Here is a 230,686-nt window from a genome sequence, read left to right on the forward strand (position 1 = left end):
GGCGCGGACGGCGGGGGCGGCGCGGGCGGCGCGGGCCGCTCAGCCGCAGAGCACCGGCGTGGCGTTCGCCGGGTCCAGGGCGTTGGTGACGAGGTGCAGCGCCGTGGGCGAGAAGGCGATCGCCACGTGCTCGACCACCGTGACCGGGCAGTGGTCCTGAAGCACCACGTTGTCCACGTTCGGACCGCTCAGGAACTGCGTCCGCCACGGGGTGACCACCTCGTCGTACACGGTGGAGATCACGGTGTAGCGCACGCCCGGCACGGTGTCGGGCCGGGAGGCCATCGCCTGGTTGAAGTCCGATCCGACCGCCTGGTCACGGCAGGCCTGGCAGGCGGTGTAGATCAGGTCGGCGACCCCGGGGAAGTACGGCGCGAGCTTGGTGATGCCGTCGAGCGTGGTGCCGTGGTTGGACGGGGCCAGGCCGACCAGCGTGCCGACCTTGGTCGCGCCGCCGAGGAACTTCAGGTAGTAGTTCGGCAGCATGCCGCCCTGCGAGTGCCCGACGATGTCGACCTTGGCCGCGCCGGTCGCGCTGCGCACCAGGTCGACGAAGTGGGCGAGTTGGGCCGCCGACTCGGGCACCGCCTTGAGCCCGCCGATCGGGAGCAGCAGGCCGCTGCCGCTCGAGGTGATGCCCGGGACGGTCCCGTAGTCGAGGGCGAAGACGCAGTAGCCGAGCCCCTTGAGCAGCGGGGACAGCGCCAGCCAGTTCTCGTAGCGGTTGGCGAAGGTGCCGTGCACCAGGACCACCGGGTTGGGGTGCGCGGCGGTCGGGCGGCAGCTCCAGTCGTTGGCGCCGGGCGGCGAGGCCACCGAGTCCCCGTCCGGCGGAAGTCCGGCGTCGGCCACGGCCGTGGCGGATGCGGTCCCGGTGGCCGCACCGGCCGGGGCGGCCGCCGCGCCGAGCAGCAGCGCCCCGGCCAGCACGGCCGCGCCAAGGGCGCCGCCGACCGTACCGCCGAGTGCACCGCGACGGGCGCCACGGGCTCTCCGGCGCAGGTGAGTCGGGGAGAAGCGGAGAAGTGGGGTTCTCAACTGTTGCCTCCACAGCGGAAGTTTGTTACCAACAGGTAACCCGAGTGGCTCCATCATGCGGTCGCCCCTCCGGCCCGGCCCTTGGGTGTTCCCCAGACCTGGACGGTGTTCTCTGTGACCGGTCACAACGCACCCCACTGCGCCCCCACGCACGACCCCGGCGGCGACACCCCCGCCGACGTCGCCCCCGCCGCCCCAGCCGCCACCCCCGCCACCCCCGCCTCCCCGGCGCCGGACTGGCGCGTCCCGGTGATCGGCGGCCTCCCCGCCGACCGCCGACTCCTCGGCGGCGCGCGCGAGTTGGCCGAGGCCGTGATCGGCACGCTGGTGGAACGCGTACCGGTCTACCGCCGTCTGCCCCGGGAGCAGCTGGCCGGCGAACTCACCCGCGACGCCGAACGCCGCATCCGCGCCCTCGCACACACCGCCCGGACCGGACGGCCCGCCCCCGAGGCCGAGTTCACCGCCGTCCGGGAGGCCGCCGCCCGCCGGGCCGAGGAGGGCCTGCCGCTGGACGCCGTCCTGCTCGCCCACCACCTCGGGCTGGAGATCTGCTGGGAGTTCGCCACCCGGCACGCCCTCGCCGGTGACGCCGCCGACCTGCTCACGCTCAACCGACTGCTGCTGGACCAGCTCCGCGAAGCCACCGCCGCGGCCGGCGCCGGCTACCTGGACGGGCGGCGCCGACCGACCGAACACCGGTACGCCGCACGGCAGTCACTGCTCACCGCGCTGCTCGCCGGCACCCCCGCAGAGGACGCCGCCACCCGCGCCGGCCTACGGCTGCCCGCCGCCTACGCCGTACTCTGCCTGTCCGTCGCCGACCACCCCGACGAGCACGCGCCCGAGGTGGACCCGGCCATCGCCGCCCGCCGCAAGCTCCGCCGCCTCGGGGCCGAACTCGACCACCGCACCCGGCGGTCGGCTCTCTACGCGCTGACGTCCTCGGGCGGTCTGGTGCTCGTCCCGCTCACACCCGGCCAGGGCGGCCAGGACGGCCAGGACGCCCACCGGAGAGCCGACGCCCCCGCCGAAGCCACCTGGGCGCACCTCGCCGCCGCCGTCACCGCCGCCGCCCGGGCCGCCGGCGCGCCCGTCCAGGCCGGCGCGGCCGCCGCCACCCCCGCCGAGGTGCCCGCGGCGGCCGCGCTCGCCTGCGAAGTCCTGGACGTGGCCCGGGCGTTCGACCGCCCGCCCGGGCTGCACCGGCTGGACGACGTCCTCCTCGAATACCAGCTGACCCGGCCCAGCCAGGCCCGCGCCCGGCTCGCCGCACTTCTCGAACCACTGGTCGACGGCGGCGAGTTGCTCACCACCCTGCGCACCCACCTGGCCGGCGGCCTGAACCGGCGGCACACCGCGAGCGCCCTGCACCTGCACCCGAACACCGTCGACTACCGGCTGCGCCGGATCGCCGTCCTCACCGGCCTCGACCCGACCCAGCCCGCCGACGTCCTGCGGATCACCGCCGCCATCGCCGCCCGCACCGCCGAACAGGCCACCCCCGCCCGGTAGTCACGGCCGCCGCGAGGTCACCCCCCGGCTCCCGGCGCCGCGAGCGGCAGCTCGACTCCCGGGCACTCGCAGGCACGGGAGGCCCCGCGCCGACCGGCCGAACGCCCTACCCACATCGCCCAGACCGCCACCGCAGGGCACGGGGACCGGCCCCGCGGCCGCGAGGTCCTACGCCCCCGTCTACGCCCCCGCCCTACGCCCCGGCCTGCTCCCCCGGCAGCCGCAGGTCCCAGCCCACCAGGGCACGCAGCTGCTCCGCCGTCACGCCGTCCGGCACCGGCTGCGGGGCCTCGTGGCGCAGCGGCGGCTGCCAGCCGTCCTCCTCCGTCCAGCGGCGCACCACCTTGGCCGGCGCCCCGGCGACCACGCTGTGGTCGGGCACCTCGCCGCGCACCACCGCGCCCGCCGCGACGACCACGTTGCGCCCGATCCGGGCCCCCGGCAGGATCACCGCGCCGGTGCCGATCCAGCTGCCCGCGCCGATCTCCACCGGCTCGTTGCGCGGCCACTGCTTGCCGATCGGCAGGTCGGTGTCCCGGTACTCGTGCGCCTGGTCGCTCACGTACACGCCCGGGCCCGTCCACACGTCGTCGCCGATGACGATCGACTGGTGGCCGACGATGTGGCTGTCCCGGCCGATCACGCAGCCGCCGCCGATCCGCACGATCGGCTCCGGCCCGAGGTCGAGGCCGGGCAGGAAGCCAGCGCTGATGGTGACCCGCTCGCCGATGATCGAGAACGGCCCGATGGTGATCCACTGCTCGTTGAACACCGCCCCGAGCGGGAAGGCGAGCGTGGTGCCGTCGCCCAACTCGCCGAAGCGGTACGGGCCGGGGCTCCGGTTGGTGACCGCGCCGGTCCGCTGCACCCAGCGCCAGCCCCGGTGGACGAGGCGTCCGGCGGCCCGGCGGCCGCCGGCCCGGGCGGCGGCGAGGAGGGAACGGGTTATCGGCATGCGCTCACGTTACCGGCCCGTAGCCTCGGCCCGGACGCCGGGCGGCCAAGATCACACGGTCCGGCCCCGTTCCGCCCGGCGGTCGGGGCACACTGCTGCCATGGAGATCTCCGCGCACATCGACGCACTGCGCCGCGAGGGCGCCCTGCTCGCCGACGCCGCCGCCCGGACCGACCTGTCCGCGACCGTCCCGACCTGCCCGGACTGGCGGCTGACCCACCTGCTGCGGCACATCGGCAACGTCCACCGCTGGGCCGCCGCCCACCCGGCCCGCGGCCTGCGCACGCGGCTGGACGAGGCCGACGCCGCCGAGGTGCTCGGACCGCAGCCGTCCGACGCCGGCCTGCTCGACTGGTACCGCGAGGGCCACGCCGCCCTGCTGGACACGCTCACCAACACCCCGGCCGACGTGGAGTGCTGGACGTTCATGGACGCGCCCACCCCGCTGGCGTTCTGGGCCCGGCGCCAGGCGCACGAGACGGCCATCCACCGCATCGACGCCGACGCGGCGGCCGGCACGCCCGGCCCCGAGGTGGACAGCGCCCTCGCCGCGGACGGCATCGACGAGCTGCTGCGCGGCTTCCTGACCCGCGACCGCTCCACGCTGCGCAGCGACCGCCCGCGCACCGTCCTGGTCCGGACCGTCGACAGCCCCCGCGCCTGGCACCTGACCATCAGCCCGGAGCCGCTGGCCGTCAGCGCCGACGTGGCCAACGAGGCCGGCGTGGCCAACGAGGCCGGCGGGCAGGACGCACCGGCCGAGCTCACCCTCACCGGCCCCGCCCACGACCTCTACCTGCTGCTGTGGAACCGGCTCCCCGACGAGGCGCGTTCGCGGCTGACCGTCGACGGCGACGCGGACCTGCTCCGGCTGTGGCAGGAGACCTCGGGGATCTGAGGCCGGGCGCCGGCGCGCCGGTCTCGGCACCCGCCGAGCCGGCACGCCGGCCGCCGGTCAGCGCACCCAGTTCGCCGGACGCTTCTCCAGGAACGCCCGCATCCCCTCCTGCGCCTCCGCCGAGCCGAACAGCCGCGCCGACAGCTGCACCAGCTCGTCCGCGTCCCGCGCGAAGGAGCGCACCACGTCCGCGTTGGCGAGGCGCTTCGACTCGGCGAGCCCCTGCGGCGAGCCCAGGCGCAGCGCGTCCAGCAGCTCCTTCAGCGCGCCCTCGACCCCCTCGGCGGAGTCGGCCGCGCGGGTGAGCAGCCCGATCCGGGCGGCCTCGGCGGCGTCGAAGACCTCGCCGGTGAGGTAGTAGCGGGAGGCGGCGCGCGGGTCCAGCTTGGGTCGCAGCGGCAGCGAGATGACGGCGGGCGCGAGGCCGAGCCGGACCTCGGTGAAGGCGAAGGTGGCGGCCGGGCCGGCGATCGCGAGGTCGGCCGCACCGATCAGGCCGAGGCCGCCGGCCCGGGCGTGCCCGTCGACGACGGCGATCACCGGCTTCGTGCAGTCGACGATCGCCTTCTGCAGCTCCACCAGGCCGCGCGGGCCGACCGTCGGATCGGCGCCGGTCGCCTCGGACAGGTCCGCGCCGGCGCAGAACACCTTGCCGGTGTGGGTGAGCACCACCGCGCGGACGTCCCGGTTCGCCGCCGCGACCGCCAGCCCGGCGTGCAACTCGGACATCAGGCGGGAGGAGAGCGCGTTGCGGTTGTGCGGCGAGTCGAGGGTGAGCGTGGTGACGGCGTCGGCGGTGGTGACGCGGACGAGGGGCGCTGCGCTGGTCATCGGCGGGGCCTGCTTTCCGGCTGAGGGTGGGTCGGACCGCTGGCGCCGTCCGGGGTGCCCGGGCGGCGCCCGGACGACTCTGGCACGCCCACCCGCCCCTCGGCCAGAGCCACCGGCCGCACGGTGCCGCCGACCGGCCGGCTCCCCCGCCGCCGTCCGACCGGCGCCACCCGCCGCGGCCCGCCCACCCGCGTGCCGGAAAACCGCTGGTGGCAGCCGCCTCGGGCCCGGCAGCATGGGCGACGTGACCACCGACTCCCCCGTCCTGCTGCTCGCCCCGCGCGTCAACGAGACCGGCCTCCAGCTGCGCACCGCCGCCGGGCTGCGCGGCCTGCGCGCGCACACCGCCGCCTCCTGGCAGGCGCCGCGCGAGCTGCTGGGCGCCCGGGTGCACGTGTACGGCGGGCCGCTGTTCGGCGACGCGGTCGGGCGCGAGCTCGGCCTCGCGCTGCTGGAGCCGTCCGCGGACTGGCTGGCCCGGCTGCCGCGCGCGTCGACCGGTCGGCGGGTGTCCGCGACGACGCTGGCCGAGGCCCGCGGGCTGCGCGGCCCGGCCTTCGTGAAGCCACCGGCGGACAAGCTGTTCGCGGCCCGCGTCTACCCGGACGGCGGCGCGCTGCCCGGGCCAGAGCTGCTGGACGGCGACACGCCGGTGCTGGTGAGCGAGGTGGTGCGGTTCCACGCGGAGTACCGGCTGTTCGTGCTGGACGGCGCGGTGCGGGCGGGCTCCCGCTACGCGGTGGACGGTGAGCTGTCCGTCGCGCCGTTGGGGCGGGACGACCGCGAGGTGGCGGTCTTCGCCCGCGACGTCCTGGCCGCCTCGGCCTCGGCCGCCCCGCTGCCGAGCGCGGTGGTGGTCGACGTCGGCCGGACGGACGACGGCTGGGCGGTGGTCGAGGCCAACGCGGCCTGGGCCAGCGGGGGTTACGCCGCCGAGCCGGGCGACGTCCTCGACGTGGTGCTGCGCTCGTCCGGTCCGGCCGGCCAACTCGGCGCCGCCGACCGGCCGTTCTGCCGCGAGCTGCCCGACGTGGTGCGCTGAGGGGCCGGATGGCCCGGCGCCGCGGCTTGCGGCGCGCGCGAGCGATGACGCACGATCATGCGCCATGACCACCACGCACCTCACCCACATCACCGAACCGTCCGGCGTCGCGCCCGGCACCGGCTACACCCAGGTCGTCACCGGCAGCGGCCGGCTGGTCCAGGTCTCCGGCCAGGTCGCCTTCGACGAGCAGCGGAACCTGGTCGGCGAGGGCGACCCCAAGGCGCAGGCCCGCCAGGTCTTCGAGAACCTGCGCCGCTGCCTGGCCGCCGCCGGGGCCGACTTCTCCCACGTCGTCAAGTTCACCTTCTTCATGACCGACATCGCCCACCTCGCGGCGATCCGGGAGGCCCGCGACGAGTACCTGGGCGACCTGCCGCTGCCGGCCGCCTCCGCGATGCAGGTCGCGGCGCTGTTCCGGCCGGATGTGCTGATCGAGATCGAGGCGATGGCGATCGTCCAGGAGTAGCCTCGCACCGGGGACGGGTCTCAGCGAACAGATTTCACCTGACAGATGACAGATAACAGCTTTCAGATAACAGATGTTGAAATCTGTCATCTGTCAGTCGTTCGCTGAAACCTGAGACCCGCCCCCCACCTCCAGTGGTACAGACCTATTGACGTATTGGTCCAGTCCTCCTACGGTGCCCATGCCCCCGCCTCCCCACAGCGCGGGCACCGATCGCACGCGCACCACAACTCCGGTTCTACGTCACCCTGTTCAACCCCCACAGTCACAGGGAGAACCATGTCCGCTCGATCCCGGGCCGGGCGCCCGCGCATGCGCAGCAGACTGCTCGCACTGCTGTCCGTCCTGCTCCTCCCGCTCGCCGTTCTCACCGCGCTCGCCACCCCCGCGAATGCCGCCGCCCCCGCCGCCGGAAAGCTCACCGCCACCTTCACCACCGCCGACAACGGCTCCTGGTGGCAAGGCACGTACATCGTCCACAACGACAACGCCACCGCCGTCTCCGGCTGGTCGCTGGAGTTCGACCTCCCGGCCGGCGTCACCCTCGGCAACACCTACAACGGCACCGCCACCGTCAGCGGCCGACACGTGAGCGCCACCGCCGCGTTCTACAACTCCACGGTCAACGCCCACAGCACCACCGAGCCGTACAGCTTCTGGTTCGTCGGCAGCGGCCCGGTCGCCACTCCGCTCAACTGCCGCGTCAACGGCGACAAGTGCGACGGCACCCCGGACGTCCCCCCGGGCGCGCCGGGCACGCCCGCCGTCACCGAGTCCACCGCGCACACGCTCGCCCTGAGCTGGCCGGCCGCGGCCGGCGGGGACTTCCCGGTCGCCTCCTACGAGGTGCTGAACGGCAGCACCGTGCTCGCCTCCAGCACCACCACCAGCACCCTGGTCACCGGCCTCGCGCCGGCCACCTCGTACACCCTGGCCGTCCGGGCGAAGGACACCCGGGGCAACACCGGCCCGCTCAGCGCGCCCGTCACCGCCGCCACCTTCGACCCGTCAACCGACCGCGTCCCGCCCACCGCGCCGACCAACCTGCGGTCCACGGCGGTGAGTTCGTCCGACGTGACGCTCGCCTGGAACGCCGCCACGGACAACGTCCGGGTCGCCGCGTACGACGTCTACCAGGGCGCCACCCTGGCGGCGACGGTCACCGGCAGCACGCTCACCGCGACCATCGGCGGCCTCTCGCCGTCCACCGCCTACAGCTTCAGCGTCAAGGCCCGCGACCCCGCCGACAACACCTCCGCCGCCTCCGCCCCGCTGTCCGTCACCACCTCGGACGTCGTCGGCGCCGGGAAGTACGCCCGGGTCGGCTACTTCGTCCAGTGGGGGATCTACGGCCGCCAGTACTTCGTCAAGAACCTCGACACCTCCGGCAGCGCCGCCAAGCTCGACATCGTCAACTACGCCTTCGAGAACATCGATCCGGTGAACCTCACCTGCCTCGCGGGCGTCACCAAGGGCACCACCGCCAACCCGCAGGACCCGGACCAGGGCACCGGCGCCGGTGACGCCGACGCCGACTACGCCCGCCCGATGAGCGCCGACCAGTCCGTGGACGGCGTCGCCGACGACGGCTGGGGCAAACTCCGGGGCAACCTCAACCAGTTGAAGAAGCTCAAGGCCAAGTACCCGAACCTGAAGGTGGTCGTCTCACTCGGCGGCTGGACCTACTCCAAGTACTTCTCCGACGTCGCCGCCACCGACGCCTCCCGCCAGAAGTTCGTCAAGTCCTGCGTCGACACCTGGATCAGGGGCAACCTGCCGGTCTACAACGGCGCCGGCGGCGACGGCGTGGCGGCGGGCATCTTCGACGGCATCGACCTCGACTGGGAGTGGCCCGGCTCCGGCGACGGCCACGCCGGCAACCACTGGAGCGCCGGCGACAAGGCCAACCTGACCCTGCTGGCGGCCGAATTCCGCAAGCAGCTCGACGCGTTGGGCGGCTCGCACAAGCTGCTCACCGCCTTCACCCCGGCCGACCCGGCGAAGGTCGCCGCCGGCTGGGACCTGTCGAAGATCTTCGGCTCGCTGGACATCGCCAACGTCCAGGGCTACGACTTCCACGGCTCCGGCAGCGACAACTCCTGGGAGCCCAACCGCACCGGCCAGGCCAGCAACCTCTACCCGGACCCGAACGACCCGTACAACGTCCACTTCAGCATCGACACGGCCGTCCAGACCTACCTGAACGCCGGGGTCAACCCGCGCAAGCTCACCATCGGCTTCCCGTTCTACGGGCGCGGCTGGCAGGGCGTGGCGGCGGGCGGCACCGGCGCGAACGGCGCCTGGCAGTCCGCGAACGGCGCCGCCCCCGGCCAGTTCGCCGAGGAGGCCGGGACGCGCGGGTACCAGAACCTGATCACCGGCGTCCCGAACCTGACCGTCTACCACGACCCCAAGTCCGTTGCCACGTACGGCTACACGGGCCCCGGCGGCCAGTGGTGGAGCTTCGACGACGCCTGGTCGATCGCCCAAAAGACGGCCTACGTCAAGTCCAGGAACCTGCTCGGCGGCATGATCTGGGAGATGTCCGGCGACACCCCGTCCGGCACCCTGATGTCCGCCCTCGACACCGGCCTCACCCAGCCGACCGCCACCCAGCCCGGCCGCACCCGGTCCGGCCCCGAGTAACCACCCCCGCAACCGAGTCGGGACCGGTGGCCCTCCCGCCGCGACGGGCGGGCCACCGGCGCCCCGACACCGGCCTCAGCGCGCGGCCATCGCGAGCAGCTTGCGCGCCGCCCGGTTCTCCCGCAGCAGCCGCGCGAAGTCCGTGTGCCCCTGCGTGGTCCGGGCGAAGGCCCGCCAGGCCGCCGGCACCGTGCAGACCGCCGTGTGGAACAGCTGCGGCCGCCGCTCGAAGGCCGCCAACAGCTGCTTGCCGGCCCGCATTTCGACGCCCAGCCCGGCCTTGATCGCGAACGCGTAGTTCAGCGCCTCGCGCCGCACACCCGCCGCCTCGCCGGCCTCCGCGACCTTCACCGCCCACTCGCCCGCCAGTCGGCCCGAGCGCAGCGCGTACGAGATGCCCTCGCGGGTCCACGGCTCCAGCAGCCCGGCTGCGTCCCCGGCCACCAGAACCCGGCCGCGGGAGAGCGGCGAGTCCTCGGCCCGGCAGCGGGTCAGGTGCCCCGACTCGACGCTCGGGGTGAACCCGGACAGGCCCAACCGCCGGATGTAGTCGGCGAGGTACTGCTTCGTCCGCTCGCCGTCGCCGCGCGCCGAGATGACGCCGACGGTCAGGCTGGCGGAGTCCGTCTTCGGGAACACCCAGCCGTAACTGCCGGGCAGCGGGCCCCAGTCGAGGTGCACCCGGCCCTGCCAGTCGGCGGCGACCTCCGGCGGCACCGGGATCTCCGCCTCCAGCCCCAGGTCGATCTGGTCGAAGGAGACCCCGACGTGCCGGCCGATCCGGCTCGCGCTGCCGTCCGCGCCGACCACCGCGCGCGCCTCGAAGACGCGCCCGTCCGCGGCCGTCACCCGCACCGTCCGCTGGTCGCCGCCGCGCTGCTCCACGCCGGTGACGGTGACGCCGGTGAGCAGCACCGCGCCCGCCTGCTCGGCCGCCTGCACCAGGCGCAGGTCGAACTCGTCCCGGTTGACCAGGCCGAACAGCATCCGCTCGGAGCGGTGCGTGCGGGTGTACCGGCCGTCGTAGGCGAAGGTCACGGCGTGCACCCGGTCCTGCAGCGGCAGCTTGAAGTCCGGCGGCAGGCTGTCCCGGGAGGGGCCGATGATGCCGCCGCCGCAGGTCTTGTAGCGGGGGTGCTCGGCCTTGTCGAGCAGCAGCACCCGGCGGCCCTGGACGGCGGCGGCGTGCGCGGCCGAGGAGCCGGCCGGCCCGGCGCCGACCACCACGACGTCCCAGACGACGCCGTCGAGCCGCGAGTCCGGGGCGGCGGGGGCGCCGCTGTCGTCCATCGCGGTCACGACCTCGGCCTCGGCCGGAGCACCGGCCTGGACGTCCGCCGGAGCATCGGCCGAAACATCAGCCGGAGCATCGACCGGAGTGTCGGCCGGAGTGTCGAGCGGGCTACGGGAATCGGGGCTTCCGGAGTCAGTCACGTCGAGCAATCCTATGCGTCCGACCGACCCGACCGGACGCCGCACCGCCCGGACCGGCCGCAGCGCACCCCGACCGGCCCCGACCGGCCCAGGCCGCGCGGCCCGCCCCGCCCGCACACACCCTGAGCCGACCCCGCGCCCACCCCACCCACGGCCCGACAGCCTCCGAACCGCGCCGATCGGCTCAGCCTATGATCGGAAACACCCCAACCGACCGCCCCGCCCGCACCCCTCGGACGGCGGCCCTCCCCTCGGAGCACCGATGTCACAGCCCCTGGCCGACGCCGTCCGGTCCCTGATGGACCGTGCCCGCACCGACCTCGCCGAACTGGTCGCCTTCCCCTCGGTCGCCGACCCGCGCCAGTTCCCGGTCGAGGAGTGCGAGAAGGCCGCGCGCTGGGTCGCCGACGCCTTCGCCGCCGAGGGCCTGACCGGCGTCCGGCTGCTGGACACCCCGGACGGCACCCAGTCCGTCTACGGCGAGCTCCCCGGCCCCGAGGGCGCCCCGACCGTCCTGCTCTACTCCCACTACGACGTCCAGCCGCCGCTCGACGAGGCCGGCTGGCACAGCCCCGCCTTCGAGCTGACCGAGCGTGACGGCCGCTGGTACGGGCGCGGCGCGGCCGACTGCAAGGGCAACATCCTGATGCACCTGACCGCCCTGCGCGCGCTGCGCCAGGTGTACGGCGACGCGTACCCGGTCGGCCTGAAGATCATCGTCGAGGGCTCGGAGGAGCAGGGCACCGGCGGCCTGGAGCGCTACGCCGAGGCCCACCCGGAGCTGCTCGCCGCCGACGTCATCGTGATCGGCGACACCGGCAACTTCGCCCCCGGCCTGCCCACCGTGACCGCCTCGCTGCGCGGCATGACGGTCGTCGAGGCCTCGGTCACCACCCTGGCCGGGAACCTGCACTCCGGCGCGTTCGGCGGCGCCGCCCCGGACGCCCTGCAGTGCCTGGTCCGGATGCTCGCCTCGCTGCACGACGAGCACGGCGACGTCGCGGTCGACGGCCTGGCCGCCGACCAGACCTGGGAGGGCGTGCAGTACCCGGACGAGCAGTTCCGCGCCGACGCCAAGGTGCTCGACGGCGTCGCCCTGACCGGCACCGGCACCGTGGCCGACCGGCTCTGGGCCCGCCCGTCCGTCACCGTGCTCGGCATCGACGCCCCGCCGGTGATCGGCGCCACCTCCTCCGTCCAGGCCGCCGCCAAGGCCCTGATCAGCCTGCGCGTCCCGCCGGGCATGGACGCGGCCGAGGCCCAGGCCGCGCTGATCGCCCACCTGGAGGCGCGCACCCCGCTCGGCGCCCGCCTCACCGTCGAGCGCCACGGCAACGGCGCGCCGTTCCGCGCGGACACCAGCGGCCCGGCGTACGAGGCGATGGGCGAGGCCATGCGGGAGGCGTTCGGCACCCCGATGGTCGCCTCCGGCGAGGGCGGCTCGATCCCGCTCTGCAACACCCTGCGCACGCTCTACCCGCAGGCCGAGATCGTGCTGATCGGCGTCGAGGACCCGACCACCCAGATCCACGCCGTCAACGAGAGCGTCGACCCGCAGGAGCTGGAGCGGATGGCCCTGACCGAGGCGCTGTTCCTCCGCCGCTACGCCGAACTGCGCTCCGCCTGACGGGAGTTCGCCACCTGCCCGGGATCCGGAACCGCACCGGAGCCCGGGCCGGACGCGGAGCCCGCCGCCGGCCGCCCGCCGCCGAACCGGCGGGCGGCCGCCGCCACCACGGCCCAGCCGACCGCACCCACCGCGAGCCCGGCCCCGGCGCCGAAGCACACCTCGGGGACGAGGTTGCGCCGCAGCGGCCCGATCCGGTGCAGCACCCCGGCGGCCGTCGCCGCGCCCAGCGCCGCGACGGCCGCCCGCCGGACCGGGGACGCCGGCCGGACGGCGGGCGGCACCGGCTCCACGGCCCGCACCGCGCGCGCCGCCCAGCCGCCCATCGCCACCAGGGCGAGCGCCGAACTCCCGTACTGCGCCGCCTCGTAGAGCGGCACGCCGGCCACCGTCCGGTCCAGGACGGGCAGCAGCCGCACGCCCAGCCGGCCGCCGTGGGTGAACGCGTCCCAGCCGACGTGGGTGGCCGCGCCGACCGCCGCCGAGGCCGCGAACCACGCCGCGTCCGCGCCGCGACGGCCGGCACGCGCACCGGCACGCGAGTCGGCACGCGGGCCACCGCCGCCGGACCGCCGGACCGTCAGCGCCTCGACGCCGCCCGCCCACCGCTCCGGCAGCAGCCCGACCAGCGGCGCCCGCACCAGCCCGTGCCAGCCGGCCACCAGCGCACCGGCCACCGCCACGTCCAGCGTCGGCACCGCCCACCAGCGGTGCGTCAGCCCGCCGAGGCCGTACACCCCGGGCAGCAGCGACTCCGCGAAGAACGGCACGTCCGGCGCCATCGACCCGGCGACCAGCGCCGAGGCCACCAACGGCCCGCGCTGCCCGGCGGCGCGCAGCAGGGGCAGGACGGCGGCGGGGTGGCTGAGCGTGAAGGGCATGCGCCCATCCTCCCGCACGGCCCCGGCCGGCACCCTCCGAGCCCGCCGGCCCCGGGCACGCCCCCGCGACCGAGCGGGCCCGCCCGCCCCCGCCGCCGCACCCCGTCAGGCCGCGTCCGCCGTGCTCGCCAGCCCCAGCGCGACCCGGGCTCCCGCCTCCAGGTACCGCAGCTCCCCGCAGCGCCGCGCGTCCAGCGCGGCCGCGAGCCGCCGGTAGCGGCTGGGCGGCAGCAGGTCGGCGGCCTCGTCCAGGGTGACGAAGCGCCAGCCCCGCAGCTCCCCGGCCTGGAGCAGCACGTTCTGCCGCCCCTGCGCGTCGAGCAGCCCGCCGTCGTAGACGAGCCGCAGCCCGCCCCGGCGGGGGCCGGTGCGCGGCTCCCAGTCGACGGCGAGCAGGCGCAGCGCGGCCGGGTCGAGCCGCAGGCCGAGTTCCTCGGCGGTCTCCCGCAGGGCGGCGTCGGTGGGCGCCTCGCCGCGTTCGACGACGCCGCCGGGGAAGTCCCAGTCGGGCTTGTAGACCGGGTCGACGAGCAGCACGCGGTCCTGTTCGTCGAAGAGGAGGACGGCGGAGGCGACGGTGTCGCCGGTCGGGTCCGGGGTCTGGACGATCGGACAGCGGGCGGCGCCGACCCGGATGAGCTCGGCGATCCGCTGGGCGGTCTCGCGCGGGGTGAGGGCGCCGTTGTCGATCATCCGGGCGTCCTCGACCAGCCAGCGGCGGGCGGCCCGGTAGCGGGGGAGGTGGTCGAGGCACCAGCGGCGGACCCGCTCGCTGGCCGCCGGGTCGCCCGGGCACTCCTCGCGGTGCGCGATGCGGTCACGCAGGATCGTTTCTTCTGGGTCCAGCACGAAGTGGTGCACCGCGATGCCGTGCGAGGCGAGGTCGCCGAAGATCTCGTCCCGGTAGTCCTCTCTGAGCAGTGTCATCGGAACCACCAGCGGCCCGGGGACCTCCCCGAGCAGCGCCGCCGCCGTCTCGGGGACGAGCCGGCGCCAGGCCGGCAGGTCCTGGAAGTCCGACACCGTCGCCAGCCGGTCCGCCGGGAGCATCCGGCGCAGGCCGAAGCCCACCTGCTCGGGATCGAAGAGCACGCTCCCGGGCAGCAGTTCCACCAGCTCGCGGCAGGCACTGGTCTTGCCCGCCCCGAATGTGCCGTTGACCCAGACGATCACAATGCCCCCTGCTTTCGACTCACCCCGGTGCCGTTCGCACCGGGCGGCGGCCCGTCCACCCGGACCGGCGCCACCCGTGGTGGTACCCGCACCACGCCGCTCCCCAAGCCTGCTCGGCACGCCCTCCGCAGCGCGCCCGCGCGCCCCTTGACAGGGGCATGTGCCCAGGTCGGACGGCCTGCGGGGAAATGTGCCGAGCGGTCCGCATCAAAGTTGCACCCCTCCCCCACGGCTCGCGCACAGCACCTCGGGCGGGTCGCTTTCCGCGTGCGCCCCTCCCGCACCCCCTTCGCGCCCCGCGCCCCCCGCCGGCCCGCACGCCGCACCCCGTACCTCCGCGCCCCCGTACGTCCGTACCCCCGCGCCCCGCCCGCCCGGTGCCCGCCCCGCCCCGGACGACCTCTGGCACCCCGCCGGACACCCTCCGCACACAGCGCCGAGCGCGCGCCGGGGGCGCGGACACCCCTGACGCGCGCTCGCCCGGACCGGCTAGGGCCGGCCCATGAAGTTCGGGTAGTAGCCGCTGCTGATCCCCGAGGTCCGCACCAGCGTCCCCGGCCGCGCCGCCTCGACGTAGCGGTTGTCGCCGAGGTAGATCGCCACGTGCTGGATGCCGCGCGCGGTGCCGTCCGGCGACCAGAACAGCAGGTCGCCGCGGCGCAGCTGACTGGCCTTGATCGGCGTGGTCGCCGCGTACTGGTCGTTGGCGACGCGCGGCAGGTCGATGCCGCCGCGCCGGAAGGACTGCTGCACCAGGCCCGAGCAGTCGTACCCGTTCGGCCCGTTGCCCGCCGTCACGAACGGCTTGCCGAGCTGCGCGAGCGCGTACTGCACGGCCGTCTCGACGTCCCGGTCGGCGGCCACCGAGTCGGACGAGCCGGAACCGGAGGAGCCCGAGGAGCCCGAGGAGGAGGAGGACGAGGAGCCCGAGCCGCCGCCGGTGCGCGCCAGGTACACGTCGTAGTGCGTGGTCCAGCGCCACTCGCCCTTGCTGTTCTTGAACCAGTACCGCGAGCCGTCCCAGCCCTGCTTGATCCCGCCGCTCGACTGCTTGGCGGCGGAGGAGGACGCCGTCGTCCCACCGCCGGTGCGCGCGACGTACACGCTGTAGTGGGTGGTCCAGCGCCACTGCCCCTGGCTGTTCTTGAACCAGTACCGCGAGCCGTCCCAGCCGGCGTGCGCGGGGGCCGCCTCGGCGACCGCGGGGCTCACGCTGGTGCCGAGCCCGATCACGCTCGCACCGGCCGCGATCACGGCCACCATGCCTATCCCGCGACGGAGTCTCGCGATCCGGGACGGGCGGGCGGTGCGGGCAGGGGCCGGGGCGGCGTGCTGCCCGGTCGGCTCGTCGGCGGCATCCGGCGCGCCGGTGTTGACGGTGGTCATCCTGCTGACTTCCTCACTGCTGCGGACCGCCGCCGTTCGGGGCGGCTGCGGAGACTGCTGCGGACACGCGGTGCGCCCCGGCAGGTGCCGGGGCGTCCGGCTCGGCAGAGCCCGGCTCTGCCTGCGTGTCACGTTAGGCACGCGTCCGCTCACAGCGCGCAGTGGAGTGCGCCAATGGAGGGTTCCCGCTCGGCGGGTCGTCAGCTCCGCCACCAACGGCGCATCAGGGTGAACGCCCGTCACCGGGCGGCGCCCGGCGACCCTCCGTCAGCGGCCGCCGTGCTCCGCGAGCAGCTGCTTCTTCAGCACCTTCCCCAGGGCGTTGCGCGGCAGTTCGGGCACCAGGACGACCCGGCGCGGCCGCTTGTGCACCGACAGGCGCTCCGCCACGAAGGCCGTCAGCTGGTCCCCCGTCACGGCGCCGTCCGGGACGACGTAGGCGACGATCGCCTGCCCGAGGTCCTCGTCGGGCGCGCCGACCACGGCCGCGTCGGCGACCGCCGGGTGGTCGCGCAGCGCGGCCTCGACCTCGCCGGCGCCGATCCGGTAGCCGCCGCTCTTGATCAGGTCGACGGAGGCGCGGCCGACGATCCGGTGGAAGCCGTCCGCGCCGATCACCGCGACGTCCCCGGTGCGGAACCAGCCGTCCGCCGTCCAGGCCTCGGCGTCCGCGTCCGGCCGGTTGAGGTAGCCGCTGAACAGCGTCGGCCCGGCGACCTGCAGCTCGCCGACGCTCTCCCCGTCGTACGGCACGGGCGCGCCGTCCTCGCCGACCAGCCGGGTGCGCACGCCGTCCACCGGCAGGCCGACGCTGCCGGGGCGCCGCTCGCCGTCCGCCCGGGTGCTGACGGTGATCAGCGACTCCGTCATGCCGTAGCGCTCGATCGGCGCGTGCCCGGTGAGCGCCGCCAGCTTCTCGAACACCGGGACGGGCAGCGGCGCGCTGCCGGAGACCAGCAGCCGGGCGGAGGCCAGCCGCCCGGCCGCCTCGGGGTCGGCGGCCAGCCGGGACCAGACGGTCGGCACGCCGAAGTACAGGCTGGCGCCCGCCGCCGCGTAGCCGGCCGGGGTCGGCCGCCCGGTGTGCACCAGCCGACTGCCGGTGCGCAGCGCGCCGAGCACGCCGAGCAGCAGCCCGTGGACGTGGAACAGCGGCAGGCCGTGGGCGAGGGTGTCCTCGGCGGTCCACTGCCAGGCGGCGGCGAGGGCGTCCAGGTCGGCGGCGATCGCCTCGCGGCGGATCACCGCGCCCTTGGGCGCGCCGGTGGTGCCGGAGGTGTAGAGCACGAAGCCGGTCGAGTCGGCGGCCGGCTCGGGGTGGCTGGTGGCGGAGCGCTCGGCCGGGTCGACCGGGAGCCCCGGCACGCCCTCCGGCACGTCCTCGCCCACGGCGTGCGCGAGCAGGGCCGCGCCCGAGTCACGCAGGATGTGCTCGCGCTCCTTGGGGCCGGAGTCCGGCGGCAGCGGCACCACCGGGACGCCGGCCAGCAGGCCGCCGACCACGGCGACGACGGTCTCGACGGTGGGCCGGGCGAGCACGGCGAGCGCGGGCGCGCCGGCCGCCCGGTCGGCGACGGCGGTCGCCGCACCCAGCAGGTCCTCGCGGGACAGGGCCCGCCCGTCGATCCGCAGCGCGTCCGCCGTGTCGCCGAACCCGCCCTGAAGTGCCGTCAGCAGTGCCATGCTTCCGTCCTCGCCCCTCGTCCTCGCCGTCGCCTCACACTGTCGCGCCGACTCTACGGGGCGTGCCCCGCGCGCCGGATCACCGGGAAGGGCTCCGGGCGCCGGGCCCGGCCGGGACCTCCGGAAACGCCGGGAAGGCGCCGGGAACGCCGAAGGGCGCGGCCCCCGGGGGTACCGGGTGCCACGCCCTTCGCGCGCCGTGCGGGGAGCTCCCCGCGCGGGATCAGGCCTTGCGGGCCTTCACCTCGGCGGTCAGCTGCGGCAGCACGGCGAACAGGTCGCCGACCACGCCGTAGTCGACCAGCTCGAAGATCGGGGCCTCGGGGTCCTTGTTGACGGCCACGATGGTCTTCGAGGTCTGCATGCCGGCCCGGTGCTGGATGGCGCCGGAGATACCCGCCGCGATGTAGAGCTGCGGGGAGACCTGCTTGCCGGTCTGGCCGACCTGGCTGGTGTGCGGGTACCAGCCGGCGTCGACGGCGGCGCGCGAGGCGCCGACTGCCGCGCCCAGGGCGTCCGCGAGCTCCTCGACGACGCCGAAGCCCTCGGCGGCACCGACGCCACGGCCGCCGGAGACCACGATCGCGGCCTCGGTCAGCTCCGGGCGGCCGGTCGAGACGCGCGGGGTGCGCGAGACGACCTTGGCGGCGTTGCCGGTGAACTCGACCGACACGTTCTCGACGGCGCCGGCGGCCGGAGCGGCCTCCGGGGCGACGGCGTTCGGCTTCACGGTGATGACGGGCGCGCCCTTGGTGACCTTGGACTTCACCTGGAAGGACGCGGCGAACACCGACTGGGTGGCGACCGGGCCGCCGTCGCCGGCCTCCAGGTCGACGGCGTCGGTGATGATGCCGGAGCCCAGGCGCAGCGCGACGCGGGCGGCGACCTCCTTGCCCTCGCCCGAGGACGTCACCAGGACGGCGGCGACGTCGTTGGCCTTGGCGATCTGGGCCAGGGCGTCCACCTTCGGGACGACCAGCTGGTCGGCGAACTCGGCGCCGTCGACGACGTACACCTTGGCGGCGCCGTACTCGCCGGCCTTGGCCGCGATGTCGGCGGCCGCGGCACCGGCGCCGAGCACGACGGCGGACGGCTCACCGATGCGGCGGGCCAGGGTCAGCAGCTCCAGGGCCGGCTTGCGGACCGCACCGTCGGCGTGGTCCACCAGAACCAGGATCTCAGCCATGATTCATTGCTCCTGATCGATCGTTGGATGCGCGAAACGGTGGGACTAGATGAACTTCTGGTCGGCGAGGAAGGCGGCGAGCTGCTTGCCGCCCTCGCCCTCGTCCTTGACGACCGTGCCCGCGGTACGCGCCGGGCGCGCCGCCACCGACTCGACCGCCGTCCACGAACCCGCCAGGCCGACCTCGTCCGCCTCGATGCCCAGGTCGTCCAGGTCCAGCGACTGCACCGGCTTCTTCTTCGCCGCCATGATCCCCTTGAAGGACGGGTAGCGGGCCTCGCCCGACTGGTCCGTCACCGAGACCACGGCCGGCAGCGCCGCCTCGACCAGCTCGGTCGCCGCGTCACCGTCACGACGGCCCTTGACCACGCCGCCCTCGACCGACACCTCGGACAGCAGCGTCACCTGCGGCACACCCAGCCGCTCCGCCAGCAGCGCCGGCAGCACGCCCATCGAACCGTCGGTCGACGCCATGCCACCGATCACCAGGTCGAAACCGGTCTTCTCCAGCGCCTTCGCCAGGATCGCCGACGTCCCGATCACGTCCGTGCCGTGGATGTCGTCGTCGTTCACGTGCACGGCCTTGTCCGCACCCATCGACAGCGCCTTGCGCAGCGCGTCCTTCGCATCGTCCGGACCGACCGTCAGCACCGTCACCTCGGCGCCCTCGTTCGCCTCCGCGATCCGCAGCGCCTGCTCCACGCCGTACTCGTCCAGCTCCGACAGGAGGCCGTCCACACCCTCCCGGTCCGTGGTGTGGTCGTCCGAGAAACGACGGTCACCCGTCGCGTCCGGCACGTACTTCACACAGACAACGATCCTCAAGCTCACGGCCTTGTCTCCTGTACTGGTCTCGTCCGGCGGCTGCGGCTGTGCAAGCGGGCGCGAACTCGGCACGCACCCGCTCCGGGCAGCGGTTTTCCCGTGCCGGTCCGGAACTTCCTGGCAGCATACTCGCCAGTAGCTCAGCGGTCACTACTGGCCAGTAGCTTACGCCGGGCAGCACGCACCGCCGCACCCTGCGCCCATCCTGCCCCAGTCGACGCCGACTCCACCCGGCAGGGCCGCACAACCGCCGGGAGAGTCGCCGGGAGCGGTCGCCGCGAACAGCTGACAACTTTCAGCGAACAGATAACAGATTTCATCATCTGTCATCTGTTCGCTGAAAGTCGTTCGCTGAACCCTGTTCGTCGACGACCGTCGCTTCAGACCGCCTCGCCGAGCGCCGCGATCACGTCCGCCTTCCGCGGCAGCCCCGCCGCCCGGCGCACCACCCGGCCGTCCGCGTCCAGCACCAGGACGGTGGGCGTGCGCAGGACCTCCAGCCGGCGAACCAGCTCCAGGCGCGCCTCGGCGTCCACCTCGACGTGCGCGACGCCGTCGACCATGCCGGCCACCTCGGCGAGCACCCGGCGGGTCGCCCGGCAGGGCTGGCAGAACGCGGACGAGAACTGCACCAGCGTCGCCCGCTCGCCGAGCGCCCCGCCCAGCTCCGCCCCCGACAGCCGTACCGCACCGTCCCTGGTCCGCACCCTCGTCCTCCCGTCGCGCCCGGCCTGCGGCAGCCCGAACGCGGTCGCCGCCGCCGGGGCGGCGACCCACACCGCCCGTCCGGCCATCCCTCCAGTCTGCGGCATCGCCCGCCGCCCACGAAAGGTGGGTCGACCGCCGGGAGCGGGCGCACATACCATCGCCGGATGGACTCCGAGCGCCCCGCAGCACGGCTGCTGACCTCCCGTCGCGTCGTCGACCACGACCGGGCGGCCACCTCCCGCCGACCCTGACCGGCCCCGCCGCCGACGCCGCCGCCCGACGCGACCCTCCCGGAGCCCCCGTGCAGATCGACCCCCGCGGCCCCCGCTTCGCCGCCGCGATCACCTCCGCCGTCCTGGCCGTCGCCCTGATCACCGGCAGCGGCCCGCTGCTGGCCGGCCAGGCGCTCGTCTACGCCCTCGGCGCGTTCGGCGGCCCGCAGCACTCCCCGTACGGCTGGCTGTTCCGCCTCCTCGTCCTCCCCCGCCTGGCACCGCCGAGCCGGACCGCGGACGAGCGGCCGCTGCGCTTCGCCCAGGGGGTCGGCCTGGTCTTCACCGCCATCGGCGCGCTCGGCTTCTTCACCGGCGTGCCCTGGCTGGGCCTGCTGACCGCCTCGTTCGCACTGGCCGCGGCCTTCCTGGGCGCCGCCTTCGGCTACTGCCTAGGCTGCGAGATCTACCCGCTCGTCCGGCACACCCGCAGCCGCCTCGGCAACGGCGCCTGATACCGCCGTCCACCCGGCGCGCGACGGGCGGCCGGGGCACGATCCACGCGCGTGGACAGAAGCGGGAAGTTCCCGTTCGGACCCATCACGGAGATCACACCGCGAATATCCGGTTGACCGCACGGCTCAGGTGACAGCAGGCACTCGTTCGGGGGATCATCTCCAGGTATCACCCGTGACCGCCGCGGCGTGCCGTGCTCCGGTCGGCACCCGCGCCCGGGCGCGGGAACCCCGCCGAACCGGGCCCCGGCCCGTGGAAGTCAGGACTGACCGTGGCAGAGTTCGTCTACCCGCCGGTGATCGGCGCCGCCCTCACCGCCTTCCGTGCGCTCGACGTACGGGTCAAGATCGTGGGTGCCGAGCACATTCCCGCCACGGGCGGGGCCGTCCTGGTCAGCAACCACATCAGCTACCTGGACTTCCTCTTCGCCGGCCTCGGCGCCTACCGCGGCGGGAAGCGCAAGACGCGCTTCATGGCCAAGGACGACGTCTTCAAGCACCGCATCTCCGGCCCGCTGATGCGCGGCATGAAGCACATCCCGGTGGACCGCACCGACGGGCAGCCCGCCTACGAGGCCGCCGTGCGCGCCCTCAAGGCCGGCGAGGTGGTCGGGGTGTTCCCCGAGGCGACCATCAGCCGCTCGTTCATGCTGAAGAAGTTCAAGACCGGCGCCGCCCGGATGGCCGCCGACTCCGGCGCCCCGCTGCTGCCCGTCGTCCTCTGGGGCACCCAGCAGCTCTGGACCAAGGGCCGTCCGAAGACCCTGACCAAGCGGCACGTCCCGGTGACGATCATGATCGGTGAGCCGATCCGGCTCGGCCCGGACGACAAGCCCGTCATGGTCACCAGAAAGCTCCGCGCCGCCATGAGCGCGATGCTCGACCAGGCCCAGACCGAGTACCCCGGCAAGCCGGCCGGCCCGGACGACAGCTGGTGGCTGCCCGCCCACCTCGGCGGCACCGCGCCCACCCTTGAGGTCGCCGAGGCCGAGGACGAGGCGGAGGCCGTCGCCAAGGCCGAACGCCGCGCCGCCCGGGGCTGACCACCCGCCCTGCCCCTCCACTCCGTGGAGCCGATCTACTCCGTGCGATCGAGCGGACCCGCTCCGTAGCGTGTCGCCCGGCCTCCGACACCCCGCTTCTGACACAGTGACAGCTCCTTTCCGGGCCCCGCCCGGTCGGGAACGAGGCGCCACGTCGGAGCGGTCGGAAAGGTCGGAGACGGAGATGACACGGATCACCGGCACACGGCAGTCCCCCGGAAGCAGCAGAGCCCGTACCCGCGCGAGCGCCGGTGCGGGCCTTCTGCTTGTGGGCACCCTGCTCGCCGGCTGCGGAGCCGAACCCGGGGACATCCCGCTGTCCGAGATCCGGCCGGAGTCCCCCACCGCCACCCCCGAGCCGACACCCGCCACCCCGAGCCCCGGCGTCGTCGGCGCCGCGGCCGGCAATCCCGCCGCCGCGCACAACGGCCAGATCGTCGGCAGCGCCTTCCTGGACGCGGCCCGCAGCACCAGCGCCATCGTCACCCTCGCCCCGGACGGCACCGGCCAGCGCCAGCTCACCCAGCCACCCGACCGCGCCCGCGACGACCGCCCCGACTGGTCCCCGGACGGCAGCACCATCGCCTTCGACCGCACCGACCCGACGACCGGCGCCGCCCGGCTCTGGACCGTCTCCGCCACCGGCGAGGCCGCCCACCAGATCGGCCAGCTCTGCGACGGCGGCGCCATCGACTGCGCCAACGAGGACGAGCGTGCCCCCGCCTTCTCCCCGGACGGCAAGCAACTCGCCTTCAGCCGCACCTGGGGCGCCCTCGACCAGGCCACCCCCGCCCGGATCCAGTACTCCGACCTCTACCTGATGCGCCCGGACGGCACCGACGTCCAGCGGCTCACCTTCCTCACCAACGACAAGCCGTACTCCGGCACCGTCAGCAACCCCAGCTGGTCCCCGGACGGCAAGCAGCTCACCTTCGAGTACCGCACCAGCGCCACCGGCCAGCCCGCCAACAGCCGGGCCGTCTACGTCGTCGGTGTGGACGGCACCGGCCTGCGCCAGCTCACCCCCTGGGAACTGCGCGCCGGCGAACGGGCCAGCTGGTCCCCGGACGGCACCCAGATCCTCTTCACCACGTACCCGACCGGCCCCGACAACGCCCCCGGCGGCGGCATCTACACCGTCCACCCGGACGGCACCGCCATCGGCGCGCTCACCCCGGCACCCTCCGACGCCGCCTACGGAACCGCCGCCTACGCACCGGACGGCAAGTCGATCGTCTTCGCCCAGACCGCCGCGGGCGCCGGCACCGACTTCTACACCATGCGACCGGACGGCACGGGCGTCGCACGGCTCACCAACAACGGGGACAAGTGGCTCAGCCGACCGGTCTGGGGGACGGCGGCGGCTCCCGTCCAGGCGGCCTCGCAGTCCTCCCCCGGCGCTTCCCCTTCCGCGGCTTCCGCCGCTGCCTCTCCTTCGGCGTCCGCTTCAGCCGCTTCAGCACAGCCCTCGGCAAAGGCACCGGCTCAGGCTCAGGGACAGCCGGACACCGAGGACACCCAGCTCGACGACAGCGACCAGTGATCCGAGGCCATTCGACCGACCGCCCGCACGGAAAACGCGAAAAGGCCCACCCGGGAACCCGGGTGGGCCTTTTCTGAAGAATTGTTCGGCGGCGTCCTACTCTCCCACAGGGTCCCCCCTGCAGTACCATCGGCGCTGTGAGGCTTAGCTTCCGGGTTCGGAATGTAACCGGGCGTTTCCCTCACGCTATGACCACCGAAACACTATGAAACTGTCGACCCGCCGGCAAGGCGGTCGTTGTTTCAGAACAACACAGTGGACGCGAGCAACTGAGGACAAGCCCTCGGCCTATTAGTACCGGTCAACTCCACCCCTCACAGGGCTTCCATACCCGGCCTATCAACCCAGTCGTCTACTGGGAGCCTTACCCTCTCAAGGAGGTGGGAGTGCTCATCTCGAAGCAGGCTTCCCGCTTAGATGCTTTCAGCGGTTATCCCTCCCGAACGTAGCCAACCAGCCATGCCCTTGGCAGAACAACTGGCACACCAGAGGTTCGTCCGTCCCGGTCCTCTCGTACTAGGGACAGCCCTTCTCAACACTCCTACGCGCACAGCGGATAGGGACCGAACTGTCTCACGACGTTCTAAACCCAGCTCGCGTACCGCTTTAATGGGCGAACAGCCCAACCCTTGGGACCTACTCCAGCCCCAGGATGCGACGAGCCGACATCGAGGTGCCAAACCATCCCGTCGATATGGACTCTTGGGGAAGATCAGCCTGTTATCCCCGGGGTACCTTTTATCCGTTGAGCGACGGCGCTTCCACAAGCCACCGCCGGATCACTAGTCCCTACTTTCGTACCTGCTCGACCCGTCAGTCTCACAGTCAAGCTCCCTTGTGCACTTACACTCAACACCTGATTGCCAACCAGGCTGAGGGAACCTTTGGGCGCCTCCGTTACCCTTTAGGAGGCAACCGCCCCAGTTAAACTACCCACCAGACACTGTCCCTGATCCGGATCACGGACCCAGGTTAGACATCCAGCACGACCAGAGTGGTATTTCAACGACGACTCCCACCCAACTGGCGTTGGGCTTTCACAGTCTCCCACCTATCCTACACAAGCCGAACCGAACACCAATATCAAGCTATAGTAAAGGTCCCGGGGTCTTTCCGTCCTGCTGCGCGAAACGAGCATCTTTACTCGTAATGCAATTTCACCGGGCCTATGGTTGAGACAGTCGAGAAGTCGTTACGCCATTCGTGCAGGTCGGAACTTACCCGACAAGGAATTTCGCTACCTTAGGATGGTTATAGTTACCACCGCCGTTTACTGGCGCTTAAGTTCTCAGCTTCGCCTCGACGAATCAAAGCTAACCGGTCCCCTTAACGTTCCAGCACCGGGCAGGCGTCAGTCCGTATACATCGCCTTACGGCTTCGCACGGACCTGTGTTTTTAGTAAACAGTCGCTTCTCGCTGGTCTCTGCGGCCACCCCCAGCTCGGAGTGCAAGACTCGTCACCAGGAATGGCCCCCCTTCTCCCGAAGTTACGGGGGCATTTTGCCGAGTTCCTTAACCATAGTTCACCCGAACGCCTCGGTATTCTCTACCTGACCACCTGAGTCGGTTTGGGGTACGGGCCGCCATGAAACTCGCTAGAGGCTTTTCTCGACAGCATAGGATCATCCACTTCACCACAATCGGCTCGGCATCAGGTCTCAGCCTAATGAGTGACGGATTTGCCTATCACTCGGCCTACACCCTTACCCCGGGACAACCACCGCCCGGGCTGGACTACCTTCCTGCGTCACCCCATCGCTCACCTACTACCCCGTTGGGTCACCGGCTCCACCACTTCCCTTTGCCCGAAGGCTCCGGGACGGCTTCACGGGCTTAGCATCAGAAGGTTCAGCGTTGGCGCTTCAAAGCGGGTACGGGAATATCAACCCGTTGTCCATCGACTACGCCTGTCGGCCTCGCCTTAGGTCCCGACTTACCCTGGGCAGATCAGCTTGACCCAGGAACCCTTGGTCAATCGGCGCAAGAGTTTCCCACTCTTGTATCGCTACTCATGCCTGCATTCTCACTCGTATACCGTCCACGACTGGTTTCCACCGCCGCTTCACCCGGCACACGACGCTCCCCTACCCATCACAACAGCGTTAGGCCTTCACGCTGCAATGACACGACTTCGGTGATGTGCTTGAGCCCCGCTACATTGTCGGCGCGGAATCACTTGACCAGTGAGCTATTACGCACTCTTTCAAGGGTGGCTGCTTCTAAGCCAACCTCCTGGTTGTCTCTGCGACTCCACATCCTTTCCCACTTAGCACACGCTTAGGGACCTTAGTCGGTGTTCTGGGCTGTTTCCCTCTCGACCATGGAGCTTATCCCCCACAGTCTCACTGCCACGCTCTCACTTACCGGCATTCGGAGTTTGGCTAAGGTCAGTAACCCGGTGAGGCCCATCGCCTATCCAGTGCTCTACCTCCGGCAAGAAACACGTGACGCTGCACCTAAATGCATTTCGGGGAGAACCAGCTATCACGGAGTTTGATTGGCCTTTCACCCCTAACCACAGGTCATCCCCCAGGTTTTCAACCCTGGTGGGTTCGGTCCTCCACACGGTCTTACCCGCGCTTCAACCTGCCCATGGCTAGATCACTCCGCTTCGGGTCTTGGGCATGCAACTCAGTCGCCCTATTCGGACTCGCTTTCGCTACGGCTACCCCACACGGGTTAACCTCGCTACACACCGCAAACTCGCAGGCTCATTCTTCAAAAGGCACGCAGTCACGGCCAGCCGGCAAGCTGATGACGACGCTCCCACGGCTTGTAGGCACACGGTTTCAGGTACTATTTCACTCCGCTCCCGCGGTACTTTTCACCATTCCCTCACGGTACTATCCGCTATCGGTCACTAGGGAATATTTAGGCTTAGCGGGTGGTCCCGCCAGATTCACACGGGATTTCTCGGGCCCCGTGCTACTTGGGAGATGAGCAAGCAAGCCGTACAGATTTCGTCTACGGGGGTCTTACCCTCTACGCCGGACCTTTCGCATGTCCTTCGACTACCCATACGGTTTCTGACTCGCCGACCGGCCGGCAGACCGATCAAGCTCATTCCCACGACCCCGATTGGCAACCCCTGCCGGGTCTCACACCAAACGGTTTAGCCTCATCCAGTTTCGCTCGCCACTACTCCCGGAATCACGGTTGTTTTCTCTTCCTGCGGGTACTGAGATGTTTCACTTCCCCGCGTTCCCTCCACACTGCCTATGTGTTCAGCAGCGGGTGACAGCCCATGACGACTGCCGGGTTTCCCCATTCGGACACCCCCGGATCAAAGCTCGGTTGACAGCTCCCCGGGGCCTATCGCGGCCTCCCACGTCCTTCATCGGTTCCTAGTGCCAAGGCATCCACCGTGCGCCCTTAAAAACTTGGCCACAGATGCTCGCGTCCACTGTGCAGTTCTCAAACAACGACCAGTCACCCACCTCAACAAGCATGGGACCGGCAACCACTGAGACAACGTTTCCGTTCCCTCAGGACCCAACAACGTGCCCGACACAGTCAATCCCCGACCACGTTCCACGCCCGAAGGCAGTACTAACGATCCGATCTCTTCCTGTGCCGAATAGTCAACGTTCCACCCATGAGCGAGCACTCCGGGACATTCGCCCGAAGCTGCTATGTGCTCCTTAGAAAGGAGGTGATCCAGCCGCACCTTCCGGTACGGCTACCTTGTTACGACTTCGTCCCAATCGCTGGTCCCACCTTCGACGGCTCCTCCCCTTACGGGTTAGGCCACCGGCTTCGGGTGTTACCGACTTTCGTGACGTGACGGGCGGTGTGTACAAGGCCCGGGAACGTATTCACCGCAGCATGCTGATCTGCGATTACTAGCAACTCCAACTTCATGGGGTCGAGTTGCAGACCCCAATCCGAACTGAGGCCGGCTTTTTGGGATTCGCTCCGCCTCACGGCATCGCAGCCCTTTGTACCGACCATTGTAGCACGTGTGCAGCCCAAGACATAAGGGGCATGATGATTTGACGTCGTCCCCACCTTCCTCCGAGTTGACCCCGGCAGTCTCCTGTGAGTCCCCATCACCCCGAAAGGCATGCTGGCAACACAGAACAAGGGTTGCGCTCGTTGCGGGACTTAACCCAACATCTCACGACACGAGCTGACGACAACCATGCACCACCTGTATACCGACCACAAGGGGGCACCCATCTCTGGATGTTTCCGGCATATGTCAAGCCTTGGTAAGGTTCTTCGCGTTGCGTCGAATTAAGCCACATGCTCCGCTGCTTGTGCGGGCCCCCGTCAATTCCTTTGAGTTTTAGCCTTGCGGCCGTACTCCCCAGGCGGGGAACTTAATGCGTTAGCTGCGGCACCGACGACGTGGAATGTCGCCAACACCTAGTTCCCAACGTTTACGGCGTGGACTACCAGGGTATCTAATCCTGTTCGCTCCCCACGCTTTCGCTCCTCAGCGTCAGTAATGGCCCAGAGATCCGCCTTCGCCACCGGTGTTCCTCCTGATATCTGCGCATTTCACCGCTACACCAGGAATTCCGATCTCCCCTACCACACTCCAGCCTGCCCGTATCGAATGCAGACCCGGGGTTAAGCCCCGGGCTTTCACATCCGACGCGACAGGCCGCCTACGAGCTCTTTACGCCCAATAATTCCGGACAACGCTCGCACCCTACGTATTACCGCGGCTGCTGGCACGTAGTTAGCCGGTGCTTCTTCTGCAGGTACCGTCACTTGCGCTTCTTCCCTGCTGAAAGAGGTTTACAACCCGAAGGCCGTCATCCCTCACGCGGCGTCGCTGCATCAGGCTTTCGCCCATTGTGCAATATTCCCCACTGCTGCCTCCCGTAGGAGTCTGGGCCGTGTCTCAGTCCCAGTGTGGCCGGTCGCCCTCTCAGGCCGGCTACCCGTCGTCGCCTTGGTGGGCCGTTACCCCACCAACAAGCTGATAGGCCGCGGGCTCATCCTGCACCGCCGGAGCTTTACACCCAGGAGCATGCACTCCCAGGTCATATCCGGTATTAGACCCCGTTTCCAGGGCTTGTCCCAGAGTGCAGGGCAGATTGCCCACGTGTTACTCACCCGTTCGCCACTGATCCACCCCGAAGGGCTTCACCGTTCGACTTGCATGTGTTAAGCACGCCGCCAGCGTTCGTCCTGAGCCAGGATCAAACTCTCCGTGAATGTTTACCGGTATTCCGGTTCACACCCGCGTTGAGCGGCACGGCAACCACCGGAATAGGGCGGCCCCGCGCACTGCGTCCTCGCTAGTGTTTATTTCAAAAGGAATCTCCAACCCCAGGAAACCTGAGGCCGGGGATGTCAACATATCTGGCGTTGACTTTTGGCACGCTGTTGAGTTCTCAAGGAACGGACGCTTCCTTCGAGCCGCCTTCCAGCGGGCCCTCCGGGCTTCGTTCTTTCGTGTTTCCAGCTTATCAGATGTTTTCCGCTCCGTTTTCCGGAGTTTCATTCATCGGATTCGCTTTCCGCCTTGTCGCCCCGGTCTCCCGCGGCGACTCCGGAACTGTACGGGGACGGGCACGCCACATGCAAATCGTCCCGCCCTGCTGGCGCAGGGCGGGACGATCCGTTGTTCCGGCGCCGTCAGGCGCGGCCCATCTCCTCGACGATCGCCGCCGCGAAGGCGTCGATGTCGGCCTCCGTGGTGTCGAAGGAACACACCCAGCGGACCTCACCGGTGTGCTCGTTCCAGAAGTAGAAGCGGTAGCGCTTCTGCAGTCGCTCGCTCACCTCGCGCGGGAGGATCGCGAACACCGCGTTCGCCTGGACCGGGCGGATCACCTCGACGCCGTCGATGTCGCGGACGGCCGCCTCCAGCCGGCTGGCCATGGCGTTGGCGTGGCCGGCGTTGCGCAGGTAGAGGTCACCGGTGAGCAGCGCCTCGAACTGGACGGAGAGGAAGCGCATCTTCGAGGCGAGCTGCATCGAGGTCTTGCGCAGGTACTTGATGTTGCGCACCCGCTCGGGGTTGAGCACCACCACGACCTCGCCGAACAGCAGGCCGTTCTTCGTCCCGCCGAAGGAGAGCACGTCGACGCCCACGTCCGTGGTGAAGGCGCGCATCGGCAGGCCGAGCGAGGCGGCCGCGTTGGCCAGCCGGGCGCCGTCCATGTGGACGAGCATCCCGAGCTGGTGGGCGTGCTCGGTGAGCGCGCGGATCTCCTCGACGGTGTAGAGGGTGCCGAGCTCCGTGCTCTGGGTGATCGAGACGGCGAGCGGCTGGGCGCGGTGTTCGTCGCCGAAGCCCCACGCCTGCTGGTCGAGCAGCTCCGGGGTGAGCTTGCCGTCCGGGGTGGGGACGGTGTGGAGCTTGATGCCGCCCATCTTCTCCGGCGCGCCGCCCTCGTCCACGTGGATGTGGGCGGACTCGGCGCAGACCACGGCGCCCCAGCGCGGGAGCAGGGCCTGCAGCGAGACCACGTTGGCGCCGGTGCCGTTGAAGACCGGGTAGGCCTCCGCCTTCTCGCCGAAGTGGCGGCGGAAGACGTCCTGCAGGTGGTTCGTGTAGTCGTCCTCGCCGTACGCGACCTGGTGCCCGTCGTTGGCGAGGGCGATCGCGGCGAGGATCTCCGGGTGCACGCCGGAGTAGTTGTCGCTCGCGAAGCCGCGGACGGCGGTGTCGTGCCGCCGTATCGCGTCCGTGCGGGCGGGGTCGATCATCGGGCTGTCAGCCACAGGTGCTGTCCGTTCAGTTCTGCTGCGGGGCGGTCCCAGAGGGCCGCGAGGTGTTCGGCGAGGTCGGCGGTCTCGGTGTACCCGGTGAACTTCGCCTCGGGCTTCTCGGCCCGCATCTCGGGGCTGAGCAGCGCCTTGATGACCAGGATCGTAGCCGCCGCGGTGGGCTCGCCGTCCGGGGACGTCGTCTCCTTCTTGAAGGAGTCGGCCATGGAGAGGGTCCAGGCCTCGGTGGCGGCCTTGGCGGCCGCGTAGGCGGCGCCGCCGGCGGTGGGCTTGTGCGCGCTCGACGCGGAGACGATCGCGTACCGGCCGGCCTGGCTGCGGACCAGGGCGGGCTGGAAGGCGAGCGAGGTGTGCTGGAGGGTGCGCACCACGGTGTCGTGCAGGAAGTCCCAGTCGTCGAGCCGGGTGTCGAAGAAGGTCTTGCTGCCGCGCCAGCCGCCGACCAGGTGGAAGACGCCGTCGACGTGGCCGTGCTCGGACTCCAGGTGGTCGGCCCAGTCGTGCACCTCCTGCGGGTCGAGCAGGTCGATCACCTGGCCGCTCACCTTGGCGCCGCGGACCGCGACCCGGGTCGCGTCGAGGGCGGACTCCAGGCGCTGGGCGTCGATGTCGGCACCGATCACGGTGGCGCCACCGGCGGCGAGGCGGCGCAGCACGGCGCGGCCGGCGGGGCCACTGGCTCCGGCGACGGCGACGACCTTGCCGGCCAGCGTGGTGTCGGGGGTGGTGGTCACGCAGCAACTCCCTGGATTCCGGCGCCGGTGATTCCGGCGGTGGCGGCGATGACGCCGCGCAGCTTCTTGGCGAGGGCCTCGTAGAACATGCTCAGCGGGAACTCGTCCGGGAGCACGGCGTCGCACAGCGCCTTGTTGAGGGCCTTGCCGTCGGTGAGGTCGAGCGGAAGCGCCTCCGGGCCCTTGGCCCAGGTGGAGGCCGGGTGCGGGGTGAGGTAGCGCGAGACCAGCTGGTAGGCGGCGATCCAGTGGGCCGGCTTGGGCCGGTCGATGCCGTCGCGGTACAGGGTCTCGATCTCGGCGCAGAGCGCGTTGGTGACCTGCGGGGCGCGCTCCCAGTCGATGCTGAGGCGGTTGTCGCGCCACTGCAGGGCGCCGTTCTTGTGCAGGTAGGCGAAGAGCAGCTGGCCGCCCATGCCGTCGTAGTTGCGCACGCGGTCGCCGCTGACCGGGAAGCGGAACAGCCGGTCGAAGAGGATCGCGTACTGGACGTCGCGGGCGTGCTTGTTGCCCTCGGCCTCCAGTTTCACCGCCTCCTTGAAGGTGGTGAGGTCGCAGCGCAGCTCCTCCAGGCCGTACATCCAGAACGGGCTGCGCTGCTTGATCATGAAGGGGTCGAACGGCAGGTCGCCGTGGCTGTGGGTGCGGTCGTGCACGAGGTCCCACAGGACGAAGGTCTCCTGCGCGCGCTGCTGGTCCTGGAGCAGGCCCTCGGCGTCGGCGGGGATCTCCAGGCCGAGCTGCTCGACGGCGCTGGTGGAGACGGCGCGGAAGCGGGCGGCCTCGCGGTCGCAGAAGATGCCGCCCCAGGTGAAACGTTCCGGCGCCTTGCGCACGGCGACCGTCTCGGGGAAGAGGACGGCGGAGTTGGTGTCGTAGCCGGCCGTGAAGTCCGTGAAGGTGATCGGCACGAACATCGGGTTGTCGAAGCGGGTGCGCTCCAGCTCGGCGAGCCAGTCGGGCCACACGACGCGCAGCAGGACGGCTTCCAGGTTGCGGTCCGGGTTGCCGTTCTGGGTGTACATCGGGAAGACGACCAGGTGCTCCAGGCCGTCCTCGCGCTGGTCGGCGGGCTGGAAGGCGAGCAGCGAGTCGAGGAAGTCGGGCTCCCGGTAGCCGGTGTCGGCCCACTTGGCGAGGTCCGCGTCGACGGCGGCCAGGTAGGCGGCGTCGTGCGGGAAGTTCGGGGCGAGCTCCTGGACGGCGGCGCGGACGGTGTCCACCAGCGGGTCGACGGTGTGCCGCTGGACCGTGGACAGGTCGATGGAGCCGTCCTTGGACTGCAGCGGTCTGAGCGTCTCGACGGCCTCCTTCAGGCGCTGCCAGGCCGGGTGCGCGGCGAGGGGGGAGAGCGGAGCGTCGGCCGCCACAGCGAGCCTTGGCGAAAGATTCTGCATCGTGGACTCACTTCGACAGGAGTTATTTCGACGTGGACACCATAAGTACGAAAGGTTCTCTCGTTCAAGAGGGGCCCGGCCGACAAAGTTCCGGCCGGGTGCCGGTCGGGCCGTGAATCGTCCGGCGGGAGGCCCGTTCGTCCACCCGGGGGACGGCGGGTCGGGGCGGCGGGGCGGGACGCCGGGGAGCCGCGCGGCCGCCGTCGCCGGTCCGGCGCCGGGGCGCCGCGGACGCGGGCCCGTACGCCGACCATGCCGCGTGCGTCGGGCCGCCGCCACCGGGGCGGCGGCCCGTGGCCGGCGACACCGACGACACCGACGACCCGCGCGCCGGCCCCCGGGCGCGCGCCGGCCGGGGCCTTCACCACGGCGGGCACCACCGTGCGCCCCCGTACGCGCCCTGGCACCGCCCGGGCCCGGGCGGTGATCGTGGACGGGACGACCGTCGCCCGGGAGGCCGCCGTTGCACGAACCCACCCTGGTCAACTGGCTCCTCGCCCTCCTCACCGCCACCTCGGGCGCCTACTGCCTCGCCCGGCTCCGGCACACCTCCGGTGCCACCTCCCCTTCCTGCACCGCTGCCGCCGCGCCCCCGCGCACCGCCCGCGCCTGCGCCGCACCCGGTGCGGCCACGCCCGGTTCCGGCGCCGCCGCCGGACTGCTCGCGCGGGAGTCCGACGCGGCCGACGCGCTGATGGGCCTCGGCATGGCCGCGATGGCCGTCGCCGGCGCCGCCGTCCCGGCCGCCGTCTGGGCCTGGCTGTTCGGCGTGCCCGCGGCCGCCTTCCTGCTCGCCGCCGTGCACGCCCCGGCCGGGCGGGCGCACCGGCTGCACCACGCGGTCGGCGCACTGGCCATGACGTACACGGCGCTCGCCATGACCGCGCCGTCCGCCGGGCACCACCACCACGCCGCCGCCCTCGGCGCGCCGCTGCTCACCGGCGCCCTGCTCCTCTACTTCGGCGGGTACACGCTGTGGGTAGGCTCCCGGCTGCTGCGCACGCCCGCCGGCACCCTCGCGCTCGGCACCGCCGGCCTGCCGCAGGCCTGCCGGCTCACCATGGGGATCGGCATGTTCGCCATGCTCCTGACCATGTGAGGACCGGACCGGCTCCGGACCGCCCCCGGCCCGGCCCGCGCCGCCCGGACGGCGTCGCCCGCACAATCCCCGCTCCAGCGCGTGGCGTTGGTCACTGGCCGGTTGAAAGCCGTTCCACCGGGCGTCGGCAGCGCATAGGTTGACGGGGAGCGCGTTGTCGCGTTCCGTGCGTACTCGGGGAGCCCCTGCGATGACTGCCCTGATCGGCCTGCTGCTGCTCGGACTGCTGCTCTCGACCGTCGCGCCCCGGCTGCTGGCCCGGGCCCGCTGGGTGGAGCGCGAACCGGTGCTGGCGCTGCTGGTGTGGCAGTGCCTCGTGGTGGCGGTGCTGCTGTGCTGCGCACTGGCCCTGGTCCTGGCCGCCTCGGCCGCCCTGCCCGAGCTGCGCACCCTGGTGTTCACCGGCGCCCCGCACGGCGTGGAGGCCGCGTACGGTCTGCAGAACGCCGAGGGCTGGGGCCGGCTGTGTGCCGCGGTGCTGGCGGCCGGCGGGGTGCGGACGGTGTTCGCGCTCACCCGCGAGATCCGTGCGGCGAAGGCGCTGCGCGACCGCAGGCACGCGGAACTGTCCAGCTGGGCACCGGAGTTGCCGGAGTCGATCGCGACCGCCCGGAGCCGCAGGGAACGCCTGGTGGTGTTGGAGAACGTCCGGCCCGAGGCGTGGTCGCTGCCGGGCCCGGACTCCCGGCTGGTGGTCACCACCGGCGCCCTCCAGCAGCTGACCGACCGGGAGTTGGCCGCCGTGCTGAGCCACGAGCGCGGGCACGTCCGGGCGCGGCACCACTGGTTGAAGCAGTTCGCGCAGGCGCTCGCCTCGGGCTTCCCGGGGATCGGCGTGTTCCGCGCCTTCCTGGGCCAGGTGGAGGAACTGGTCGAGCTGGCGGCCGACGACCGCGCCGCGCGCCGCCACGGCCGGCACACCACCGCCCTCGCGCTGGCCGAACTCAACCTGGACCGCGGGGTGTTCGGCGCCTGCCCGCCCGGCCTGGCGCAGTCCCCGAAGCGGGTGGACCGGCTGCTCGCGGGCCGGCCGCGGCTGACTGTGGCGCACCGGCTGCGGCTGACCGCCCTCGCCCTCGCCGCACCGGCGGCGGTCGTCCTGCTGGCCTTCGCGCCGGGGCTCAACTCGCTGCACTGACCCGGCGCACGGCGCCAACCGGCCGACGCGAGAGGGAGGCTGACGACAGGTCAGCCCGTACAGGCCCCGCCGACCGGACCGGCCGAGCCGACCGCGCCGTCCGAACCGCCGAGGTGACGCCCGAGGACGTCGCGGTGCAGCGGCCTGGCCTGCTCGTACCGCTCGCGCCCGGCCTCGGTCAGGGCGATCACGACGCCCCGCCGGTCGAGCTCGCACATGGAGCGGGTGACCAGTCCGGCCTTCTCCAGCCGGGCGATCAGCCGGGAGAGGGCACTCTGGCTCAGGTGGACGGTGGGGGCGAGGTCGCTCACCCGCAAGGCCGGCCGGCCCTCCGAGACGCAGCCCTCCACCAGGTGTTCCAGCACCTCGAACTCGCTCATGCCGAGTCCGTGCCGCTCACCGAGCTCGCGGTCGAGCGCGCAGGCGGTGGTAGCGCGGAGGGCCAGCAGCTCGCGCCACTGCGCGACGAGGTCGGCCTGGGCCGGGGAGTCGAGTTCAGCCACGGCGCCACCCTAGCAGATGCACGTGAACCTAATGCGTTCACATCTAATTCATTTGCATTGAATGCACGTGCATGTAGTGTCCTCCCCATGACCACCGCGACCGCCACGTCATCCGACGCATCGTCAACCAGCGGGCTGAACTGGACTCCCCGCCTCTGGGGCACCCTGATCGTGCTCTGCGCCGCCATGTTCCTGGACGCCCTGGACGTCTCCATGGTCGGTGTCGCCCTGCCCTCCATCGGCTCCGAACTGCACCTGTCCACCTCCACCCTCCAGTGGGTGGTCTCCGGCTACGTGCTCGGCTACGGCGGCCTGCTCCTGCTCGGCGGCCGCGCGGCCGACCTGCTCGGCCGCCGCCGCGTCTTCCTCGTCGCCCTCGGCGTCTTCGCCGCCGCCTCGCTGGTCGGCGGCCTGGTCGACGACGGCGCCCTGCTGATCGGCGCCCGCTTCCTCAAGGGCGTCAGCGCCGCGTTCACCGCCCCGGCCGGCCTGTCGATCATCACCACGACCTTCGCCGAGGGCCCCGCCCGCAACCGCGCGCTGTCCATCTACACCACCTGCGGCGCCAGCGGCTTCTCGCTCGGCCTGGTGCTCAGCGGCCTGCTCACCTCGGTCGGCTGGCGCTGGACCTTCCTGATGCCCGTCCCGGTCGCGCTGCTGGCCCTGCTGGTCGCCGTCCGCCTGCTCCCCCGACCCGTCGAGGAGCGCGCCCAGGGCGGCTACGACGTGCTCGGTGCGATCACCGGCACCGCCACCGTGCTGCTGCTGGTGTTCACCGTGACCGAGGCGCAGGGCGCCGGCTGGCTGAGCCCGCGCACGCTCGGCTCGCTCGGTGTGGTCGCCGTCCTGGCCGCGGCCTTCCTGGCCATCGAGAGCCGCGCCGCGCACCCGCTCGTCCGGCTCGGCATCTTCCGCAACGGCTCGGTCGCCCGGGCCAACCTCGTCGCCTTCGCGATGGCCGGCGCGTACGGCGGGTTCCAGTTCGTCGTGACGCTCTTCCTGCAGCACCTGCTCGGCTGGTCCGCCCTGAAGATGGCGCTCGGGCTGCTCCCCGCCGGTGCGATGATCGCGCTCTCCGCCCCGTTCATGGGCAAGGTGGTGGACCGCTTCGGCACCGGACGGCTGCTGCCCCTCGGCCTGCTCTCGCTGACCGCCGCCTTCGCGCTCTTCCTGCGGCTGGACGAGCACAGCTCCTACCCGGTGCTGGTGCTGCCCTCGATGGCGCTGCTCGGCATCGGCTTCATGCTGGCCTTCCCCTCGGTGAACATCGCCGCCACCTCCGGCGTCGCCGACGAGGAGCAGGGTCTCGCCTCCGGACTGGTCAACACCGCGATCCAGGTCGGCACCGCCGTCGTACTGGCCGGCGCGACCGCGATGATCACCGCCGGCAGCGCGGGCGGCGACAGCCCGCAGGCCCAACTGGACGGCTACCGCCCGGCGTTGCTGTTCGTCACGGCGGTCTCGCTGGTCGGCCTGGTGATCGCCGCGACCGGCGCCCTGCTGGACCGTCGCCGCGAGTCCGCCGCCGTGCCGGTGCTCGACGCCCCGCCGGCCGGCTCCGACCGGCCGTCCGCCGACGAGGTCCGGACCGCCCCGGCCCCGGAGCACGTCCGGGACGCGGTCCTGACCAGGAGCTGAGTCACGGCCTGTGCCCGGGAACCGACCCCCGGCCTCCGGGCGAATGGCGCCGGCTCCACCAAACCCCCGTGTTGGTGGAGCCGGCCGTCTTCGTGGCGGCCGACCGCGCGGCGCCCCGAGAGGGCGCGGTCCACGGTGCGGCTGCCGGCTCGGCCAGTATATTGGCTCGGAGCCAACGAACGTTCGGAGCAGTCACGATGGCACCTCGCGGGGATTCGGTCAATGAGGAGATGCGGCAGCGCTCCCGCCGACGCATCATGCGGGCCACCGTCGAACTCGTTGACCAGCGCGGTTACGCGGGCACCACGCTCACCGACATCGCCGAACGCGCCGGGCTCGCACGGGGGTTGCTCTCCTACTACTTCGACGGCAAACGGCTCCTGATGCAGGCCGCCACGCACCGGCTGATGCACCAGGCGCTCACCGGCGCGCTCGCCGACCTGGCGCCGGACGCCTCCCCGCAGGCCCGGCTCGCCACCGCGATCGACGCCGTCCTCGCCCTGGCCCTGGACCACCCCCGGGTGATGCGCTCGCACCTGGCGCTGATCCTCGACCCGGACACCGGGGCCTTCGTCCAGGACCCGGAGCAGCAGCGGCTCAGCGCGATCCTGCAGGACCTGCTGCACGACTGGGGCGCACCGGACCCGGCCGCCGCGCACGCGGTGCTGCGCAGCGCGCTGATGGGCGGCTGCATCGGGGTGCTGCTGCCGGGCGCCGAGCTGTCGCTCGCGCCGATCCGGGCCGACCTGTTCGGCCGCTACGACCTGCCCTGGGAGCTGGGCCGCCCGCCGCAGCCGCTGCCGCCGGAACGCGAACGGCCGCCGGCCCGCGGTTGACGGCGGGCGGGCGGCCGCGGGGGCGGTGCCGCGAAGGCTCTGTCGCGAAGGGCGGTGTCACGAAGGGCGGTGCCGCGAAGGGCGGTGCCGCGAAGGCACTGTGTCGCGAGGGAGGTCCGGCGACCCTCCGGCTCGACGGCCCTCCGGTTCAGCGCTCCTTCAGTATCGAGGCGAGCAGGTCTATGGTCCGCTCCGGCGTGAGGCTGTCCACGCAGAGCCGTTCCATCACCTGGACGTAGGCGTCGACGTCGTCCCGCTTGTCCAGGTAGAGCGCGCTGGTCAGCTGCTCCAGGTAGACGACGTCGGCGAGGTCCTGTTCGGGGAAGCGCAGGATGCTGAACGCCCCGGACTCGCCCGCGTGCGCGCCGAACCGGAACGGCATGACCTGGATGACCACGTTGGCCTGCTCGGCGACGTCGATCAGGTACTGCACCTGACTGCGCATCACCTTCGGCCCGCCGACCGGGCGGCGCAGCGCCGCCTCGTCGATCACGGCCCACAGCCGCGGGCTGGCGCCCTCGGTCAGCAGCTTCTGGCGGCGCATCCGGAGGCTGACCCGCCGCTCGATCTCGTCGTCGCACAGGGCCGGCCGACTCTGGCCGAAAACCGCCCGCGCGTACTCCTCGCACTGCAGCAGCCCGGGGATGAACTGCACCTCGTAGGTGCGGATCAGCTGGGCGGCCTCCTCCAGACCGACGTAGGTCTGGAACCAGCCCGGCAGCACGTCGTTGAAGCTGTGCCACCAGCCGGACTTGTTGGCCTCGCGGACGAGGCCGAGCAGGGCCTCCCGCTCGCCGCCGTCGTCCACGCCGTAGAGGCTGAGCAGGTCGGCGACGTCGCGCTCCTTGAAGCTGACGCGGCCGAGTTCCATCCGGCTGATCTTGGACTCGGACGCGCGGATCGCGTAGCCCGCGTCCTCGCGGGTGATGCCGCGATTCTCGCGCAGCCTGCGCAACTGCGAGCCGAGGAGGATTCGGCGGACCATCGAGCCGCCGCCCGGCTGAACTGTGGTCATGCGGTCGAAACCTCCACCTAGGGCAAACAGCGCACAGTCTGCCATCAGTTGAGCGCTCACGGTGCCGATACTGACGGATGTTCCTATCAGTTCTGCACTCCGCACACCAGGATGCACGTGCATCCGGCGCTTGCATATGCCAATAGTGCGACTGCACGTGAATCGACTCTTGCATCTGCAGTGAGCGCACACCACCATGGTGCACGTGCACCTGCACATCCCTGGCAATCCCGCGGGCTCCGCGTCGACCCCACGCGCGACTCCGTGCACCCACCCGTCGGCGTCCCCCACGCAGGCGGGTGTCCGGGTGCGCGCGCGCCTGGTCGAGGGGCGGCCGTGCGGCCGAGCGAGTCGGAGGTGACCGGCATGACCCCGGCGGGTCCAGCCGTGTCCGCCCCCTTATGGGAGGAGCTCTTCATGAGCACCGGTACGGCTTTGGCGGTTGACCCCCATGTGGTCACCTGTACGCTCGCTCCTCGCTTCGAATCCGTCAGAACCGCACGCGACTTCGTCCGCACCGCGCTCGAGCGCTGGGACCTGACCGAGCTGTTCGACGACGTCGCGCTGGTCGCCTCGGAGCTGGTCACCAACGCGCTCCGGCATGCGATCGGCGCACGGCCCGACCCGGCGGGCGGCGCCCAGGGCGAGTACGACTTTCCCACACAGCCGACCCCCGAGGGCCGGCTGCCGATCCGAATAAGCCTCGTGCACCGCGCCCCGCAGGTGGTGTGCGCGGTCAGCGATCCGAGCTGTCTGGGGCCGGTGGCCCGGGAGGCCGACTTCGTCGCGGAGTCCGGCCGCGGGCTGCACCTGGTGGAGTCGTTCAGCCGCTCCTGGGGCTGGCACCCGCTGGGCAGCGGCAAGGTGGTCTGGGCGATGTTCGAAGCGGAGCCCGCGGTCGGCTCCGAAGCCGGCGGACGGCACCGACGCTCCGCCTAGTGCCGGGCGCAGCGCGGACGGCGTCGAGCGAGGCCCCGGGAGGACCACACCCCGGGAGCCGGCGGGCCCCTGCGCCCGGACGGCCGGCGGGAGCGCCCGCGCGGGGCGGTGCGGCACACCGGCCGGGCCCCTCCCACGCCCCGGCCGTGTTACCGGACCCCGCAGGACCCGCCCCCGGACGAAGGGGCGCCGGAGCACCGGCTCCGGACAAGACAAAGGCCGTCGTGGTGTCAGCACCCACGACGGCCCCCCGATGGCGAAGCGGCCCCCCGTCAGACCGCCAGGTGGTCGAACTCCCCGTCCTTGGCCCCCAGCAGCAGGGCGGCGATCTCGGCCCGGGTGTAGATGAGCGCCGGGCCGTCCGGGAAGCGCGAGTTGCGCATCGCCACGTCGCCGCCCGGCAGGGCCGCGAACTCGACGCAGTTGCCCTGGGAGTTGCTGTGCCGGCTCTTCTGCCAGACGACCCCCGTGAGGTCGGTGGCGGCGATCCCGTTGAAGGGACGGCACGAGCCGTGCGTGTGCTGCGAGTCCTGCGAGTCGTGCATAGAAATCTCCCGAAGAGATCCGGAGTTGTCGTCCGGCGCGGCACCCCCGGCACCCACCGAACGATCGGACCGGCCCCGTACCGGCCCGGTACAACGCCTCACTTGACGTGATGATAGCTGTAGTGCACGTGCATCAGCACGGGACGTTGCAGGTGCAGGACGCTTTCATCCGATGCCCCGAACTCTTCACGGACCCTTCTCCTGACGGTATGTAAACGGACAAACTCCACTGAATCGACAGCGTCCCGATGACCGGCCGTGAGCGGCTCTCCGCTGAATGTTGATCTTCGAATGCCGGGAGTCGCACCCCCGTGACCCTCCGTCAAACCCGTCCGGGCCTGTGAGACATCTCACTCGCCACGGCTGCAACGCCGGGCCCCTCGCGCCGCGTCATCACCCTCCGGCCGGCTACGACCCGGGGCCGAGGGACTGGGGACGGTTTCGTCCGGATTGCCAGGAAAACTCCCGAACCCGCCGGGGGTGGCGCACGAGCTCGGCACCGGGCGCACGCGAAACCCGTCCGGCAGCCGACTGCAGGCCTGACGGGGCGATGTCCTACGATCTCCGGCATGAGCACCGCAGCCATTCCGGGCGCGCCACTGCCCGTCCGCACTCCAGGCTCCCGTGCGCGGGGGCGCCATCGCCGTCCCGAGCGCCCCGAGATTCCGACCGGAGCCCCGGCGCTGGTGCTGGCCGTGCCCGCGACCGCCGGGCCCGAGTCCCGCTCGGTCGTCGAGGAACTGCTGTCGATCGTCCGCAGCGAGCAGAACGGCGTCCAGGCCGCGGCCGGCTACCTCGCCGGTGACGGCGCCGAGGGCGAGGGCGGCGAGGACCGCACCCTCGCCGAACTCCTGGCCGCGACCGCCGAGGCCGGCCTGCCGGCGCCCGTCGTGGTGCCGCTGGTCTCCGGTCCGCACGACTTCCTGACCGGGCTTCACGCCCTCGCCGCCGAGTACGGCGCGACCGTCACGGACGCGCTCGGCCCGCACCCGCTGCTCGCCGAGGGCGTGCACGTGCGGCTGTCCGAGGCCGGACTGGCCCGCGCCGACCGCGCCCGGCTGTTCGCCATCGCCACCGCCGCGGACGGCGTCGTCCTCACCACCGCGGGCGGCGAGGACGCGGCCGCCGCGGCCGGCATCACCGGCGTGCTGCTCGCCGCCCGGCTGGCCGTCCCGGTCGTCGCCGCCGCGCTCGACGTGCCCGGCTCGGTGGCCGCGGCCGTCGACCACCTCAAGGAGACCGGCTCGCTGCGCCCGGCGCTGGCCCCGCTGGTGATCGGCCCCGAGGCCGACTCCGAGCTGCTCGCCACGGCCGCCGAGGAGACCGGCTGCCCGTCCGCGGCGCCGCTCGGCGCGTACCCGGCGGTGGCGCAGCTGATCGCGTCCACCTACCTGGCCGCGCTGCCCGCGCCGTCGCCGGAGGAGCTCGCCCGGGCCGAGGCCGCTGCCGCCGCCGAGGCCGGGGAGGGCTCCCGCGGCGCCCACGCGGCCGCCCAGGGGCCCGTGGAGGCCTGACGGGCCCCGCCCGTCCGCACCTGCCCGCACTGCCGGTAGAACCCGCACGACCGTCGTGCGCCGAGGGCCCGGAACGTTCGCGTTCCGGGCCCTTTCGGCTTCCCGCCGGCTTCCCGTGGGCTTCCTGCCGGCTTCGTGCGGGCTTCCTTCGGCTTCCCGCGCGGGCGGCGAGTCATTCGGGCAATGAAGTGTTATGTCCGTTCTGAGCGCTTTATGGATGAATGCCTCGGCGCCCGGTTTTCGACCGCTCCCCCACGGCTTCCGCCACACATCCGCGCGCGCCGGCGCATTCCGACGCCCCGTCACGCGCTTTCTGAGGCAGTGCCAATTATCGAAACCCGAGGCCGAATTGCCGGAAAACGATCATTTCGGATCTTGAATTACCGGCCATTCGGCGGTTTTCGCTAAACCGTGATGCGCATCACACTGTTTGCGGATTTCCCTTAATTCTGCTTAACGTGCTCCCCGTTCGTGACCACACGGACCCAGTTCATCCGCAACGCCGAGTCCTGCCGTCGGATGTCCTGGCAGCGCGAAAACGCACCACGGCAGGAGCGGGGGACCCACAGGTAAGTCGCCCCGGACCGTTCCCCGGAACGGTTCTGGGCTAGGGGTGAAGCCGCGCTCACCGCGCGGCCGGGCAACTCCAGCCCGAATCCGACAGCTCACCTCGCAGGCGTGGGAGAGGACCGCGTCTTCATGCTGCCCACCAACGGCACCCGCCTGTCCAGCCGCACCCGTCGCGTGATCGCCGCCCTCGGCGTCGCCGGCATCGGCCTCACCATCCCCTGCCTCACCACCGGCACCGCCTCCGCCGCGTCCGTCGCCACCTGGGACAAGGTCGCCCAGTGCGAGAGCAGCGGCGACTGGAGCATCAACACCGGCAACGGCTTCTACGGCGGCCTGCAGTTCACCTCCAGCACCTGGGCCGCCTTCGGCGGCACCGCCTACGCCCCGCAGGCCAACCAGGCCACCAAGGACCAGCAGATCGCCGTCGCCGAGAAGGTCCTCGCCTCGCAGGGCCCCGGCGCCTGGCCCGTCTGCTCCGTCCAGGCCGGCCTGACCAAGAGCGGCACCCCGGCCGCCGTCGACACCTCGGCCGGCACCGCCGCCAAGCCGGCTGCCAAGCCCGCCCCGGCCGCCCCGGCCGCCAAGCCGGCCGCGGCCGCGCAGGACCAGGCCGCCGCCGACTCCGCCAAGAGCGGCTCCGCCAAGAGCGACTGGGCCAAGGGCGACTGGGCGCAGAAGGGCCAGACCCAGGCCCACGGCAGCGACTACACCGTCGTCGACGGCGACTGGCTGTCCTCGATCGCCGCCAAGCACAACGTCCAGGGCGGCTGGCAGCACCTGTACGACCTGAACCGCGCCACCCTGACCGCGGGCCCGGACACCATCTACCCGGGCCAGCACCTGACCTTCGGCGACGAGGCCGCCGCCCCGGCGGGCCAGTCCTCCACCGACAAGTCCGGCTCGGACTTCAGCTGGTTCAACCGCTCGCAGCAGTCCGGCCAGGCCGCCAACGGCGGTGCCGTGAACGCCAAGCCGACCGCTCAGGAGCAGACCGCGCCCAAGCAGACCGCCCAGGCCGCCAAGCCCGCCGCCCCGGCGCAGACCCAGGCCCCGGCCGCCACCGGCAGCATGGCCGCCGCGATCTCCTTCGCCAAGGCGCAGGTCGGCCAGGCCTACGTCTACGGCGGCACCGGCAACGGCGGCTGGGACTGCTCCGGCCTGACCCAGGCCGCGCTGCGCGCCGCGGGCATCTCCGTCCCGCGCGTCGCCGCCGACCAGGCCGCCGCCAGCACCCACGTCTCGCTGGACAGCCTGCAGCCGGGCGACCTGCTGTTCTGGTCCAACAACGGCCAGGACTCGGGCGTCTACCACGTCGCGATCTACATCGGCGGCGGCCAGTACGTCGAGGCCGCCAACCCGAGCGTGGGCGTGCGCCTGCAGACCGTCGCCAACTGGGCGCCGGACTTCGCCGGCCGCGTCTGAGGCTGACGGCCGACTGCCGACTGCCGACTGCCGGTCAGCTGACGACCGACCACCGACGGCGAACAGATAACAGATAACAGCTTTCAACTTTCATCATCTGTCAGCTGTTCGACGCCACGGCCCCCGGGGAGAGCCTGCCCGCTCCTCCCCGGGGGTCGTGGCGCGTTCCGGTGCCGCGGTGATCACCGCTGTGGTGGATCGGAGCCCCAACGGGCATGCTGCTGCTCTGCACCCGAGGAGGAGGCACCATGGCCCAGGTCACCGTCACCATCGACGCGAACCTCGCGATCGACGTGATGATGCTCGCCGGAACGAAGAACCCGCAGGACGCCGTCGAGCTGGTCCTGCGCGACTACCTGGCCCGCGGCCGGCGCACCGAGTTGCGCACCGGCGACGCCGCGGACGCCCACCGGCTCACCATGGACCGTCCGCCCGCACAGGAGGGCTGAGCCGGGAGCGCTGAGCCGGCAGGGCTGGACCGGGAGGGCGCGAGCCGCCGCGCACGACGACGGGCCCCGGAGAGCAACCGCTCTCCGGGGCCCGTCAGTTGGACCTCGTCGCCGCCGTCAGCGTGTCCGGGCCCCGGTGGACCCGCGCATCACCAGCTCCGGCTGGAACATGAACTCCCCGCGCTGGCCCGTGTTCGAGCCGACCTCCTCCAGCAGAGCGTCCACCGCCGCCGTGGCCATCGCCTCGACCGGCTGGCGGATCGTGGTCAACGGCGGCTCGGTGAAGGCGATCAGCGGCGAGTCGTCGAAGCCGACCACCGACACGTCGTGCGGTACCGACAGCCCGCGCTGGCGCACCGCCCGGATCGCCCCGAGCGCCATCATGTCGCTGCCGCAGACGATCGCCGTGCAGCCCTTGTCGAGCAGCGCGCCGGCCGCCGCGTGCCCGCCCTCCACGCTGAACAGCGTGTGGTGGACGAGCCCTTCGGCCTCCTCCGGGGCGAGCCCCAGCACCTCACGCAGCGCGGCCGTGAAGCCCTCGATCTTGCGCAGCACCGGCACGTACCGCTTCTGCCCGACCGCCAACCCGATCCGCTCGTGGCCGAGTTCGGCCAGGTGCTGGACGGCCATCCACATCGCGGCCCGGTCGTCCGGCGAGATGAACGGCGCGTCGATCCGCTCGCTGTAGCCGTTGATCAGCACGAACGGCACCCCGCGCCCGGCGAGGCGGGCGTAGCGGTCGTGGTCGGCGGTGGTGTCGGCGTGCAGTCCGGAGACGAACACGATGCCCGCCACGCCCCGGTCGACCAGCATCTCGACCAGTTCGTCCTCGGTGGAGCCGCCCGGCGTCTGGGTGCAGAGCACCGGCGTGTAGCCGTGCCGGCTCAGCACCTGCTCGATCACCTGCGCCAGCGCCGGGAAGATCGGGTTGCTGAGCTCCGGCGTGATCAGCCCGATCAGCCCGGCGCTGCGCTGGCGCAGCCGGGTCGGCCGCTCGTAGCCGAGCACGTCGAGCGCCGCCAGCACGGTCTGCCGGGTGGCGGCGGAGACGTTCGCCTTGCCGTTGAGCACGCGGGAGACGGTGGCTTCGCTGACCCCCGCCTGCGCCGCGATGTCTGAGAGTCGCGCCGTAGTCACGGGCCCAGAGCCTATTGCACCCACGTCAGACCGCCCACCAGCCGGTGCTGTCCGGGGCGAGCACCGTCTCGCCGCCGTCCACCACGAGGTCGGCCGAGCCGAGCAGCAGTCGGCCGGGGGCCGGTATCCGCACCGGCTGGCCGGTGGCGTTGACCGTGCAGACGAAGGATCCGCGGCGGAAGGCGAGGGTGCCCTCGGGGGCGTCGAGCCACTCGACGTCGGTGCCGGCGCCGAGGTCGGGCTGCGCGCGGCGCACGGCCAGCGCGCTGCGGTAGAGCTCCAGGGTGGAGGTCGGGTCGCCGGTCTGCGCCTCGACGCTGAGCTCGGCCCACTCGGCCGGCTGCGGCAGCCAGGACGGCCCGCCCGCGACCGGTCCGAAGCCGTACGGGGCCTCGGTGCCGGACCACGGGATCGGGACGCGGCAGCCGTCGCGGTAGCCGTCCTGCCCGGCCTGGCGGAAGAACGACGGGTCCTGGCGGACCTCGTCCGGCAGGTCGGTGACGTCCGGCAGGCCGAGCTCCTCGCCCTGGTAGACGTACGCGGAGCCGGGCAGCGCGAGCATCAGCAGGGTGGCGGCGCGCGCCCTGCGCAGACCCAGCGAACGGTCGCCGGGGGTGCGGATCTGGGTGCCGAGGCCGGGCTCGTTGGCGAAGCGGGTGGCGTGCCGGGTGACGTCGTGGTTGGACAGCACCCAGGTGGTGGGGGCGTCGACCGGGCGCATCGAGTCGAGCGACAGGTCGATCACCTCGCGCAGCGCGGCGGCGTCCCAGTCGGTGCCCAGGTACTGGAAGTTGAAGGCCTGGTGCAGCTCGTCGGGGCGGACGTAGTTGGCGGTGCGCTGGACGGTCGGGGTCCAGGCCTCGGCGACGCCGATCCGCTGGCCCGGGTACTCGTCGAGGATCGCGCGCCAGCTGCGGTAGATCTCGTGCACGCCGTCCTGGTCGAAGAAGGGCATGACGTCGTTGCCGAGCAGCTTGAGCTGGTCGGCGCCGCCGATGTCGGGCAGGCCGGGGGCCTTGACGAGGCCGTGGGCGACGTCGATGCGGAAGCCGTCCACGCCCATGTCGAGCCAGAACCGCAGGATCGAGCGGAACTCGTCGGCGACGGCCGGGCTGTCCCAGTTGAAGTCGGGCTGCTCGGGGGCGAACAGGTGCAGGTACCAGTCGCCGGGGGTGCCGTCCGGGTTCTCGGTGCGGGTCCAGGCCGGGCCGCCGAAGATGGACTCCCAGTCGTTGGGCGGGAGTTCACCGCTCACCCCCTTGCCGGGGCGGAAGTGGTAGCGCTCGCGCAGCGGGGAGTCGGGGCCCTCGCGCAGGGCGCGCTGGAACCACTCGTGCCGGTCGGAGGAGTGGTTGGGGACGAGGTCGACGATGACCCGCAGGCCGAGCCGGTGGGCGTCCCGGATGAGCGCGTCGGCGTCGGTCAGGTCGCCGAACATCGGGTCCACGGCGCGGTAGTCGGCGACGTCGTAGCCGGCGTCCGCCTGCGGCGAGGCGTAGAACGGCGAGAGCCAGACGGCGTCCACGCCGAGGTCGCGCAGGTAGGGCAGGCGGCTGCGGATGCCGGGCAGGTCGCCCATGCCGTCGCCGTTGGAGTCGGCGAAGCTGCGCGGGTACACCTGGTAGATGACCGCGTCCCGCCACCAGCCTCTGGACGCGCTGACGGTCGCCTCGTGAGCGGTGGCGTCGGCGGCGGGCCGGGAGGTGTCGGCCAGGTTCTGGGTCATGGACGGTATCCCTTGGGGACTAGTGGGGAGCGCTGGAAGTACGGCGGGAGCGTCAGGACTTGGAGGCACCGGCGGTCAGGCCGGTGACCAGGTGGCGCTGCACCAGGTAGAAGAAGGCCGCGGACGGGATGGCGATCAGCACGGCCGTGGCGGCCATCAGGTTCCACTGGGCGTCGTGCTCGCTGACGAAGGTCTGCAGGCCGACGGCCAGCGTGTACTTGTCGGAGCTGAGCATGAAGGTGGAGGCGAACGGCACCTCGGCCCAGTAGGTGAGGAAGGAGTAGAACGCGGCGACCGCCAGGCCCGGACGGGCGAGCGGCAGCACCAGCCGCCAGAAGGTGCCGAACGGGCTGAGCCCGTCGACCCGGCCGGCCTCGTCGATCTCCACCGGGATGGTGTCGAAGTAGCCCTTCAGCAGCCAGGCGCAGTACGGCACGGTGGTGGTCGAGTAGACCAGGATCAGGCCGGTGTAGCTGTCCAGCAGGTTGAGCTCGGAGAGCATGGTGTACATCGGCACGATGAGCACCGCGATCGGGAACATCTGGGTGACCAGCAGCGACCACATCAGCGGCTTGTGCCCGGGGAACTTCATCCGGGAGACGGCGTAGCCGGTGGTGGCGGCGAGCAGCACGCCGAACACGGTGGTGATGCCGGAGACCAGCAGGGCGTTGCCGAACCAGGTGAAGAAGTCGGTGTCGCCGAGCACGTGCTGGTAGTTCGACAGCGTGAGCTTGTCGAGGATCTGGCCGGGGTGGAGGTAGTCCGTCTTGTCCGGGCCGAGCGAGACGAAGAGGATCCACCCGATCGGGAACAGCGCGATCAGGCTGGCCAGGATCAGGACGCCGTGGGACAGCGCCTTCGACAGCGGGCTGCTCTCGCCGCGCGGGCGGAACTTGGCGGGCCGGGCGGCCGGCGCCGCGGCCGCCGCGGGGGCGGGGCGTTCGGTGGTGGTGGTCATCGGGGGTTACCTGCCTTCGGGGGTCGACTGGGTCCGGGGGCTGGGCCGTCGGCGCGTGGCCGAGGGCCTGCTAGCCGTTGGCCTGCTCGTTGCGGGCGAGCCAGCGCCGGTAGAAGGCGGTGAAGACGATCAGGATGGACAGCAGGATGACGCCGTACGCGGCGGACTGCGCGTAGTCCGCGGGGATCTGGCCGAAGCCGAGGCGGTAGGCCCAGGTGACCAGCAGCTGCGCGTCGGGGGCGCCCTTGCCGAACAGCAGGTAGATGACGTTGAACTGGTTGAACGTCCAGATCACGCCGAGCAGCACGACGGTCGAGGAGACGCTGCGCAGCCCGGGCAGGGTGATGTGGCGGAACTGCTGCCAGCGGGTGGCGCCGTCCATCTCGGCGGCCTCGTAGAGCTCGGCCGGGATCGACTGCAGGCCGCCGAGCAGCGAGATCATCATGAACGGCACGCCGGCCCAGGTGTTGACCAGGATCGCGGCCGCCTTCTGGGCCCACGGGTCGGTGAGCCAGCCGGGCTCGGGCAGGTGGAGGGCGCCGAGCGCGCTGTTGATCACGCCGCCGTCGGAGAGCATCAGGCGCCAGGAGAAGACGGTGACGAAGGTCGGGACGGCCCACGGGAGGATGAGCAGCATCCGGTAGCCGGCCCGCCCGCGCAGCTTCTTGTTGAGCAGGACGGCGAGGCCGAGGCCGAGGGTGTAGTGCAGGGCGACGCAGGTGCCCGTCCAGGCGATGGTCCACACGAAGTGGGACCAGAAGCGGTCGTACGAGCCGGGGCCCCAGAGGATGTCGGCGTAGTTGTGGAAGCCGATGTACTGGTAGCTGGCCGGGATCTCGTTGACGCCGATCTTGCGCGCGATGTTGAGGCTGTTGGCGTCGGTGAGGGTCAGCCAGATGCCCTCGGCGAGCGGGTAGAGCACCAGCACGCCGAGCACGAGCACGACCGGGGCGATCATCGCGTAGGCGTACCAGTGCTTGGCGTAGGAGCGCTTGAGGCGTTCCCACGGGCCCGGACGCTGGTCGCGCTCCCGGCTGCCCTTGCCGGTGGCGCCCTGCACGGCGACTGACATCGTTTGCACCTTCTCGGGGATTCTTGGGGAAGCAGGCGGCCTCGGGTGTGCCGACGGCCCGGCCCGCCGTTCGTCGGCGGGCCGGGCGCGGGGGACTACTTGGCGAAGCCCGGCAGGAGCTTGGCGTAGTCGGTGGAGACGGTGTTCAGCGCGTCCTGGGTGCTGGTGCCCTGGAGGGACTTGCCGAGGTTCTCGCCGAGCGAGGCGAACAGCGAGCTGTACTCGGGCAGTTCGGGGCGCGGCTTGGCGCTGGGGAGGATGGCCTGGAAGCCGGCGATGCCCGGGTCGGCCTTGACGTCCGCGGTGTAGGCGTCGGAGCGGGTCGGCAGGGTGGAGTTCTTCTGCGCGATGAAGGCCTGGCTCTCGGCCGAGGTCATGAAGGCGGCGAACTTCTCGGCGGCGGCCTTGTGGGCCTTGTCGGAGCCGGCGTAGACGGAGATGTTGTGGCCGCCGGTGGGGGCGCCGGACTTGCCGGCGGAGCCGCCGGGGACGGCGGCGATGCCGAGGTTCTTCTTGTCGGCGAAGGCGGACCCCTTGTAGACGTTGGTGATCTCCCAGGGGCCCTGGATGATCGCCGCGACCTTGCCGCTGTTGAAGGCGTCCATCATGTGCGCGTAGGCGTCGGTGGTGACGTCGGCCTTGGCGGTGCCGGGCGAGGTGAACATCGACTTGTACGTCTCGACGGCCTTGACGGCCTCCGGCGAGGTGACGGTGATCTTCTTGTTGGCGGCGTCGACGGTGTCGGTGCCCTCGCCGAACAGGAACGGCATCGCGTAGTAGCCGTCCGCGGCCTTCAGCCAGAAGCCGTCCACGCCGGCCTTGTCCTTGATGGCGGCGGCGTCGGTCTTGAGCTCGTCCCAGGTCTTCGGCGCCGCGGTGATGCCGGCCTTGGCGAAGAGCTCCTTGTTGTACATCAGGCCGAGGGTGTCGGTGACCAGCGGCACGCCGTACAGCTTGCCCGCGTACTGGGCCTGCTGGATCAGGCTGGGCTGGAAGGCGGAGGTGTCGGCGGCGGCCGGGGTGCCGTCCAGCGGCTCCAGGAAGCCGGCCTTGGCGAAGGCGGCGGTCCAGCCGACCTCGGAGCGGAACACGTCCGGAGCGCCCTTGGCCCCCATGGCGGTCTGGAGCTTGTTCTGCGCCTGGTCGAAGGGGACGTTGACGAAGTCCACCTTGATGTTCGGGTTGGCGGCCTCGAACTTCTTGACCAGTTCCTGGTAGTTCGGCGCCTCGTTGGTGGCGTTCGAGGTGTCCCAGTACGTGAGGGTGACCGGCCCGTCGGCCTTGCCGTCGGAGCTGGAGCCGCTGCTGCCACAGGCAGCCATCGAGACCGCGAGGGCCACAACGAGGGCAGAGGCCGCGATGCCACGCCGCATGAGAACTCCTTGGAGGGTGGGGGTGCCCGAGATGTAAGAAGACAGGCGCATAATGGCTGCCTCGTCCGACCGCACCGTTGCTGCCGTCGGGCTCGGGAAGGAAGTTAACAGCGGTGAAAGATCGACGGAAAGTCCTTGCAGCAAGTTTCTGCAAGAAACGGCGATCGTTACAGCCGCGTGTCCTGGACGTAGCCGCACGGTAGTTGACCGTCGCGCCGAACATCCCGATTCGTCCGATTCGCCCCACTCGCCCGTGGCCGACGGGACCACCGTGCGTGGCCGGAAGCCGCCTGCAGCAGACTGGACGCATGCGCATCAGAGCCGTCACCCGAGGCGAACTCCCCCTGCTGACCGCACTGGAACGGGCCGCCGGAGCGCCCTTCGCCGCCATCGGCATGCAGGAGATCGCCGACGACGAACCGCCCGCCCCGGACGAACTCGCCCACTACCTGGACCACGGCACCGCCCTGGCCGCCGAGGTGGACGGCACCGTCGCCGGCTACCTGCTCGCCGAGCCGGTGGACGGCGCGCTGCACGTCGAGCAGGTGTCCGTGCACCCCGCGTACGCCCGGCGGGGCATCGGCCGGGCACTGATCGAGCACCTCGCCGCGACCACCGACGCCCCGGCGCTCACCCTGACCACCTTCGCCGACGTCCCCTGGAACGCCCCCTACTACGCCCGGCTCGGCTTCCGCCCGCTGGCCGACCACGAGCTCACCCCCGGCCTGCGCGAGATCCGCCGGCAGGAGGCCGCACACGGCCTGGACCGGTGGCCCCGGATCTGCATGCGCCGGGACCTGCCCGCTAGCTGATCCCGAACCGCAGCACCGTGGTCGAGCGGAACTCCTCGCCCGGCCGCAGCGCGGTGCTCGGGAAGGAGGGGTGGTGCGGGGAGTCCGGGAAGTGCTGGGTCTCCAGCGCGATCCCGGCGAACGGCCCGTACGGGACGCCGCTCGCGCCGGTGACCGCGCCCTGGAACTTGTTCGCCGTGTAGACCTGGATGCCCGGCTCGGTGGTCAGCACCTCGAGGGTGCGGCCGCTGACCGGGTCCTCCAGCAGCGCCGCCCGCGCCGGGGCGCCGTCCGCCGGCCGGGGCCGCAGCACCCAGTTGTGGTCGTAGCCGCCCGGCCCGGCCAGCTGCGGGTGGTCGTCGTGCACCGACTTGCCGATCGGGGTGGCCGTGGTGAAGTCGAACGGCGTGCCGGCCACCGGCTCGATCCGCCCGTACGGGACCTGTCGCTCGTCGGCCGGGGTGTAGCCGTCCGCGTCCAGGGTGAGCAGGTGGCCGAGGACGTCGCCCGAACCCTCACCCGAGAGGTTGACGTAGGCGTGGTTGGTCAGGTTGACGACGGTCGGCCGGCTGGTCGCGGCGCGGTAGGCGATCACCAGCTCGCCGTCCGCGTCCAGGGTGTAGGTGACGGTGACGTCCAGCGCGCCCGGGAAGCCCTGGTCGCCGTCCGGGCTGTGCAGCCGCAGCCGCACCCCGCCCTCGACCTCCTCGGCCGTCCAGATCCGGCTCGCGAAGCCGTCCGGGCCGCCGTGGATGGTGAGCCCGCCGCCGGTGGGCGCCAGCGGGTGCTCCTCGCCGTCGATGGTGACGGTGGAGCCGTCGATCCGGTTCGCGTACCGGCCGACCACCGTGCCGTAGTGCCGGGCCGGGCCGAGGATCTGGGCCAACTCGTCCGTCGCCAGCAGCACTTGGGCGCTGCGGCCGGCCCGGTCCGGCGCCTCCAGGGTGTGCAGGGTGGCGCCGAGGGTGAGCACGCCGGCCCGGTACCGGCCGGCGGTGAGCGTCCAGCGCCCGATCGCCGCGCCCGCGCCGGAGGGGGCGAGCGGTTCGTGCCGCACGCTGGTGGCCATGGCCTGCTCCTCACTGCGGCCGCGGCGCGGCCACCCGATTCCGGTCCGGCCGGGGGCGCAGCGGCCGCCCGGCCCCGTCAGCCTAGCGACGGCGGGGGTGCCGGGGGCGCTTGTGCGCCCGTGCGCGCCGCCCGGTCACCACCGGCCGCCCCGCCGCCCCGCCCGTCCGCCCCCGCCCGTCCGTCAGTGCTCCGCGCCCTCGCCCTCGCCCGGACCCGGCTCCTGCGGCCGCGTCGGCAGCCCGAGCGCGGTGGCCAGCCCGTCCGGCCCGCTGCCGGCCTTGCGGTAGACCGCCGCCAGCCGCCGGTTGACCAGGCTCAGCTGCAGCCCCAGCTCCTCGGCGATCCGCTGCGGCGGCACGCCCCGCGCCGCCCGCCGGGCGACCTCCCACTCGGGCCCGCTGAGCGTGTCCAGGGTGTCGCGGAAGTCGCGCAGCCCCAGCCGGTTGGGCCGCAGGCCGTAGTTGGCCAGCTCCTGCCGGGCGCGCTCGACCAGCCGCTCCGCCGAGCAGTGCTGGGCCAGTTCGATGCCCTGGTACAGGTACTCCTGGGCGTCCTCCAGCCGTCCGACCCGGCGCAGCGCGGCGCCGAGGTCGACCAGGGCGACGGCGTGCTCGTACCCGGCCGGGGACTGCCCCAGGTGCTCCACCGCCTGCTCCAGCAGCTCGACGGCCTGCTGGCCGTCCTCGATCCGCGCCTGCAGCCGCAGCGCGCTGCCGATCGCCGAGGCGGTGCCGAAGGTGCGGGCGTCCTCGACGGCCTTCTGGGCGTACTCGCGGGAGCGCTCGGGCTCGTCGGCGGCGATCGCGATGGCGAGGTGGCCGGCCCAGGGCGCCCAGACGGTGTTGTGCCAGCCGCGGATCTCCAGCTGGGCGCCGGCCTCGGTGAGCGCGGCGGCCGCGCCGGCGTAGCGCTTCTTGGCGATGAGCAGCTTGCCGTACAGCGAGGTGGCGTCGGGCAGCACCATGGCGGTGGCGTGGTACGGCGGGTGGAAGCCGAACTCGTCGGCCAGCTCCCAGGCCTCGTCGACCCGGCCGCGGGCCAGCAGGGTGTCCACCAGCACGCCGACCGCGTCCCAGGCGAGCGGCAGCCGGGGCCCGATCCGCTCGGAGATCCGGTACGCGCGGCGCAGGAAGTCCTCGGCCTCGGCGAGCAGGCCGCGGCGGAACCGGGCCAGGCCCATCAGGAAGTAGGCGAAGCCCCGGTGGGCGCCGCTCCAGCCGGCCACCTCGAACTGGATGATGGCGTCCGCGAACAGCCGCTCGGCCTGCGCGATGCGGTCGTTGTAGATGTAGGTGAGGCCGAGCATCGAGGGCAGTTCGAAGCCCCACATGGTGTCGGTCCAGCCGAGGCCCTTGGGCAGCCGCCCGCCGTCCAGGACCTCGTCGGCGAGCGCGAGGGCGTCGGCGGAGGGCGCGCCGCGCAGGGTCAGGTCCCAGGCGCGCATGGCGAGCACCGCCCGGTCGGCGGCCTCGCGGCCGGCCAGGCCGGCGGACATCTCCTTCAGCCGGGCGGAGCGGCCGGGGCCGTCCTCCTCGGACTTGCGGAAGGCGTGCCACATGAAGGAGGCGGCCTGCAGCCGCTGCCGCCCGGCCGGGTCGGCGGTGCGCCGTGCCTCCTCCTGGCAGACCAGGGCGGCCTGGCCGAGTTCGCCGCTGTGCGCGAGCACTTCGGAGAGCCGGAAGGTCGCGTCGACGCGCAGTTCGGGGCGTAGCGGTCCCTCGTCCGGGTCGAGGGCGAGCCTCAGCTGGTTGACGGTGGCGACGGGGTCGGTGAGCAGCGCGGAGCAGCCGAGTTCGTACAGCACCTCGGTGCGGATGTCGTCGGCGGGCGGCTCGTCGAGCGCGCGGTGCAGGCAGCGCTGGGCGGCCTCGGGGGCGCCGATCAGCTGGTGTTCGACGGCGGCGCGGCGCAGCTTCTTGACGATCCGGTCGTCGCCCTCGCCGGCGTGGGTCTCGACCAGGTGGCGGGAGGCGGCGAGCAGGCCGAGCCCGGCGTTCTCGATCTCGACGGCGGCGATGCCGTGCATGCCGAGCCGGGTGGCGTCCGGCATGGTGTTGTAGATGGAGCTGCCGATCAGCGGGTGGACGAACTCCAGGTTCCCGTTGGGGGCCTGGGTGAGCACGCGCTGCTTGCGCAGCTGCTTGATGGACTCGCGGGCGCCCTCGGCGCTCTGGGTGGAGATCCGGGTGGCGAGGTCGATCCGGATGTCGGTGCCCAGCATGGCGCAGGCCCAGGCGAAGCGCAGGGTGGTGGCGCCGAGCCGGTCGAGCCAGCTCTTGAGGGTCATCCCGGTGGCGTCGACGGCGAGTTCGCGCAGCTGCCGGGAGTTCTCCTCGACGGGTTCGAGCTCCTGGTCGCGGACCTGGTCGAGGAGGGCGACGACCTCGAAGGGGTTGCCGTTGACGACGTTCCAGAACTCGTAGCAGAAGGCGTCCTCGGCGCGGTCGCCGAGTTCGGCCCGGATCATGTCGGTGACGGACGTCAGGTTGAGCCGGTTGAGTTCGTGCTTGCGGCCCTTGAGGCCGAGGACGCTGCGGCGGAACTCCTGGCCCTCGGGCCAGTCGCTCTCGTCCTCGCGGTAGGCGAACACGAGCAGGACGGGCAGTTCGCCGGAGCGGACGGCGAACTTGGTGAGCCAGGCGAGGGACTCGGCGTCCGCCCAGTGCAGGTCGTCGACGATCATCACCATCGGGGCGCGGCGGGGCGCGAGCTGGGTGAGGACGTAGTCGAGGCCGTCGCGCACGCCCTGGGGGTCGAGGCGGCGGGCGCCGGCCTTGGGCTGCTTGAGGCCGATGGCCGGTCCGACGACCTCCTCCCAGGTGCCCATGACCTGGCGGAACTCGTCGGGCCTGAGGTCGCTGAGCACGGGCTGGAGGAGCTGGCGGAGCACGTGGTACGGCTCCTTGAGCTGGCGTTCGCCGCCGCGGGCGAACAGCACGGTGGCGCCCTCGCGGAGCTTGGCGATCCGGCGGACCTCGTGCAGCAGGCTGGTCTTGCCGATGCCGGGGCGGCCGGAGAAGGCGAGCAGGTCGCCGATCTCGGTGCCGCCGGCGGCGAATTCGCGGCAGAGCCGGTCGACGGCCGCTTCCACGGAGCGCAGTTCGGAGTCGCGGTCGCGCAGCCTGATCCGTGGGGCGTCGCCGCCCTGGCCGGTGCCCGTCCGAAGTTCGTTGCCCTGCTCGGTCACCGTCGCGCCTCCGCCTCGCCGATCCCGTCACTGCCCGATCACTGCTCGTGCAGCCGAGGTTAGCGCCGCGTCGGGTCCGCCGTGTGACATTCGCGCAGGCTGGGGCGGGCGGTGAGGGTTCGGACGGCTTGCCGGGGGCAATTGCCCTATATCCCTAACGTCCGATCATTCCATCAGATACCCTACGGCCCTCAAGACGCAGATGATCTTGCGTCACCACCCTCACCCCCGGGGCCCCGCCGCGTCAACTCCCCGACGATCTCCCACGATCCCCCACGATCATTACCAGAACCAAAAGCGCCCCCACCATCCGCCGCACCGGGAGTCCGATGTCTGACGACACCTCACTTCAGATCCCGTTCCCGCACCGCCGCAGTCCGCACGGCCCGTACGCCAGGGCGCTGCACCGCGACTGGCTGGTCCGCCACCCGCTGCTGCCCGACGCCGACCACCCGGGGTACGCGCACTGGGACGTGGCCGACCTGGCGGCCCTCGGGTACCCGGACGCCGAACCGGACGAGATCGCGCTGGCCGCCGACCTGATGGGCTTCTACTTCCTCTTCGACGACCAGTTCGACGGCCCGCTCGGCCGCCGCCCCACCGAAGTCGCCCCGATCTGCGAGCGACTGATCGCCGTTCTGCACGGCACCGCCCCGAACACCCGGTCGGCCGTCGAGACCGCTTTCGCCGACCTCTGGGAGCGCAGCGTGCGCGGCATGTCCGCCCGCTGGCAGGCCCGGGCCGCCTACAACTGGGAGTGGTACCTGGCCAGCCACCCGGCCGAGGCGGCCGGCCGGATCTCCAGCCGCCCGCCCGACCGGGACGGCTACCTGGTGCTGCGGCGCGGCACCGCCGCGATGGAGACCGTCTTCGACATGATCGAGCGCCTCGGCCAGTTCGAGGTCCCGGCCGCCGTGCTGCACCACCCCGTCCTCCGGCAGCTGCGCCAACTCGCCGCCGACATACCGTCATTGAGCAACGACGTGCGCTCCTTCCCGCTGGAGGCCCCGCGCGGCGACGTCTACAACCTGGTGATGATCGTCCAGCGCGAGCGCCGCTGCTCGGCCGAGGAGGCCTGCGCGGTGGTCCTGGACGAGGCCCGGCTGATGATCGAGCGCTGCCAGGAGCTGAGCGACCGACTCCCGGACGTCTACCGCGAGTTGGGCCTGTCCCGGATCGAGCGGACGATCGCCCAGCGGTACGCGGACGGGCTGCTCACCTGGCTGGCCGGCTACCTCAGCTGGGAGGCCCGCACCGGCCGGTACCACGTGGTCTGACGCGACCGGGCGCGACCTCGCGCAACCTGACGCACCGTCAACTCCCCTCACGGGCAGCGACAGCGGGCCGCCGCACCCTCCGTACCGGCGCCACGTACGGACCGTAGCCGAACCGGCGCCCGGCGGCTATCGTGCTCGACGGCGGCCGCCCCCGGCGGGCGGCCGCCCGTACGCGTGTCCGCACCCTCCCGCCGGGCCGCCCCGACCGGGCGGTCCGGCGCGCGGCCCGGCCACCGCCCGGCCGCGCCCGACGTCGCGAGGAGACACCAGAGCATGACGGTCTACCAGCCCCCCGGCTCCCCCGGCAGCATCGTCGCCTACCGCCCGCGCTACGAGCACTGGATCGGCGGCGAGTGGCGCCCGCCGGTGCGCGGCGAGTACTTCGGCGACCCGAGCCCGGTCAACGGCGAGGTGTTCACCGAGGTCGCCCGCGGCACCGCCGAGGACATCGAGGCCGCCCTGGACGCCGCCCACGCCGCCGCGCCCGCCTGGGGCCGCACGGCGCCCGCCGAACGGGCCCAGGTGCTGCTGCGGCTGGCCGACCGGATGGAGGCCAACCTGGAGCAGCTGGCCGTCGCGGAGAGCTGGGAGAACGGCAAGGCGGTGCGCGAGACGCTGGCCGCCGATCTGCCGCTCGCCGTCGACCACCTGCGCTACTTCGCCGGCGCGCTGCGGGCCCAGGAGGGCGGCCTGTCCCAGCTGGACGAGGACACCGTGGCCTACCACTTCCACGAGCCGCTGGGCGTGGTCGGCCAGATCATCCCGTGGAACTTCCCGCTCCTGATGGCGGTCTGGAAGCTCGCCCCGGCACTCGCCGCGGGCAACGCGGTGGTGCTCAAGCCGGCCGAGCAGACCCCGGCCTCGGTGCTGCTGCTGGCCGAGCTCACCGCCGACCTGCTGCCGCCCGGCGTGGTCAACATCGTCACCGGCTTCGGCGAGGAGGCCGGCGCGCCGCTGGCCGCCAGCCCCCGGGTCCGCAAGCTCGCCTTCACCGGCGAGACCAGCACCGGCCGGCTGATCGCCCGCGCCGCCGCCGAGAACCTGATCCCGGCCACCCTGGAGCTGGGCGGCAAGAGCCCCAACCTGTTCTTCGCGGACGTCGCCGCCGCCCAGGACGCCTTCTACGACAAGGCCGTCGAGGGCTTCGCGATGTTCGCCCTCAACCAGGGCGAGGTCTGCACCTGCCCGAGCCGGGCGCTGATCGAGTCCTCGGTCTACGAGCGGCTGCTGGGCGACGGCCTGGAGCGGGTGCGCGGCCTGCGCCAGGGCAACCCGCTGGACACCGACACCCAGATCGGCGCCCAGGCCAGCGCCGAGCAGCTGAAGAAGATCCTCTCCTACTTCGAGATCGGCCAGGCCGAGGGCGCCAAGGTGCTGCTCGGCGGCGAGCGCGCGGACCTCGGCGGCGCCCTGGCCGGCGGGTACTACGTGACGCCGACGGTCTTCGAGGGCGTCAACAGCATGCGGGTCTTCCAGGAGGAGATCTTCGGCCCGGTCGTCTCGGTGACCCGCTTCGACGGCTTCGACGAGGCGGTCGCGCTGGCCAACGACACCCAGTACGGGCTCGGCGCCGGCGTGTGGACCCGGGACGTCAACACCGCGCACCGGGCCGGCCGGGCCATCCAGGCCGGCCGGGTCTGGACGAACTGCTACCACGCCTACCCGGCCCACGCGGCCTTCGGCGGCTACAAGAACTCCGGCATCGGCCGGGAGGGCCACAAGGCGCTGCTGGAGCACTACCAGCAGACCAAGAACCTGCTGGTCAGCTACTCCCCCGACGCGACCGGGCTGTTCTAGCGGCCGCCGGCGGACGGAACGGAGTGGAGCGGGAGGCCCGAACGGACCTCCCGCTCCACCGCCACTCCCCGTGGCGGGCCCGCAGGGCGAAATCACCCGATTCGGGATCCAAGCACATCAATCCGGTGATTTTGCCGACGCGCCGCCGACATGCCCGGACGGCCCCCGCGAACGCCCTAAACAGGGACTCCCGTCCCCTCCGCACCCAGGGAGTCCCGATGACCATCGCCCCCGCCAAGCTCTCCGACCCGACCGTCCGCGCCCTGGTCACCGCGATCAACGCGAACGACCGCGACGCCTTCCTCGCCCTGCTCACCCCGGACGCGACCATGTCCGACGACGGCTCCGACCGCGACCTGCTGCCCTGGATCGACCGGGAGATCTTCGGCTCCCACGGCCACATGGAGGTCCAGACCGAGGCGGACGGCGGCCGCGCGCTGGTCGCGAACTTCCGCAACGAGACCTGGGGCGAGATGCGCACCGCCTGGCGCTTCACGGTCACCAGCGGCGGAAGGATCAGCCGCTTCGAGACCGGCCAGGCCTGACTCCCCGGCCGCAGGGCCCTCCAGGACCGTTCAGGACCTTCAGGACCGTTCAGGTCGGTTCAGGACGGCTCAGGTCGGTTCAGGACGGCTCAGGACAGCCCCAGGCACCCCCGCACCGCGCGGATCAGGTTGCGCGAGCGCACGTCCCCGGTGACGCCCGGCTGCATGCCGTTGGTGACGTAGCCGAACCCCAGCCCGAGGTCCGGGTCGGCGAAGCCCAGGCAGCCGCCCCGGCCCGGGTGGCCGAAGCTCGCGGGGGAGGCCATCGGCGCGGTCGGGCCGTGCCGCCAGAAACCCAGGCCGAAGGTGGAGTTGACGATCAGCACCCGGTCCGGGCCGCTCACCGCCGGGCCGAGCGCGCGGCTCAGCACCTCGGGCCCGAGCAGCGGCGGCAACAGCGCGCCGGAGCCGTCCGCCCGGTCGGCCGCGCCGATCAGCGCCGCGTAGAAGCGGGCCAGCGAGCGGGCGGTGCCGATGCCGTTCCCCCCGGGGATCTCGGCGGCGTGCACCGCCGGGTCGTTGAGGTCCACCGTGGGGCCGACCGAGGCGAAGGAGCGGGCGGTCAGCGAGGTCGGGTCCTGATAGGCGTCCCGGACGGACTGCTTGGGGCGCAGCCGCAGCCCGCTCGGGCCGCTGCGGGCCGCCTCGGGCGCGGGCAGGTCGACCAGCCGGCCGACCCGGGCCTCGGCGGCGGCCGGCAGGCCGATCCACAGGTCCAGTCCGAGCGGGCGGGCGATCTCCTCGGCGAAGTACCGTCCGACGCTGCGGCCGCTCGCCCGCCGCACCACCTCGCCGACCAGCCAGCCGAAGGTGTACGGGTGGTAGCCGTGCGCGGTGCCGGGCTCCCAGGCGGGCGCCTGCGCGGCGACGGCGGCCGCGGCGCGCTCCCAGGTCAGCACGTCCTCCAGCCGCAGCGGCTCGTCCAGCGCGGGCAGGCCGGCCTGGTGCGAGAGCAGCCAGCGCACCGGCATCTCGCCCTTGCCCTCCGCCTTGAACTCCGGCCAGTACGAGGCCACCGGCGCGTCCAGGTCCAGCTGGCCGCGCTCGGCCAGCAGCAGCGCGACGGTCGCGGTCAGGCCCTTGGTGACCGAGCGCAGCACCTGTGCGGTGTCCGCCGTCCAGGGGACGGCCGGCGCGGGCCGCCCGCCGACCTCGGGCCGGGCGTCGCCGCCCCACAGGTCGACCACCTTGCGGCCGCGCACGTACAGCGCGAAGGCCGCGCCCAGCTCGCCGTACTCGGCGAAGTTGCGCGCGAAGGCCGCCCGTACCGGCTCGAAGCCCTCGGCCGTCCCGCCCCAGATCTGCACCACAGCGCGCCGCCCTCAGCTCGTTTTCCTGACCAGGTCATGGTTTCCCGATCGTCCTACGAATCGGGCCCGGAAACCTTAACGTGTCGATCATGAGCAACCCTTCCGAAGAACTGCTGGACGTCGTCGACGAACAGGACCGGGTGGTCGGGACCGCCCTGCGCGGGGAGGTGTACCGGCAGGGTCTGACCCACCGGTGCGTCTTCGTCCTGGTCCGCGACCCGCACGGCCGGATCTTCGTCCACCGCCGCACCGACACCAAGCTGTTCGCCCCGGGCGCCTACGACATGTTCGTCGGCGGCGTCGTCGGCTCCGGCGAGACCTACGCCGACGCCGCCGTCCGCGAGGCCCAGGAGGAGCTGGGCGTGACGGGCATCGCCCCGCGCCCGCTCTTCAAGTTCCTCTACCGGGACGACGCGGCCGGCCTGTCCTGGTGGTGCGACACGTACGAGGCCGAGTGGGACGGCCCGGTCTCCCCGCAGGTGTCCGAAGTCGCCTGGCACGACTGGATCACCCCCGCCGAGCTCGCCGAGCGACTCGCCCGGGACGCCTTCGTCCCGGACGGCGTGGAGGCCTACCGCCGCTACCTGGAGCTGCGGGCCGGCTGACCGGGCGCCGGGCCCGCGGCCGCATGGGCGTTCGAGCGCCCGCCTTATAGGGTGGCGCGCATGGCCTCCCGTACGCCGTCGCCGACGGCCGACCGCGTCGAACGGACCTCCGCAGCCGACCGGGGCGCGACCGGCGAGCGGCCGCGCCGGCGCCTCAGCGTGGACGAGCGGCGCGAACAGCTGATCGCCGTCGCCCTGGAGCTGTTCAGCCGGCGCCCGCCGGAGGAGGTGTCGATCGACGACATCGCCGCCGCCGCGGGCGCCTCCCGGCCGCTGGTCTACCACTACTTCCCCGGCAAGCAGGCGATCTACGAGGAGTCCCTGCGGCGGGCCGGGCAGGAGCTGTCGGCCCGCTTCGAGGAACCGATGGAGGGGCCGCTGTCCGAGCGGCTGTACCGGGTGATGGGCCGCTACCTGGACTTCGTGCACAGCCACGGGCCCGGCTTCGCGGCGCTGCTGCGCGGCGGCTCGGTGGCGGCCAGCGCGGGCACCTCGGCGGTGATCGACGAGGTCCGCCGGGCCGCGCACGACCAGATCCTCGCCCACCTGGCGCTCCCCACGCCGAGCCCCGGCCTGCGGCTGGCCGTCCGGGCCTGGATCGCCAACGCGGAGATCACCTCGCTGGAGTGGCTGTCCGAGCGCTCGGTGCCGCTGGAGGACCTGCAGCTGCACCTGGTGCAGGAGTTCGTCGCGGCGCTCACCCTCACGGCCGCCCGGGAGCCGGAACTCGCCGCCGAACTCGCCGGGTTCTTCGCCGACGAGCGGCCGGACGGCCCGACCGGACGCCTGGTGCGGGACCTCGCCGGCCTGTTCGCCGTCCCCGGCCTCCCGGAGGCGGTCACCGCGCTGGCCACCGCCACCGGGGCCGAGGCTGACCCGCGGGCCACCGAGGGCGGCGCCGGGACCGCCGTCGAATGATCATCGGGTGATCCTGCGGTTCAACCCGGGTGGCGGCCTCTGATAGGAATGGGCGGGGATCCGACGGCACGCCACCCCGGGCGCGACCGCTCCGACCCGAACCACCGACGACAGACGCAGCAGAGCGGGGGGCTCACCAGGTGACCCAGGACGTCCAGTTCAGCCCGGAGGCCAACCCCTTCGCGGCCGCGGAACAGGTCTGCGCGACCCTCGGCACGCTCACCGACGCCCTGTTCGACCACCGCACCACCCGCCACCCGGCGGCCTCGCTGACCGCCCTGCGCGAGGCCCACCACCCCGCCGCCGAGGCCCTGTTCGGGCTCCCGCTGGCCCCCAACGGGCCGGTGCACACCGCCCTCGACCGGCTCGGCACGGTGATCACCGCCGGGACGGCCCGCCCCGGCAGCGGCGCCCGCCTCGCCGACCGGGCCACCACCGACCTGCACGAGCGCTACGGCGGCGGGGCGGTGCGCGGGGCCATCGCCGACCGGGGCACCACCTCGGCCGCGCTGTTCCAGCTGCCGGTCACCGGCGAGTTCGCCGACGCCAAGCTGCGCCCGCCGTTCACCCCGGCGCTGGCCGCGCTGGCGGCCGGGCAGCAGACCCGGCAGCCCGTCGAACTGCCCACCGGCGCGGGCGCCGAGGTCCGGCTGGTCGTCCCGCCGGGCTTCCACGCGCTGACCTCCCCGGGCGGGCCCGCCGGGGCCACCGCCCGGACCGTCCCGGCCCGGCGGCCCGGCACGGCCGGCGGCGCCGGCGCGACCGCAGCCGACCCGGCCGCGCTCGCGGCGGCCGAGGAGCTGACCCGGCACCTGGGCGAGGTCGCCGACGAGCTGTTCGGCAGCGCCGGCCCGGAGCCGCGCCGCGACTTCGCGGTGATCGCCGCCACCCTCGCCGACCTGTTCCAGGACTCCGGGACGGCCTACGCGGGCGTCTGCGCCCTGGAGTCGGACGGGCGCGCCACGGACGCCGCGCTGGTCGTCTCGCTCGCCCGGCACCCGCTGCCGATCACCGGGCTCGCCACCGAACTGGCCACCGTACGGCGGCACGCCGAGGTGTGGACGGTCCTGCTGCCGGCCGGGCCGGCGGCCGTCCTGGTCGAGGCGCGGACCGTCCCGGTGCCCGCGCCGCTCGCCTCGGACGGGCAGCGGCGCTGGGTCGTCACCTCGGTGGTCGAGGCCTTCGTGCCGCTGCCGGACGGCGGCACCGTGCTCTGCGTCCAGCTGTCCACGGCGCGGCCGGAGGACTGGGAGCTGTACACCGGGGCGTTCGCGGAACTGCTGAAGAGCATCCAGTTCGGCTGGGACGGGGAGGCGGTACGGCCGGCGGCCGACCCGGTGACCGCCCTGGTGGCCGACCCGGTGATCGACCCGGTGCCGGCCGCCCCGGTCGGTGCCCCGCCCGTGGACTTCAACCCCTTCGCCCCGGTCGCCGAACCCGAGCCGGCCCCGCCGCCCACCCCCGCGCCGACCCCGGAGCCCGCCGCCGAGGCCGCAGCGGTCGCCGAGGAGGCCGTCGCCGAGGCCGTCGAGGTCGTCGAGGAGGAGCCGAAGCCGCGCAAGGGCACACCCGTGATGATCCCGCCGCCGGACTTCGACCCCTTCGCCCCGCCCACCATGCCCCTCACCCCGCCCGCCGAGCCCACGGCGGCCGCCGGGGCGGGCGCGGCCCCCGACCCGTTCGGCACGACGGTCGCGGCCGAGCAGCCGCGCGACCCGTTCGGCACCACCGTCGCCTCGGACGGCCCCGCCCTCCCGCCGCCGCCCAGCACCCCGCCGCGCATCCCGGCACCGGCCGAGGCCGTGGCGGAGGCCGCCGAGGACGAGGAGCCGAAGCCGCGCAAGGGCACGCCCGTGATGATCCCGCCGCCGGACTTCGACCCCTTCGCTCCGCCGACGATGCCCCTCACCCCGCCGGACGAGCCCACGGCCGAGGCCGAGGCGGACCGGACGCCGGAGCACCGCCCCTTCGGCTGAGCCCGGCTCCCCGGGGGGCCAGGGAACAAGAAACAACAAACAGCGAACAGATGACAGATTTCAACATCTGTTATCTGTTCGCTGAAAGTTGTCGGCTGAACTCTGTTCGCCACTCTCCGTTCGCGCGCGACCGACACCCGTACCGCCGAGGAGGGCCGACGACTCGCCAACTCCCCCCGGCAGCAGCCGGGTTCAGCTCAGCCCTCGCCCCTCCGGGCCAGGTGGACCACGTCCGGCACGCCCCGGCTGACCGGGATCTCGTGCGTCACCACGTCGGCGAAGCCCGCCGCGCGCAGCGCCTCCTCGAAGGCGCTCGAGGGCTGCGCGCTCCACACCGCCAGCACCCCGCCCGGCCGCAGCCGCCGCCAGAGCGCGGCGAGCCCGTCGGCGCCGTACAGCCCGTCGTTGGAGTCGGTGACGGTCCAGTCCGGCCCGTTGTCGATGTCGAGGCAGAGCGCGTCGAAGCGCTCGCCGTCCTCCGCCGCCAGGTACTCCAGCAGGTCGGTGTGGAGCACCGCGACCCTCTCGTCCCCCAGCGCGCCGCCGGAGAAGGCGCCGAGCGGCCCGCCGCGGTGCCAGTCGATGATCGCGCTCTCCCGCTCGACGACGGCGATCCGCCCCCAGCGCGGTTCGGCCGCCGCGTAGGCGAGCGAGAATCCGACGCCGAGGCCGCCGATCAGCACCGAGGGCCGCTCGGCACCGCCGCCGGTGCGCTCCAGCTCGTCCAGCGCCGCCTGGATCAGCAGCCGCTCGGAGCGGCCGTCCACGGTGTCCATCAGGAAGCAGCCGTTGACGATGATCTCGTAGTGCTGCCCGCGCTGCCGCAGGACCGCCTCGCCGTACGGGCCCTCCCGGCGGTCGAGGGTCACGACGGCGTCGTCGCCGTTGCGTTCGGGCAGTGCGGTCGTCATCCGGCTTCCTCGGCGAACTCGGGTGCAGGGGCTCCCGGTCGGGCGGGTACGCCCGACCGGGTACCCGCCCGACAATAGCGGAGCCGCCCGTACGCCCCGGTCAGGTCGTGACCAGCACTCCCGCGTACGAAACGCCCGCGACGACCACCCAGGAGGCCAGCCCGAGCAGGGCGATCCGCCCGCCGGTGCGGATCATGGTCGGCAGGTGCACGGCGCTGCCGAGCCCGAACAGCGCGGCGGCCAGCAGCAGTTCCTGGGCGTCCCCGGCCAGGCCCAGCGCCCGCTCGGGCAGCACCCCGGTGGTGCGCAGCACGATCATCGCCAGGAATCCGGCCACGAACAGCGGGACGATCGGCGGCCGCGCACCCGCCTTCGCCGACCCGGCTCCGCCCTCGGCCCCGCCCTCGGCCTCGGTCCCGGCGTCGGCGGCCCGGCCCTTCACCCACCGGGCCTGCCGCCGCACCGCGACGGCCACCCCGGCGACCAGCGGCGCCAGCAGCACGACCCGCATCAGCTTGACCAGGACGGCCTCCCGCAGCGCCCCCGCCCCGCCGCTCTGCGCGGTGGCGACGACCTGCCCGACGTCGTGCACGCTCGCGCCGACCCACCGCCCGAACTCCACGTCGCCGAGCCCCAACGGCTGCTGGAGCAGCGGCAGTACGGCGATCGCCAGCGTCCCGCACAGGGTGACCAGCGCGACCGACGACGCCACGTCCTCCTCGTCGCTGCCGGCCGCCTGGCTGACCGCGCCGATCGCCGAGGCGCCGCAGATCGAGTACCCGGTGGCGACCAGCAGCGGCTGGTCGCCGGGCAGGCCGAGCCGGCGCCCGAGCCACAGCGTCCCGGTGAAGGTCGCGGCGACCACCGCGAGCACCATGGCGACGGTGGCCCAGCCGAGGCCGAGCACGTCGCCGAGGCTCAGCTTGAGCCCGAGCAGCACGATGCCCAGGCGCATCAGCCGCTTCCCGGCCAGGGACAGCCCCGGGCGGGCGACCCCGCGCACCACCGGACGCAGCCCGGGCAGGTGGGCGGCCGCCATGCCGAGCACCACGGCCGCGGTGAGCTTGGGCACGGCCGGCACGGCCGCGTGGACGCCGATCGCGGCGGCCACCCCGGCCGCCGCGAGCAGCAGGCCGGGGGCGTCCCCGCCGAGCGGGGGCAGCGAGCGGGTGCGGACGGCGCGCTGCTTGAGGGTGAGTGCCACGCCGCCGCTCACTGCTCCTGGTCGGCGGGCAGCCGGTAGACCCGGCGGATGCTGGTGCCGAGCCGGGAGACGTCCGCGCCGTACACGTGGATGGAGATGGCCGTGGTGCTGCACGCGTTGCGCACCAGGTGGATGTCGCCGGGCGGGGCGAAGGCGGCGACGCTGCCGGCCGGGCCGGCGACGTGCTCGGTCTCGACGAGCCGGGCGGTGCGGCCGTCCGAGACGAGCCGGTAGCGGGTCTCGCTCTCCTGGCCCTGGTGGACGCCGGCCACGCACCAGGAGACGTGGTCGTGGATGCAGGTCTGCTGCCCGGGCAGCCAGACCAGGGCGACGACGGAGAAGCTGCCGTCCTCCTCGGCGTGCACGACGTGCTGGCGGTAGCGCTGCGGGTCGCCCTCCTGCTGGGCGGGGGTGAGCAGGGCGTCCGGCCCGTCCGTCGCCGCCAGCAGGTGCGGGGCGAGGCGTTCGCCGACCAGGTAGGCGGTGAGTTCCGGAGGCAGTCCGCGGTCCACCACGGCCCGGATCTCGCTGATCAGCGCGGTCATCCGCTCGGTGAGTCGGTCACTGCCGACGGTGGAGGGGGGTGTCATGGGAGCAGGTTCGGACGAACCGACCCATCACGTCCAACGAGGGTTCCTAAGCGATACCCCCACTACTGCTTATGTGTCAGCACCCGACCCGGCTCGCCGCCGCCCGCCGCAGGTGGTCCAGCACCAGCCCGGTGGCGGGGATGCGCCGGTGCTCGCGCAGCACGTAGGCGCTGACCTGCCGCCGCAGGTGCGGCTCGACGGCCCGCCCGGTGACCTTGCGGTGGCACATGAAGGAGAGCACCAGCGCGGGCATCAGCGCGATCCCGACCCCGGCGGCGACCAGGCTCTGCACCGCGAGGTTGTCGTCGGTGGAGAACACGATGTCCGGCGCGAAGCCCTCCTCCGCGCAGACCTGCAGCAGGTTGGCCCGGCAGCGCGGGCAGCCGGCGATCCACCGCTCGCCGTCGAGGTCGGCGAGCCGGACGGCGTGCCGGCGGCCGAGCGGGTGCCCGACCGGCAGCAGCACGGTGAGCAGGTCCTCCATCAGCGGGATCTCGTCGAGCCCGTCCGGCACCTCGGTGGGCGCGCCCGGGTAGCGGAAGGCCAGCGCGATGTCGCACTCCCCGCGCAGCAGCCGCTGGACGGAGTCCGGCGGCTCGGCCTCCAACAGTTCGACCCGCACGCCGGGGTGCTCGGCGAGGAGGCGGGCCATCGCCTCGGGTATCAGGGTGGCGTTGGCGCTGGGGAAGGCGCAGACCCGCACCCGCCCGGCGCGCAGCCGGGCGAGCGCGGCGAGCTGCTGCTGGGCGGCGGAGAGGCTGCCGAGGATGAGTTCGGCGTGCCGGGAGAGCGTCTCGCCGGCCTCGGTGAGCCGCAGCCCGCGCCCGGCGCGGGTGAACAGCGGCACGCCCACGGTGCGTTCGAGGGCCTTCATCTGCTGGGTGATGGCGGGCTGGGTGTAGCCGAGCTCGCGCGCGGCGGCGGAGTACGAGCCGGCCCTGACCACCTCGTGGAACGTCCTGATGTGCCGCGAGTCGAACACCGGCTCCATGGCCCCTCCGCCCGGTCGTCTGCCGTCGATCCCCGCAATCATAAGAGGAAATTGGAGATACCGGCCCGGACCTCATCCGCACCTATGGTTCAAGCCCGAACCGGCCTGCTCACTGCTGCGCCGACGGCGGCAGCCCCATCGCCACCCCGGCCTTGGCGACCGGCGCCCCGCCCTTCACGCTCGGGCTGCGCCGGCTGCGCCGCTCGACCCAGCGGGCCAGCCAGGACAGCAGCAGGCACATGCCGATGTAGATCGGCGCGATCACGATCACCACCGGGATGAACGGCAGGTCGTAGTCCAGGTTGGTGGCGATCAGCTTGCCCGCGTGCAGGAACTCCTCGTAGGTGATCAGGAAGCCGAGCGAGGTGTCCTTGAGCGCGACCACCAGCTGGCTGATGATCGCCGGCAGCATCGCCCGGTTGGCCTGCGGCACCAGGACGTACGCCATCACCTGGGTCTTGCGCATGCCGAGCGCGTACGCCGCCTCCCGCTGCCCCTTGGGCACCGCGAGGACGCCGGCCCGGAACACCTCGGCCAGCACCGAGCCGTTGTACAGCACCAGTCCGGCGACCAGCGCCCACAGCGGCTGCACCTTGAGGGCGACGAACACGAAGAAGATCATCACCAGCAGCGGCATGGCCCGGAAGAACTCCACCACCAGGGTGGAGAGCCAGCGCACCACCCGGTGGTCGGACAGCCGCCCGGCCGCGAACAGCGCGCCGAAGGGCAGCGCGAACAGCACCGTCCAGGCGAAGGCCCGCAGGGTGTTGCCGAGCCCGCGCAGCAGCAGGTCCTGCACGCCCCGGTACTCGAAGGGCTCCCACTTGGCGTAGGTGAACTGGTGGGTGTGGAACAGCATGTAGACCACCCAGCCGACCAGCACCGCGATCAGCAGCAGCGCGATCCCGCCGTACAGCCGGTGCCGGGCCAGCGCCTTCGGGCCGGGGATGTCGTACAGCGCCGAGGATTCAACGGTCATCGGGACACCGCCACTCGTCGTTCCAGCAGGTTGAAGACCGCGCTGACGGCCAGGGTGATGATCAGGTAGCCGACCGCGATCCAGACGAAGGTCCAGATGATGCTGTAGCCGAGCTCGTTGATGGTCCGGTAGGTGCCCAGCAGCTCGGTCACGCTGAACGAGCCGGCGATCGCCGTGTTCTTCGCCAGCGCGATCATCACGCTGCCGATCGGCGCCACCACCGAGCGGTACGCCTGCGGCATCACCACCAGGCCCATCGTCTGCCCGAAGCTCATGCCCAGGCTGCGGGCCGCCTCGCCCTGCCCGGTCGGCACCGTGTTGATGCCCGAGCGCATCGCCTCGCAGACGAACGCCGAGGTGTAGCAGCCGAGCGCGAGCACCGCGAAGGTGTAGAAGGGCAGCGTGATGTCGAAGCGCGGCAGGCCCAGCACCACGATGAAGAACAGCAGGGTGAGCGGCGTGTTGCGCAGCACCGTCACCCACACCGTGCCGAACACCCGCAGCGGACGCACGGGCGAGACCCGGAAGCCCGCGATCAGCACCCCCAGTACCAGGGACAGCACGCCGCTCACCGCGAACAGCGAGAGCGTGCCGAGGAAGCCGTCCCAGTAGGTCGACCAGTTGTCGGTCAGCGTCTTCACAGCGCGGCCCTCCTCAGTACCGGTCGATCGGCGGCGGGGTCGGCGCGGGCTCCCCGGACAGGCCGAGGGTCGCGTCGAAGGCCCTCTTCCAGTCGCCGTTCTGCTCGTGGCTCGCCAGCGCGTCGTTCAGCGCCGCGCGCAGCGCGGTGTCGTTCTTCGGGGTCCCGATCCCGTACGGCTCCTTGGAGAACAGCGGCCCGACGACCTTGAGCTCGTCCGGCACCTTGGCGGCGTAGCCGAGCAGGATCGCGTTGTCCGTGGTGACGGCGTCGACCTGGTCGGTGATCAGGTTGTCCACGCAGGCCGAGTAGGTGTCGTAGCCGATCAGGTGCGCCTTCGGGTACTGCGACTGGATGCGCTGGTACGGCGTCGAGCCGGCCGCCGAGCAGACCTTCCGGCCGTCCAGGTCCTGCGGCCCGTGGATGCGGTCGTCGTTCTTGCGCACCAGCAGCGACTGCCCGGCGACGAAGTACGGGCCGGCGAAGCCGACCAGCTTCTTGCGGTTGTCGTTGATGGTGTAGGTGCCGACGTAGTAGTCCACCTGGCCGTTCTGCAGGGCGGTCTCGCGGTTGGCCGAGGCGATGGTCTTGAACTGGATCCGCTCGGGCGGGAAGCCGAGCGAGGCGCCGACCATCTTGGCGATCTCGATGTCGAAGCCGGAGTACACGCCGGTGGCCGGGTTCTTCTGGCCCAGGTACGGCTGGTCCTCCTTGGCGCCGACGACCAGGTGGCCCCGGCCGCGGGCGGCGTCCAGGGTCGGCGAGCCGGTGATCGACGCGGCGTCCCGCACCTGGTAGCTCGGCAGGGAGCTGGGCTGCGGGCCCTTGGGCGGCGGGGTGCCGGCCTTGCCGCAGCCGGCCGCGAGGACGGCGAGCAGGAGCGCGACGGCCAGCGGACGGGTGCGCGGGCGCGCGGCGCGCGTCGTCGTACGGTTCACGGCGCCGCCTCAGTGCTTCAGGATCTTGGACAGGAAGTCCCGGGCGCGTTCGCTCTCGGGGGCGCTGAAGAAGTCCTCCGGGGCGCGGTCCTCGACGATCCGGCCGTCCGCCATGAAGACCACCCGGTTCGCGGAGGCCCGGGCGAAGCCCATCTCGTGGGTGACCACGATCATGGTCATGCCCTCGTGGGCGAGCTGGCGCATGACGTCCAGCACCTCGTTGATCATCTCGGGGTCGAGCGCCGAGGTCGGCTCGTCGAACAGCAGCGCCTTCGGCTCCATGGCCAGGGCCCGGGCGATCGCCACCCGCTGCTGCTGCCCGCCGGACAGCTGCGCCGGGTACTTGCCGGCGTGCGCTTCGAGGCCGACCCGCTCCAGCAGGGCCCGGGACTTGGCGTCCGCCTCCGCCTTGGCCCGGCCGCGGACCTTGATCTGGGCGAGCGAGACGTTCTGCAGCACGGTCTTGTGCGCGAACAGGTTGAAGGACTGGAACACCATGCCGACCTCGGCGCGCAGCCGGGCCAGCCCCTTGCCCTCCTCGGGCAGCGGCTCGCCGTCGATCAGGATGGTGCCGCGCTCGATCGGCTCCAGCCGGTTGATCGCCCGGCAGAGCGTCGACTTGCCGGAGCCGGACGGGCCGATGACCACGACCACCTCGCCGCGGCCGACCGTCAGCTCGATGTCCTGCAGCACGTGCAGGTCCCCGAAGTGCTTGTTGACGCCGCGCAGTTCGATCAGCGGGGTGAAGGACGAGGCGCCGGCCGGGGCCGGCTCGGGGGCGGCGCTCACCGGCCGCGCCGTCCCTTCAGCAGCCAGCCCAGCACGGCGCCCGCGACCAGGGTGGCCAGCAGCGCGATCCACAGCGGCGCGGTCACGGTGAACACCCAGAACTGGATCTTCACCTTGTCGAGGTTGGCGAACAGGAACCACACGGCGAGGATCACGATGACGCCGATCCCGATGTACCGGGTGGGAATCCCACCGATCTCGCTGCGCTGTGGGCGGGCCGAGCCGTCTGAAATCTTGGTCACCGGAGCAGTCTGCGGGCGGCGGCACCGATTTGCCCGGTTACGCGCCCTTCCGGGCGAGGGAGTAACCCGCACGGGGCAATCCGGCCCCGTGCGGGTTTGAGCCCGGCCGACGAGGCGTCAGCGCTCGTCGCGCCAGGAGCGCCACAGTGCCGCGTACGGGCCGCCCGCCGCGACCAGCTCGGGGTGGCTGCCGTACTCGCTGATCCGACCGCCCTCGACCACCGCGATCACGTCCGCGTCGTGCGCGGTGTGCAGCCGGTGCGCGATCGCGATGACGGTGCGGCCCTCCAGCACCCGGGAGAGCGAGCGCTCCAGGTGCCGGGCGGCGCGCGGGTCCAGCAGCGAGGTGGCCTCGTCCAGCACCAGGGTGTGCGGATCGGCCAGCACCAGCCGGGCCAGGGCGAGTTGCTGGGCCTGCGGCGGGGTCAGCGCGGTGCCGCCGGAGCCGACCTCGGTGTCCAGGCCCTCGGGCAGCGCGGCCGCCCAGCCCCCGGCGTCCACCGCGTCCAGCGCCGCCCGCAGCTCGGTGTCGTCCGCCGCGGGCGCGGCCAGGCGCAGGTTGTCCCGCAGCGTGCCGACGAAGACGTGGTGCTCCTGGTTCACCAGGGCGACCTCGGCCCGCACCCGCTCGGCCGGCATCCGGGAGAGCGCCGCCCCGCCCAGGGTGACGCTGCCCCGGCCGGGGGCGTAGATCCCGGCCAGCAGCCGCCCCAGGGTCGACTTGCCCGCCCCGGACGGCCCGACCAGCGCGACCCGGCTGCCCGGGGCGACGTCCAGGCTGATCCCGTGCAGCACGTCGGCGCCCTCGCGGTAGCCGAAGCGGACGTCCCGGGCCTCGACCCGGCGGCCGTCCGGACGGGCCGACTCGTCCCCCTCGTGCTCCGGCACCTCGCGCACGCCCACCAGCCGGGCCAGCGAGGCCTGGCCGATCTGCAGCTCGTCGTACCAGCGCAGGATCAGGTCCACCGGGGCGGTCAGCTGCTGCGCGTACAGCACGCCGGCCGTCAACTGGCCGACCGTGATCCAGCCCCGGAGCGTGAACAGCCCGCCCAGCACCAGCGTGCCGAGCACCGCCGCGGTGTACGCCGTGTCGATGGTCGGGAACCAGACCGAGCGCAGCCACAGCGTGTACCGCTCCCAGGCCAGCCACTCGCCGAGCTTGCGGTCCGTCAGCCGGACCCGCTGCTCGCCCAGGCGCAGCGCCTCGACCGTCCGCCCGGCGTCCACCGTCTCGGCCAGCACGTTGCTCACCGCCGCGTACCCGGCCGCCTCGTTGCGGTACGACGTCGGCGCCCGCCGGAAGTACCAGCGGGAGCTGACCAGCAGCAGCGGCAGCCCGACCAGCGAGGTGAGCGCGAGCAGCGGCGAGGTGACCAGCAGCGCGCCGAGCACCAGCAGCAACGACACGACGGCGACGGCGAGTTCGGGCACCGCCTCGCGGATCGACTTGTCCAGCCGGTCGACGTCGGTGGTGCCCCGGGACACCAGGTCGCCGGTGCCGGCCCGCTCCAGCACGCCGGTGGGCAGCGCCACCGAGCGGACCAGGAAGTCCTCGCGCAGGTCGGCCAGCACCCGCTCGCCGAGCACGGCCCCGCGCAACCGGGACCAGCCGGTGAACGCGGACTGCACCGCCAGGGCCAGCAGGTACCAGCCGACCGCCACCGCGATGGTGCCCTCGGCGGTGCCGGTGGCCAGCGACTCGACCAGGCTGCCGAGCACCCAGGGGCCGACCAGGCCGGCCACGGTGGCCACCGAGTGCAGCGCGACCACCGCCGAGAAGCCACCGCGGTGGCGTCTGGCGAGCAGCCGCAGGTAGGCGCGCACGGCGGCCGGGGAGCCAACCGGCAGGGTGGTGGCCGGCCCCTGCTCCCGATGGACGGGGGGCTTCATGACGTGCTCCTCGGATGCGTGGGGGAATGGACGGCGGGAGGGCGGCGGGGCGGGAGCGCCCGGCCCCTCGGGAGATTCGCCCGGGTCCGGCTCACACCGCCTCCCCGAGCGGCTGCGCCTCGTCGCGGGTGACGGCGGCCCGGTAGGCGGGCTCCTCCCGCATCAGCTCGCGGTGCCGGCCGGCCGCGACGGCCCGGCCGTCGCGCAGCAGCACCACCCGGTCGGCCCGGTCGAGCAGCAGCGGGCTGGTCGCGAACACCACGGTGGTGCGCCCGGCCCGCAGGCCGTGCAGCCCGGCGGCGATCCGCTCCTCGGTGTGCGCGTCCACCGCGCTGGTGGGCTCGTCCAGGACGAGCACCGGCGGGTCGGCCAGCAGCGCGCGGGCCAGCGCGAGCCGCTGGCGCTGCCCGCCGGACAACGAGCGCCCGCGCTCGGCGACCCGGGCCCGCATGGCGTCGCCGCCGCAGTCCGGCGTGCCGTCGACCAGGGCCTCCAGGACGTCCTCGCAGCGGGCGGCGGCCAGCGCCTCGGCCGCCGGCACCCGCCCGGCGCCGGGGACGTCGAACAGCTCGGCCAGGGTGCCCGAGAGCAGCACCGGGTCCTTGTCGTGGACCAGCACCGCCGCCCTGGCCTCGGCCAGCGGCACCGCGTCCAGCTCCGTCCCGCCGAGCCGGACGGAGGGCTGCTCCGACTCGCCCTCGGCGAGCGGGACGTGCCCGCCCAGGCGCTCGGCGAGCGCCCCGGCGAAGTCCGGGTCGCCGCACACCACGGCGGTCAACTCGCCCGCCCGCGCGGTGAGTCCGGTCGCCGGGTCGTGCAGGTCGGCCTTGCCGGGGCGGGTCAACGCGGCCTCGGCCGCCCCGCTGGTCCGGCTGAGCGAGAGCACCCGGACGGCCCGCCCGGCGGAGACCCGGGCGACGCTCCAGGCGTGCGCGGCCTCGCCCAGGATGCGCAGCGGCGACGCCAGGAAGGCGGTGGCGCCGTACACCGCGATCAGGGTGCCCACGGCCAGCTCCCCGGAGGCGGCCAGCCGGGCGCCGTACCAGGTGACGCCGACCACGAACAGGCCGGGCAGCAGCACTTCCTGAGTCTGCATCAGGGCGGAGATCCGGGCCGAGCGGACGGCGGCGGCGCGGACCTTCTGGGAGGCGGCCCGGTAGCGGTCCAGGAACAGCTCCTCGCCGCCGATGCCGCGCAGCACCCGCAGCCCGGCCACCGTGTCGGCGGCCAGCTCGGCGGCCTTGCCGCCGAGCTCGCGCTGGCGCGCGTAGCGCCGCTCGAACGGGCCGATCAGCGGCCACATCGAGGCCGCCAGCACCGGCACGCCGAGCAGCACGCCGATCCCGAGCGCCGGCTCGGTGAGCAGCACCACCGAGCTGACGGCGAGCCAGACCAGCACCGAGGCCCGCACCCGGGCGTTCAGCTCGACGTACCAGCCGATCCGCTCGACGTCCCCGCTGCCGACCGCGACCACCTCGCCGGTGGCGATCCGGCGGGACAGCCCGGACCCCAGGTGCGAGGCCTGCCGGGCCACCAACTGCCGTACGTGGGTGGCCGCGTGGATCCAGTTCCAGACCGCCTGACGGTGCAGCAGCACGGCGCCGGCCGCCGCGGCGGCGGCCAGCAGCGCGGCGAGGCCGCCGGCCCGCCAGATCCCGGCCGGGTCGCCGTCGACGGCGGCCTGCACGCCGTGGCCGAGCGCCACCGGCAGGGCGGCCTGGCCGCCCATCTCCACCAGGGCCCACAGGGTGGCGAGCACCTGCCCGCGCCGCTGGGCGCGGCCGAGCCAGCGCAGGAAGGCGGTGGGCGAGGTCAGATCGGGCCGGCCGGGGTCGGCCAGCGGCAGGGGGGTGAGCGGCATGACACTCCGATGCGGAAGGGCGCGGGGGAACGCGGCGGTGCGGGGGTGCGCGAGCCCGGGGACAGGGCGCGGGGGCGCAGGGGCAGGGGCAGGGGCGGACGGCGGCGCGGGGCCCGGCTTCGGGAGGCGGGCCGGCCGCCCGACCGCGCGGCGGCGTCGGAGGCGACGCCGGAACGACGGCGTCGACCCGCCGGGGGCGGGGCGCCGTGCGACGACGGACGACGGGAAGGGCACGAAGGGCCCTGATCTCAGGAGGTCATGGCCGCGAGCCTGCCAACCGGAATGTGATCCGCGCAACAGGTTTTTCCCGCCCCGGCCGGCCGCCCCCCGCCCCCAACCCGCTCACAACCCGGCCAGGCCCCGGACGGGCCCCGGCCGGGCCGCCGCGAGATTCGCCCGAACGGCGGGAACAATCCCGCCCGGGCACCGGTTGCCCCGAGTGAAACCACCCGCACCACCGGAAGGCACCGCGTCCCCGTGAGCACCATCCCCAGCGTCACCCTCAACGACGGCTCCCGGATCCCGCAGCTCGGTTTCGGCGTCTGGCAGGTCCCGGACGCCGAGGCCACCACCGCCGTCCGCGCCGCGATCGAGGCGGGCTACCGCTCCATCGACACCGCGGCCGTGTACGAGAACGAGACCGGCACCGGCCGGGCGATCACCGAGGCGCTGGCGAGCGGCGCCGTCGCCCGCGAGGACCTGTACGTCACCACCAAGCTGTGGAACTCGGGCACCCGTGACTGGTCCGGCGAGCAGGGCCGCGACGCGGTGCTGCGCGAGTTCGACGCCTCGCTGGCCAAGCTGGGCCTCGACTACGTCGACCTCTACCTGATCCACTGGCCGCGCCCGATGCACGGCAGCTTCCCGAACATCTGGAAGGCCTTCGAGCAGCTGAAGGCGGACGGCCGGGTCAAGTCGGTCGGCGTCTCCAACTTCGGCCCCGAGCAGCTGACCCGCCTGCTGGCCGAGTCCTCCGTCACCCCGGTGCTGAACCAGGTCGAGCTGCACCCCTACTTCCCGCAGACGGAGCTGCGCGCCTTCCACGCCGAGCACGGCATCGCCACCGAGGCGTGGAGCCCGCTGGGCCAGGGCGGCGAGCTGCTGGCCGAGCCGGCGCTGGTGAAGATCGCCGAGAAGCACGGCCGCACGGTGGCCCAGGTGGTGCTGCGCTGGCACCTGCAGAGCGGTGTGATCGCCATCCCGAAGTCCGTCACCCCGTCCCGCATCCGGGAGAACCTGGACGTGGCCGGCTTCGAGCTGGACGCCGAGGACCTCGCGGCGGTCGCCGGCGTCGCCACCGGCAAGCGGATCGGTCCGGACCCGCAGGGCTTCGACTGGAACTGACGGAGCACCGGGCGGCGGCCTCGAACGCCCCGCGGCGGCGCCCGTCCTGACGCCCCGCCACCCCCGGAACGACCGAAGGACCGCCGGCCCCCACACGGGGGCCGGCGGTCCTTCACGCGTCACGGGCACCGCACGGCACCCGGCGACACCACCTCACCGCACGCGACGCGCGCCGGAGCCTTCCGACCGTTGGCGAATCGTTTTGGCGGTGATGTGTGCGACGTCGGCTACAGCCTGGCCGCCTTGCCGATGAGCGCGAGCGCAGCCTCGTGCTCCTCCTCGGCCAGCGGGGCGAGCAGCAGCCGCTGGACCTCGGCCACGCCGGCCGCCGACCGGTGCAGCAGGTCCTGCCCCGCCGGCGAGAGCGAGAGCAGGTTGCGCCGCCCGTCCGAGGGGTCGCGCCGGCGCTGCACCAGACCGCGGCGCACCAGCCGGCTGACCATCTCGGCCATGGTGGCCTTGTCCAGCGAGGCCAGCTCGCCGACCGTGCGCTGGTCCGCGCCCGGTTCCAGCTCCAGCGCGTCCAGCACCGCGTACTGCGGCGCCGTCAGCTCCGAGCCGACGTGCTCGGACCAGAGCTTGGTGTGCACCTGCTGGCCGACCCTGATCAGGTAGCCGATCGCCCGCTGGGCGTCCAGTATCGGCCGCGCGTCCGTCATGACGGCGACGGCCGCGGGCTCCAGCCTGGCTATCTTGGCCATCACCCGGACGATCTCGACCTGCTCCTCCGCCGTCAGCGGCTCGAACAGGACGCGCTGCACGCGGACCACCCCGCCGGTGGCCTCGCGCACCGCCTGGGCCCCGCTCTGCGAGAGAGCGAGCAACTTGCGCCGGCCGTCGGCCGGGTCGCGCCTGCGCAGCACCAGGCCGCGGCGGACCAGCCGCGCGACCATCTCGGCCATCGTCGCCTTGTCCAGCGAGGCACGCTCGCCGACCGTCCGCTGGTCCGCGCCCGGTTCCAGGGCGAGCACCAGCAGAACGGCGAACTGCGGAGCCGTGAGATCGGCTCCGACGTGTTCGGACCACAGACGGGTGTGAACCTGCTGCGCAACGCGAATGAGGTGTCCGGGCGACTGCTGCAGTCGCGCGGACACGCGGGTTGTCGGGATCTCCCCCAGCACCATGTATCCGTCCCGATGTCACACCCGGTGTGTGTGGGACACCCGGGTGGGGCAGTTACGGCGAGTGGGCGTCCAGCTATGAGGGAGGGCGCTCCAGCCGTGCAGCCGGTGGCTGCTGGCGGACACTATACAAACGGCGGGCCCTTGCTGGCAGGCAGGGGCGGATAGTAGACGCAGGTTCGGCAACATTGGCATATTTACGCGCTGCGACCCGCTTGCAGTAACCCGGATTCAGCAGAAAGCCGACCGGTCGGTCCTTACCGACCGTCACCTGCGGCTCTCCGCCCTGGCCGCGCCCCCTACCCGCCGGTAGGGTGTGGCCACCCTCTCCGGGGGCGCTCCCCCGGAGGCAGACCCCCGAGAGAGACGAGTTGTGGGCATGACCGAGCAGAGCACCGCCACCCGGGTCGCCGTCGTCACCGGCGCCGCCCGCGGCCTGGGCGCCGCGACCGCCGTCCGGCTGGCCGAGGACGGCTACGCGGTGGCCGTCCTGGACCTGGACGAGGCCGCCGGCAAGGACACCGTCGACCGGATCACCGCCGCCGGCGGCCGGGCCCTGGCGGTCGGCGCCGACGTCTCGGACGCCGAGCAGGTGCAGGCCGCCGTCGACCGCGTCGCCGCCGAACTGGGCGCCCCGGTCGTCCTGGTCAACAACGCCGGCGTCCTGCGCGACAACCTCCTCTTCAAGATGTCGGAGTCGGACTGGGACACGGTCATGAACGTGCACCTGCGCGGCGCCTTCCTGATGACCCGCGCGGTGCAGAAGCACATGGTGGACGCCGGTTTCGGCCGGATCGTCAACCTGTCCTCCTCATCGGCCCAGGGCAACCGCGGCCAGGCCAACTACTCGGCCGCCAAGGCCGGCCTGCAGGGCTTCACCAAGACTTTGGCCATCGAGCTCGGCAAGTTCGGCATCACCGCCAACGCGGTCGCCCCGGGCTTCATCGCCACGGACATGACGGCGGCCACCGCGGCCCGGGTCGGCATGGACTTCGAGGCCTTCCAGCACGCCGCAGCCTCTCAGATCCCGGTCCAGCGGGTCGGTCAGCCTGAGGATGTCGCCCACACCATCTCGTTCCTCGCCAGCGAGGGCGCCGGCTTCGTGTCCGGTCAGGTGATCTACGTGGCGGGCGGCCCCCTCGACTGAGCCCTTCCCGAGCACGGAACCTACACAGGGTGACCACGGAGCGGGGAGCCGGCCGAGCCGGCTCCCCGCTCCTATTCCTTTACCGGGACTTTTGCGAAATCATTCGAAGACAACACTGGTCCTCGCTCGAATAATCGAGAAAACCGACCGCCCGACCGCACCCGATCGACCTGTTTGTCGATTTCCCGGGAAAATGACAATTCCCCTCGGAATGACCCTTCCCGAATGGGTATGGTCACCTCCGTGCCAGTCAGAATTACCCCCGCCGTCCCGATTCAGCGGCGCGGGCCGGAACACCGCACCTTCGCCCGGCCCGGCCCCCGAGCCGCCGACCACGCCCACCGTGCCCACCGCGCCCACCGGCCGCCCGGCCCCGGCCGCCCCGAGCCCGCCTGGCCGCCGCTGAGCCGCCGCCACACCGCCCTGCTCCTCGCCACCTGCGCCGCCTACCTGCTGGTGCTCGCCGGGGTGCTGCTCAACACCGAACTGGTCGACCTCGACTGGTCGGTCCGGCTGCTGCGCCCGTACGAGCGCTGGCCCCGGCTGGAGCCGCTGCTCGACACCTGGGTGGTGGCCGGCCAGCGCGGCCCCTCGGCGATCGCCGCCTTCGCCTGGCTCGCCTGGCGCGCCCACCGGCTCGGCCGGCTGCGGCCGCTGCTGGTGATGGCGGTCGCGCTGCTACTGCTGAACGTCACGGTCGGCGCGGTCAAGATCGTCACCGGGCGGCTCGGCCCGCACTACGCCCAGTACGTCGGCTCCCCCGAGCTGTTCTCCGGCGGCACCATCTTCCCCTCCGGCCACACCGCCAACGCCGTGGTCACCTGGGGCGTGCTCGCCTACCTGGCCGCCCGCTGGCGGCGCACCGGCGCCGTGATCGCCGCCGCGACGGCCTGCTCGATCGGCCTCACCACGGTCTACCTCGGCACCCACTGGGTCACCGACGTGCTGGCCGGCTGGGCCGCCGGCCTGCTGGTGCTGCTGTCGCTGCCGCTGCTGGAGCCGCTGGTCGCCGCCGCCGAACGGCGGCTGGCCCGACGCTTCGGCCGCTGACGCCCGCGCCGCGCCGACACCCGCGCCGACCCCGTCCCGACACCCGCGCCGCGGAGCGCGTCACCCCTCCCAGCCGCGCTCGACCACCCCGTCACGCACCACCAGGTTGAGCCGCCCCTCCCGGTGGTCCATGGTCATCATCGCCCCCGGCTCCAGCACCCGGACCGACGCCCAGCCGTGCCGCTCGGCCAGCTCCCGGGCCCGCTCGACGCCCAGCCCCGTGTAACACCCGGCGTCCGCCGCCTCCGCCATCGCCCCTCCCCGGACTCGCCCCGCCGCCGCACCGGCCCGTACCGGCACCGATCCCGGACGTACGCTGGAAGGGTAGCCCCACCCGCCGCGGCCCGGAGGTGACCGGCATGCGCACCACCACCCCGCGACGGCGGTGGCGCAGCGGCACCGAGCCCGCCACCGCCCGCAGCGACCTCAAGCTGCGCTTCCTGCTCTCGCTCACCTTCACGCCGCTGTTCGCGCTGGCGACGCTGGGCTTCGCGCTCTGGGCAGTCGCCTCCCCCGCGTTCGGCGCCCCGAGCCGGGGCACCCTGATCGGCTTCGCGGTGGCCTGCGGCGTGCTCACCCTGTTCGCCGCCGTGGACCTCGCGGTGGTCGTCCGCCGCCGCCGGACCGAGCTCTGACGCGGTGTCTCCCCGGAGCGGGAAGTCGGCCCGGCCGACTTCCCGCTCCGCACGCCCCGACCGCTCCGCACACCCCGACCGCTCCGCACACCCCGACCGCTCAGCGGTTGCCGAGCGACTGCTTCACCAATGTCCGCCCGAAGTCCCACATCAACCCGCTGCCCCGGTGGGCGTCGTCCATGATGTCGGTGAAGGCGTCCACGAACCGGTCCACGTCCCGCTCGGTGATGATCAGCGGCGGAATCAGCTTGATCACCTCCAGGTGGTCCCCGGACACCTGGGTGAGGATGCGGTGGCGCTGCAGCAGCGGCACGACGACCATCTGCGCGAACAGCCCCTTGCGCGCCGCCTGCAGCGCCGTCCAGCCGGTGCGCAGCTTGAGCGACTTGGGCCGGCCGAACTCGATGCCGATCATCAGTCCGCGCCCGCGCACCTCGGCCAGCAGCTCGTAGCGGTCGACCAGCGCGGCCAGCCGCTCGCGGAGCTGGTCGCCGACCTTCCGGGCGTTGTCCACCACCCGCTCGTCCTCCAGCACCCGCAGCGTCGCCAGCCCGGCCGCCATCGCCTGGTTGTTCGAGCCGAAGCTACTTGAGTGGACCAGCACCCGGTCCATCGAGGAGTACACCTTCTCGAAGATCCAGCCCTTGCCGAGCGTCGCCCCGATCGGCACGTACCCGCCGGAGAGCGCCTTGGCGGCGCACACCAGGTCGGGCAGCACGCCGTCCTCGTGCTGGTAGGCGAAGAACTCGCCGGTGCGCCCGATCCCGGTCTGCACCTCGTCGCAGATCAGCAGCGCCTTGTGCTCGTGCAGCAGCGCCTGGGCGGCGCGCAGCCAGCCGGGCGGCGGCGCGAGGACGCCCTTGCCCTGGATCGGCTCGACGATCAGGGCCGCGACGTCGCCGCGCTTGAGCTCCTTGGCCAGCGCCCCGATGTCGCCGAGCGGGATGGCGGTGTCCGGCAGCAGCGGGTCGAAGCCCTTGCGGAAGCCGCTCTCCCCGTTGACGGACAGCGAGCCGGTGGTCAGCCCGTGGAAGGCGTGGTCGGCGTACAGGATCCGCTTGCGGCCGGTGGCGTACCGGGCGAACTTGAGCGCCGTCTCGACGGCCTCGGTGCCGCTGTTGCCGAAGAACACCCGGTCGAGCCCGGGCGCGTACGACAGCAGCCGCTCGGCGAGCAGCCCGGCCAGCGGCGAGCAGTCGAAGCGGACGAGGTCCGGCAGGTCCAGGTCCATCACCTGCTGGACGGCCGAGCGCACCACCGGGTGGTGGCGGCCGAGCGCGAAGATGCCGAAGCCGGCCAGCATGTCCAGGTACTCGTGGCCCTCGGCGTCGTAGAAGTACGGGCCCTCGGCGCGCTCGTAGTACTTGTCGAAACCGATGGTGTGCAGCATCCGCGACAGCTGCGGGTTGACGTAGCGGCTGTTCAACTCGTAGCGCTCCCCGCCGCGTTCGGCGAGCAGCTGGGCGAGGTCGAAGGCGGGGCGGTCGGGGTCAGCCGGCATGGCGCGGGTTCGCTCCTCGGGTCGGTAGCAGGTTCTTGGCGAAGACGGCGGTCTGGGCCGCGACCCCGGTGCCGGTCAGGCCGGCCTCCTCCAGGATCTCGCCGCGCGAGGCGTGCACCAGGAACTCCTGCGGCAGGCCGAGCACCCGCGCGGGCACGTCCACGTCGGCGTCGCGCAGCGCCTGGGCGACGGCCGAACCGACGCCGCCCACCCGGCCGTTGTCCTCGACGGTGACCACCAGCCGGTGGGCGGCGGCGAGTTCGGCCAGCCCCGGGTCGACGGGCTTGACCCAGCGCGGGTCGACGACGGTCGCGGTGAAGCCCTCGGCGAGCAGCAGCCGGGCGGCGTCCAGGCAGGCCGGTGCGGTGGTGCCGACCGAGACCAGCAGGATCTCCGGCAGCGGGCCGGTGCGCAGCAGCACGTCGACGCCGCCGATCCGCTCGACGGCGGGGACGGCGGGGCCGACGGTCCCCTTGGGGAAGCGGATCACGGTGGGCGCGTGGTCGACGGCGACGGCCTCGCGCAGCTGGGCGCGCAGCTGGTCGGCGTCGCGCGGGGCGGCGAGCCGCAGGCCGGGGACGACCTGGAGGATCGACATGTCCCACATGCCGTGGTGCGAGGCGCCGTCCGGCCCGGTCACGCCGGAGCGGTCGAGCACGAAGGTGACGCCGAGCCGGTGCAGGGCGACGTCCATCAGGACCTGGTCGAAGGCCCGGTTGAGGAAGGTCGCGTAGACGGCCACGACCGGGTGCAGGCCGCCGGTGGCCAGGCCGGCCGCGCTGGTGACGGCGTGCTGCTCGGCGATGCCGACGTCGAAGGTCCGCGTCGGGAAGGCCTTGGCGAACGGCGCCAGCCCGACCGGCTGCAGCATGGCGGCGGTGATCGCCACCAGGTCCGGCCGCTCGTCGCCGAGCGCCAGCAGCTCCTCGCCGAACACGGACGTCCAGGAGACGCCGGCGCTGGGCGAGATCGGCAGGCAGGTGTACGGGTCGATCGGGTTGACGGCGTGGAAGCGGTCGGCCTCGTCCTGTTCGGCGGGTCGGTAGCCGCGTCCCTTGACGGTGAGGCAGTGCACGATGACCGGCCCGCCGAAGTTCCGGGCCTGCCGCAGCGCCTGCTCGACCGCGGCCAGGTCGTGGCCGTCGATCGGCCCGAGGTACTTGAGGCCGAGGTCCTCGAACATGCCCTGCGGGGCGAAGGCGTCCTTGAACCCCTTCTTGGCGCCGTGCAGCGCGTCGAAGATCGGCTGGCCGACCAGCGGGGTGCGCTGCAGCGCCTCCTTGCCCCAGGACAGGAAGCGCTCGTAGCCCTGGGTGGTGCGCAGGGTGGCGAGGTGGTTGGCGAGGCCGCCGATGGTCCTGGCGTAGGAGCGCTCGTTGTCGTTGACGACGATGACCAGCGGCCGGTCGCGGGCTTCGGCGATGTTGTTGAGCGCCTCCCAGGCGAGCCCGCCGGTGAGCGCGCCGTCGCCGATGACGGCGACGGTGTGCCGGTCGTGCTGGCCGAGCAGCTGGGCGGCCTTGGCGAGGCCGTCCGCGTAGGACAGGGCGGTGGAGGCGTGCGAGTTCTCCACCACGTCGTGCTCGGACTCGGCCCGCGAGGGGTAGCCGGACAGGCCGCCCTTCATCCGCAGCTTGGTGAAGTCCTGCCGCCCGGTGAGCAGTTTGTGGACGTAGCTCTGGTGGCCGGTGTCGAAGACGATCCGGTCGTAGGGGGAGTCGAAGACCCGGTGCAGGGCGATGGTCAGCTCCACCACGCCGAGGTTGGGGCCGAGGTGGCCGCCGGTGCGGGTGACCGCGTCGATCAGGAAGTCGCGGATCTCGTCGGCGAGCAGCGGGAGTTCGGCCGCGGGGAGCTTGCGCAGCTCGGCCGGGGACGTGACGCGGGACAGAAGTGACATGGGTACACCTCACGACGGTCGGCGGTGCGGTGGTGCCTGTGCCCGGTGGGGCGGGTCCGGCCCGGGCGCGCGGCCCGGGCCGGGCGACGGCTCGCGGGCTCAGCGCCCGCGGCCCGCGCTCACGGTCTCGGTGATGGCGCGCAGCGACTGCTGGAGCGAGCCCATGGTGGCGAGGACGGCGGTCGGCTCGTAGCCGCAGTGGGCCATGCAGTTCTCGCAGCGCGGGTCCTTGCCGCGGCCGTACTTGCTCCAGTCGGTCTTCTCGACCAGCTCCCGGTAGGTGGGCACGTAGCCGTCGGCCATCAGGTAGCAGGGCCGCTGCCAGCCGAACAGCGAGTAGTTGGGGATGCCCCAGGGGGTGCACTCGAAGTCGGCCTTGCCCTCCAGGAAGTCCAGGAACAGCGGGCTGTGGTTGAGGCGCCAGCGCTTGCGGTTGCCGCCGGCGAAGGCTTTGCGGAACAGCTCGCGGGTCTGCTCGACGCCGAGGAAGTGCTCCTGGTCGGGGGCCTTCTCGTAGGCGTAGGCCGGGGAGATCATCATCTCGTCGACCTTCAGCTCGTCGTTGAGGTAGTCCAGCACCTCGATGACGGTCTGCGGGGTGTCGGTGTTGAAGAAGGTGCTGTTGGTGGTGACCCGGAAGCCCCGCCGCTTGGCCTCCTTGATCGCGGCGACCGCCTCGTCGAAGGTGCCCTCCTTGGCCACCGACTGGTCGTGCCGCTCGCGCAGGCCGTCGATGTGCACGGCGAAGGTGAAGTACGGCGAGGGCCGGAACTTGTCGATCTTCTTGCGCAGCAGCAGCGCGTTGGTGCACAGGAACACGTACTTGCGGCGCTCGACGAGCTGGCGGACGATCTCGTCGATCTGCGGGTGCATCAGCGGCTCGCCGCCGGCGATCGAGACCATCGGGGCACCCGATTCCAGCACGGCGCCCACCGCCTGGGCCACCGGCATCCGCTGCTTCAGCACACCGGCCGGGTGCTGGATCTTGCCGCAGCCCTCGCAGGCGAGGTTGCAGGCGAACAGCGGCTCCAGCTCGACGATCAGCGGGAACTTGTCCCGCCGCTTGAGCAGCTTCTGCTGCATGAGGTAGGTGCCGACCCGCACGGTCTGGCGCAACGGCATGGCCATGGCTAGCTCGCCTCCTGGGGGAGCGTCGAGGATGTGGGGTGGTTCAGGTCCGCGGGGCGCGGTGCGCACTGCTGCCGGTACCAGTCGGCGAGCGCGGGCACCGTGGCCCGCAGCGTCCGCCAGGCCCGCACCCCGGCCGGGAGGGTGCCGGGCCGCAGCAGTTCGCGTTCGGGGGTGTCGACCACCACCCGCAGGACGGCCGCCGGCAGCGCCGGGCGCACTTCGCGCAGCGCGGCCAGCACGCCGGCGGCCTCCATGTCGACGGCGAGCGCGCCCTGCAGGTGCAGGGCGCGCCGCTCCAGGCCGCGCACCACGTGGTCGGCGGTGTGGTGCACCCCGGTGTGCACGGTCAGCCCGTACCCCTTGAGCGCCCGGGTCAGGTCGCTGCCGGAGTCGACGGGGTACAGGTGGCCCTCGGCGTCCCGCACGCCGTCCGCGGCCACGACGTCCCCCGGCCGCACGCCCGGGCCGACCGCGGCGCCGAAGCCGGCCACCGCGACCGCGCCGTACCCGCCCGGGACGGAGCCGAGCAGCCGGCGCACGGTCACCGCGGCGCGGCGCCGGCCGACGCCGGTGCGCACCAGCACCGGCGGCCCGCCGGCCGAGTCGCGCCAGTCGCCGCCGCGCAGGGCCCAGACCTCGGGGCCCAGGGCGCAGAGCACCAGCAGGGGGGCGGTGGTCACCGCGCCGTCCCGTTCGCCGGGGCGGCGGGCCGGTCGAGCCCGCCCGGGCCGCCGTTCAGGTAGCGGCCGAGCGCGGTGACCGGGAAGACCAGCCGGTACAGGTGGTAGTTGATGGAGAAGTCCCAGGGGAAGCCGGTGCCGGTGAACTGCGGTTCGTCCCAGGTGCCTTCGGGCAGCTGGGTGCGCACCAGCCAGGCCACGCCGCGCTCGACCGCCGGGTTGGCCCGGCCGGCCGGGCCCTCGCCGGCCGCGAGCAGCGCCATCAGCGCCCAGGCGGTCTGCGAGGCGGTGGAGTCGCCGCGCCCGGCCCAGCGCGCCGGGTCCTCGTAGGAGCGCATGTCCTCGCCCCAGCCGCCGTCCGGGTTCTGCCGGTCCTCCAGCCAGCGCACCGCCCGGCGCACGGCCGGGTGCTCGTCCGGGACGCCGGCCGCGGCCAGCGCGGGCAGCACCGAGCCGGTGCCGTAGATGTAGTTGGTGCCCCAGCGGCCGAACCAGGAGCCGTCCTCCTCCTGGTTGCGCAGCAGCCACTCGATGCCGCGCCGGGTGCGCGGGTCGTGGGCCCGGCCGGTCTCCGCGAGCATCTCGACGACGTGCGCGGTGACGTCGGCGGACGGCGGGTCGACGACCTCGCCGAAGTCGCAGAACGGCAGCCGGTTCGGCAGCTTGCTGGTGTTGTCGACGTCGAAGGCGGCCCAGGCGCCGTTCTTGGACTGCATGCCGAGGTTCCAGCGCACGCCCCGCTCGACCGCCGCCTCGATCCTGGCCGGGTCGGGGTGGCCGACCCGGCGCAGCGCGAGCACCACCTCGGCGGTGTCGTCGATGTCGGGGTAGGTGTCGTTCTCGAACTCGAAGGCCCAGCCGCCGGCCGCGAGGGCGGGCCGCTGGACGGCCCAGTCGCCGCGGGTGGTGATCTCCTCGTCGAGCATCCAGTCGGCGGCGGCGACCAGCGCCGGGTGGTCGGCCGGCAGTCCGGCGTCGACCAGCGCGATCGCGGCCAGGCAGGTGTCCCACACCGGGGACTGGCAGGCCTCCATCCAGCGCCGGCCGTCCTCGGTGTGCACGGTGAACCGGTCGAAGGAGGCGAGCCCGGCCCGCATCACCGGGTGCTCCAGCTCGTAGCCCTCCAGGTGCAGGGCGATCAGCGAGTAGACGGCGGGCGGCTGGATGCCGCCCCAGCAGCCGTCCGCCTCCTGGCGCTCGACGATCCAGCGGCAGGCCTGCGAGACGGCGAGCCGGCGCAGCGGGCGGAAGGCGTGCCGGTGGTAGGCGTGCAGCACCTTGTCCAGGCGTTCGAAGACGCCGTCCCAGCTGTTGGCGGGGGCGAGCGGCCGGTCGGGGTACGGGTCGGCCGGGTCGGTGTGCAGCTCGGTGAGCGGGAAGGGCGCGGGCCGGACGGGCCGGTGGGCCGAGACGACGGTCAGCGGGACGATGGTCTGGCGGGCCCAGCAGCCGAAGGCGTAGATGTTCAGCGGCAGCCACTTGGGCAGGAAGATGATCTCGGGCGGCATCTCGGGCAGTCGGGCCCAGGGCCACCAGCCGAACAGGGCGAGCCAGATCCGGGTGAACACCCGGGCGGCGGCGATGCCCCCGCGGGAGCGGACGTAGTGCGCGGCGGCCAGCATGTGCGGGGCGTTCGGGTCGTCCCCGGCGAGTTTGAGGGCGACGTAGGCCTCGACGGTGGTGGACAGTTCCGGCGGGCCGCCGTGGAAGGTGGCCCAGGTGCCGTCCTCCCGCTGCTGGGAGCGGATCCACTCGGCGGAGGCCTTGGTCTGCTCCTCGGTCCGGATCCCGAGGAACTGCCGGAGCAGTAAGTCCTCGGCGTCCATCGTGACGTTGGTCTCCAGGTCCCCCTTCCACCAGCCCTCGGAGGACTGCAGGGAGAGCAGGTGGGCGGTGGCGCGGGCCAGGGCCTCCGGTGCGTCGGCCGGCCCGGGGTCCGCCTCGCCCGCCGGCCGCGGCCGGTCGGCGTCCTCGGGCTGCCACCGCCCGGTGCCCAGCAGGGCCGCCGGCCGGTCGCCCACCGCGACCGGCTCGGAATCGTACTCAGGGTCGAGCCGGCCGTCCGCGGTTGCTGTCAACGTAACGTCACCTCTCTCGTACCACCACGAATTCGGCGAGTGCGACGAAGTGCTCGCGCACCTCGTCCGTCATGGGCACCTCGTCCAGGGCGGCGAGGGCAGTCGTGTGCTGGCGGCGGGCCTCCTCCTGGGTCCAGGCCCGGCCGCCGGCCTGCTCGATCAGCGCGGCCCGGGCGGCGAGCTCGGCCTCGCTCTCCTCGCCGCGGCCCTTCGGGTCGGCCAGCTCCCCGGCGAGCCGGCGGGAGGCCGCCCCGCCCTCGGCCAGCGCGGCGGCGACCGGCAGGGACTTCTTGCGCTGGCGCAGGTCGCCCCAGTGCGGCTTGCCGGTGACCTCGGTGGCGCCCCAGATCCCGAGCAGGTCGTCCACCGCCTGGAAGGCCAGGCCCAGGTGGTGGCCGTAGCGCTGGAGCGCGCCGGAGACCTCGTCGTCGGCCCCGGCCAGGACGGCACCGATCGCGGAGGCGGCGGCCAGCAGCGCGGCGGTCTTGCCGCCCTCCATCTCCAGGCACTCCGCGACGGTGACGCTGTCGCGCTGCTCGAAGGAGACGTCCATGGCCTGGCCGTCGATCAGCGCGCGGGTCGCCGTGGTGAGCAGCCGGACGGCCCGCGCGGCGTCGGTGGGGCTCGCGCCGCCGGTCACCGCGGCGTCGAGCAGCACCTCCGTGCCGAGCGTCGCCAGTGCGTCGCCGACCAGGATCGCCTGGGCCGGACCGAAGACCGTCCAGGCGGTGGCCCGGTGCCGGCGGGTCTCGTCACCGTCCATCAGATCATCATGGAGCAGGGAAAAGTTGTGCACCAGTTCAACCGCGACGCCGCCCGGCACCCCCACCTCGGCGTCCGCGCCGGCCGCCCGGGCGGACAGCAGCGCCAGCGCCGGGCGCACGGCCTTGCCGCCGTCCCCCTCCACCGGGGTGCCGTCGCGGTCGATCCAGCCGAAGTGGTAGGCCGCGACGGTGTCCATCGGTGCGGCCAGACGGGCGACGGCCGCCCGCAGCGGCGGGTTGCACAGCGTGCGGCTGCGGGCGAGCAGCTCCGGCACCGAGACCGGTTCGGCCTGTGCCGTTCCCGATGCGGTGAAGCTGGTGCGTGACTCCACGTGCGTTCCCTCTCCCTCGTCATGCCGACCCCCCCGGGGCGGCTGGAATCCAGCGCTGTCGGTACGGCTGGTGTCGGTGCGGATGCGGTCGGTCCGGATGCGGTCGGTCCGGATCCCGCCGCTACGGACGGTGTCGGTACTGCTGCCGGTGTCGGCGAGGTCGGCGCCGGCCCGGCCGGTCGGGCCGGCGCCCGCCGAGCCGGCCGGGGCGTGCCCGCGGGATCTGACGGGGTCCCCGGCGGCGGGGCCCGTCACCGGGGCCACCTCCCGTCGCCGCGGTCCACCGGCGGCCGGGCGCCGCCCGCCGCCAGGGCCGCGTCGGCGGCGGCGTGGCCGCTGCGCACCGCGCCCTCCATGGTCGCGGGCCAGCCGGTGGCCGTCCACGCGCCGGCCAGCAGCAGGCCGGGGACGGCGGTGCGGGCGCCCGGGCGCAGCGCCGCGCTGCCCGGGGCCGGGTCGAAGGTGGCGGTGCGCTCGCGGGTGACGAAGAAGTCCAGCACCTCGGCCCCGGCCGCCGCGGGGAGCAGCCTGGCCAGTTCGGGCAGGTAGCGGCGGCGCAGCTCGGCCACCGGGAGGTCGATCTCGTCCTGGACGGCGGACTGCGACAGTGCCAGGTACTGGGCGCCGGGGTGGGCCCGGCCCAGTTCCGTCCCGGCCAGGCCGGAGTGCGCGGTGCGGTCGAAGACCCACTGGACGGGCGAGCCCAGCGCGGCGAAGAACGGCCGGCGGATCACCCGGCGGTCGTAGACCACGTGCACGTTGAGGATCGGCGCGGTGCCGAAGCCGGCCAGCCGCTCCTGCCCGGGGACGGCGTCCGGCGGCAGCAGGGCGGCCGCGGTGTCCTGGGCGCCGGCCAGCACCACGGTGTCGGCCGAGAGCAGGTCGCCGTCCTCCAGGCGCACGGCGTGCTGGGGCGCGCCGGGCTTGAGCTCCGCGACCCGGGCGCGCAGCCGTACCGTCACGCCGGCGCGTTCGAGCTCGGCGAGCGCCCGGTCGTGGTGGATGGCGCCGAGCGGGACGGCGGCGATGCCGATGTCGGAGGCGCCGGGGTCGGAGAGCAGGCCGGTCTTGAACACCATCGCGGCGAGCGCCAGCGACACCTGGTCGGCCCGGGCGTTCAGGGTGGCCACGCCGACCAGGTCCCACAGGGCGGCGGTGGTCGCCGCGTTCTGCCCGTTGCGGCGCAGCCACTCGCCGAAGGAGAGCTCGTCCAGCGCCGGGTCGGCGAGGTCCAGGCCCCACAGGGCGAGCGCGCCGCGCACCACCCGGGCCCGGTCGGCCGGGGCGAGGTGCGGGTAGCCGGCGAGGCTGGCGGCCAGGTGCAGCGGGACGGGCAGGGCGGCCCGGCGCAGCCGGCCGAGGGTGCGCACCGGCGCGTCGGCGGGCCCGGTGACGGACAGCACGGGGACGTCGAGGCGGTCCTGCAGATGGGTGAGGCGGGCGGCGCCGAGCCGCTCCAGCAGGCCGCGGTAGGCGGTGCAGCAGCGCAGGTAGACGTGCTGGCCGTTGTCGACGGTCAGCTCGCCGCGCTGGAAGGAGAAGGCCAGGCCGCCGAGCCGGGGCCGGCCCTCCAGGAGGGTGACCCGCTGCCCGGCCTCGGCCAGCCGCAGCGCGGCGGTGATCCCGGCCAGGCCGCCGCCGACCACGACGACGGCCGGGCGCGCGGCATCGGCTCGCCCGGTCATCGGCGCTCCCCCTCGAAGTCGGCGGACCGCCCGGCGGCGGTCGCGGTGGTCGGCACGCGCCGCATCGGCACGCGTCCCGTCGGCGCTGTGGTGAACAACGGTCCACCCGGATGTGATTCCCCGCTGACACAGCGTGACAGAACTCCGGTGAGAATCAAGAACGCCCCCCGGCGAGCCCGGAAAGCGCCACGTACGCCTTCTCCCAGCCCGGCAGCGAGACCCGGCCGCGCAGCACCGACTCGGGGTCGGCGGCGATCCGGCCGAGCAGCCGGTGGTAGATCCCGGCCATCGCGGCGGTGCAGGCGCGGCTGCGGCGGTCGAGCATCGGCAGCAGCCGCAGGCCCTCTTCGAAGGCGGCCTGGGCGCGGGCGGCCTCGAAGCCGACCAGGCCGGCGAAGTCGGCGCCGGCCGGCGGGCGGGGCGTCGCGAAGCCCTGCTCGCAGCCGAACCGGGCGAGGTCCTCGGCGGGCAGGTAGGTGCGGCCGTTCAGGGCGTCCTCGCGCAGGTCGCGCAGGATGTTGGTGAGCTGCAGCGCCAGGCCCAGGGTGTCGGCGTAGTGCGCCCCGCGCTCGGGGTCGTCGCAGCCGTAGACGCCGAGCGAGAGCCGGCCGATGGCACCGGCCACGCAGCGGCAGTAGACCTTCAGCTCCTCGTAGGTCTGGTACTCGGCGCCCTTGAGGTCCATCTCGACGCCGTCGATCAGCTCGTCGAAGCCGCCGAGCGGGATCGGGAAGCGCCGGGCGGCGTCGGCCAGGGCGACCTTGATCGGGTCGGTGTCGTCCTCGTCGACCACCCCGGCGCGGACCTCGCCGACCAGCTCCCGGGTGCGCAGCAGCGCCTCGGCCTTGCGGTCGGCCGGGAGGTCGCCGTCGCCGATGTCGTCCACCCGGCGGGCCAGCGCGTACAGGGCGGACATGGCCAGCCGTTTGGGCTCCGGCAGCAGGCGGATGCCGTAGCTGAAGTTGCGCGCCTGCAGCCCGGTCACCGCCTCGCAGTACCGGTATGCCGCCATGACCTGGGCCGACGCCAGTGGTGATGCCGCCACTCGGGCGTTCACCTTCCCTTCGCGAAGATGGCCGCCGCCTTCGCTGCGAGGCGGCGCTTGTCCGGCTTCGCCTGCCGGGCGAGCACGTCGTACCCGGCGTCCTCGACGGCCGCCAGGGCCGCGTAGCCGCCTGCGGTGAATCCCGCCAGGAGCAGTCGAAGCCTCCCCCGAACCGTACCTACCAATGGTGCGCCCCGGTCGAGCAGGGTGCGGGCCCGTTCGGTCTCGAAGGCGATCAGTTCCCGCACCGCCCCGTTCGCGGCGGGCGCGGCGAGGTCGGCCTCGGTGACGCCGAAGCGCTCCAGGTCCTCGGTGGGCAGGTAGATCCGGCCGCGGGCCAGGTCCTCGGCCACGTCCTGGAGGTGTTCGACCAGCTGGAGGGCGGTGCAGACGGCGTCGGACAGGGCGATCCGCTCGGGGGTGGAGACGCCCGCGATGGCCAGCACCAGGCGGCCGACCGGGTCGGCGGAGAGCGTGCAGTAGTCGGCCAGGTCCTGGTAGGCCGGGTAGCGGGCGGTGGTCTGGTCCACCCGGTTGGCCTCGATCAGACGGCGGAACGGCTCGGGGGTCAGCGCGTGCCGGGAGACCAGCGGGACGAGCGCGCCCAGCAGCGGGTGGCGGGGCGCTTCGGCGCCGTCCGTGCGCAGGGCGGTCTCGAACACCCGGTCGAGGTCGCGCTCCAGCCCGTCCAGCAGGGCGAGCCGGAAGGCGGTCTCGGCGGGAGCGGGCGGGCCGGGCTGGGCCGAAGGGGTGACGGGGGGCGCCGCCTCGACCCCGAGCAGGGCGGCGGTGGCGGCCGGGTCGGCGAGGTCGCCGTCGCCCGCGTCGTCCACCAGCCGGGCGAAGCCGTAGACGGCCATCAGGTCGGCGCGCCAGGCGGCGGGCAGGAAGAACGGGGCGACCGGGAAGTTCTCGGCACCCGCCTTCTCCAGGGTCTGGCCCGTGGAGGGGTTCGCCGAGGGGTCTCTGGGCATGGCCGAAGCCGACACTGCTGTCACTCCCCCGTTCTACACCGCTCGCCGACACCGGCCTCACTCGGACACGCGTCCGAACGCGGGCGTCACCTCCGGCACACCACCCCCGCGCCTACCAGCCTCGCACCACCGGGCGCGCCGGAGAAGAGCGCCCCGCCCGCGCGCGGGGGCGCTCACCCCGCCGGCGGCGGGCCACCCGGGGCACGTACGGGCGCACACGGAAGGGCCGGCCCCGGAGGATTCCGGTGCCGGCCCCTGGCGTGACCTGCGGTTACGGGCGCTCGCCGCGCTCGTAGCGGCCGACGACCTCCTCGGTCGGGCCGTCCATGACCAGCTCGCCGGCCTCGATCCAGATGGTCCGCTCGCAGACCTCGCGGATCGAGTTGTTGTCGTGGCTGACCAGGAAGACGGTGCCGGCCTCGCCGCGCAGCTCCTCGATCCGCTTCTTGCTGCGCTGCTGGAAGGCCTGGTCGCCGGTGGCCAGCGCCTCGTCGATCAGCAGCACGTCGTGGGTCTTGGCGGCGGCGATGGAGAAGCGCAGCCGGGCGCCCATGCCGGAGGAGTAGGTGCGCATCGGCAGGGAGATGAAGTCGCCCTTGTCGTTGATGCCGGAGAATTCGACGATCTCCTGGTAGCGCGCCCGCACCTGGGCCGGGGACATGCCCATCGCCAGGCAGCCCAGGACGACGTTGCGCTCGCCGCTGAGCTCGTTCATCAGGGCCGCGTTGACGCCCAGCAGCGAGGGCTGGCCGTTGGTGTAGATGCCGCCCTTCTCGGTCGGCAGCAGGCCCGCGATGGCGGCCAGCATGGTCGACTTGCCGGAGCCGTTGGAGCCGATCAGGCCGATCGCCTCGCCCTTGTAGGCGGTGAAGCTGATGCCCTTGACGGCGTGCACCTCGCGCACGCCGGAGGCGCGCTTGCGGCTGATGATGCGGCTCAGCGCCGAGGTGGCGCTGCCCTTGCCGGAGCCGGCGCCGTGCACCCGGTAGACGATGTGCACGTCGTCGACGACGACGGTGGGCTCGCGGGCCACCACCGTGTCCGTCACGGCGTCCTGCTTGCTCAGGTCGGTGTCAGCCACGGCCGTACTCCTCCTCGGCCTTCCAGAAGAAGACGTATCCGATGACGAAGATCCCGACCGCCCAGGCGATGCCGTACGTCCACTGGTGCGGCGGCAGGCTCTGGTGCACGGGCAGGTGCTTGTTGTAGATGATCGGCGCGAAGGCGTGCCGCAGCAGGTTCATGTAGACCGAGGCCGGGTTGATCTCGCAGATCACCTGGACGTACTTCGGCCACCTGTGGACCTGGTCCTGGATGCTGAACATCACGCCGGACAGGAACATCCAGGCCCGCATCACGAACGGGATCAGCTGGGAGATGTCACTGGTCTTGGCGCCGATCCGGGCCATGATCAGCGAGATGCCGGTGTTGAACAGCGTCTGCAGGAGCAGCGCCGGGACGATCAGCAGCCAGGTCCTGCCCGGGGCGATGCCGGCGGCCAGCACGGTGACGACCAGCACGACCGTCGAGATCAGCAGCTGCTGGAGCTGGATCACGGTGAAGGCGATCGGCAGGCTGGCGCGCGGGAAGTGCAGCGCGCGGATCAGGCCGAGGTTGTCGGAGATCGCCCGGGTGCCGGACTGCACGGCGTTCTGGGTGAACTGGAAGATGAAGACGCCGACGCAGAGCCAGGCGATGTAGGTGTTCGGCGGGAAGCCGTTCTTGTTCTGCAGGATGATGCCGAAGACCAGGTAGAACACGCCGCAGTTGAGCAGCGGGGTCACGACCTGCCACAGCTGACCGAGCTTGGCGTCGGTGTACTGGGCCACCAGGCGGGCGGTGGCGAAGGCCCAGATGAAGTGGCGCCGGGCCCAGAGCTGCTTGGTGTAGGCGAACAGGCCGGGCCGGGCACCGCTCACCGCCAGGCCGTACTTGGCCGCGAGCTGCTGGGGGGTCAGGCCCGCGTCCGCCCCCCGGGGGGCTGAGAGGCTGACGGGTTCACTCACTGTCGACACATTCGTCCTTCACGCGGGATCGGTCGGGGCGGGCCGGTCGGCGGGGGTCCGCCGGCCGTGCGCCGAGGGAGATCCACTGGGATCACGGGGGGAGTCCGGCCGACGGGTGACCGCCGGCCGTGGCGAACGATCATTCGATCACGGGAGGATCAGATGATCGGAGGACGTCCCAGCCTGGTCAGTCGCCAAACGGTACGCCATCGCATCGGGCGACGCGGACCGCAGGGTTCGCGCCAGCCCGCCCGGAATCCGCCCCACCAGGCCTTCAGCGCCTCCGGGGAGGGGCGGCGGGCCAGGGTCAGCAGAAACCAGGTTCCCAGATAGAGAGGCACCAACAGGGCCGGAAGGTTCCGTCGCGCGAGCCACACCCTGTTGCGGGCCACGTTGTGGAAGTACGTGGCGTGCCGCGCGGGCGAGGTCGTCGGGTGGTGCAGGACGACGTCGGCCCGGTAGTCGATGGCCCAGCCGGCGTCCAGCGCGCGCCAGGCGAGGTCGGTCTCCTCGTGCGCGTAGAAGAACTCGGCGGGCAGCTGCCCGGCCCGCTCGAACACCGCGCAGCGCACCGCGCTCGCGCCGCCCAGGAAGGTGGTCACCCGGGAGGAGCGCAGCGGGTCGCTGGCGCGCAGCCGGGGGACGTGCCGGCGCTGGGTGACGCCGGTGTCCGGGTCGGCGATCCGGAACGAGACGATGCCCAGCTCCGGGTCGCCGGTGAAGGCCTCGCGCAGCAGGCGGGCGGAGTCGGTGCGCGGCAGGTGGCCGTCGTCGTCCAGGAACAGGACGGCGTCGACGTCCTTCCCGTCCTGGCCGAACAGCTCGATGCCGACGTTGCGCCCGCCCGGGATGCCGAGGTTCTCCGGCAGCTCGACGGTGCGCACGCCCTCGGGCAGCGGGGGCAGCGGGGCGCCGTTGGCGACCACGGCCAGCTCGACGGCCGGGCCCTCCTGGGCGCGGACGGACTCGATCAGGGCGTTCAGCTCGGCGGGCCGGTTGCCCATGGTGATGATCACCGCGCCGAGCCGGAAGTCCTCGGCGGCCGTGGTGGTGGTGCGCCCGTCGTTCATTGACTCGCTCCGCTCGTTCATCGCAGCCTGCTGGAGAGGACGATGCTCAGCAGGTGCAGGACGGTCTGCAGCATGGCGATCGCCGCCAGCACGACGACCGCGACGCGGGTGAAGGACAGGCCGCCGTGCGCGGCGTCGGCGATCCCGGCCGCGAGGATGAACAGCGAGGCCTCGACCGCGCCGACCAGGCGGTGGAACTTCAGCAGGGACGCCGCCCGGCGGGCCCTGGCCACGGTGGCCGAGCGCGGCACCGAGGCGCTGTCCTCGACGGCCGTCATGCCGCTGCGGGCGCGGGCCACGTCCACCAGGTCGGTCTCGGACTTGATCAGGATCGCGCCGAGCGCGGCCAGCGTGCCGAGGAAGGCCCACTCCCAGTGCGCGCCGGCGCCCTCGCGGTGCAGCAGGTCGGTCGCGCGCAGGCCGAGGCCGGTCAGCAGTGCCGCCTCGGACACGTAGTGGCCGACCCGGTCCAGGTAGACGCCGGTGAGCGAGGTCTGCCGGCGCCAGCGGGCGACCTCGCCGTCCACGCAGTCCAGCAGCAGGTAGACCTGGATCAGCACGGCGCCCAGGACGGCCCCGGCGAGGCCCGGCAGCACCAGCGCGGCGCCGGCCAGGACGCCGGTGAGCATCATCAGGTAGGTCAGGCCGTTGGGCGTGATCGCCGTCATGGTGGAGAGCACGCGGGTGATCCGCAGCGAGATCCTCCGCATGTAGAGGCGCCCGGCCCAGTGCTCGGCGCTGCGGCGCTGGAGCATGCCCTCCGGGTGGATCACCACGCGCAGCTCCTCGATCGAGGGGCGGCGGGTCAGGTCGACCGGGGGCGGTGCGACGCCCGCGGCGGCGGGGTCAGCTGTTGACGGCTTGGACATAGTCGGCGTACGCGTCCCTGATCGCGGAAGGGGAGAGGTCGAGGTGTTCGAGGATGGTGAAGCGCCCCGGCCGGGTGTTCGGAGCGTAGTGCACCGCTTCGGTGAACTCCGCATCCGTGAAGCCGATTTGAGCTGCGGTCACCGGAAGTCCGTGGCGCGCCAGGCGTTCCACGATCAGTCCGGACAGCTCGCGCTCGCCCCGCAGGAAGCTGGCGAAAGCGGCGCCGAGGCCCACCTGTTCGCCGTGCTGGGCGGAGCGCTTGGGGTGAAGCACGTCCAGGGCATGCGAGATCTCGTGGCAGGCGCCCGAGGAGGGCCGGGTGCTGCCCGCGATGTTCATCGCGATGCCGGACAGTACCAGGGCCTCGGCCAGCGCCGTCAGCAGGTCCTGATCCTGAATGTTCCCTGGGTGCCGCAGCAGGTTCTCCCCCGCCGAACGGGCCATCGCGACGGCCAGTCCGTCCACCGGCTCGCCGGTGACGGCGTGCGACAACTCCCAGTCCGCGCAGGCGGAGATGTTGGAGACGACGTCCCCGATGCCGGCCGCGACGAAGCGCTGCGGGGCCTGCCGGATGACGTCCAGGTCGACCACGATGCCGATCGGGCTGGGCACCCCGTAGGAGCCGCGACCGGAGTCGTTGTCGAGGGTGGAGACCGGCGAGCAGATGCCGTCGTGGGCCAGGTTGGTGGCGACGGCGACCACCGGCAGGCCGACCCGGGCCGCGGCGTACTTGGCGGCGTCGATGATCTTGCCGCCGCCGAGGCCGACGACCGCGTCGTAGTGCTTGCCGCGCATCTCCTCGGCGAAGCGCACCGCGCTGTCGAGGCTGCCGTCGTCCACGTTGTACCAGTCGGCGCCGGGCAGGGCGGGCTCCAGGCGCTCGCGCATCACGGCGCCGGAGCCGTTGCTGATCGCCACCGCGATCCGGCCCGAGGCCGACAGCCGCTGGTCGGCGAGGATGCCGCCGAGCGCGTCCAGCGCGCCCGGGCGGACCTCGACGAACAGCGGCGACGGGACCAGTCGGGTCAGTACCGGCACGCGATCTCCCGCGCCTTCGCCAGGTCGTCGTGGTTGTCGACCTCGACCCAGGAGACCTCGCCGATCGGCTGGACGTCGATCCGCAGGCCGCGGTCGACCATCTCCTGGTAGCCGTCCTCGTAGTACAGCTGCGGGTCGCGCTCGTAGGTGGCGCGCAGCGCGTCGGTCAGGTCGGCGGCGGCGGCCGGGTTGATCACGGTGACGCCGATGTACTCGCCGGTCGCCTCGCCCGGTTCCATCAGCTTGGTGATGCGGCGCATGCCGGCGGCCGGGTCGACGACGACCTTCATCTCCTCGTCGGCGAGCTTCTTCACCGTGTCGAGGGCGAGCAGGATGCCGGGGGCGGCGCCGGCCTCGGCCAGGCGCCGGTTGCCCTCCAGCATGGTGCGCTGGACGGAGGCCGGGTGGACGGTGTCGCCGTTGGCCAGCAGCAGGCCCTCGGTGAACAGCTCGCGGGCGCACCACAGCGAGTAGGCGTTGTTCCACTCCTCGGCCTTGTCGTTCTCGACCAGGTGGAGCTTGACGCCGTACTTGCTCTCCAGGGCGTCCTTGCGGTCGTACACCGCTTCCTTGCGGTAGCCGACGACGATCGCGGCCTCGCGCAGTCCGACCTCGGCGAAGTTGCCGAGGGTGAGGTCCAGGACGGTCCGCTCCCCGTCGACCGGCACCAGCGCCTTGGGCAGGGTGTCGGTGTACGGGCGCAGCCGGCGGCCGGCGCCGGCTGCCAGAACGAGGCCGATCATGCGGGGTCTCCTGATCCGTCGTGCTGTGCACAGGGGGGGTGTGCCGGGGGGCACCGGAGCCGCCGGGACGAACCGGGCGGCGGCGCGCCGGGAGCGGCGCGGATCCGGGCACCGTGCTCTAAGTGATGGTAGGCGACCGGGGCGACCAGCCCGAACGCGGCCGGTGGCTGCGCGGTGACGGGCGGGCGACGGATCGCACGCCCGAACGCGGTTCGAACGCCGATCGCACGGGTATACGAGTCCGGTCCCTCTTTCGAGGGACCCCCGGTGCCCCGCCCGGCCAGGACCGGACCCCCGAGGGTCATGATCCATCGGATTGTGCGTGTGGCCGGTGCCGACCGCCACCCGTACGGCAGACTGACCCCGGCGTCGGCGCCGGTGCGCCCGCCGTCCGGCGCGTCTGCCGCACCCCTCGCGGTCCACCGGGCGCACCCCCATGCCCGTGCTCCCCCCTGGTCCCCCTCCCGAAAGAGGCACCATGCCCCAGAGTCTGCCGACCGACCCGACGCACTTCACCGCCGACATCGACACCGGCCTCGACGTGGAGACGGACGTGGCCGTCGCCGCGACCGGCCCCGAGATCCTGCTGGAGCTGGTCGACGACGAGGGCGTCACCATCGGCACCGGCGAGAAGCTCTGGGCGCACCAGCAGCCCGGCCGGCTGCACCGCGCGTTCTCGGTGTTCCTCTTCGACCGCCAGGGCCGGCTGCTGCTCCAGCGCCGCGCCCTCGGCAAGTACCACTCCCCCGGCGTCTGGTCGAACACCTGCTGCGGGCACCCGTACCCGGACGAGCAGCCGTTCGTGGCCGCCGCCCGCCGCACCGCCGAGGAGCTCGGCGTCGCGCCGGCGCTGCTCTGCGAGGCCGGCACCGTCCGCTACGACCTGCCGGACGAGGCCTCCGGGCTGATCGAGCGGGAGTGGAACCACCTGTTCGTCGGCCTGGTCACCGCGCCGGTGCTGCCGGACCCGGAGGAGGTCGAGGACTTCGCCTTCGTGACCGCGCAGGAGCTGCGGGAGCTGCGCGCCGAGCGGCCGTTCTCGGTCTGGTTCGAGACGGTCTTCGAGGCCGCGCTGCCGGGCATCCGGGAGATCGCCGGGCGGGACTGGTAGGCGGCGGCCGGTGGCGGCGGCCGGGCGCGGTCCGCGGCGCCGCGCCGGTCAGTCCGCGGGCTCCGGGGGGACGGGCAGCGAGGCCCAGACGACCTTGCCGCCCTCCCCGGTCCGCTCCACGTCGCACACCCCGCCCGCCTGCAGGGTCACGCTCTTGACCAGCAGCAGGCCGCGGCCGCCGGTGCGGCCGGCGTCGCTCTCCTGGGCCTTCGGCCGGTACGGGTCGCCGTCCTCGACCGACACCCGCACCCAGCCCCGGCGGACGGACAGCTCGGTGGTCACCTCGGGGGACAGCTCGGCGGCGTGCGTCACGGCGTTGCCGACCAGCTCCGAGACGATCAGCAGCAGGTCGTCCACCAGCTCCTGGTAGCGCACCCCGGCCATGCCCTGGGCGAGCAGGCGGTCCCGGACCGCGTGCCGGGTGAGCGGCACCGACGCCTCGGCGGCGGGCACCGGGAAGCGCCAGACCCCCTCGACCGGCCCGTCCGGGGCCGCGCGCGGCCCGCCGCGTCTCGGCTCGGCCTTCGCCGCCCCGCTGATCTGCTCCACGTGCCGCCGCCCTTCGTCCGCGACCCGGCGCGGTCCGGGAACGACCGGAACCACCGGAACCGTCCGGGACTCCGGCGTTCCACCCCGGGGCCCCTCGGTCCACAGAGGCTAGGAGAGCGGCCCCGGCGGCCGGGGCACCGGCGACAACTTGCCCGTGTCGGACCGCTTCCGACCGGAACCGACCGCAGCGGGCACCGGAGTCGACCGCTTCCGTCGCGTCAGGTGCCACTTCGGCCCGGTTTCGAGCGTCCTCACGAGCCGTCCCAGCCACCCCGGCCAGCCCGCCCGTCCCCACCGGCGCAAACGCGGTGAGAACCACTCCCGAATGCTGGTAGTGTTCTCTCTGTCGCCGAGGGGGCGAGAGAAAAACCCCCGAAGCACACACCCCGTCCGGGTGGCGGAATGGCAGACGCGCTAGCTTGAGGTGCTAGTGCCCTTTATCGGGCGTGGGGGTTCAAGTCCCCCCTCGGACACCAGAGAAATTCCCCGTGGATTCCCCAAGGAATCCGCGGGGAATTTTCTTTTCCCGGCGCAACCCGGCCCGGCCTCGCAACGGCCCGGGCCCGGCCCTGCGCTTCCCGGCCCCTCCCGAACGCCGACCGCCCCCTGCCGCCGGGGCTCCGGCCGGCGCGTCCACGTCCGGAAGCCGGACACGAGATGGCAACGATCGAACGGTTTGAGCTTCCTCTGAGGTCTTCGCCCCATTTCGCCCCATAGGCTTCTCTCCGTTTGTCCCGAATAGCAGGGCAAAACCGCAAAAACCACGACTCCACCCGATGAACCCCGAGCGAGAGGACCGATACGTTGAGTGAGCCCGAACCGTCGACGGCATCACACCAGAACTACCGCCGGTCACTCGGCACGATCAGCCTCACCGCGGTCGGCCTCGGGTCGATCATCGGGTCGGGCTGGCTCTTCGGCGCCGAGCGCGCCGCCCGCCTGGCCGGCCCCGCGTCGATCCTCGCCTGGGTGATCGGGGCCGCCGTGGCGCTCACCATCGCCCTCACCTACAGCGAGCTCGGCTCGATGTTCCCCAAGGCCGGCGGCATGGTCCGCTACGGCCAGTACTCGCACGGCTCGCTCGCCGGCTACCTCGCCGCCTGGGCCAACTGGATCGCCATCGTCTCGGTCATCCCGGGCGAGGCCACCGCCTCCGTGCAGTACATGAGCTCCTGGGACTTCGGCTGGGCCAAGGCCCTGTACGACGGCCAGGAGCTGAGCGTCAGCGGCGTCGCGCTCGCCAGCGTGCTGCTCCTCGTGTACTTCGCGCTGAACTGGTTCGCGATCACGATGTTCGCCAAGACCAACACCGCGATCACCGTCTTCAAGGTCGTCGTCCCGGCGCTCACCGCCGGCGCCCTGCTCTTCGCGCACTTCGACACCGCCCACTTCACCGACCACGGCGGCTTCGCCCCGAACGGCTGGAGCGCGGTCTTCACCGCCGTGGCCACCTCCGGCATCGTCTGGGCCTTCAACGGCTTCCAGTCGCCGCTCAACCTGGCCGGCGAGGCGCGCAACCCCGGCAAGTCCCTGCCGAAGGCCGTGATCAGCTCGATCCTGATCGCCCTGGTGATCTACATCGCGCTGCAGGTCGCCTTCCTGGGCGCCGTGCCGAACGAGGGCCTGGCGAACGGCTGGGGCGGCCTCGGCTACACCTCGCCGCTGGCCGACCTGGCGATGGCCTGGGGCCTGAACTGGCTCGCCATGCTGCTGTACGCGGACGCCTTCGTCTCGCCGTCCGGCACCGGCATGATCTACGCCGCCACCACCTCGCGCATGATCCACGGCGTGCAGGAGAACGGCCACCTGCCGAAGGTCTTCGGCAAGGTCGACGCCAAGACCGGCATCCCGCGCCCGGCGCTGGTGCTCAACCTGGTCGTCGCCTTCCTGTTCCTGGCCGTGTTCCGCGGCTGGGGCTCGCTCGCCGAGATCGTCTCGGTGGCCACCGTGATCTCCTACATCACCGGCCCGGTCGCCGTGATGGCGCTGCGCCGTCTCGCCCCGGACCTGAAGCGGCCGGTCCGGCTGCGGGCCATGCCGGTGATCGCCCCGATCGCCATGGTGTTCGGCTCGCTGGTGCTGTACTGGGCCAAGTGGCCGCTCACCGGCAAGGTCATCCTGCTGATGGCCGCCGGCCTGCCGATCTGGGCCTTCTACGAGCTGCGCAAGCCGTGGGCCGAGCTGAAGCCGCACCTGAAGGCGGGCGCCTGGATGATCGCCTACCTGTTCGTGATGGCCGGGGTCTCCTGGGCCGGCAGCACCGACTACGGCGGCCGCGGCGACCTGCCGGAGGGCTGGGACCTGCTGATCGTGGCCGCGATCGCGCTGGCCTTCTACTACTGGGGCGTCGCCAGCGCCTGGGCCAACCCCTCGCTGGCCGCCGTCCGGCGGGAGCTGGCCGAGGCGGAGCAGCCGGCGGACGAGCCGGTCGAGGCCGCGCGGGTCTGAGGCCCGGGGTACGCGCGTACGGCGAAGGGCCGGTCGGAGGTTCCGACCGGCCCTTCGCCGTACCTGTCTCGGTGCTCGGACGCACCTGCCTCGGCAGGTCGGCCCCGGCGGGCGCGGCGGATCAGCCCCGGCGGGCGCGGCGGATCGCGGAGGTGACCACCGGCGGGAGCAGGTCGCGGGCGGCGCGCTTGGCGACGTTCACCGGGCGGCGGCGCTCGGCGGCCCGGGCGCGGCGCTCGGCCAGGTCGCGGGCGGCCTCGTCCTGGGCCTCGCGCAGCGCCCGGCGGGACTCCTCGGCCTCGCGGCGGGCCTGCTCGGCGGCCAGCTTGTCGCTGTGGCGGGACGGGCGGAACGGCTCGATGCCCTCCGAGGTGCCGACCATCCGCACGAACCGGTGGCCGTTGATCGTCTCGATGCCGAGCTCGCAGCCGGCCGCGAGGCCGACCCGGTCGAGCAGGTCGCGCTGGAACGGCTCCGGGTCGCCCCAGGTGCCGTAGAACTTGCTCTCGGTGAGCAGGATCGGCTTCAGCCCGTGGTTGAACACGGCCTCCCAGGTCGCGGCGGCGACGCCGGGGGTGTGCTGCGAGCGGTAGTCGTCCAGCACCACGACGCCCTGCTCCTGCAGCGCGGCCCGGGCCACCTGGATGTCGCCGACGACGTGCTCGTACAGGTGCGAGGCGTCGATGTGGATGAACCGGAAGGAGCGGGGCGCGAGGCGGCCGTCGGCCAGGATGCCGGTGGGCGCCTGGATGATCTCGGGCAGCTCGTCGTGGAAGGACAGGTAGTTCGCCTCGAACGCCGAGCGGGTCAGCGTCTTGCGGTACGACATGACCATCTCGGCCGCGTTCTCGTCGTCGGGCGCGTCCGAGTCGAAGAGGTCACAGACGGTGAACGTCTCGCCGGGCTGCAGGTGGTCGCCGATCACGATCGCGCTGCGGCCGAGGTAAGCGCCCATCTCCATCAGGTCACCGGTCACGCCGGCCTTTTCCTGGCGTGCCAGGAACCACTCGAAGGAATGCCGGTCGTGGTCCCAGAACCACCCCGGGACATCGTTCAAATCAGCCGGTTCGACGGGCTGGTGCGCTTCGCCCTGCAACGCGGCGTCGGTCACGGGATGCTCCTTACAGCGGTACGGATGACCTGCGGGTTGAACGAGCCTCAGCCGGCGGCGGGTTCCCCCGCCCGGCCCGGGAAGGCATCCGCCATCGACCGTGCACACGACACACCGGACCACTGGCACCAGTAGTCCCCCCACCGCTGAGTTCGCTGCAATCTACCTCCGCGTACGGCGTTCTGTGGAGGCCTTTCGGCAAGGAGTTCCGCGAACGGCCGCTTCGGGGCCGGAGCATGGACACGGCCGCTTTCGGGGGGTGTCTCCATTGTGTCCCATCGGCTCCGGGGAGTCACCGTCCCCGGGGATGATCTTCGCCACGGATCCGGTGCCTACGGTGGTTTCCGCACGGCCCGGCGGACGGGCCCGGGGAACAGGGAGACGTGGATGGACCGGAGCGAGGAGGCTGGCCGAGGCCGTCAGGAGACCGCGCGGGGCGGGGAGTTGGCGGCGGAGCTGGTCGCGATGATGGCCGAGGACGGTGCGGCCGCGGCGCTGGCGAACAGCCCCGACCTGGCCGAACAGGCCCGCTGGCGGCGGCTCACCGCCCGGCACGGCGACCGGCTGGCCGCGATCATGGCGGAGCACGGCTGGCCCGCCGAGGACGTCGTGGGCGCGGACGCCGCCCGCGCGGCCTGGCTCGTCGCGCAGCACGCGGACCGTCAACTCGACGTCCAGCGGCGGGCGGTGGCACTGCTCGCGCAGGCGGTGGCGCGGGGCGCGGCGAGCCCGCGCGACCTGGCGTTCCTGGCCGACCGGCTGGCCGTCAACGAGGGGCGCGAACAGCGGTACGGGACCCAGATCGGCGCGGTGGCGGACGGGCGGCCGGTGCCGTGGCCGTGCGAGGATCCGGCGCGGCTGGACGAGCGGCGGGCCGAGGTGGGGATCGAGCCGTTCGACGCGTACACGGCGCGGTTCGCGCCCGGGTGACCGGCCGTCGGCCGGGTGCGGCCGGGTGCGGCCGGCTCTTGCGCGCGAGCGCCCCGGACGCCTTGACTACCCCCGTCACGCGCAGCGGGTGATCGGACGAGAGGACAATCGGTGCAGCAGTACGCGGAGCACGGCGACCAGTACATCGACGGCGCCTGGCGGCCCTCCGGGGACGCCGGGTCGATCACCGTGCTGAACCCGGCGACCGGGCGGGCCGTCGCCACCGTCCCGGCCGGCGGGGCGGCCGACGTCGACGCCGCGGTCGCCGCGGCCCGCCGGGCGGCCCGGGCCTGGGCCGCCACCACCCCCGAGGAGCGGCTGGTGCCGCTGACCCGGCTGCGGGACGGCCTCGCCGCCGCACAGGAGGAGATCACCGCGACGGTGGTGGCCGAGCTCGGCGCCCCGGTCGGCTTCGCCGCGGCCGTGCACGCCGGGCTGCCGCTGACGGTGGCGAACTCCTACCTGACGCTGCTCGCCGAGCACCCCTTCGAGGAGCGGATCGGCAACTCGGTGGTGCTCGCCGAGCCGGCCGGGGTGGTGGCCGCGATCACGCCGTGGAACTACCCGCTGCACCAGATCACCGCCAAGGCCCTCCCGGCGCTGGCGGCCGGCTGCCCGGTGGTGCTCAAGCCCGCCGAGGACACCCCGCTGACGGCCCGGCTGTTCGCCCGGCTGGTGCACGAAGCCGGCTTCCCGGCCGGGGTGTTCAACCTGGTGACCGGCACCGGCGCGGTGGCGGGGGCCGCGCTGGCCGCCCACCCGGGGGTGGACGTGGTGTCGTTCACCGGCTCCACCGCCGTCGGCCGGCAGATCGCCGAGACCGCCGGGCGCGGGCTGAAGCGGGTCTGCCTGGAACTCGGCGGCAAGTCCGCCAACGTGGTGCTGCCGGGCGCGGACCTGGTCCGCGCGGTGAACGTCAACATCGCCAACGTCTTCGCCAACTCCGGCCAGACGTGCAGCGCGTGGACCAGGCTGCTGGTGCACGAGGACCAGTACGAGGAGGCCGTCGCGCTCGCCGCCAAGGCCGCCGCCAAGTACCGGCCCGGCGACCCCACCGACCCGCAGACCCGGATCGGGCCGCTCGTCAACGCCGAGCAGCTGGCCCGGGTGCGCGGCTACCTCGACGACGCGCTCGCCGCGGGCGCCCGGCTGGTCGTCGGCGGCCCCGAACCGGTCGCCGAACTGCCCGCCGGCCACTACGTCCGGCCGACCGTGCTCGCCGACGTCGCACCGGACGCGGCCGTCGCCCGGGAGGAGGTCTTCGGCCCCGTCCTGGTCGTCCTCCCCTACCGCGACGAGGACCACGCCGCCGAACTCGCCAACGGCACCGACTACGGCCTGGCCGGCGGCGTCTGGGCCGCCGACACCGAGACCGCCGCCGCCTTCGCCCGCCGCCTCGACACCGGCCAGGTCGACCTCAACGGGGGCCGCTTCAACCCGCTCGCCCCGTTCGGCGGCTACAAGAGCTCGGGCCTCGGCCGCGAGCTGGGCCGCCACGGCCTGGAGGAGTTCCTGCAGTACAAGTCGCTGCAGTACTAGGAGAGTCGGGCCGGGGCCGCCGCACGGGTGTGCGGCGGACCCGGCGGCCTCCGGCAGACCCGCAACCCCCGGCGGCCCCCGTCCTGGCGTCAGGCCAGGTCGACGCCCGGGTAGAGGGGGAAGGGGGCGAGGAGGTCGGCGGCGCGCTTGGCGACGCCGTCGCGGACCGAGTCGTCGAGGGCGTAGGCGGCCTTCGAGGGGGCGCCCTTGGCCGTGGTGGCCGGGGTGGCCGCGCGCAGGACGGTGTCGATCAGGGCCGCGATCTCGTCCATCTCGGCGGTGCCGAGGCCGCGGGTGGTGAGCGCCGGGGTGCCGAGCCGGACGCCGGAGGTGTACCAGGCGCCGTTCGGGTCGAGCGGGACGGAGTTGCGGTTGGTGACGATGCCCGCGTCGAGCAGCGCCGCCTCGGCCTGGCGGCCGGTCAGGCCGTGGCCGGAGACGTCGGCGAGCACCAGGTGGTTGTCGGTGCCGCCGGTGACCAGGGTGGTGCCGCGGCGCAGCAGGCCCTCGGCGAGGGCCCGGGCGTTGTCGACGACGGCCCGGGCGTAGGCCCGGAACTCGGGGCGGCGGGCCTCGGCGAGCGCGACGGCCTTGGCGGCCATCACGTGCGAGAGCGGGCCGCCGAGCACCAGCGGGCAGCCGCGGTCGACGTGCTCGGCGAGCTCGGCGGTGCTGAGCACCATGCCGCCGCGCGGGCCGCGCAGCGACTTGTGGGTGGTGGTGGTGACGATGTGGGCGTGCGGCACCGGGTCGTGGTCGCCGGTCAGCACCTTGCCCGCCACCAGGCCGGCGAAGTGCGCCATGTCGACCATGAGGGTCGCGCCGACCTCGTCGGCGATCTCGCGCATCGTCGCGAAGTTCACCAGCCGCGGGTAGGCCGAGTAGCCGGCCACGATGATCAGCGGGCGGAACTCGCGGGCGCTCTCGCGCAGCGCGGCGTAGTCGATCAGGCCGGTGGCCGGGTCGGTGCCGTAGCTGCGCTGCTCGAACATCTTGCCGGAGATGTTGGGACGGAAGCCGTGGGTGAGGTGGCCGCCGGTGTCCAGGGACATGCCGAGCATCCGCTGGTTGCCGAGCTCCTGGCGCAGCCGCGCCCAGTCCTGCTCGGTGAGGTCGTTGACGTTCCGGACCCCGGCCCGGGCCAGGGCGGGGCTCTCGACGCGCTGGGACAGCACGGCCCAGAAGGCGGTCAGGTTGGCGTCGATGCCGGAGTGCGGCTGGACGTAGGCGTGCTCGGCGCCGAACAGCTCCCGGGCGTGCTCGGCGGCGATCGTCTCGACGGTGTCGACGTTGCGGCAGCCGGCGTAGAACCGGCGGCCCGCCGTGCCCTCGGCGTACTTGTCGCTCAGCCAGTTGCCCATGGCGAGCAGTACGGCCGGGGAGGCGTAGTTCTCGCTGGCGATCAGCTTGAGCGAGGCGCGCTGGTCGTCGATCTCGCGGCCGATGGCGGCGGCGATCCGCGGCTCGACCCCGGCGACGACGTCGACGGCGCTGCGGAAGGCGGTGTTCGCGGTGGGGCTCGCGGCGGTGTGCGGGGGCTGCTGGTGGTCCTCGGCCATGGCGGTCTCCTGACGGGGATAGCGGGCGGCCCAGGCGCTCGGCAACTACGGCGTGAGGATTCACGGGACCGCTTCCCGATGGTCGATTCCATCCGTGCGCGCCAGTCGCGGCCCACCGGGATCGTAGCAATACCGGGCACCGGCGCGGGCACTGTGGCGGAGGTCTCAGAATGCGGGACAGGCAGCCCGGATTGCGGCCCTATGTCCGTTCCGGTGCGACGGCCGTGTTGCGGCGAAATGAAGCCGTCACGATTCCCGAAACAATGCCGAAGGAAAGCCGAAGGAATGGCTCCGGACGGCATTTCGCGAATTTGCCGAACATCCGACGCATCCGATCTGATGTGGCCCGGACGGACCGCCGGGAAACCCCCGGCCGGCCGCCCGGAAATGCCCATCGGCGCACCCACACCCACGGGGCGGCGGAGAATTCGGGGAGAACGCCTGTCATGGCCGTGGTCGACACCGTCCCGGCGCCGGTCCGCCGGCGCCCCGCCGCGCCGGGCCCGCTGCGCCGCCTGCTGCACGACCGGGTCGGCGCCGCCGCACTCGCCGTCGTCCTGCTGTTCCTGCTGCTCGCCCTGGCGGCGCCGCTGGTCGCCGCCCTGTACGGGAAGAACCCGGTCGAGCACTACGGCCAGAACCTGCCGGGCCTGCTCAGCGACGGCGGACTGCCGATGGCCCCGAACGGCGGGATCTCCGGCGAGTTCTGGTTCGGACTGGAGCCCGGACTCGGCCGGGACGTGCTGACCCAACTGCTGTACGGCATCCGCACCTCGCTGCTGATCGCCTTCGCGGCCGCCGTCGTCACCACCGCGCTCGGCGTGCTGGCCGGGGTCGCGGTCGGTTACCTCGGCGGGCTCGCGGACCGGGCGTTCGGATTCCTGGCCAACGTGCTGCTCGCCTTCCCCACCCTGCTCCTGCTGCTGGCGCTCAGCCCGGTCGTCCAGTCCCGGCTGGTCGATCCGGGCGCCGCCGAGCCCGAGTGGATGCAGTTCCTGGTGCTGGTCCTGGTGTTCTCCGCGTTCGGCTGGATTCCGCTCGCGCTTTCCCTGCGCGCCACCGTGCGATCGCTGCGGGAAAGGGATTTCGTGCAGTCCGCCCGGGCCCAGGGCGCGAGCCGGTTCCACATCGTCGTCCACGAACTGCTGCCGAACGTCCGCTCGCAGCTGCTGGTGCACGCCACCATGGCGGTGCCGACCTTCGTCGCCTCCGAGGCCGCGCTGTCCTTCCTCGGCGTCGGCGTCACCGAGCCGGTGCCGGACTGGGGCCGGATGATCGCGCGCGGCTCGGAGGTCTTCCGGGCCGACCCCACCTACATGGTGTTCCCCGGCGTCGCGCTGCTCGTCTTCGTCCTCGCCTTCAACCTGCTCGGCGACGCCGTCCGGGACGCGCTCGATCCGCGGACCGGCGGGCGCTGAGGCCCGGTCCGCCATTTCTTTGCCCCTCCGTCCATCCCTTCACCCCCCTTGACCCGCCCCGGCGCGATCCGCCGGGGCCGAGGAGAGATCCACCATGCGCCGAACCAGAGCGTCGCTCGCCGTCATCGCCACCGCCCTGCTGGCCACCTCCTGCTCCGCCGGCGCGGGCAGCACCGGCTCCGCGCCCGCCGGCGCCTCCGCCAAGGAGACCTCGCCGCTGACCGCCGCGCTCGGCACCGAGAAGGAGAGCGCCGGACCGGCCCCCGCCGTCCCCGGCGCCCGCCCGGGCGGCACGGTCAACGTGTACAACAGCGTGGAGTTCCGCCACCTCGACCCGCAGAAGGTGTACGCGGGCGCCGCCTACAACGCCTCGCTGCTCTGGGGCCGCCAGCTCACCCAGTACCAGGTCGTCGACGGCAAGGCCAAGCTGGTCGGCGACCTCGCCACCGACACCGGCACCCCGGCCGACGGCGGACGCACCTGGACGTACCGGCTCAAGGACGGCGTCGCCTGGGAGGACGGCAAGCCGATCACCTCCCAGGACGTCAAGTACGGCATCGAGCGCACCTTCGGCAAGGGCTACGAGGTCGGCCCGCCGTACTGGCCGCAGTGGCTCACCGGCGAGGCCTCCTACGAGGCCGCGCGCGCCAAGTACGCGGGCCCGCAGGCCGGCGACCTCGCCGCGATCGAGACGCCCGACGAGCGCACCGTCGTCTTCCACTTCCCGCAGCCGCAGGCCGACGTGCCGTACATGGCCGCGCAGTCCTCCTCCTCGCCGGTGCGCCGCGACAAGGACACCGGGACGGACTACGACCGGCTGCCGTTCGCCACCGGCCCGTACCGGATCGTCGAACACGTCCAGAACACCCGCATGGTGCTGGAGCGCAACCCCGGGTGGAAGGCCGCCACCGACCCGATCCGCAACCAGTACCCCGACCGGTTCGTCTTCACCTACGGCAAGGAGACGCTCAACATCAACCAGGAGATCCTCGCCGGACGCGACGGCGGCGCCGACGCCACCACCGCCTCCGACACCCTCTCCCCCGAGCTCTACCAGACCGCCGACACCGACCCCAAGGCCCGCGAACTCGTCGTCACCGGCCGCCAGGGCGCCTTCGTCACCCAGCTGGTCGTCAACAACGAGCGGGTGCCCGACGTCCAGGTCCGCAAGGCCCTGCACCTGGCCTACCCGCGCCAGCAGGCCCGCCAGGTCCAGGGCGGCTCCCGGACCGGCGAACTCGCCACCACCCTCAGCTCGCCCGCCCTCATCGACTGGCAGAAGTACGACCTCTACCCCGCCAGGCCGGAGGGCGACCCGGAAGCCGCCAAGGCCGAACTCGCCAAGGCGAAGCAGGCACCCGGCAGCCTCACCTACGGCTACAAGAACACCCCGAACGGACAGCGCGTCGCCCAGGTGCTGGTGGACGGCTTCGCCAAGGCCGGGATCACCGTGGTGCCCAAGCCGATCGACCCCAAGGCCTACCTCGACGAGGTGCACCGCGCCGACTCGCCGTACGACCTGTTCGAGGAGACCTCGTCCGTCGACTGGCCGACGCCCTCCACGCTGATCCCGTTCTCCTTCGACGGCCGGGCCGACGGCGACCTCAACTTGGCGCGCTACCGCAACCCGGCGGTCGACCGGGAGATCGACCGGATCAACCAGATCGGCGAACCGCGCGCCAAGGCCAAGGAGTTGTACGCGCTGGAGCAGACCGTGATGAAGGACGTGCCGGTGCTGCCGTTCGCCTACCCGACCGTCAACCAGCTGCGCGGCGCCAACGTCGGCGGGGCGTTCGTCCACCCGATCTACGGGACGGTCGGGCTGAGCTGGCTGTACCTGAAGTCCTGAAGGTCCGAAGCACTGGGCCCCGGGGCCCTGAGGCTCTGGGGCCCGAGGTCCCGGGGCCTCGAAGTCCGGGGGCTCTGAAGTCCCGAAGTCCCGCGCCCGGCTGGTGAATCGTCCGAGGTACCGAGAAAATGCTCAGTTTCGCCCTGCGGCGCGCCCTCCAGGCGCTCGCCGTCCTGGCCGCGGTCTCCGCCGCCGCCTTCGCCCTCTTCTACGCCGCGCCCGCCGACCCGGCCCGCGCCGCCTGCGGCCCGCGCTGCGACAGCGGGCAGGTCGCGGCGGTGCGCCAGAGCATGGGGCTCGACCAGCCGCTGCTCGCCCAGTACGCCGACTACCTCGGCGGGATCCTCGCCGGGCGGGACATCGGCGACGTGGACGGCTCCGTCATCCACTGCGCCGCCCCCTGCCTCGGCTACTCCTACCGGCTGCACCAGCCCGTCACCGAGGCGCTGACCGACCACCTGCCCGTCACCCTCTCGCTCACCGCCGGCGCGCTCGCGGTCCTGCTGGTGCTCGGCCCCGGCACCGGATTCCTCGCCGCGCTGCGGCACGGCCGCCGCACGGACCGGCTGCTGTCCGGCTTCACCCTGGTCGGCGCCAGCGTGCAGATCTACTTCCTCGGATACGTCGCCCAGTGGGCGCTGGTGTACTCCACCGGCCTGCTGCCGCTGCCCGGCTACACCCCGCCGGCCGAGGACCCGGCCGCCTGGGCCGGCGGGATGCTGCTCCCGTGGCTCGTCCTCGGCTTCGTCAACTCGGCGGTGTTCGCCCGCCTTTCGCGCTCCCAGCTGCTGGAGACGATGAACGAGGAGTACGTCCGCACGGCCCGCGGCAAGGGCCTCGGGCGGCTGCGCGCCCACCTCAAGTACACGGCGCGCGGCGCCGCCGGGCCGCTCGTCCAACTGCTCGGGCTGGAGGCCGGGGCGCTGCTCGGCGGGGCGGTGATCACCGAGACGGTGTTCGGGCTGAACGGGGTCGGGCGGTTCGCCGCCGAGGCCGTCGAGGGGCAGGACCTGCCGGCCGTGGTCGGCGCGGTGCTACTGGCCGCCTGCTTCGTGGTGCTGTTCGTCGCGCTGGCGGACCTGGCGGTGGCCTGGCTCGATCCGCGCGTCCGGTTGAGCTGAGGGGAGTTGTTCGATGATGGCGATGACGGGGTCTCCTGGGGCTTCCGGCGGTGGTGGCCGTGGCCTGGTCGGGAGCGGTGGCGGTGGATTGGTCGGGAGCGGTGGCAGAGGCCTGGACGGGAGCGGCGGGTCGGTGCTGAGTGTGCGGGACCTGACGGTCACCTTCGCCGCCCCGCGCGGTGGCGAGCCGGTGACGGCGGTGAGCGGGCTGTCCTTCGACCTCGCACCGGGTGAAGTCGTGGGCCTGGTCGGCGAGTCGGGCTCGGGGAAGTCGACGGTCGGGCTCGCCGTCCTCGGCCTGCACGACCCGCGCACCACCACCGTCACCGGCTCGATCCGGCTGGGCGGGCGGGAGTTGGTGGGCGGGGCCGCGGAACCGGCGGGTGCGCAGGAGCTCGTGGGCACGCAGGAGCTCGTCGGCGCGCAGGCGCTCGTCGGGACGCAGGAGCTCGTCGGCGCGCAGGAGTCGGTGCTGCGCCGGGTGCGCGGCGGCCGGGCGGCACTGGTCTTCCAGGACGCGCTCACCTCGCTCAGCCCGTTCCACGGCGTCGGCGCCCAACTCGCCGAGATGTACCGGCTGCACTACCCGGGCGCCGGGCGCGCCGAGGCCCGCCGGCGGGCGGTCGCGATGCTGGAACGGGTCGGCATCCCGGCCGCCCGGGCCGGCGACCACCCGCACCGGTTCTCGGGCGGCATGCGCCAGCGGGTGATGATCGCGATGGCGCTGATGAACGACCCGCAGCTGCTGATCGCCGACGAGCCGACCACCGCCCTGGACGCCCGCGTGCAACGCCAGGTCCTCGACCTGCTGCGCGAGTTGCAGCGCGAACACGGGACGGCGGTCCTGCTGGTCAGCCACGACCTGGGGGTGGTCGCCGGGACCACCGACCGCACGCTGGTGCTGCGCGGCGGCCGCGAGGTCGAGTCCGCGCCGACCGGCGACCTGCTGGCCGCGCCGCGCGAACCGTACACCCGGGCCCTGGTGGGGGCGGCGCTGGGACTGGACTCCGTACCGGGCTCAGAACTGCCAACAGTTGACGATCCGTCACCTACGAGAACGTTCCGAACCAGGGGCGACGTGGGGCTGCGGCCCTCGGAGCGCTGGCTGGTAGAGGTCGACGACCTCGCCGTGCACTTCCCCAGGCGGCGGCGCCTCGCCTCCCCGCGCGACCTGCGGGCCGAGGGGCTGCGCCTCCCCACGCTGCGGGCCGAGCCGGTACGGGCGGTCGACGGGGTGAGCCTGCGGATCGCACCCGGCGAGACGGTCGGGCTGGTCGGCGAGTCCGGCTCCGGCAAGTCCACCACCGCGCGCGTCCTGGCCGGCCTCCAACACTCCAGCGGCGGCCGGGTGCGGTACGACGGCCAGGACGCCACCCGGCCCGACCGGGAGCTGCGGCGCCGCCTCAGCCGCGAGGTCCAGCTGGTCTTCCAGGACCCGTACGCCTCGCTCAACCCGCGCCGCACCATCGCGCGGACGCTGGACACCCCGCTGCGCCTGCACACCCCGCTCGGCGCGGCGCAGCGGCGGGAGCGCGCCGCCGAACTGCTGGAGCAGGTCGGGCTGTCCGCCGACCACCTGGACCGCTACCCGCACGAGTTCTCCGGCGGGCAGCGCCAACGCATCGGCATCGCCCGGGCGTTGGCGCCGCAGCCGCGCCTGATCATCGCGGACGAGCCGGTGTCGGCGCTCGACGTGTCCGTCCAGGCGCAGGTGCTCAACCTGCTGATGGAACTGCGCGAACGGCTCGACGTGGCCTTCCTGTTCGTCTCGCACGACCTGGCCGTGGTGCGGCACTTCTGCGACCGGGTGGCGGTCATGCACCGGGGCCGGCTCGTCGAGTCGACGGACCGGGACCGGCTGTTCGCCGCGCCGCACACGGACTACACCCGGGAGCTGCTGGCGGCGGCGCACTAGCGGGCCCATTTGGCGAAGGTGCGAACGCCGTTGCGGGGGAACGGCGTTCGCACCGCGCTCGCCGCTTGTCAGCCCTGGAGGGCCCGGGCGACGAGGGCGGCGGCCCGCTCCGGGTGCTCCGCCAGCCAGGCACCGAGGCGGTCCCGGACGGCTTCGGCGACGCAGGCGCGCACCGGGGTGTTGCCCAGGCGGTCGCGGATGGCGCCTTCGAAGGCGGGACCGTCCATCTTGACGGACACGACCGCCGTCAGGCCTTCGGCGAGCCGGTCCGCGATCCGATCGGCGATCCGATCCGTGGTCCCGTCCGTGATCCGATCGGTGATCCGGTCCGTGGTCCGGTCCGTGATCCGGTCGGCGTCGAGGTCGGGGCTCGCCTCGGCGGGCAGCCGGCGCTCCCGCGCGTACGCGGTGACGGCGGCCGCCAGCCCGTCGCGCAGGCCCTGGACGTGCGTGCCGTGCGGGGTGGGGTGGCTGTTGGCGTAGCCGCGGATCCGTGTCTCCCCGGCGTCACGCCAACGCAGGGCCACCTCCAGCGTGCCGGACATCCGGGCGTCCTCGCGCTCGACGGCGATGACGTCCGGACCACCGGCGGGCAGCGACTGGCGGTCGAGGAACGCGACGAGGTCCCGTGCGCCGCCCGTGGACCGGAACCGGAGCGAGCGGGTCCCGCCGGGGTGGCGGCGGTCGGTGAGGGTGATCTCCAACGGACGGTAGAGGAAGGCCAGTTCCCTGAAGCGGTCGGCGAGGGTGTCGAACGAGTACGCGGTGGTCGTGAAGATCTCGGCGTCCGGCCAGAGGGTGAGGACGGTCCCGGTCCCGGACGCTTCCCCCTCCTCGGTGAGCGGGGTGACGGCGACGCCGCGCTCGTACGCCCGGGTCCAGCGGACCCCCGCGCGGTGCACCTCGGCCGTCAGCCGCGCCGAGAGGGCGTTGGCCACGCAGGGCCCGATGCCGGCCCAGCCCCACCCCAGATCGAGGCGCCCGACCGGCGCCGGTCCGGGGCTGAGGCGGGTCAGCAGGGCTTCGAGGTCGGGCTCGTGCGGGTCGCCGGTCGGCTCGACGGGGATGCCCGGCCCGTCGTCGGCGATCCGGACGCCGCCGTCCGGCGTCAGGGTGACGTCCACGTGGCCGGCCCGGCCGGTCAGGACTTCGCGGACCGCCCGCTCGACGACCTCGATCACCAGGTGGTGCAGGCCGCGTTCGTCGGTCGATCCGACGTACATCCCGGGCCGTTTCCGGATCGCCGCCACCCCCTCCAGCACCTCGACGGTGACGGCTTCGTACGGCTTGGAATCCTCGCTCACGACATCCCCTCCCAGAGGTTTCCGGCGAAGCCCCCAGCCTAGGCAGATCTCCGGAAAACTCCAGGTCATGGCAGGTCTGGAGGGAGGCGGGACGGGTGCGTGTGCCGCCTTCGGAGCGGGTCGGCGCCTGTTGGTCCGGGCGGGCCACGGGCGGGCGCGCGGGGGCCCGCCGAAGCCGCGGACGGCACCATTGCGGCCGGCGCCGGGGTCGCCGATCCGAGAATTCCGAAAATATTGGCGCCGGGGTCGGTCCGCGGCCCATGATCGAAGCCTTCGCATTCGATCCACTCCACTCCAAGCAAGGAGCAGCCATGCCGGCCAGCGCGCGGACCAGCGCCGACCCCGACTCCGACCCCGACGCCGTCGACCTCGAACTCGTCGCGGCCGCCGAGGAGGTGGCCCGGCGGTTCTGCCGCGGCGACAACCACACCGTCGCGGCCGCCGGGCGCAACGCGGACGGACGGATCGTCACCGCCGTGAACGCCTACCACTTCACCGGCGGGCCGTGCGCCGAGCTGGTGCTGATCGGCGCGGCGGCCGGCCAGGGGGCGTACGAGCTGACCACGATCGTCGCGGTGGGCGACCGCGGGCGCGGGGTCATCCCGCCGTGCGGGCGCTGCCGGCAGGCGATGCTGGACTACTTCCCCCGGGCGCGGGTCATCGTCGGGCGGGGGTCGGCGCTGCGCGCCGTGCCGGTGCCGGACCTGCTGCCGGAGGCGTACGTCTGGGCGGACCACCAGGACGACCCGCAGCTCGGGGACGACGCGGCCCCCCAGGGCGACGCGGACCTCGGGGAGCAGTAGCCGGTGCGTTCGCTCGCCGTTCGGCTGCGCCGGGGTGGCGCGACGCGTTAGCGTGCTGGCGGAGTGACGCAGCGATCGCCAGCCGAGGGGGCGCATTGTCGGACGACCTGCTCATCGCGAAGATCAACCACGGTTTCGACCACCTCGACGCCGATGGGGACGGCCTGCTGACCGAGCGGGACCACGTGCTGATGGGCCTGTCGGTGGCCCGCTCGCTCGGCCACCGGGAGGGTTCGGAGGCCGAGGCGGTTATCGTGCGGGCCTACCTGACGGTCTGGCACGACCTGCACCTGGCCCACCTGCCGGCCGGGACGCAGGCGATCACCCGGGAGCAGTTCCTGAAGTCCACGGGCTCGCTCGCGGACGACCCGGAGGCGGCGCGGGCCTGCTACGGCGCGCTCGCCGCCGCGTTCCTGGAGGTCGCGGACGCCGACCGCAGCGGCACGATCGACGCCGGGGAGTTCTTCGTGTTCCAGCGCGGCCACTTCGCCGGGCTGTCCCGCGACGACGCTGACGAGGCCTTCCGCCGCCTCGACCGGGACGGTGACGGCATGCTGTCGGCGGCCGAGTTCACCGACGCGATCGTCGAGTTCTGGACCAGCCGCGACCCGGAGGCGCCGGGCAACTGGTGGACGGGGAAGGCACCGGAGGCGTTCTGACGCCGGGCCCGCACGCTTCTAGCGTTGCTAGTGTTCTTGCCGCCGCCAGCACCACTGCTAGCGGCGATACTGCCGCTAACACCGATACCGATGCGACCGCCGCTCCAGCCTGACGGGTGCCCACCCCGGCCGGAGCGGCGGTCGCGGTTTCCGGCCGTCCGTCGCCGCCGCCCCCTCGGTCGCCTCGGTCGCGGGCGAGCGCTCAGGCCGCCGGGACGATCCGCTCGACGATCGCGTCGATCAGTGCCGTCAGGCCGTCCGTTCCCAACACCTCGGGGAGCGTGAGCTGTTCGAGGATCAGCCCGGTCATCGCGAGGTAGAGCACGACGACGGTCTCCCGGTCGCCCGGCAGCCCCTGGCCGAGGTGGTAGGCGACGTTGGCGTCCAGCTCGTCCCGGACGGCTTCGGTGAGCCGGGCGCGCAGTTCGGGGCGGCGGGTGGCCTCCAGGCGCAGCTCCAGCAGGGCGACGTAGCCGGCCCGGTCCTCCGAGATGCGCCGGAAGATGTCGCGCACCAGGGCCTTGACCAGGTCGCGGTCGCGCGGGGCCCGCAGGAGCTCGGCGATCATCACCGGGTCGGGGGTGAGCCGCTCGTGGATGTACCGGGCGGTCTGGTCGAGCAGGTGGTCCCGGTTGGAGAAGTAGTTGGAGGCGGTGCCCTTGGGCACGCCGGCCTCCACGTCGACCGCGCGGAAGGTCAGGCCGCGGGCGCCCTCGCGGGCGAGGACCTCGATGGCGGCGTCGGCGAGGGCGGTGCGGCGGGCGGGGTTCTGGACCATGGACCGATTCTCTCTTCCACGATTCCGGGGTTCTTCTCGGCCCCGGCAACCAGTGCGAATGGACAACCACTACAGATGGAGTACTATAGATGAAGTGGTTGAACGGACGGGCCGAATCCTCCCCGCCGTCCACCCCGGACAGCCCCCGATCCCAAGGACTCGTATGCGCAAGCTCACCTACCTCATCGGCGCCACCATCGACGGCTACATCGCCGCCCCGGACGGTGACTTCGACTTCTTCACCCCCTTCGTCACCGAGGACTACGCCCCCGCGCTGTTCGCCCAGTACCCGGAGACCCTCCCCACCCCCGCCCGCGCCGCGGTCGGCATCGCCGAGGCCCCCAACAAGCGCTTCGACACCGTCCTGATGGGTCGCGGCACCTACGACCCGGGGCTGGCCGCCGGCCTCACCAGCCCGTACGGCCACCTGCGGCAGATCGTGTTCTCCCGCACCCTCGACCCGGCGCTGGACCCGGAGGTGGAGATCACCTCGGAGGACCCGCTCGCGGTCGTCCGCCGGCTCAAGCAGGAGGAGGACGGGCTCGGCATCTGGCTCTGCGGCGGCGCCGACCTCGCCGGGCAGCTGCTGCCCGAGATCGACGAGCTGATCATCAAGCAGTACCCGGTGGTGGCCGGCGAGGGCATCCCGCTGTTCCGCGCGGGGTTCGAGCCGCGGGCCTTCACGCTCACGGACAGCCGGACCTTTCAGCGCGGGAACGTGGTGCTCACGTACGAGCGGGCGGCCTCGTAGCCGCGACCGGCCGTGGACGCTGCGGATACCGCGGGTTCCGCGGGTACCGCCGGACGGGTGCTGGGCGTACCGTGGGCGGCCCCGCCCAGGAGGTCCGCGCCCGTGCCCGAGTCCGGTGACGCCCTGCCGTTCTTCGTCTACGGGACGCTGCGCACCGGCGGGCGCAACCACGCCGTCCACCTCGCCGGGCGGTGCGCGGACGTCCGGCCGGCGGTGCTGGACGGCGCCGCGCTGCACCAGGGGCCCGGCTACCCGTACGCGGTGCCGGACGCCACCCCGGGGAGCCGGGTGCTCGGCGAGCTGATCACCGTCCGCCCCCGCGCGTACGCGACGGCACTCGCCGCGCTCGACCGGCTGGAGGACTGCCGGGCCGACGGCACGGGCCTGTACGTGCGGCGGCGGCTCGCGGTGCGGACGTCGACCGGCGGGACAACGGACGCGTGGGTGTACCTCGCCGGGCCGGCCGTCGAGGCGCGGCTGCGCGAGCGGCCGGCGCTGATCACCTCCGGGGACTGGGCATGGGCGGAGCGCGGAGCGCGGACGGCGAACGAATGACAGAGTTCACCTGACAGATGACAGGTGACAGGTGACAGATAACAGATGTTGAACTCTGAAAGCTGAAATCTGTTATCTGTTCGCTGACATCTGTTCGCCGACATCTGGCCGCTGAACGTCGAACACCGCCAGGTAGGCTGCCCCGGCCAGCAGGAACGCCCGCAGAACACCCGTAGAACGCCCGCAGGACCGAACGACGAGGAGCCACCCGGTGCCCGAGCAGCCACCCCCGATCACCGTCGTCGGGATCGGCGCCGAGGGCTGGTCAGGTCTCGCCCCCGACTCCCGGGCCGCACTGCTGGACGCCGAGGTGATCCTCGGCGCCCCCCGACAGCTGGACCTCCTCTCCAGGCCCGAGGTCACCGCCGAGCGCGTCGCCTGGCCGTCCCCGCTGCGCCCGGCCGTCCCCGGCCTGCTCGCCGCCCACGCCGGCCGCCGGATCGCCGTGCTGGCCAGCGGCGACCCGATGTTCTACGGCATCGGCCGCACCCTCGCCGAGACGGTCGGCCCCGAGCGGCTGCGCGTCCTGCCGCACCCCTCCTCCGTCTCCCACGCCTGCGCCCGGATCGGCTGGCCGCTGGAGGCCACCGAGGTCGTCAGCCTGGTCGGCCGCCCGCTGGACACCCTCGCCCTCGCCCTGCACCCCGGCCGCCGCCTGCTCGTCCTCAGCGCCGACGCCACCACCCCCGCCGCCGTCGCCGCGCTGCTCACCGCCCGCGGCTACGGCACCGCCCGTCTGCGCGTCCTCGAGAAGCTCGGCCACGCCCACGAACGGCAGCTCGACGGCCGCGCCGACGACTGGCCGCACCCGCCCGGCGACCCGCTCAACCTCATCGCCGTCGAGCTCGGCGACGGCCCGCGCGGCTCACTCGTCCCCGGCCTGCCCGACGCCTCCTACGAGAGCGACGGCCAGCTCACCAAGCGGCACGTGCGCGCCGCCACCCTCGCCGTACTCGCCCCGTCCCCCGGCGAACTGCTGTGGGACGTCGGCGGCGGCTCCGGCTCGATCGCCGTCGAGTGGCTGCGCGCCCACCGCGACTGCCAGGCCGTCAGCATCGAGCGCGACCCCGTCCGAGCCGAGCGCATCGCCCGCAACGCCGCCACCCTCGGTGTCCCCCGGCTGCGCGTGGTCACCGGCCCCGCCCCCGCCGCACTCGCCGAACTCCCCACCCCCGACGCCGTGTTCATCGGCGGCGGCCTCACCGCCCCCGGCCTGCTGGACAGTTGCTGGTCCGCGCTGCGCCCCGGCGGCCGCCTCGTCGCCAACACCGTGACGCTGGAGTCCGAGGCACTGCTCACCGAGTGGTACCGGCGCCACGGCGGGGAGCTCGTGAAGCTCGCCGTCGCCCACGCCGTGCCGGTCGGCGGCTTCACCGGATGGCGCCAGGCCATGCCGGTCACCCAGTGGTCCGCCGTCAAGCCCAACACCCCTCAGGAGAACGCCTCGTGACCGTCTACTTCATCGGAGCCGGCCCGGGCGCCGCCGACCTGATCACCCTGCGTGGCCAGCGCGTCCTGGCCCGCGCCGAGGTCTGCCTCTACGCCGGCAGCCTGGTGCCGCGCGAACTGCTCGACGCGTGCCCGCCCGGCGCCCGCCTCGTCGACACCGCGCAGCTCAACCTCGACCAGATCATCGCCGAGCTGGTCGCCGCGCACGAGGCGGGCCGGGACGTGGCCCGGCTGCACTCCGGCGACCCGTCCGTCTTCTCCGCCGTCGCCGAGCAGATGCGCCGCCTCGACGCGGCCGGCGTGCCGTACGAGGTGGTCCCCGGCGTCCCGGCGTTCGCCGCCGCCGCGGCCGCCCTGAAGCGGGAGTTGACCGTCCCGACGGTCGGCCAGACCGTCATCCTGACCCGGATCGCCAAGCGCGCCACCCCGATGCCCGAGGGCGAGGACCTGGCCACCCTCGGCCGCAGCGGCGCCCTGCTGGTGCTGCACCTGGCCGCCGGCTACGTGGACGACGTGGTCGAGCAGCTGCTCCCGCACTACGGCGCCGACTGCCCCACCGCCGTGGTCGCGATGGCCAGCCGCCCCGACGAACTGGTGCTGCGCGGCACGCTCGCCGACATCGCCGGGCAGGTCAAGGAGGCCGGCGTGGTCCGCACCGCCGTCATCATCGTCGGCCGCACCCTCGCCGCCGAGCAGTTCCGCGACAGCCACCTCTACTCGGCGGACCGCGAGCGCCCGCACGAGCCCTGCGGCGCGTGATGCGGCCCCTGCAGCACCTGCGACACCTGCTGATCCTCGGCGGCACGACCGAAGGCCGGGCGCTGGCCGCCGCGCTCGCCGACCGCCCCGGCCCGCGGGTCACCAGCTCGCTGGCCGGCCGGGTCGCCCAACCCCGGCTGCCCGCCGGGCAGGTGCGGATCGGCGGCTTCGGCGGCCCGGACGGCCTGGCCGCCTGGCTGCGCGCCGAACGGGTGGACGCCGTCGTCGACGCCACCCACCCGTTCGCCGCCGGCATCTCCCGCAACGCCGCCCTCGCGGCCGCCGCCACCGGCGTGCCGCTGCTGGTCCTGCGCCGCCCCGGCTTCACCGCGGCCCCCGGCGACCGCTGGCACCCGGTGCCCTCGCTCGCCGCGGCCGCCGAGCTGCTGCCCACGCTCGGTCGGCGGGTCTTCCTCACCACCGGGCGGCAGGGCATCGCCGCCTTCGCCCACCTCGACGGGCTCCAGTTCCTCGCCCGCTCGGTCGACCCGCCGGAGCCGCCGATGCCCGCGGCGCTCGAAGTCCTGCTGGACCGGGGCCCGTTCACCCTCGACGGCGAACGCGCGCTGCTGCGCGAGCACCGCGTCGACGTCCTCGTCACCAAGGACAGCGGCGGCGCCGCGACCGCCCCCAAGCTCACCGCCGCGCGCGAACTCGCCCTGCCCGTCGTCGTGGTGGAGCGTCCGCCGGTCCCGGCCGGGCTGCCCGTCGCCCCGGACGTCCCGGGCGCGCTGCACTGGCTGGAGCGACTGGAGCGGCCGGGGCGGCAGCCGGACCGATCCCACCGTCCCGCTTCGTGAAATTGCGGAGCGCCCGCACCCGCCGCGCGGCAGGATGAGGGCATGAGCGATGATCCCCGCACGTCCACACCCCGGACCGCCGACGAACGCGCCACCCTGGCAGGGTTCCTGGACTACCAGCGCGGCACCCTGGCGATGAAGTGTGCCGGCCTGAGCACCGAGCAGCTGCGCGCCCGCGTCCTCGCGCCGTCCGGGCTCTCCCTGCTCGGGCTGGTCCGGCACCTCGCCGAGGTCGAACGCGGCTGGTTCCGCAACGTGCTGGCCGGAGAGGACGCACCCGGCTTCTGGAGGCACCCGGACGGCTCCTACGCCGAGTTCGACGCCGACACCGCCGACCCGGAGGAGGCCTTCGCGATCTGGCGCCAGGAGTGCGACCACGCCCGGGAACTCGTCGCCGCCGCCGAGTCGTTGGACGTCCAGGGCCACTTCGGCGAGGAGGCGTTCTCGCTGCGCTGGATCCTCGGCCACATGATCGAGGAGTACGCCCGCCACAACGGCCACGCCGACCTGCTGCGCGAGCACCTGGACGGCACGACCGGCGAGTAGCCCACCCGGCGGCCGAGCGCAGTCCGGGCAGGCACCCGGAGAGGGAGCAGGGGATGCGCACCCGCCAGAAGGACCGCGACACCCCGGGGCCGTCCGACCCCTGGAACGAGATCGTCCCCGGGCTCTGGATGGGCGGGCACTACTGCACCCCGCCCGGCGGCGAGCTCGAACCCGCCGTCGTCCGGCCGACGCGACGGCGCTGGCCGTCCTCCGGGGCCGCCGGACGCTGGTGCGCTGCCACTCGGGCTACAACCGCTCGGGGCTGGTGGTGGCACAGGCGCTGGTCGGCCTGGGGCACGGCGCCGGGGAGGCCGTCCGGTTGGTACGGGAGCGACGCTCGCCGTGGGCGCTGAACAACCCGGTGTTCGTGGACTACCTGGACACCGGGTTGGACGTCGCCGCGCTGCTGTCCGGCCTCAACGGGTGAGGCCGAACATCGAGTTGACGGCCCGTCAGGCCGCCGCCGTACAGGCTCAGATGTCGCGGAAGGTCTCGATCTGGGCGCCGATGGAGTTCAGGCGCTCGGCCAGGTCCTCGTAGCCGCGGTTGATGACGTACACGTTGCGCAGCACGGAGGTGCCCTGGGCAGCGAGCATCGCGAGCAGGATGACCACGGCCGGGCGCAGCGCGGGCGGGCACATCATCTCGGCGGCGCGCCAGCGGGTGGGGCCCTGGACGAGGACGCGGTGCGGGTCGAGGAGCTTGACGTCCGCGCCGAGCCTGGTCAGCTCGGTGAGGTAGATGGCGCGGTTGTCGTAGACCCAGTCGTGGATCATCGTGGTGCCGTGCGCGGCCGCGGCGATGGCGGCGAAGAACGGCACGTTGTCGATGTTGATGCCCGGGAACGGCATCGGGTGGATGGTGTCGATCGGCGCGGTGAGCTTGGAGGGGCGCACGGTGAGGTCGACCAGGCGGGTGTGGCCGTTGTGGGCCCGGTACTCGGGGGTGCGGTCGTAGTCGAGGCCCATGCCCTCCAGGACCGCGAGCTCGATCTCCAGGAACTCGATCGGCACCCGGCGGATGGTCAGCTCGGAGGAGGTGACGACGGCGGCGGCGAGCAGGCTCATCGCCTCCACCGGGTCCTCGGCCGGGGTGTAGTCGACGTCGCAGGTGATCTGCGGGACGCCGTGCACGGTGAGGGTGGTGGTGCCGATGCCCTCGATCCGGACGCCCAGCTTCTCCAGGAAGAAGCACAGGTCCTGGACCATGTAGTTCGGCGAGGCGTTGCGGATGACGCTGACGCCGTCGTGCCGGGCGGCGGCGAGCAGGGCGTTCTCGGTGACGGTGTCCCCGCGCTCGGTCAGCACGATCGGCCGGTCCAGCGGGGTGCCGGGCTCGGCCGAGGCGTGGTAGGCGCCGCCGGTGGTGGCGACCTCCAGGCCGAAGCGGCGCAGCGCAGTCAGGTGCGGCTGGACGGTCCGGGTGCCGAGGTCGCAGCCGCCCGCGTACGGGATGGCGAAGCGCTCGGCGCGGTGCATCAGCGGGCCGAGGAACATCAGCACGCTGCGGGTGCGGCGGGCGGCCTCGACGTCCATCGCGGCGAGGTCGAGCTCGGCCGGCGGGGTGAGTTCGAGGTCGCGGCCCTCGTTGATCCAGCGGCTCCTGACGCCGATGCTGGTCAGCACCTCCAGGATGCGGTAGACCTCCTCGATCCGGGCGACGCTGCGGATCGTGGTGCGGCCGGTGGTCAGCAGCGAGGCGCAGAGGATCGCCACGCAGGCGTTCTTGCTGCTGCGGACGTCGATCGCGCCGGAGAGGCGGGTGCCGCCGGCGACGCGCAGGTGCATCGGGCCGGAGTAGCCGAGGGAGACGATCTCGCTGTCGAGGGCCTCGCCGATGCGGGCGATCATCTCAAGGCTGACGTTCTGCTTGCCCTGTTCGATGCGGTTGACCGCGCTCTGGCTGGTGCCGAGTGCCTCGCCGAGCTGCGCCTGGGACCAGCCGCGGTGCTGACGAGCGGTACGGATGAGGGTGCCGATACGGGTGAGGTAGTCGCCTGTCACTCGGCAGACCATATCTCATGGTTGAGATGGCACCAGAATCAAGAGCGCGCGTGGCGCCACTTTTGTCCGTTTCTCACCCTGTATGCGCATCGGATCTTCACATCACCGTGCGATATTCCTGAGGTTCTGCTGTGCAAGCGCGGCACAGGAGTTCACGCCGTGGACGGCCCCAGCGGTTCCGCCCGGCCCACGATGGTGCCCGCCCGGTCGATGCAGATGACGTCCACCGCGACCGGCGAGCCCACCAGCACGCCCAGCGCCGTCGCCCGGGCCGCCTCCGCGACCAGGTCGCCCAGCGGCACCCCGGCCTCCCGGCACAACTGCACCGCCTGCAGGCCGGTGTTGGCCCCCGCCACCGCCTGCGCCAGCGCCTCGTCCGCGCCGCCGCGCCGGGCCAGGTCCGCCAGGTACCCCTTGTCCACCTGGGAGCGCGCCGAGTGCAGGTCCAGGTGGCCGGCGGCGAGCTTGGACAGCTTGGCGAAGCCGCCCGCGATGGTCAGCCGGGGCACCGGGTGGCGCTTGAGGTACTTGAGGACGGCCCCGGCGAAGTCGCCCATGTCGAGCAGCGCGTCCTCGGGCAGCCCGTGCACCGCGACCGCGACCTTCTCCGAGGTCGAACCGGTGCAGCCCGCCACGTGGGTGCGCCCGGCGGCGCGGGCCACGTCGACACCGCGCCGGATCGAGTCGATCCACGCCGAGCAGGAGTAGGGGACGACGATGCCGGTGGTACCCAGGATGGACAGGCCGCCGAGGATGCCCAGGCGGGGGTTCCAGGTCGAACGGGCGATCTCCTCGCCGTGGTCGACGGAGATCTCCACCACCACGTCCCCGCTGCCGCCGTGCTCGGCGGCCACCTCGGCGACGGCGTCCCGGATCATCTGCCGGGGCACCGGGTTGATCGCGGGCTCGCCGACCGGCAGCGGCAGGCCCGCCTTGGTGACCGTCCCCACACCCGGCCCGGCCCGGAAGACCACCCCGGCGCCGGGCTCGCCCGCCCGTACGGTGGCGCGGATCAGGGCGCCGTGGGTGACGTCGGGGTCGTCGCCGGCGTCCTTGACCACCCCGGCCATGGCGCTGGACCGGGCCGGTCCGGCGGCCGGCTCCCCGGCGGTCGACCGGTCGGCTGCCGGCTGCTCGGCGGTCGACTGCTCGGTCGCCGGCTCCCCGGCGGTCAGCCGCTCGGCCGCGAGGGCGAAGGCCGGCTGCTGGCCCTTGGGGAGGGTGATGGTGACCGGGTCCGGGAACGCGCCGGTGAGCAGTGCGGTGTACGCGGCCTTGGTGGCGGCGGTGGCGCAGGCGCCCGTCGTCCAGCCGTGTCGCAGGCCGCTGCTCTTCAGCTGCCCGGCCCGGCCGCCCGCACCGGCACCCGCACCGGTGCCCGTCGTGGCGCCGACGTCGGCTCCCGTACCGGCCCCGGCTCCGGTTCCGGCTCCTGCTTCGGCTCCCGCTGCGGCCACCTGTGCCTCGCTTCCCACGACGCCCGCGCCCGGCCACCTCGGCCGGACCAGCCGATTTTCCCCCACCCGCCCCACCGCAGCACGACCGGGGCGGGCCCTGCCGCCGGACCGACGGGCCGGTGCGGGAAGCGGTGCGGGAGGGAGCGCGGGAAGCGGTGCGGGAAGCGGGGAGGAACCACCGCCGGGCGTTCTCGAACTGTTCTCCGCACGGGTCTCCCCCCGCCCGACTACCAGCGAGTAATCTTTCGCTCCGTTAATTAGCGGGTTCATGACGCCGGCGGGGTTCCTCACACCGGCCGCTTCGTGGTGCCCGCAGGGTCCATGACGCGTGGTCCGGCGACCGGTACATCCGGCCGGGCCGTCAGTAACTGGGGGTTTCCCGTGGCAGCGATGAGACGTCGCACCTTCCTCACCGGCACGTCGGTGGCCGCCGCCTGGTCGGCCCTGTCGCTCGGCGGCGCGCAGTTCGCCTCGGCGGCGGCGCGCGAGCAGGCGCTGGCGACCACGGCCGCGCGCGCGGTCAGCGTCACCGGCACCACGCTCGAACAGGTGGCCACGCCGGTCGGCACCGGCGGCTACAAGCGGCTGACCGCCGGGCCGGGCTGGCCCCTGATGGTGCGCGGCGACCTCGCCGCGGCGGGCGACGGGCGCGACGACCGCCGCACCGGGCTGGCCAGCTTCGTCCAGTTCAGCGACCTGCACCTGGTGGACACCGAGTCCCCGGTGCGCTTCGAGTACCTCGCCAAGCTCACCGGCAGCGCCTACCGGCCGCAGGAGGCACTGAACGCGCGTGGCGTCTCCTCCCTCGTCGAGCGGGTCAACTCGCTGGCCGGCGGCCCCTACACCGGCCTGCCGTTCAGCATGGTGATGGCCACCGGCGACAACACCGACAACCACGAGCTGGCCGAACTCGACTGGTACCTCAAGGTCATGGGCGGCGGACGGCTCGCCCAGAACACCGGCGACACCAGCCGGTACGAAGGCGTGCAGAACTCCGGCAACGCCGCCTTCTGGAACCCCGAACTCGCCTACGCCGACAGCTACAAGGCCAAGGGCTTCCCCCAGGTGCCCGGCTTCCTCTCCGCCGCAGGCCGCCCCTTCGACGCGCCCGGCCTGCGCACCCCCTGGTACACCACGGTCGGCAACCACGACGACAGCATCGAGGGCTCGCTGCCCGACTTCGGGCTCCTCAACGACCTCTACACCGGCGGCTACAAGCTGGAGGGCTGCGACGACGCGACCGCCGGCCAGCTGGCGGATTCGCTGCGCCGCGACCCGGCGGGCGCCGTGCTGCTGCTCGCCAAGCTGATCGCGAGCGGCGAGGCGGTCCGCGAGGTCACCCCGGACGAGCGCCGACACCCGTTCACGCTCAAGGAGTTCGCCAAGGCGCACCTCGACCCGGCCGCCACCGGCGCCGGCCCGTACGGGCACGGCTTCACCTCGGACATGGTGAGCAGCGGCAAGCTCTACTACACCTTCCGCATCTCGGAGAAGGTCGTCGGCATCAGCCTGGACACCACCAACCAGGCCGGATTCGCGGACGGTTCGCTGGGCACCGCCCAACTGCGCTGGCTGGAGCAGCAATTGAAGGCGCACAGCGGGCACTGGTACGACACCAACGGGAACCGGGTCACGGGCGGCAGCACGGACGACCTGATCCTGGTCTTCAGCCACCACACCAGCACCAGCATGGGCAACCTGCTGCCGGACCCGCGCAACATCTTCGAGAAGCGGCACGACGGCAACGAGCTGGTGGCACTGCTCCAGCGCTACCCGAACGTGGTCGGGTGGGTGAACGGCCACACCCACATGAACAAGATCACGCCGCACGGGCACGCCGTGCCGGAGCGGGCGTTCTGGGAGATCAACACCGCCTCGCACATCGACTACCCGCAGCACGGGCGCATCATCGAGATCGCGGACAACGGGGACGGCACGATCTCCCTGTTCACCACGCTCATCGAGTCCGCCGCGCCGTACGCGACGGACTTCGCCAGCACCTCGGACGCCAACCTGGCGGCGCTCTACCGCGAGCTGTCGTACAACGACCCGAACGGGCGCCCGACCGCACTGCTGGGCGCGGGCGAGGACCACAACACGGAGCTGCTGCTCACCAAGCCGACCCGGTGACCGGGCGCCGGACGACCGCGCCCTCCGGGTGACGGCCACCGCGGGGTGACGGCGAACAGATAACAGATAACAGAACACAGACGACAGATAACAGCGGACAGATTTCATCGTCTGTTCGCTGTTATCTGTTCGCTGTTATCTGTTCGCCGTCAGCTGCCAGCCGTCAGCCGGCAGCCGTTCTGCCGTCGCCCGTCAGTCCGGGTACCGCCGTGGCGTCCAGACGACCTCGACGCCCGACGCCCGCTCGACCGCCTGGGTCTGCGAGGAGCCGATGAGCAGGATCGTCCGCATGTCCACCAGGGCCGGGTCCAGCTCGCCGAGCCGGACGATCCGGACGCGTTCGGTCGGGCCTCCGACGTCCCGCGCCATCACCACCGGGGTCTGCGGCGCGCGGTACTCCAGCAGCAGGTCGCGGGCCAGGCCGACCTGCGTGGTCCGGGACTTCGAGCCCGGGTTGTACAGCGCCAGCACCAGGTCGGCCTCGGCGGCGGCGCGCAGCCGCTTCGCGACCGCGTCCCACGGCTTGAGCCGGTCCGACAGCGACACCACCGCGTAGTCGTGCCCGAGCGGGGCGCCGGCCCGGGAGGCGGCCGCGTGGGCGGCGGTCATCCCCGGCACGATCCGCACCGGCACGTCCCGGTAGGCGGGCTCGCAGGCGACCTCCAGCACGGCGGTGGCCATCGCGAAGACGCCCGGGTCGCCGGAGGACACCACGCAGACCCGGTGTCCGCGCCGGGCGAGGTCCAGGGCGAACTCGGCGCGCTCCGACTCGACCTTGTTGTCGGAGCCGTGCCGCTGCTGCCCCGGCCGCTCGGGCACCCGGTCCAGGTAGGTGGTGTAGCCGACCAGGTCGGTGGCCTCGGCCAGCGCGCCGCGCGCCTCCGCGGTGAGCCACAGCGGCCCGGCCGGCCCGGTGCCGACCACGGTCACGCTGCCCATGCCGTCCGCCAGCCGTACGGTCGGCTCCAGCGGCGCGACCTTGCTCGGCAGCACCGCGACCGAGAAGTACGGCACGCTGTCGCCGTCGATCTCGGCGAGCGGCGCGATCCGCTCCCCGTCCTGGTAGGCGCGTTCGACGTACTGGGCGTCGGCGAGCCGGCCCGCGCGCTCCAGGGCCCGCCGGACGGCCGGGAAGGTGCGCCCCAGCTTCATGATCACGGCGGAGTCGGCGGCCGCGATCCGGGCGGTCAGCTCCTCCTCGGGCAGCGTGCCCGGGATGACGGTGAGCGTCTCCTCGGCCTCGGTCAGCGCCTGTCCGAGCCGGGCGGCGGCGGCGCTGACCGAGGTCACGCCGGGCACCACCTCGGTCGGGTAGCGGTGCGCGAGCCGCTTGTGCATGTGCTGGTAGGAGCCGTAGAAGAGCGGGTCGCCCTCGGCGAGGACGACGACGTCGCGCCCGGCGTCCAGGTGGGCGGCGAGCCGGTCGGCGGCCTCCGTGTAGAAGTCGTCGAGCGCGCCCCGGTAGCCGCCCGGGTGGTCGGTGCTCTCGACGGTGAGCGGATAGACCAGCTTCTCCTCGATCTGACCGCCCGTCAGGTAGCGCTCGGCGATCGAGCGCGCGATGGAGCGACCGTGCCGGGCGCTGTGGTACGCCACCACGTCGGCCTTGCCGATGAGTTCGGCCGCGCGGACGGTGACCAGCGACGGGTCGCCCGGGCCGAGCCCGACCCCGTACAGCCGCCCGGTGGCGCCACCCTGACGATCCTGGCCAGTCTGACGATCCGTCACTCTGCTTCGCTCGCAATCGCGTTGATCGCGGCGGCGGCCATCGCGCTGCCGCCGCGCCGGCCGCGCACCACCAGGTGCTCCAGGCCGGACGGGTGCTCGGCCAGGGCCTGCTTGGACTCGGCGGCGCCGATGAAGCCGACCGGGACGCCGATCACCGCGGCCGGACGCGGCGCGCCCGCCTCGATCATCTCCAGCAGCCGGAACAGCGAGGTCGGCGCGTTGCCGACCGCCACCACCGCACCCTCCAGACGGGGCAGCCACAGCTCCATGGCGGCGGCGCTGCGGGTGTTGCCCATCGCGCGGGCCAGCTCGGGCACCGACGGGTCGGTGAGGGTGCAGATCACCTCGTTGTCGGCGGGCAGCCGCTTGCGGGTCACGCCGCTGGCCACCATGTTGACGTCGCACAGGATCGGCGCCCCGGCGTGCAGGGCGGCGCGCGCGGAGGCGACCACGCCGGGCGAGTACACCAGGTCCTCGACCAGGTCGACCATGCCGCAGGCGTGGATCATCCGCACCGCGACCTGGGAGACGTCCGCCGGAAGGGCGGCCAGGTCGGCCTCCGCCCGGATGGTGGCAAAGGACTGGCGGTAGATGGACGCGCCGTCCTTCTCGTACTCGATCACTTCGTGGTCCTCCTGGCCGCGGCGACCGCCTCGGCCGTCTGCTCGTTCCTCACGTCCACGGACACGTTCACGGACACGTCCACGGAAGGGCCCGCGGTCGTCGCCGGCCCGTTGACCGTCACCCGGTAGCCGTGCCCCGTGGCGAGCACGTCCACCCATCGCCCGGCCGGGTGGCCGCAGCGCCGTTCACAGCCGGACCAGTGCACCGGCAGTGCGCCCGGCCCGGATTCCGCCGACTCCAGCGCCCGCGCCGCGTCCGCCCGGACGTCGGCGAGCGACTTGGCGCAGCCCGGCAGCCCGGTGCAGGCGGTGGCCCGCTCCCAGGCCGAGCCCGGCTCGGTGCGCACGCCGGCCGCCGCCAGGGCGGGCAGCCGGTCGGCCGGGGCGCCCGGCAGGACCACGCCGCGCCAGGGGGTCAGCCGCAGTTCGCCCGCCGAGGCGGCGACGAGCGCGCGCCACTGGGCGGCGCTCGCGCGGCCGAAGCGCAGGCCCACCGAGAGAGCGCCGGGCAGCGCACCGACGGCGGGTGCCTGCCCGGCGAACGCGGGCAGTTCCACGGCGCCGGCCGGCAGCCGGCCGCTGCCCCGGTCGGGCAGCAGGTCCGCCACCTCGCGCACGTGCCAGGCCTTGCGCCCGGTGGCGCGCAGCACGTCCAGGAACGCGTGCGCCGCGTCCAGGACGGCCGTCACCTCCTGCCCGGGCTCGACCGGGTGCCCGTAGGCGGCGCGCCCGAGGCGCAGCAGCGCGGGCCGGCCCGTGCCGGCAGCACCCGCATCAGCAGCGCCCGAAGCACCGGCGTCCGAGCCTGCGATCAATGTCACATCGGCGTCGAGCGCGGCGACATCGCCCCGCCCGTCGTCCAGCGCGAACAGGAACTTGCCGGAGAGCCCGGCCGCCCAGTCGCTCGCGCACAGCCGCGCGTCCAGTTCCCGTACCCAGGGCCGCAGATCGGCACCCGGAGCGCCCCCCGCGACGGGCAGGCCGGCCAGCGGCGAGGCCACGATGTTGCGCACCCGCTCGTGCGTGTCCGAGGGCAGCAGGCCCACCGCCCGCAGCCGGTCGGCGAGTTCGGCCGCGCAGTGCGAACCCAGGCCGCGCAGTTGGACGTTGCCGCGCGAGGTGGTCTCCAGCGCGCCGTCGCCCAGGGCTTCGGCCGCCTCGGCCAGCGCAAGCGCCTGACGGTCCGTCAGGAGCCCGCCGGGCAGCCGGACGCGGGCGAGGGCGCCGTCGTCGGCGGCGTGCAGGCGCAGCGCGCCGGGGCAGGCGTCCGCGCGCCCCCGGTCTGGCACCCCCCGGTCGGACGCCGCGGCGCCCGGCGCGGCGGCGTCGGGTGTCGGTGGCATGGCGGCGAGCATACAGATGATCCGATCGGTTGCCCCCGTCCGCTGCATCACATTCCCGGGCCGCCCCGCGCCCGGGCCCGCTCGTGCCGGCGCCCGTGCCGGCGCTCCGCCGACCGCTCCCGCCACCGGCCGCTCTCCCGCAGGTCAGCCGTACCCCGTACGATGCTGCCGGGCGGTCCCGGCGGACCGCCCGACGCCAGCGACGGCGCAGGGGAGGAAACCGGTGCGAACCCGGTGCGGTCCCGCCACTGTGACCGCGGCGCACCGGGAAGCCGGTGGACCGCGGGAGCCAGGAACTCCTGCCGTCCTCCACCGGCCCGGGGCGCGGACCCCGAGGAAGGCAGTCATGCACCAGCGCTGTCGCATGCCCGCACCCGTGTCCCCGGCCACCACCACGGCCACTGCGGCCACCACGGCCGACCCGGCCACCACGGCCAACCCGGCCATCCCGGCCGACCCGGCCACCGACGAGGCCGGGAGGGCCTTCGCATGATCCTGCTGCTGTCGACGTCCGACACCGACCTGCTGAGCGCCCGCGCCTCGGACGGACCTGTCCGCTACCGGCTCGGCAACCCGGCCCGGCTGACCGCCGAGGACCTGCCGGCGCTGCTGGAGGGCACCGAGCTCGTCGTGGTCCGCCTGCTCGGCGGGCGCCGCGCCTGGCAGGAGGGCCTGGACGCGCTGCTCGCCGGCCCCCGCCCGGTCGTCGTGCTGACCGGCGAACAGGCCCCCGACGCCCAGCTGATGGAGCTGTCCACCGTCCCGGCCGGCATCGCCGCCGAGGCCCACGCCTACCTCGCCCACGGCGGCGCCGCCAACCTGGCCGAGCTGGGCGCCTTCCTCTCCGACACGGTGCTGCTGACCGGCCACGGCTTCGCCCCGCCCGCCTCCGCACCCGCCTGGGGGCCGCTGGAGCGCGAAGCCCGTACGAACGACGGCCCGACCGTCGCGGTGCTCTACTACCGCGCCCACCACATGAGCGGCAACACCGCCTTCGTGGAGACGCTCTGCCGGGCCGTCGAGGACCAGGGCGCGCAGGCCCGCGCGTACTACTGCGCCTCGCTGCGCGGCGCCGAGCCCGAGCTGCTGGCCGCGCTCGGCGAGGCCGACGCGATCGTCACCACCGTGCTCGCCGCCGGCGGCACCCGCCCGGCCGACGCGCAGGCCGGCGGCGACGAGGAGGCCTGGGACGCGGGCGCGCTCGCCGCCCTGGACCGGCCGATCCTGCAGGCCCTGTGCCTGACCTGGTCGCGCGCCCAGTGGGAGGCCAGCGACGACGGCCTGTCCCCGCTGGACACCGCCACCCAGGTCGCCGTGCCCGAGTTCGACGGCCGCCTGATCACCGTGCCGTTCTCCTTCAAGGAGCTCGACGAGGACGGCCTGACCGTCTACGCCGCCGACCCGGAGCGCGCCGCCCGCGTCGCCGGAACCGCCGTCAGCCACGCCCGGCTGCGCCACGTCCCCGCCGCCGAGCGCCGCCTCGCCCTCGTGCTGTCCGCGTACCCGACCAAGCACGCCCGGGTCGGCAACGCGGTCGGCCTGGACACCCCGGCCAGCGCCGTCCGGCTGCTGGAGCGGCTGCGCGCCGAGGGCATGGACCTCGGGGACGACCTGCCCGGGTTCGACGGCACCGAGACCGAGGGCCACGAGGGCGACGCGATCATCCACGCCCTGATCGCCGCCGGCGGCTACGACCAGGACTGGCTGACCGAGGACCAGCTCGCCCGCAACCCCGTGCGCATCCCCGCCGCCGACTACCGCCGCTGGTACGCCACCCTCCCCCAGGCCCTGCGCGAGCAGGTCGAGGAGCACTGGGGCCCGGCCCCCGGCGAGCTGTACGTCGACCGCTCGCAGAACCCGGACGGCGACATCGTGCTCGCCGCGATCCGCTCCGGGAACCTGCTCGTCCTCATCCAGCCGCCGCGCGGCTTCGGCGAGAACCCGGTCGCCATCTACCACGACCCCGACCTGCCGCCGAGCCACCACTACCTGGCCGCCTACCGCTGGATCGAGGCCGCGCAGGCCGACGGCGGCTTCGGCGCCCACGCCGTCATCCACCTCGGCAAGCACGGCAACCTGGAGTGGCTGCCCGGCAAGACCGCCGCGCTGTCCGCCGAGTGCGGCCCGGACGCCGTCCTCGGCAACCTGCCGCTGGTCTACCCCTTCCTCGTCAACGACCCGGGCGAGGGCACCCAGGCCAAGCGCCGCGCCCACGCCACCCTCGTCGACCACCTCGTGCCGCCGATGGCCCGCGCCGACTCCTACGGCGACATCGCGCGCCTGGAGCAGCTCCTCGACGAGCACTCCAACATCGCCGCGATGGACCCGGCCAAGCTGCCCGCCATCCGCGCCCAGATCTGGACCCTCATCCAGGCCGCCAAGCTCGACCACGACCTCGGCCTCGACGAGCGCCCCGAGGACGACGGCTTCGACGACTTCCTGCTGCACGTCGACGGCTGGCTCTGCGAGGTCAAGGACGCCCAGATCCGCGACGGCCTGCACGTCCTCGGCCAGGCCCCCGCCGGCACCGACCGGGTCAACATCGTGCTCGCGATCCTGCGCGCCCGCCAGATCTGGGGCGGCGTCAGCGCCCTGCCCGGCCTGCGCGAGGCGCTCGGCCTGGACGAGGCCGCCCTCACCCTGGGCGCCACCGACGCCGCCGAGGCGCAGGCCCGCGCCCTGGTCGAGGCCATGGAGGCCGAGGACTGGGCGCCCGAGGCCGTCGAGAAGGTCGCCGCCGGGCACCCGGAGGCCGTCCGCGAGGTCCTGGCCTTCGCCGCCACCCAGGTCGTGCCGCGCCTGGCCGCCACCACCGACGAACTGGACGCCGTCCTGCACGCCCTCCAGGGCGGCTTCGTCCCGGCCGGGCCCTCCGGCTCCCCGCTGCGCGGCCTGGTCAACGTGCTGCCGACCGGCCGCAACTTCTACTCCGTCGACCCGAAGGCCGTCCCCAGCAAGCTCGCCTGGGAGACCGGCCAGGCCCTCGCCGCCTCGCTGGTCGAGCGCTACCGGGCCGACAACGACGGCGCGTTCCCGCCCTCGGTCGGGCTCTCGCTCTGGGGCACCAGCGCCATGCGCACCGCCGGCGACGACATCGCCGAGGCCTTCGCGCTGCTCGGCGTGCGCCCCGTCTGGGACGAGGCCTCCCGCCGGGTCACCGGCCTGGAGCCGATCCCGCTGGACGAACTCGGCCGCCCGCGCATCGACGTGACGCTGCGCATCTCCGGCTTCTTCCGGGACGCCTTCCCGCACGTCGTCGCCCTGCTGGACGACGCGGTGCGCCTGGCCGCCGCCCAGGAGGAGGCCGACGCGGACAACTTCGTCCGCGCGCACGTGCAGGCCGACCTGGCCGTGCACGGCGACGAGCGCAAGGCCACCGTCCGCGTCTTCGGCTCCCGCCCGGGCACCTACGGCGCCGGCCTGCTCCAGCTGATCGACAGCCGCGACTGGCGCACCGACGCCGACCTCGCCGAGGTCTACACCGTGTGGGGCGGCTACGCGTACGGGCGCGGGCTGGACGGCCGCCCGGCGCGCGAGGAGATGGAGACCGCGTACAAGCGGATCACCGTCGCCGCGAAGAACACCGACACCCGCGAGCACGACATCGCCGACTCGGACGACTACTTCCAGTACCACGGCGGCATGGTGGCCACCGTCCGCGCCCTCACCGGCAAGGCGCCGACCGCCTACATCGGCGACTCCACCCGCCCGGAGACCGTCCGCACCCGGACGCTGACCGAGGAGGCCGCCCGCGTCTTCCGCGCCCGGGTCGTCAACCCGCGCTGGATCGAGGCGATGCGCCGCCACGGCTACAAGGGCGCCTTCGAGATGGCCGCGACCGTGGACTACCTGTTCGGCTACGACGCCACCACGGGCGTGGTCGCGGACTGGATGTACGAGAAGCTGACCCAGGAGTACGTCCTCGACCCGGTCAACCGGGAGTTCCTGGCCGGCGCCAACCCCTGGGCGCTGCACGGCATCAGCGAGCGCCTGCTGGAGGCGGCCAGCCGCGGCCTGTGGGAGCAGCCGGACCCGGCGCTGATCGAGCAGCTGCAGGCGGCGTTCCTGGAGACCGAGGGCGACCTGGAGGGCGACGAGGGCTGACCGGTCACCGCCGGACGGGGCCGCCGGTGTCGTCACCGGCGGCCCCGTCCTCAGGTGCGGTGACCGGCGTGCGGTGACCGGGGTGCGGTGACCGGGGTGGTGCCGGTCGTTCCGATGACCGGCGTCAACTTCGTGTGCAGCCGTCTGGCACCGATCGCGGCCCAAGCGGACAATACGGGTCATGTCGCGCCGCACCGGTACCGCCAGCCCAGACCTGAGCACGACCACCGCCGACGACCGGGAGGCGCCCGCGCCGCACCGGTACCGGGGGCGGGTGGGGGCGCTGGCGTGCGGGGCCGTGCCGGTGCTGGCCTTCCCGGCCGCCGGGCAGGCCTGGCTGGCGTGGGTCGCGCTCGTGCCCGGGCTGCTGCTGATGCAGCGGGCGCCCTCGGCGCGGGAGGCGGCGGTGCGCGGCTGGTGGTTCGGCGCCGGGTTCATCCTGACCGCGATGTACTGGCTGGTGCCGTCCATCGGCCCCGGACTGCCGGTCCTCGCCGGCCTGTTCGGCGCCCTTCAGGGCGCCCTCGGCTACGCCGTGCACCGGCTGCTGCGGCCGCCGCTGACCACCCGGCGGGCGCTGCTGGCCCTGCTGGTCGTCCCCGCGGTGTGGGTGACCACCGAGTACGCGCGCTCCTGGCACGCGCTCGGCGGGCCGTGGGCCCTGCTCGGCGCCACCCAGTGGCAGCACCCGGCCGTCCTGGCGCTGGCCTCGGCGGGCGGGATCTGGCTGGTCAGCGCGGCGGTCGCGGCCGTCAACACCGGGGTGCTGGTGCTGCTGACGGCGGTGCACTGGCGGCCGCGGGCCGTCGCCGCGCTGAGCGCCGTCCTCGTGCTGGCGGCCGGGCCGCTGCTGTTCGCGCTGCGCGAGGCGCCGGTACGGGACGGCGCGGTGACGGTGGTGCTGGTGCAACCGGGCATCGTGGCCGACCCGCAGGAGCGGTTCGAGGCGAGCGCCCGGGCCACCGAGGCACTGGTCGGGCAGCCGGTGGACCTGATCGTCTGGGGCGAGAGCAGCACCACCGCCGACCTGGACCGCGACCCGGCCGCGCTCGACCGGCTGCGCGGGCTCGCCGCCACCACCGGCGCGCAGGTGCTGGCCGGGGAGGACGCGCGCAAGGCGGACGGGCGGATCTCCAAGGACGCGGTTCTGGTCGCGCCGGTCGGCGTGGTGGACCGCTACCGCAAGATCCGGCTGGTGCCGTTCGGCGAGTACATCCCGATGCGGCCCGCGCTCGGCTGGATCGCCGGGGTCAGCCGGGCGGCGGGGGAGAACCGGGCGCCCGGCACCGCCTTCCACGTCCTCCCGGCGACCGACCGAACGGGCCGGCCGCTGCCGGTCGGCGCGCTGATCTGCTTCGAGTCCGCGTTCCCGGACATGGCCCGCACCGCGGCGCAGGACGGCGCCCGGGTACTGGTGTACCAGTCCTCGACCTCGACGTTCCAGCGCACCTGGGCGCCCGAGCAGCACGTCTCGCTGGCGGCGATCCGGGCCGCCGAGACCGGCCGCCCGGCCGTGCAGGCCTCGCTGACCGGGGTGTCGGCGGCCTTCGACGCGCAGGGCCGCGAACTCGCCCGGCTGGGCACCGACGCCACCGGCGCGCTGACCGTCCGGCTGCCGCTCACCGCGCCCGGCACGCAGACCTGGTACGACCGGGTCGGCGACGTGGTGCCGGTGGGCGCGCTGCTGGTCACGGCGGGCGCGGCGGTGGGCGGGTGGCGCGCCCGGGCCGCGCGGCGCCGGGCTCAGCCGGCCGTACCGGCGCTGTAGACGCCGAACGCGGCGCCCTGGGCGTCGCGCAGCACGGCGATCCGCCGGCCGCCCGGCATGGAGTAGGCGGGCATCAGCACGTCCGCGCCGAGGGCGACCGCCCGCTCGGCCGTGTTGTCGACGTCGGCGACCGAGAAGTACGGCAGCCAGTGCGGCGGCACCTCGGGCGGGAAGTTCTCGCCCATCGCCGGCATGCCGCCGAAGTCCTGCCCGGCCAGGCCCCACTGGGTGTAGTGCTCGGACGGGGCGACGGACCAGCCGAAGACGGTCGGGTAGAAGGCGATCGCGCCGTCCGGGTTACGGGTGAGCAGCTCGACCCAGCCGAGTGAGCCGGGTTCGTTGAACACCCCGGCGCCCGGGAAGGCGCGGGGCTGCCACAGCGTGAAGACCGCGCCGGACGGGTCGGCGGCCACCGCGAAGCGGCCGAGGTCGAACACGTCGGTGGGCTCCACCAGCAGGCTGCCGCCGCCGTCCTTGATCCGCGCCGCGGTGTCGTCGGCGTCGGCGACCGCGAAGGACACCGTCCACGCCGTGGGCTGCCTCGGCGCGTACCGCGGGGTGACGGCGGCCGCCGGGGCGTCGCCGAGGTGCATCTGGGTGTAGCCGCCGGCCTCGGGGCGCACGTCGGTGTCGGCGCGCCAGCCGAACAGTTCGGCGTAGAACGCCTTGGCGGCGGCCGGGTCCGAGGTGCCCAGCTCGACCCAGCAGGGGCCGTTGGTGGTCACCGAGGTCTGCTTCATGGCTGCACGCCTTTCCGATGGGCCCTCGGACGCGGCCGTCGCGCCGCCCGCCCGCGCCCCAGCATGCGGGGCGCGGGCGGGCGGCGGCGGGCGGTGGTGGGCCGAACGGGGTGGCGCGGGCGTGACGGCGTGGGCGGGACGGCGTGGGCGGGGCGGGGCGTGCGAACAGGTGACAGCGAACAACTTTCAGTGTTCAGCTTTCAGATTTCAGATGTTGAAAGCTGTCATCTGTTTTCTGTCAGCTGTCAGCTGTTCGCTGCCGTCCGGACCCGCCAACCGCCCGGCCGTCCCCTCAGCGGGCCGTCCGCGCCACCGGGATCCACAGCTCGGCGTTCGCGTCGCCCGTGCCCGGGACGAACCGGACCACCAGGGTCTCGGGGCCCGGCCGGGACTCGTACGGGTTGGACGGGAACCACTGGCCGTACACGTCCCCCCACATCTCCTGCAGGGCCTGCGGGAACGGCCCCGCGTTGGTGAACACGGCCCACGTGCCGGCCGGGACGTGCAGGACGTCCAGGTCGTCCGGGACGACGGCGTCCTCGCGCGCCACCACCGCGTGCCAGTAGTCGAGTTCGGAGCCCTCCTCGCGCCCCGGCTCGAAGTTGTCGCTCACCGACACGATGCCGAGCGGGTCCTTGCCGGTCAGCGCGTTGATCCGCTCGACGGTCTCCGTGCCCAGCCCCTTGATGAACTCGGCGATGTGCGGGTTGACGCCCTGGTAGATGAGCGGCACCCGGGCCTTCTTGCCGACGATGCGGAAGTCCGGCTTCTCGACGATTCGGTATTCCATACTGCTGCTTCCTTCCACGACGAGTCGGAAGGACATCCTGGGCTGGGAGGTCAGCACCGCACCGTCGCGCCGGGCCTCGCCCGGTCCGACGCCGTGCATCGCCCGGAACGCCCGGGCGAACGCCTCCCCCGACGTGTAGCCGTACCTGACCGCGATGTCGAGCAACGTCCGCTCGCCGTCGAGGACTTCGGCCCCGGCGACGGTCAGCCGCCGGCGCCGGACGTACTCCGAGAGCGGCATTCCGGCGAGCATCGAGAACAGCCGCCGGAAGTGGTACTCCGACGTCATCGCGATGCGCGCCAGCTCGGCCACGTCGACCTCGCCGTCCAGCCGCCGTTCGATGTCCTCCATCGCCCGGTTCAGGTGCTCCAACACGCTTGCCCCGTCCTTCCCTTGCTGATCTCCACCGTAGGAACCGCCCGCCCCCGCCCACCCGACGATCCGTGCCCGCTACGGTCGGGTCGCGGCCGGGCCGCGGCCGGGCAGCGGACCCGAGGTCACGGACCCGGGGTCACGGACTCGAGGTCGCGGACTCGAGGTCGCGGAAGAAGGCCCGGATGTCGCCGACCAGCAGCTCGGGCTCCTCCATCGCCGCGAAGTGCCCGCCGCGGTCGAACTCCGTCCACCGGACGATGTTGTTGCTGCGCTCGGCGACGTGGCGCAGCACGAGGAAGTTCTCCTGCGGGAAGGCCGCGAAGGCGGTCGGGGCCCCGGACGGCTCCGGCGGCGCGCCCCAGTAGTCGGCGTGGGCCCGCTCGTAGTAGATGCGGGCGGACGAGCCGGCGGTGCCGGTCAGCCAGTACACCATCACGTTGGTGAGCAGGTGGTCCCGGTCGACCGCGCCCTCCGGGCGGTCGCGGGTGTCGGCCCACTCGTGGAACTTCTCGGCGATCCAGGCGAGTTGGCCGACCGGCGAGTCGGTGAGGGCGTAGGCGAGGGTCTGCGGGCGGGTGGACTGGATATCGGCGTAGCCCTGCTTGTCGCGGTTCCAGGCCTTCGTCCGCTCCCAGGAGGCGAGGGTGCGTTCGCGTTCGGCGGGGCCGAGCGCGGCGAGTTCGTCCTCGGTGGGCTCGGCGGCCGCCGCGGCGCCGGGGATCAGGTTCAGGTGGACGCCGATCACCGACTCGGGGCGGGTGCGCCCGAGTTCGCGGGAGACGGCCGAGCCCCAGTCGCCGCCCTGGACGCCGTAGCGCGGGTAGCCGAGGCGTCGCATCAGTTCGGCGAAGGCGGCCGCGACGCGCCGGTACTCCCAGCCCTGGTCACGGGTGGGGCCGGAGAAGCCGAAGCCGGGGATGCTCGGCAGCACGAGGTGGAAGGCGTCGGCGCGCTCGCCGCCGTGGGCCGCGGGGTCGGTGAGCGGGCCGACGATGTGCTCGAACTCCACGATGGAGCCCGGCCATCCGTGCGTGACCAGCAGCGGCGTGGCGTCCGGCTCCGGGGAGCGGATGTGGGCGAAGTGGACGTCGGCGCCGTCGATCGTGGTCATGAACTGCGGCCACTCGTTCAGCCGGGCCTCGGCGGCCCGCCAGTCGTAGCCGTGGCGCCAGTGGTGCACGAGCTCCTTCAGGTGGTCGCGCGGGACGCCGTACTGCCAGCCGACGCCGGGCAGTTCGTCCGGCCACCTGGTCCGGTCGAGCCGCCGGTTGAGGTCGTCCAGGTCCTCGTCGGGGACGTCGATGCGGAACGGCCGGATGGTCTCGTCGGGTGGCGTCGTCATAGCGACGCAGCATAGACGGCCCGGCGCACACCAAGATCGACAGCGGGACCGGAACCGCCCCGGGCAGGCCCGGCGCCCGGGCCGCCCCGGTCAGTCCTCCCCGACCGGGCGGCCGCCCGGCTCCTCGACGATCCGCCGGGCGATCTCCGCGGGCCGCACCGGGCGGCCGAAGTGCCAGCCCTGCGCCCAGTCGCAGCCGATGGTCCGCAGCCGCTCGGCGTCCTTGAGGGTCTCCACGCCCTCGGCGGTGACGGTCAGCCCGAGCGCGTGCGCCATCGACACCAGGCCGCTGACGATCCGCCACCCGGTGGCCTCGTCCTTCGCCGGGTCGTGCAGGTCGCCGACGAACGAGCCGGCGATCTTCAGGCCGGAGACGGGTAGGTCCCGCAGGTAGGCGAGGTTGGACCAGCCGGTGCCGAAGTCGTCCACGGCCAGCGCCACCCCGAGGTCGACCAGCCCGTGCAGGGTGCGCAGCGCCTCGTCCTCGGGCCCGACCACCGTCGACTCGGTGATCTCGAGCTGGAGCCGGGCCGGGTCCAGGCCGGTGCTGTCGAGGGTCCGGGCGAGGTCGGCGACCAGGGCGGCGCTGCGCGCCTGCCGGACCGCCAGGTTGACGTTCAACTGCGGTGCGGCGTCCCCGTACTGCTTGATCCACTCGGCGGCCTGGCCGCAGGCCTGCTCCAGCACCCAGCGGCCGAGCGGCATGATCAGCCCGGTCTCCTCGGCGGTGGTGACGAACTCGTCCGGGCCGAGCACGCCGAGCTGCGGGTGGCGCCAGCGCACCAGCGCCTCCACGGCGGCCATCCGGCCGTCCGCGAGCCGGTAGAGCGGCTGGTAGTCGATGAAGAACTCGCCCCGGTCGAGGGCGGCCGGCATCCGCACGGACACCGCGTAGCGGTTGACCGCGCGGGCGTTCTCCTTGGGGTCGAACAGCGTCCAGCGGCCGCGACCGGCCTCCTTGGCGCGGTAGAGCGTCAGGTCGGCGGCCCGCACGGCCGCGCCCGGGGTGGTGGTGGACACCCGGCGCTCCAGCACGCCGACGCTGGCGCCCACGGCGAGCTTGTGGTCGCCGATCAGCACCGGCCCGGCCAGCGCCTTGAGCACCGTCTTGGCGGCGGCCACCGCCTCCTGCTCGCCCCGGCACTTCTCCAGCAGGACGACGAACTCGTCGCCGCCGAGCCGGGCGACCAGGTGGCCGAGCGGGGTCAGCGCGGTCTTCAGCCGGTCGGCGACGGCGGACAGCAGTTCGTCGCCCATGTCGTGGCCGAGGCTGTCGTTGACCACCTTGAAGCCGTCGAGGTCGACGTAGCAGAGGCCGAACCGGGCACCCGGCTCCGGGTCCTCGAACAGCTTCTCCAGCCGTTCGAAGAAGGCGGCACGGTTGGGCAGGCCGGTCAGCGGGTCGTGGGTGGCCTGGTAGCGCAGCCGCTCCTGGAGCCGGTAGCGGTCGGTGACGTCCTCCAGCATCGCGACCTGGTACTGCGGGGTGCCGTCGTCGTCGCGGATCAGCGAGACGGTCAGGTGGGTCCAGATCACCTCGCCGTCCTGGCGGTAGTACGGCTTGTCGAACTGGAAGTACTCCCGCTTGCCGCTGATCAGCTCCTCGTACGCCTCCCAGACGCCCGGGGTGTCCTCGGGGTGGACGAGGTCGCCGACCCGGCGGCCGATCATGTCCGCCGGGCCGGCGCCGAACAGCTCCTGGAGGGCCTTGTTGACGGCCATGATGTTGCCGTCGGTGTCGCCGATGCCGATGCCGATCGCGGCGCTCTCGAACAGGGCGCGGAAGCGGGCCTCGGAGGCGCGCAGCGCGCGTTCGGCCTCCTTGCGGGCGGCGTCGGCGGCGGTGCGGATGGCCTCCTGCTCGCGCAGGGTGCGCTCACGCAGGGCGGCCGCCCAGCCGGCGGCGAAGGCGCCGGTCAGGGCGGGCCCGCGGTCGTCCGGGACGGGCTGCTTGTGGAGCAGTTCGACCGCGCGGGCGAGCAGCACGGGGTCGGTGAAGTGCGCGTCGACCAGGTCCGCGCCGGCCTGCGCCGCCAGCCGGGGCTCGAAGGGCTCGTCGAGCTGGGCGCGGTGGAGCAGTGCGGCGGTGCGCGTGACCAGGTGGCCGAGCAGTTCGGGGTGGACGGCGATGCCGTGGTCGGCGGAGAGCAGCCGGGCCCAGTCCTCGTGGAACCGCTCGGCGCTGCCGGACACCGGGGTGGGGCTGTTCATGCGCCCGCTCCGGTACGGGCCGGGGCGACGCGGGAGGCGTCGGCGGCGGCGCGGGGGGCAGGTGCGCTAGAGATTCCAGCAACGCTACGGTCGCTAGCGCCGAAAGGAAGTCTTCTGGCGACCCGTCTGCTGACACCGGTACGGGTTCTTTCAGCGGTACGGGCGCTGTCGGCGGCATGGACGCGGTCGCCGGTCAGGGCGCGGGCGCGGAACCGGCCGGGGGCCGTCGCGCGGGTCGCGCGGCCTCCGGCGTCGCCTCGCCCGTTCCGGACGGTCAAGGGCGGAACCCCACGCCCGCCACCCCGACCATCCGCTCGGGGTGCTCGCCGACCGACTCGGGCTGGTCCGGGCGCCACTGCGGGAGGTAGACCACGCCCGGCTCGACCAGCTCGAAGCCGGCGAACATCTCGGTGATCTGCTCGTGGGTGCGCATGGTCAGCGGGGTCGGGGTCATCCGGTAGAGCCGCTGGTGGTCCTCGGCCTGGTCCGGGCGGCCCTCCAGGGAGGCGTGCGAGAGGACCAGCGCGCTGCCCGGCGGGAGCGCGTCGCGGATCGCGCCGATCAGCTTCCACGGGTCCTCGTCGTCGCTGACGAAGTGCGCGACGGCCACCAGCAGGACGGCCACCGGCTCGCCCGCCGCCAACAGTTCGACCACCTCGGGGCGGGCCAGCAGGTCGGCGACGTCGCGCACGTCGGCCTGGACGGCGGAGCTGGCCGGGTCCTCGGCGAGCAGCAGGCGGCTGTGCGCGACGGCGACCGGGTCGCGGTCGACGTAGACGACCTTCGCTTCGGGGCGGATCACGCGCGCGATCTCGTGCACCGCGCCGAAGGTCGGAATGCCGGAGCCGATGTCCAGGAAGCGGGTGATGCCGCGCTCGGCGAGGAAGCTCACGGCGCGACGCAGGAAGGCCCGGTTGGAGCGCATGATCTGCGGCAGCTCCGGCCACAGGGCGAGCGCCTTGCGGGCCATCTCCCGGTCGACCTCGAAGTTGTGGGAGCCCCCGAGGTAGTAGTCGTAGACCCGCGCGGCGTTCGGTTTGTCCAGGTCCGTACCTTCCGGTACCCAGCTCGGTCGCCGCATGCCTGTGACTCCTTCACTTCGGTTCGGCCCGCAGTCCGGTCACCCCCGCGTTCCGGTCCTGCCCGCGTTCCGGGTCCGGGGGTGCAACGCCTGACTGCCACTGCTGTGACAGCTGAGACTACAAGCACACAAGATCCTCCCTTGCACCCCGAACGGGTGCAAGCGGAGTGCCCGCCTCCCGGCCATCGATGTTCGCGGAGCGTTCACCGTCCCCGTCCGTGCGCAGGAGGCCCGGAAGCCGCCCGCGGGCGGCCGCGGCGTCGCTAGGGTGGGCGCGTGGACCCCAACCACTACCGCTTCCGGGGCGTGTGGCGCCTCGCGGCGCCGCCGTCCGCGGTGTACGCGGCGCTGGAGGACGTGAACCGCTACCCGCTGTGGTGGCCGGAGGTGCGGGAGGTCCGGCAGACCGGCGCGCAGTCCGGGTACGTCGTGCTGCGGGCGCTGCTGCCGTACCGGCTGGTGGTCCGCCTGGAGACGCGGCTGCACGACCCGGACGCCGGAGTGCTGGAAGCGGTCATGCGGGGCGACCTCGACGGCTGGTCGCGGTTCACCGTCGCGGCGGACGCCTCCGGCGGGCCGGACGGGTCCGGCGGCGGGAGCCTGGTGCTGTTCGAGGAGGACGCTCGGCCCGGCAAACCGCTGCTGCGCCGCCTCGCCCTGCCGCTCCACCCGCTGTTCCGGGCCAACCACGCGGTGATGATGCACCGCGGCCGGCGGGGGCTGGAGGCCTACCTCGCCCGAGCCGGTGACGGCTGACAGCTGACCGCTGACGGACCACCGGTGACTGTTGACAGATGACAACTTTCAACTTTCAACCGACAGATTTCACCATCTGAAATCTGAAAGTTGAACGCTGAAAGTTGAAAGCTGTCAGCTGTCACCCGCCAGCTCCCGCCGCCGGCCGCTCCGCCCCCGCCCGTCCCCCACCCCCGGGAGGTCTCGCCCCATGCCCACCACCACCCCGGGCACCGCGCCCGCCCCCGACTTCGGCTTCGACGCCCCCTTCGACCGCTCCGGCACCGGCAGCAGCAAGTGGGCCCGGGCCGCCGCTCCCGGGGTGATCCCGATGGGGCTGGCGGACATGGACCTGCCCGGCCCGCCCGCCGTCGCCGCGGCACTGGAGCGGCGGGCCCGGCACCGGGCGTACGGGTACACGGTGTGCGACCCGGCCGGGCGGGAGCTGGTCGCCCGCTGGTACCGCGCCCGGCACGGCGCCGAGGTCGACCCCGAGTGGGTCCTGCTGCTGCCCTGCGGCCCGCGCACGGCGCTGCGCGTCCTCCTGGAGACCGTGCGCCGGCAGGAGGGCGCGCCCGCGCAGGCTCCGGTCGTGTTCGCGACGCCGGAGTGGGGCGGCTTCGCCCAGCTGTGCCGCGCCGCCCGCCTCCCGTACCGGGAACTGCCGCTCCCGCTCGGCCCGGACGGCTACCGGCTCCCCCTCGGCCCGCTCCCCCGCCCCACCGCCGCCGTGCTGCTCAGCAGCCCGCACAACCCCTCCGCCCGGGTGTGGCCGGCCGACGAGCTGCGCGCGTTCGCCGAGCGGGCGGCGCGGGCCGGCGCCGTGCTGGTCTCGGACGAGGTCCACGGCGACCTCACCCACCCCGGCCACGCCCACCCCGTCGCCGTCACCGCCGTCGACCCGGCCCTGCGGCACCGCACCGTCACCCTGAGCTCGGTCGGCAAGACCTTCAACTGCTCCGGCGTGCCCAGCAGTTTCGCCCTCGTCCCGGACCCGCGGCTGCGCACGGCGTTCGCCGAGGAGCTGGCCGGCTACGGCCTCTGGGAGGGCGGCCTGCTGGAGCAGACGATGCAGCGGGCCGCCCTGGCCGAGGGCGGCCCGTGGCTGGACGCCCTGCTCGCCCACCTCGCCGCCGCCCGCACCCGGCTGACCGGCCTGCTCGGCCCGGCCGTCCGCTCGGCGCCGCAGGCCTCGTACCTGCTCTGGCTGGACGCCGCCGCGCTCGGCCTGCCACCCGCCGACGCCCACCGGGCACTGCTGGAGCGCTGCGGCCTGGAGTCGACCGCCGGCACGGAGTTCGGCCCGGGCGGCGCCGGTTCGCTGCGCCTCAACTACGCCCTGCCGGGCCCGCTGCTGGACACCGTCCTGCGCCGGCTGGAAAAGCTCTAGAGCCCCACCCGTCCCCCCTCCGGCCGTGTGCCGGCCGCGCCGCTCGCGCCCCCGCACCGAACCTTCCCGAAAGCCGCCCGAAAGGCATCCGAAAGCCGCTCGGGATCTCCTCTAGATCCAGCCGAATCACCCGATCGCACCACCTCCGACCTGCGGAAACGAACGTTCACGCGTTCTTTGCGGAGCGCCCTCGCATGCTCCGTAGCAGACTGGGCAAGGTAGACCGGGCCGCAATTCGTGATCCCGAGGATGGTGAGTCCGGTGATACCCGTCTCCCGCACAACTCCCCCGGACCGGCAGAACGCGCAGCCGCCCCCGGCGGGGGTGACGCCGCTCACCGAGTCCGTGGCCCGCAGTCACGTGTCGGGCGTCTGCTTCAAGATCGGTCCGCCCCGCCTGGTCGGTGTCGAGGTCGAGTGGTTCGTCCACGACGACCGATGTCCGGACCGACCCGTACCCCCCGAACTGGTCCACTCCGCCCTGGAGTCGCTGCCGCTCGGCGGCCCCGACGGCACCTCGCTCCCCTCCGGTTCGCGCCTCACGCTCGAACCCGGCGGACAGGTCGAGCTCAGCTCCCCGCCCGCCACCGGCCTCCTGGCCTGCGTCGACGACACCCGACGCGATCTGACCGCCCTGCGGGCCGCCTTCGCCGCGCGGGGCCTGCGACTCACCGGCACCGGGACGGACCCGCTGGCCCGCCCCCGCCGCATGGTGCTGGACCACCCCCGCTACCTCGCGATGGAGCGGTTCTTCGACTCCGCCGGCCCCTGGGGCCGGATCATGATGACCGGCACCGCCTCCGTACAGGTGTGCCTGGACGCGGGCGAGGCGGACGGCCCGCAGGCCCTCGCCCGGCGCTGGCGGCTGGCGCACCTGCTCGGCCCCGTGCTGGTCGCCGCCTTCGCCAACTCCCCGCTGCTGGACGGCCGCCCGACCGGCCACCGGTCCACCCGGCAGACCGTCTGGTCCCGGATGGACCCGACCCGCACCCTCGCCCCGGCACCGGACCACGGCGACCCGCGCGAGGCCTGGGCCCAGTACGTGCTGGATGCCCGACTGCTGTGCGTCCAGCGGCCGGAGGGCCTCCCGTGGACGGCCCCGGCCGGGCTGACCTTCCGCGACTGGATCCACGGCGGCGCCGAACGCCCGCCCACGCTCGACGACTTGGACTACCACCGCACCACGCTGTTCCCGCCCGTGCGCCCGCGCGGCCACCTGGAGCTGCGCATGATCGACGCGCAGCCCGGCGACGGCTGGGTCGTCCCCGCCGCGCTGACCACCGCCCTGCTGGACGACCCGGTGGCCGCCGACGCCGCGTTCGCCGCCCTGGAACCGCTCGAAGCCGCCGCGACGCCGACGACCCCGGGAGCCGCCGCGACGCCGGGACGGCCGGGCGGCCCGCGCCCGCCGCGCACCGACGTCTGGCGCCGCGCCGCCACCCTGGCCGTCGCCGACCCCGAGCTGCGCCGCGCCGCGCTCGCCTGCTTCGCCGCCGCCGACGCCGCCCTGGGCCGCCTGCCCGGCGCCGACCGACTGCGCGCCGCCGTCGCCGAGTTCGCCGAGCGCTACCCCGCGCGGGGCCGCTGCCCGGCCGACGACCAGCTGGACGCCCTGCGCTCCGGCACCCGCCGCACTCCTGGGAAGGAGCCCGCATCATGACCGACGTCCGACCCCCCGCCACCCCGCCGGACGCCGAAGCGCTGCGCGACACCATCGCCGCCGAGCTGCTGGCCGCCCGCGCCCGCACCGCCGCGCTGACCGACTGCGTCGACGACCGCGACCTGACCGCCCAGCACTCGCCGCTGATGTCCCCGCTGGTCTGGGACCTGGCGCACATCGGCAACCAGGAGGAGCTCTGGCTGCTGCGCAACGTCGGCGGCCGCGACCCGATGCACCCGGAGATCGACCCGCTGTACGACGCCTTCCAGCACCCCCGGGCCGAGCGGCCGAGCCTGCCGCTGCTGCCGCCCGCCGAGGCCCGCGCCTACGCGCACGAGGTGCGCGGCCGGGTGCTGGACCTGCTCGCCGCCAGCCCGCTGGAGGGCGCGCCGCTGCTGGACGCCGGCTTCGCCTTCGGGATGATCGCCCAGCACGAGCAGCAGCACGACGAGACGATGCTGATCACCCACCAGCTGCGCCGGGGCGAGCCGGCCCTGGCCGCCCCGCCGCCCCCGCCGGCGCCGGCCGACGCGGTCACGCTGCCCGCCGAAGTCCTCGTCCCCGCGGGGCCGTTCACGATGGGCACGGACACCGAGCCGTGGGCCCTGGACAACGAGCGCCCGGCGCACACCGTCGAGCTGCCCGGCTACTTCCTGGACACCGCGCCGGTCACCAACGCCGCCTACCAGCGGTTCATCGACGACGGCGGCTACGACGACCCGCGCTGGTGGACGCCCGAGGGGTGGGAGCACCGGCTGCGCGCCGAGCTGACCGCCCCGCTGTTCTGGCGCCGCGAGGACGGCCAGTGGCTGCGCCGCCGCTTCGGCAGCGTGGAGCCCGTCCCGCCGAACGAGCCGGTGCTGCACGTCAGTTGGTACGAGGCGGACGCGTACGCCCGGTGGGCCGGGCGGCGGCTGCCGACCGAGGCGGAGTGGGAGAAGGCGGCCCGGCACGACCCGGCCACCGGCCGCTCCCGCCGGTACCCGTGGGGCGACGGACCGCCCGGCCCCGAGCAGGCCAACCTCGGCCAGCGCCACCTGCGCCCGGCCGAGGCCGGCAGCTACCCGGACGGCCAGTCCCCGTACGGTGTGCGGCAGTTGATGGGCGACGTGTGGGAGTGGACGGCGAGCGACTTCCGCCCCTACCCGGGCTTCCGGGCCTGGCCGTACCGGGAGTACTCGGAGGTGTTCTTCGGGCCCGAGTACAAGGTGCTGCGCGGCGGCTGCTTCGCGGTGGCGCCGGTGGCCTGCCGGGGGACGTTCCGCAACTGGGACTACCCGATCCGGCGGCAGATCTTCGCCGGGTTCCGCACCGCCCGCGATGCGGAGGGTCGCTGATGTGCCGCCATCTCGCCTACCTGGGCGAGCCGTTGGCACCGCAGGAGCTGCTGGTGCTGCCCCCGCACGCGCTGTACCGGCAGTCCTGGGCGCCCCGGGAGCAGCGGCACGGCACGGTGAACGCGGACGGCTTCGGCCTCGGCTGGTGGGCGGACGGCGACGAGGTCCCGGCCCGCTACCGGCGCTCCGGGCCGATCTGGGCGGACGCGGCCTTCGCCGACCTCGCCCGGGTCCTGCGCACCCGGTCGCTGGTGGCGGCCGTCCGCTCGGCCACCGAGGGCTGTGCGGCGGGCGAGGCGGCGGCCGCGCCGTTCGCCGCCGGGCGCTGGCTGTTCAGCCACAACGGCGCGCTGGCGGGCTGGCCGGGCAAGCTGGACGCGCTGGCGGCGCTGCTGCCGGCGGCCGAGCTGCTGGAGCTGGAGGCGCGCACCGACTCCGCGCTGCTGTGGGCCCTCACCCTGCACCGGCTGCGCGCCGGGGCGGGCCTCGGCGCGGCGCTGGCGGGCACCGTCGCGGACGTCGCGGCGCACACCACCGGCCGGCTGAACCTGCTGCTCGGCGACGGCCGCTCGCTCGCCGCGACCGCCTGGGGCGACACCCTGTACCACCGCGCGCTGCCCGGCCTGGGCACCGTGGTGGCCTCCGAGCCGTACGACGACTCCGGGGGCTGGACGCCCGTCCCGGACGGCTCGCTGCTGCTGGTCGAGGCGGGCGCGGCCACCGTGCACCGGCTCCCGAGCGGCTCCTGAACCAGTACTCTCCCTTCATCTTCTGAACAGAGGAACCACCCTGTCATGGACACCTTCGAACTCACCCGACTGCTGCCCGCCGACCACTTCAGCACCGCCCTGCGCCACGACGTGCAGCTCGGCCTGACCTCCCGGCCCAAGTGGCTGCCGCCGAAGTGGTTCTACGACGCCCGGGGCAGCGAGCTGTTCGAGGAGATCACCCGGCTGCCCGAGTACTACCCGACCCGCGCCGAGCGGGCCATCCTGACCGCCCGGGCCGGCGAGATCGCCGCCGCCACCGGGGCCCGCACCCTGGTCGAGCTGGGCTCCGGCTCCTCCGAGAAGACCCGCCTGCTGCTGGACGCGCTGCGCGCCGGCGGGAGCCTGGAGACGTACGTCCCGGTGGACGTCAGCGAGAGCGCGCTGACCGCCGCCGGCACCGCGATCGCCGCCGAGTACCCGGGCCTCGCGGTGCACGGCGTGCTCGCCGACTTCACCGCCGGGCTCGGCCTGCCCCCGGGCGGCGGCCCGCGCCTGGTCGCCTTCCTCGGCGGCACCCTCGGCAACCTGCTGCCCGACGAGCGGGCCGCCTTCCTGCGCGGCCTGCGCGCCGCCCTCGACCCCGGCGACTTCCTGCTGCTCGGCACCGACCTGGTCAAGGACCCGGCGGTGCTGGTCGCCGCCTACGACGACGGCGCCGGAGTGACGGCCGAGTTCAACCGCAACGTGCTCAACGTGCTCAACCGCGAGCTGGGCGCCGACTTCGACCCGGACGCCTTCGAGCACGTCGCGCTCTGGGACCGGGAGCAGGAGTGGATCGAGATGCGGCTGCGCGCGCGGCGGGCGCAGACCGTCAAGATCCCGGCCCTGGACCTGCCGGTGCACTTCGACGCGGGCGAGGAGCTGCGCACCGAGGTGTCGGCGAAGTTCCGCCGGGAGCGGGTGGCGGGGGAGCTGGCGGCGGCCGGGATGCGGCTGGAGCACTGGTGGACGGACGAGGAGGGCCGGTTCGGGCTGTCCCTCTCCGCCCCGGCCCGAGCGAACCGGTAGCGGCGCTGGGAGAGGGGCCAGCAGCGGGCCCTGCCGCAGGGCCCGCCGCGGGGCCGGCCCAGTGGGCCGGTAGCGGCGCCCGGCCCGGAGAGCTCAATTTGCTTTTTCACCTTACGAATTAGCGAAGTGAGCATTCCGGGCCCCGGCGTACAAGACTTAAACGAATACGGGTTACGATCGCGACGACCGAGCTCAGTGTTGAGTACCAGGAGTCAAGATCGTGAGCGTCACCCAGAAGTCCTCCGGGGCGGTCGAGGCACCCGCGCCCGGCCGCCTCGGCTTCGTCGTCTTCATCACCGCCGCAGCGGCCCTCGGCGGCTTCCTGTTCGGCTACGACAGCTCCGTGATCAACGGCGCCGTCTCCGGCATCCAGGGGAAGTTCGACGTCGGCAGCGGCGAAACCGGCCTGATCGTCTCCTCGGCGCTCCTCGGCTCCGCGCTCGGCGCCGCGCTGGCCGGCCGGTTCGCCGACCGGTACGGCCGCATCAAGGTGATGAAGGCGGGCGCCCTGCTGTTCGCGGTCAGCGCGGTCGGCTCGATGCTGCCGTTCTCCCCCTGGGACCTGGCCGTCTGGCGCGTCCTGGGCGGCGCGGCCATCGGCATCGCCTCGGTGATCGCCCCCACCTACATCGCCGAGGTCGCCCCGACCAAGTACCGGGGCCGGCTGGCCTCCTTCCAGCAGGCCGCGATCGTCCTCGGCATCGCGATCTCCCAGCTGGTCAACTGGCTGCTGGCGAAGGCCGCCGGCGGCGACACCCGCGGGCAGCTGCTCGGTCTGGAGGCCTGGCAGTGGATGCTCGGGATCTGCGTGGTCCCGGCCGTGGTCTACTTCGTGCTCGCCTCGGTCATCCCCGAATCGCCGCGCTTCCTGATCCAGGCCGAGCGCCTGGACGACGCCCGCAAGGTGCTGGCCGCCGTCGAGGCCGAGGGCGTCGACGCCGACACCCGGATCGCCGAGGTCCAGGCGCTGATCGCCTCCGACCACCGCCCGCGTTTCCGCGACCTGCTCGGCGGCCGCTTCGGCCTGCTGCCCATCGTCTGGGTCGGCATCGGCCTGTCGGTCTTCCAGCAGCTCGTCGGCATCAACGTGATCTTCTACTACTCGTCGATCCTGTGGCAGTCGGTCGGCATCGACCAGAGCAACTCGCTGCTGATCAGCTTCATCGGCTCGGTCATCAACATCCTCGGCACCGTGATCGCGATCCTGCTGGTCGACCGGATCGGCCGCAAGCCGCTCGCCCTGATCGGCTCGGCCGGCATGGCCGTCTCCCTGGCCGCGGCCGGCTGGGCGTTCTCCTCCGCCACCGGCAGCGGGGACAACGTCTCGCTGCCCGACCTGCAGGGCACCGTCGCGCTGATCGCCGCCAACGCCTTCGTGCTGTTCTTCGCGATGTCCTGGGGCGTGGTGGTCTGGGTGATGCTCGGCGAGATGTTCCCCAACCGGATCCGGGCCGCCGCACTGTCCGTCGCCGCCTCGGCGCAGTGGATCGCCAACTGGGCCATCACCGTGTCGTTCCCGTCGCTGTCGCGCTGGAACCTCTCCGCGACGTACCTCGCCTACGCGGCCTTCGCGGCGCTGTCGGCCGTCTTCGTGGCGAAGTACCTGAAGGAGACCAAGGGCGTCCGCCTGGAGGACATGGGCTGAGGCCCCGACCGCCGGGCGATCCGATCGTCCGACCTTCGGCCCCCGCACCCTAGCGCGACGAGCGCGGGTACGGGGGCCGAATCGTTCACTCCCTGCGGCGGCCCGGCCACGTCCGGTACTCCTGTTCGCTGTCCGCCAGGAGGGATGTGTCCTTGATCTTCAACCGGCTCCGCACCCGCAGGCCCGCCGCCGCACCCGGCGCCGGGGGCTGCCCGTACGCCCACACCCACGACGCCCACACCCACGACGTCCACGGCCGCGACGGCCACGACGGCCGCGACGCCTACGCCCAGGCCCCGGCGCGGCCCTGTCCGACCGCCGCTCCCCCGGCGGCGACGGCCGCGGCGGCGGCCGCGCAACTGCCGACCGCGCCACCGCCGTTCACCGACCCCGGCCAAGCGGCCGCGTTCATCCGGCAGTTCCACCACGAGCAGCCCGCCGCGGGCCCGCCCGAGGAGCGGCTGCGGGCCGTCCTGGACGAGATCGACCGCACCGGCAGCTACCGGCACACCCCCGCCGAACTCGCCTACGGCGCCAAGCTCGCCTGGCGCAACGCCGCCCGCTGCATCGGCCGGCTGTACTGGCGCAGCCTGGTGGTGCGCGACCTGCGCCACCTGAGCACGGCCGAGGACATCGCCGCCGAGTGCTTCGAACACCTGCGGGTGGCGGGCAACGGCGGGCGGATCCGCCCGGTGGTCTCGGTGTTCGCCCCCGACCGGCCGGGCCGCCCGGCCGCGCGGATCCTCAACCAGCAGCTGGTCCGCTACGCCGGCCACCGGGTCGAGGACGGCGCAGGCGGGGTGGTCGGCGACCCGGCGGGCGCCGAACTCGCCGCCCGCGCCCGCGAGCTGGGCTGGAAGTGCGCCGAGGACCGCTTCGAGGTGCTGCCGCTGCTGGTCCAGGAGCGCCCCGGCGAACGCCCGTCCTGGTTCGAGCTGCCGGACGACAGCACGCTGGAGGTGCCGCTCGGCCACCCCGAGCACGCCTGGTTCGCCGAGCTCGGCCTGCGCTGGTACGCGGTGCCGGCGATCAGCGACATGACGCTGGAGATCGGCGGCGTCCGCTACCCGACCGCGCCGTTCAACGGCTGGTACATGGGCACCGAGATCGGCGCCCGCAACCTCGCCGACGCCGACCGCTACGACATGCTCGGCACCGTCGCCGAGCGGCTCGGCCTGGACACCTCCAGCGACCGCACGCTCTGGCGCGACCGCGCGCTGGTCGAGCTGAACGTCGCGGTGTTGCACTCCTTCCAGGAGGCCGGGGTGACGATGGCCGACCACCACACCGAGTCGCAGCGCTTCCTCAAGCACGTCGCGCAGGAGCAGCGGCTCGGCCGGCCCACCCCGGCGGACTGGAGCTGGATCGTGCCCCCGGTCTCCGGCGGGCTGACGCCGGTGTACCACCGCTACTACGACCCGGTGGACCCGGAGCTGCGGCCGGCCTTCGTGGCGCGCGAGCCCTGGTAGGGCTGCCGGCGCAGGGCTGCCGGCGCAGGACTACGGCCGCACGCGCTACGACCGCGCGCGCTACGGCCGCGCGGCCAGGCGCTCGAAGCGCAGCGCCAGCCCGTCGAGCAGCGCCTCCAGGCCGGTCTCGAAGGCGCCCTCGTCCACCCGGCCGCCGTGCCCGGCCAGCCGGTGCGCCTCGCCCAGGTGCGGGTAGTCCGCCGCGTCGTACACCCCGGCGTCGGCGGGGAAGCCGGCCGCGAAGGAGGCGAGCGCCGAGCCGGTGACGAAGTACCGCATCAGCGCGCCGATCCGGGTGGCCTGGCCGCGCGGCCACCCCGCGTCGACCAGGTGGCCGAAGACGGCGTCGGCCAGGCGCAGCGCGTTCGGCCGCCGCCCGGGGCCCTGGGCGAGCACCGGGACGATGTTGGGGTGGGCGGCCAGCGCGGCCCGGTAGGAGCGGGCCCAGTCGCGCAGCGCCTGCGGCCAGGGCGGGCCGTCCGCCCCGAACATCGACAGGTCCACTTCGCCGATGACCGTGTCGACCACCGCGTCCAGGATCTCGTCCTTGGTCGCGAAGTGGTTGTAGAGCGACGGCCCGCTGACCGACAGCTCGGCGGCGAGGCGGCGGGTGGAGAGGGCGTCCAGCCCCTCCTCGTCGATCAGCCGCAGTGCGGCGGCGACGATGCGCTCGCGGTTGAGCAGCGGGGTGCGCGGGCGGGCCATCGGGTCGTCGCCTCCAGTTCGTGCGGCACGTCGGTGCGTGCTCGGGCGGTGTCTGCTCGGGCATTGCGAGCTCGGGCGGGTGCGCGGGCGGTGTCTGCTCGGGCGGTGCGTGCTCGGGCCGCGCCCGCGGGTTCACCCGGTCGGGTGGGAGCGCGCGGGTCGGGGACCGATTCTGGCAGGTGCCCCTTCCCAGCGCGGTCCGGCGGGGCTACAGTCCACCGTAAAACTTGCAACGCTAGTTTAAACGAGGTGGCCCCGCCGTGAACCTGGAGTTGACCGAGGAGCAGAGCGCCGTCCGCGACCTCGCCGCCGCCTTCACCGACCGCGAGATCGTGCCGTACGCCGCGCAGTGGGACCGCGACGAGTCCGTCGACCGCGCGATCGTCGGCAAGCTGGCGAAGCTCGGCTTCCTCGGCCTCACCCTCCCCGAGGAGTACGGCGGCAGCGGCGGCGACCACCTCGCGTACTGCCTGGTCCTGGAGGAGCTGGGGCGCGGCGACTCGGCGGTGCGCGGCATCGTCTCCGTCTCGCTCGGCCTGGTCGGCAAGTCGATCAACGCCTACGGCACCGAGGAGCAGAAGCGGCAGTGGCTGCCCCGGCTCACCTCCGGCGAGGCGCTCGGCTGCTTCGGCCTCACCGAACCCGGCACCGGCTCGGACGCCGCCAACCTCACCACCCGGGCCGTACGCGACGGCGACCACTGGCTGATCACCGGCGCCAAGACCTTCATCACCAACGGCACCTGGGCCGACGTCGCCCTGGTCTTCGCCCGCACCGGCTCCCCCGACGCGCCCGACCAGCGCGGCCACCGCGGCATCACCGCCTTCCTCGTCCCCACCGACCTGCCCGGCTTCACCCGCACCGAGATCCACGGCAAGCTCGGCCTGCGCGGCCAGGCCACCGCCGCGCTCGCCCTCGACGCCGTCCGGGTGCCCGACAGCGCCCGGCTGGGCGAGGTCGGCAAAGGCTTCACGGTGGCGATGGCCGCCCTCGCCAAGGGCCGGATGTCGGTCGCGGCCGGCTGCGTCGGCATCGCCCGCGCCTGCCTGGAGGCCGCCGTGCGCTACGCCGGCGAGCGCGAGCAGTTCGGCAAGCCGATCGCCTCGCACCAGCTCGTCCAGCAGCTGCTGTCCGGCATCGCCGTCGACGTCGAGGCCGCCCGGCTGCTCACCTGGCAGGTCGCCGACCGGATCGACCGCGGCCTGCCGTTCGCCACCGAGTCCTCGATGGCCAAGCTCTTCGCCAGCGAAGCCGCCGTCCGGGCCGCCAACGACGCGCTCCAGGTGTTCGGCGGGTACGGCTTCATCGACGAGTACCCGGTCGGCAAGTACCTGCGCGACGCCCGGGTGATGACCCTGTACGAGGGCACCAGCCAGATCCACCAGCTGCTCATCGGGCGTGCCCTGACCGGCGTCAACGCCTTCTGAACGCCTGCCCCCCTCGACCCCCTCGACACCCCCGATAAGGAGCACGACGTGCGTCCCGTCTACTTCGCCGCAGCCCGCCGCACACCCATCGGCCGGCTGCGCGGAGCGCTCGCCACGGTCCGCCCGGACGACCTCTCGGCCACCGTGCTGCGCGCCCTGCTCGCCGACGTACCCGCCCTCGACCCGGCCCGCATCGACGACGTCTACTGGGGCGCCGCCAACCAGGCAGGCGAGGACAACCGCAACGCGGCCCGGATGGCCGTCCTGCTCGCCGGGCTGCCCGAGACCGTCCCCGGAGCCACCGTCAACCGGCTCTGCGCCTCCGGCCTGGAGGCCGTCACCCTCGCCGCCCGGGCCATCGGCTCCGGCGAGGCCGACGTGGTGCTGGCCGGCGGCTGCGAGTCGATGACCCGTGCCCCGTTCGTCCTGCCCCGGCCCGACGAGGCACTGCCGCACCGGATCGAGACCTACGACACCCGGCTCGGCTGGCGGCTCACCAACCCGCGGATGGCCGAACTGCACGGCGTGCTCAGCATGGGCGAGACCGCCGAGGAGGTGGCGAGCCGGTACGGCATCGACCGCGAGCGGCAGGACGCCTTCGCGCTGCGCAGCCACCAGCGGGCCGCCGCCGCCCGCAAGGACGGGCACTTCGACGCCGAACTCGTGCCGGTCCTGCGGCCGGACGGGGTGACGGTGAGCCAGGACGAGGGCATCCGCGAGGACACCAGCCTGGCGAAGCTCGCCGGGCTCAAGCCCGCCTTCCGGCCGGGCGGCACCGTCACCGCCGGGAACGCCTCGCCGATGAACGACGGCGCCGCCGGACTGGTCCTGGTCAGCGAGGAAGCCCTGCGCGACCTCGGGCTGCGCCCGCTCGGACGGTACGTGGCCGGCGCCTCGGCCGGGGTGCACCCGGACGTGATGGGCATCGGGCCGGTGCCGGCGACGCGGAAGGTGCTGGGGCGGGCCGGCTGGTCGCTCGACGACCTGGACACCGCCGAGCTGAACGAGGCCTTCGCCGCCCAGGCGCTCGCCTCGGCCGACGGCATCGGGTTCAGCCGGGAGCGGGCCGAGGAGGTCGTCAACCCGAGCGGCGGCGCGATCGCCCTCGGCCACCCGCTGGGAGGCTCGGGCGCGCGCATCCTCACCACCCTGCTGCACCGCATGCGGCGCACCGGGGCACGGCGCGGGCTGGCCACCATGTGCGTGGGCGTCGGGCAGGGCACGGCGGTGCTGGTGGAGCACGCCTGACGCCGAGCCCGTCGCGGCGAACAGGTTTCAGCGAACAGATTTCAGCGTTCAACTTTCAGACTTCAACTTTCAGCTTTCAGACTTCAGATTTCAACCGACAGCTGACGGATAACAGATGTTGACATCTGTCATCTGTCACCCGTCAGCCGTCGCCCACCCTTCGAGGAGTTCACGTGACGCGTTTCGCAGGCAAGGTCGCCGTCGTGACCGGCGCGGCCCAGGGGATCGGGGCGGCCACCGCCCGGCGGCTCGCCGAGGAGGGCGCGGCGGTCGCCGTCGTCGACCTCACCGCCGAGCGGGCGGCCGACACGGTCGCCGAGATCACCGCCAAGGGCGGCACCGCCCGCGCCTACGGCTGCGACGTGGCCGACTACGACGCCGTGGCGGAGGTGTTCGCGCAGGTCGTGGCGGACCTCGGCGGGCTGCACATCCTGGTGAACAACGCCGGCATCACCCGGGACAACCTGTTCTTCAAGATGCCGAAGGCCGACTGGGACGCCGTCCTGACGGTCAACCTGACCAGCGCCTACAACTGCAGCCACGTCGCGCAGAAGTACATGGTGGCGCAGAAGTACGGCAAGATCGTCTCGCTCAGCTCGCGCTCCGCGCTCGGCAACCGCGGCCAGGCCAACTACGCGGCCGCCAAGGCCGGCATCCAGGGGCTGACCGCCACCCTGGCGATCGAGCTGGGCCCGTTCAACGTCAACGTCAACGCCGTGGCGCCCGGCTACATCGTCACCGCGATGACGGCCGCCACCGCCGAGCGGGTCGGCAGCAGCGCCGAGGAGCACCAAGCGGAGGTCGCGAACCGCACGCCGCTGCGCCGGGCGGGCCAGCCGGAGGAGATCGCGTCCGTGGTCGCCTTCCTGGCCAGCGAGGACGCCTCCTACGTCAGTGGGCAGACGCTGTACGTCAACGGCGGAGCTCGGTAGGACGTCATTGTCATACTACTGACGTGTCATCACATGGCCGTCCCGGGTGCACGGTTACCTTCACCTGGGACGGCCTTTACCTTTTCGCGTAGCCGAAGATGACCATGCCCATGGTCCGACGACCACACGGAATGACTATGGCATGATCATGCGGCACTCGATGGGATGGCCCAACCGACCCGACCGAACCCGGTCGGGCCCTGCGTCCCAAGGAGTCCCATGGGCAGCCCCGCTACCCTCCGCCGCGCCCTGGCTCTGCTCGCCGTGGGGGCCACCGCCCTGACGGCCGGCACCGTCGCCGTACCCGCCGCGGGTATCGCGACCGCCGCCCCCGCGCACGGCCTCGCGGGCGTCCACGTCCGCCCCGCCTCCGCCGGGCACCACAACGCCGAGGCGCGCGTCGCGCCGCTGAGCACCACCCAGTGCGTCAGCCAGATCGGCATCCACTGCTACTCGCCGCTGCAGTACCGCAACGCCTACAACCTGAACCCCCTCTACAAGGAGGGCGTGACCGGCAAGGGCCGCACGATCGTCATCGTCGACTCCTTCGGCTCGCCGACCATCCAGCACGACCTGGAGGTCTTCGACAAGCAGTGGGGCATCCAGGACACCCAGGTCGAGGTCGTCAAGTGGGGCAACGTCCCCGTCTTCGACCCGAAGAACCCCGACCACACCGGGTGGGCCGGCGAGACCACGCTGGACGTCGAGTACGCCCACGCGATCGCCCCCGACGCGCACATCGTCCTCGTCGAGACCGGCGTCTCCGAGACCGAGGGCACCACCGGCCTGCCCGAGATGATGGACGCCGAGAAGTCCCTCATCAAGGCCGGCCGCGGCGACGTCATCTCGCAGAGCTTCGGCGCCACCGAGAACACCTTCCCGGGCTTCGACAAGGGCGACTTCAAGTCGATCACCGATCTGCGCTACGCCTTCAAGGCCGCCGCCGACCGCAACGTCACCGTGCTCGCCGCCTCCGGCGACAACGGCGCCACCGACGCGCAGCCCAACGGCACCGACCTGTACCCGTACAAGGTCAACTCCTGGCCGTCCTCGGACCCGCTGGTCACCTCCATCGGCGGCACCCAGCTGACCCTGGACGACGCGGGCAAGCGCACCGCCGACGACAAGGTGTGGCACGACAAGTCCGGCGCGGGCGGCGGCGGCGTCTCCGGCGTCTTCTCGCGCCCGTGGTACCAGGCCGGCGTCGCGAACGTCACCGGCGAGCACCGCGGCACGCCCGACATCAGCATGAGCGCGGCCGTCGACGGCGCCGCCTGGACCTACGAGTCCTACGACCCGACCGCGGTCGGCTGGCACCTCACCGGCGGCACCAGCGAGGCCACCCCGCTGTTCTCGGGCATCGTCGCGCTCGCCGACCAGCTCGCCGGCCACCGCCTCGGCCAGATCAACGGGCGCCTGTACGGCCTGAGCATGCTGCCGAGCAAGTGGACCGGCATCGTGGACGTCAAGCAGGGCGACAACGGCTGGAACGGCGTCACCGGCTACAACGCCACCGAGGGCTACGACCTCGCCAGCGGCCTCGGCACCATCGACGGCACCAAGTTCGTCCACGCCATCGCCGGCGACTTCCAGGGCGACGAGGACCAGCAGTAGTCAGCGGCAGCGGTAACAGCTGACAAGTAACAGCGGACAGATAACAGATTTCAACATCTGTTATCTGTTCGCTGTTTTCTGTTACTTGTTACCTTCCAGCTGTCGGCTGTCGGCAGCCGGTCGTCCGCTGCCGACAGCCGGCCGCGGCGCCTCAGGCCTGGTCGGTGGCGGGCGCGGCCACCAGGTGGGCCAGGTGGCGCTCGGCGGCGCGCAGCTTGCGGCCGTCCGGGCCCGGGAGGTGGGCGCGGAGCTCGATGATCTCCGGGGCGATGCGGACGGCCTCGGTCCGGTCGGTGATGGTGCGCCAGCAGGCCTCGGCGTTGGTCGCCGCCTGCTGGGCCTCCGGGCTGTCCGCGCCGCGCGAGCGGAGCATGGTCAGCGCGACCTCGCGGTAGATGACCGCGGCCTCGCTGAGCCGACCGGCCAGGCGGCACACGTGGGCCCGGACCTGGCGCACCTGGAGGACGGGTTCCGAGACGGCGCCGTGCTCGGCGATCGCCTCCAGTTCGAGGGCGAAGGCGAGGTCGGTGGCCGCCGCGTGGTCACCGGCGTCGGCGCTGCGGACGATCCGTCCGATGACCTCCCGGTAGTCGGCGCGGGGCTGACTCGCGGGCGGTTCCTCGGCCGGCGGTTCCTCAGCCGGCGGTTCCTCGGCCGGCGCCTCGGTGACCGGCTCCGCGGTGGGTGCCTCGGTCGCGTCGGACGGCGCGGTCTCCAGCGGGGGTTCGTCCTCGGGCGGGGCATCGGACGGCACCGCATCGGACGGCACCGCGTCGGCCGGAACGCCGTCCGCCGGAACCGTGTCCTGCGGCCCCTCCACAGCCGGCGCCAACTCAGGCTCGTCCTGCGGGAGTTCGACCTGCGGCAGTTCGGCCTGCGGCCGGGGCTTGGCCAGGGTGACCCCGGCGGACGGAGCGGCCGTCGCCGGCTCGCTCTCCGGCGCGGCCTCGGCCGGGACGGCCTTGCGCAGGGACACGCCCGCCGCCTCCTCGACCTCCGCGGCCTGGCCCGCCTTCAGCAGGCTGACCGGCCCGGTCCGGCGGCGCGGGGTGGGCGGCACGCCGGGCTTGACCAGGCTCACCTGCCCGGCGTCGGCGTCGGCCACCGTGGCCGCTGCCGCCTCGGGCTCCGCCGCCGCCGGGGCCGGCACGAAGGACGGCACCGCCACCGGCAGCCCGGCCACCGCGTCCTGCGGCTCCGGCTGACGGGGCAGCAGCGGCGCGACGGGGGGCGCCGCGGCGGCGGGCACGGGCGCCGGCACCGCGTCGGCGGGCGGACCGTCCCCGCGCCGCGCGGTGTTGCGGAACACCGGCCGGTCCTTCGCGTGCGTGGCCAGGATGACGACGTCCGGCCGCAGCACCGAGTACACCTGCTGCCGCAGCTGCTCCGGCGCGAGGACGTCGCCCGCGCCCGGGCGGCCGCCGTGCAGGGCCTCGATCAGGGCGCGGGTGAAGGTGCCGATCTGCTCCGGGTCCGGGCTGACGACGGCCCACAGCGGGATGCCCTCGCTGAGCGGCGAGACGGTGCCCTGCAGGTACGGCCAGGCGTTCTGGTCGGCGCTCAGGTCCGCGATGACCAGGGTCTGCCACTCGGCCGGCCGGTGGCTCAGTTCGGCGGCGATCGCCTGCCAGGGCAGGCCGTCCTGCCTGGCGTCGCGCAGGGTGAGCTGGAGCTGTCCGCCGCGCTTGTCGGCGATCACGTGCCCGCCCAGGTGCACCAGCAGCGGCCCGGGGTGGAGGGCGGCGGCGCGCAGGTGGGCGAGGACGGTCTGCGGGTCGACGGCGCCGGGGAGGTGGACGGCGTCCACCGCGTCGGCGGCGAGCAGCACTTGGGGCGACACCGCGGCGAGCATCGCGGAGAGCACCGGCGCGTGGCCCGCCCCGCCGCGGCCGCCCCAGCTGCGGCGGCCCGAGCCGCCGTACCCGCCCTCGACGACCAGGATGCGCCCGCGCGGTGCCGCTCCGAGCCCGCCCGCGCCCGGTGTCTGGGCGAGCGGAAGAGCCTGGGCGGCGGGCGCCGCCGGCGCGGCGGCGGGCAGGCCGGTGAGCGTCCAGCCGGTGGACGGCGCGGGCGGCACCGGCAGCACCGGCGGCGCGGGCGGGGCCGGCGGCGGCTCGTACAGCGCGGCCGGGCCGGGCGGGTGCTCCTCGGCGGACGGCAGGCGCACGGGCGGCGGCGGTACGGCGTCCCAGGGGCCCGAGTCCGCAGCCGGGTCGGGACCTCCGGAAACAGCTGTCGTCTCCGCCATCTTCTGGTCACCGCCCCGCCCCGCCGCTAGAGCGGCGTCTGATGCCCTTGCCTGCGTGGTGTCTCTCACCACTTCCGTGCGCGCCACCCTACGAGATCCCGGCGGGCCCGATCCAGGCCGGGTCGCCGTTCGGCGCGCCCCCGCTATCGTGCCGTCATGGCCAGTGCCGACGTACCGCTGCTGTTCCTCGACGTCGACGGACCGCTCATCCCCTTCGGCGGGCCGCCGCCCGGCGGTCACCGCACCTACCCGGGCCCGGGTTCGGGACCGGACGGCAACCCGCTGCTCGCCCGGGTCGATCCGGCGCTCGGGCCGCGCCTGCTGGGCCTGCCCTGCACGCTGGTGTGGGCGACGACCTGGCTCGAGGACGCCAACGACTGCCTCTCCCCCCGCCTTAGCCTGCCCCGACTCCCGGTCGTGGACTGGCCGGTGGCGGACGAGGACGGCCCGGAGCACCCCGGCGACCCGCACGGCCTGCACTGGAAGACCCGCCCGCTGCTCGCCCGGGCCGGCGGCCGCCCGTTCGTCTGGGTCGACGACGAGATCACCCCTGCCGACCGCCGCTGGGTCGACGCGCACTCCCCCGCCCGCGCGCTGCTGCACCGCGTCGACCCCCAACGCGGCCTCGGCGAGGCCGACTTCACGGCCATCGAGACCTGGCTGCACGCGGCCTGACCGTCCGGCTATCCCAACGGCACCGCCGGGGAGGCGAGTCGACGGACTCGCCTCCCCGGCGGACGGCCCGCGGCTGCCTCAGGCACCGGCCAGCAGGTCGCGCAGCAGGGCGACCGTGTCGGCGTCCAACTCCCGCCCGGTGCGCCGGGAGAGGGCGTCCAGGCGGTTGACGGCGCGCAGCAGCTGGTCGCGGGCGCCGGCCGAGGCGTAGGCGTAGAACAGGTCCCGGTGCAGGAGTTCGACGTCCGGGGCGACGGCGAGGCCGCGGAAGACGGCGGCCTCGGCGCTGCGGTGGTCGCCGTACTGCAGGCGGCGGGCGGCCAGTTCGTGCGCGGTGTCGACGATCGCCGCGATCATGTCCTGGCGCTCGGCCTCGGCCCAGCCGTACGAGGCGGGCGGGGCCTCGGCGAACGGGGCGCCGCGCACCAGGGCCAGGGCGTGCGCGAGGGCGGCGTCGGCGGTGGCGCTGGTGCTGCGCATGCCGCGCCGGTAGAGGCTGCGGAACTCGTCCCAGTCGCAGGTCACGGCCGGGGTGAAGGAGTAGCCCTCGGCGGTGTCGGTGGGCAGGAAGGCGCGGCCGTCCGGCGAGGCGCCGAACCAGCCCGCCAGGTCGGCGAGTTTGGCCGGCAGCGGGCTGCCGCCGTCGGCCGCCGTGGGGTGCGGGTCGAGGTGGGCCGCGCCGGGGTGCAGGTCGTGGTCGAGGGCGTGCCGGTCGGCGCCGGGGCGCAGCGCGAGGTAGACGGCGAGTTCGGTGAGCCGGGGCAGCGCGCCCGGTTCGACGGCACCTCGGGCGCCGGCCACGTCGACCGGGCCGAGCAGGCGGATCCGGGGCGCGTTGCGGGTGGCGTGCGCCTCCGGGGAGCGGAGGATGGCCAGCAGGTCGTCGCTGTCGCTGCGGCCGGACGTGGTCCGGGCGAGCGGCGCGACGGCGGCGGGGCCGGCACCGGCGTCCGTGGCCGGGGTGTCCGCGGCCGGGGCGGGCTGCGGCGCGACCGGCTGAACGGGCTGGACGGACTGGACGGCGGGGGGCGGCGCCGCCGGGGACGCGTCGGCGTCCTCGGCAACGACGTCGGCCTCGTCGGCCCTCTCGTCGCCCTCGCCACCCTCGCCACCCTCGCCACCCTCCTGCGCGCCCGGCAGCCGCAGGTCGCGGGTGGGGTCGTCGACCCCCGGTGCTTCGTCGTCCGACGGCCCGGACGGGTCGGTGCCCTCGGGTCCGACCACCGCGTGCCGGCCCTGGCCGTTGACGGCGAACCGGGCCGGACCGGGCGGCACCTCGCCCGCGCCGCCCGGGGAGGGCAGCGGAGCAGGCGCGGCGGGCGCGGCAGCGGGCGCGGCGGCGGGCAGGGCCGCCGGACCCGGGGCCGGCGCCGGGGCCACCGGGTCGGTGCCCGCGAACGGGCTGGCGCCGGTGCCGATCACCCGGGCGAGCATCCGCGGCCCGGCGACGGTCCCGCCCGCCGCCGCCGACGCCGACGCCGTCGCCGCGTCCTCCTCGTCCCCGCCGCCCGGGGCGCCGACCGTCGCCAGCACCGGTACGACGGGCGGCAGTTCGGCGGTGTCGGCGTCGTCCTGGTCCGGGTCGAGGCCCGGGCCGTCCAGGGTCCAGGCGGGGGCCGGGTGCTGGGTGGTGTCGTCGGCGGCCTGCAGCAGGGCGGCGACCTGCTCGTACTGCGGGGCGCTGAGCCGCTGGAGTTCGACGGTCAGGTGCAGGCCGGGGATGGCGGCCTGGCCGCTGGTCGGCAGCGTCCAGCGGGCGACCGGGCCGGTGCCGCGTTCGGGGGCGCGGGTGATGACGGCCACGCAGGTGCGCGGGCGGGCGTCGAGGAGCCGGCCGAGCTCGGCGGGCAGGTCGCCGCCGGGCTGGTGGGCGCAGAGCACGATCTCCGGGATCCAGGACTCGTCGGCCTGGCCCCGGCTGCGGGCGTCGCGCGGGCTGGCGGCGTCGGCGGCGACCAGCGTGGCGCGGGCCTTCGCGGTGCGCGGGCCGAGGGCGGCGAGCGCGGCCTCCAGGGTGGCGTGGCGGTGGACGCGCTCGGCGGCCGGGCCGCTGATCGGCACCTCCTCGGCGAGGTCGACCAGGTGCAGGTGGAGCTTGTCGGCGAGCGGGCTGTGGGCGAGCTCGACGGCGAGGGTGCGCAGCACGTCCCGGGCGTCGTCGGGGTGGCCGGAGAGGTGGAGCAGCCGGACGGCCTCGAGGTCGGCGAGGACGACGGAGCCGTCCGGCGCGGTGCCGAGGGTGACCAGCGCCGGGTAGGGCGCGGCGGTCCTGCGGGCCTGGGCGGCGCTCAGCAGGTCGCCGGAGTCCTCGCTGCACCACCAGACGTTGGGGGCGTGCGCGGCCCGGAACGGGGCGATCGGCACGGCCGGGCCGGAGAGGTGCAGTTCGACGGTGTGGCCGGGGGTGATCCGGGCCGCGACGATGGCGGGCAGGCGCTTGCCGCCGCGCACGGTGTTGCGGGCGAGGGTGCGCAGGGCGCGGTCGAGCAGGTCGAGGCCGGTGTCGTCCTGGCGGGCCCGCAGTTCGTTCTCGAAGGCGGCGGCCTCGGCCTCGGGCATGGCGATGCGGTGCCGGGGGCGGCGGGCGCGCAGCTGGGTGCCGCGCTTGTGGGCGACGGTGCCGATCATGATGGCGGCGAGCAGCACGCCGACCGTGGAGGCGGCGAGGGCGACGGTGTAGCTGTCGTCGCCGGGGGCCGGGTCCGCGTGCGCCTGGGCCGGCGCGGGGGTGGGCGCGTGGTCGGGGGCGTGCGACGGCGCCGAACCGGCCGGGGCCTGGGTCGCGGGAGGCTGCGGCGTCGGGGTCTGGGCGGCCGGCGGCTGGGTCGCGGGAGGCTGGGTCGCGGGAGGCTGCGGCGTCGGGGTCTGGGCGGCCGGCGGCTGCGCGGGCGCCGGGGCGGGCGCGGGGTTCGAGGCGGCGGCCCCCGGCACCGCGAGGACCATCCCGGGCACCACCACGTCCGGGTCGGTCAGCCGCTCCCCGTCCGGGGCCTGCACCCCCTTGTTGGCGTCGAACAGCTTCGGCCAGGCCTCCGGGTCCCCCAACTCCCGCTGGGCGATGGCGGACAGGCTGTCGCCCTCCTGGACGGTCACGGTGGCGTGGCCCCCCGCCCCCGCCGCCCCCGGTTCCGTGCCGGCCTGCGGGGCCCGGTCCGACCCGGCCGGCGCCGGGTTCGCGGGCTGCGCCCCCGGGTCGGTGGCAGGGGCGGGCGCGGGCGCGGGTGCCTTCGCCGCGTCCGGCTTGGCGTCGGCGGGCATCAGCAGGTCCCAGCCGGGCTGGATCGGCCGCTCGGCGTCGAAGCGGGTGCCCGAACCGTCCATCACCCGGCCGTCGTTGAGCTTGGCGATCTCCACCCACCGTTCGCCCGAGCCGAGTTGGCGCTCCGCGATCGACCACAGGCTGTCGGCGGGCCGGCTGTCGCGCACCGTGTAGGTGGGCTGCTGTTCGGCGGCGGGCGCCAGGGCGGGCGCGGACTGCGCGGCGGGCAGCGCGGCCCGCTGTACGCCGGGGGTCAACTGGGCGGGGGCGGTGGCGGCGTGGGCGGCCTGGGGGGCGGCGGCGAAGGCCGAGCCGGCCACCGGGAGCAGCGCGAGGACGGAGCCGACCAGGCCGGCCGCGAGGCGCTGGCTCCAGCCGAAGGCCGGGATCCGCCGGGCGATCCGGCCGCGCAGCTGGGCCGGGACCTCCAGCAGGACGGAGAGCGCGAAGCAGGCCCAGGCGAGCCAGCCGACGACCACCAGCAGCCACAGGAACAGCCGTCCGTCGTCCGCGCCGGTGAGCGCCTGGCCGACGCCGTCCGGCGCGACGTCGCCCATCGCGGCGACCGCCCGGGTGCCGTAGAGCAACAGGGCGGGCAGGCCGAGCAGCAGGGCGAGCAGGGCGGCCAGCGCGCCGAGCGCGGCGAGCACCCCGGTGCCGCGGCCGGGCGGGCGCCCGGGGCCGGGCCGGGTCCGTCCCGGGCCGCCGAGTGCCGGTGCCCGCCCGGCACGTGTCCGGCGGCGGCTCGCGGTTCGGCCCCTCACCGGGCCGGCCTGGGCGGTTCGGGCCTGGTCCTCAGCACGTGGCGCGGCCATCAGTTGGTCTCCGCTTTCTCGACTCCGTGGACGAGGGTCGCACTGCCCTTGCCCGTAACCTTCCGCTTCCCGAGGCCGCCCAGCAGGACCGGCGTGAAGTCGGCCCGCACGGTGACGGTGACGACCCTGCCGTCGTCGGAGAAGTCGATCTCGTCGGCCCGCAGGCCGTACATCGCGAGGTAGGCGTCGGCGGCCTCGCGGACGTACTCCTGCTGGACCTTGATGCCCTGGCCCTGCAACACGGCGGCCTGGTCGAGCTGTTGGCCGCCGACCCGGGCGGCCTCCTGGGCGTAGGCGTCGGTCCGCTCGGCGACCCGCAGCCGGCCGCCGACGTCGACCACCAGGGCGATGACGAGCACCAGGGCGCCCGCGCAGATCGCCACGAACACGGCGACCGTGCCCCGGTCGGACCGACGCCGCCACGCCCCGGCCCGACGTGGACCGGTCCGCCACGCACCGGCCCGCCACGGACCGACCCGCCGTACGGCACCGACCTGCCGTGCGGCGCCGCGCCGTGAAGCACCGCGCCGCGTACCGGCCCGCCATGCGGCGATCCGCATGCTCATCCCCCCTCCCGATTCCGCACGCCGTCCTCCCCTCCGGCCCCCGCCGGGCGCCGCTCGGTTCCGTCGTGTCATCCCCCGGGCGCTCTCCGCTTGCGCATCCCCCGCCCGGGCCGTCCCCAATCCCCCGCCGTGCCCGCCCGCCGCATCCGGCCGTCCGTACGCGTCCCCGCCGGGCCGGCGGCCCGCCGTCAGGTGCCCCGGTAGCGGTCCACCACCGAGGTGAACTCGCCGACGAGGTGCTTCGTCACGGGCAGTCCGGACGGCCCGCCGATCAGGCCGGCCAGTTCGACGTCGCACTCGACGACGACCTTCACCGCGGTGACGGCCCCGCCGGGCAGGTCCAACGGAGCGGTGGAGACCCGGACGTGGCTGTCCCGGCAGACCACGCCCTGCTGGCTGAGCGTGTCCCGGGCGGTCCGCTCGGCGGGCTCGGTCATCCCGTCGACGCTGCGCTGCAGCGAGGCCGTCCGGGCGGCGGCGCGGGCGGCCGCCTCGACGGTGCCGGCGGCGGTCTGCACCCGGCCGGCGGCGACCGCCAGCAGCACCAGGGCGACCACGGCCGGCGCGATGATCGCCGCCTCGATCGCCATCCCGCCCCGGTCCCGCCGCCGTGGACGCGGCCACGACCGCAGCCGCAGCGGCAGCCGGGGCCGGGGCCGCCGTCCGCTCACCCCGTCACCGCCGGCGGCACGAACCGCTCGCGCGGCGCCTGCGCGAACTGCCGGATGGTGGGGCCCTTGAGCCCGGGGATCAGCATCGGCGGGCTCAGCTCGACGGTGACCCGGATGGTGTCCGCCGTGCTGCCGTCGGTGCGCACCCGGTAGCCCTGCACGCCCGTCCGGTCGAGGAAGCCCTGCGCCTGCCGCAGGGCCGCCCGGTCCTTCACCTCGTCCGTCGCGTTGCCCTGCACCCGCCCGGCGTCCACGCCCTCGCGGGCGGCGGTGAGCGCGACCTGCCGGTCGTACCACCACAGCGAGGCCTGGACGACGAGCAGCACGAGCAGCAGGACGACCGGGAAGACGAAGGCCAGGCTCAGGCTCATCGACCCCCGGTCGCCCCGGCGGCGGCGGGTGCGGCGCGTCACGGGGTGGCGCCGCCCGCGCCACCGCCGCCGCCCGGCATGTTCGGGTCCTGCTCGACCTTCTTGACCACCTTGTCCTTCAGGAGGTACAGCGCCGTCGCGACGGCTCCGGCGACGGCCACCAACGCGATGATGGCGAGGGCGAGTTCGATGCTGATCGCGCCGCGGTCGCCGCGCGCCCGGGCGGCCCGCAGCCGCCCGAGCCGGAAGGTGAACAGCAGCGCCGCGAACTGCACCGGCAGCAGCGCGGGCCGCAGGACGGGCCACAGCAGGCGGCCGGCCCGGCGGGCGAGTCGTACGGTCATCGGGGTCTCCCGGGGGTGTGGTGTGGTGAGGAGTTGCGGCCGCTCGGCCTCAGTTGAGGATCTGGTGGATCGCGGGGAAGACGATCAGGACGGTCATCAGCAGGGTCAGGGCGGCCCCGGGCGCGACCATCCGCTCGCTGTCGGCGTTGGCGCGGGCCAGGTCCTCGGCGAGGAGTTCGCCGCGCAGGCCCTTGGCGCGGGCCCGCAGGGTGTCGTACACGGCGGCGCCGTCGTTGCCGGACAGCCGCATGATGTCGGCCGTGTCCTGCAGCGGGGCGAGCCCCAACTCCTCGGCGAGCGCGTCGAGTCCGGCCCAGGGCGGGAGGCGGTCGGTGGCGGCGCGCTCCAGCGCGTCGCGGATCCGCCGGAACACCGCGCCCTGCCCGACCGAGGCCGCACGGCGCAGCGCCTCGGCCGGCCCGCAGTCGGCGGCCCGTTCCATGGCGACGAGTTCGAGGTAGGCGGCGATGCCGTGCAGGTACTCGGTGCGCGCCTCCTTGGCCTCGCCGCGCACGATGGCGTCCGGGACGAACCAGAGCAGGCCGGCCAGCAGCGGCCCGGCGACCAGCGGCAGCGTGAACGGCAGGCCGAGGCCCATCAGCGCGGCCATCGCGCCGAGGTAGGCGGGCAGCACCAGGCCGATCACGGCGAACAGCAGCTTGTGCACCATGAAGCGGGCCGGGCTGCGGCCGATCAGGGCGAGTTCGCGGCGCGGGACGGACACCCCGCGCACCTGCAGGGTGCGCGCGCCGATCCGGTCGTACCAGCCCGGACGCTCGTCCGGGTCCTCGGGGCCGTCCGCGGGGGCGCGGTGCAGCCGGTCCAGCGCCTGGTGCAGGTCCGGTGGCGCGGGCCGCAGTTCGGCGATCAGCAGGGCGAGGCCGCCGGCCGCGGCGGCGCCGGCCAGCACGGACCAGGGGGAGATCACCGGGCCTCCAGGGGCGGTTCGGCGGGCTCCGGGCTGCTCGCGCCCGGCCGGCGCGCGCCCTTGCTGCGCCGGTCGGGCGCGAGCAGCCGGGGCACCGGCGGGTGGGAGGCCAGGGCCCGCATCCAGGCGATGACGGCGACGAACAGCGCGGCGACGACGGCGAGCACCACCTGGCCGAGGAAGGTCCCGTACGGGCGGGTGTACTCGGTGTTGAACGAGCCGACCGCGACGACCAGCACGATGATGCCGACCAGCCAGCGGATGGTGGTGCGGTGCTTGGCCCGGTCGGCCTCGATGGCGCGGCGCTGGCGGACCTCCTCGCGCACCGAGTCGGCCATGTCGGCGAGGGTGCGGGCCAGGCCCGGGCCGCTGTCGCCGGCCCGCAGGACGAGGGCGGCGAGCACCTTGTCGGCGGTGGCGTCGGCCAGGCTGTCGGCGAAGGAGCGCAGGGCCTCCTCGGGGCGCCAGCGGGCCTGCAGGCGGGCGGCGAGTTCGCCGATCTCGGCCTCCAGGGCGGCGGGGGCGGTGCGGCGGCTGGTGACGATGGCCTGGTTGAGTCCGACGCCGAGCAGCAGCACGTCGGCGATGCGCTGGGTCCACTCGGACAGTGCCTCCAGCCGCTCGATCCGGTGGGTGTCGGGGCGGGTGGTGTCGAACAGCCAGGGCAGGCCGAAGACGGCCAGCGGCACCAGCAGCGCGGTCAGCGGGATGCCGGTGAACAGCCAGGCCAGCGGGGCGCCGAGGAGCGCGAGCGGCAGTTGGACGCGGCGCAGCCGGACCATCCGCAGCGAGGCGGTGCCGGGGGCGCCGTACCAGAACACGTGGATGCGGCCGGCCAGCGGGTTCTCCCCGGCGTCGTCGCCGTCCGCGCCGTCCGCGCCCGCCGGTTCGGAGCCGCGGGCCCAGGCGGCGAGGGCGACCAGGCCGGCCGCGACCGCGAGCCCGCACAGGGCGTACAGCAGCATCACCGGGCGCCACCGCCGATCCGCAGCTGCAGCGGGGCGGCCCAACTCCCGTACCGGGAGCCGAGCAGGGCGGCGTCGAAGCCGGCCCGGCGCAGGTCGTCCAGGCACTGCGGCGGGGTGTGCGGGACGGCTCTGGGCTCGCCGAGTTCGGGCCGGGGGCCGAAGACGGTGTTGAGCGCGGGCCGGCCGCTCTCGCCGAGGCCGGCGACCTCCAGGACGTGGGAGACGAAGCGGTGCCGGCGGCCGCCGACGGCGGTCTCGTCGACCATGGCGACGTGCACGATGAGGTCCAGGGCGTTGGCGGTCAGCCGGTAGGCGAGCGCGTCGGACATGTGCGAGCCGTACTCCAGGCAGAGTTCGGCGATGCGGTCGACGACCATGTGCGGGCCGCGGGCGTGCAGGGTGCACATCGAGCCGCCCTCGCCGTTGGTCATCACGCGCAGCATCGGGACGACCTCGCCGGAGCGGACCTCGCCGACGATGATCCGGGAGAGGGTCATGCGCAGCGCGGCGGGGATGAGGTCTCCGATCGTCAACTCGCCCGCCGGGCGGCCCTCGACGCGTTCGCCGTTGCCCTCGCGGGCCTCCATCGGGACGACCTGGCGCAGGTGGCCGAGGGTGTGCAGCCAGAGCTCGAACTCCGACTCCAGGGTGCCGATCCGCTCGTCCGGCGGGATCTCGGCGGCCATCGCGCGCAGCAGGCTGGTCTTGCCGACGCCCTGGGTGCCGGTGATCATCACGTTCTTCCGGGCCCGGATCGCCGCGGCCAGGAAGGCGGCCAGGGTGGCGTCCAGGGTGCCGAGTTCGACCATCTCGGGCAGCGTCGCGGAGGCCACCCGGTGGCGCCGGATCGCCACGTACGGGCGGGGCGTCACCTCGGTGAGCGCCTGCAGGCGCATGCCGCCCTCCAGGCGCAGCGCGAGGGTCGGGCTGGCGGTGGACAGGCCGCGCTCGCCGCCGCCGTGCTGGCGGGCCAGGTCCTGGAGGAGTTCGACGAGTTCGGCGTCGCTGTCGGCCACCGGCGGGACCTGGCGCAGGGGTTGGTGCACCTTGGAGACCCAGACGTCGTCGCAGCCGTTGACCAGGATGTTCTCGATCTCCGGGTCGTCCAGGTAGGGCTGGAGCCGGCCGGCCCGGAAGAGCAGGTCGAAGACGGCCTCGGCGAGGGCGCGGTCCTGCTCGCGGGTGGGCGGGATGCCGTGGGTCTGGGCGTAGGCGTCGGACCAGCGGGCGACGGCCTCCTCGATCAGCGCCCGGCCGCGCTGGCGGCGGGTGGCCCGGTCCGGCTCGGAGCCGGAGGCGGCGGTCAACCGGCTGATCTGCTGGTGCAGTTCGGCCGCGACCTGGCGCTTCAGCTCGCGCGCGACCTGCGGGTCGACGGCCGGCCGGGTGGCGGCGCCGCGCAGGTCGAGCGAGGGCAGCTGGGAGGGGACGGCGGTGGGCCCGGCCGCCGGGCCGCCGCCCTGCTGCGGGGCGGCGGGCTGCGGGGCGGCGGGCTGCGGGGCGGCGGGCTGCGGCGCCACCGGGCCTGGGCGGTAGGGCTGTTGGGGCTGTTGGGGCTGTTGGGGACTCTGCGGCTGCTGGACGCCCTGCGGCTGCTGGGCGTGCTGCGGCTGCTGGGCGTGCTGGGGCGGGGCCCAGGGCAGGGCGGCCGGGTCGGCCGCCGGGTGCTGGTGCAGGGGGCTACCGCGCACGGAGCACCTCCCCGGGGTTGTACGGGTACCGGCCGTCCACCAGATTCTGACGATCCGTCACGTCCGGCTGTTGGGGCGAGTACTGGTCGGACTGGTCGGCCTGGTCGGCGCGGCCGGACGGCCGCCACTCGGCCCCGGCCTGCTGCGGCTGCACGTGCGCGGGGAACGGCGCCGGCGCGGCCGGCTGCGGCGCCAGCCCGGCGAGCGGCGCCACCGGCCCGGTGGTGATCACCGGCGGCGTGGTCTGCGGCGGGGCGTAGGAGGGTTGCTCCGCCGGGCCGGCGGGGCCGTACGGGTCCGGCGCGCCGTACGGGAGCGTGCCGGTGTACGGGAGCGTGCCGCCGTACGGGGCCGCCGGGCCGGGGGTCGGCACGGACGGCGGGACCGGCCCGGGCACCTGTGCCGGCGCCGGCGCCGGCGGGACAGGAGCGCCCGGGACAGCAGCCGCCGGGACCGCGGCCGGCGGGGCCTGCCCGGCCTGGACCGCGGCCGCCCCCGCCGCGGGCAGCGGCACCGCGCCCGGCGCGAGCCGCTGCCGCCGGCGCCGGACCAGCAGCTGCACCTGGTCCGCCGCCGAGCGCGCGGTGCGCATCAGCTCCGAGCGGACGAACCGCCGGTCGGTGGTGTCACCGCCGTCCGAGAGGACCCGGGCGGTGCGGGCGGCGTGCGGCAGCAGCCCGAGCACCGGCAGCCCGAGCTCCCGGGACACCTCCGCCGCCGGGTACGGCCCTTCGCCGACCGGCAGCAGGGCGAGCGCGTCCGCCCCGGTGCCGCCGGAGGCGAGGTCCTCGGCGAGCGCGGCGAGCCGGGGGCGGGCCGCGCTGAGCCCGCGCAGCGTGGTGCGCACCACGGCCGCGACCACGTCCGCCCGGCGGGCGAGCACGGCGCTGGGGCCGGTGGCGCCGGAGCGGCCGAGGTCGACGATGACGTCGTAGCCCTGCGGTTCGAGGCCGTGCAGCAGTTCGGCGAGCGGTTCCCAGGTGTAGGCGAGGCCGGGGGCCTGGGCGGGGTCGGTCAGGCCGGGCAGCAGCAGCCGGTCGGCGTCGCCCTCGGGCGAGAGGTCGATCAGCTGTTCCCAGATGGTCTGGGCGAGCAGGCCGCGCCGGTCGGCGACGGCGAGGTTGCGCAGCCCGTACACGGCCTCGACCCGGCCTTCCAGGGCGCCGGCGAGCACGGCGCCGCCGTCCGGGTCGGCCTCGACCAGGAGGACGCGCCGGCCGGGCTGGAGGGGCCAGGCGAGCAGCAGGGCCAGGGCGGTCGTGGTGGCGCCGGGGGCGCCGGGGCCGCCGACCACCGCGATCACCGCCATCAGGCGCCGCCCGTCCCGGCCGGGGGCGCGCTGCCGGTGCCGGCGGGCGCGGCGCCGGCGGTGGGCGCCCCGGACGGTGCTCCGGCCGATGCCCCGGTGGGCGCGCCGGACGGCGCTGCGGACGGTGCCCCGGTGGGCGCGCCGGACGCCGCCGGGGCACCCGCGCCGGGGGCGCCCGCCGCCGCGCGCGGGGCGAGCAGCACCTGGATCCGTCCGCTCTGCACCCACTGGGCGAGCCGGGGCCCGTCCGCCGCGCCGACCGCCACGTCGACGACCTGGCTGCCGTCGGTGTCCACCCGGCCCACGGTGATGACGGTCGCGGGCAGCGAGTCGGCCCGGCCGTTGTCGGGGGTGGAGACGACGACGATCTGCATCCCGGCCTGGAGGCGGCCGGCGGGCAGCTGGGTGCGCTTGGCGGACACCCCGACCACGATCTGGCCGGGCTGCACGGTGAGCGCCTGGGCGACGTCGGCGCCGGTGAGCATGGCGCCGCGCTTGAGGTCGGTGGCCGCCCGCAGGCCGATCACCCGGCCGCGGTCCTGGGCGGACAGCGGCTTGAGCGCCGGGTCGCCGGCGATCCGGGCGGTCACCAGGTCGTCCTCGGTGATCACCTGCCCCCAGGGGACGTCCCGGGCGAGCGCCAGCACCGCGACCCGCTGTCCGGTGCTGTTGTAGAGCGCCGCGCCGCCGAGGCCGCCGGCGGCGATCAGCGCGACGGCCATCGCGAGCACCGCCGGGCGGCGGCGCCGGGCGCCCATGGCCCGGCCGGGGGTGTGCGGCGCGGCCCGTCCGCGGCGCCTGCCGTCGCCGTCGCCCGGCTGGTCCGGGGCGGCCGCGGACACCGCGGTGCCCGCGGGTGCGCCGGCCCCCGGCGTCGGATACGTACGGTTGTCCACCGGGTTCCGCCCTTCCCTCGTCCCTCGTCGTCCTCGTCGTCCCGCGCCGTCACTGCCGGACCGCCCCGCTGCCGCCGGGCGGTCCGCACCCGCACCCCCGTGCCCGTACGGTCAGTTGAGGACCTGCACCTCGGCCACCTTGAGCGTGGTGGCCTGCCCGACCCGGACCAGGCCGGGGATGGTGAAGGTCTTGTTCACCGAGCCGGTGATGACCACGTCGGCCGCGTAGACCGCCTTCACCGTCACCGTGAACACGCCGTCCTTCCTGCTGCCCGAGCCGGTGGTGAACTCGGTGCCGCAGTCGGGGGACTTGGCCGCGCCGTACGACGCCTGGTACGGCGTGCCGGCCGTCGCGCAGACGACCTTGCGGCCCTCGACGTCCCATTCGACGCGCTCCAGCCGGGAGGTGACGGCGACCTTGGCGCCCGCCACCCCCAGCGGGTCCGACTTCGGCGGGGTCGCGTTCTTCGCCCACAGCCAGACCGGGCTGTTCACCACGGCCGTGCCCTGCGGCGCGATGCCGACCTCCGGCACCGGGTAGGTGATCCGGTGGTAGACCATGTCCCGGGCGACGTCCTCCGGGGAGATCGGGCCCGCGCCCTTCCCGTTCTCCACGAACACGAACTCGGCACCGCCCAGCCCGCCGTCCGTCTGCGGGCAGACCTTGGAGTAGATCGCGCCCTCCGAGGGCTTGTGCCCCTCCCACGCCTTGTCGCCCTCCGGCAGCGGCTGGTCCAGCGGGTTGAAGTAGCACCCGGCGCCGTTGTTGAACCAGCCCAACTGCGGGTCGTGGCAGGCCCATTCCTTGCCGTGGTAGCCGCACACCGGCGGGCCGTCCGATCCCCCGCCGCCGCTGCCGGTGCCGCCGGTCTGCGCGGAGCCGGGGGTGGTCGTCGTCCCGCTGTCGGCGTGTTCGCAGATCACGCTCGGATAGCACTGCTCGGCCCCGGCCGACGGCGGTTCGTCCGCCGTCGCCGCGCCGGCCCCGGGCAGCAGCAATCCGGCGGACAGCGCCGCGGCCACCGCGAATCGCCGGCCCGCTCCTCCCGCGTTCAGCATGTCCGGCCCACCTCCCGCTTGAAGTCGTAGATCAGCCAATGCGCTTGGAAGTTGCGCAGGGACGCGGTGGCGACGTACCGGCTCAGCGCTCCGGCCGGTTCGCGCGCGGCCCGGGTCACGGCGTCGACGCGGTGCCAGCCCGACACGTCGACGCAGTCCTCGATCACGACGGTCTGCGGATCGGCTTTCAGGTCGACGGCCTTGACCACGGGGGAATTGCGCGGCTCGCCGGTCATCACCATTTTCGCGTCCCGCAGTTGCCGCAGCCCGGAGACGGTGTCGGACAGTGCGCGCCCGGAGGAGTACGCCTCCAGCGCGATGCCGTCCGAATCCGTGCGCCCGAAAGCCTCCGCCTGGGCCCGCCACCAGTCCTGATAGGTGCTCAGCGCGGAGCGCCCGGCCGCGCCCTCCGGCCCGTCGGTCGGCGCGATCGAGCCGTTTGCGGAACCACTCGAAGGGGTTACCGGGTTCACTCCCGCAACAGTGGGCACCGCGGTCCCGAGACGATCGGCGGAACCCGCGGAACCACCGCCCGCACACCCGCCGAGCAGCACCACCAGAACCGCCCCACCGACCCCAATCGCCCCAGGGCGCAACACATTTCCGCGCTGCCGCATCGCCCCACCTCATCGCGACCGAACGATCCGTGATCCACGGCCGCCGGAAGAATTCCGCCGCCCTGCCGGTGTTTCCGCCGGGGATCGATTCTTCGCCAACCCACCCCATCACGGCAACACCTCAGGCCCCCTGACCTTACGCGGGAGGCGGTTGCCTCGGGGCACTTTCCCGCCACAGAACGGCCAACAGTTCTTCGGAAAGCGACAATCCGGCCAATGCGCCCCGAACGGCGGCCCGATTGCGCATCAACAGGCGCCCGCCCTGCGGCGGAACGAGCAGGCGCGCGCCGGGCGCACCGGACGGCGGGGCCGGGGCGCCGGCCCCGGCGCGGGCCGGGGCGCCGCCGTCGAGCAGCGCGGCGACGGCCGGCTGGAGGTCCGGCACGGACACGGCGGCGGGGGCTCCCGGGACGCCGCCGCGCAGCACGGCGGTGAGGGCGTGGCTGAACGAGCCCTCGCCGCCCGGCAGTACGGCGTCCCGGCCGCGTCTGCCCGGGGCGTACCGGCCGACCCGGCCCCACAGCGGGACGCGCGGGTAGCTGAGCAGCTCGCCCGCGCCGTCCTCGCCGCCACCGCGTTCGAGCGCCGCCCAGGTGTCCCGGTCGGCGACGGCGTCGACCAGCAGCAGCGCCTCCTCGTGGCCGCCGTGGACCATCGCGCTGACCACCCAGTCCCAGGCCAGGCCGCGCCGGTAGGCGTTGTCGGGGGTGCTGCCGGCGGTGACCAGGGCGAGCCGGCGCCCGCGCGGATCGGCCGCCAACTGGCCGACCAGGCACACCAGCAGCCAGCGGCCCGGGTGCTGCGCCGCCTCCCGCACGGCGGTGAGCATCGCGTTGGCGTCCGCGTCCGGGGGCACCACGGCGACCCGGCAGCCGGCCGCGCCGGTGTCGAAGCACATCCCGGGCAGCACCTCGGCGAGCAGCCGCGCGCCGTGCGCCGCCCGCGCCGAGCCGCCGAAGGCCCGGTCGGGCCCGCCGTCCGCCCCGATCACCACCAGGTCGACCCCGCCCGCCATCCGTCCGCCCCCTCCCGTGCCGGCCTCGGGCGCTCCCGGGGCCGCCGCCCACCGCGCCCCGCCGCCGTCCTGCGGGCGGGCGCGCGACCTTGCGCCGCCGGGCAGGCTACCGCCCCGGACGGCCGCCGGCGGGGCTCCCGACCCGTCCGCCCAGGGACCATGGGCCCTATCGACGCACGCGCCGACCGGAGGACGATCGGACGCATGGAGCGTGAGGACCGTGTGGAGACCCTGGGCGAGGCCGAGTGCCTGCGGCTGCTCAGCACCGTGCCCGTGGGGCGCGTGGTGTACACCGAGCACGCGCTGCCGGCCGTCCTGCCGGTCTCGTTCGAGGTGCTGGACGGCCTGCTGGTGCTCGCCGTCCGCCGGGACAGCGCGACGGCGCGCGGGCTCGACGGCACCGTGGTGGCCTTCCAGGCCGACCTGCTGGACCCGGTGACCCGCACCGGCTGGAGCGTGCTCGTGCACGGGCGGGCCGACGTGCTGCGCGACCCCGAGGCGGTGCGGCGGGTGCTGCGCTCGGGGCTGCGGCCGTGGGTGGGCGATCCGGAGCCGCAGTTCGTCGCCCTGGCGCCGGAGCTGGTCAGCGGGCGGCGGCTGTTCCCGACCGGGCGGCGGCCGGGTTTCGCGGACCGCTCCTGACAGATACCAGCGGGTAGGCATACGCTTCCGGCGTTCCGGCCCCGCCTCGGGGCCCGTCCCCCTTCCAGGAGCGCACCGTGACGAGCTTCGCCTCCCTCGCCGAGCTGACCGCCGCCGTCGGCACCGAACTGGGCACCAGCGAGTGGCACACGATCGAGCAGCGGCAGATCGACCTGTTCGCCGAGGCCACCGGGGACCACCAGTGGATCCACGTGGACCCGGAGCGGGCGAAGGAGAGCACCTTCGGCTCGACCATCGCCCACGGCTACCTGACGCAGTCGATGATCCCGGTGCTGGCGAAGGAGTGCTACAGCGTCGAGGGCGTGCGGATGGCGCTCAACTACGGCTCGGAGAAGGTGCGCTTCCCGGCGCCGGTGCCGGTGGGCACGGCGATCCGGGCACGGGCCGAACTGGTCTCGGCCACCGAGGTGCCGGGCGGCGTGCAGGCGGTGGTGCGGTTCACGATCACCAGCGAGGCGAGCGCCAAGCCGCACTGCGTCGCCGAGACGATCACCCGCTTCTACGCCTGAGCGGGCCCGTGGAGCGGCTGCCCCCGGGTACGCCGTTCGGCCCGCGGCCGGCTTCCCACCGGGTCCGAACGGCCCACGGCGAGTAACCTCCGACGAGATGGTTGTCGCACCGCAGCAGGCCCTGCGGCCCCTGCGGTGCGCGCCCCGGCATGCCCGGTAGCCGTGACCGTCCCTGGAGGAGCCGTGCCCCGCCCCGCCCCGTGGTTCTCCCGCCTCGCCGGTCTGTCCGCCCAGCTCGCCCCGCCGTCCGCCGGCCCCGCCGCCGACCGCGCCGTCCCGGGTCTGGCCGGGCTGCCCCGCGCGGCCTGGCACCGCGTCCGGACCGAGGCCTTCGGGGCCGAGCCCCGGGGCGAACGGCTGGCCCGCATCCGCCGCTCGCCGCAGTACGCCGACGGCGCGTTCCGCAACCCGCTGCCGACCCGCCGCCTGGTCTACGAGCGCAGCCCGCTGGAGATCACCCGCGCCCAGCTCACCGGGGACAAGACCCGCCGCTTCCCGGCCGCCGCCGTGCCCGTGCACCGGCTGCTGCCGGCCGACCTCGCCGCGCCCCCGGAGTCCGGGCTGCGGCTCACCTGGCTCGGCCACGCCACCGTGCTCGCCGAGATCGGCGGGCGGCGCGTCCTGCTCGACCCGGTCTGGGGCGAGCGCTGCTCCCCGTTCTCCTGGACCGGGCCCAAGCGGCTGCACCCGGTGCCGCTGCCGCTGTCCGAACTCGGGCCGGTGGACGTGGTGGTGGTCTCCCACGACCACTACGACCACCTCGACATGGCGACCATCCGCGCGCTGATCGGCACCGACGCGGTGTTCGCCGTGCCGCTGGGCGTGGGGGCGCACCTGGAGCACTGGGGGGTCCCGGCCGGGCGGATCGTCGAACTGGACTGGTGGGAGTCGGCGGAGGTCGCCGGGCTCACCCTCACCGCCACCCCGGCCCGGCACTACTGCAGCCGCGGCCCGCGCACCAGCGCGCTGTTCCTGTGGGCGTCCTGGGTGGTGAGCGGCGGCGGGCACCGGATCTTCCACAGCGGGGACACCGGGTACTTCCCCGGCTTCGCCGAGACCGGCCGCCGGCTCGGGCCGTTCGACGCGACGATGATGCAGGTCGGCGCGTACAGCGACTTCTGGCCGGAGGTGCACATGACGCCCGAGGAGGGCGTGCGGGCGCACCTCGACCTGGGCGGGCGGCTGATGCTGCCGATCCACTGGTGCACCTTCAACCTGGCGCTGCACCCGTGGGAGGAGCCCGCCGAGCGCGTGGTCGCCGCCGCCCGGGCCCTCGGCGCCCGCCTCGCGGTGCCCCGCCCCGGCAAGCCCTTCGAGCCCGCCGACCCGCCGCCGCTGCACCCGTGGTGGCGCGCCGTCTCGGCCGCCCGGTTCGACGCGGTCGGCGACGCGGGCGGTGAGGCGGGCGGCGAGGCGAGAGGTGAGGCGGTCGGTGGCGCTCCGGCGGGAACGCGGGTGGACGCGGCGCCGGCAGCCGGCGGCGGACAGCTGACAGAGTTCAGCGAACAGATTTCAAACTCTGTTATCTGAAAGTTGTTCGCTGAAAGTTGTCATCTGTTATCTGTTACCTGTTATCTGTCAGCCGTCTGCCCCGGATCACATGGCGAGGAGATCGCGCAGCGTCCTCGCCTCCTTGACCGCCCGGGCGGAGCCGGTGCGCTCCGCGAGCGCCGTCACCTCGGCGACCGGCCCGCGCGCGCCGGTGCGGCGGGCGCAGTCGGCGGCGACGGCGAGCAGATCGCCGAGGCCCCGGGTGGCCGGCTCGACCGCGCCGAGCAGGCCGGGCAGGGCGGCCCGGAGCACCGACCACGTCGTGCGGTGCGCGCCGGTCCCGGCCGCCAGGGCGAGGGCCGCCGCCAGCCGGCCGGCCTTGACGGTGCCCCAGGCGGTGAGTTCGCCGAGTTCGCGGCCGAGCAGTTCGGCGTCCAGCTGGCCGCGGGCGGCGAGCACCAGCAGGGCGTCGACGGCGCCGGTGCGGTCCTCGGCGTGCCGGGCGCCGAGCCCGTAGGCGAGGGCCAGGTGCAGGGCGAGCCCGGCCGGGCCGCCGGACTCGGCGAGCAGCGGCAGCAGCCGGCCGGGGCCGCGCTCGTCCCGGTCGGCGCCCCCGGCGAAGTGGTCGAGCCAGCGGGCGGCGAGCTCCTCCCGGTGCCAGGGGAGCATCGCGGCCCAGTGCGTCGGGCGGATCGGCAGCCAGGACCAGTCGAAGGCCCGGCGGGCCCGGGCCACGCTGGGCTCGGTGGCGGCGAGCAGGTCCCGGAACTCCGGAGCGAGGTGTTCGACGGCCGAGCCCTTCGGCGCGGCGCCGAGGCCGGGCTGGGCGACGACCGTGCGCCGGACGTCCTCCCACCAGCGCTCGCCGTAGTGGTGGCCGTGCCGGGAGCCCCGGCCGGGCGCGAAGAGGACGCGTTCGGACGGCTGGGCGGGCAGCCCGCCGGTGCGCAGCCAGTGCGCGAGCCACCGCCCGGCGGGCGAGGCCAGCGCCTCGGCGGCGCTCAGCACCTCCTCGTCCACGGCGTCGCCGCGGGCCGGCGGCCCGACCCGCAGCAGGGCCGCCGACAGGTCGGCCGGCCCGGGCGCCACGCCCGCCTCCTCGTAGCCGGCCAGCCGCTCGACCAGCACGCGGGGCGCGAGGGCGCCGGTGGCGTCGGTCGGGGTGGCGAGCAGGTACGGCGGGCGGGTCGCGGTGACCTGCCAGGCGGCCTCCTCGAGCCGGGCGGCGAGCGCGTTGCCGTACACGGTGCCGCGCGGGGTGCGCAGCGGGGAGCCGCCCGCGCCGTGCAGGGTGTCCCACAGCCGGCGCGGCGGTGTCTCGCCGGCGAGCGCGGCGACGACGTACAGCACGTCGCCGGGCGTGCAGTCGGCCCACCGGGCGCCGCCGTGCCAGGGGTGGACCCGCCGGACGGGTTCGAGCGCGGCGAGCAGCCCGGCCCGGTCCCGGTGGGCGTGCCGGACGAGGCCGTCCAGCACCCGTTCGAAGGCGGCGACGCCGGGCAGTTCGGCGGCGAGCAGCGCGGACAGCTCCTCGGCGAGTTCGGCCGCCGAGTCGATCGGCGCCCCGAGAGGCCGCGGTGCGGGGACGGGCGGCAGCAGTTCGTCCGCGTCCGCCGCCGGGGCGCCGTCGCCGACCGGCGCGCCGAACAGTTCGCCGGCGCGCGGGTGGTGCACGGGGTTCAGCAGTTCGGCGGCCTGCCGCAGGTCGGGCAGCACCGCCGGGCCGGCGGCCGCGAGTTGCCGGGCGACGACGTTGAGCGCGCGTTCCTGCACGCCCGGGTCGGGGTGCCCGAAGGCGTCGGCGGCGGCGAGCGCCACCGGGCCGGCCCGCTCGGGCGAGCGCCGGGCGGCCCGTTCCAGCCAGCGCAGTTGGGCCCGGACGAGTTTCTTCTCGGTGCGGAACAGCACCACCGCCGAGGCCTCGAACAGCGCCCCGGGCTCGATCAGCCCGGCGTCGTCGAGCCCGGCCAGCACCTCCTGGGCGTGTCCGGCGACCACTGACAGCCCGTCCAGGAGGGCCACGAGGTCGCGCAGCCGCGCCGCGTACTCCTCGGGCGTGGGGGCGAGGGCGCGCAGCAGCTCCAGGAAGGCCCGCTGGTCGGCCGCCATGCCGCCGCGCAGCAGCCGGGCCAGGCAGCGGTCGACCAGGTCGGAGCGGTCCACGTCGCCGGCGGCGGCCAGTTCGGCGATCGCCTCGGTCCAGCAGTCTCCGGGGCGGGGGCTGAGCCGCCTGGTCAACTCGTACGAGACGTCGACGAGTTCGAGGACCAGCGGGAGCAGCGCCGGGGTGAAGGGGTGGGCCCGCAGCCGTTCGGCGAGCGGCGGGCGCGGCCCGGAGTCGGTGAACGCCTGGCTGAACCAGGCGCGCACGAAGGTCTCGCTGCGCGGCACCGGGCAGCCGGTGCGCCGCAGGACGGCCGCGGCCAGCCGGTAGTACGGCCACCAGCCCCGGGTCCGGTCGGGCCGGTCGGCCAGCCGGGTGACGACCTCGACCTGCCAGTCGGCCGGCTGGGCCTCGAACAGCCGGGCCGTTTCGGGGCTGCACGCCCAGTCGCGGGGGGTGAAGTCGCTGCCGGCCAGCCAGGTGGCGGCCCCGGCCGGGCCGGGGTGGCAGCCGGCTCCGGCCAGCATCAGGGCGTGCCGGGTGGCGAGCCCGTCCTTCGACCAGTCGTCGCGCAGTTCCTTGCGCAGCGCCTTGAGGGCGGGCAGGGCCGTGCGCCGCTGCGCGCGGTCCATCGCGTCGACCAGCGCGGGTATTCGGGACGCCCGCCCGCCGCGGACGGCCGCCAGCAGCCGCTCGACCCGCTCCTCGGCCGTCACCGCCCCGGCCTCCGTCCCCTGCGCCGTCTCCGTCACCATCGCCTCCGCCCTCTCCGCCGCCGTCACCGCCGCCGTCGCCCCGCTCATCCCCGCACCTCCGACCCCGCCGGACCCGACGACCCCGCCGGACCCGCCGACCCCGCCGCCTCCCGCACCATCGCGACCGCCAGCACGTGCTTGCACGGCCCGCGCCCGCCCCGGTACTTGGCCCACCACAGGCAGGTGCAGCCCGCCCGCCCCGCCGCGTCCGTGCGCACCCGCTGGAGGTGGTCGCCGACCGTGACGACGGCCGTGGCGCCGCCCTCCTCGAAGCGCACCGCACCGGCCGCGACCAGCGCCCGGGCGGCCCGCAGCCGGGGGTTGGCCGCCTCGGCGCGCCCGGCATCGTACGGGAGCTGCCGATGGAAGTGGGCGGCCTCGGCGGTGTCGTAGCCGATCTGCCCGGCGGTGCCGAGCCGGGTGAGCGCGGCGCGGACCCGTTCGGCGCCGATCCCGGCCTGCTCGGCGAGTTCGCCGGTCTCGATCCGCGGCTCCCAGGCGAGCAGCGCCGCGACCAGTTCGGCGTCCTGCTCGACGGTGCTCCCGGCGAGCGCGGTGAGCACGCCGCCCTCGCCGGAGAAGCCGCGGGAGGCGTCCGGAGACAGCGTCAGGGTGAGCCGCATGCCGGGCAGCGCCACCTCCCAGGCGGAGGCGGCCGGTGCCGCCGCGGCCGGCGGCCCGTACACCCGCAGGGCGAGCGCGTGCCGCAGCACCCGCTGCAGGGCGACCAGCCGTTCCGGCCCGGGCAGGCAGACCGCGCCGGGCACCGGGCGGGTGGTCGGCCGCAGCGTCCGCCCGGCGGGGACGACCCAGCCGGTGGCGCCGCGGCCGGAGCGCGGCAGGGCGCGCAGGAAGCGGACGGCCTCGGCGGCGGGCAGTTCGGCGCGCAGGTCGAACCCGGCGGCGACCACCTGGGTCTCGGCGAAGCCGCGCAGCCAGCGCTCCGGCAGCGGCACCTTCTTCTCCACCAGCCGCCCGTCGAGGCCGGTGACCTCCAGCGCGTCGGGCCCGACCGCGAGGTGCAGCGGATCGGCCGGGCCGATCCTGGTCAGCGCCTCCCGCAGCGGGTCGTTGACGTCGACGTTGGTGGTGCCGTGACCGATCTCGCCGCCGTCCAGCCCGGCCGCGAGCACGTCGAGCCGGGCGTGGACGCCGCAGCACCCGGAGAAGGACTCGAAGCGCAGCCGGTCCCCGTTGGCGGTGACCACCGGGTCGAGCGAGGCGCGCCGCCGCGGCTGGTGGTAGCGGGCGGCGGCGACGTCCGCGACGGCGAGCAGCGCGGCGGCGGCGGGCGCCGGGTCGGCCAGGAAGCCCGCGAAGAAGCGCGGGTTGGCCGCCGTGCCGAGCGGGGTGGCGCCGCCGGAGGTGGCCAGGTCGAGCCGCCGGCCGCCGGCGCCGTCCAGGACGGCCGACGGACGCAGGTAGGCGTACGCGTGTGCGGATTGCGTCATGCCGAGCACGCTAGGTGATGGGTCCGACAATCCCTCCACCGGGCGCCCGACTGGAACAGGTTCTACCGACCCTCCCGCCCCCGCCCGCGTTACCCAGGTCACACCGCGGCACCGCCGTCTCTGCCACTATGGGCGCGTGACCGACCTGACCGAACAGGACATCAGCACCGTCCGGACCACCGGATCCTTCGCCGGCCTGCTGGAGATCGAGCAGCTGGACGAGAACACGTTCCGCGGACACTGCCACGCCGGTGCCCCGATGCGCGCCTTCGGCGGCCAGGTCGCCGCGCAGGCGCTCACCGCCGCCGGCCGCACCTGCGCCCCGGACCGCGCCGTGCACTCCCTGCACGGCTACTTCCTGCTCCCCGGCGACCCCACCAGGCCGATCCGGTACGAGGTCGAGCGCATCCGCGAGGGCTTCTCCTACACCACCCGGCGCGTCACCGCACTCCAGCGCGGCGCGGCGATCTTCACCCTCTCCGCCTCCTTCAAGAGCGCCGAGCCGAGCCACGACCGGCACCGCGAGATGCCCCTGCTGCCCGCCCCGGAGAGCCTGCCGGACTCCTTCTCGCACTGGGGCGCGCAGCAGCCCGCCCCGACCGCCGGCAGCGGCCCCGAGGTCGCCATGGACGGCTTCCGCGACCTCGACCTGCGCTTCGTCCCGGCCGACGCCCCGGGCGTGCCGCCGGCCGTGCCCGGCATGCCGCAGCAGTTCGTCTGGCTGCGCATCGCCTCCCCGCTGCCCAGCGGCGACCCGCTGCTGCACGTCTGCGCGCTCACCTACCTGTCCGACCTCACGCTGGCCTCCACCGCCGGGCTGCACCAGCAGCCGAACTTCCTCCAGCGCACCGAGCCGCCCCGGCTGATGATGGCCTCGCTGGACCACGCGATGTGGTTCCACCGCCCGTTCCGGGCCGACGAGTGGCTGCTGTTCGCCCAGCGCAGCCCGTCCTCCTCGGACGGCCGGGGCCTGGCGCTCGGCGAGTTCTACGACCGGGAGGGCCGGCTGGTCGCCTCCGCCGTCCAGGAGGCGCTGATCCGCGAACTGCAGCAGCGGCCGCGCCGTCGGCGGGCCGAGCGGGGCGGCGACGACCCCCGATGACCTCCGCCTGAACTCCGCCTCACCTTCGTCCGACCTCCGCCCGATCTCCGTCCGGCCTCCGCCGGACCGTCGCCCGACCTCCATCCGGCCTCCATCCGGCCTCCCCGCGCGCCCCGGTGACCGCCCGGCGAACGGAAGGGGGCCGGACGGCGTCATACTCCTGAGCGGCCCCGGCCCGTATCATGGTGCGGGTGACCAAGGTTGACCTGTCACCACGGCCGGTGGAGGCGATGTCTCCACGTCAGCTCGAACGCCGCGACAATCTGATCGCGGCCGCGCTCGCCCTGGTGAACGAGATCGGAGTCGAGCGGCTGCAGATGAAGCAGGTCTGTGAGCGGTCCGGAGTCGCCCTGGGGACGGCGTACCGCTACTTCTCCTCCAAGGACCACCTCCTGGCGGCCGCGATCGCCGAATGGCACCGCCTGCTGCTGGCCGACCTGGTGGCCGAGCTGCGCGGGCCACGCGCCGGGCTCGGCGCCACCGACCGGGCGGTCCGGTTCGTCCGGGGCGGGATGCGGGCCTACCAGCGGCAGCCCGAACTGGCCCGGCTGCGCGTCGCCGTCGCCGCCTCCACCGACCCCTTCGCCAGCGAGGCGCTGCAGGGCATGGCCCGGGCCGACAGCACCGCCCTGCAGGCGGTGACCGCGGAGGTGCCGGCGGCGGCCAGCGAGCTCGTGCGGCACATCGTCGCGCACGCCTGGCAGGGCGAACTGACGGCCTGGGTGACCGGCCGCACCACGCTCGGGGACGCCAGACGGCGCCTGGAGGACGTGGTGCGGCTGGTGCTGGCCCCGTACGAGACGCACTACCCGGCCCCGTACGAGGTCCAGTCCACCGGCTGAGCCGGCCCCCGGGCCGCCCTCAGACCACCGTCACCGGGTGCGCCACCACCGCGCCGAACAGGTAGCCCTCGCGGTTGAAGGGCGCCCGCTCGGGCTGGGTGGCGCCCCCGCGGTCCGTCGCGCGGGCGCGCAGCTCGTAGCGCCCGGGCCGCGCGGGGCGCCAGTCGAAGCTCCAGCGCGTCCAGTCGTCGGCCCGCGCCGGCTCGTCCAGCCGGGCGGGCCGCCAGCTCCGGCCGCCGTCCGCGCTCACCTCGACCAGGCGCACCGGGGCCGTGCCGGACCAGGCCCGCCCGTGCAGCCGGTGGGTGCGCCCGGCCTCCAGCCGCGCGCCCTCGGCCAGTTCGAAGGCGGACTTGACCACCTGGGCGGTGAGCGGGGCGCCGCCGGCGGGCGGGTGCCCCGGGCCGAACATCCGGTAGAAGTCGGTGTTCCACGGCGAGTACAGCGGGTGGTCGGCCACCTCGATGCTGCCGACCCACTTGATCGAGGCGACACCGACCCAGCCGGGCACCACCAGCCGCACCGGCGCGCCGTGGTCGGGGGTCAGCGGCTCGTCGTTCATCTCGTACGCGAGCAGCGCGTCGTCCAGCGCCTTGGCGATCGGCAGCGGGCGGCGCACCGGGCCGTAGTTGGTGCCGCCGACGACGTAGTCCGCGTCCAGGCCGGTCGGCAGCACGTCCACCGCGCCGCCGGTCAGCCCGGCCGCGCGCAGCACCTCGGCCAGCCGGACGCCCCGCCACAGCGCCGAGCCGATGCCGCCGAGCGCCCACGGCGTGCCCGGGACGCGGTGCCCCTGCCGGCGGTGGAAGAAGCTGCGGCCGTTGCCCGCGCACTCGATCAGCGCGCCGAGGCGGGTGGACGGCAGCGCCCGCAGGTCGTCGAGGCCGAACTCGACCGCCCGCCCGGGCGCCGGGGCGCCGCGCAGACCGGTCCCGAACAGCCTCAGCCGCCAGCGGTCCGGGTCGATCAGCGGGGTGCCGGTGTGGTTGCGGACGAAGAACCGCTCCACCGGGACGTGGCGGCCGACGACGGGCCCGTCGTCGGCGTCGCGCAGGGCCTCCCACCGCATCTCGGCGTTGGTGTCGTGCGGAACGAACCACGCGGCGGGCAGTGGCTTGACGATTCCGGGCACGTTGACGCTTCCGGGCACGGGCCTGGGCACCTCCTCGGCGGCCACCCGGCGCGGGGCGCGGACACCGGCGCGGCCGACGCGGGCACAGGGGGCGCCCCGGCGCAGGAGCGCCGCGGCACCCGGACGGCACTGTGCGGACGGCGCTCCCGACCCCAGCGTAAGCGCTCCGGCGCGCTACGTGACCAGGGCCTCCGGGCGGGGCCCGCGGCTTGACCTTCTCACCGGTGTGAACTCCTAGCGTTCCCGGTGCCGGCGGGAAGGCCCACCGGGCCACCCGTCACCGGCCACCCGTCACCCGACGCCGGCCACCCGTCACCCGTCACCCGTCACCCGCCGAGGAGCACCCGTGCCGTCCACCACCACCCGTTTCGCCCCGCTCGCCCGGATCGTCCGCGGCAGCGGCCCCGGCCTGCTGCTCGCGCACGGCGCCGCCGGCAGCGCCGCCGGGAACTGGGGCCCGCTGCTGCCCGACCTCGCCGCCCACCGCACCGTCGTCGCCCCCGACTACCCCGGCTCCGGCGACAGCCCGTACGAGCCGGGCGAGCCCACCCTGGACGAGTACGCCGACCGGCTGGTCGCCGTCGCCGACGAGGAGGGCCTGACCGCCTTCGACGTGGCCGGCTACTCGCTGGGCGCCGCCGTCGCCGTCCGGATCGCCACCCGGCACCCGGAGCGGGTCCGCTCGCTGCTGCTCGTCGCGGGCCTGGCCGGCGGATCGGCCCGGCAGAGCGCACTGTCGGAGACGATGGTGCGCCTGCGCGACCGGCCGGCCGAGCTCGCCGACCTGATGCTCACCGTCGTCTTCGGCCACAGCTGGGTGGACGCGCTGCCCGCCGACCGGCTGGCGGAGCTGCGGCAGGCACTCAACTCCCCGCAGCCGGACGGCTTCCCGCAGCAGTTCCGGCTCGCCGCCCGGACGGACGTGCGCGCCGAGCTGGCCGCCGTCGCGGTGCCCGCCACGGTCGTCGGCGCCGCCGAGGACATGCTCGTCCAGCCCGCCCAGCACCGCCTGCTGGCCGCGGGCATCCCCGGCGCCCGCTACGTCGAACTCCCCTGCGGGCACCTGCCGATGGTCGAGGCACTGCCCCAACTGCGCGACGTCGTCCTGGACTTCCTGAAGCCGGGATCCTGAAGGACCGAGCCGCCGGACGGCCGCGGCCGGGAACACCCCGGCCGCGGCCCGCGTTCGCCCCGTCATGCGCATCGGAGAACTCGCCCGCCTGACCGGGGTGTCCGCCCGGCTGCTCCGCTACTACGAGGAGCAGGGCCTGCTCCGGCCCGCCCGCACCGCGGCCGGCTACCGCGAGTACGGCGAGGAGGACACCGTACGGGTGCGGCAGATCCGCAGCCTGCTCGCCGCGGGGCTGCCCACCCGGGTCATCGCCGAGACCCTGCCCTGCGCCACCGGCCCGGTCCCCGCCCTGGTCGCCTGCCCGGACCTGCTCGCCACCCTGCGCGGCGAACTCGCCGACCTCGACGCCCGGATCGAGGACCTCACCCGCAGCCGCCGGGCGCTCTCCCACTACCTGGCCGGCGCGCACGCGCCCGGCGAGGAGCGCGCGGCCTGACCGGCCGGGCGGAGCCGAGGCCCGACGGGACGTAGGTCCCGACCCTCGGCTCCCCCGGCGCGCCCTCCACCCGCTCACCGCGCGGACTGGACATAGTGCGACATACCGCTTGAACCCGCGAGCATGTCGAGAGGTCCACCCGATGAGCAGCCAACCGCCGCAGACCGACCAGCGCGTGAAGGAGCCCGACGAACCCGCCGGCACCCTCCCCACCGACCGGACGGTGTTCGGCGTCAGCGCCGTGCTCGTCCTCGGCGTCGTCGCCTGGGGCGTGTTCGCCGAGGACTCCCTGGGCAGCACCTCCAGCACCGCGCTCGGCTGGGTGCTGCACAACTTCGGCTGGCTGTTCACCGTCGCCGCCGACGTCTTCCTCGTCCTCACCGTGCTGCTCGCCTTCAGCCGCTTCGGCCGCATCCGGCTCGGCCGCGACGACGACGAACCGGAGTTCTCCACCCTCGCCTGGGTCGCCATGATGTTCAGCGCCGGCATGGGCATCGGCCTGATGTTCTACGGCGTCGGCGAACCGCTCCAGCTGTTCGCCGCCCCGCAGCCCGGCTCCGGCCTCGAACCGCAGAGCGCGGCCGCCGCCCAGCAGGCCCTGGAGTTCTCGCTCTTCCACTGGACGCTGCACCCCTGGGCGATCTACGCGGTCGGCGGCCTCGCCCTCGCCTACACCACCTTCCGCAAGGGCCGCGGCAACCGCGTCTCCGCCGCCTTCGTCCCGCTGATCGGGCAGCGCGGCGCCGACGGCCTGCCCGGGAAGGCCATCGACCTGCTGGCCGTGTTCGCCACCGTCTTCGGCTCCGCGACCAGCCTCGGCCTCGGCGCGCTCCAGGTCGCGGACGGGCTCGGCTACATCTCCTCCGTCCGCAACACCCAGAACGCCCAGCTCGTCATCATCGGCTCGCTCACCGCCGCCTTCGTGCTCTCCGCCTTCTCCGGCGTGCACAAGGGCGTCAAGTGGCTCTCCACCGCGAACGTCGTGCTCGCCTCGCTGATCATGCTGTTCGTCTTCCTCTTCGGGCCCTCGGTGTTCGTCCTGGACTCGATCCCGTCCACGGTCGGCGGCTACCTCTCCGACCTGCTCGGCATGTCCACCCAGACCGGGGCGTTCACCGACGAGAGCTGGCTCGGCAGTTGGACGATCTTCTACTGGGCCTGGTGGCTCTCCTGGGCGCCCTTCGTCGGCACCTTCATCGCCCGCATCTCGCGCGGCCGCACCATCCGGCAGTTCCTGCTCGGGGTGCTGCTCGTGCCCAGCGGAGCCACCGTCATCTGGTTCTGCGTCATGGGCGGCACCGCGATCCGGCTCGTCACCACGGGCGCCGCCGACCTCGTCGCCACCATCCCGCGCGGCGCCGAGGCCTCGCTGTTCGAGATGCTGCGCTCGCTGCCGCTCGGCTCCGTCACCAGCGTCGTCGCCGTCCTGCTGGTGATGACCTTCTTCATCACCAGCGCCGACTCCGCCTCCCTCGTGCTCGGCTCCCTCTCCAGCCGGGGCTCACTCCACCCCCGCACCTGGCTGGTCGTCGTCTGGGGCGTGCTGATGGGCGGGGTCGCCGCCGCCCTGCTGCTCGCCGGCGGGCTCACCGCGCTGCAGAACGCCACCATCCTGGTCGCGCTGCCCTTCGTCGTGGTGATGCTGCTGCTGTGCGTCTCCCTGGTGAAGGAACTCCGCGAGGACCCGGCCGCCGGGCCCTCCCGCCTGCACCCCTCGCACGGCCTGCGCGACGCCGTCCGGGTCGCCGTCGGCGAAGCCCTCGCCGACCAACGAACCCGCCGCTGACCTGGGCATACGCCCCACCCGCAGCCGGGGTGGGGCGGGTGCGACCAACCGACGCCCAACCCCCGTCCGGACTTCACCCGCGCGTACCGACCGTTCACACCGCACTGGAACCCTCCCTGTCATGAACGCCAGCCCTCCGACGCCCTACCAGGAACCGCGCTTCCCGCTGCCCCAGCGCCACCGCCGCCTGCTCGCCTGCACCGCCGTCCTCGCCTCCATCGCCCTCGGCACCTTCGGCGTCGGCGCCACCGTGGAGACCGTCCGGCACGGCACGGCGACCACCGCCGCCACCGCGAGCAAGTAACCGGCCCGCCCCCTTCTCGCCCCCTCCCCGGCACCGCCGTCCCACCCGGACGCGGTGCTCTCGGCTTTCCGGCGCGCTCTCCCACGCCCCGCCGCGGCGGCGGCGCGTGAGGCCCGTGAGGCCCGCGCGGGCGCTACGGGCGGGGGCGGTCCCGGGGCGTGGGGACGGTGGGGACGGTGGGGACGGGGACGGGGACGGCGGGGCGGGAGTGCCGGCCGGTGCCGGGGGCGGGGTGCAGGTCGGGGGCCGGGGCGTAGCGGGCGGCCGGGGGGCGCAGGAGCCAGGCGGGCGGCCGGGTGGAGCGGGGGGCCGGGGTGATCAGGCCGAGGCGGTGGAGCAGGTCGAGGGCGTCGCGGCGCAGGGCGGTGCGGTCGGCGAGGTAGCGGGAGGGCAGGCCGTACTCGTCGGCGACGTCGCCGAGGGCGCCGTCTATCAGCGCGTCGGGGATCGGCACGTCGCCGTCCGGGATGTCGCCGGGCAGCGGGCGGACCTCCTCGACGAGGCACTCGACCAGCAGCAGGGCGGCCTGCGCGAGGGTGCCGGAGCCGGGCAGGGCGAGGTCGGTGAGCTCTTCGGCCGGGTCCAGGAGGGCGACACCCTCGGCGCGCAACTCGGTCTCCAGGCCGAGGAATTCGGCGAGGGCGGCCGGGCCGCTGAGCCGGTGCCGGCGCAGCCAGCCGCGGCGGTCCTCGGGGAGGTCGGCGGCGAGCACGGCGGGCGTTTCGGCGAGCAGGCGCCGTACGGCGGTCGCGGGTTCGGCCTCGGCCGCGCGGCGGATGAGGTCGGCGGGGCCGTCCGCGAGGGCGGGCGGGCCGGCCGGGACGGCGCGGGCGAGCTCGCGGTCGACGGTGAGCGGGAAGGCGGTGTCGGCCGGGTCGGCGGGCAGCTCGCCGAGGACCTGCCAGTCGGCGAGGGCGGCGAGGGCCATCGCCAGGTCGGCCGGGGCGGCAACGAGTTCGGGTGCGGCGGCGCGCATCGCGTCGAGCAGCCGCCCGTACCGCAGCTGCTCCGGGGCGTCGACCAACAGGGCCAGGGCGAGGGCGAGTTGGGCGTAGGCGGCCGGGGTGAACGGGGCACCGGTGGCGGGGTGTTCGAGGCGGCGGGCGGCGCCGGGCCCGAGGCCGGCCTTGCGGAGCCGGGCGTGCCAGGGGCCGACGACGAGCCGGTAGCCGAGCAGGGTGTCGAAGCGCTCGGTGAGCCAGTCGCGGTGACGGCGGATCAGCGGGAAGCCGTCGGCGTGCGGGCCGGAGGCGGTGACCAGCGGGTGGGCGAGCAGCAGCCGGGCGGCGATCCGGCGTTCGGCGGCGGTGTGGCCCTCGCCGGAACGATCCTGCGCGGTGGCGGGGGCGTCCGGGAGCGCGCGGCCGCGCTCGGTCCTGCGGTGCCGACCGGGCCGACCGGGCTTGGCGCCCGACCGGACGACGGGCAGCGCGGCGGCGTCGCGCCGGGCGCGGCGCAGCCCGCCGTCCGTACGGGCCTCGCGCGGGCGCCGGGCGGCGGGAGCGGTGGGGCCGTGCCACCAGCTGACCTCGGGGTCGGCGGCGGACTCGGCGGGGGCGCCGAAGTGCCGGGCGGGGTAGAGGCCGAAGGAGGCGGTGCAGAGGTCGTCGGCGGTGTCGGGCGCGGCGGCGGCGAACCAGCGGGCGAGCCGCAGCAGGCCCGGGTCGGGCGAGAGCTCGGGGTCGGCGCCCCGTGCTGCGGCGGCGTCATGTGCGGCGGCGTCACGTACGACCGCGTCACGTGCGGTGGCGTCAGGGCGGGCCGTGGGTACGGCATCGGGTGCGCCGTCACCGCCAGACGCGGCGCGGACGGCGGCTTCGCGTACGGCAACGGCGGCGTCGGTGGCCCCCACCCCGCCCGTTCGCCCGTCCGGCCGACCGGCGGCCACCCGGGTGGCACCGACCGCGTACTCCTGCTGCTCCATGTCGGAGACCAGCCTAGACGGTGGCCGGGTCACCCGGTGGCAGCAACCGGGCCCGCGGCGGGACGGGATCCGGCCGTCCCGCCGCGACCGGCGGGCCGGGCCGCACCGGGGTTACGCACCGGTAACCCGCTCTTCCCCCACCGGAGCGGCTCCCTTAGGGTCGGTGGATCTCCCCCGCACCGCCCGACCACGGAGGCAGCAGCCGCATGACCATCCGCACGACCGCCCGCGCCGCCCTCGGCACCCGCCTGCGCTCGGCCTCCCGCTCGGCCTCCGGCCTGCTGGGCGGCTTCGCGGCCACCTCGGCGGCGCACCTGGGCTCGATCCTGTCCGGGGCGTCGGTGCTGCAGAACGCCACCAAGCCGGCCCTGATGCCACTGCTGGCCGCGCACAGCCGGACGGCGGCGCGGGCCGCCGAGCGGGAGGCGCCGCAGCTGCTGGCGCCCGCCCTGCTGCTGAGCGCGGGTGGGGACGTGCTGCTGCAGCTGAAGGACGACACCGCGTTCCTGGCCGGCATGGGCTCCTTCGCGGCGGCGCACGTCTGCTACGTGACCATGTTCGTGCGGCGCGGCGCGCTCACCGACCGGCGCCGGGCCCTGGTGGTGGCGGCCGCGTACGCGACGGCCTGGGTCGGCATGATCGGGCAGTTGTGGCCGGACCTCGGGGACCTGAAGGTGCCGGTGGCCGGATACAGCCTGCTGCTGGCCTCGACGGCGGTCACGTCGGCCGGGCTGGGCTGGCGGACGGGCCTGGGCGGGGCTCTGTTCCTGTTGTCCGACACGCTGATCGCCACCCAGCTGGCGAAGTGGCGGGAGCTGCCGGGGCATCAGTTCTGGATCATGGCGACGTACATCCTGGCCCAGTACCTGCTGGCCAGCGGCACCCTCGGGCACGAGGAGCGGACGGAGCGCACAGCGCGGGTCGAGCGGGAGCGGGCCGCCGGGCTCCCGGAGCCGGCCCTCGCCTGACCCGCCCGTCCCCTCTGCCCCCTCTGCCCGCCGAGGCCCGCCCGTCACACCTGCGTGCCGCAGGTCCCGTCAGCGGGTCCGGCGGCGCGCAGGTGCGGCGGGGGTGTCGGCCATCAGGCACCGGCCCCGCGCCGCCGCAGCAGCCAGAAGCCGCCGACGCCGCCCGCGACGAGCGCGAGGCCGCCGGCCAGCTCCGCCGGGTCGGCCGCGACCGAGCCGCCGAGGCCGGTCTTGACGGCGCCGTGCGGCGCGACCTGCTGGCTGCCGGCACCGGACTGGCCGAGCGAGCCGGCCCACTCGCCGGCCGCCTTGCCCCAGTCACCGAGGCCTTTGTCCAGGCCGGAGGAGCCGGCGGGGGCGGCGACGGTGCTGACCGAGACGGTGGTGGCGAAGGCGCCGCCGTCCGGGCAGGTGCCGTCGACCTTGCTGTCGCCGGCGTGTTCGGAGGCCAGCCGGGCGGAGCCGGTGTGCTTGCCGTCCGCGCCCAGGGTGAGGGTGGCGGGGCCGCCCTCGAAGGCGGCGGAGTGGGCGGTGATGGTCTTGGCGTCGGGCTTGTCCGACTTCTCGCAGGAGACCGTGACCGTCACGGTCTGGCCCGGTGCGGCCTGGGACGGGCTGACCGAGGCCGTGCCGTCCCTGGCGGTGGCGAGGGGGGCCGTCAGACCGGTCAGCACCGTCGCGCCGAGCAGGGCGGCGGCGGCCGTACGCGTGGGGCGCATGCCGGAACCTCCGGGATTCTCGGGCGCGGCCGGGGACTCCCTCGTCCCCGTGGTCGAACAACCGTGCCCGGTCACTCCCCGAAGGTAGGCAGCCGCCGCAGGCGCGGCCACCGCTCAGGACCGTTCGGGTTACCGCCCGTCACCACCGGTGACGGGCGGCGGCCCGGCGGCCCGCCGGCTCAGAGGTCGAGGTCGACGACGACCGGCGCGTGGTCCGAGGTGCCCTTGCCCTTGCGGGCCTCGCGGTCCACGTAGCTGTCGGTCACGGCGTCGAGGAAGGGCTTGTTGGCGTAGGTGAGGTCGATCCGCATGCCGCGGTTCTTCGGGAAGGCCAGCTGCCGGTAGTCCCAGTAGGTGTAGGGGCGGTCGTACTTCAGCGGGCGCGGCACCACGTCGTGCAGGCCGATGCCGCCGAGCGCCTCCAGGGCGGCGCGCTCGACGGGGGTGACGTGGGTCAGGCCCTCGAACGCGGCGATGTCGAAGACGTCCTCGTCGGTGGGGGCGATGTTGAAGTCCCCGAGGACGGCGAAGGGGCGCTCGCCCGCCGCGTCCTCGACGGAGGCCTTGCGCAGCGCCTCCAGCCACTCCAGCTTGTAGTGGTAGTGCAGGTGGCCGACCTCGCGGCCGTTGGGCACGTAGACCGACCAGACCCGCACCGGGCCGCAGGTGGCGGCGATGGCGCGCGGTTCGACGTCGGGCAGCAGGGCGCCGTCCGCGAGGTAGCCGGGCTGGCCGGGCAGCTCGCGCACGACGTCCTCCAGGCCGAGCCGGGAGACGATGGCGACGCCGTTCCACCGGCCGGTGCCGTGCGCGGCGGTCTCGTAGCCGAGCTCGCGGACCTCGTCGTACGGGAAGGCGTCGGCCGCGCACTTGAGCTCCTGGAGGCAGAGCACGTCGGGCTTGGCGCTCTCCAGCCACTCCAGGAGCTTGGGCAGCCGCGCGGTGACGGAGTTGATGTTCCAGGTGGCGATGCGGACGGTCACGGCGGGCGGCCTTCCCGGTGGTTCGGTACGGACGGGGCGGGCTCCCCCTCCCGGAGGAAGGCCCACCCCGAACATACCGCCCGCCACTGACAGACCCGCCCGGTCGGGCCCGCGTGCCCCGGCGGGCCCGACCGGGGCGCCCGGCTCAGCCCGCGGGCCGGACCACCGCGGCCGAGCCGCCGCCGCGCCGCACCGGTTCGGCGGCGGCCAGCCACCGGCCGTCCGGCAGCCGTTCCACGCCGGTGGCGGCGCCGATCTCGGCGACGGAGGAGAACCGGTGCCCCAGCCCCTCCAGTTCGGCCCGCTCGGGCAGGGCGAGGAAGCCGGGCTCGGCCTGGCTGGCGGCGGTGTTGCGCTGGCTGGCGCGCGGCGCGGCGATCGCCTGCTCCAGGCTCAGGCCGCGGTCGAGGCGGCCGAGCAGCACCTGCAGCGTGGTGGTGATGATGGTCGCGCCGCCGGGGCTGCCGGTGGCGAGCAGCGGCTCGCCGTCCCGCAGCACGATCGTCGGGGACATCGAGGAGCGCGGCCGCTTGCCCGGGCCGGGCAGGTTGGGGTCGGGGACGCCGGCGGTGAGCGGGGCGAAGTCGAAGTCGGTCAGCTCGTTGTTGAGCAGGAAGCCCCGGCCGGGGACGGTGATGCCGCTGCCGCCGGTCTGCTCGATGGTGAGGGTGTAGGAGACGATGTCGCCCCAGCGGTCGGCGACCGTCAGGTGGGTGGTGTTGGGGCCCTCGTACGGCTCGGCGACGGCCGGGCCGTCCTCGGCGCAGTCCGCCGGGTGGCGCGGGTCGCCGGGGGCGAGCGGGCTGGTGAGGGCGTGGTCGGGGCTGATCAGGCAGGCCCGGGAGGCGGCGTAGCGCTCGGAGAGCAGTTGCCGGGTGGGGACGTCGCTGAACGCCGGGTCGCCGACCCAGCGGTTGCGGTCGGCGAAGGCGATCCGGGAGGCCTCCAGGAAGTGGTGGTAGTACTGCGTGCCGCCGGCGGTGGAGAGGTCGCCGTCCTCCAGGATGTGCAGCGCCTCGCCGACCGTGGTGCCGCCGGAGCTGGAGGGGGCCATCGAGTAGACGTCGTAGTCGCGGTAGCCGACGTGGGTGGGGGCCTGGTCGCGGACCCGGTAGGCGGCGAGGTCGGCGGCGTCCACCTTGCCGGGGCGGGCCTTGCGACCTGACGCCGGGTCAACTGGCGGATGCTGCACGGTGTTGGCGATGTCGGTCGCCAACTGCCCCTGGTAGAAGGCCTTGACGCCGTCCTTGCCGAGCAGCCGGTAGGTGGCGGCGAGGTCGGGGTTGCGCAGGACGGTGCCGACCCCGGGGGGTCTGCCGCCCGGCAGGTAGAGCTTCGCGGTGGCCGGGAAGTCCTTGAACCGGTCGTAGTTGTCGGCGGTTTGGCCGCGGAAGGTGTCGTCGACGACGAAGCCGTTCTCGGCGATCCGCTCGGCGGGCCGCAGGTTCTCGGCGAGCGACCGGGTGCCCCACTGCCGCAGCGCGGCGTCCCAGGTGGCGGGGGTGCCGGGGACGCCGACCGACAGGCCGCTGGTGACGGCGTCGGGGAGCGGCAGCGGTTTTCCGTCCTCCAGGAACAGCCCGCTGTCGGCGGTGCGGCCGGCGGTCTCGCGGCCGTCGATGGTGTGCACCCGACCGGTGGCGTGGTCGTAGTAGACGAAGTACCCGCCGCCGCCGATGCCGGAGGAGTACGGCTCGGTGACCCCGAGGGCCGCCGCGGCGGCGACCGCCGCGTCCACCGCGTTGCCGCCCTGGCGCAGCACCTCGACCCCGGCCGCGGTGGCGTCCGCGTCGACGGTGGCGACGGCCCCGCCCCAGCCGACCGCCTCCGGCACCTTCGGCGGCGGGGCGGCCGCCCCGGCCGGGCCCGCGTTGGCCCAGACCAGGGCGGTGGCGAGCAGCAGCGATGGCGCAAGACGGGTCAGAGCCCTCATCCGAGTCCTCCTGAGTCGACGTCACCTCTGTTGTTCCACAGCCGGACACCATCCGACAACCACACCGCGCGGCTACCAACGGGTAGTTGACGCGGCGGAGGCGGTCGGCCGGTGAGCCGGCCGGAGATCACGGTCCGGAATCGATTCCGGACATACCGAACCGTCCCCTCAAACGGCCTCTGTACGGTGCGGGGGTTCACCACGAACCCGTCGCCGGAAGGACTCCGTTCCTCCATGTATCCGCCACCTCCCCCGCCCACGCCCTCCCGACTTCCGGCGGCTGCGCCGCACCGCCCCTGGTGGCAGCACCGCGTGCTGCACGCCGCCAGCTTCGTGGTGTTCCCATTCGCGGCCTTCGCGATCGCGTGGACCTGGCCCCGCCCGCTGTGGCGCAAGGTCACCAGCACTGCGGTCGCGGCGTTCTGCAGCCTGGTGTGGATCGGCGCCCTCGCCGGGCCCAAGCCGGCCGACCACTCGCCCGCCCCGGCTCCGGTCGCGGCCACGGCCACGGCCACCTCCAGCCCGTCCGCCGAGACGCCACCCACCGCCCCGGCACCCACGCCGGACCCGACGCCCACGGCGACACCCACGCGGACGGCCACGCCCGCGCCGGAACCGCCGACGCCGACCCAGGCTCCCCCGCCCCACCCCGGGACACCGACCCCGGCGGCGCCCCGGCCCGCGCCGCACCCCACCGTGCAGCCCGCCAGCCCGGGCAACGGCGCTACGGGCGGCGGCAGTTCATCGTCCGGCGGCGGCACCGGCGGCTCGACATCCGGAGGATCCGACCCTGGAGGCTCGACCTCCGGCGGATCCGCTTCGGGTGGGGGCACAGCTGGCACCGTTCACCCGGGATCCTTCTGCTCCCCCACCGGCGCGACCGGCGTCACCACCAAGGGCACCCCGATGGTCTGCGGCCCCGGCAGCGACGGACGGGACCGCTGGAAGTCGGCGGGCTGAGTTCCGGCGAACAGATGACAGAAGACGTTCTCTGAAAGTTGTTCGCTGAAAGTTGAAAGTTGTCAGCTGAAATCTGTTCGCTGAACTCTGTTCGCTGAACTCTGTTCGCCGAACCGTGTCGGCCGAACGTCGACGGCCGTCGACGTTCGGCCCCGCCGCCCCTCGAACGGGGCGGCGGGGCCGGGGCGGGCGGGAGGCCCCGCCGCGCTCCACCGCTACAGCGCCGTGCGCTCCACCCGGCGCCGCTTGATGGTGCGGAAGCGGCGGGCGACCTGTCGGGCGAGGTCGGCGGCGCCGACCAGGCCGGCCTCGTTGCCGAGGGCGGCGTGCACGATGGTGGCCTCCGGGCGGAAGCCGCGGCCGGTGAGGGTGCGGCGGAAGGTGTCCCGGGCCGGGCCGAGCAGCAGGTCGCCCGACTCGGAGACGCCGCCGCCGATGACGAAGCGGCCCGGGTCGAGCGCGGCGGCCAGGTTGGCGATGCCGACGCCGAGCCAGGTGCCGACCTCGTAGAGCAGCTCGATCGCGGTCGGGTCGCCGTCCCGCGCGGCCTCGGTGACCAGCGGCCCGGTGATGCCGTCCGCCGTGCCGCCGGCCCGGGCGAGCAGCGGCTGCACCACCGGGGACTCCTCGGCGGCGAGCTCCCGGGCGTCGCGCACCAGCGCGTTGCCGGAGGAGTACTGCTCCCAGCAGCCGCGGTTGCCGCACGGGCAGCGGTGGCCGCCGGGCAGCACCTGCATGTGCCCGAACTCGCCCGCCAGGCCGTACTTCCCGCGGTCGACGTAGCCGTCCCGGACGACGGCGCCGCCGATGCCGGTGCCGAGGGTGAGCATCACCATGTGGTCCTCGCCGCGCCCGGCGCCGAAGCGCCACTCGGCCCAGGCGGCCGCGTTGGCGTCGTTCTCGACGATCACCGGGAAGCGCAGCCGCTCGCTGAGCGCCTGCTGGAGCGGTTCGTTGCGCCAGTTGAGGTGCGGGGCGAAGAGCACCCGGGAGCGGTCGGCGTCGACCCAGCCGGCCGCGCCGATGCCGACCGCGTGGACGTCGTGCCGGTCGGCGAGCTGCAGCACCAGCTCGACGATGACGTCCTCGACGACCTTGGGGCTCTTGCTCTTGTCGGGGGTGTCGGTGCGCAGCTTCTCCAGCACCTTGCCCTCGCCGTCGACGACTCCCGCGACCACCTTGGTGCCGCCGATGTCGACCCCGATGGTGGGCAACCGCAGTATCCCGGCGGGCAGGGCGCGGCGGCGGCGCTCGGCGCGCGGGCCGAGGCCGAGCAGGGTGGGCAGGACGGGCGGCCGGGTGCCGCCTGGGGTGCCGGTCACGGCTGCGGACGCTCCTCACGGGAAGTGGCGGAATCGGGGGACGCCGGGGGCCGGGCCAGCTCGTGGGAGAGTTCGGCGAGGTCGGAGCCGCCGGCCATCTCGGTGGTGAGCTGTTCCAGGCCGATCTCGGCGCGGGGGTGGCTGCCGGCCATCCGGCCGCGCTTGAGCAGGGTGAAGTGGTCGCCGACCAGGTACGCGTGGTGCGGATTGTGGGTGATCAGGACGACGCCGAGCCCGGCGTCGCGGGCCGCGGTCACGTACTTGAGCACGACCCCGGACTGCTTGACGCCGAGCGCGGCGGTCGGCTCGTCCAGGATCAGCACCTTGGCGCCGAAGTGCACGGCGCGGGCGATCGCCACGCACTGGCGCTGGCCGCCGGAGAGGGTGCCGATCGGCCGGTCGACGTCGTGCAGGTCGATGCCCATCCGGGCGAGCGCCTCGCGGGTGGTGGCGCGCATGCCGTCGGCGTCCAGGCGCAGGCCGCCCCAGCGGCGCAGGCCCTGCTCGGAACCGAGGAAGAAGTTGCGCCACACCGGCATCAGCGGGACGACGGCGAGGTCCTGGTAGACGGTGGCGATGCCGAGGTCCAGGGCCTGGCGCGGCGAGTCGAGGCGGACCTCCTCGCCGCCGACCGTGTAGCGGCCCTCGTCGTGCCTGTGCAGCCCGGCGATGATCTTGATGAGGGTGGACTTGCCGGCGCCGTTGTCGCCGAGCACGCAGCTGATCTCGCCGGCGTGCAGGGTCAGCGAGACGTCCTGGAGCGCCCGGACCGTCCCGTAGGACTTGCCGACGCCTTCCAGCGACAGGAGTTCGGTGTTCATCGCGGCCCCCGTGTTCATCGCGGCCCCCGTTCGGCGGTGCGCTTGACGTAGGCGTTCAGCAGCGCGGCCAGCAGCAGCATCGCGCCGAGGAAGAACTTGAACCAGTCCGGGTTCCACTGGGCGTAGATGATCCCCTTGCTGGCCATGCCGAAGATCAGCGCGCCGAGCGCGGAGCCGACCACCGAGCCGTAGCCGCCGGTGATCAGGCAGCCGCCGATGACGGCCGCGACGATGTAGATCAGCTCGTTGCCGACGCCTTCGCCGGACTGCACGGTGTCGAAGGAGAACAGCAGGTGCTGCCCGAGCACCCACGCGCCGAAGCCGACGCCGAGGTAGAGCACGGTCTTGGTCCGGGCGACCGGCACGCCGACCGCGCGGGCGGCGGCCGCGTCGCCGCCGACCGCGAAGATCCAGTTGCCGAAGCGGGTGCGCAGCAGCACCCAGCTGCCGACCGCGAGCAGGCCGAGCCACCACCACACGGTGGCCTTGACGGTCAGTCCGCCGACGGTGACCTCGGAGGCGAACAGCCACCGGCAGGACTCGAAGCCCTGCATGTCGGCGATCGACTTGGTCGAGACCGTGCCCGAGATCGCCTTGGTGACGCCGAGGTTGGCGCCGGTCAGCATCAGGAAGGTGCCGAGGGTGACGATGAAGCTGGGCAGCTTGGTGCGGCCGAGCATCCAGCCGTTGAACCAGCCGATCGCCAGCGTGGTGACGAGCGAGACCAGCACGCCGACCCAGGTGATCGCGGTGAACTGGTAGGAGACCATCGAGGAGGTCAGCGCGGCGGTGGTGACCAGCACGCCGGCCGAGAGGTCGAACTCGCCGCCGATCATCAGCAGGGCGACCGGTACGGCCATGATCCCGATGGTGGAGGCGGCGTACAGCACGGTGCCCAGCGAGGAGACCCGCAGGAAGGGCTCGGCGGCCGCGGCGAAGACCGTGAAGACGGCGACGGCGGCGATCAGCGAGCCCAGTTCGGGGCGGGCCAGGAGCCGGCGCAGGGCCGCCGGGCGGTCCTGGACGAGGCCGTCCCGGGACAGCAGGTCGGACGGGGTACCGGAGGAGGGGGTACCGGAGGGGGTGCTCAACGCGTCCCCCTCGCGACGTACTCGGCGAGCGCGTCGGCGTTGTCCTTGGTGAGGATCTGCGGGCCGGTCTCGACGGGCTTGCCGCCGCCGAGCATGTCCAGGTTGGACCGGTACAGCCACAGCAGGTCGACGCCCTCGTAGCCCTGGAGGTAGGGCTGCTGGTCGACGGCGAAGCCGACGCTGCCGGACTTCAGCCCGGCGACGACCTGCGGGCCCAGGTCGAAGGTGTCCAGCTCGACCGGGCGGCGGGCGTCCTGGATCGCCTGCAGGCCGGTGGCGGCCATCGGGCCGGAGAGGGTGAGCACGGTGTCGATGGACTGGTCGGCCTGCAGCTTGGCGGAGATCGCGGCGCGCGCGTCGGGCATGTCGACGCCGTTGACGTAGAGGACCTGGAAGCCGGCGCCGGCCTTGGCCTGGGCGCCGCCGCAGCGCTGCTCCTGGCCGACGTTGCCCTGCTCGTGGATGACGCACAGGACGTTCTTGCGGCCGCGGGAGGCGAGTTGGGCGCCGGCGGCCTGGCCGGCGGTGGCCTCGTCCTGGCCGATGTGGGTGAGGGCGCCGAACTTCGCGGAGTACTCCTGGCCGGAGTTGACGGTGATCACCGGGATGCCGGCGGCCTTGGCCTTGGCGAGGACGTCGGCCATGGCGTCGCCCTTGGCGAGGGTGACCAGCAGGCCGTCGACCTTCTGGTCGATGGCGGCCTGGACGAGCTGGACCTGGTTCTGGGTCTGCGCGTCGTTGGAGTACAGGAAGGTGATGTTGTCCTTGGCGGCGGCCTGCTCGGCGCCCTTGCGCACGCTGTCCCAGAAGGCGTCGCCGGCTCCGGCGTGGGTCACCATGGCGACCTTCCAGCGCGGGGTCGTGACGGCGCCGCCGGCGGCGGCCGCGGCCTTGGCGCGGGCCTCCTCGGCGCGTCTGCCTCCGGTACTGCTGCAACCGGCCGCGGTGACCGCGAGGGCCAGGACGGCGCAGACGGGCCAGAAGCGGCGCGAGGGGCGAAAGCGGGTTGTGCTCATCCCCCTAGTCTCTCTGCCCGGGCCGTGCGGGCTCGCACCGCCTCGCCCGGCAGCGCGCACGGTACCCGGGGTAAGGTGCTCCGGGGGACCTTTCCTGGAAGTTCGCTGGACGCGTGGTCCGGACGACACCCGTTCGGGTGGCAGACTATGCGCCGACCCGAAAGGGGATCATCACGCCCGCGTGATGTTCCTCTCAGGTTCCGCACAGATTCGGACGGCAACCGATCGCCGGTTTTCCACCGTCCGATGCCATTGGAGTGCGTTCGGGCGCGTGGGGCCCGGGCGGCCAGCGACCCGGATACGAGAGCTTGATGCAACTCACAGGAACGCCGTTCTTCGTCCTCACCGTCATCCTGGTGCCGGTGGCCATCGCGGTCGCGCTGGTGTTCTGGGGCAAGGTGCGCGGGCCGCGGCCGGTGCGGATCCTGTCCCGGCTGGTCATGATCATGTTCTGCCAGATCACCGCCGTGCTGATGGTCTTCGTGATGGTGAACAACGCGAACCTGATCTACGGCAACTGGGACGACCTGCTCGGCACCGGGGACCACGTCCGGGCCGTGCCCTCGGTGCCCCCGCTGGACGCCGACGGCGGCAAGGGCGGCGGCAGCGGCGACGCGGCCAAGCAGCCGCCGAAGGTGATGCAGAAGTTCGCCGGGGTGGGCGACCCGGCGGTGCCCGGGGACGTCCAGAAGACCGAGCTGAAGGGCCAGGTCTCCGGCGTCGACGGCGAGGTGCTGGTCTGGCTGCCGCCGCAGTACAACGACCCGGCGTACAAGGACAAGAAGTTCCCGGTGGTCGAGCTGATCCCCGGCTACCCCGGCTCCTCCTCCACCTGGTACGGCACCCTCAAGGTGTCCGAGCAGCTCAAGCCGCTGATGCAGCAGGGCAAGGTCTCGCCGTTCATCCTGGTCTCGCCGCGCACCCTGCTGCTGCAGCACCAGGACGCCGGCTGCACCGACATCCCCGGCAAGGTCAACGCCGACGCGTGGATCACCCGGGACGTGCCGCAGATGGTGATGGACAACTTCCGCGCCGACCCGTCCGCCGACCGCTGGGCGATCGCCGGCTACTCGGCCGGCGCCCACTGCGCGGCCAAGATCTCGCTGGCCCACCCCAACCGCTACCGCGCCGCCATCTCGATGTCCGGCTACAACGACCCGGGCACCGAGTCGGACTCGCTGGTCGGCAAGGACCCGAAGCTGCGCGAGGCCAACAACCCGGTCAACATCCTGAAGGCCGCCCAGACCCCGCCGAAGGTCTCGCTGTACATCAGCGGCAAGAAGGGCGACGGCCTGGAGGACGGCCAGGCGCTCGCCGCGGCGGCCAAGGACCCGACGAAGGTCCAGGTCCAGGAGACCAACGGCCCGCACACCACCGAGCTGTGGAAGACCATGGTGCCGGGCATCTTCGAGTGGCTGACCGGCATCATCCCGCCCCAGTAGGACCCCCGGGAAGGACGCTCAGGCCAGTTCGAGCGCCAGGTAGAAGTCCACCCGGTCCTCCAGCCGGGACAGGTCCCGCCCCGTCAGCTCCTCGATCCGCCCGATCCGGTAGCGCAGCGTGTTGACGTGGACGTGCAGCTGGGCGGCGCAGCGCGTCCAGGAGCCGTCCGAGCGCAGGAAGGCCTCCAGGGTGCGGACCAGGTCCGCCTGGTGCTCCAGGTCGTAGGCGATGACCTTGTCCAGCAGCCGGCCGCGGAAGGCGCGGCGCACCTCGTCCGGGACGGCGGCCAGCAGCAGCACGTGCGAGGCCAGCTCCTCGGGGCCGGCCACGCAGACCCGGCCGATCCGGGCGGCGGCGATCCGGCGGGCGTGCCGGGCCTCCTCCAGGGCGCCGCGCAGGCCGCCGGACTCGGCGGCGGGGGCGGAGACGCCGACGGTGATCCGGCCCTCCGAGCCGAGCCCGGCCTCCAGCGGGGCGAGCAGGGCGCGCAGCGCCTCCGCGGCCGGGGTCTTGGCGGACTGCGGGCCGTCCGGGGCGGGCATCACCACGACGGCGCCGGCGCCCGTCCCGGCGACCAGGGCGCGGTCGGTGGTGCCGCCGACCGCCTCCTCCAGGACGGCCCGTACGGCGCCCTCGGGCAGGCCGGTGCCCTCGGCGCTGACGACCAGCCAGGAGGCCTCCTGCGCCGGTGACTTGGGGTCGGGGCCCTCGTAGCGGGCGGCCATCGCCGAGGAGGCGTACAGGGCGCGGCCGATCTCGGCCGGGTCGGCGTCGCGGCGCAGCAGGGCGAGCAGTTCGTCGGCGAGGCGGCGGCGCAGCCGGCGGCCCTCGTCGCGGCGGTGGCGCTCGGCGGCGACCAGCCGGGCGAGGTTCTCGGCGAGCTGCTGGCGCTTGGCCGTCCACTCGGTGACGTCGCCGGCGACGGCGAGCACCCAGTCGGCCAGCGGCGCCTCGTGCTCGGCGGAGGCGGGCGCGGGCAGCAGCGAGTAGGCGCCGCCGGCCAGCCGGGCGCGGTGCGGGGGGCGGCGGCGCTGGCGCTGGGCGGCGAGGTGGGCGCGGACGAGCTGGTCGCGGTCCTCGGCGCCGAGCCGGTCGGCGGGCCCGGCGATCACCGCGCCGGTGGGGGTGAGCACCCAGCAGTCGAGGTCGAGGTCGCCGCCGAGCAGGTCCAGCACGGCGTCGAGGCCGCCGCCGCCGGCCGCGGAGACCAGCAGGCGGTGCCGGTCGACGAGGGCGGCGAGGTCGGCGGCGCGGTCGGCGGAGACCTGGCGGCCGATGAACTCGGTGACGGTGCCGAAGGCGATGTCGTCGGGGACGGCCAGCAGCGGCATCCGGTGCCGGCGGCAGGCCTCGACCAGGTCCTCGGGCACCGGGCCGACCTCGGCCTCGCCGGCCGCGAGGGCGACGGCGCCGCCGGCCGCGAGGGTGCGCACGAAGCGCTCGGAGTCGGCCGGGCCGGTGCGCCAGAGCATGCCGGTGAGGACCAGTTCGCCGCCGTGCAGGTAGCGGCCGGGGTCCTGCAGGTCCGTCGTCATCACGCCGCCGACCTGCCGGTCCAGCTCCTCCTCGGCCGCGAGCAGGCGCAGGCGCGGGGCACCGGGGGCGAGCAGGTCACGGACGCGCATCCGCGGACTCCTTCGGGCTTGGGGAGGGGTGGGCGTGGGGTGGGGGTGGAGAGCCGGGACGTCGGGCCCGGGGGTCACAGTGTGCCCGAACATCCGTGCTCCGGGTGACGTGACATCCGCGCCCGGGGGTGACGTGCCGGCGGGCACCCCGGCGCCGCTCCGTGGACCGCCCGTCACGGCCGGATTACGGTCGTAGGTAGCGCCCGGCGGACGGGCCGGGCCGCGCGATCGACCTCCTTAGAGGAACGTACAGGATGCCGGGCCGGGCCACAGCCGGGGCTTCATGCCATCGGTGACTGCCAGTGGGCCGCGTCACAGGGGTTCACTGGGCGACACGCCGCCGGAGACCCGGCGGGCGAAGACTTGAGGAGACACCCGCATGGAGTTCCTTCGGCCCGCCACCTGGGACGAGGCACTCGCGGCGAAGGCCGAGCACCCGAGCGCGCTGCCCATCTCGGGCGGCACGGACGTGATGGTCGAGCTGAACTTCGACGTGCACCGGCCATCCGCGATTCTCGACCTGAACCGCGTCCGCGAACTCACCCAGTGGACGGAGGACGGCGGCGTCGTACGGCTCGGCGCGGCCGTCCCGTACGCGCGGATCATCGACGAGCTGGCCGGGCCGCTGCCCGGGCTCGCGCTGGCGGCGCACACCGTGGGCTCGCCGCAGATCCGCAACCGCGGGAGCGTCGGCGGCAACCTGGGCGCGGCCTCCCCGGCCGGCGACTCCCACCCGGCGCTGCTGGCCGCCGGGCGGGACGTGTACGTCGAGGCCGCCTCGGTGCGCGGCACCCGGATGATCCCGATCGACGACTTCTACGTCGGCGTGAAGCGCAACTGCCTGGCGGCGGACGAGCTGATCCGCGCCGTGCACGTCCCCGTGGCGGACGGCCCCCAGCAGTTCTCGAAGATCGGCACCCGCAACGCGATGGTCATCGCCGTCTGCGCGTTCGGCTTCGCGCTGCACCCGAGGAACGGCACCGTCGGCACCGGCATCGGCTCGGCCGCCCCCACCCCGCGCCGCGCCGTCGAGGCCGAGGAGTACCTGCGGGGCGTGCTCGCCGAGCGCGGCCTGTGGGAGAGCGGCGCCCTGCTCGGCTCCGAGGTGGTGCAGCGGTTCGGCGAACTGGTGAAGGCCGCCGCCTCCCCCATCGACGACGTCCGGGGCACCGCCGAGTACCGCCGGCACGCCCTGGCCGTGATGGCCCGCCGCACCCTCACCTGGTGCTGGAACGACTACCGCAAGCAGATCGAACAGGTTGGGAGCGCGGCATGAGGGTCACGTTCACCGCGAACGGCAAGCCGGTCGAGGCCGACGACGTGTGGGCCGGCGAGAGCCTGCTCTACGTGCTGCGCGAACGCGTCGGCCTGCCCGGCTCGAAGAACGCCTGCGAGCAGGGCGAGTGCGGCTCCTGCACCGTCTACCTGGACGGCGTGCCGGTCTGCTCGTGCCTGGTCGCGGCCGGGCAGGTGCAGGGCCGCGAGGTGCGCACCGTCGAGGGCCTGGCCGGCGAGGAGGGCGAACTCGGCCTCGTGCAGCAGGCGTTCGTCGACGCCGGAGCCGTCCAGTGCGGCTTCTGCACCCCCGGCCTGCTGGTGCAGACCGACGCGCTGCTGGCCGACGACCCGCAGCCCAGCGACGACGACATCCGCGAGGCGCTGTCCGGCAACCTGTGCCGCTGCACCGGCTACGAGAAGATCATGGACGCGGTGCGGCTGGCCTCGGCCCGCAAGTGCGCCGGCGAGAGGGACGGCTCGGCATGAACGCGCGCACCATCCAGGGCCAGAAGAACCTGCAGAACATCGGCCAGGCGGCCAAGGACGGCATCGGCGGCTCGCCGCTGCGCCCGGACGGCAACCTGAAGGTGCGCGGCGAGTTCGCGTACTCCTCCGACCTGTGGCACGAGGACATGCTGTGGGGCACGGCCCTGCGCTCGCCGCACCCCCGGGCCCGGATCCTGTCGGTGGACATCACCGAGGCGCTCAAGGTGCCCGGCGTGTACGCCGTCCTCACCCACGAGGACATCCCCGGCTCCAAGTACTACGGCCTGGAGATCCGGGACCAGCCGGCCCTGGCCATCGACCAGGTCCGCTACCACGGCGAGGCGATCGCCCTGGTCGCCGCCGACCACCCGGAGACGGCCCGGCGCGCGGTGAAGAAGATCGCCGTCGAGTACGAGGTGCTCACCCCGATCGTCACCGAGGAGCAGTGCCTGCACCCCGAGGTGCACGGCTACGTGCACGAGCCGCACGAGTACAAGTCCCACGCGTACGGCAACATCTGCCACGAGCAGAAGCTGGTCTCCGGCCTCGGCGTCACCGACGAGGTGCGGGCGATGGCCGACGTGGTCGTCAGCGGCGACTACGAGGTCGGCATGCAGGACCAGGCCTTCCTCGGTCCGGAGTCCGGCCTCGCGGTGCCCGCCGAGGACGGCGGCGTCGACCTCTACATCGCCACCCAGTGGCTGCACGTCGACCGCGAGCAGATGGCCCCGGTGCTCGGCCTGCCGGAGGAGAAGGTCCGGCTCACCCTGGCCGGCGTCGGCGGCGCGTTCGGCGGCCGCGAGGACCTGTCGATGCAGATCCACGCCTGCCTGCTGGCCCTGCACACCGGCAAGCCCGTCAAGATCGTGTACTCCCGGGACGAGTCCTTCTTCGGCCACGTCCACCGCCACCCGGCGAGGATGCACTACGAGCACGGCGCCACCCGCGACGGCCGGCTCGTCTACGCCGACTGCCGGATCGTGCTGGACGGCGGCGCCTACGCCTCCGCCTCCCCCGCCGTGGTCGGCAACGCCGCCTCGCTCGGGCACGGCCCGTACGTCATCCCGAACGTGCGGATGCACGCCATCGCGCTGTACAGCAACAACCCGTCCTGCGGGGCGATGCGCGGCTTCGGCGCGGTGCAGGCGGCGTTCGGCTACGAGTCGCAGATGGACAAGCTCGCCGTCGAACTCGGCATGGACCCGGTGGAGCTGCGGCAGCTCAACGCCGTCTCCCAGGGCGACCGGATGCCCACCGGGCAGGAGATCGACGCGCCCGCGCCGGTCGCCGAACTGCTGCGCCGGGCCAAGGAGATGCCGCTGCCGCCGCCCTTGGACACCACGCACCTGGACGTGCGCCGGCTGCCGGGCGCGCTGTCCAACACCTCGCACGGCGAGGGCATCGTGCGCGGCGTCGGCTACTCGGTCGGCATCAAGAACGTCGGCTTCTCCGAGGGCTTCGACGACTACTCCACCGCCCGGGTGCGGCTGGAGGTGATCGGCGGCGAGCCGGTCGCGCTGGTGCACACCGCGATGGCCGAGGTCGGGCAGGGCGGCGTCACCGTGCACGCCCAGATCGCCCGCACCGAGCTCGGCGTCGAGCAGGTCACCATCCACCCGGCGAACACCGCGGTCGGCTCGGCCGGCTCCACCTCCGCCTCCCGCCAGACGTACATGACCGGAGGCGCGGTGAAGCTGGCCGCCGAGGCGGTGCGGCGGGAGCTGATCGACAAGGGCCGGCGCCGCTACGGCTGGACCCACGACGACCTGTCGCTGGCCGGCGGCAAGGTCGTCTCGGCGAGCGCGGGCGCCCTGGTCTCCATGGTCGACCTGCTCGGCGACGAGGCCATCGAGCAGACCCGCGAGCACCACCACCGGCCCACCGTGCCCTTCGACAAGGAGACCGGGCAGGGCTTCGGCCACGTCCAGTACACCTTCTGCGCCAACCGCGCCGTGGTGGACGTGGACGTCGAGCTGGGCCTGGTCAAGGTGGTCGAGCTGACCGCCGTCCAGGACGTCGGCAAGGCCCTCAACCCGCTCTCCGTGGTCGGCCAGATCCAGGGCGGCTGCACCCAGGCACTCGGCCTCGCCGTCATGGAGGAGATCGTGCTGCGGGACGGCAAGGTCCGCAACGCCTCCTTCACCGACTATCTGATCCCCACCATCCTCGACACCCCCCCGATCCCGGTGGAGATCCTCGAACTGCCAGACCCGCACGCCCCGTACGGGCTGCGCGGGGTCGGCGAGGCGCCGACCGTCTCGGCGACGCCCTCGATCGTGGCGGCCATCCGCAACGCCACCGGCCTGGCGCTGAACCGCATCCCGGTCCGGCCCGAGCACCTGACCACCGAACAGCCGGGCTGAGCCCGGGAGTTCGGTCGGCCCCGGGGCGGCACCGCGTCTTCCCGGCCGCCCCGGGGCCTCCCCCGGAGGCTCCCCTTCGGGCCCCGCCCCGCCCCACCCCGCCCCACCCCGCTCCACCCCGCTCCACCCTGCCGCGCCGCCCACGCCGGGGCGCCGCGACGGTGCACCACCCCCACACCGCACCACCCCCACACCGCACCGTGAGTCGAAACGTCCCCCTGCCCCCGTGATCGGTCGTCAGGTCGGCTCGCCCACCCCAACCCCCTTTGACACTTGGGAGTGGACATGACCAGGATCCCCACGGAGCCCGGCACCACCGAAGCAGACAGAGCCACCGGGGGCGAGACCCACCCCTCGCCCCCCGCCGCGCCCCCTCGCGCGACGAACGCGCTGGACGCGTACTTCAAGATCTCCGCCCGGGGGTCGACCCTCGCGGGAGAACTGCGCGGCGGCCTCACCACCTTCATGGCGATGGCGTACATCGTCCTGCTCAACCCGCTGATCCTCGGCGGCGCCGACGTCACCGGCGCCAAGCTCGACCACGCCGCGCTCACCACGGCCACCGCCCTCGCGGCCGCCGTCACCACGATCCTGATGGGCCTGGTCGGCAACGTGCCGCTCGCCCTGGCCGCCGGCCTCTCCGTCTCCGGCGCCGTCTCCGCGCTCGTCGTACCGCACACCACCTGGCCGCAGGCCATGGGCCTGTGCGTGATCTACGGCCTGCTGATCGTGCTGCTGGTCGTCTCCGGACTGCGCGAGAAGATCATGAACGGCATCCCGCTGCCGCTCAAGCACGCGATCACCATCGGCATCGGCCTGTTCGTCACCGTCATCGGCCTCTACAAGGCCGGCTTCGTGCACACCGGCGGGCCCACCCCGCTCTCGCTCGGCCCGTCCGGCGAACTCACCGGCTGGCCGGTCGCCGTCTTCTGCGCCACCCTGCTCGCGATCTTCGTGCTGATGGCGCGCGGCGTGCGCGGCGCGATCCTGTTCGGCATCGCCGGCGGCACCGTGCTCGCCGTCGCCGTCAACAAGCTCGCCCACGTGCCCGCCGCCGCCTGGCGCAGCTCGGTGCCGGTGTGGCCCGGCAGCCCCGTCTCCGCGCCCGACTTCGGCCTGTTCGGCCACGTCGACCTGTTCGGCGCCTTCGGCGCCCGTGGCATGGGCGCGATCAGCGCCTCCGTCGCCGTGTTCACCCTGGTGCTGGCCGGCTTCTTCGACGCGATGGCCACCATCATCGGCGTCGGCACCGAGGCCGGGCTGGCGGACGAGCGCGGCCGGATGCCCGGCCTGTCCAAGGCGCTGTTCATCGACGGCGCCGGCGGCGCGGTCGGCGGCCTGGCCGGCGCCTCCGGGCAGACCGTCTTCGTCGAGTCCGCCACCGGCGTCGGCGACGGCGCCCGCACCGGCCTCGCCTCCGCCGTCACCGGCGGCCTGTTCGCCCTGATGCTGTTCTTCTCGCCGCTGGCCGGGATCGTCCCGGTCGAGGTCGCCTCGGCCGCGCTGGTGGTGATCGGCTCGATGATGATGAGCCAGGCCCGGCACATCGACTGGTCCGACCGCGAGGTCGCCATCCCCGCCTTCCTGACCTGCGTGCTGATGCCGTTCACCTACAGCATCACCGCGGGCGTCGCGGCCGGCGTCATCTCGTACACCGTGCTCAAGGCCGGGCGGGGGCGGTGGCGCGAGCCCGGGGCGCTGATGTGGGTGCTCACGGCGGTGTTCGTCGTGTACTTCGCGCTCACGCCGGTCAAGTCCTGGCTGGGCGTGCACTGACCCGACTCCTGCCGCGGCCGGCCGGGTCGGGGCCCCGGCCGGATTCACGCACCACCGCCGCCGTACGGGATCGTTTCCCGTACGGCGGCACCCCCGCTACTGTCGAGAATGGGTAAGGAGCACTCCGCCATGCAGGACATCGCCGAGCAGTTGCAGGCCTGGCACGCCTCGGGGCGCTCCTTCGCCGTGGCCACCGTCGTCGGCGTCTCCGGCAGCGCCCCGCGCGACCCCGGGGCGGCGCTGGCCGTGGACGCGGCCGGCGAGGCGGTCGGCAGCGTCTCCGGCGGCTGCGTCGAGGGCGCCGTGTACGAGCTGTGCCTGGCGGCGATCGAGAGCGGCGAACCGGTGCTGGAGCGCTTCGGCTACAGCGACGAGGACGCCTTCGCGGTCGGGCTGACCTGCGGCGGGGTCCTCGACGTGTTCGTCCAGCCGGTCGTGCCCGGCGCCGACGCCGGGCTGGACGCCGGCCTCGCCCGGATCGCCGCCGGCACGCCGGTCGCCCTCGCCCGGGTCGTCGAGGGGCCGGCCGCGCTCGTCGGCGCCTGCCTCGCCGTCACCGCCGGGGAGGCGTTCGGGGCGCTGTCGACGGGGCCCTCCACGGTCGGCGCGCTGGAGCGCGCCGTGGTCGCCGAGGCCCGGGCGATGCTGGACGCCGGGCGCACCGGCAGGGTCGTGCTCGGCCTGGACGGGCGGCCCTGCGACGAGCAGGGGCGGGGCACCGTCACCGTCTTCGTCGAGTCCTCCGTGCCCGCGCCGCGGATGATCGTCTTCGGCGCGATCGACTTCGCCGCCGCCGTGGTGCGGATCGGCCGCTTCCTCGGCTACCGCGTCACCGTCTGCGACGCCCGGCCCGTCTTCGCCACCGCCCGTCGCTTCCCGGACGCCGACGAGGTCGTCGTCGACTGGCCGCACCGCTACCTCGACTCGCAGCTCGGCCGGATCGACGGGCGCACCGTGCTGTGCGTGCTCACCCACGACGCCAAGTTCGACATCCCGCTGCTGGAGCGGGCGCTGCGGCTGCCGGTCGGCTACGTCGGCGCGATGGGCTCGCGCCGCACCCACCGGGAGCGGCAGGCCAAGCTGCGCGAGGCCGGGCTGAGCGACGCCGAACTGGCCCGGCTGCGCTCCCCGATCGGGCTCGACCTGGGCTCGCGCACCCCGGAGGAGACGGCGGTGTCGGTCGCCGCCGAGATCGTCGCCCACCGGCGCGGCGGCAGCTGCCTGCCGCTGAGCGCCGGGAACGGGCCGATCCACCACGACCTGGCGACGCCGGCGAAGGAACCGGCCGGGAGCCGTTCGCCGCACGCCGCGTGACGAGGGCGGGTGACGTTGCGTGGCCACCGCGTTGGCGGGAGGCTGGAGTTGCGGACTCGCCCCGAGCCCGGGGAAGGAGCGGGGACCATGCGCGCCCTGCTGGAGGTCGAACTCGACACCGCGACCTCGAACAAGCTCGTCAGCGACGGATCGATCACCGAAGGGGTCCAGCAGATGCTGGCCCAACTCAAGCCGGAGGCGGCCTACTTCCTCAACCGGAGAGGCCGCCGGTCCATGGTGATGGTGGTGAACGTCGCGGACGAGGCCTCGCTGCCGTCCATCGCCGAACCGTTCTGGCAGCAGCTGAACGCCACCGTCGACCTCCACATCTGCATGACCGCCGACGAGCTCTTCGAAGGGCTGCGGCGGCTGAAGGGCTGAAGGTCGCGGCGAAGGATTGAACGCCGCGGCGAAGGGCTGAAGGTCGCGGCGAAGGCCCGGCAGCTGTGGCGAAGGCCTCCGGGCTCCGCTCGGGGCGGGGCCGGGAGGCCTTCGCGATCACGTCACCGGGTGGGTCAGGCGGTCTTGCAGGAGCGCTGCCAGTTCCAGCCGATGAAGGTGTGGCGCAGCTGGACGTCGAAGGTGCAGCTGTAGGTGAGGTCGGGGTTGAGGGTCACCGAGGTGGTGTGGGTGTTGCCGTACCACAGGCCGGTCGGGTCGAAGATGCCCTTGTAGGAGAAGTCCGCGCGGGCCTGGGAGTTGGTGACGGCACAGTCCGTGGTGCAGTCGTCGCTGTTGGTGGCGGAGGCGACCGACCAGCCGGCGTTCCACGGCTCGCGGTTGAAGCCCTGGGTCGCGGTGGTGGCGGCGGTGGTGATCCGGCCGTTCGCGACGTCCCAGTCGGAGGTGGTGTAGAGGCCGGTCATGCGGATGTTGCAGCAGTCGTACATCTCGCTGGCGCTGGTGACCTTGCGGTGGCCGGCGACGGTGGTGTCGCCCGCGGCCGCCAGGGCCTTGGCGGCCCGGGCCGTGCGGGCCTGCGCGGTCTGGGTGCCCTGGGCGGTCGGGACGTAGGAGACCGGGCCCTCCTGCGGCTTGCAGTCCGGTCCGATCGTCACCGTCTGCTGGACGGTCGTGCCCGCGGGCGGGACCGGCAGCGAGCCGGTGAGCGTCACGCCCTCGCAGCTCTGGGCGCTCGGCGCGTCGGCGGCCGGTGCCGCGACGGCTCCCGGGGCCATCGCCATGAGCAGACCGGCCGCACCGAGCGCTACCGAAACCAGACGCTTCTTCACAGTTCGTGTTCCCCTCACTGGTTACCTGCCGGTAAGCCTACGGGCGGACCGACACTGACCAGGGGGCTTTGGCAGGAAGCTGACACTCCGTTTGTGAGTTGCGTCAGTCACTATCAGGAGCCGTCACGCCGGGTGGCGCCGTCTCGGCCCATGCCGCGTCATGTCGGGCCGCCTCAGGTCACGTTGAGGCGGGCGGCGAGGCGCAGCAGTCCGGGGCTGAGCCGGGACAGGAACCGCGCGACCTTCGCCTCCGGGGTGACCGGGACGACCGCCCGGCCGGTGCGGACGGCGCGCACGATCGCGTCGGCGACCTTCTCCGGCGGGAAGCCGCGGCGGGCGTAGAGCCGGGCCGCGCGGGCCTGCTTGGCGGCCTGCTCGGCGGCGGTGGTGGCGGAGAAGGTGGAGGTGCGGGTGATGTTGGTGTTGACGATGCCGGGGCAGATGGTGGAGACGCCGATGCCGTGGGCGGTGAACTCGGCGCGCAGGCAGTCGGAGAGCATGAAGACGGCGGCCTTGCTGGTGGCGTAGGCGGTGAGCGCCTTGGACGGCAGGTAGGCGGCCGCCGAGGAGACGTTGACCAGGTGGCCGCCCCGGCCGCGGTCGGCCATCAGCGTGCCGAAGGCGCGGCAGCCGTGGATGACGCCCCACAGGTTGACGTCCAGGACGCGCTGCCACTCCTTCTCGGTGGTCTGCAGGAACGTCCCGGAGTGGCCGATGCCCGCGTTGTTGACCAGCACGTCGGGCACGCCGTGCTCGGCGGCGACGGCCTGGGCGAAGGCGTCCATCGCGGCGCCGTCCGCGACGTCCACCCGGTAGGCGTGTGCCTTCGGGCCGACCAGCGAGGCGAGTTCGGCGGTGCGCTCGGCGGCCGCGAGGTCGAGGTCGCAGACCACCACCCGGGCGCCGTCCTCGGCGAGGGCGAGCGCGGTGGCCCGCCCGATGCCGCTGCCGCCGCCGGTCACCACGGCCAACCGGCCGTCGCCCTCGGCCGGTCGGCCGTTCCCCGCCCGTTCGGCGGCGGTGCGGGCGGTGAACTCGCGGACCAGTCCGGCCACGGTGGCTCCCTTCTCCAGCAGCGCCGACCAGTGGCCGGCGTGCAGCGTCCTTCGGGTCAGGTTCGGCACCCAGCGCTCCAGCCCCTCGGAGAGGTAGGTGCCCACGTAGCGGTCCCGGGTCAGGGTGACCAGCTGGACCGGCACCTCGGTCGGCCGCTCGCGCGGACGGCCCATGGTGGGGCGGAAGTTGGCCCGGTACAGCTCGATGCCGCGGACGGCGTCGCGGCGCAGGCTCGGCCCCGGGTGGCCGGCGCGCGGGGTGACGTGCTCCAGGTCACGCAGCACCCGCGGCCAGGCCCGGGCCAGGCCGAGGCGCCACGCCGCCGGGGCGAGGTAGGGCAGGTGGAAGGCGGTGATGTACCAGGAGCGCAGGCCCTGGCGGAGCAGCTGCCCCAGGTGGCGCGGGGTGGGCCGGCGCAGGCGGTGGCGCAGCCAGTGGCCGGTGTGGTCCAGGCAGGGGCCGGACATGGTGGTGTAGGAGGCGATCCACCGCTCGGCGCCGGGCGCGGTGACGGCCTCCCAGGACTGGATCGAGCCCCAGTCGTGGGCGACCAGGTGGACCGGCTCGTCCGGGCTGACGGCCTCGGCGACGGCGAACAGGTCCTCGGCCAGGTGCTCCAGCCGGTAGCCGTCCCGGCCGGCGGGCGCGCCGGACTCGCCGGCGCCGCGCACGTCGTAGCGGACCACGTGGTGGTCGCGGGCGAGGTCGGCGGCGACGTCGTCCCAGACGGCGTGGGTGTCCGGGTAGCCGTGCACCAGCAGGACGGTGGGGGCGGCCGGGTCGCCCTGCTCGAAGACGGCGAGCGACAGGCCGCCGGAGCGGACGGTCCGGCGGCGGGTCGGGGTGCTCATCGGGCGGCCTCCACGGCATCGGTCCGGGTGCTGGTCGCTTCCTGCCCGGCGGCCGTCCAGCGGCGGACGTGCGGCAGGTCGTCGTCGAGCCAGTGGGCGTCGTCCTCGGTGACCACCAGCAGCTCCTCGAACTTGATGCCCACGCCCCGGAAGCCGATGTGCGGCTCGACCGCCCACAGGCCCGGGGTGGGCGCGTGCCGGGACGAGCGGCCGTCCGCCCACAGCGGCGAACGGCCGTGCAGGCGCTCGGTGACGAGCTCGCGGCCGAGGGTCTGCAGGGTGCGCACGCCGAAGCCGAACACGTTCACCCCGGCCGGGCCGCGCACGGTGGTCCGGGTCACCTGGTGGCCGATCACCCGGCCCGGGTACACTCGGTGGCGGTTGTCGTAGCCGTGCGCGGCGATCTGCGCGTCCACGGCCGCGTACACCTCGTTCAGCGGCTTGCGGGCGCGCACCTCGGCCAGGATCAGCTCGCGGTACACCGCGAGGTCGGCGGCCAGGCGGTCCCAGACCCGGTTCTCGCCGACCTTGCCGCCGTAGCCGATGTCGGCCGTGTAGCCGTCCACGATCGGCGCGCAGTCCAGCACGTACGGCATGCCCTCCGCCAGGCGGCGGCTGCCGGCGAAGAACTGCAGCGGGGTGCGGAAGTGCCGGAACGCCGTACGGTCGCCGAACCAGGCGAACGGGACGTGGAAGAAGTCCTGCACCCCGGCGGCGACCAGGCGGCGGCGCAGCTCCGCCGTCGTCTGCCGCTCGGTGACGCCCGGTTCGATCCACGCCGCGACCTGCTCGGCGCAGTGGTAGGCGAGCTGCTGGACCTCCCGGAAGCGGGCGAGGTCGCTCTCGGTGTAGGGGAAGGCGGGCATCGCTGCCATCGGGGCTCCTAGTGGTTCGGGCCGGTGCGGGTTCGGGCCGGTGGCGGTCCTGGCCGGTGCCGGTGCCGGTGGCGGCCCTGGCCGGTGCCGGTTCGGGCCGGTGCCGGTTCGGGCCGGTGCCGGTTCGGGCCGGTGCGGGTCAGAGGTCGAGGACCAGGGTCTCGCCCTCGGCGGCCCGCGAGACGCAGGGCAGCAGGGCGCCGGCGGCGCGCTGCTCGGCGGTCAGGCGCCGGTCCCGGTGCTCGGGCTCGCCCGCGAGGACGCGGAGCTCGCAGGTGCCGCAGAAGCCCTGGTGGCAGGAGTACGGGAGGTCCGGGCGGGCCTCGCGCAGCACGTCCAGGGCGGACCGGTCGGCGGGGACGTCCAGCGTCGGGCCGGCCGCCCCGAGCCGGACCGCGAACGGGCGGCCGCCGGTGACCGGCGCGGCGCCGAAACGCTCGAAGTGCAGCGACGCGGCCGGGGAACCGTCCAGCGCCCGCTGCACCGCGGCCAGCATCGGGGCGGGGCCGCAGCAGTAGACGGCGGCGCCGCGCGGGGCGTGGGCGAGCAGCTCGGCACCGGTCGGGACGCCGCCGTGCTCGTCGTCGGTGCGCAGCACCACCCGGCGCGGGTCCAGGGCGCGCAGCTCGTCCCCGTACGGGAGGGTGTCCGCGCTGCGGCCGACGTGCACCAGGCGCCAGTCCAGGCCGTGCCGCTGCGCCTCGCGGGCCATCGGGAGCAGCGGGGTGATGCCGATGCCGCCGGCGAGCAGCAGGACGGCGGGCTCGGCGCAGAAGGCGAAGCCGTTGCGCGGGCGGCGGGCGGTGAGGCGGGCGCCGGGGTGCAGGGTGTCGTGGACCTCGACGGACCCGCCGCCGCCCTCGGGCAGGCGGCGCACCGCGACGCGGTAGGCGCCGGGGTCGGCCGGGTCGCCGCAGAGGGAGTAGTGGCGCTCGCGGCCGGAGGGCAGCACCAGGCGCAGGTGGGCGCCGGGCTGCCAGCGCGGCAGCGGGCCGCCGGAGGGGTCGGCGAGGGTCAACTCGACGACATCGGAGGCGAGTTCACGGCGGGCGGTGACCACCAGCCGGAGCGGCGGGGTGGGGCGGCTGAACGGGCGGCGCGGGTTGCGGCGCAGCAGCGGGCCGCCGAGGGCCGGGCTGTAACGGTCGCCGAAGGCGGTGAGCCGGCGCATGAACGTGTCGGCGCGGGGGCGGCCGTAGAGGTCGGGGGGCGGGTTGAGCAGGTCCATCCGGGAGGGTCCTCGGTCTCGACGAACAGATGTCGGAGTTCAGATGTCAACTTTCAACTTTCAGATTTCAGCGAACAGATAACAGATAACAACTTTCAGATAACAGATGTTGTTCTCTGTTCGCTGAAACCCGTCAGCCGTGCGCCGCCGCCGCGCGGGCGGCCGGGGAGGTGGCGAGGTAGCCGAGGGCCTGACTGGAGGAGCCCTCCTGGGTGGGGTGGTAGCCGGGCCGCAGGTACCTCAGGCCGGAGCGGACGGAGCGCCCCGGGGAGGGCAGCAGCCCGCGCCGGGAGATCCGCAGGGCCTCGCCCCAGGTGGGCTTGAGCCGGCCGGCCAGGGTCGGGTCGGCCGCGAGCAGGTAGCGCGCCCCGCGCACCCAGAGGTGGACCAGCAGCGGCCCGGAGACGAGCATCCCGCGCAGCCGGCGCAGGTAGCCCGGGTCGAGGTGGACCAGCAGGTCGAAGGCGACGCTGCGGTGCTCGACCTCCTCGGCGCCGTGCCAGCGCAGCAGGTCGAGCATCGTCGGGTCGGCCTTCGCGCGGTCCAGGCCGGGCGAGTTGAGCGCCCAGTCGCCGAGGAAGGCGGTGAAGTGCTCGATTGCCGCGATGAACGCGACCCGCTCGATGACGTTCTCCCGCCGCCGGCGCGCCGACAGCCCGGGCTTGTCGCCGAGGACGCGCCGGAACAGCCAGGAGACCTGCCGCACGTACGGGCGCGGGTCGAGCCCCTGGCCGAGCATGTGGTCCAGGACCTCCTGGTGCGCCTCGGCGTGGATCGCCTCCTGGCCGATGAACCCGAGGACCTCCTCGCGCAGTTGCTCGTCCCGGATGAGCGGCAGCGCCTCCTTGAACACCTTGACGAACCAGCGCTCCCCCTCGGGCAGCAGCAAGTGCAGCACGTTGATGACATGGGTGGCCACCGGCTCGTCGGGGATCCAGTGCAGCGGCAGCTGCGCCCAGTCGAAGCGGACGTCGCGCGGTTCGAGGACCAGGCTCTCGTGGACGCGTGCGGCGGGGGCGGCGAGGGCGGGGACGGGCGTGGATCGGGGCATGGCTAGGCCCTCCTGACCTGGGCGGCGGCTCGGGTGGCGGCTCGGCTGAGGGAAACGTACTCGCGGGTAGCCCGGGGTTCAAGGGTTTCGACCACTCTTATCGACATCGAGTCTAATAACCCGGGCAGACTCGGGCGCCGCCGGGGAGGGATGGCCAGGCAGCACGCGGCCCCGCCGGACGCGTCACGTCCGGCGGGGCCGTAGCGGCGGGCGGCTCAGACCGCCATCGCGAGCAGCAGCGGCGCCGCCGAGGCCGCCAGCAGTTCGGCGGCGGCCCGCAGCTTGTGGATGTTGGCCACCGGCATCGAGGTCGCCAGGCAGCCGACCGTGCTGCCCGCCGTGATCGGCACGGCCGCGCACACCGTGCCCAGCGCGTACTCCTGGATGTCGAGCACCGGCACGGTGGCCGGCTGCCGCTCCAGCCGGTGCATCAGCTGGTCGACGTCGGTGACGGTGCGGGAGGTGAGCCGGGCGACCGGGTGCCGCGACAGGTGGTCGCGGCGGCCGTCCGCGTCGAGCTGGCTGAGCAGGCACTTGCCGATCGCGCTGGCATGCGCGGTGGCCCGGAAGTCCACCCACTCCTGGACGGCCGGCGCGTAGTCGGTGGCCGACACCGCCTCCACCGACAACTCCCCGTCGTGGTAACGGCTGAAGTACACGGCCGCACCCAACTCGTCGCGCAGCTCGGCGAGTTTGCGGTTGAGCCGGGCCTTGACCAGCTGCTCCCGGTTGTGCTGCCCGAGCACGGCGAAGGCGCCGCCGAGCACCCAACCGCCGTCCTGGCACTGGAGGTAGCCCTCGATCTCCAGGAGTTCCGCGAGCCGGCGCACGGTGGGCAGGCCGAGCGAGGTCTCGCGGGCGAGGGCGACGAGCGTGACGCCGTCAGGGTGGCGGTCCACCGCCTCCAGCAGTCTGAGGGCGTACCGCAGGGAGGTGAACGGGCCGCCGAGGCCCTGGTCCAGCGCGGCGTGGCGACCCGGGACCGGTGTCGACATGTCGTCCCCTTCCGATGTCCCCCACGGAGCGACCGCGGGCATCCTCCAGCCTATCGAGCCCGGGGCTCCGGCAACCGCTGTCCGTGAATTTCCGTGCACATTCCGTGCGGCGATCAGGTCGGCACGGTGAACGTCCAGTTCAGCGAACGCCCGTACGGCGGCCCCGGGCTCAGCCGAGCGGCGGGAAGAGGCCCTTGGCCAGCCGGACGAGGGCGGCCTGGTCCCGGTGGCCGGTCGGCGCCTGGAGCACCGCGCCCCACAGGTGCTCCGGCCCGACCACCCACACACCGGCGGATCTGAACACCCCGTTGTCGACCGGCACGCCCTCCACCACGGCCACGGCCTCCGCCACCGCCCCGAGTTCGTCCTCGACCATCCGGCTCTCCCGACGCAGCTTGTCGACGAGCTCCTGCCGGTCCTCGGCACCGCAGGACAGGCGCCCGCCGGGCATGCCCACCGTCGCGCCGTCCGCGGCCGACCAGTGCTCCGCGTCGACGAGGACCACCTGCCCCTGCGGTCCGATCACCAGGAAGTCGAGGTTCTCCGAGCTGCCGGGGACGCCGAGGTCGCACAGCACGGCCCAGCCGCGCCGGTTCAGCCGGGCGAGCACGCCGGCCGTGGTCTCCTCGCCGCCCTGTTCCCCGATCCCACCGGCCCACCCGGCCCCGTCGCCTCCCCCGGTCCTCGCGCCTCCCCCGGTTCCTTCGGCCCCTTCGACCCCTTCGACCCCGTCGACCCCTTCGGCACGGGCCCCGGGGTCGGTGTCGGCACCGCCCAGGGCCGCGCGGACGCGGGCGAGGAAGCCCGCTGTGGACCAGCTCGACCGATTCATCGACATCCCCCCTCGACTGATGCCGCATCAGACTACGTCGGCCGTGGGGCACCGGTGGCGGGATCCCGGGAACGCGCGACGCGGCCGGGCCCCTCCTCCCACTGCCCCGGGGAGGAGGGGCCCGGCAGGCGGGAAGACGGTCAGCCCTCGTCGCCCGCGCGGAGCTCGGCGACGGCGGCCTCCAGGCGGGCACCGTACTCCTCGTCGGCGGCGTGGAAGTGCGCGAGGTTCTTCTCGACGACGTCGTCCCGGCTGACCTGCGCCAGGAAGCCCGCGATGTTGTCGATCAGTCGACTCCGCTCCCCCGGGGACATCAGCCGGTACAGCTCGCCGGCCTGGAAGAAGTCGTCGTCCTTGGTGTGCGCCGGCGTGGGGTAGCTGCCGGCGTGGCCGCCGACGCGCTGCGGCGCGGCGAGCGGGGTGTCGGTCTGGGCGGGGCCGTCGTACGAGTTGGGCTCGTAGTTCCGGTCGCGCCCGGCGCTGTTGGCGGCCATCAGGCCGTCCCGGCCGTAGTTGTGCGCCTCGGTGGCGTGCGGGGCGTTGACCGGCAGCTGGGTGTGGTTGACCCCGAGGCGGTAGCGCTGGGCGTCGGCGTAGGCGAACAGCCGGCCCTGGAGCATCTTGTCGGGGGACGGGCCGATGCCGGGCACGAAGTTGTTCGGCGAGAACGCGGCCTGCTCGACGTCGGCGAAGACGTTCTCCGGGTTGCGGTTGAGCACCAGCCGGCCGACCTTGACCAGCGGGTAGTCGGCGTGCGGCCACACCTTGGTGAGGTCGAAGGGGTTGAAGCGGTAGTCGGCGGCCTCGGCGACCGGCATCAGCTGGACGTACAGCGTCCAGGACGGGAAGACGCCGCGCTCGATGGCCTGGTGCAGGTCGCGCTGGTGCGAGTCGGCGTCGCCGCCGGCGACCTCGGCGGCCTGGCCGGCGTCCAGGCAGCGGATGCCCTGGTTGGTCTTGAAGTGGTACTTCACCCAGTAGGCCTCGCCCTCGGCGTTGACCCACTGGTAGGTGTGCGAGCCGTAGCCGTTCATGTGCCGGTAGGAGGCCGGGATGCCGCGGTCGCCGAACAGCCAGGTGATCTGGTGGGTGGAGGCGGGCGAGTGGGCCCAGAAGTCCCAGACGTTGTCCGCCTCCTGGACGCCGGTGTACGGGTCGCGCTTCTGCGAGTGGATGAAGTCCGGGAACTTGATCGGGTCCTTGATGAAGAACACCGGGGTGTTGTTGCCGACGAGGTCGTAGTTGCCCTCCTCGGTGTAGAACTTCACCGCGAAGCCGCGCGGGTCGCGCACCGCGTCGGTCGAACCGAGGTTGCCGGCCACGGTGGAGAAGCGCAGGAACACCTCGGTGCGCTTGCCGACCTCGGCGAGGAAGCCCGCCCGGGTGTAGCGCGAGACCTCGTCGGTCACCTCGAAGTAGCCGTACGCGCCGGAGCCGCGGGCGTGCACGACGCGCTCCGGAATGCGCTCGCGGTTGAACCGGGCCAGCTTCTCCAGCAGGTGCTGGTCCTGGATCAGCAGCGGGCCGTACTCGCCGGCCGAGGCCGAGTTCTGGTTGTCGGCGACCGGGGCGCCGGACTCCGTGGTCAGGTTCTTGGGCATGGCGGGTCCTTCGGGGGTCGGTAAGGGCGGTGCGTGGAGCATGGATTGACGGTTCGTCATGTCAGGCGTGAGACACGGGTGGACGAACCGGCCGGGCGGCGGCCGCCCCGGGAGGCGACCGGCCCGGCTCAGAGGCCGAGCAGGCGGGCGGCGGCCTCGGCGGCGGCCGGCGGGAGCGGGGCGAGGGCCCCGGCGGCCGCGGCCCGGTCGGCCAGCGGACGGGCCGCGGCCAGTGCGGCGGCCTCCCCGTCCGCCAGGCCGGCCGCGGTGAGCGCGGCCTCGGCCTCGGCGGCGGGCAGGGCGTTGAACCAGCGCAGCGCGAGCGCCGCGCGGCCGGCCTCGGTGAGGCGGCCGGTGAGCCGGAGGCGGGCGAGCCCGCCGTCCGGGTAGACGTTGATCCGCACGTGGGTCACCGGGCGGCCCGGGGCGAGCCGGAAGCGGTGCCGGGTGTCGGGCTGGAGGCGGGTGCGGGGCAGCAGTTCGAACCACGGCCCCTGGGCCGGGTCGGCTCCGGCGGAGGCGTCGAAGCCGACGAGGTCGGCCCAGCCGGGGGCGTTGGCGACGAAGTGGCTGGTGTCCACCTCGGCGGCCAGGACCTCGCCGCCCCCGGCCAGGGCGATCTGCACCCAGTCGTTGGCCTTGTCGCGCCGACGCCGGGTCTCCCAGCCCTCGCCCATGACGGTGGCGCGGCCGGGAGCGTTCAGGTTGTGCGGGGAGGAGAAGTAGCGGTCGGAGGCGGCCTCGGCCACGCCGCCGTACTCCTGGGCGGCCAGGTCGAAGGTGAGGCCGTCGAGTTCGCGCGGGTCGGGCAGCACCTCGCCGTGCACCCGCAGCCGGGCGACGCCGCCGTCCGGGAAGATGTTGAGCCGCACGTGGGTGTAGCGGGTGCCGTCCGTGACGGCGAACTCGTGGGCGGTGTCGCCCCGGAGCGGGGTGCGCGGCACGATCACCGTCCAGGCGGCGGCCTCCAGTTCGCCGGGCGAGGGGTGGCCGGGTACGGAGGCGGCCTCGACGGAGGCGCTCTCCGGGTAGTTGCCGGTGAAGTGGGCGGTGTCGACGATCACTCCGCGGACCACTCCGGCGGCGCCGAGCCGGACGATCGCCCAGTCGTGGTCCTGGTCGGTGGGGTGCGGCTGCTCGGCGGAGGCGCCGCGGCGGCGCTTGGACTCCCAGCCGTCCATGATCTGGCCCTTGTGGCCGAAGGTGTGCGGGCGGAACTCGGCGGGCTTGGCGACCAGCAGGTTCTCGGCGTCCGCGAAGGTGTCCTCGTTGGTGGCGACGACGCCCGCGCCGAGCCGCCGCGAGGCCAGGTCGACCAGCTCGGTGAAGGGAGTGCTCGGGGTGTCGGCGGTGGTCACTGGACTCTCCTCGGTTGGCGTCGGTCGTGGGTGGTCGTCGGCTGTCACGGTGACGTGACGGGCCGTCGGCTAGCGTGGGCCGGAAGGGGCGCCGGCGGGCCGGGTGAGCAGCCGGCCGAAGGGTTCGGCGGCCGGGTCCACCGCGCGGCCGCGCAGCCAGGTGGTGCGGACGGCTCCGGTCAACTGCCGCCCCGCGTACGGGGTGACCGGGTTGCGGTGGTGCAACTCGGCTACGCGGACCGGGAATTCGCCGTCCGGGTCGAAGGCGACCAGGTCGGCGTCCCGGCCGACCGCGATGGCGCCCTTCACGGCGTCCAGGCCGGCCAGTTCGGCCGGGCCGGCGGACATCCAGCGGACGACGTCGGCGAGGGTGTGGCCGCGGCGGCGGGCCTCGGTCCAGACGGCCGGCAGGCCGAGCTGGAGGGAGGCGATGCCGCCCCAGGCGGTGGCGAAGTCGCCGCTGCCGCCGTACTCGGGCACCTGCTTGAGGTCGGCGGTGGCGGGCGAGTGGTCGGAGACGACGGCGATGAACTCGCCCTCGGCCAGGGCCTGCCAGAGGGCGTCCCGGTTGGCCTCGTCGCGGATCGGCGGGCAGCACTTGAAGGCGGTGCCGCCGTCCGGCACCTGCTCGGCGGCGAGGGTCAGGTAGTGCGGGCAGGTCTCGGCGGTGACCCGGACGCCCTCCGCGCGGGCCCGGCGCAGCAGCGGCAGGACGGCGGAGGAGGAGACGTGCAGGATGTGGACCCGGGCGCCGGTGCGGTGGGCCGCCGCGAGCAGCCGGGCGACGGCGGCGGTCTCCGCGTCGGCGGGGCGGGAGGCGAGGAAGTCGCGGTAGTGGACGCCGGGCCGCTGCGGCGCGGCCGCGAGTACGGCCGGGTCCTCGGCGTGGATGATCGCCAGCGCCCCGATCCGGGCCTGTTCGGCCAGGGCGGCCTCCAGCTCGGCGTCGTCCGCCAGGTGCGGGAACTCGTCGACGCCGGAGGGGGCGAGGAAGCTCTTGAAGCCGAACACGCCCGCGCGGTGCAGGGGTTCGAGGTCGGGGGTGTTGCCGGGGACGGCGCCGCCCCAGAAGCCCAGGTCGACCCAGGCCTGGCCCTCGGCGGTCTTCCGCTTGACCGCCAGGCCGGCCGCGGTGGTGGTGGGCGGGATCGAGTTGAGCGGCATGTCGACGACCGTGGTGACGCCGCCGGCCGCGGCCGCCCGGGTGGCGCTGGCGAAGCCCTCCCACTCGGTGCGGCCGGGCTCGTTGACGTGCACGTGGGTGTCGACCAGGCCCGGCAGCAGGGCGGTGTCGCCGAGGTCGGCGAGCTCGCCGGGGTGCTCGACCGGGAGGGTGCCGTGGGCGGCGATCAGCGCGATCCGCCCGTCCCGGACCAGCACGTCCGCGGGGCGCTCGCCCTCGGGCAGGACCACCCGGCGGGACCGGACGACCACGGGACTGGTGACTGGCATGGGAGGCCTCCGGGACCTGGACGGGGGGCGAAGCGGGTACGCCGAACGGGGCCGTGCGACAAGGCCGGTGGGGCTGTCGCGGGCCGGTCGGGGCGGGGCGGGAGCGAAGGATTGCGGGGAGCCTAGGCCCGCCTTCAACAAAACGTCAATGGAGGAACGTACGAGGGATCCGGCGCGGGAGCGGTTCGGCGCACGGGGTGCCGCAGGCCTCGGGTCACGGGGTTCCGCAGGCCCCGGGGCGCGGGTTCCGGCGGGCCCGGCGGAACGGTGTCCGGCAGGCCCGGGGGCACGGGTTCCGGCGGGCCCGGCGGCGCGGTGTCCGGCAGGCCCGGCGGCATGGGCTCCCGCGGGCACCGGGTCACCCCGGCAGCAGTTCGGCGGCCAGCCGCTCCCCCGCCGTCTCGGCCAGCTCGGCGGCCCTGGTCAGGCTGTCCCCCGGCTGCTCGGCCAGGTCGGTCAGGGCGAGCGCGGCGGCGAATCCGGCCGCCCGCCACTCGGGCTCGGACAGCTCCAGCCGCCCCGCCACCGCGGCCACCCGAACCCCCGCCCGGGCGGCCGCCGCGGCGACGCCGGCGGGGGCCTTGCCGTGGAGCGTCTGCGCGTCCAGGCAGCCCTCGCCGGTGACGACGAGGCGTGCCCCACGCACGGCCCCGTCGAAACCCAGCAGTTCGAGCAGCAGCTCGATCCCGGGTCGCATGGTGGCGCCCAGCAGGGCGAGCGCGGCGAAGCCCACCCCGCCCGCGGCACCGGCGCCGGGGGCCTGCCGCACGTCCCGTCCGGTCGTCCCGGCGACCAGGTCGGCGAACCGGGTCAGACCTTCCTCCAGGACGGCCAGGTCCGCCGCGTCCGCGCCCTTCTGCGGGCCGTAGACGGCGGCGGCGCCGCGCGGGCCGAGCAGCGGGTTGTCCACGTCGCAGGCGACGACCACCTCGGCGCCGGCCAGCCGCTCCGCGAGCGGGCCCGGGTCGATCTCCGCCAGCCGGCGCAACGCGGCGCCGCCGGGCGGGAGTTCGGCGCCCTCGGCGTCCAGCAGGCGGACCCCGAGGGCCTGGACCAGGCCGGCCCCGCCGTCCGTGCTGGCGCTGCCGCCGAGGCCCAGCACGATCCGCCGGGCGCCCAGCGCGACGGCGCGCGCGACCAGCTGGCCGACGCCGTACGAGCCGGCCGTCAGCGGGGCGGTGCGCCCGCCGGGGAGCCGGGCGAGGCCGCAGGCCTGGGCCAGCTCGACCACGGCGGTGGTGCCGCGGACGGCGAGCGCCGCGTCCACCGGAAGGCCGGTCGGGCCGGCCACCTTGACCGGGACGCGGGTGAACCCGGCCGCGAGCGCGGCGGCCAGGGTGCCCTCGCCGCCGTCCGCGACGGGCAGCTCGCGCACCTCGGTGCCGGGCGCGGCGCGGCGGATGCCGGCGGCGATCCGGGCGGCGGCCTCGGCGCCCTCCAGGGTGCCCTTGAACTTGTCCGGAGCTACGACCACATGGCCCTGGTGGGGGGTGGCGGGCATGGCGCGGTCCTCACTTCCGTACGGGGTCTGGCGGTGGTTCGTCGGTGTGGCCCGGGTGTCCGCGGGGTGCGCCCCCGGCTGCTTCGAAGAGGTTTTCGACGGCATGTCCCCGGGTCTGCCCCGGAGGTGCCCTGTCTCAAGCATGGGCCGTCCCGGGCGGGGCCGGGCCCGCCCCCGGGAGGGGCGTTCCGGGTGGGCCCCTCCCCGCCGTTTTTCCCCTCGACCCGCTTCCGACGTGCGAGGGGCTCCCCTCGGCGGGGAGGGGCCGGGCGACGCGCCGCGGGCACGACCGAAGTGCCCCCGGGCAGGGTGGGCGCGTCACCGGCTGGGTCGACCGGCGGGCGGGCGGATGAGCCCCGGCCCGCACGCCGGTCGGGCACAGCCCCCTGGCGGCGCGGGCACGACCGGATGGGTACACGCCGCCAGGGGGAGTCCGTGGGGGCCGCCGCCGCTCGCCGCAGGTCACTGCAGCTCACCGCGGCGGCCCCGGGCGGGGCGCTACGCGAGCTCGCGCCCGGAGAGCCGCTCGACGCCGCGCAGCAGCGCCGAGTGGTCGAGCGAGCCGTCGCCGTTGGCGCGGGCGGAGGCGACCAGCTGGGCCACCACGGCGCCGACCGGCAGCGCGGCGCCCACGGCGCGGGCGGCGTCGGTGACGATGCCCATGTCCTTGTGGTGCAGGTCGATCCGGAAGCCGGGGGCGAACTCGCGGTTCAGCATGTTCGCCTTCTTGCGCTCCAGCACGGTCGAGCCGGCCAGGCCGCCGCCGAGCACGTCCAGCGCGGCCTTCAGGTCGACCCCGGCGTTCTCCAGGAACACCACGGCCTCGGCCAGCACCTGGATGTTGACGGCGACGATCAGCTGGTTGGCGGCCTTGACGGTCTGGCCGGCGCCGGACGGGCCGACGTGCACGACCGTGGTGCCCAGCGCGTCGAACAGCGGCTTCGCCTCGGCGAAGTCGGCGGCCTCGCCGCCGACCATGATGGACAGGACGGCCTCGATCGCGCCGGCCTCGCCGCCGGACACCGGGGCGTCCAGGGTGCGCACGCCCTTCTCGGCGGCGGCCTTGGCGACCTTGACGGAGGTCTGCGGGGTGATCGACGACATGTCGACGACCAGCGTGCCCGGCCGCACGTGCGCCAGGACGCCGTCCTCGCCGAGCATGACGGCCTCGACGTGCGGGTCGGCGGGGACCATGGTGATCACGACCTCGGCGTCCCGCACCGCGTCCGCGATGCTCGCGGCGCCGTGGCCGCCGGCCGCGACCACGGTGTCGATCGAGGCCCGGGAGAGGTCGAACCCGGTCACGTGGTGGCCGGCCTTGACCAGGTTGACGGCCATGGGCTTGCCCATGATGCCGAGGCCGACGAAGGCGATCTTGCGGCTCATCGCGTCGTTCCTTAGGTGCGTGGGTGGGAGGTTTCGGGGGGGTGGGTGCGGCCCAGGGCGGCGTGCTGCTCACCCGGACGGCGTGCCGCTCGACGGGCGCCGCCACTCGGCGGATACCGCTACTTGGCGGCGCGCAGCTCGCGCGGCAGCCAGGCGAAGCTGTCGGCGCTGACGCCGCCGGCGGGGCGGTACTCCAGGCCGATCGGGCCGGTGTAGCCGGCGGCGGCGAGCCGGGCGAAGAGGTCCTCGAAGTCGAGTTCGCCGGTGCCGGGTTCGTTCCGGCCCGGGGTGTCGGCGATCTGCACGTGGCCGATCCGGTCGGCGTGGGTGTCGATGACGGCGGCCAGGTCCTCGCCGTTCCTGGCCAGGTGGTACAGGTCGCAGAGGAACCTCGCGTTCCCCAGGCCGGTGGCGGCGTTGACCTTGTCGACCACCTCGACCGCGGCGGCCGCGGACACCAGCGGGTAGTCCGGGGACTCGATCCGGTTGAGGGCCTCGACCAGCAGGACCGCGCCGATCTCGTGGGCGGCCCGGGCCGCCACCGCCAGGTTCTCCAGCGCGAGGGCGTCCTGCTCGGCCGGGTCGACGCCGGGGATCCGGTTGCCGTAGAGCGCGTTGAGCGCGGTGGCGCCGAGGGAGGCGGCGAGGTCGGCGGCGACCTGCACGTTGGCCCGGAAGCGCTCCCGCTCGGCGGGCAGCGAGACCGTGCCGCGGGCGCCCCGGCCGAGGTCGTCGAGGAAGTTGAGGCCGGTGAGGCGTACGCCCGCGTCGGTGAACGCCTTGCGCAGCGCGTCGAGTTCGGCTCGCCGCGGCCGGGGCTCGGGGCCGAAGGGCCACCACAGCTCGGCGGCGGTGAAGCCGGCCGCGGCGGCCGCGGCGGGGCGCTCCAGCAGCGGGAGTTCGCCGAACAGGATCGACAGGTTGACCGTGAAGCTGTGCTTGGCGGCGGCCGTCACGTTCCTCACCTCTCACTCTCTTCCGTCATCCGCAACTTCCACGATGCGGAAGACGGATTCTGTGTGGTGGAAGCATCTCCGGAGCGCCGAGCGGGTGTCAAGACCGTCGCAACATTTTGTTGAAGCGGCCGGGGCGCTGGTGAGGCGCCGGCGATGCCCTGGTGATGCCGCCCGCCCCGGTCCCGCATCGGCCCCGCATCGGCCCTGCCCGCGCCCACCACCGCTCGCTACAGTGAGCACGTGCGATTGATGGTGGAGTTCACGACAGAACCGTTCGAACTGGACACGTTCCCCGAGCACGCCGCGACGGCCCGCAAGGTCGTCGACGAGGCCGGCCTGGACGTTGCGGTCGGCCCCTTCGGGACCGGCGCCGAGGGCGAGGCCGAGCAGGTGCTCGCCGCCGTGACCAGACTGCTCCGGGAGACCCTGGACGCCGGGGCGACCCGGATCTCCGTACAGGTCAGCGTGCTGGGCGAGGAGGGCGGTACGCCGTGACCGAGCACGTGGAACACCCGCTCGCCGCGGCGGTCAAGCCGCTACTGGACGCGGTCGGCGCGACGCCCGTCCCGCTGGACGAGGCGAAGGCCGAGGACGTCGTCCTGGAGTGGGAGGGCGCGCCGGCCCTGGCCGTCCGGCTGCCGCACCTGAGCAGCGCGCTGGACCGGCTGCTGGCCGAGATGGCCCGCCAGTTCGACGGCCGCCCGCTGGCCGAGCTCGACCGATTGGAGAAGCAGCGGGTGGTCGCGCTCCTGGAGGAGCGCGGCGCGTTCACCGTCCGGCACGGGGTCGAGACGGTCGCCACGGCGCTCGGCGTCAGCCGGTTCACGGTGTACAACTACCTGAACCGCCAGGACGGCTCGAAGGCCTCCTGAGCGCTCCGAGTGCCCCGAGCCCCGGGGTGCCCTGACTCCGGGGCACCCGGACTCCGGGGCACCCGGACTCCGGGATGCCCGGGCGCCCCGGCTCCGCGCGGACCGTCCCGCCGCTGCGACGATCCTGGATCGACGGGCGGCGGGGCGCAGTTGGCGGATCGCACACGATTCGGCCCGGCGGCGGCCCCCGGTTCAAAACGTAACCACCAACCGTTCAACAAACTGTTGACCTCGGGGTGGGGTCGATCTAGCTTGTGCGGGTGGCACCACTCTTCAGGAGGTCCACCCCGTGACCAACCACCCCCACGCCCTCGACGCCCTGGCCGCGGCGGACGCCGCCGAGCTGGAGGCGGTCCTGCTGGAGGTCTGCTCCAGCCCCCGCTGGGCCGCCGCCGTCGCGAAGACCCGCCCGTGGCCCGACCGTGAGAGCCTGCTCGCCGCCAACGCGGCGGCGACGGCCTCGCTGACGGCCTCCGACCTGCACGACGCGATGGCCGGCCACGCCCGGATCGGCGAGCCCAAGGCGGGCGACGCCGTCTCCGAGCGCGAACAGGCCGGCGTCCGCGGCGCGGACCGGGCGCTCCTCGGCGCACTGCACGAGGCCAACGCCGCCTACGAGGCCAGGTTCGGCCACGTGTTCCTGATCTGCGCGACCGGCCGCACCGCGGCCACCATGCTCGCCGCCCTGCGCGAGCGCCT

At 73.9% G+C, this 230,686-nt stretch carries 191 protein-coding genes, 1 tRNA gene, 3 rRNA genes, 1 pseudogene and 3 riboswitches (1 of these 199 only partly in view); of the genes and pseudogenes, 84 read left to right on the plus strand and 112 right to left on the minus strand.

The annotated features are described in order from the left end of the window. Positions 1-39 precede the first annotated feature (39 nt). On the minus strand, positions 40-930 hold the full coding sequence (locus AB2U05_RS04530; RefSeq protein ID WP_369185896.1) for an esterase/lipase family protein: 891 nt from the start codon (positions 928-930) through the stop codon (positions 40-42). Between the two features lie 222 nt (positions 931-1,152). Between AB2U05_RS04530 and AB2U05_RS04535 the strand changes: the two genes are divergently transcribed. Further along, complete coding sequence (locus AB2U05_RS04535; RefSeq protein ID WP_369182486.1) at positions 1,153-2,553, plus strand: PucR family transcriptional regulator; 1,401 nt, start codon at positions 1,153-1,155, stop codon at positions 2,551-2,553. Between the two features lie 193 nt (positions 2,554-2,746). On the opposite strand, the gene AB2U05_RS04540 is transcribed toward AB2U05_RS04535, so the two are convergent. After that, positions 2,747-3,508, minus strand: coding sequence for a DapH/DapD/GlmU-related protein (locus AB2U05_RS04540; RefSeq protein WP_369182487.1), 762 nt, complete (start codon positions 3,506-3,508; stop codon positions 2,747-2,749). 100 nt (positions 3,509-3,608) lie between these two features. On the opposite strand from AB2U05_RS04540, the gene AB2U05_RS04545 reads away from it, so the two are divergent. Then, positions 3,609-4,406, plus strand: a complete 798-nt coding sequence (locus AB2U05_RS04545; RefSeq protein ID WP_369182488.1) for a maleylpyruvate isomerase family mycothiol-dependent enzyme — start codon at positions 3,609-3,611, stop codon at positions 4,404-4,406. Positions 4,407-4,463: 57 nt separating this feature from the next. On the opposite strand, the gene AB2U05_RS04550 is transcribed toward AB2U05_RS04545, so the two are convergent. Then, complete coding sequence (locus AB2U05_RS04550) at positions 4,464-5,237, minus strand: enoyl-CoA hydratase family protein (protein ID WP_045704978.1); 774 nt, start codon at positions 5,235-5,237, stop codon at positions 4,464-4,466. A gap of 244 nt (positions 5,238-5,481) precedes the next feature. Between AB2U05_RS04550 and AB2U05_RS04555 the strand changes: the two genes are divergently transcribed. From AB2U05_RS04555 to AB2U05_RS04565, 3 genes are all read left to right on the plus strand, one after another. Continuing rightward, positions 5,482-6,279, plus strand: a complete 798-nt coding sequence (locus AB2U05_RS04555) for an ATP-grasp domain-containing protein (protein WP_369182489.1) — start codon at positions 5,482-5,484, stop codon at positions 6,277-6,279. 64 nt (positions 6,280-6,343) lie between these two features. Next, entirely contained in the window at positions 6,344-6,748 is a 405-nt protein-coding gene (locus AB2U05_RS04560) for a RidA family protein (protein WP_369182490.1), read from the plus strand. A 279-nt stretch (positions 6,749-7,027) separates the two neighbouring features. Next, positions 7,028-9,394 carry a glycosyl hydrolase family 18 protein gene (locus tag AB2U05_RS04565; RefSeq protein ID WP_369182491.1) on the plus strand — a complete coding sequence of 789 codons (2,367 nt, stop codon included), beginning with the start codon at positions 7,028-7,030 and terminating at the stop codon, positions 9,392-9,394. Positions 9,395-9,469: 75 nt separating this feature from the next. On the opposite strand, the gene AB2U05_RS04570 is transcribed toward AB2U05_RS04565, so the two are convergent. Then, entirely contained in the window at positions 9,470-10,684 is a 1,215-nt protein-coding gene (locus AB2U05_RS04570; protein WP_369185897.1) for a geranylgeranyl reductase family protein, read from the minus strand. A gap of 406 nt (positions 10,685-11,090) precedes the next feature. On the opposite strand from AB2U05_RS04570, the gene AB2U05_RS04575 reads away from it, so the two are divergent. After that, positions 11,091-12,455 (plus strand): dipeptidase, encoded by a 1,365-nt coding sequence (locus AB2U05_RS04575; protein WP_045704984.1) that lies wholly within the window; start codon positions 11,091-11,093, stop codon positions 12,453-12,455. Here AB2U05_RS04575 and AB2U05_RS04580 read toward each other — a convergent pair. The 7 genes from AB2U05_RS04580 to AB2U05_RS04610 all read right to left on the minus strand — a co-directional run bounded on the left by AB2U05_RS04580 (position 12,431) and on the right by AB2U05_RS04610 (position 20,383). Continuing rightward, on the minus strand, positions 12,431-13,336 hold the full coding sequence (locus AB2U05_RS04580; protein WP_369182492.1) for a DUF4184 family protein: 906 nt from the start codon (positions 13,334-13,336) through the stop codon (positions 12,431-12,433). The two genes, AB2U05_RS04575 and AB2U05_RS04580, sit on opposite strands and share 25 nt — an antisense overlap. 105 nt (positions 13,337-13,441) lie before the next feature. Beyond that, positions 13,442-14,509 (minus strand): NUDIX domain-containing protein, encoded by a 1,068-nt coding sequence (locus tag AB2U05_RS04585; RefSeq protein ID WP_369182493.1) that lies wholly within the window; start codon positions 14,507-14,509, stop codon positions 13,442-13,444. Positions 14,510-14,998: 489 nt separating this feature from the next. Beyond that, positions 14,999-15,895, minus strand: a complete 897-nt coding sequence (locus AB2U05_RS04590) for a C40 family peptidase (RefSeq protein WP_369182494.1) — start codon at positions 15,893-15,895, stop codon at positions 14,999-15,001. A 267-nt stretch (positions 15,896-16,162) separates the two neighbouring features. Continuing rightward, the gene (locus AB2U05_RS04595; protein WP_045705723.1) at positions 16,163-17,578 is read right to left on the minus strand and encodes an acyl-CoA synthetase; all 1,416 of its coding nucleotides are present in this window, start codon (positions 17,576-17,578) and stop codon (positions 16,163-16,165) included. A 223-nt stretch (positions 17,579-17,801) separates the two neighbouring features. Continuing rightward, positions 17,802-18,764 (minus strand): electron transfer flavoprotein subunit alpha/FixB family protein, encoded by a 963-nt coding sequence (locus AB2U05_RS04600; protein ID WP_369182495.1) that lies wholly within the window; start codon positions 18,762-18,764, stop codon positions 17,802-17,804. Positions 18,765-18,809: 45 nt separating this feature from the next. Beyond that, the gene (locus AB2U05_RS04605; protein ID WP_369182496.1) at positions 18,810-19,595 is read right to left on the minus strand and encodes an electron transfer flavoprotein subunit beta; all 786 of its coding nucleotides are present in this window, start codon (positions 19,593-19,595) and stop codon (positions 18,810-18,812) included. Between the two features lie 374 nt (positions 19,596-19,969). After that, on the minus strand, positions 19,970-20,383 hold the full coding sequence (locus tag AB2U05_RS04610; protein WP_369182497.1) for a thioredoxin family protein: 414 nt from the start codon (positions 20,381-20,383) through the stop codon (positions 19,970-19,972). Positions 20,384-20,598: 215 nt separating this feature from the next. On the opposite strand from AB2U05_RS04610, the gene AB2U05_RS04615 reads away from it, so the two are divergent. From AB2U05_RS04615 to AB2U05_RS04625, 3 genes are all read left to right on the plus strand, one after another. Then, positions 20,599-21,024 carry a DUF4395 domain-containing protein gene (locus tag AB2U05_RS04615; RefSeq protein WP_045705651.1) on the plus strand — a complete coding sequence of 142 codons (426 nt, stop codon included), beginning with the start codon at positions 20,599-20,601 and terminating at the stop codon, positions 21,022-21,024. A gap of 272 nt (positions 21,025-21,296) precedes the next feature. Further along, complete coding sequence (locus AB2U05_RS04620) at positions 21,297-22,067, plus strand: 1-acyl-sn-glycerol-3-phosphate acyltransferase (RefSeq protein WP_045705653.1); 771 nt, start codon at positions 21,297-21,299, stop codon at positions 22,065-22,067. Positions 22,068-22,335: 268 nt separating this feature from the next. Beyond that, positions 22,336-23,610: a TolB family protein gene (locus AB2U05_RS04625; protein ID WP_369182498.1), complete on the plus strand. Its 1,275-nt coding sequence runs from the start codon at positions 22,336-22,338 to the stop codon at positions 23,608-23,610. Between the two features lie 83 nt (positions 23,611-23,693). Here the strand turns inward: AB2U05_RS04625 and rrf are convergent. The 6 genes from rrf to AB2U05_RS04655 form a co-directional block, all read right to left on the minus strand. Beyond that, positions 23,694-23,810, minus strand: a 5S ribosomal RNA gene (rrf, locus tag AB2U05_RS04630). Between the two features lie 71 nt (positions 23,811-23,881). Next, a 23S ribosomal RNA gene (locus AB2U05_RS04635) occupies positions 23,882-26,997 on the minus strand. Positions 26,998-27,256: 259 nt separating this feature from the next. Next, positions 27,257-28,780: ribosomal RNA gene (locus tag AB2U05_RS04640) — 16S ribosomal RNA — on the minus strand. Together the 16S, 23S and 5S rRNA genes form the textbook arrangement of a ribosomal RNA operon. A gap of 423 nt (positions 28,781-29,203) precedes the next feature. Next, positions 29,204-30,280: a low specificity L-threonine aldolase gene (locus AB2U05_RS04645; RefSeq protein WP_063773550.1), complete on the minus strand. Its 1,077-nt coding sequence runs from the start codon at positions 30,278-30,280 to the stop codon at positions 29,204-29,206. Then, the gene (locus tag AB2U05_RS04650) at positions 30,277-31,035 is read right to left on the minus strand and encodes an SDR family NAD(P)-dependent oxidoreductase (RefSeq protein WP_208615522.1); all 759 of its coding nucleotides are present in this window, start codon (positions 31,033-31,035) and stop codon (positions 30,277-30,279) included. Before AB2U05_RS04650 ends, AB2U05_RS04645 begins: the two co-directional genes overlap by 4 nt. Further along, the gene (locus AB2U05_RS04655) at positions 31,032-32,432 is read right to left on the minus strand and encodes a DUF6421 family protein (protein WP_045700094.1); all 1,401 of its coding nucleotides are present in this window, start codon (positions 32,430-32,432) and stop codon (positions 31,032-31,034) included. Before AB2U05_RS04655 ends, AB2U05_RS04650 begins: the two co-directional genes overlap by 4 nt. A 463-nt stretch (positions 32,433-32,895) precedes the next feature. Between AB2U05_RS04655 and AB2U05_RS04660 the strand changes: the two genes are divergently transcribed. After that, positions 32,896-33,531 (plus strand): DUF5134 domain-containing protein, encoded by a 636-nt coding sequence (locus AB2U05_RS04660; RefSeq protein WP_045700093.1) that lies wholly within the window; start codon positions 32,896-32,898, stop codon positions 33,529-33,531. A gap of 190 nt (positions 33,532-33,721) precedes the next feature. Continuing rightward, positions 33,722-34,669: a M56 family metallopeptidase gene (locus AB2U05_RS04665; RefSeq protein WP_369182499.1), complete on the plus strand. Its 948-nt coding sequence runs from the start codon at positions 33,722-33,724 to the stop codon at positions 34,667-34,669. 50 nt (positions 34,670-34,719) lie between these two features. Here AB2U05_RS04665 and AB2U05_RS04670 read toward each other — a convergent pair whose 3' ends face one another. Then, positions 34,720-35,172 carry a MarR family transcriptional regulator gene (locus tag AB2U05_RS04670; protein WP_045710007.1) on the minus strand — a complete coding sequence of 151 codons (453 nt, stop codon included), beginning with the start codon at positions 35,170-35,172 and terminating at the stop codon, positions 34,720-34,722. Between the two features lie 87 nt (positions 35,173-35,259). On the opposite strand from AB2U05_RS04670, the gene AB2U05_RS04675 reads away from it, so the two are divergent. Then, positions 35,260-36,810, plus strand: a complete 1,551-nt coding sequence (locus AB2U05_RS04675; RefSeq protein WP_045710006.1) for an MFS transporter — start codon at positions 35,260-35,262, stop codon at positions 36,808-36,810. Between the two features lie 230 nt (positions 36,811-37,040). Next, entirely contained in the window at positions 37,041-37,646 is a 606-nt protein-coding gene (locus AB2U05_RS04680) for a TetR/AcrR family transcriptional regulator (protein WP_244178918.1), read from the plus strand. 148 nt (positions 37,647-37,794) lie between these two features. Here AB2U05_RS04680 and AB2U05_RS04685 read toward each other — a convergent pair whose 3' ends face one another. Then, positions 37,795-38,661 carry a helix-turn-helix transcriptional regulator gene (locus AB2U05_RS04685; RefSeq protein ID WP_045700088.1) on the minus strand — a complete coding sequence of 289 codons (867 nt, stop codon included), beginning with the start codon at positions 38,659-38,661 and terminating at the stop codon, positions 37,795-37,797. A 417-nt stretch (positions 38,662-39,078) separates the two neighbouring features. On the opposite strand from AB2U05_RS04685, the gene AB2U05_RS04690 reads away from it, so the two are divergent. Continuing rightward, complete coding sequence (locus AB2U05_RS04690) at positions 39,079-39,600, plus strand: ATP-binding protein (RefSeq protein ID WP_045700087.1); 522 nt, start codon at positions 39,079-39,081, stop codon at positions 39,598-39,600. A gap of 272 nt (positions 39,601-39,872) precedes the next feature. Here AB2U05_RS04690 and AB2U05_RS04695 read toward each other — a convergent pair whose 3' ends face one another. Further along, positions 39,873-40,145 carry a DUF397 domain-containing protein gene (locus AB2U05_RS04695; RefSeq protein ID WP_045700086.1) on the minus strand — a complete coding sequence of 91 codons (273 nt, stop codon included), beginning with the start codon at positions 40,143-40,145 and terminating at the stop codon, positions 39,873-39,875. A gap of 569 nt (positions 40,146-40,714) precedes the next feature. On the opposite strand from AB2U05_RS04695, the gene AB2U05_RS04700 reads away from it, so the two are divergent. From AB2U05_RS04700 to AB2U05_RS04710, 3 genes are all read left to right on the plus strand, one after another. Then, positions 40,715-41,659: a hypothetical protein gene (locus tag AB2U05_RS04700; RefSeq protein WP_244178917.1), complete on the plus strand. Its 945-nt coding sequence runs from the start codon at positions 40,715-40,717 to the stop codon at positions 41,657-41,659. Between the two features lie 490 nt (positions 41,660-42,149). After that, a riboswitch (cyclic di-AMP (ydaO/yuaA leader) is annotated at positions 42,150-42,351 on the plus strand. Beyond that, positions 42,338-43,651, plus strand: a complete 1,314-nt coding sequence (locus tag AB2U05_RS04705; RefSeq protein ID WP_369182500.1) for a transglycosylase family protein — start codon at positions 42,338-42,340, stop codon at positions 43,649-43,651. Its footprint overlaps the riboswitch before it by 14 nt. Positions 43,652-43,899: 248 nt before the next feature. Further along, positions 43,900-44,100, plus strand: coding sequence for a hypothetical protein (locus tag AB2U05_RS04710; protein ID WP_369182501.1), 201 nt, complete (start codon positions 43,900-43,902; stop codon positions 44,098-44,100). 117 nt (positions 44,101-44,217) lie between these two features. Here AB2U05_RS04710 and AB2U05_RS04715 read toward each other — a convergent pair whose 3' ends face one another. The 5 genes from AB2U05_RS04715 to AB2U05_RS04735 all read right to left on the minus strand — a co-directional run bounded on the left by AB2U05_RS04715 (position 44,218) and on the right by AB2U05_RS04735 (position 50,366). Beyond that, positions 44,218-45,237, minus strand: a complete 1,020-nt coding sequence (locus AB2U05_RS04715) for a LacI family DNA-binding transcriptional regulator (RefSeq protein WP_208615520.1) — start codon at positions 45,235-45,237, stop codon at positions 44,218-44,220. Between the two features lie 25 nt (positions 45,238-45,262). Then, positions 45,263-46,963 (minus strand): glycoside hydrolase family 13 protein, encoded by a 1,701-nt coding sequence (locus tag AB2U05_RS04720; RefSeq protein WP_369182502.1) that lies wholly within the window; start codon positions 46,961-46,963, stop codon positions 45,263-45,265. Positions 46,964-47,015: 52 nt separating this feature from the next. Further along, complete coding sequence (locus AB2U05_RS04725; protein WP_045700082.1) at positions 47,016-47,921, minus strand: sugar ABC transporter permease; 906 nt, start codon at positions 47,919-47,921, stop codon at positions 47,016-47,018. 70 nt (positions 47,922-47,991) lie between these two features. Beyond that, positions 47,992-48,993: a carbohydrate ABC transporter permease gene (locus AB2U05_RS04730; RefSeq protein WP_045710003.1), complete on the minus strand. Its 1,002-nt coding sequence runs from the start codon at positions 48,991-48,993 to the stop codon at positions 47,992-47,994. Positions 48,994-49,088: 95 nt separating this feature from the next. Then, entirely contained in the window at positions 49,089-50,366 is a 1,278-nt protein-coding gene (locus AB2U05_RS04735) for an extracellular solute-binding protein (RefSeq protein WP_045700080.1), read from the minus strand. A gap of 308 nt (positions 50,367-50,674) precedes the next feature. On the opposite strand from AB2U05_RS04735, the gene AB2U05_RS04740 reads away from it, so the two are divergent. Then, positions 50,675-51,178 (plus strand): GNAT family N-acetyltransferase, encoded by a 504-nt coding sequence (locus AB2U05_RS04740; protein WP_045700079.1) that lies wholly within the window; start codon positions 50,675-50,677, stop codon positions 51,176-51,178. On the opposite strand, the gene AB2U05_RS04745 is transcribed toward AB2U05_RS04740, so the two are convergent. Next, positions 51,171-52,226 (minus strand): aldose epimerase family protein, encoded by a 1,056-nt coding sequence (locus AB2U05_RS04745; protein ID WP_369182503.1) that lies wholly within the window; start codon positions 52,224-52,226, stop codon positions 51,171-51,173. The genes AB2U05_RS04740 and AB2U05_RS04745 overlap by 8 nt on opposite strands. Positions 52,227-52,409: 183 nt before the next feature. Beyond that, positions 52,410-55,415, minus strand: a complete 3,006-nt coding sequence (locus AB2U05_RS04750; RefSeq protein ID WP_369182504.1) for an AAA family ATPase — start codon at positions 55,413-55,415, stop codon at positions 52,410-52,412. A gap of 329 nt (positions 55,416-55,744) precedes the next feature. Here AB2U05_RS04750 and AB2U05_RS04755 point away from each other — a divergent pair, with 329 nt between their 5' ends. From AB2U05_RS04755 to AB2U05_RS04765, 3 genes are all read left to right on the plus strand, one after another. After that, positions 55,745-56,692: a hypothetical protein gene (locus AB2U05_RS04755; protein ID WP_052706541.1), complete on the plus strand. Its 948-nt coding sequence runs from the start codon at positions 55,745-55,747 to the stop codon at positions 56,690-56,692. Positions 56,693-56,965: 273 nt separating this feature from the next. Further along, a complete protein-coding gene (locus AB2U05_RS04760) occupies positions 56,966-58,489 on the plus strand; it encodes an aldehyde dehydrogenase family protein (protein ID WP_045700077.1) in 1,524 nt (507 codons plus the stop codon). 218 nt (positions 58,490-58,707) lie between these two features. Continuing rightward, a complete protein-coding gene (locus tag AB2U05_RS04765; RefSeq protein ID WP_045710000.1) occupies positions 58,708-59,034 on the plus strand; it encodes a hypothetical protein in 327 nt (108 codons plus the stop codon). Between the two features lie 89 nt (positions 59,035-59,123). Here the strand turns inward: AB2U05_RS04765 and AB2U05_RS04770 are convergent, their stop codons facing one another. Continuing rightward, entirely contained in the window at positions 59,124-60,344 is a 1,221-nt protein-coding gene (locus AB2U05_RS04770) for a serine hydrolase domain-containing protein (protein WP_045700075.1), read from the minus strand. Positions 60,345-60,433: 89 nt separating this feature from the next. Here AB2U05_RS04770 and AB2U05_RS04775 point away from each other — a divergent pair, with 89 nt between their 5' ends. The 3 genes from AB2U05_RS04775 (at position 60,434) to AB2U05_RS04785 (ending at position 63,843) form a co-directional block, all read left to right on the plus strand. Beyond that, positions 60,434-60,949 carry an NUDIX hydrolase gene (locus tag AB2U05_RS04775; protein WP_369182505.1) on the plus strand — a complete coding sequence of 172 codons (516 nt, stop codon included), beginning with the start codon at positions 60,434-60,436 and terminating at the stop codon, positions 60,947-60,949. 60 nt (positions 60,950-61,009) lie between these two features. After that, on the plus strand, positions 61,010-61,867 hold the full coding sequence (locus AB2U05_RS04780) for a TetR/AcrR family transcriptional regulator (protein ID WP_369182506.1): 858 nt from the start codon (positions 61,010-61,012) through the stop codon (positions 61,865-61,867). Between the two features lie 140 nt (positions 61,868-62,007). Then, entirely contained in the window at positions 62,008-63,843 is a 1,836-nt protein-coding gene (locus tag AB2U05_RS04785) for a hypothetical protein (RefSeq protein ID WP_369182507.1), read from the plus strand. A 197-nt stretch (positions 63,844-64,040) separates the two neighbouring features. On the opposite strand, the gene AB2U05_RS04790 is transcribed toward AB2U05_RS04785, so the two are convergent. The 11 genes from AB2U05_RS04790 to AB2U05_RS04840 all read right to left on the minus strand — a co-directional run bounded on the left by AB2U05_RS04790 (position 64,041) and on the right by AB2U05_RS04840 (position 74,878). After that, positions 64,041-64,754, minus strand: coding sequence for a spermidine synthase (locus tag AB2U05_RS04790; protein ID WP_369182508.1), 714 nt, complete (start codon positions 64,752-64,754; stop codon positions 64,041-64,043). A 100-nt stretch (positions 64,755-64,854) separates the two neighbouring features. Further along, on the minus strand, positions 64,855-65,916 hold the full coding sequence (locus AB2U05_RS04795; protein ID WP_045700100.1) for a YeiH family protein: 1,062 nt from the start codon (positions 65,914-65,916) through the stop codon (positions 64,855-64,857). Positions 65,917-65,966: 50 nt separating this feature from the next. Beyond that, positions 65,967-66,548, minus strand: coding sequence for a cysteine dioxygenase family protein (locus tag AB2U05_RS04800; RefSeq protein WP_045700072.1), 582 nt, complete (start codon positions 66,546-66,548; stop codon positions 65,967-65,969). A 76-nt stretch (positions 66,549-66,624) separates the two neighbouring features. Next, positions 66,625-67,530, minus strand: coding sequence for a LysR family transcriptional regulator (locus AB2U05_RS04805; protein ID WP_045700099.1), 906 nt, complete (start codon positions 67,528-67,530; stop codon positions 66,625-66,627). A 118-nt stretch (positions 67,531-67,648) separates the two neighbouring features. Next, complete coding sequence (locus tag AB2U05_RS04810) at positions 67,649-68,518, minus strand: amino acid ABC transporter permease (protein WP_369182509.1); 870 nt, start codon at positions 68,516-68,518, stop codon at positions 67,649-67,651. Next, positions 68,515-69,159: an amino acid ABC transporter permease gene (locus tag AB2U05_RS04815; protein WP_045700070.1), complete on the minus strand. Its 645-nt coding sequence runs from the start codon at positions 69,157-69,159 to the stop codon at positions 68,515-68,517. Before AB2U05_RS04815 ends, AB2U05_RS04810 begins: the two co-directional genes overlap by 4 nt. 13 nt (positions 69,160-69,172) lie before the next feature. Next, on the minus strand, positions 69,173-70,096 hold the full coding sequence (locus tag AB2U05_RS04820) for a glutamate ABC transporter substrate-binding protein (RefSeq protein ID WP_045709995.1): 924 nt from the start codon (positions 70,094-70,096) through the stop codon (positions 69,173-69,175). Between the two features lie 9 nt (positions 70,097-70,105). Then, entirely contained in the window at positions 70,106-70,834 is a 729-nt protein-coding gene (locus tag AB2U05_RS04825) for an amino acid ABC transporter ATP-binding protein (RefSeq protein WP_045700097.1), read from the minus strand. Positions 70,835-70,881: 47 nt separating this feature from the next. After that, positions 70,882-71,127, minus strand: a complete 246-nt coding sequence (locus tag AB2U05_RS04830) for a lipopolysaccharide assembly protein LapA domain-containing protein (protein ID WP_045700069.1) — start codon at positions 71,125-71,127, stop codon at positions 70,882-70,884. Positions 71,128-71,244: 117 nt separating this feature from the next. Beyond that, positions 71,245-73,017 carry an ABC transporter ATP-binding protein gene (locus AB2U05_RS04835; protein ID WP_045700068.1) on the minus strand — a complete coding sequence of 591 codons (1,773 nt, stop codon included), beginning with the start codon at positions 73,015-73,017 and terminating at the stop codon, positions 71,245-71,247. A 91-nt stretch (positions 73,018-73,108) separates the two neighbouring features. Further along, entirely contained in the window at positions 73,109-74,878 is a 1,770-nt protein-coding gene (locus AB2U05_RS04840) for an ABC transporter ATP-binding protein (RefSeq protein ID WP_045700067.1), read from the minus strand. Between the two features lie 477 nt (positions 74,879-75,355). On the opposite strand from AB2U05_RS04840, the gene AB2U05_RS04845 reads away from it, so the two are divergent. Further along, positions 75,356-76,222 carry an aldo/keto reductase gene (locus AB2U05_RS04845; protein WP_045711669.1) on the plus strand — a complete coding sequence of 289 codons (867 nt, stop codon included), beginning with the start codon at positions 75,356-75,358 and terminating at the stop codon, positions 76,220-76,222. Between the two features lie 227 nt (positions 76,223-76,449). Here the strand turns inward: AB2U05_RS04845 and AB2U05_RS04850 are convergent, their stop codons facing one another. Beyond that, positions 76,450-77,346, minus strand: a complete 897-nt coding sequence (locus tag AB2U05_RS04850; protein ID WP_279616849.1) for a MarR family winged helix-turn-helix transcriptional regulator — start codon at positions 77,344-77,346, stop codon at positions 76,450-76,452. Between the two features lie 376 nt (positions 77,347-77,722). Between AB2U05_RS04850 and fabG (AB2U05_RS04855) the strand changes: the two genes are divergently transcribed. Both fabG (AB2U05_RS04855) and AB2U05_RS04860 read left to right on the plus strand, forming a co-directional pair. Continuing rightward, a complete protein-coding gene (gene fabG, locus AB2U05_RS04855) occupies positions 77,723-78,490 on the plus strand; it encodes a 3-oxoacyl-ACP reductase FabG (protein ID WP_045700065.1) in 768 nt (255 codons plus the stop codon). Positions 78,491-78,733: 243 nt separating this feature from the next. Further along, positions 78,734-79,540: a phosphatase PAP2 family protein gene (locus AB2U05_RS04860; protein ID WP_369182510.1), complete on the plus strand. Its 807-nt coding sequence runs from the start codon at positions 78,734-78,736 to the stop codon at positions 79,538-79,540. Between the two features lie 60 nt (positions 79,541-79,600). Here the strand turns inward: AB2U05_RS04860 and AB2U05_RS04865 are convergent, their stop codons facing one another. Beyond that, positions 79,601-79,792 (minus strand): I78 family peptidase inhibitor, encoded by a 192-nt coding sequence (locus tag AB2U05_RS04865; RefSeq protein WP_369182511.1) that lies wholly within the window; start codon positions 79,790-79,792, stop codon positions 79,601-79,603. A gap of 107 nt (positions 79,793-79,899) precedes the next feature. Here AB2U05_RS04865 and AB2U05_RS04870 point away from each other — a divergent pair, with 107 nt between their 5' ends. Then, the gene (locus AB2U05_RS04870) at positions 79,900-80,175 is read left to right on the plus strand and encodes a DUF6343 family protein (protein WP_369182512.1); all 276 of its coding nucleotides are present in this window, start codon (positions 79,900-79,902) and stop codon (positions 80,173-80,175) included. A 100-nt stretch (positions 80,176-80,275) separates the two neighbouring features. Here the strand turns inward: AB2U05_RS04870 and AB2U05_RS04875 are convergent, their stop codons facing one another. From AB2U05_RS04875 to AB2U05_RS04950, 16 genes are all read right to left on the minus strand, one after another. Continuing rightward, the gene (locus AB2U05_RS04875) at positions 80,276-81,676 is read right to left on the minus strand and encodes an aspartate aminotransferase family protein (protein WP_045700062.1); all 1,401 of its coding nucleotides are present in this window, start codon (positions 81,674-81,676) and stop codon (positions 80,276-80,278) included. Further along, entirely contained in the window at positions 81,666-83,576 is a 1,911-nt protein-coding gene (gene dxs, locus AB2U05_RS04880; RefSeq protein ID WP_369182513.1) for a 1-deoxy-D-xylulose-5-phosphate synthase, read from the minus strand. Before dxs ends, AB2U05_RS04875 begins: the two co-directional genes overlap by 11 nt. Positions 83,577-83,675: 99 nt before the next feature. Continuing rightward, the gene (hpnH, locus tag AB2U05_RS04885) at positions 83,676-84,704 is read right to left on the minus strand and encodes an adenosyl-hopene transferase HpnH (RefSeq protein WP_045711269.1); all 1,029 of its coding nucleotides are present in this window, start codon (positions 84,702-84,704) and stop codon (positions 83,676-83,678) included. 2 nt (positions 84,705-84,706) lie between these two features. Next, on the minus strand, positions 84,707-85,387 hold the full coding sequence (locus tag AB2U05_RS04890) for a hypothetical protein (protein ID WP_052706804.1): 681 nt from the start codon (positions 85,385-85,387) through the stop codon (positions 84,707-84,709). Then, a complete protein-coding gene (gene shc, locus AB2U05_RS04895; protein ID WP_369182514.1) occupies positions 85,384-87,465 on the minus strand; it encodes a squalene--hopene cyclase in 2,082 nt (693 codons plus the stop codon). Before shc ends, AB2U05_RS04890 begins: the two co-directional genes overlap by 4 nt. A 7-nt stretch (positions 87,466-87,472) precedes the next feature. Further along, on the minus strand, positions 87,473-88,504 hold the full coding sequence (locus AB2U05_RS04900) for a polyprenyl synthetase family protein (RefSeq protein ID WP_244178887.1): 1,032 nt from the start codon (positions 88,502-88,504) through the stop codon (positions 87,473-87,475). 308 nt (positions 88,505-88,812) lie between these two features. Beyond that, complete coding sequence (hpnE, locus tag AB2U05_RS04905; RefSeq protein ID WP_369182515.1) at positions 88,813-90,246, minus strand: hydroxysqualene dehydroxylase HpnE; 1,434 nt, start codon at positions 90,244-90,246, stop codon at positions 88,813-88,815. Between the two features lie 154 nt (positions 90,247-90,400). Further along, positions 90,401-91,258 carry a presqualene diphosphate synthase HpnD gene (gene hpnD / locus AB2U05_RS04910; protein WP_107073046.1) on the minus strand — a complete coding sequence of 286 codons (858 nt, stop codon included), beginning with the start codon at positions 91,256-91,258 and terminating at the stop codon, positions 90,401-90,403. Between the two features lie 41 nt (positions 91,259-91,299). After that, complete coding sequence (gene hpnC / locus AB2U05_RS04915; protein WP_045699563.1) at positions 91,300-92,265, minus strand: squalene synthase HpnC; 966 nt, start codon at positions 92,263-92,265, stop codon at positions 91,300-91,302. Between the two features lie 271 nt (positions 92,266-92,536). Next, positions 92,537-93,346, minus strand: coding sequence for an ABC transporter ATP-binding protein (locus AB2U05_RS04920; RefSeq protein ID WP_045699561.1), 810 nt, complete (start codon positions 93,344-93,346; stop codon positions 92,537-92,539). Beyond that, positions 93,339-94,280 (minus strand): ABC transporter permease, encoded by a 942-nt coding sequence (locus AB2U05_RS04925; RefSeq protein ID WP_045699559.1) that lies wholly within the window; start codon positions 94,278-94,280, stop codon positions 93,339-93,341. The genes AB2U05_RS04920 and AB2U05_RS04925 overlap by 8 nt, the downstream gene beginning before the upstream one ends. Before the next feature lie 149 nt (positions 94,281-94,429). After that, positions 94,430-95,341, minus strand: coding sequence for a glycosyltransferase family 2 protein (locus AB2U05_RS04930; protein WP_045699557.1), 912 nt, complete (start codon positions 95,339-95,341; stop codon positions 94,430-94,432). A gap of 17 nt (positions 95,342-95,358) precedes the next feature. Further along, entirely contained in the window at positions 95,359-96,096 is a 738-nt protein-coding gene (locus tag AB2U05_RS04935; protein WP_167352945.1) for a CDP-alcohol phosphatidyltransferase family protein, read from the minus strand. A 91-nt stretch (positions 96,097-96,187) separates the two neighbouring features. Next, entirely contained in the window at positions 96,188-97,249 is a 1,062-nt protein-coding gene (locus AB2U05_RS04940) for an iron-containing alcohol dehydrogenase family protein (RefSeq protein WP_045699555.1), read from the minus strand. Further along, entirely contained in the window at positions 97,237-97,992 is a 756-nt protein-coding gene (locus tag AB2U05_RS04945; protein WP_045699553.1) for a sugar phosphate nucleotidyltransferase, read from the minus strand. Before AB2U05_RS04945 ends, AB2U05_RS04940 begins: the two co-directional genes overlap by 13 nt. Then, the gene (locus AB2U05_RS04950; RefSeq protein WP_341846026.1) at positions 97,989-98,297 is read right to left on the minus strand and encodes a DUF5941 domain-containing protein; all 309 of its coding nucleotides are present in this window, start codon (positions 98,295-98,297) and stop codon (positions 97,989-97,991) included. The genes AB2U05_RS04945 and AB2U05_RS04950 overlap by 4 nt, the downstream gene beginning before the upstream one ends. 173 nt (positions 98,298-98,470) lie before the next feature. Between AB2U05_RS04950 and idi the strand changes: the two genes are divergently transcribed. After that, entirely contained in the window at positions 98,471-99,103 is a 633-nt protein-coding gene (gene idi, locus AB2U05_RS04955; RefSeq protein ID WP_244178884.1) for an isopentenyl-diphosphate Delta-isomerase, read from the plus strand. Positions 99,104-99,151: 48 nt separating this feature from the next. On the opposite strand, the gene AB2U05_RS04960 is transcribed toward idi, so the two are convergent. Continuing rightward, positions 99,152-99,643 carry an ATP-binding protein gene (locus AB2U05_RS04960; RefSeq protein WP_045699591.1) on the minus strand — a complete coding sequence of 164 codons (492 nt, stop codon included), beginning with the start codon at positions 99,641-99,643 and terminating at the stop codon, positions 99,152-99,154. Between the two features lie 397 nt (positions 99,644-100,040). Between AB2U05_RS04960 and AB2U05_RS04965 the strand changes: the two genes are divergently transcribed. After that, positions 100,041-100,128: transfer RNA gene (locus AB2U05_RS04965), tRNA-Leu, on the plus strand. Positions 100,129-100,456: 328 nt separating this feature from the next. Then, positions 100,457-102,100: an APC family permease gene (locus AB2U05_RS04970; protein ID WP_045699551.1), complete on the plus strand. Its 1,644-nt coding sequence runs from the start codon at positions 100,457-100,459 to the stop codon at positions 102,098-102,100. A 121-nt stretch (positions 102,101-102,221) separates the two neighbouring features. On the opposite strand, the gene AB2U05_RS04975 is transcribed toward AB2U05_RS04970, so the two are convergent. Then, on the minus strand, positions 102,222-103,076 hold the full coding sequence (locus tag AB2U05_RS04975; protein ID WP_369182516.1) for a class I SAM-dependent methyltransferase: 855 nt from the start codon (positions 103,074-103,076) through the stop codon (positions 102,222-102,224). A gap of 522 nt (positions 103,077-103,598) precedes the next feature. Here AB2U05_RS04975 and AB2U05_RS04980 point away from each other — a divergent pair. Then, positions 103,599-104,141, plus strand: a complete 543-nt coding sequence (locus AB2U05_RS04980) for a DUF6624 domain-containing protein (RefSeq protein WP_369182517.1) — start codon at positions 103,599-103,601, stop codon at positions 104,139-104,141. 111 nt (positions 104,142-104,252) lie between these two features. Beyond that, positions 104,253-105,680, plus strand: coding sequence for an aldehyde dehydrogenase family protein (locus tag AB2U05_RS04985; RefSeq protein ID WP_369182518.1), 1,428 nt, complete (start codon positions 104,253-104,255; stop codon positions 105,678-105,680). Positions 105,681-105,769: 89 nt separating this feature from the next. Here the strand turns inward: AB2U05_RS04985 and AB2U05_RS04990 are convergent, their stop codons facing one another. Further along, entirely contained in the window at positions 105,770-107,239 is a 1,470-nt protein-coding gene (locus AB2U05_RS04990; protein ID WP_045699545.1) for a glycine hydroxymethyltransferase, read from the minus strand. A gap of 21 nt (positions 107,240-107,260) precedes the next feature. Beyond that, positions 107,261-107,358, minus strand: a riboswitch (ZMP/ZTP riboswitch). 327 nt (positions 107,359-107,685) lie between these two features. Here AB2U05_RS04990 and AB2U05_RS04995 point away from each other — a divergent pair. The 4 genes from AB2U05_RS04995 to AB2U05_RS05010 all read left to right on the plus strand — a co-directional run bounded on the left by AB2U05_RS04995 (position 107,686) and on the right by AB2U05_RS05010 (position 113,542). Then, positions 107,686-108,657 carry an ABC transporter permease gene (locus AB2U05_RS04995; protein WP_045710838.1) on the plus strand — a complete coding sequence of 324 codons (972 nt, stop codon included), beginning with the start codon at positions 107,686-107,688 and terminating at the stop codon, positions 108,655-108,657. Between the two features lie 94 nt (positions 108,658-108,751). Next, a complete protein-coding gene (locus AB2U05_RS05000; protein WP_369182519.1) occupies positions 108,752-110,506 on the plus strand; it encodes an ABC transporter substrate-binding protein in 1,755 nt (584 codons plus the stop codon). Between the two features lie 128 nt (positions 110,507-110,634). Then, complete coding sequence (locus tag AB2U05_RS05005; protein WP_369182520.1) at positions 110,635-111,627, plus strand: ABC transporter permease; 993 nt, start codon at positions 110,635-110,637, stop codon at positions 111,625-111,627. A 133-nt stretch (positions 111,628-111,760) separates the two neighbouring features. Then, on the plus strand, positions 111,761-113,542 hold the full coding sequence (locus AB2U05_RS05010) for a dipeptide ABC transporter ATP-binding protein (RefSeq protein WP_369182521.1): 1,782 nt from the start codon (positions 111,761-111,763) through the stop codon (positions 113,540-113,542). A 68-nt stretch (positions 113,543-113,610) separates the two neighbouring features. Here AB2U05_RS05010 and AB2U05_RS05015 read toward each other — a convergent pair whose 3' ends face one another. Further along, entirely contained in the window at positions 113,611-114,846 is a 1,236-nt protein-coding gene (locus tag AB2U05_RS05015; RefSeq protein ID WP_369182522.1) for an ATP-binding protein, read from the minus strand. Between the two features lie 311 nt (positions 114,847-115,157). On the opposite strand from AB2U05_RS05015, the gene AB2U05_RS05020 reads away from it, so the two are divergent. Both AB2U05_RS05020 and AB2U05_RS05025 read left to right on the plus strand, forming a co-directional pair. Continuing rightward, the gene (locus tag AB2U05_RS05020; RefSeq protein WP_369182523.1) at positions 115,158-115,649 is read left to right on the plus strand and encodes a cytidine deaminase; all 492 of its coding nucleotides are present in this window, start codon (positions 115,158-115,160) and stop codon (positions 115,647-115,649) included. Positions 115,650-115,744: 95 nt separating this feature from the next. Beyond that, positions 115,745-116,308, plus strand: coding sequence for an EF-hand domain-containing protein (locus AB2U05_RS05025; protein ID WP_045699537.1), 564 nt, complete (start codon positions 115,745-115,747; stop codon positions 116,306-116,308). Positions 116,309-116,510: 202 nt separating this feature from the next. Here the strand turns inward: AB2U05_RS05025 and AB2U05_RS05030 are convergent, their stop codons facing one another. Further along, positions 116,511-117,086, minus strand: a complete 576-nt coding sequence (locus tag AB2U05_RS05030) for a TetR/AcrR family transcriptional regulator (RefSeq protein ID WP_045710841.1) — start codon at positions 117,084-117,086, stop codon at positions 116,511-116,513. 163 nt (positions 117,087-117,249) lie between these two features. Here AB2U05_RS05030 and AB2U05_RS05035 point away from each other — a divergent pair, with 163 nt between their 5' ends. The 7 genes and pseudogenes from AB2U05_RS05035 to AB2U05_RS05065 all read left to right on the plus strand — a co-directional run bounded on the left by AB2U05_RS05035 (position 117,250) and on the right by AB2U05_RS05065 (position 122,373). Next, complete coding sequence (locus AB2U05_RS05035; RefSeq protein WP_045710842.1) at positions 117,250-117,837, plus strand: dihydrofolate reductase family protein; 588 nt, start codon at positions 117,250-117,252, stop codon at positions 117,835-117,837. A 102-nt stretch (positions 117,838-117,939) separates the two neighbouring features. Beyond that, positions 117,940-118,392 (plus strand): gamma-glutamylcyclotransferase family protein, encoded by a 453-nt coding sequence (locus tag AB2U05_RS05040; protein WP_045699532.1) that lies wholly within the window; start codon positions 117,940-117,942, stop codon positions 118,390-118,392. 211 nt (positions 118,393-118,603) lie between these two features. Continuing rightward, on the plus strand, positions 118,604-119,842 hold the full coding sequence (cbiE, locus tag AB2U05_RS05045) for a precorrin-6y C5,15-methyltransferase (decarboxylating) subunit CbiE (protein WP_369182524.1): 1,239 nt from the start codon (positions 118,604-118,606) through the stop codon (positions 119,840-119,842). Beyond that, positions 119,839-120,600: a precorrin-4 C(11)-methyltransferase gene (gene cobM / locus AB2U05_RS05050; RefSeq protein ID WP_369182525.1), complete on the plus strand. Its 762-nt coding sequence runs from the start codon at positions 119,839-119,841 to the stop codon at positions 120,598-120,600. Before cbiE ends, cobM begins: the two co-directional genes overlap by 4 nt. Continuing rightward, a complete protein-coding gene (locus AB2U05_RS05055; protein WP_369185898.1) occupies positions 120,600-121,400 on the plus strand; it encodes a cobalt-precorrin-6A reductase in 801 nt (266 codons plus the stop codon). The genes cobM and AB2U05_RS05055 overlap by 1 nt, the downstream gene beginning before the upstream one ends. A 42-nt stretch (positions 121,401-121,442) precedes the next feature. Then, positions 121,443-121,946: a DinB family protein gene (locus tag AB2U05_RS05060; protein WP_045699523.1), complete on the plus strand. Its 504-nt coding sequence runs from the start codon at positions 121,443-121,445 to the stop codon at positions 121,944-121,946. Between the two features lie 53 nt (positions 121,947-121,999). After that, a pseudogene (locus AB2U05_RS05065) lies at positions 122,000-122,373 on the plus strand (protein phosphatase). A 46-nt stretch (positions 122,374-122,419) separates the two neighbouring features. On the opposite strand, the gene AB2U05_RS05070 reads toward AB2U05_RS05065, so the two are convergent. Next, positions 122,420-123,949, minus strand: coding sequence for a UDP-N-acetylglucosamine 1-carboxyvinyltransferase (locus tag AB2U05_RS05070; protein WP_369182526.1), 1,530 nt, complete (start codon positions 123,947-123,949; stop codon positions 122,420-122,422). A 152-nt stretch (positions 123,950-124,101) separates the two neighbouring features. Next, positions 124,102-125,286 carry a cobalt-precorrin-5B (C(1))-methyltransferase gene (locus AB2U05_RS05075; protein WP_369185899.1) on the minus strand — a complete coding sequence of 395 codons (1,185 nt, stop codon included), beginning with the start codon at positions 125,284-125,286 and terminating at the stop codon, positions 124,102-124,104. 510 nt (positions 125,287-125,796) lie between these two features. Here AB2U05_RS05075 and AB2U05_RS05080 point away from each other — a divergent pair. Beyond that, positions 125,797-127,536 (plus strand): TIGR03767 family metallophosphoesterase, encoded by a 1,740-nt coding sequence (locus AB2U05_RS05080; RefSeq protein WP_208615506.1) that lies wholly within the window; start codon positions 125,797-125,799, stop codon positions 127,534-127,536. Between the two features lie 192 nt (positions 127,537-127,728). On the opposite strand, the gene AB2U05_RS05085 is transcribed toward AB2U05_RS05080, so the two are convergent. From AB2U05_RS05085 to AB2U05_RS05095, 3 genes are read right to left on the minus strand one after another with little or no spacing between them, the layout of a single operon-like run. Further along, the gene (locus tag AB2U05_RS05085; RefSeq protein WP_045710187.1) at positions 127,729-129,264 is read right to left on the minus strand and encodes a precorrin-2 C(20)-methyltransferase; all 1,536 of its coding nucleotides are present in this window, start codon (positions 129,262-129,264) and stop codon (positions 127,729-127,731) included. Further along, positions 129,261-129,887, minus strand: a complete 627-nt coding sequence (locus AB2U05_RS05090; protein ID WP_363569100.1) for a precorrin-8X methylmutase — start codon at positions 129,885-129,887, stop codon at positions 129,261-129,263. Before AB2U05_RS05090 ends, AB2U05_RS05085 begins: the two co-directional genes overlap by 4 nt. Continuing rightward, entirely contained in the window at positions 129,884-131,230 is a 1,347-nt protein-coding gene (locus tag AB2U05_RS05095; protein WP_369182527.1) for a hypothetical protein, read from the minus strand. The genes AB2U05_RS05090 and AB2U05_RS05095 overlap by 4 nt, the downstream gene beginning before the upstream one ends. Before the next feature lie 213 nt (positions 131,231-131,443). After that, a riboswitch (cobalamin riboswitch) is annotated at positions 131,444-131,529 on the plus strand. Positions 131,530-131,594: 65 nt separating this feature from the next. Here AB2U05_RS05095 and AB2U05_RS05100 point away from each other — a divergent pair. The 3 genes from AB2U05_RS05100 to lnt all read left to right on the plus strand — a co-directional run bounded on the left by AB2U05_RS05100 (position 131,595) and on the right by lnt (position 137,102). Next, positions 131,595-131,723: a hypothetical protein gene (locus tag AB2U05_RS05100; protein WP_369182528.1), complete on the plus strand. Its 129-nt coding sequence runs from the start codon at positions 131,595-131,597 to the stop codon at positions 131,721-131,723. Continuing rightward, positions 131,720-135,334, plus strand: coding sequence for a cobaltochelatase subunit CobN (gene cobN / locus AB2U05_RS05105; protein WP_369182529.1), 3,615 nt, complete (start codon positions 131,720-131,722; stop codon positions 135,332-135,334). The genes AB2U05_RS05100 and cobN overlap by 4 nt, the downstream gene beginning before the upstream one ends. Positions 135,335-135,515: 181 nt before the next feature. After that, positions 135,516-137,102 (plus strand): apolipoprotein N-acyltransferase, encoded by a 1,587-nt coding sequence (gene lnt, locus AB2U05_RS05110; protein WP_369182530.1) that lies wholly within the window; start codon positions 135,516-135,518, stop codon positions 137,100-137,102. Here the strand turns inward: lnt and AB2U05_RS05115 are convergent. From AB2U05_RS05115 to AB2U05_RS05135, 5 genes are all read right to left on the minus strand, one after another. Beyond that, positions 137,078-137,842, minus strand: a complete 765-nt coding sequence (locus tag AB2U05_RS05115) for a VOC family protein (RefSeq protein WP_369182531.1) — start codon at positions 137,840-137,842, stop codon at positions 137,078-137,080. The two genes, lnt and AB2U05_RS05115, sit on opposite strands and share 25 nt — an antisense overlap. A 292-nt stretch (positions 137,843-138,134) precedes the next feature. Continuing rightward, positions 138,135-139,007 (minus strand): AraC family transcriptional regulator, encoded by an 873-nt coding sequence (locus AB2U05_RS05120; RefSeq protein WP_045699508.1) that lies wholly within the window; start codon positions 139,005-139,007, stop codon positions 138,135-138,137. A gap of 136 nt (positions 139,008-139,143) precedes the next feature. Further along, positions 139,144-140,349 carry an epoxide hydrolase family protein gene (locus AB2U05_RS05125; protein WP_369182532.1) on the minus strand — a complete coding sequence of 402 codons (1,206 nt, stop codon included), beginning with the start codon at positions 140,347-140,349 and terminating at the stop codon, positions 139,144-139,146. Between the two features lie 90 nt (positions 140,350-140,439). Beyond that, positions 140,440-142,560 carry a putative bifunctional diguanylate cyclase/phosphodiesterase gene (locus AB2U05_RS05130; protein ID WP_369182533.1) on the minus strand — a complete coding sequence of 707 codons (2,121 nt, stop codon included), beginning with the start codon at positions 142,558-142,560 and terminating at the stop codon, positions 140,440-140,442. Positions 142,561-142,834: 274 nt separating this feature from the next. Then, on the minus strand, positions 142,835-143,641 hold the full coding sequence (locus AB2U05_RS05135; protein ID WP_045710190.1) for an SAM-dependent methyltransferase: 807 nt from the start codon (positions 143,639-143,641) through the stop codon (positions 142,835-142,837). A gap of 276 nt (positions 143,642-143,917) precedes the next feature. Here AB2U05_RS05135 and AB2U05_RS05140 point away from each other — a divergent pair, with 276 nt between their 5' ends. The 8 genes from AB2U05_RS05140 (at position 143,918) to AB2U05_RS05175 (ending at position 153,654) form a co-directional block, all read left to right on the plus strand. Then, on the plus strand, positions 143,918-144,397 hold the full coding sequence (locus AB2U05_RS05140) for an SRPBCC family protein (RefSeq protein WP_045699502.1): 480 nt from the start codon (positions 143,918-143,920) through the stop codon (positions 144,395-144,397). A 190-nt stretch (positions 144,398-144,587) separates the two neighbouring features. Then, a complete protein-coding gene (locus AB2U05_RS05145) occupies positions 144,588-145,766 on the plus strand; it encodes an aminotransferase class I/II-fold pyridoxal phosphate-dependent enzyme (protein ID WP_369182534.1) in 1,179 nt (392 codons plus the stop codon). Between the two features lie 324 nt (positions 145,767-146,090). Next, positions 146,091-147,425 (plus strand): ergothioneine biosynthesis glutamate--cysteine ligase EgtA, encoded by a 1,335-nt coding sequence (gene egtA / locus AB2U05_RS05150; protein WP_369185900.1) that lies wholly within the window; start codon positions 146,091-146,093, stop codon positions 147,423-147,425. Further along, positions 147,422-148,762: an ergothioneine biosynthesis protein EgtB gene (gene egtB, locus AB2U05_RS05155; RefSeq protein WP_045701189.1), complete on the plus strand. Its 1,341-nt coding sequence runs from the start codon at positions 147,422-147,424 to the stop codon at positions 148,760-148,762. The genes egtA and egtB overlap by 4 nt, the downstream gene beginning before the upstream one ends. Next, positions 148,762-149,511: an ergothioneine biosynthesis protein EgtC gene (gene egtC / locus AB2U05_RS05160; RefSeq protein WP_045710194.1), complete on the plus strand. Its 750-nt coding sequence runs from the start codon at positions 148,762-148,764 to the stop codon at positions 149,509-149,511. Before egtB ends, egtC begins: the two co-directional genes overlap by 1 nt. A 45-nt stretch (positions 149,512-149,556) precedes the next feature. Next, a complete protein-coding gene (gene egtD, locus AB2U05_RS05165; RefSeq protein ID WP_369182535.1) occupies positions 149,557-150,540 on the plus strand; it encodes an L-histidine N(alpha)-methyltransferase in 984 nt (327 codons plus the stop codon). 220 nt (positions 150,541-150,760) lie between these two features. Then, positions 150,761-152,185, plus strand: a complete 1,425-nt coding sequence (locus tag AB2U05_RS05170) for a sugar porter family MFS transporter (RefSeq protein ID WP_045701195.1) — start codon at positions 150,761-150,763, stop codon at positions 152,183-152,185. Between the two features lie 359 nt (positions 152,186-152,544). Next, entirely contained in the window at positions 152,545-153,654 is a 1,110-nt protein-coding gene (locus AB2U05_RS05175; protein ID WP_369185901.1) for a nitric oxide synthase oxygenase, read from the plus strand. Positions 153,655-153,714: 60 nt separating this feature from the next. Here AB2U05_RS05175 and AB2U05_RS05180 read toward each other — a convergent pair whose 3' ends face one another. After that, complete coding sequence (locus AB2U05_RS05180; protein WP_369182536.1) at positions 153,715-154,359, minus strand: TetR/AcrR family transcriptional regulator C-terminal domain-containing protein; 645 nt, start codon at positions 154,357-154,359, stop codon at positions 153,715-153,717. Positions 154,360-154,619: 260 nt separating this feature from the next. On the opposite strand from AB2U05_RS05180, the gene AB2U05_RS05185 reads away from it, so the two are divergent. The 4 genes from AB2U05_RS05185 (at position 154,620) to AB2U05_RS05200 (ending at position 159,580) form a co-directional block, all read left to right on the plus strand. Next, entirely contained in the window at positions 154,620-155,786 is a 1,167-nt protein-coding gene (locus tag AB2U05_RS05185; protein WP_369182537.1) for an acyl-CoA dehydrogenase family protein, read from the plus strand. 48 nt (positions 155,787-155,834) lie between these two features. Continuing rightward, positions 155,835-157,034 (plus strand): acetyl-CoA C-acyltransferase, encoded by a 1,200-nt coding sequence (locus tag AB2U05_RS05190; protein ID WP_369182538.1) that lies wholly within the window; start codon positions 155,835-155,837, stop codon positions 157,032-157,034. Between the two features lie 173 nt (positions 157,035-157,207). After that, complete coding sequence (gene fabG / locus AB2U05_RS05195) at positions 157,208-157,966, plus strand: 3-oxoacyl-ACP reductase FabG (RefSeq protein ID WP_045701203.1); 759 nt, start codon at positions 157,208-157,210, stop codon at positions 157,964-157,966. 219 nt (positions 157,967-158,185) lie between these two features. Next, on the plus strand, positions 158,186-159,580 hold the full coding sequence (locus AB2U05_RS05200) for a S8 family serine peptidase (RefSeq protein WP_369182539.1): 1,395 nt from the start codon (positions 158,186-158,188) through the stop codon (positions 159,578-159,580). A gap of 151 nt (positions 159,581-159,731) precedes the next feature. Here AB2U05_RS05200 and AB2U05_RS05205 read toward each other — a convergent pair whose 3' ends face one another. Beyond that, positions 159,732-161,747: a hypothetical protein gene (locus tag AB2U05_RS05205; protein WP_369182540.1), complete on the minus strand. Its 2,016-nt coding sequence runs from the start codon at positions 161,745-161,747 to the stop codon at positions 159,732-159,734. A gap of 237 nt (positions 161,748-161,984) precedes the next feature. On the opposite strand from AB2U05_RS05205, the gene AB2U05_RS05210 reads away from it, so the two are divergent. Then, the gene (locus AB2U05_RS05210) at positions 161,985-162,503 is read left to right on the plus strand and encodes an HAD domain-containing protein (RefSeq protein ID WP_369182541.1); all 519 of its coding nucleotides are present in this window, start codon (positions 161,985-161,987) and stop codon (positions 162,501-162,503) included. A gap of 78 nt (positions 162,504-162,581) precedes the next feature. Here AB2U05_RS05210 and AB2U05_RS05215 read toward each other — a convergent pair whose 3' ends face one another. From AB2U05_RS05215 to AB2U05_RS05275, 13 genes are all read right to left on the minus strand, one after another. Then, on the minus strand, positions 162,582-166,412 hold the full coding sequence (locus tag AB2U05_RS05215; protein ID WP_369182542.1) for a BTAD domain-containing putative transcriptional regulator: 3,831 nt from the start codon (positions 166,410-166,412) through the stop codon (positions 162,582-162,584). 164 nt (positions 166,413-166,576) lie between these two features. Next, positions 166,577-166,960: a hypothetical protein gene (locus tag AB2U05_RS05220; protein WP_157882225.1), complete on the minus strand. Its 384-nt coding sequence runs from the start codon at positions 166,958-166,960 to the stop codon at positions 166,577-166,579. 371 nt (positions 166,961-167,331) lie between these two features. Next, positions 167,332-167,733, minus strand: a complete 402-nt coding sequence (locus AB2U05_RS05225) for a TadE/TadG family type IV pilus assembly protein (RefSeq protein WP_045701213.1) — start codon at positions 167,731-167,733, stop codon at positions 167,332-167,334. A gap of 77 nt (positions 167,734-167,810) precedes the next feature. Continuing rightward, on the minus strand, positions 167,811-168,227 hold the full coding sequence (locus tag AB2U05_RS05230; RefSeq protein ID WP_244178957.1) for a TadE/TadG family type IV pilus assembly protein: 417 nt from the start codon (positions 168,225-168,227) through the stop codon (positions 167,811-167,813). Continuing rightward, positions 168,224-168,529, minus strand: a complete 306-nt coding sequence (locus tag AB2U05_RS05235; protein ID WP_045701215.1) for a hypothetical protein — start codon at positions 168,527-168,529, stop codon at positions 168,224-168,226. The genes AB2U05_RS05230 and AB2U05_RS05235 overlap by 4 nt, the downstream gene beginning before the upstream one ends. Positions 168,530-168,578: 49 nt before the next feature. Continuing rightward, positions 168,579-169,457, minus strand: a complete 879-nt coding sequence (locus AB2U05_RS05240; RefSeq protein ID WP_045701217.1) for a hypothetical protein — start codon at positions 169,455-169,457, stop codon at positions 168,579-168,581. Next, on the minus strand, positions 169,454-170,422 hold the full coding sequence (locus AB2U05_RS05245) for a type II secretion system F family protein (protein ID WP_045709583.1): 969 nt from the start codon (positions 170,420-170,422) through the stop codon (positions 169,454-169,456). Before AB2U05_RS05245 ends, AB2U05_RS05240 begins: the two co-directional genes overlap by 4 nt. After that, entirely contained in the window at positions 170,422-172,116 is a 1,695-nt protein-coding gene (locus AB2U05_RS05250; RefSeq protein ID WP_369182543.1) for a CpaF family protein, read from the minus strand. The genes AB2U05_RS05245 and AB2U05_RS05250 overlap by 1 nt, the downstream gene beginning before the upstream one ends. Beyond that, entirely contained in the window at positions 172,106-173,425 is a 1,320-nt protein-coding gene (locus AB2U05_RS05255) for a hypothetical protein (RefSeq protein ID WP_369182544.1), read from the minus strand. The genes AB2U05_RS05250 and AB2U05_RS05255 overlap by 11 nt, the downstream gene beginning before the upstream one ends. Continuing rightward, positions 173,425-174,321 (minus strand): SAF domain-containing protein, encoded by an 897-nt coding sequence (locus AB2U05_RS05260; protein WP_369182545.1) that lies wholly within the window; start codon positions 174,319-174,321, stop codon positions 173,425-173,427. Before AB2U05_RS05260 ends, AB2U05_RS05255 begins: the two co-directional genes overlap by 1 nt. A gap of 111 nt (positions 174,322-174,432) precedes the next feature. Further along, positions 174,433-175,380, minus strand: coding sequence for a hypothetical protein (locus AB2U05_RS05265; protein WP_369182546.1), 948 nt, complete (start codon positions 175,378-175,380; stop codon positions 174,433-174,435). Next, entirely contained in the window at positions 175,374-175,853 is a 480-nt protein-coding gene (locus AB2U05_RS05270) for a hypothetical protein (RefSeq protein WP_369182547.1), read from the minus strand. The genes AB2U05_RS05265 and AB2U05_RS05270 overlap by 7 nt, the downstream gene beginning before the upstream one ends. A gap of 280 nt (positions 175,854-176,133) precedes the next feature. Continuing rightward, a complete protein-coding gene (locus tag AB2U05_RS05275; RefSeq protein ID WP_369182548.1) occupies positions 176,134-177,012 on the minus strand; it encodes a hypothetical protein in 879 nt (292 codons plus the stop codon). Positions 177,013-177,216: 204 nt separating this feature from the next. On the opposite strand from AB2U05_RS05275, the gene AB2U05_RS05280 reads away from it, so the two are divergent. From AB2U05_RS05280 to AB2U05_RS05290, 3 genes are all read left to right on the plus strand, one after another. Then, on the plus strand, positions 177,217-177,654 hold the full coding sequence (locus tag AB2U05_RS05280; protein WP_369182549.1) for a pyridoxamine 5'-phosphate oxidase family protein: 438 nt from the start codon (positions 177,217-177,219) through the stop codon (positions 177,652-177,654). A 77-nt stretch (positions 177,655-177,731) separates the two neighbouring features. Continuing rightward, complete coding sequence (locus AB2U05_RS05285) at positions 177,732-178,184, plus strand: MaoC family dehydratase (protein WP_045701227.1); 453 nt, start codon at positions 177,732-177,734, stop codon at positions 178,182-178,184. 282 nt (positions 178,185-178,466) lie between these two features. Further along, entirely contained in the window at positions 178,467-179,714 is a 1,248-nt protein-coding gene (locus AB2U05_RS05290) for an MBL fold metallo-hydrolase (protein WP_369185902.1), read from the plus strand. Positions 179,715-179,780: 66 nt separating this feature from the next. On the opposite strand, the gene AB2U05_RS05295 is transcribed toward AB2U05_RS05290, so the two are convergent. Continuing rightward, entirely contained in the window at positions 179,781-182,582 is a 2,802-nt protein-coding gene (locus AB2U05_RS05295) for a DUF6493 family protein (protein WP_369182550.1), read from the minus strand. Then, positions 182,579-183,985, minus strand: a complete 1,407-nt coding sequence (locus AB2U05_RS05300) for an SWIM zinc finger family protein (RefSeq protein WP_369182551.1) — start codon at positions 183,983-183,985, stop codon at positions 182,579-182,581. Before AB2U05_RS05300 ends, AB2U05_RS05295 begins: the two co-directional genes overlap by 4 nt. Positions 183,986-184,121: 136 nt before the next feature. Here AB2U05_RS05300 and AB2U05_RS05305 point away from each other — a divergent pair, with 136 nt between their 5' ends. Together AB2U05_RS05305 and AB2U05_RS05310 are read left to right on the plus strand one after the other, a co-directional pair. Next, positions 184,122-185,087 (plus strand): acyl-CoA thioesterase II, encoded by a 966-nt coding sequence (locus tag AB2U05_RS05305; protein WP_244178958.1) that lies wholly within the window; start codon positions 184,122-184,124, stop codon positions 185,085-185,087. A gap of 191 nt (positions 185,088-185,278) precedes the next feature. Continuing rightward, positions 185,279-185,929 (plus strand): TetR/AcrR family transcriptional regulator, encoded by a 651-nt coding sequence (locus tag AB2U05_RS05310; RefSeq protein ID WP_045701262.1) that lies wholly within the window; start codon positions 185,279-185,281, stop codon positions 185,927-185,929. 19 nt (positions 185,930-185,948) lie between these two features. Here AB2U05_RS05310 and AB2U05_RS05315 read toward each other — a convergent pair whose 3' ends face one another. Further along, positions 185,949-187,079 carry a sulfite oxidase gene (locus AB2U05_RS05315; protein ID WP_063889717.1) on the minus strand — a complete coding sequence of 377 codons (1,131 nt, stop codon included), beginning with the start codon at positions 187,077-187,079 and terminating at the stop codon, positions 185,949-185,951. Positions 187,080-187,407: 328 nt separating this feature from the next. Between AB2U05_RS05315 and AB2U05_RS05320 the strand changes: the two genes are divergently transcribed. From AB2U05_RS05320 to AB2U05_RS05335, 4 genes are all read left to right on the plus strand, one after another. Continuing rightward, the gene (locus tag AB2U05_RS05320; RefSeq protein WP_369182552.1) at positions 187,408-188,193 is read left to right on the plus strand and encodes an alpha/beta fold hydrolase; all 786 of its coding nucleotides are present in this window, start codon (positions 187,408-187,410) and stop codon (positions 188,191-188,193) included. A 64-nt stretch (positions 188,194-188,257) separates the two neighbouring features. Further along, complete coding sequence (locus tag AB2U05_RS05325) at positions 188,258-188,629, plus strand: MerR family transcriptional regulator (protein WP_045701231.1); 372 nt, start codon at positions 188,258-188,260, stop codon at positions 188,627-188,629. 142 nt (positions 188,630-188,771) lie between these two features. Further along, positions 188,772-190,415: a BCCT family transporter gene (locus AB2U05_RS05330; RefSeq protein ID WP_369182553.1), complete on the plus strand. Its 1,644-nt coding sequence runs from the start codon at positions 188,772-188,774 to the stop codon at positions 190,413-190,415. A 121-nt stretch (positions 190,416-190,536) separates the two neighbouring features. Further along, positions 190,537-190,719: a hypothetical protein gene (locus tag AB2U05_RS05335; RefSeq protein WP_045701233.1), complete on the plus strand. Its 183-nt coding sequence runs from the start codon at positions 190,537-190,539 to the stop codon at positions 190,717-190,719. A gap of 133 nt (positions 190,720-190,852) precedes the next feature. Here AB2U05_RS05335 and AB2U05_RS05340 read toward each other — a convergent pair whose 3' ends face one another. Further along, the gene (locus tag AB2U05_RS05340; RefSeq protein WP_369182554.1) at positions 190,853-192,643 is read right to left on the minus strand and encodes a DUF2398 family protein; all 1,791 of its coding nucleotides are present in this window, start codon (positions 192,641-192,643) and stop codon (positions 190,853-190,855) included. Between the two features lie 206 nt (positions 192,644-192,849). Here AB2U05_RS05340 and AB2U05_RS05345 point away from each other — a divergent pair, with 206 nt between their 5' ends. Further along, a complete protein-coding gene (locus AB2U05_RS05345; protein WP_063773605.1) occupies positions 192,850-193,611 on the plus strand; it encodes a lysoplasmalogenase in 762 nt (253 codons plus the stop codon). A 113-nt stretch (positions 193,612-193,724) separates the two neighbouring features. On the opposite strand, the gene AB2U05_RS05350 is transcribed toward AB2U05_RS05345, so the two are convergent. From AB2U05_RS05350 to ggt, 3 genes are all read right to left on the minus strand, one after another. Further along, positions 193,725-194,330: a hypothetical protein gene (locus tag AB2U05_RS05350; protein ID WP_045704494.1), complete on the minus strand. Its 606-nt coding sequence runs from the start codon at positions 194,328-194,330 to the stop codon at positions 193,725-193,727. A gap of 179 nt (positions 194,331-194,509) precedes the next feature. Further along, positions 194,510-195,313, minus strand: a complete 804-nt coding sequence (locus tag AB2U05_RS05355; protein ID WP_369182555.1) for an exodeoxyribonuclease III — start codon at positions 195,311-195,313, stop codon at positions 194,510-194,512. Between the two features lie 145 nt (positions 195,314-195,458). Beyond that, positions 195,459-197,246 carry a gamma-glutamyltransferase gene (ggt, locus tag AB2U05_RS05360; RefSeq protein ID WP_369182556.1) on the minus strand — a complete coding sequence of 596 codons (1,788 nt, stop codon included), beginning with the start codon at positions 197,244-197,246 and terminating at the stop codon, positions 195,459-195,461. 312 nt (positions 197,247-197,558) lie between these two features. On the opposite strand from ggt, the gene AB2U05_RS05365 reads away from it, so the two are divergent. Further along, the gene (locus AB2U05_RS05365) at positions 197,559-198,206 is read left to right on the plus strand and encodes a hypothetical protein (RefSeq protein WP_369182557.1); all 648 of its coding nucleotides are present in this window, start codon (positions 197,559-197,561) and stop codon (positions 198,204-198,206) included. Between the two features lie 215 nt (positions 198,207-198,421). Here the strand turns inward: AB2U05_RS05365 and AB2U05_RS05370 are convergent, their stop codons facing one another. The 4 genes from AB2U05_RS05370 to AB2U05_RS05385 are packed head-to-tail and all read right to left on the minus strand — an operon-like array spanning position 198,422 to position 202,456. Then, positions 198,422-199,483: an ROK family glucokinase gene (locus tag AB2U05_RS05370; RefSeq protein WP_045704496.1), complete on the minus strand. Its 1,062-nt coding sequence runs from the start codon at positions 199,481-199,483 to the stop codon at positions 198,422-198,424. A gap of 41 nt (positions 199,484-199,524) precedes the next feature. Beyond that, entirely contained in the window at positions 199,525-200,349 is an 825-nt protein-coding gene (locus AB2U05_RS05375; protein WP_107073187.1) for an ATP-binding cassette domain-containing protein, read from the minus strand. Positions 200,350-200,363: 14 nt separating this feature from the next. Then, the gene (locus tag AB2U05_RS05380; RefSeq protein ID WP_369185903.1) at positions 200,364-201,395 is read right to left on the minus strand and encodes an ABC transporter permease; all 1,032 of its coding nucleotides are present in this window, start codon (positions 201,393-201,395) and stop codon (positions 200,364-200,366) included. A gap of 41 nt (positions 201,396-201,436) precedes the next feature. Then, on the minus strand, positions 201,437-202,456 hold the full coding sequence (locus AB2U05_RS05385; RefSeq protein WP_045704482.1) for a substrate-binding domain-containing protein: 1,020 nt from the start codon (positions 202,454-202,456) through the stop codon (positions 201,437-201,439). A gap of 311 nt (positions 202,457-202,767) precedes the next feature. On the opposite strand from AB2U05_RS05385, the gene AB2U05_RS05390 reads away from it, so the two are divergent. Beyond that, positions 202,768-203,898, plus strand: a complete 1,131-nt coding sequence (locus tag AB2U05_RS05390; protein ID WP_045704480.1) for an esterase family protein — start codon at positions 202,768-202,770, stop codon at positions 203,896-203,898. Between the two features lie 18 nt (positions 203,899-203,916). Here the strand turns inward: AB2U05_RS05390 and AB2U05_RS05395 are convergent, their stop codons facing one another. Next, positions 203,917-205,524 (minus strand): PucR family transcriptional regulator, encoded by a 1,608-nt coding sequence (locus AB2U05_RS05395; RefSeq protein WP_045709573.1) that lies wholly within the window; start codon positions 205,522-205,524, stop codon positions 203,917-203,919. A 379-nt stretch (positions 205,525-205,903) separates the two neighbouring features. Here AB2U05_RS05395 and AB2U05_RS05400 point away from each other — a divergent pair, with 379 nt between their 5' ends. From AB2U05_RS05400 to AB2U05_RS05425, 6 genes are all read left to right on the plus strand, one after another. Then, positions 205,904-206,800, plus strand: a complete 897-nt coding sequence (locus tag AB2U05_RS05400; RefSeq protein ID WP_045704476.1) for a xanthine dehydrogenase family protein subunit M — start codon at positions 205,904-205,906, stop codon at positions 206,798-206,800. Beyond that, the gene (locus AB2U05_RS05405) at positions 206,797-207,288 is read left to right on the plus strand and encodes a (2Fe-2S)-binding protein (RefSeq protein WP_045704474.1); all 492 of its coding nucleotides are present in this window, start codon (positions 206,797-206,799) and stop codon (positions 207,286-207,288) included. The genes AB2U05_RS05400 and AB2U05_RS05405 overlap by 4 nt, the downstream gene beginning before the upstream one ends. Next, positions 207,285-209,651: a xanthine dehydrogenase subunit D gene (gene pucD / locus AB2U05_RS05410; protein ID WP_369182558.1), complete on the plus strand. Its 2,367-nt coding sequence runs from the start codon at positions 207,285-207,287 to the stop codon at positions 209,649-209,651. Before AB2U05_RS05405 ends, pucD begins: the two co-directional genes overlap by 4 nt. A 285-nt stretch (positions 209,652-209,936) precedes the next feature. Then, positions 209,937-211,427, plus strand: coding sequence for an NCS2 family permease (locus tag AB2U05_RS05415; protein WP_045701536.1), 1,491 nt, complete (start codon positions 209,937-209,939; stop codon positions 211,425-211,427). 129 nt (positions 211,428-211,556) lie between these two features. After that, a complete protein-coding gene (locus AB2U05_RS05420) occupies positions 211,557-212,741 on the plus strand; it encodes an XdhC family protein (RefSeq protein ID WP_369182559.1) in 1,185 nt (394 codons plus the stop codon). Positions 212,742-212,828: 87 nt separating this feature from the next. Beyond that, complete coding sequence (locus AB2U05_RS05425; RefSeq protein WP_045701531.1) at positions 212,829-213,122, plus strand: hypothetical protein; 294 nt, start codon at positions 212,829-212,831, stop codon at positions 213,120-213,122. A 134-nt stretch (positions 213,123-213,256) separates the two neighbouring features. Here AB2U05_RS05425 and AB2U05_RS05430 read toward each other — a convergent pair whose 3' ends face one another. From AB2U05_RS05430 to AB2U05_RS05490, 13 genes are all read right to left on the minus strand, one after another. After that, on the minus strand, positions 213,257-213,973 hold the full coding sequence (locus AB2U05_RS05430; RefSeq protein ID WP_052707616.1) for a hypothetical protein: 717 nt from the start codon (positions 213,971-213,973) through the stop codon (positions 213,257-213,259). Positions 213,974-214,146: 173 nt separating this feature from the next. Then, on the minus strand, positions 214,147-215,880 hold the full coding sequence (locus AB2U05_RS05435) for an SDR family oxidoreductase (RefSeq protein WP_369182560.1): 1,734 nt from the start codon (positions 215,878-215,880) through the stop codon (positions 214,147-214,149). Next, positions 215,877-216,755 (minus strand): M24 family metallopeptidase, encoded by an 879-nt coding sequence (locus AB2U05_RS05440; RefSeq protein WP_369182561.1) that lies wholly within the window; start codon positions 216,753-216,755, stop codon positions 215,877-215,879. The genes AB2U05_RS05435 and AB2U05_RS05440 overlap by 4 nt, the downstream gene beginning before the upstream one ends. A gap of 139 nt (positions 216,756-216,894) precedes the next feature. Next, a complete protein-coding gene (locus AB2U05_RS05445; RefSeq protein WP_369182562.1) occupies positions 216,895-217,983 on the minus strand; it encodes a 2Fe-2S iron-sulfur cluster-binding protein in 1,089 nt (362 codons plus the stop codon). Positions 217,984-218,116: 133 nt separating this feature from the next. Further along, positions 218,117-219,034 carry a metal-dependent hydrolase gene (locus AB2U05_RS05450; RefSeq protein WP_045701520.1) on the minus strand — a complete coding sequence of 306 codons (918 nt, stop codon included), beginning with the start codon at positions 219,032-219,034 and terminating at the stop codon, positions 218,117-218,119. A 215-nt stretch (positions 219,035-219,249) separates the two neighbouring features. Further along, the gene (locus AB2U05_RS05455; protein WP_045701518.1) at positions 219,250-220,029 is read right to left on the minus strand and encodes an IclR family transcriptional regulator; all 780 of its coding nucleotides are present in this window, start codon (positions 220,027-220,029) and stop codon (positions 219,250-219,252) included. Between the two features lie 169 nt (positions 220,030-220,198). Continuing rightward, complete coding sequence (locus tag AB2U05_RS05460) at positions 220,199-220,867, minus strand: NERD domain-containing protein (protein WP_369182563.1); 669 nt, start codon at positions 220,865-220,867, stop codon at positions 220,199-220,201. Between the two features lie 134 nt (positions 220,868-221,001). Beyond that, the gene (locus tag AB2U05_RS05465) at positions 221,002-222,462 is read right to left on the minus strand and encodes a catalase (RefSeq protein ID WP_369182564.1); all 1,461 of its coding nucleotides are present in this window, start codon (positions 222,460-222,462) and stop codon (positions 221,002-221,004) included. A 128-nt stretch (positions 222,463-222,590) separates the two neighbouring features. Beyond that, on the minus strand, positions 222,591-223,820 hold the full coding sequence (alc, locus tag AB2U05_RS05470) for an allantoicase (RefSeq protein WP_078860617.1): 1,230 nt from the start codon (positions 223,818-223,820) through the stop codon (positions 222,591-222,593). A gap of 69 nt (positions 223,821-223,889) precedes the next feature. Continuing rightward, the gene (gene allB / locus AB2U05_RS05475; RefSeq protein WP_369182565.1) at positions 223,890-225,272 is read right to left on the minus strand and encodes an allantoinase AllB; all 1,383 of its coding nucleotides are present in this window, start codon (positions 225,270-225,272) and stop codon (positions 223,890-223,892) included. A 358-nt stretch (positions 225,273-225,630) separates the two neighbouring features. Continuing rightward, positions 225,631-226,773: a glycerate kinase gene (locus AB2U05_RS05480; protein ID WP_045701513.1), complete on the minus strand. Its 1,143-nt coding sequence runs from the start codon at positions 226,771-226,773 to the stop codon at positions 225,631-225,633. 498 nt (positions 226,774-227,271) lie between these two features. Next, on the minus strand, positions 227,272-228,159 hold the full coding sequence (locus tag AB2U05_RS05485) for a 2-hydroxy-3-oxopropionate reductase (RefSeq protein ID WP_045701510.1): 888 nt from the start codon (positions 228,157-228,159) through the stop codon (positions 227,272-227,274). A 119-nt stretch (positions 228,160-228,278) separates the two neighbouring features. After that, positions 228,279-229,124: a hydroxypyruvate isomerase family protein gene (locus AB2U05_RS05490; RefSeq protein WP_078860615.1), complete on the minus strand. Its 846-nt coding sequence runs from the start codon at positions 229,122-229,124 to the stop codon at positions 228,279-228,281. 231 nt (positions 229,125-229,355) lie between these two features. Between AB2U05_RS05490 and AB2U05_RS05495 the strand changes: the two genes are divergently transcribed. From AB2U05_RS05495 to uraD, 3 genes are all read left to right on the plus strand, one after another. Next, entirely contained in the window at positions 229,356-229,610 is a 255-nt protein-coding gene (locus AB2U05_RS05495; RefSeq protein ID WP_244178966.1) for a thiamine-binding protein, read from the plus strand. Then, positions 229,607-229,987, plus strand: a complete 381-nt coding sequence (locus AB2U05_RS05500; protein ID WP_369182566.1) for a helix-turn-helix domain-containing protein — start codon at positions 229,607-229,609, stop codon at positions 229,985-229,987. Before AB2U05_RS05495 ends, AB2U05_RS05500 begins: the two co-directional genes overlap by 4 nt. A gap of 289 nt (positions 229,988-230,276) precedes the next feature. Further along, positions 230,277-230,686, plus strand: the 5' portion of a protein-coding gene (uraD, locus tag AB2U05_RS05505) for a 2-oxo-4-hydroxy-4-carboxy-5-ureidoimidazoline decarboxylase (RefSeq protein ID WP_369182567.1). It continues 97 nt past the right edge of the window; only the first 410 of its 507 coding nucleotides appear in the window; it begins with the start codon at positions 230,277-230,279; its stop codon lies beyond the right edge, outside the window.

The sequence above is a fragment of the Streptomyces sp. Y1 genome, from assembly GCF_041053115.1.
In the GTDB taxonomy this organism is placed as follows: Bacteria; Actinomycetota; Actinomycetes; order Streptomycetales; family Streptomycetaceae; genus Kitasatospora; species Kitasatospora rubellomurina.

Coding starts and splice junctions, on each gene's coding strand:
- AB2U05_RS04540 (WP_369182487.1), bottom strand. CDS start 3,508: ATGCCGATAACCCGTTCCCTCCTCGCCGCCGCCCGGGCCGGCGGCCGC.
- AB2U05_RS04545 (WP_369182488.1), top strand. CDS start 3,609: ATGGAGATCTCCGCGCACATCGACGCACTGCGCCGCGAGGGCGCCCTG.
- AB2U05_RS04550 (WP_045704978.1), bottom strand. CDS start 5,237: ATGACCAGCGCAGCGCCCCTCGTCCGCGTCACCACCGCCGACGCCGTC.
- AB2U05_RS04560 (WP_369182490.1), top strand. CDS start 6,344: ATGACCACCACGCACCTCACCCACATCACCGAACCGTCCGGCGTCGCG.
- AB2U05_RS04565 (WP_369182491.1), top strand. CDS start 7,028: ATGTCCGCTCGATCCCGGGCCGGGCGCCCGCGCATGCGCAGCAGACTG.
- AB2U05_RS04570 (WP_369185897.1), bottom strand. CDS start 10,684: ATGGACGACAGCGGCGCCCCCGCCGCCCCGGACTCGCGGCTCGACGGC.
- AB2U05_RS04575 (WP_045704984.1), top strand. CDS start 11,091: ATGTCACAGCCCCTGGCCGACGCCGTCCGGTCCCTGATGGACCGTGCC.
- AB2U05_RS04580 (WP_369182492.1), bottom strand. CDS start 13,336: ATGCCCTTCACGCTCAGCCACCCCGCCGCCGTCCTGCCCCTGCTGCGC.
- AB2U05_RS04590 (WP_369182494.1), bottom strand. CDS start 15,895: ATGACCACCGTCAACACCGGCGCGCCGGATGCCGCCGACGAGCCGACC.
- AB2U05_RS04595 (WP_045705723.1), bottom strand. CDS start 17,578: ATGGCACTGCTGACGGCACTTCAGGGCGGGTTCGGCGACACGGCGGAC.
- AB2U05_RS04600 (WP_369182495.1), bottom strand. CDS start 18,764: ATGGCTGAGATCCTGGTTCTGGTGGACCACGCCGACGGTGCGGTCCGC.
- AB2U05_RS04610 (WP_369182497.1), bottom strand. CDS start 20,383: ATGGCCGGACGGGCGGTGTGGGTCGCCGCCCCGGCGGCGGCGACCGCG.
- AB2U05_RS04645 (WP_063773550.1), bottom strand. CDS start 30,280: ATGATCGACCCCGCCCGCACGGACGCGATACGGCGGCACGACACCGCC.
- AB2U05_RS04655 (WP_045700094.1), bottom strand. CDS start 32,432: ATGCAGAATCTTTCGCCAAGGCTCGCTGTGGCGGCCGACGCTCCGCTC.
- AB2U05_RS04665 (WP_369182499.1), top strand. CDS start 33,722: ATGACTGCCCTGATCGGCCTGCTGCTGCTCGGACTGCTGCTCTCGACC.
- AB2U05_RS04675 (WP_045710006.1), top strand. CDS start 35,260: ATGACCACCGCGACCGCCACGTCATCCGACGCATCGTCAACCAGCGGG.
- AB2U05_RS04680 (WP_244178918.1), top strand. CDS start 37,041: ATGCGGCAGCGCTCCCGCCGACGCATCATGCGGGCCACCGTCGAACTC.
- AB2U05_RS04685 (WP_045700088.1), bottom strand. CDS start 38,661: ATGACCACAGTTCAGCCGGGCGGCGGCTCGATGGTCCGCCGAATCCTC.
- AB2U05_RS04690 (WP_045700087.1), top strand. CDS start 39,079: ATGAGCACCGGTACGGCTTTGGCGGTTGACCCCCATGTGGTCACCTGT.
- AB2U05_RS04695 (WP_045700086.1), bottom strand. CDS start 40,145: ATGCACGACTCGCAGGACTCGCAGCACACGCACGGCTCGTGCCGTCCC.
- AB2U05_RS04700 (WP_244178917.1), top strand. CDS start 40,715: ATGAGCACCGCAGCCATTCCGGGCGCGCCACTGCCCGTCCGCACTCCA.
- AB2U05_RS04710 (WP_369182501.1), top strand. CDS start 43,900: ATGGCCCAGGTCACCGTCACCATCGACGCGAACCTCGCGATCGACGTG.
- AB2U05_RS04720 (WP_369182502.1), bottom strand. CDS start 46,963: ATGACCCAGAACCTGGCCGACACCTCCCGGCCCGCCGCCGACGCCACC.
- AB2U05_RS04725 (WP_045700082.1), bottom strand. CDS start 47,921: ATGACCACCACCACCGAACGCCCCGCCCCCGCGGCGGCCGCGGCGCCG.
- AB2U05_RS04730 (WP_045710003.1), bottom strand. CDS start 48,993: ATGTCAGTCGCCGTGCAGGGCGCCACCGGCAAGGGCAGCCGGGAGCGC.
- AB2U05_RS04735 (WP_045700080.1), bottom strand. CDS start 50,366: ATGCGGCGTGGCATCGCGGCCTCTGCCCTCGTTGTGGCCCTCGCGGTC.
- AB2U05_RS04740 (WP_045700079.1), top strand. CDS start 50,675: ATGCGCATCAGAGCCGTCACCCGAGGCGAACTCCCCCTGCTGACCGCA.
- AB2U05_RS04745 (WP_369182503.1), bottom strand. CDS start 52,226: ATGGCCACCAGCGTGCGGCACGAACCGCTCGCCCCCTCCGGCGCGGGC.
- AB2U05_RS04755 (WP_052706541.1), top strand. CDS start 55,745: ATGTCTGACGACACCTCACTTCAGATCCCGTTCCCGCACCGCCGCAGT.
- AB2U05_RS04760 (WP_045700077.1), top strand. CDS start 56,966: ATGACGGTCTACCAGCCCCCCGGCTCCCCCGGCAGCATCGTCGCCTAC.
- AB2U05_RS04765 (WP_045710000.1), top strand. CDS start 58,708: ATGACCATCGCCCCCGCCAAGCTCTCCGACCCGACCGTCCGCGCCCTG.
- AB2U05_RS04775 (WP_369182505.1), top strand. CDS start 60,434: ATGAGCAACCCTTCCGAAGAACTGCTGGACGTCGTCGACGAACAGGAC.
- AB2U05_RS04780 (WP_369182506.1), top strand. CDS start 61,010: ATGGCCTCCCGTACGCCGTCGCCGACGGCCGACCGCGTCGAACGGACC.
- AB2U05_RS04790 (WP_369182508.1), bottom strand. CDS start 64,754: ATGACGACCGCACTGCCCGAACGCAACGGCGACGACGCCGTCGTGACC.
- AB2U05_RS04800 (WP_045700072.1), bottom strand. CDS start 66,548: ATGACACCCCCCTCCACCGTCGGCAGTGACCGACTCACCGAGCGGATG.
- AB2U05_RS04810 (WP_369182509.1), bottom strand. CDS start 68,518: ATGACCGTTGAATCCTCGGCGCTGTACGACATCCCCGGCCCGAAGGCG.
- AB2U05_RS04835 (WP_045700068.1), bottom strand. CDS start 73,017: ATGAAGCCCCCCGTCCATCGGGAGCAGGGGCCGGCCACCACCCTGCCG.
- AB2U05_RS04840 (WP_045700067.1), bottom strand. CDS start 74,878: ATGCCGCTCACCCCCCTGCCGCTGGCCGACCCCGGCCGGCCCGATCTG.
- AB2U05_RS04850 (WP_279616849.1), bottom strand. CDS start 77,346: ATGGTGCTGGGGGAGATCCCGACAACCCGCGTGTCCGCGCGACTGCAG.
- fabG (WP_045700065.1), top strand. CDS start 77,723: ATGACCGAGCAGAGCACCGCCACCCGGGTCGCCGTCGTCACCGGCGCC.
- AB2U05_RS04865 (WP_369182511.1), bottom strand. CDS start 79,792: ATGGCGGAGGCGGCGGACGCCGGGTGTTACACGGGGCTGGGCGTCGAG.
- AB2U05_RS04870 (WP_369182512.1), top strand. CDS start 79,900: ATGCGCACCACCACCCCGCGACGGCGGTGGCGCAGCGGCACCGAGCCC.
- AB2U05_RS04875 (WP_045700062.1), bottom strand. CDS start 81,676: ATGCCGGCTGACCCCGACCGCCCCGCCTTCGACCTCGCCCAGCTGCTC.
- dxs (WP_369182513.1), bottom strand. CDS start 83,576: ATGTCACTTCTGTCCCGCGTCACGTCCCCGGCCGAGCTGCGCAAGCTC.
- hpnH (WP_045711269.1), bottom strand. CDS start 84,704: ATGGCCATGCCGTTGCGCCAGACCGTGCGGGTCGGCACCTACCTCATG.
- hpnE (WP_369182515.1), bottom strand. CDS start 90,246: ATGACCGGGCGAGCCGATGCCGCGCGCCCGGCCGTCGTCGTGGTCGGC.
- hpnD (WP_107073046.1), bottom strand. CDS start 91,258: ATGGCGGCATACCGGTACTGCGAGGCGGTGACCGGGCTGCAGGCGCGC.
- hpnC (WP_045699563.1), bottom strand. CDS start 92,265: ATGCCCAGAGACCCCTCGGCGAACCCCTCCACGGGCCAGACCCTGGAG.
- AB2U05_RS04930 (WP_045699557.1), bottom strand. CDS start 95,341: ATGAACGACGGGCGCACCACCACCACGGCCGCCGAGGACTTCCGGCTC.
- AB2U05_RS04935 (WP_167352945.1), bottom strand. CDS start 96,096: ATGCTCCAGCGCCGCAGCGCCGAGCACTGGGCCGGGCGCCTCTACATG.
- AB2U05_RS04945 (WP_045699553.1), bottom strand. CDS start 97,992: ATGATCGGCCTCGTTCTGGCAGCCGGCGCCGGCCGCCGGCTGCGCCCG.
- AB2U05_RS04950 (WP_341846026.1), bottom strand. CDS start 98,297: ATGACCCTCGGGGGTCCGGTCCTGGCCGGGCGGGGCACCGGGGGTCCC.
- idi (WP_244178884.1), top strand. CDS start 98,471: ATGCCCCAGAGTCTGCCGACCGACCCGACGCACTTCACCGCCGACATC.
- AB2U05_RS04980 (WP_369182517.1), top strand. CDS start 103,599: ATGGACCGGAGCGAGGAGGCTGGCCGAGGCCGTCAGGAGACCGCGCGG.
- AB2U05_RS04990 (WP_045699545.1), bottom strand. CDS start 107,239: ATGGCCGAGGACCACCAGCAGCCCCCGCACACCGCCGCGAGCCCCACC.
- AB2U05_RS04995 (WP_045710838.1), top strand. CDS start 107,686: ATGGCCGTGGTCGACACCGTCCCGGCGCCGGTCCGCCGGCGCCCCGCC.
- AB2U05_RS05000 (WP_369182519.1), top strand. CDS start 108,752: ATGCGCCGAACCAGAGCGTCGCTCGCCGTCATCGCCACCGCCCTGCTG.
- AB2U05_RS05005 (WP_369182520.1), top strand. CDS start 110,635: ATGCTCAGTTTCGCCCTGCGGCGCGCCCTCCAGGCGCTCGCCGTCCTG.
- AB2U05_RS05020 (WP_369182523.1), top strand. CDS start 115,158: ATGCCGGCCAGCGCGCGGACCAGCGCCGACCCCGACTCCGACCCCGAC.
- AB2U05_RS05030 (WP_045710841.1), bottom strand. CDS start 117,086: ATGGTCCAGAACCCCGCCCGCCGCACCGCCCTCGCCGACGCCGCCATC.
- AB2U05_RS05035 (WP_045710842.1), top strand. CDS start 117,250: ATGCGCAAGCTCACCTACCTCATCGGCGCCACCATCGACGGCTACATC.
- AB2U05_RS05055 (WP_369185898.1), top strand. CDS start 120,600: ATGCGGCCCCTGCAGCACCTGCGACACCTGCTGATCCTCGGCGGCACG.
- AB2U05_RS05060 (WP_045699523.1), top strand. CDS start 121,443: ATGAGCGATGATCCCCGCACGTCCACACCCCGGACCGCCGACGAACGC.
- AB2U05_RS05080 (WP_208615506.1), top strand. CDS start 125,797: ATGAGACGTCGCACCTTCCTCACCGGCACGTCGGTGGCCGCCGCCTGG.
- AB2U05_RS05095 (WP_369182527.1), bottom strand. CDS start 131,230: ATGCCACCGACACCCGACGCCGCCGCGCCGGGCGCCGCGGCGTCCGAC.
- AB2U05_RS05100 (WP_369182528.1), top strand. CDS start 131,595: ATGCCCGCACCCGTGTCCCCGGCCACCACCACGGCCACTGCGGCCACC.
- cobN (WP_369182529.1), top strand. CDS start 131,720: ATGATCCTGCTGCTGTCGACGTCCGACACCGACCTGCTGAGCGCCCGC.
- lnt (WP_369182530.1), top strand. CDS start 135,516: ATGTCGCGCCGCACCGGTACCGCCAGCCCAGACCTGAGCACGACCACC.
- AB2U05_RS05115 (WP_369182531.1), bottom strand. CDS start 137,842: ATGAAGCAGACCTCGGTGACCACCAACGGCCCCTGCTGGGTCGAGCTG.
- AB2U05_RS05125 (WP_369182532.1), bottom strand. CDS start 140,349: ATGACGACGCCACCCGACGAGACCATCCGGCCGTTCCGCATCGACGTC.
- AB2U05_RS05130 (WP_369182533.1), bottom strand. CDS start 142,560: ATGAACAGCCCCACCCCGGTGTCCGGCAGCGCCGAGCGGTTCCACGAG.
- AB2U05_RS05135 (WP_045710190.1), bottom strand. CDS start 143,641: ATGCGGCGACCGAGCTGGGTACCGGAAGGTACGGACCTGGACAAACCG.
- AB2U05_RS05145 (WP_369182534.1), top strand. CDS start 144,588: ATGCCCACCACCACCCCGGGCACCGCGCCCGCCCCCGACTTCGGCTTC.
- egtB (WP_045701189.1), top strand. CDS start 147,422: ATGACCGACGTCCGACCCCCCGCCACCCCGCCGGACGCCGAAGCGCTG.
- egtC (WP_045710194.1), top strand. CDS start 148,762: ATGTGCCGCCATCTCGCCTACCTGGGCGAGCCGTTGGCACCGCAGGAG.
- egtD (WP_369182535.1), top strand. CDS start 149,557: ATGGACACCTTCGAACTCACCCGACTGCTGCCCGCCGACCACTTCAGC.
- AB2U05_RS05180 (WP_369182536.1), bottom strand. CDS start 154,359: ATGGCCCGCCCGCGCACCCCGCTGCTCAACCGCGAGCGCATCGTCGCC.
- AB2U05_RS05200 (WP_369182539.1), top strand. CDS start 158,186: ATGGGCAGCCCCGCTACCCTCCGCCGCGCCCTGGCTCTGCTCGCCGTG.
- AB2U05_RS05210 (WP_369182541.1), top strand. CDS start 161,985: ATGGCCAGTGCCGACGTACCGCTGCTGTTCCTCGACGTCGACGGACCG.
- AB2U05_RS05225 (WP_045701213.1), bottom strand. CDS start 167,733: ATGGCGATCGAGGCGGCGATCATCGCGCCGGCCGTGGTCGCCCTGGTG.
- AB2U05_RS05235 (WP_045701215.1), bottom strand. CDS start 168,529: ATGACCGTACGACTCGCCCGCCGGGCCGGCCGCCTGCTGTGGCCCGTC.
- AB2U05_RS05245 (WP_045709583.1), bottom strand. CDS start 170,422: ATGCTGCTGTACGCCCTGTGCGGGCTCGCGGTCGCGGCCGGCCTGGTC.
- AB2U05_RS05255 (WP_369182544.1), bottom strand. CDS start 173,425: ATGGCGGTGATCGCGGTGGTCGGCGGCCCCGGCGCCCCCGGCGCCACC.
- AB2U05_RS05265 (WP_369182546.1), bottom strand. CDS start 175,380: ATGCTGAACGCGGGAGGAGCGGGCCGGCGATTCGCGGTGGCCGCGGCG.
- AB2U05_RS05275 (WP_369182548.1), bottom strand. CDS start 177,012: ATGGCGGGCGGGGTCGACCTGGTGGTGATCGGGGCGGACGGCGGGCCC.
- AB2U05_RS05280 (WP_369182549.1), top strand. CDS start 177,217: ATGGAGCGTGAGGACCGTGTGGAGACCCTGGGCGAGGCCGAGTGCCTG.
- AB2U05_RS05295 (WP_369182550.1), bottom strand. CDS start 182,582: ATGAGCGGGGCGACGGCGGCGGTGACGGCGGCGGAGAGGGCGGAGGCG.
- AB2U05_RS05300 (WP_369182551.1), bottom strand. CDS start 183,985: ATGACGCAATCCGCACACGCGTACGCCTACCTGCGTCCGTCGGCCGTC.
- AB2U05_RS05325 (WP_045701231.1), top strand. CDS start 188,258: ATGCGCATCGGAGAACTCGCCCGCCTGACCGGGGTGTCCGCCCGGCTG.
- AB2U05_RS05330 (WP_369182553.1), top strand. CDS start 188,772: ATGAGCAGCCAACCGCCGCAGACCGACCAGCGCGTGAAGGAGCCCGAC.
- AB2U05_RS05335 (WP_045701233.1), top strand. CDS start 190,537: ATGAACGCCAGCCCTCCGACGCCCTACCAGGAACCGCGCTTCCCGCTG.
- AB2U05_RS05340 (WP_369182554.1), bottom strand. CDS start 192,643: ATGGAGCAGCAGGAGTACGCGGTCGGTGCCACCCGGGTGGCCGCCGGT.
- AB2U05_RS05345 (WP_063773605.1), top strand. CDS start 192,850: ATGACCATCCGCACGACCGCCCGCGCCGCCCTCGGCACCCGCCTGCGC.
- AB2U05_RS05350 (WP_045704494.1), bottom strand. CDS start 194,330: ATGCGCCCCACGCGTACGGCCGCCGCCGCCCTGCTCGGCGCGACGGTG.
- ggt (WP_369182556.1), bottom strand. CDS start 197,246: ATGAGGGCTCTGACCCGTCTTGCGCCATCGCTGCTGCTCGCCACCGCC.
- AB2U05_RS05375 (WP_107073187.1), bottom strand. CDS start 200,349: ATGAACACCGAACTCCTGTCGCTGGAAGGCGTCGGCAAGTCCTACGGG.
- AB2U05_RS05385 (WP_045704482.1), bottom strand. CDS start 202,456: ATGAGCACAACCCGCTTTCGCCCCTCGCGCCGCTTCTGGCCCGTCTGC.
- AB2U05_RS05390 (WP_045704480.1), top strand. CDS start 202,768: ATGCAACTCACAGGAACGCCGTTCTTCGTCCTCACCGTCATCCTGGTG.
- AB2U05_RS05395 (WP_045709573.1), bottom strand. CDS start 205,524: ATGCGCGTCCGTGACCTGCTCGCCCCCGGTGCCCCGCGCCTGCGCCTG.
- AB2U05_RS05400 (WP_045704476.1), top strand. CDS start 205,904: ATGGAGTTCCTTCGGCCCGCCACCTGGGACGAGGCACTCGCGGCGAAG.
- AB2U05_RS05405 (WP_045704474.1), top strand. CDS start 206,797: ATGAGGGTCACGTTCACCGCGAACGGCAAGCCGGTCGAGGCCGACGAC.
- pucD (WP_369182558.1), top strand. CDS start 207,285: ATGAACGCGCGCACCATCCAGGGCCAGAAGAACCTGCAGAACATCGGC.
- AB2U05_RS05415 (WP_045701536.1), top strand. CDS start 209,937: ATGACCAGGATCCCCACGGAGCCCGGCACCACCGAAGCAGACAGAGCC.
- AB2U05_RS05420 (WP_369182559.1), top strand. CDS start 211,557: ATGCAGGACATCGCCGAGCAGTTGCAGGCCTGGCACGCCTCGGGGCGC.
- AB2U05_RS05425 (WP_045701531.1), top strand. CDS start 212,829: ATGCGCGCCCTGCTGGAGGTCGAACTCGACACCGCGACCTCGAACAAG.
- AB2U05_RS05435 (WP_369182560.1), bottom strand. CDS start 215,880: ATGAGCACCCCGACCCGCCGCCGGACCGTCCGCTCCGGCGGCCTGTCG.
- AB2U05_RS05440 (WP_369182561.1), bottom strand. CDS start 216,755: ATGGCAGCGATGCCCGCCTTCCCCTACACCGAGAGCGACCTCGCCCGC.
- AB2U05_RS05445 (WP_369182562.1), bottom strand. CDS start 217,983: ATGGACCTGCTCAACCCGCCCCCCGACCTCTACGGCCGCCCCCGCGCC.
- AB2U05_RS05450 (WP_045701520.1), bottom strand. CDS start 219,034: ATGCCCCGATCCACGCCCGTCCCCGCCCTCGCCGCCCCCGCCGCACGC.
- AB2U05_RS05455 (WP_045701518.1), bottom strand. CDS start 220,029: ATGTCGACACCGGTCCCGGGTCGCCACGCCGCGCTGGACCAGGGCCTC.
- AB2U05_RS05460 (WP_369182563.1), bottom strand. CDS start 220,867: ATGTCGATGAATCGGTCGAGCTGGTCCACAGCGGGCTTCCTCGCCCGC.
- AB2U05_RS05465 (WP_369182564.1), bottom strand. CDS start 222,462: ATGCCCAAGAACCTGACCACGGAGTCCGGCGCCCCGGTCGCCGACAAC.
- allB (WP_369182565.1), bottom strand. CDS start 225,272: ATGCCAGTCACCAGTCCCGTGGTCGTCCGGTCCCGCCGGGTGGTCCTG.
- AB2U05_RS05480 (WP_045701513.1), bottom strand. CDS start 226,773: ATGCCCGCCACCCCCCACCAGGGCCATGTGGTCGTAGCTCCGGACAAG.
- AB2U05_RS05485 (WP_045701510.1), bottom strand. CDS start 228,159: ATGAGCCGCAAGATCGCCTTCGTCGGCCTCGGCATCATGGGCAAGCCC.